Origin of the sequence: Colwellia sp. Bg11-12 (genome assembly GCF_014076955.1) — a bacterium.
GTDB lineage: Bacteria > Pseudomonadota > Gammaproteobacteria > Enterobacterales > Alteromonadaceae > Colwellia_A.
On sequence record NZ_JACGUZ010000059.1, the window covers coordinates 1 to 230,686 of the forward strand.

At 37.7% G+C, this 230,686-nt stretch carries 211 protein-coding genes, 1 pseudogene and 2 riboswitches (1 of these 214 cut by a window edge); of the genes and pseudogenes, 107 read left to right on the plus strand and 105 right to left on the minus strand.

All coding sequences use genetic code 11. From position 1 onward, the window contains the following. The first annotated feature begins 335 nt into the window (after window positions 1-335). A complete protein-coding gene (locus H4J39_RS05915; RefSeq protein WP_182179673.1) occupies window positions 336-875 on the plus strand; it encodes a gamma carbonic anhydrase family protein in 540 nt (179 codons plus the stop codon). Window positions 876-890: 15 nt separating this feature from the next. Here the strand turns inward: H4J39_RS05915 and H4J39_RS05920 are convergent, their stop codons facing one another. The 3 genes from H4J39_RS05920 to H4J39_RS05930 form a co-directional block, all read right to left on the minus strand. After that, window positions 891-1,118, minus strand: a complete 228-nt coding sequence (locus H4J39_RS05920) for a hypothetical protein (RefSeq protein ID WP_182226483.1) — start codon at window positions 1,116-1,118, stop codon at window positions 891-893. A gap of 2 nt (window positions 1,119-1,120) precedes the next feature. Further along, window positions 1,121-1,927, minus strand: coding sequence for a shikimate dehydrogenase (aroE, locus tag H4J39_RS05925; RefSeq protein ID WP_182226485.1), 807 nt, complete (start codon window positions 1,925-1,927; stop codon window positions 1,121-1,123). A gap of 132 nt (window positions 1,928-2,059) precedes the next feature. Then, window positions 2,060-2,758 carry an OmpW family protein gene (locus tag H4J39_RS05930; protein ID WP_182226487.1) on the minus strand — a complete coding sequence of 233 codons (699 nt, stop codon included), beginning with the start codon at window positions 2,756-2,758 and terminating at the stop codon, window positions 2,060-2,062. A gap of 178 nt (window positions 2,759-2,936) precedes the next feature. Here H4J39_RS05930 and H4J39_RS05935 point away from each other — a divergent pair, with 178 nt between their 5' ends. Beyond that, window positions 2,937-4,784 (plus strand): DUF3413 domain-containing protein, encoded by a 1,848-nt coding sequence (locus H4J39_RS05935; protein ID WP_182226489.1) that lies wholly within the window; start codon window positions 2,937-2,939, stop codon window positions 4,782-4,784. Between the two features lie 121 nt (window positions 4,785-4,905). Here H4J39_RS05935 and H4J39_RS05940 read toward each other — a convergent pair whose 3' ends face one another. The 9 genes from H4J39_RS05940 to H4J39_RS05980 all read right to left on the minus strand — a co-directional run bounded on the left by H4J39_RS05940 (window position 4,906) and on the right by H4J39_RS05980 (window position 12,710). Further along, window positions 4,906-5,277, minus strand: a complete 372-nt coding sequence (locus tag H4J39_RS05940) for a diacylglycerol kinase (protein WP_182179683.1) — start codon at window positions 5,275-5,277, stop codon at window positions 4,906-4,908. Window positions 5,278-5,279: 2 nt separating this feature from the next. Further along, the gene (gene hemF, locus H4J39_RS05945) at window positions 5,280-6,194 is read right to left on the minus strand and encodes an oxygen-dependent coproporphyrinogen oxidase (protein ID WP_182179685.1); all 915 of its coding nucleotides are present in this window, start codon (window positions 6,192-6,194) and stop codon (window positions 5,280-5,282) included. Further along, window positions 6,191-6,739: a Sua5/YciO/YrdC/YwlC family protein gene (locus H4J39_RS05950; RefSeq protein ID WP_182226491.1), complete on the minus strand. Its 549-nt coding sequence runs from the start codon at window positions 6,737-6,739 to the stop codon at window positions 6,191-6,193. Before H4J39_RS05950 ends, hemF begins: the two co-directional genes overlap by 4 nt. A gap of 118 nt (window positions 6,740-6,857) precedes the next feature. Further along, window positions 6,858-8,483 (minus strand): acyl-CoA synthetase, encoded by a 1,626-nt coding sequence (locus tag H4J39_RS05955; protein ID WP_182226493.1) that lies wholly within the window; start codon window positions 8,481-8,483, stop codon window positions 6,858-6,860. A gap of 237 nt (window positions 8,484-8,720) precedes the next feature. Further along, window positions 8,721-9,224: a 5-(carboxyamino)imidazole ribonucleotide mutase gene (gene purE, locus H4J39_RS05960; protein ID WP_182179691.1), complete on the minus strand. Its 504-nt coding sequence runs from the start codon at window positions 9,222-9,224 to the stop codon at window positions 8,721-8,723. Between the two features lie 38 nt (window positions 9,225-9,262). Next, window positions 9,263-9,838, minus strand: coding sequence for a topoisomerase DNA-binding C4 zinc finger domain-containing protein (locus tag H4J39_RS05965; RefSeq protein ID WP_182226495.1), 576 nt, complete (start codon window positions 9,836-9,838; stop codon window positions 9,263-9,265). A gap of 75 nt (window positions 9,839-9,913) precedes the next feature. Beyond that, window positions 9,914-10,387 (minus strand): DUF494 family protein, encoded by a 474-nt coding sequence (locus tag H4J39_RS05970; protein WP_182179695.1) that lies wholly within the window; start codon window positions 10,385-10,387, stop codon window positions 9,914-9,916. Window positions 10,388-10,396: 9 nt separating this feature from the next. Continuing rightward, on the minus strand, window positions 10,397-11,554 hold the full coding sequence (dprA, locus tag H4J39_RS05975; protein ID WP_310649720.1) for a DNA-processing protein DprA: 1,158 nt from the start codon (window positions 11,552-11,554) through the stop codon (window positions 10,397-10,399). Window positions 11,555-11,612: 58 nt separating this feature from the next. Then, a complete protein-coding gene (locus H4J39_RS05980; RefSeq protein ID WP_182226497.1) occupies window positions 11,613-12,710 on the minus strand; it encodes a LysM peptidoglycan-binding domain-containing protein in 1,098 nt (365 codons plus the stop codon). A gap of 124 nt (window positions 12,711-12,834) precedes the next feature. On the opposite strand from H4J39_RS05980, the gene def reads away from it, so the two are divergent. Genes def through trkA form a run of 4 tightly spaced genes read left to right on the plus strand, consistent with a single transcriptional unit; the run spans window position 12,835 to window position 17,107 of the window. After that, on the plus strand, window positions 12,835-13,344 hold the full coding sequence (gene def / locus H4J39_RS05985; RefSeq protein WP_182179699.1) for a peptide deformylase: 510 nt from the start codon (window positions 12,835-12,837) through the stop codon (window positions 13,342-13,344). A 36-nt stretch (window positions 13,345-13,380) separates the two neighbouring features. Then, window positions 13,381-14,373, plus strand: coding sequence for a methionyl-tRNA formyltransferase (gene fmt / locus H4J39_RS05990; protein ID WP_182226499.1), 993 nt, complete (start codon window positions 13,381-13,383; stop codon window positions 14,371-14,373). Continuing rightward, window positions 14,373-15,704 carry a 16S rRNA (cytosine(967)-C(5))-methyltransferase RsmB gene (gene rsmB / locus H4J39_RS05995; RefSeq protein ID WP_182226501.1) on the plus strand — a complete coding sequence of 444 codons (1,332 nt, stop codon included), beginning with the start codon at window positions 14,373-14,375 and terminating at the stop codon, window positions 15,702-15,704. The genes fmt and rsmB overlap by 1 nt, the downstream gene beginning before the upstream one ends. Window positions 15,705-15,727: 23 nt before the next feature. Further along, window positions 15,728-17,107, plus strand: a complete 1,380-nt coding sequence (trkA, locus tag H4J39_RS06000) for a Trk system potassium transporter TrkA (protein ID WP_182226503.1) — start codon at window positions 15,728-15,730, stop codon at window positions 17,105-17,107. Between the two features lie 77 nt (window positions 17,108-17,184). Here trkA and H4J39_RS06005 read toward each other — a convergent pair whose 3' ends face one another. The 5 genes from H4J39_RS06005 to H4J39_RS06025 form a co-directional block, all read right to left on the minus strand. After that, on the minus strand, window positions 17,185-18,636 hold the full coding sequence (locus H4J39_RS06005) for a TrkH family potassium uptake protein (RefSeq protein ID WP_182226505.1): 1,452 nt from the start codon (window positions 18,634-18,636) through the stop codon (window positions 17,185-17,187). 106 nt (window positions 18,637-18,742) lie between these two features. Beyond that, window positions 18,743-19,099 (minus strand): 5-carboxymethyl-2-hydroxymuconate Delta-isomerase, encoded by a 357-nt coding sequence (locus tag H4J39_RS06010; RefSeq protein WP_182226507.1) that lies wholly within the window; start codon window positions 19,097-19,099, stop codon window positions 18,743-18,745. 29 nt (window positions 19,100-19,128) lie between these two features. Further along, window positions 19,129-19,749, minus strand: coding sequence for a YigZ family protein (locus H4J39_RS06015; RefSeq protein ID WP_220462135.1), 621 nt, complete (start codon window positions 19,747-19,749; stop codon window positions 19,129-19,131). 12 nt (window positions 19,750-19,761) lie between these two features. Beyond that, on the minus strand, window positions 19,762-21,081 hold the full coding sequence (pepQ, locus tag H4J39_RS06020; protein WP_182226509.1) for a Xaa-Pro dipeptidase: 1,320 nt from the start codon (window positions 21,079-21,081) through the stop codon (window positions 19,762-19,764). 56 nt (window positions 21,082-21,137) lie between these two features. Next, entirely contained in the window at window positions 21,138-23,057 is a 1,920-nt protein-coding gene (locus H4J39_RS06025; protein WP_182226511.1) for a transglycosylase SLT domain-containing protein, read from the minus strand. Window positions 23,058-23,269: 212 nt separating this feature from the next. On the opposite strand from H4J39_RS06025, the gene H4J39_RS06030 reads away from it, so the two are divergent. Next, window positions 23,270-24,109 carry an SPOR domain-containing protein gene (locus H4J39_RS06030; protein WP_182226513.1) on the plus strand — a complete coding sequence of 280 codons (840 nt, stop codon included), beginning with the start codon at window positions 23,270-23,272 and terminating at the stop codon, window positions 24,107-24,109. Between the two features lie 67 nt (window positions 24,110-24,176). Beyond that, window positions 24,177-24,437: a sulfurtransferase TusA gene (tusA, locus tag H4J39_RS06035; protein WP_182188787.1), complete on the plus strand. Its 261-nt coding sequence runs from the start codon at window positions 24,177-24,179 to the stop codon at window positions 24,435-24,437. A 56-nt stretch (window positions 24,438-24,493) separates the two neighbouring features. On the opposite strand, the gene glyS is transcribed toward tusA, so the two are convergent. The 6 genes from glyS to dnaA all read right to left on the minus strand — a co-directional run bounded on the left by glyS (window position 24,494) and on the right by dnaA (window position 33,738). Beyond that, window positions 24,494-26,560, minus strand: coding sequence for a glycine--tRNA ligase subunit beta (gene glyS, locus H4J39_RS06040; protein ID WP_182226514.1), 2,067 nt, complete (start codon window positions 26,558-26,560; stop codon window positions 24,494-24,496). Continuing rightward, complete coding sequence (gene glyQ / locus H4J39_RS06045) at window positions 26,560-27,483, minus strand: glycine--tRNA ligase subunit alpha (RefSeq protein WP_182226516.1); 924 nt, start codon at window positions 27,481-27,483, stop codon at window positions 26,560-26,562. Before glyQ ends, glyS begins: the two co-directional genes overlap by 1 nt. Before the next feature lie 209 nt (window positions 27,484-27,692). Further along, window positions 27,693-30,137 (minus strand): DNA topoisomerase (ATP-hydrolyzing) subunit B, encoded by a 2,445-nt coding sequence (gyrB, locus tag H4J39_RS06050; protein WP_182226518.1) that lies wholly within the window; start codon window positions 30,135-30,137, stop codon window positions 27,693-27,695. Between the two features lie 10 nt (window positions 30,138-30,147). Beyond that, window positions 30,148-31,236, minus strand: a complete 1,089-nt coding sequence (gene recF, locus H4J39_RS06055; RefSeq protein ID WP_182226520.1) for a DNA replication/repair protein RecF — start codon at window positions 31,234-31,236, stop codon at window positions 30,148-30,150. Then, window positions 31,236-32,339 carry a DNA polymerase III subunit beta gene (gene dnaN / locus H4J39_RS06060; RefSeq protein WP_182226522.1) on the minus strand — a complete coding sequence of 368 codons (1,104 nt, stop codon included), beginning with the start codon at window positions 32,337-32,339 and terminating at the stop codon, window positions 31,236-31,238. Before dnaN ends, recF begins: the two co-directional genes overlap by 1 nt. Window positions 32,340-32,382: 43 nt before the next feature. Continuing rightward, on the minus strand, window positions 32,383-33,738 hold the full coding sequence (gene dnaA, locus H4J39_RS06065; protein WP_182226524.1) for a chromosomal replication initiator protein DnaA: 1,356 nt from the start codon (window positions 33,736-33,738) through the stop codon (window positions 32,383-32,385). 478 nt (window positions 33,739-34,216) lie between these two features. On the opposite strand from dnaA, the gene rpmH reads away from it, so the two are divergent. The 19 genes from rpmH (at window position 34,217) to H4J39_RS06160 (ending at window position 50,653) form a co-directional block, all read left to right on the plus strand. Further along, entirely contained in the window at window positions 34,217-34,351 is a 135-nt protein-coding gene (rpmH, locus tag H4J39_RS06070) for a 50S ribosomal protein L34 (RefSeq protein ID WP_070375296.1), read from the plus strand. Between the two features lie 40 nt (window positions 34,352-34,391). Beyond that, window positions 34,392-34,748: a ribonuclease P protein component gene (rnpA, locus tag H4J39_RS06075; protein ID WP_182178726.1), complete on the plus strand. Its 357-nt coding sequence runs from the start codon at window positions 34,392-34,394 to the stop codon at window positions 34,746-34,748. Next, a complete protein-coding gene (gene yidD / locus H4J39_RS06080) occupies window positions 34,715-34,963 on the plus strand; it encodes a membrane protein insertion efficiency factor YidD (RefSeq protein ID WP_182178724.1) in 249 nt (82 codons plus the stop codon). The genes rnpA and yidD overlap by 34 nt, the downstream gene beginning before the upstream one ends. 6 nt (window positions 34,964-34,969) lie before the next feature. After that, window positions 34,970-36,616 carry a membrane protein insertase YidC gene (gene yidC, locus H4J39_RS06085; protein WP_182226525.1) on the plus strand — a complete coding sequence of 549 codons (1,647 nt, stop codon included), beginning with the start codon at window positions 34,970-34,972 and terminating at the stop codon, window positions 36,614-36,616. 104 nt (window positions 36,617-36,720) lie between these two features. Beyond that, the gene (mnmE, locus tag H4J39_RS06090) at window positions 36,721-38,097 is read left to right on the plus strand and encodes a tRNA uridine-5-carboxymethylaminomethyl(34) synthesis GTPase MnmE (RefSeq protein ID WP_182226527.1); all 1,377 of its coding nucleotides are present in this window, start codon (window positions 36,721-36,723) and stop codon (window positions 38,095-38,097) included. A 29-nt stretch (window positions 38,098-38,126) separates the two neighbouring features. Then, entirely contained in the window at window positions 38,127-38,570 is a 444-nt protein-coding gene (locus H4J39_RS06095; RefSeq protein ID WP_182226529.1) for a flavodoxin domain-containing protein, read from the plus strand. Between the two features lie 436 nt (window positions 38,571-39,006). Continuing rightward, a complete protein-coding gene (mnmG, locus tag H4J39_RS06100) occupies window positions 39,007-40,896 on the plus strand; it encodes a tRNA uridine-5-carboxymethylaminomethyl(34) synthesis enzyme MnmG (protein WP_182226531.1) in 1,890 nt (629 codons plus the stop codon). 26 nt (window positions 40,897-40,922) lie between these two features. Next, window positions 40,923-41,555, plus strand: a complete 633-nt coding sequence (gene rsmG / locus H4J39_RS06105) for a 16S rRNA (guanine(527)-N(7))-methyltransferase RsmG (protein ID WP_182226533.1) — start codon at window positions 40,923-40,925, stop codon at window positions 41,553-41,555. Between the two features lie 21 nt (window positions 41,556-41,576). After that, complete coding sequence (locus tag H4J39_RS06110) at window positions 41,577-42,374, plus strand: ParA family protein (RefSeq protein ID WP_182226535.1); 798 nt, start codon at window positions 41,577-41,579, stop codon at window positions 42,372-42,374. Between the two features lie 27 nt (window positions 42,375-42,401). Further along, a complete protein-coding gene (locus H4J39_RS06115) occupies window positions 42,402-43,286 on the plus strand; it encodes a ParB/RepB/Spo0J family partition protein (RefSeq protein ID WP_182226537.1) in 885 nt (294 codons plus the stop codon). A 299-nt stretch (window positions 43,287-43,585) separates the two neighbouring features. Continuing rightward, a complete protein-coding gene (locus H4J39_RS06120) occupies window positions 43,586-43,993 on the plus strand; it encodes an ATP synthase subunit I (protein WP_259368769.1) in 408 nt (135 codons plus the stop codon). 47 nt (window positions 43,994-44,040) lie between these two features. After that, complete coding sequence (gene atpB / locus H4J39_RS06125; RefSeq protein ID WP_182226541.1) at window positions 44,041-44,895, plus strand: F0F1 ATP synthase subunit A; 855 nt, start codon at window positions 44,041-44,043, stop codon at window positions 44,893-44,895. A gap of 84 nt (window positions 44,896-44,979) precedes the next feature. After that, on the plus strand, window positions 44,980-45,207 hold the full coding sequence (gene atpE, locus H4J39_RS06130; RefSeq protein WP_086745850.1) for a F0F1 ATP synthase subunit C: 228 nt from the start codon (window positions 44,980-44,982) through the stop codon (window positions 45,205-45,207). Window positions 45,208-45,247: 40 nt separating this feature from the next. Continuing rightward, window positions 45,248-45,718 (plus strand): F0F1 ATP synthase subunit B, encoded by a 471-nt coding sequence (atpF, locus tag H4J39_RS06135; RefSeq protein WP_070375308.1) that lies wholly within the window; start codon window positions 45,248-45,250, stop codon window positions 45,716-45,718. Between the two features lie 14 nt (window positions 45,719-45,732). Further along, complete coding sequence (gene atpH / locus H4J39_RS06140; protein WP_070375309.1) at window positions 45,733-46,266, plus strand: F0F1 ATP synthase subunit delta; 534 nt, start codon at window positions 45,733-45,735, stop codon at window positions 46,264-46,266. 16 nt (window positions 46,267-46,282) lie between these two features. Next, window positions 46,283-47,824 (plus strand): F0F1 ATP synthase subunit alpha, encoded by a 1,542-nt coding sequence (atpA, locus tag H4J39_RS06145; RefSeq protein WP_070375310.1) that lies wholly within the window; start codon window positions 46,283-46,285, stop codon window positions 47,822-47,824. Between the two features lie 27 nt (window positions 47,825-47,851). Next, entirely contained in the window at window positions 47,852-48,712 is an 861-nt protein-coding gene (gene atpG / locus H4J39_RS06150; protein WP_070375311.1) for a F0F1 ATP synthase subunit gamma, read from the plus strand. A 58-nt stretch (window positions 48,713-48,770) separates the two neighbouring features. After that, the gene (gene atpD / locus H4J39_RS06155) at window positions 48,771-50,156 is read left to right on the plus strand and encodes a F0F1 ATP synthase subunit beta (protein ID WP_182217848.1); all 1,386 of its coding nucleotides are present in this window, start codon (window positions 48,771-48,773) and stop codon (window positions 50,154-50,156) included. A 74-nt stretch (window positions 50,157-50,230) separates the two neighbouring features. Then, a complete protein-coding gene (locus H4J39_RS06160) occupies window positions 50,231-50,653 on the plus strand; it encodes a F0F1 ATP synthase subunit epsilon (RefSeq protein ID WP_182226543.1) in 423 nt (140 codons plus the stop codon). Between the two features lie 77 nt (window positions 50,654-50,730). Here the strand turns inward: H4J39_RS06160 and H4J39_RS06165 are convergent, their stop codons facing one another. Continuing rightward, window positions 50,731-50,958 (minus strand): hypothetical protein, encoded by a 228-nt coding sequence (locus H4J39_RS06165; protein ID WP_182226545.1) that lies wholly within the window; start codon window positions 50,956-50,958, stop codon window positions 50,731-50,733. Window positions 50,959-51,325: 367 nt separating this feature from the next. Here H4J39_RS06165 and glmU point away from each other — a divergent pair, with 367 nt between their 5' ends. The 3 genes from glmU to glmS all read left to right on the plus strand — a co-directional run bounded on the left by glmU (window position 51,326) and on the right by glmS (window position 55,605). Beyond that, window positions 51,326-52,699, plus strand: coding sequence for a bifunctional UDP-N-acetylglucosamine diphosphorylase/glucosamine-1-phosphate N-acetyltransferase GlmU (gene glmU / locus H4J39_RS06170; RefSeq protein ID WP_182226547.1), 1,374 nt, complete (start codon window positions 51,326-51,328; stop codon window positions 52,697-52,699). Window positions 52,700-52,999: 300 nt separating this feature from the next. Further along, window positions 53,000-53,761, plus strand: a complete 762-nt coding sequence (locus H4J39_RS06175) for a DeoR/GlpR family DNA-binding transcription regulator (protein WP_182226549.1) — start codon at window positions 53,000-53,002, stop codon at window positions 53,759-53,761. Between the two features lie 11 nt (window positions 53,762-53,772). Further along, window positions 53,773-55,605 (plus strand): glutamine--fructose-6-phosphate transaminase (isomerizing), encoded by a 1,833-nt coding sequence (gene glmS / locus H4J39_RS06180; RefSeq protein ID WP_182226551.1) that lies wholly within the window; start codon window positions 53,773-53,775, stop codon window positions 55,603-55,605. Window positions 55,606-55,710: 105 nt separating this feature from the next. On the opposite strand, the gene H4J39_RS06185 is transcribed toward glmS, so the two are convergent. After that, on the minus strand, window positions 55,711-56,031 hold the full coding sequence (locus H4J39_RS06185) for a hypothetical protein (RefSeq protein WP_182226553.1): 321 nt from the start codon (window positions 56,029-56,031) through the stop codon (window positions 55,711-55,713). A gap of 238 nt (window positions 56,032-56,269) precedes the next feature. Here H4J39_RS06185 and H4J39_RS06190 point away from each other — a divergent pair, with 238 nt between their 5' ends. From H4J39_RS06190 to H4J39_RS06200, 3 genes are all read left to right on the plus strand, one after another. After that, entirely contained in the window at window positions 56,270-57,034 is a 765-nt protein-coding gene (locus H4J39_RS06190; RefSeq protein ID WP_182226555.1) for a SapC family protein, read from the plus strand. 115 nt (window positions 57,035-57,149) lie between these two features. Continuing rightward, the gene (locus H4J39_RS06195; protein WP_182226557.1) at window positions 57,150-57,749 is read left to right on the plus strand and encodes a YjaG family protein; all 600 of its coding nucleotides are present in this window, start codon (window positions 57,150-57,152) and stop codon (window positions 57,747-57,749) included. Window positions 57,750-57,886: 137 nt separating this feature from the next. Then, window positions 57,887-59,455, plus strand: coding sequence for a serine hydrolase (locus H4J39_RS06200; RefSeq protein ID WP_259368770.1), 1,569 nt, complete (start codon window positions 57,887-57,889; stop codon window positions 59,453-59,455). 61 nt (window positions 59,456-59,516) lie between these two features. Here the strand turns inward: H4J39_RS06200 and rsmD are convergent, their stop codons facing one another. Beyond that, complete coding sequence (gene rsmD, locus H4J39_RS06205; RefSeq protein ID WP_182226559.1) at window positions 59,517-60,101, minus strand: 16S rRNA (guanine(966)-N(2))-methyltransferase RsmD; 585 nt, start codon at window positions 60,099-60,101, stop codon at window positions 59,517-59,519. A 304-nt stretch (window positions 60,102-60,405) separates the two neighbouring features. On the opposite strand from rsmD, the pseudogene ftsY reads away from it, so the two are divergent. The 3 genes and pseudogenes from ftsY to ftsX all read left to right on the plus strand — a co-directional run. Beyond that, window positions 60,406-61,356 (plus strand): annotated as a pseudogene (gene ftsY / locus H4J39_RS06210) (signal recognition particle-docking protein FtsY); the annotation flags it as partial. 73 nt (window positions 61,357-61,429) lie between these two features. After that, window positions 61,430-62,128: a cell division ATP-binding protein FtsE gene (gene ftsE / locus H4J39_RS06215; protein WP_182226563.1), complete on the plus strand. Its 699-nt coding sequence runs from the start codon at window positions 61,430-61,432 to the stop codon at window positions 62,126-62,128. Then, a complete protein-coding gene (ftsX, locus tag H4J39_RS06220) occupies window positions 62,121-63,098 on the plus strand; it encodes a permease-like cell division protein FtsX (RefSeq protein WP_182226565.1) in 978 nt (325 codons plus the stop codon). The genes ftsE and ftsX overlap by 8 nt, the downstream gene beginning before the upstream one ends. Window positions 63,099-63,117: 19 nt before the next feature. Here the strand turns inward: ftsX and H4J39_RS06225 are convergent, their stop codons facing one another. Next, the gene (locus H4J39_RS06225) at window positions 63,118-64,335 is read right to left on the minus strand and encodes an EAL and HDOD domain-containing protein (protein WP_259368771.1); all 1,218 of its coding nucleotides are present in this window, start codon (window positions 64,333-64,335) and stop codon (window positions 63,118-63,120) included. A 300-nt stretch (window positions 64,336-64,635) separates the two neighbouring features. Here H4J39_RS06225 and rpoH point away from each other — a divergent pair, with 300 nt between their 5' ends. Beyond that, window positions 64,636-65,499, plus strand: coding sequence for an RNA polymerase sigma factor RpoH (gene rpoH / locus H4J39_RS06230; RefSeq protein WP_182178684.1), 864 nt, complete (start codon window positions 64,636-64,638; stop codon window positions 65,497-65,499). 292 nt (window positions 65,500-65,791) lie between these two features. Next, window positions 65,792-68,422, plus strand: coding sequence for an EAL domain-containing protein (locus tag H4J39_RS06235; RefSeq protein WP_182226567.1), 2,631 nt, complete (start codon window positions 65,792-65,794; stop codon window positions 68,420-68,422). A 17-nt stretch (window positions 68,423-68,439) separates the two neighbouring features. Here H4J39_RS06235 and H4J39_RS06240 read toward each other — a convergent pair whose 3' ends face one another. Continuing rightward, window positions 68,440-69,456 carry a hypothetical protein gene (locus H4J39_RS06240; protein ID WP_182226569.1) on the minus strand — a complete coding sequence of 339 codons (1,017 nt, stop codon included), beginning with the start codon at window positions 69,454-69,456 and terminating at the stop codon, window positions 68,440-68,442. A gap of 92 nt (window positions 69,457-69,548) precedes the next feature. Between H4J39_RS06240 and tatA the strand changes: the two genes are divergently transcribed. The 7 genes from tatA (at window position 69,549) to H4J39_RS06275 (ending at window position 74,637) form a co-directional block, all read left to right on the plus strand. Continuing rightward, a complete protein-coding gene (tatA, locus tag H4J39_RS06245; protein ID WP_182226571.1) occupies window positions 69,549-69,803 on the plus strand; it encodes a Sec-independent protein translocase subunit TatA in 255 nt (84 codons plus the stop codon). Between the two features lie 3 nt (window positions 69,804-69,806). Next, window positions 69,807-70,238 (plus strand): Sec-independent protein translocase protein TatB, encoded by a 432-nt coding sequence (tatB, locus tag H4J39_RS06250; RefSeq protein ID WP_182226573.1) that lies wholly within the window; start codon window positions 69,807-69,809, stop codon window positions 70,236-70,238. 5 nt (window positions 70,239-70,243) lie between these two features. Then, window positions 70,244-70,984, plus strand: coding sequence for a twin-arginine translocase subunit TatC (gene tatC / locus H4J39_RS06255; protein ID WP_182226575.1), 741 nt, complete (start codon window positions 70,244-70,246; stop codon window positions 70,982-70,984). Window positions 70,985-71,005: 21 nt separating this feature from the next. Further along, window positions 71,006-71,797 (plus strand): TatD family hydrolase, encoded by a 792-nt coding sequence (locus H4J39_RS06260; protein ID WP_182226577.1) that lies wholly within the window; start codon window positions 71,006-71,008, stop codon window positions 71,795-71,797. Next, window positions 71,794-72,621, plus strand: a complete 828-nt coding sequence (locus H4J39_RS06265; protein WP_259368772.1) for a GGDEF domain-containing protein — start codon at window positions 71,794-71,796, stop codon at window positions 72,619-72,621. Before H4J39_RS06260 ends, H4J39_RS06265 begins: the two co-directional genes overlap by 4 nt. A gap of 46 nt (window positions 72,622-72,667) precedes the next feature. Then, window positions 72,668-73,687: a porphobilinogen synthase gene (hemB, locus tag H4J39_RS06270; protein WP_182226579.1), complete on the plus strand. Its 1,020-nt coding sequence runs from the start codon at window positions 72,668-72,670 to the stop codon at window positions 73,685-73,687. A gap of 98 nt (window positions 73,688-73,785) precedes the next feature. Continuing rightward, complete coding sequence (locus H4J39_RS06275; RefSeq protein WP_182226580.1) at window positions 73,786-74,637, plus strand: DMT family transporter; 852 nt, start codon at window positions 73,786-73,788, stop codon at window positions 74,635-74,637. Here H4J39_RS06275 and H4J39_RS06280 read toward each other — a convergent pair. Beyond that, window positions 74,634-76,169: a guanosine-5'-triphosphate,3'-diphosphate pyrophosphatase gene (locus H4J39_RS06280; RefSeq protein WP_182226582.1), complete on the minus strand. Its 1,536-nt coding sequence runs from the start codon at window positions 76,167-76,169 to the stop codon at window positions 74,634-74,636. The two genes, H4J39_RS06275 and H4J39_RS06280, sit on opposite strands and share 4 nt — an antisense overlap. Before the next feature lie 6 nt (window positions 76,170-76,175). Then, window positions 76,176-77,438, minus strand: a complete 1,263-nt coding sequence (gene rhlB / locus H4J39_RS06285) for an ATP-dependent RNA helicase RhlB (RefSeq protein ID WP_182178663.1) — start codon at window positions 77,436-77,438, stop codon at window positions 76,176-76,178. 177 nt (window positions 77,439-77,615) lie between these two features. Between rhlB and trxA the strand changes: the two genes are divergently transcribed. The 5 genes from trxA (at window position 77,616) to arfA (ending at window position 82,085) form a co-directional block, all read left to right on the plus strand. Beyond that, a complete protein-coding gene (trxA, locus tag H4J39_RS06290; protein ID WP_182226584.1) occupies window positions 77,616-77,942 on the plus strand; it encodes a thioredoxin TrxA in 327 nt (108 codons plus the stop codon). A gap of 212 nt (window positions 77,943-78,154) precedes the next feature. Further along, window positions 78,155-79,414 (plus strand): transcription termination factor Rho, encoded by a 1,260-nt coding sequence (gene rho / locus H4J39_RS06295; protein ID WP_182178659.1) that lies wholly within the window; start codon window positions 78,155-78,157, stop codon window positions 79,412-79,414. 140 nt (window positions 79,415-79,554) lie between these two features. Next, entirely contained in the window at window positions 79,555-81,057 is a 1,503-nt protein-coding gene (gene ubiD, locus H4J39_RS06300) for a 4-hydroxy-3-polyprenylbenzoate decarboxylase (protein ID WP_182226586.1), read from the plus strand. A 53-nt stretch (window positions 81,058-81,110) separates the two neighbouring features. Beyond that, window positions 81,111-81,806, plus strand: coding sequence for an NAD(P)H-flavin reductase (gene fre, locus H4J39_RS06305; RefSeq protein ID WP_182226588.1), 696 nt, complete (start codon window positions 81,111-81,113; stop codon window positions 81,804-81,806). A gap of 78 nt (window positions 81,807-81,884) precedes the next feature. Further along, window positions 81,885-82,085 carry an alternative ribosome rescue factor ArfA gene (gene arfA / locus H4J39_RS06310; protein WP_182226590.1) on the plus strand — a complete coding sequence of 67 codons (201 nt, stop codon included), beginning with the start codon at window positions 81,885-81,887 and terminating at the stop codon, window positions 82,083-82,085. Between the two features lie 92 nt (window positions 82,086-82,177). Here arfA and H4J39_RS06315 read toward each other — a convergent pair whose 3' ends face one another. The 7 genes from H4J39_RS06315 to cyaY are packed head-to-tail and all read right to left on the minus strand — an operon-like array spanning window position 82,178 to window position 87,948. After that, window positions 82,178-82,606: a hypothetical protein gene (locus H4J39_RS06315; protein WP_182227103.1), complete on the minus strand. Its 429-nt coding sequence runs from the start codon at window positions 82,604-82,606 to the stop codon at window positions 82,178-82,180. Window positions 82,607-82,654: 48 nt separating this feature from the next. Beyond that, a complete protein-coding gene (locus tag H4J39_RS06320; RefSeq protein ID WP_182226592.1) occupies window positions 82,655-83,293 on the minus strand; it encodes a hypothetical protein in 639 nt (212 codons plus the stop codon). After that, on the minus strand, window positions 83,290-84,534 hold the full coding sequence (locus H4J39_RS06325; protein WP_182226594.1) for a heme biosynthesis HemY N-terminal domain-containing protein: 1,245 nt from the start codon (window positions 84,532-84,534) through the stop codon (window positions 83,290-83,292). Before H4J39_RS06325 ends, H4J39_RS06320 begins: the two co-directional genes overlap by 4 nt. Next, window positions 84,534-85,946, minus strand: coding sequence for a uroporphyrinogen-III C-methyltransferase (locus H4J39_RS06330; protein ID WP_182226596.1), 1,413 nt, complete (start codon window positions 85,944-85,946; stop codon window positions 84,534-84,536). Before H4J39_RS06330 ends, H4J39_RS06325 begins: the two co-directional genes overlap by 1 nt. After that, on the minus strand, window positions 85,939-86,700 hold the full coding sequence (locus H4J39_RS06335) for a uroporphyrinogen-III synthase (protein WP_182226598.1): 762 nt from the start codon (window positions 86,698-86,700) through the stop codon (window positions 85,939-85,941). The genes H4J39_RS06330 and H4J39_RS06335 overlap by 8 nt, the downstream gene beginning before the upstream one ends. After that, entirely contained in the window at window positions 86,684-87,622 is a 939-nt protein-coding gene (hemC, locus tag H4J39_RS06340; protein ID WP_182226600.1) for a hydroxymethylbilane synthase, read from the minus strand. The genes H4J39_RS06335 and hemC overlap by 17 nt, the downstream gene beginning before the upstream one ends. Before the next feature lie 5 nt (window positions 87,623-87,627). Then, window positions 87,628-87,948 (minus strand): iron donor protein CyaY, encoded by a 321-nt coding sequence (gene cyaY, locus H4J39_RS06345; RefSeq protein ID WP_182226602.1) that lies wholly within the window; start codon window positions 87,946-87,948, stop codon window positions 87,628-87,630. 81 nt (window positions 87,949-88,029) lie between these two features. On the opposite strand from cyaY, the gene H4J39_RS06350 reads away from it, so the two are divergent. The 8 genes from H4J39_RS06350 (at window position 88,030) to H4J39_RS06385 (ending at window position 97,722) form a co-directional block, all read left to right on the plus strand. Next, on the plus strand, window positions 88,030-88,224 hold the full coding sequence (locus H4J39_RS06350) for an LPS translocon maturation chaperone LptM (RefSeq protein WP_182226604.1): 195 nt from the start codon (window positions 88,030-88,032) through the stop codon (window positions 88,222-88,224). A gap of 2 nt (window positions 88,225-88,226) precedes the next feature. Continuing rightward, window positions 88,227-89,477: a diaminopimelate decarboxylase gene (gene lysA, locus H4J39_RS06355; RefSeq protein WP_182226606.1), complete on the plus strand. Its 1,251-nt coding sequence runs from the start codon at window positions 88,227-88,229 to the stop codon at window positions 89,475-89,477. A gap of 26 nt (window positions 89,478-89,503) precedes the next feature. Then, entirely contained in the window at window positions 89,504-90,334 is an 831-nt protein-coding gene (gene dapF, locus H4J39_RS06360) for a diaminopimelate epimerase (protein ID WP_182226608.1), read from the plus strand. Window positions 90,335-90,386: 52 nt separating this feature from the next. Further along, complete coding sequence (locus tag H4J39_RS06365; protein ID WP_182226610.1) at window positions 90,387-91,070, plus strand: DUF484 family protein; 684 nt, start codon at window positions 90,387-90,389, stop codon at window positions 91,068-91,070. Between the two features lie 8 nt (window positions 91,071-91,078). Then, a complete protein-coding gene (locus H4J39_RS06370) occupies window positions 91,079-91,840 on the plus strand; it encodes an HAD-IA family hydrolase (protein WP_182226612.1) in 762 nt (253 codons plus the stop codon). A 372-nt stretch (window positions 91,841-92,212) separates the two neighbouring features. Next, the gene (gene uvrD, locus H4J39_RS06375; protein ID WP_182226614.1) at window positions 92,213-94,387 is read left to right on the plus strand and encodes a DNA helicase II; all 2,175 of its coding nucleotides are present in this window, start codon (window positions 92,213-92,215) and stop codon (window positions 94,385-94,387) included. A gap of 60 nt (window positions 94,388-94,447) precedes the next feature. Further along, the gene (locus tag H4J39_RS06380; RefSeq protein WP_182226616.1) at window positions 94,448-95,701 is read left to right on the plus strand and encodes a diguanylate cyclase; all 1,254 of its coding nucleotides are present in this window, start codon (window positions 94,448-94,450) and stop codon (window positions 95,699-95,701) included. Between the two features lie 116 nt (window positions 95,702-95,817). Then, window positions 95,818-97,722, plus strand: a complete 1,905-nt coding sequence (locus H4J39_RS06385) for a YfiR/HmsC family protein (RefSeq protein WP_182226617.1) — start codon at window positions 95,818-95,820, stop codon at window positions 97,720-97,722. Window positions 97,723-97,814: 92 nt separating this feature from the next. Here H4J39_RS06385 and rarD read toward each other — a convergent pair whose 3' ends face one another. Both rarD and H4J39_RS06395 read right to left on the minus strand, forming a co-directional pair. After that, window positions 97,815-98,738 carry an EamA family transporter RarD gene (rarD, locus tag H4J39_RS06390; protein ID WP_182226619.1) on the minus strand — a complete coding sequence of 308 codons (924 nt, stop codon included), beginning with the start codon at window positions 98,736-98,738 and terminating at the stop codon, window positions 97,815-97,817. A gap of 157 nt (window positions 98,739-98,895) precedes the next feature. After that, window positions 98,896-99,363, minus strand: coding sequence for a thioesterase family protein (locus tag H4J39_RS06395; protein WP_182226621.1), 468 nt, complete (start codon window positions 99,361-99,363; stop codon window positions 98,896-98,898). A gap of 164 nt (window positions 99,364-99,527) precedes the next feature. On the opposite strand from H4J39_RS06395, the gene recQ reads away from it, so the two are divergent. Then, window positions 99,528-101,339, plus strand: coding sequence for a DNA helicase RecQ (recQ, locus tag H4J39_RS06400; RefSeq protein ID WP_220462137.1), 1,812 nt, complete (start codon window positions 99,528-99,530; stop codon window positions 101,337-101,339). A gap of 69 nt (window positions 101,340-101,408) precedes the next feature. On the opposite strand, the gene H4J39_RS06405 is transcribed toward recQ, so the two are convergent. Both H4J39_RS06405 and H4J39_RS06410 read right to left on the minus strand, forming a co-directional pair. Next, window positions 101,409-101,708 carry a cytochrome c gene (locus H4J39_RS06405; protein ID WP_182226623.1) on the minus strand — a complete coding sequence of 100 codons (300 nt, stop codon included), beginning with the start codon at window positions 101,706-101,708 and terminating at the stop codon, window positions 101,409-101,411. 173 nt (window positions 101,709-101,881) lie between these two features. Beyond that, window positions 101,882-102,883: a GGDEF domain-containing protein gene (locus H4J39_RS06410; protein ID WP_182226625.1), complete on the minus strand. Its 1,002-nt coding sequence runs from the start codon at window positions 102,881-102,883 to the stop codon at window positions 101,882-101,884. A 221-nt stretch (window positions 102,884-103,104) separates the two neighbouring features. Then, window positions 103,105-103,187, minus strand: a riboswitch (cyclic di-GMP riboswitch). Window positions 103,188-103,333: 146 nt separating this feature from the next. Between H4J39_RS06410 and H4J39_RS06415 the strand changes: the two genes are divergently transcribed. Then, window positions 103,334-105,166: a hypothetical protein gene (locus H4J39_RS06415; protein ID WP_182226627.1), complete on the plus strand. Its 1,833-nt coding sequence runs from the start codon at window positions 103,334-103,336 to the stop codon at window positions 105,164-105,166. Window positions 105,167-105,198: 32 nt separating this feature from the next. Next, window positions 105,199-105,684: a hypothetical protein gene (locus tag H4J39_RS06420; protein ID WP_182226629.1), complete on the plus strand. Its 486-nt coding sequence runs from the start codon at window positions 105,199-105,201 to the stop codon at window positions 105,682-105,684. Between the two features lie 60 nt (window positions 105,685-105,744). Here H4J39_RS06420 and H4J39_RS06425 read toward each other — a convergent pair whose 3' ends face one another. Continuing rightward, window positions 105,745-105,999, minus strand: coding sequence for a hypothetical protein (locus tag H4J39_RS06425; protein WP_182226631.1), 255 nt, complete (start codon window positions 105,997-105,999; stop codon window positions 105,745-105,747). 152 nt (window positions 106,000-106,151) lie between these two features. On the opposite strand from H4J39_RS06425, the gene tesB reads away from it, so the two are divergent. Continuing rightward, window positions 106,152-107,009, plus strand: coding sequence for an acyl-CoA thioesterase II (gene tesB / locus H4J39_RS06430; RefSeq protein ID WP_182226633.1), 858 nt, complete (start codon window positions 106,152-106,154; stop codon window positions 107,007-107,009). A gap of 12 nt (window positions 107,010-107,021) precedes the next feature. On the opposite strand, the gene H4J39_RS06435 is transcribed toward tesB, so the two are convergent. Next, a complete protein-coding gene (locus tag H4J39_RS06435) occupies window positions 107,022-108,257 on the minus strand; it encodes a mechanosensitive ion channel family protein (protein ID WP_182226635.1) in 1,236 nt (411 codons plus the stop codon). Window positions 108,258-108,283: 26 nt separating this feature from the next. Then, window positions 108,284-109,186 carry an acyltransferase gene (locus tag H4J39_RS06440; RefSeq protein ID WP_182226637.1) on the minus strand — a complete coding sequence of 301 codons (903 nt, stop codon included), beginning with the start codon at window positions 109,184-109,186 and terminating at the stop codon, window positions 108,284-108,286. A 420-nt stretch (window positions 109,187-109,606) separates the two neighbouring features. On the opposite strand from H4J39_RS06440, the gene proB reads away from it, so the two are divergent. Further along, entirely contained in the window at window positions 109,607-110,704 is a 1,098-nt protein-coding gene (gene proB, locus H4J39_RS06445) for a glutamate 5-kinase (protein WP_182226639.1), read from the plus strand. 105 nt (window positions 110,705-110,809) lie between these two features. Here the strand turns inward: proB and H4J39_RS06450 are convergent, their stop codons facing one another. After that, window positions 110,810-111,205 (minus strand): Fis family transcriptional regulator, encoded by a 396-nt coding sequence (locus H4J39_RS06450; protein ID WP_182226641.1) that lies wholly within the window; start codon window positions 111,203-111,205, stop codon window positions 110,810-110,812. A gap of 205 nt (window positions 111,206-111,410) precedes the next feature. Here H4J39_RS06450 and H4J39_RS06455 point away from each other — a divergent pair, with 205 nt between their 5' ends. Further along, a complete protein-coding gene (locus H4J39_RS06455; RefSeq protein WP_182226643.1) occupies window positions 111,411-111,869 on the plus strand; it encodes a hypothetical protein in 459 nt (152 codons plus the stop codon). Between the two features lie 115 nt (window positions 111,870-111,984). Here the strand turns inward: H4J39_RS06455 and H4J39_RS06460 are convergent, their stop codons facing one another. Both H4J39_RS06460 and ilvC read right to left on the minus strand, forming a co-directional pair. Further along, window positions 111,985-112,302 (minus strand): pyrimidine/purine nucleoside phosphorylase, encoded by a 318-nt coding sequence (locus tag H4J39_RS06460; protein WP_182226645.1) that lies wholly within the window; start codon window positions 112,300-112,302, stop codon window positions 111,985-111,987. Window positions 112,303-112,430: 128 nt separating this feature from the next. Continuing rightward, window positions 112,431-113,915 (minus strand): ketol-acid reductoisomerase, encoded by a 1,485-nt coding sequence (gene ilvC, locus H4J39_RS06465; RefSeq protein WP_182226646.1) that lies wholly within the window; start codon window positions 113,913-113,915, stop codon window positions 112,431-112,433. A gap of 203 nt (window positions 113,916-114,118) precedes the next feature. Between ilvC and ilvY the strand changes: the two genes are divergently transcribed. Then, window positions 114,119-114,997, plus strand: a complete 879-nt coding sequence (gene ilvY, locus H4J39_RS06470) for an HTH-type transcriptional activator IlvY (RefSeq protein WP_182226648.1) — start codon at window positions 114,119-114,121, stop codon at window positions 114,995-114,997. Window positions 114,998-115,091: 94 nt separating this feature from the next. Here the strand turns inward: ilvY and H4J39_RS06475 are convergent, their stop codons facing one another. Continuing rightward, on the minus strand, window positions 115,092-116,615 hold the full coding sequence (locus tag H4J39_RS06475; protein WP_182226650.1) for a YifB family Mg chelatase-like AAA ATPase: 1,524 nt from the start codon (window positions 116,613-116,615) through the stop codon (window positions 115,092-115,094). A gap of 502 nt (window positions 116,616-117,117) precedes the next feature. Here H4J39_RS06475 and ilvG point away from each other — a divergent pair. The 8 genes from ilvG to H4J39_RS06515 all read left to right on the plus strand — a co-directional run bounded on the left by ilvG (window position 117,118) and on the right by H4J39_RS06515 (window position 127,258). Beyond that, the gene (gene ilvG, locus H4J39_RS06480) at window positions 117,118-118,782 is read left to right on the plus strand and encodes an acetolactate synthase 2 catalytic subunit (protein ID WP_182226652.1); all 1,665 of its coding nucleotides are present in this window, start codon (window positions 117,118-117,120) and stop codon (window positions 118,780-118,782) included. A 1-nt stretch (window position 118,783) separates the two neighbouring features. Then, complete coding sequence (ilvM, locus tag H4J39_RS06485; RefSeq protein ID WP_182182345.1) at window positions 118,784-119,029, plus strand: acetolactate synthase 2 small subunit; 246 nt, start codon at window positions 118,784-118,786, stop codon at window positions 119,027-119,029. Between the two features lie 115 nt (window positions 119,030-119,144). Further along, complete coding sequence (locus H4J39_RS06490; protein ID WP_182182344.1) at window positions 119,145-120,071, plus strand: branched-chain amino acid transaminase; 927 nt, start codon at window positions 119,145-119,147, stop codon at window positions 120,069-120,071. Between the two features lie 237 nt (window positions 120,072-120,308). Further along, entirely contained in the window at window positions 120,309-122,171 is a 1,863-nt protein-coding gene (gene ilvD, locus H4J39_RS06495; RefSeq protein ID WP_182226654.1) for a dihydroxy-acid dehydratase, read from the plus strand. 35 nt (window positions 122,172-122,206) lie between these two features. Beyond that, the gene (ilvA, locus tag H4J39_RS06500) at window positions 122,207-123,778 is read left to right on the plus strand and encodes a threonine ammonia-lyase, biosynthetic (protein ID WP_182226656.1); all 1,572 of its coding nucleotides are present in this window, start codon (window positions 122,207-122,209) and stop codon (window positions 123,776-123,778) included. Window positions 123,779-123,915: 137 nt separating this feature from the next. Continuing rightward, window positions 123,916-125,349, plus strand: coding sequence for a DUF418 domain-containing protein (locus H4J39_RS19100; RefSeq protein WP_259368773.1), 1,434 nt, complete (start codon window positions 123,916-123,918; stop codon window positions 125,347-125,349). Window positions 125,350-125,556: 207 nt separating this feature from the next. Next, the gene (locus H4J39_RS06510) at window positions 125,557-126,324 is read left to right on the plus strand and encodes a response regulator (protein WP_182226658.1); all 768 of its coding nucleotides are present in this window, start codon (window positions 125,557-125,559) and stop codon (window positions 126,322-126,324) included. Between the two features lie 208 nt (window positions 126,325-126,532). Beyond that, entirely contained in the window at window positions 126,533-127,258 is a 726-nt protein-coding gene (locus H4J39_RS06515) for a helix-turn-helix domain-containing protein (protein ID WP_182226660.1), read from the plus strand. Between the two features lie 53 nt (window positions 127,259-127,311). Here H4J39_RS06515 and H4J39_RS06520 read toward each other — a convergent pair whose 3' ends face one another. Further along, window positions 127,312-127,560 (minus strand): ubiquinone biosynthesis accessory factor UbiK, encoded by a 249-nt coding sequence (locus H4J39_RS06520; protein ID WP_182182340.1) that lies wholly within the window; start codon window positions 127,558-127,560, stop codon window positions 127,312-127,314. Window positions 127,561-127,697: 137 nt separating this feature from the next. Here H4J39_RS06520 and rep point away from each other — a divergent pair, with 137 nt between their 5' ends. Beyond that, entirely contained in the window at window positions 127,698-129,716 is a 2,019-nt protein-coding gene (rep, locus tag H4J39_RS06525; RefSeq protein WP_182226662.1) for a DNA helicase Rep, read from the plus strand. Between the two features lie 71 nt (window positions 129,717-129,787). On the opposite strand, the gene ubiB is transcribed toward rep, so the two are convergent. Genes ubiB through ubiE form a run of 3 tightly spaced genes read right to left on the minus strand, consistent with a single transcriptional unit; the run spans window position 129,788 to window position 132,801 of the window. After that, complete coding sequence (gene ubiB / locus H4J39_RS06530) at window positions 129,788-131,353, minus strand: ubiquinone biosynthesis regulatory protein kinase UbiB (RefSeq protein WP_182226664.1); 1,566 nt, start codon at window positions 131,351-131,353, stop codon at window positions 129,788-129,790. Between the two features lie 15 nt (window positions 131,354-131,368). Next, window positions 131,369-132,007 carry an SCP2 domain-containing protein gene (locus H4J39_RS06535; RefSeq protein ID WP_182226666.1) on the minus strand — a complete coding sequence of 213 codons (639 nt, stop codon included), beginning with the start codon at window positions 132,005-132,007 and terminating at the stop codon, window positions 131,369-131,371. A 2-nt stretch (window positions 132,008-132,009) separates the two neighbouring features. Beyond that, window positions 132,010-132,801 carry a bifunctional demethylmenaquinone methyltransferase/2-methoxy-6-polyprenyl-1,4-benzoquinol methylase UbiE gene (gene ubiE / locus H4J39_RS06540; protein ID WP_182226669.1) on the minus strand — a complete coding sequence of 264 codons (792 nt, stop codon included), beginning with the start codon at window positions 132,799-132,801 and terminating at the stop codon, window positions 132,010-132,012. A gap of 140 nt (window positions 132,802-132,941) precedes the next feature. On the opposite strand from ubiE, the gene H4J39_RS06545 reads away from it, so the two are divergent. Together H4J39_RS06545 and H4J39_RS06550 are read left to right on the plus strand one after the other, a co-directional pair. Then, window positions 132,942-133,250 (plus strand): hypothetical protein, encoded by a 309-nt coding sequence (locus H4J39_RS06545; RefSeq protein ID WP_182226671.1) that lies wholly within the window; start codon window positions 132,942-132,944, stop codon window positions 133,248-133,250. A 21-nt stretch (window positions 133,251-133,271) separates the two neighbouring features. Further along, on the plus strand, window positions 133,272-135,896 hold the full coding sequence (locus tag H4J39_RS06550) for an immune inhibitor A domain-containing protein (protein ID WP_182226672.1): 2,625 nt from the start codon (window positions 133,272-133,274) through the stop codon (window positions 135,894-135,896). A 61-nt stretch (window positions 135,897-135,957) separates the two neighbouring features. Here H4J39_RS06550 and recG read toward each other — a convergent pair whose 3' ends face one another. From recG to H4J39_RS06590, 8 genes are all read right to left on the minus strand, one after another. Further along, window positions 135,958-138,048, minus strand: a complete 2,091-nt coding sequence (recG, locus tag H4J39_RS06555; RefSeq protein WP_182226674.1) for an ATP-dependent DNA helicase RecG — start codon at window positions 138,046-138,048, stop codon at window positions 135,958-135,960. Window positions 138,049-138,113: 65 nt separating this feature from the next. After that, window positions 138,114-138,821, minus strand: a complete 708-nt coding sequence (gene trmH, locus H4J39_RS06560; protein ID WP_182226676.1) for a tRNA (guanosine(18)-2'-O)-methyltransferase TrmH — start codon at window positions 138,819-138,821, stop codon at window positions 138,114-138,116. 184 nt (window positions 138,822-139,005) lie between these two features. Beyond that, window positions 139,006-139,398, minus strand: coding sequence for a RidA family protein (locus H4J39_RS06565; RefSeq protein WP_182227052.1), 393 nt, complete (start codon window positions 139,396-139,398; stop codon window positions 139,006-139,008). A 34-nt stretch (window positions 139,399-139,432) separates the two neighbouring features. Beyond that, window positions 139,433-141,550 (minus strand): bifunctional GTP diphosphokinase/guanosine-3',5'-bis pyrophosphate 3'-pyrophosphohydrolase, encoded by a 2,118-nt coding sequence (gene spoT / locus H4J39_RS06570; RefSeq protein WP_182226678.1) that lies wholly within the window; start codon window positions 141,548-141,550, stop codon window positions 139,433-139,435. A 170-nt stretch (window positions 141,551-141,720) separates the two neighbouring features. Further along, window positions 141,721-142,005: a DNA-directed RNA polymerase subunit omega gene (gene rpoZ, locus H4J39_RS06575; RefSeq protein ID WP_182182330.1), complete on the minus strand. Its 285-nt coding sequence runs from the start codon at window positions 142,003-142,005 to the stop codon at window positions 141,721-141,723. 107 nt (window positions 142,006-142,112) lie between these two features. Beyond that, window positions 142,113-142,739, minus strand: coding sequence for a guanylate kinase (gene gmk / locus H4J39_RS06580; RefSeq protein ID WP_182226680.1), 627 nt, complete (start codon window positions 142,737-142,739; stop codon window positions 142,113-142,115). A 172-nt stretch (window positions 142,740-142,911) separates the two neighbouring features. Beyond that, a complete protein-coding gene (gene tdh / locus H4J39_RS06585) occupies window positions 142,912-143,940 on the minus strand; it encodes an L-threonine 3-dehydrogenase (RefSeq protein ID WP_182226682.1) in 1,029 nt (342 codons plus the stop codon). A gap of 22 nt (window positions 143,941-143,962) precedes the next feature. Next, window positions 143,963-145,174 (minus strand): glycine C-acetyltransferase, encoded by a 1,212-nt coding sequence (locus H4J39_RS06590; protein WP_182226684.1) that lies wholly within the window; start codon window positions 145,172-145,174, stop codon window positions 143,963-143,965. A 178-nt stretch (window positions 145,175-145,352) separates the two neighbouring features. Here H4J39_RS06590 and H4J39_RS06595 point away from each other — a divergent pair, with 178 nt between their 5' ends. Next, on the plus strand, window positions 145,353-145,781 hold the full coding sequence (locus tag H4J39_RS06595; protein WP_182226686.1) for an Lrp/AsnC family transcriptional regulator: 429 nt from the start codon (window positions 145,353-145,355) through the stop codon (window positions 145,779-145,781). Between the two features lie 14 nt (window positions 145,782-145,795). On the opposite strand, the gene H4J39_RS06600 is transcribed toward H4J39_RS06595, so the two are convergent. Next, entirely contained in the window at window positions 145,796-146,635 is an 840-nt protein-coding gene (locus H4J39_RS06600) for a hypothetical protein (RefSeq protein WP_182226688.1), read from the minus strand. Between the two features lie 117 nt (window positions 146,636-146,752). On the opposite strand from H4J39_RS06600, the gene waaA reads away from it, so the two are divergent. Beyond that, complete coding sequence (waaA, locus tag H4J39_RS06605; RefSeq protein ID WP_182226690.1) at window positions 146,753-148,054, plus strand: lipid IV(A) 3-deoxy-D-manno-octulosonic acid transferase; 1,302 nt, start codon at window positions 146,753-146,755, stop codon at window positions 148,052-148,054. A gap of 67 nt (window positions 148,055-148,121) precedes the next feature. Here the strand turns inward: waaA and H4J39_RS06610 are convergent, their stop codons facing one another. The 5 genes from H4J39_RS06610 to H4J39_RS06630 all read right to left on the minus strand — a co-directional run bounded on the left by H4J39_RS06610 (window position 148,122) and on the right by H4J39_RS06630 (window position 153,652). Continuing rightward, window positions 148,122-148,928: a DUF4198 domain-containing protein gene (locus H4J39_RS06610; protein ID WP_182226692.1), complete on the minus strand. Its 807-nt coding sequence runs from the start codon at window positions 148,926-148,928 to the stop codon at window positions 148,122-148,124. Between the two features lie 60 nt (window positions 148,929-148,988). After that, window positions 148,989-149,507 carry a DUF2271 domain-containing protein gene (locus H4J39_RS06615; protein ID WP_182226694.1) on the minus strand — a complete coding sequence of 173 codons (519 nt, stop codon included), beginning with the start codon at window positions 149,505-149,507 and terminating at the stop codon, window positions 148,989-148,991. 56 nt (window positions 149,508-149,563) lie between these two features. Continuing rightward, a complete protein-coding gene (locus tag H4J39_RS06620) occupies window positions 149,564-150,154 on the minus strand; it encodes a PepSY-associated TM helix domain-containing protein (RefSeq protein WP_182226696.1) in 591 nt (196 codons plus the stop codon). A 70-nt stretch (window positions 150,155-150,224) separates the two neighbouring features. Next, on the minus strand, window positions 150,225-152,318 hold the full coding sequence (locus H4J39_RS06625; RefSeq protein ID WP_182226698.1) for a TonB-dependent siderophore receptor: 2,094 nt from the start codon (window positions 152,316-152,318) through the stop codon (window positions 150,225-150,227). Window positions 152,319-152,578: 260 nt separating this feature from the next. Then, the gene (locus tag H4J39_RS06630) at window positions 152,579-153,652 is read right to left on the minus strand and encodes a glycosyltransferase family 9 protein (RefSeq protein ID WP_182226700.1); all 1,074 of its coding nucleotides are present in this window, start codon (window positions 153,650-153,652) and stop codon (window positions 152,579-152,581) included. A 52-nt stretch (window positions 153,653-153,704) separates the two neighbouring features. Between H4J39_RS06630 and H4J39_RS06635 the strand changes: the two genes are divergently transcribed. After that, window positions 153,705-154,475: a 3-deoxy-D-manno-octulosonic acid kinase gene (locus H4J39_RS06635; protein WP_220462140.1), complete on the plus strand. Its 771-nt coding sequence runs from the start codon at window positions 153,705-153,707 to the stop codon at window positions 154,473-154,475. A 27-nt stretch (window positions 154,476-154,502) separates the two neighbouring features. Here H4J39_RS06635 and H4J39_RS06640 read toward each other — a convergent pair whose 3' ends face one another. Together H4J39_RS06640 and H4J39_RS06645 are read right to left on the minus strand one after the other, a co-directional pair. Next, window positions 154,503-158,681: a two-component regulator propeller domain-containing protein gene (locus tag H4J39_RS06640; RefSeq protein WP_182226702.1), complete on the minus strand. Its 4,179-nt coding sequence runs from the start codon at window positions 158,679-158,681 to the stop codon at window positions 154,503-154,505. Between the two features lie 26 nt (window positions 158,682-158,707). Beyond that, complete coding sequence (locus H4J39_RS06645; RefSeq protein ID WP_182182317.1) at window positions 158,708-158,950, minus strand: hypothetical protein; 243 nt, start codon at window positions 158,948-158,950, stop codon at window positions 158,708-158,710. A 768-nt stretch (window positions 158,951-159,718) separates the two neighbouring features. Here H4J39_RS06645 and H4J39_RS06650 point away from each other — a divergent pair. Next, window positions 159,719-160,381 (plus strand): AMP-binding protein, encoded by a 663-nt coding sequence (locus H4J39_RS06650; RefSeq protein WP_182226704.1) that lies wholly within the window; start codon window positions 159,719-159,721, stop codon window positions 160,379-160,381. 69 nt (window positions 160,382-160,450) lie between these two features. On the opposite strand, the gene H4J39_RS06655 is transcribed toward H4J39_RS06650, so the two are convergent. Further along, a complete protein-coding gene (locus H4J39_RS06655) occupies window positions 160,451-161,107 on the minus strand; it encodes a TetR/AcrR family transcriptional regulator (RefSeq protein ID WP_182226706.1) in 657 nt (218 codons plus the stop codon). Between the two features lie 170 nt (window positions 161,108-161,277). Here H4J39_RS06655 and coaD point away from each other — a divergent pair, with 170 nt between their 5' ends. Beyond that, entirely contained in the window at window positions 161,278-161,751 is a 474-nt protein-coding gene (gene coaD / locus H4J39_RS06660) for a pantetheine-phosphate adenylyltransferase (RefSeq protein WP_182226708.1), read from the plus strand. A gap of 19 nt (window positions 161,752-161,770) precedes the next feature. Here the strand turns inward: coaD and mutM are convergent, their stop codons facing one another. The 9 genes from mutM to radC form a co-directional block, all read right to left on the minus strand. Beyond that, entirely contained in the window at window positions 161,771-162,586 is an 816-nt protein-coding gene (gene mutM / locus H4J39_RS06665; protein WP_182226710.1) for a bifunctional DNA-formamidopyrimidine glycosylase/DNA-(apurinic or apyrimidinic site) lyase, read from the minus strand. A 28-nt stretch (window positions 162,587-162,614) separates the two neighbouring features. Beyond that, window positions 162,615-163,520 (minus strand): RimK family alpha-L-glutamate ligase, encoded by a 906-nt coding sequence (locus H4J39_RS06670; RefSeq protein ID WP_259368774.1) that lies wholly within the window; start codon window positions 163,518-163,520, stop codon window positions 162,615-162,617. Window positions 163,521-163,555: 35 nt separating this feature from the next. Beyond that, complete coding sequence (locus H4J39_RS06675; RefSeq protein WP_182226712.1) at window positions 163,556-164,038, minus strand: hypothetical protein; 483 nt, start codon at window positions 164,036-164,038, stop codon at window positions 163,556-163,558. A gap of 97 nt (window positions 164,039-164,135) precedes the next feature. Beyond that, complete coding sequence (rpmG, locus tag H4J39_RS06680; protein WP_070375415.1) at window positions 164,136-164,291, minus strand: 50S ribosomal protein L33; 156 nt, start codon at window positions 164,289-164,291, stop codon at window positions 164,136-164,138. 24 nt (window positions 164,292-164,315) lie between these two features. Further along, window positions 164,316-164,552 carry a 50S ribosomal protein L28 gene (rpmB, locus tag H4J39_RS06685; protein WP_070375416.1) on the minus strand — a complete coding sequence of 79 codons (237 nt, stop codon included), beginning with the start codon at window positions 164,550-164,552 and terminating at the stop codon, window positions 164,316-164,318. A gap of 233 nt (window positions 164,553-164,785) precedes the next feature. Then, window positions 164,786-165,166 (minus strand): hypothetical protein, encoded by a 381-nt coding sequence (locus H4J39_RS06690; protein ID WP_182226714.1) that lies wholly within the window; start codon window positions 165,164-165,166, stop codon window positions 164,786-164,788. Next, window positions 165,153-165,821 (minus strand): AAA family ATPase, encoded by a 669-nt coding sequence (locus tag H4J39_RS06695; protein ID WP_182226715.1) that lies wholly within the window; start codon window positions 165,819-165,821, stop codon window positions 165,153-165,155. Before H4J39_RS06695 ends, H4J39_RS06690 begins: the two co-directional genes overlap by 14 nt. 65 nt (window positions 165,822-165,886) lie before the next feature. Continuing rightward, window positions 165,887-166,219 carry a PilZ domain-containing protein gene (locus H4J39_RS06700; protein ID WP_182226717.1) on the minus strand — a complete coding sequence of 111 codons (333 nt, stop codon included), beginning with the start codon at window positions 166,217-166,219 and terminating at the stop codon, window positions 165,887-165,889. A gap of 26 nt (window positions 166,220-166,245) precedes the next feature. After that, entirely contained in the window at window positions 166,246-166,917 is a 672-nt protein-coding gene (radC, locus tag H4J39_RS06705; RefSeq protein WP_182226719.1) for a DNA repair protein RadC, read from the minus strand. Between the two features lie 84 nt (window positions 166,918-167,001). On the opposite strand from radC, the gene coaBC reads away from it, so the two are divergent. From coaBC to H4J39_RS06725, 4 genes are all read left to right on the plus strand, one after another. After that, on the plus strand, window positions 167,002-168,222 hold the full coding sequence (coaBC, locus tag H4J39_RS06710; protein WP_182226721.1) for a bifunctional phosphopantothenoylcysteine decarboxylase/phosphopantothenate--cysteine ligase CoaBC: 1,221 nt from the start codon (window positions 167,002-167,004) through the stop codon (window positions 168,220-168,222). Window positions 168,223-168,233: 11 nt separating this feature from the next. After that, window positions 168,234-168,818: a nucleoid occlusion factor SlmA gene (gene slmA / locus H4J39_RS06715; RefSeq protein WP_182226723.1), complete on the plus strand. Its 585-nt coding sequence runs from the start codon at window positions 168,234-168,236 to the stop codon at window positions 168,816-168,818. A gap of 94 nt (window positions 168,819-168,912) precedes the next feature. Continuing rightward, window positions 168,913-170,385 (plus strand): aminoacyl-histidine dipeptidase, encoded by a 1,473-nt coding sequence (locus H4J39_RS06720; protein ID WP_182226725.1) that lies wholly within the window; start codon window positions 168,913-168,915, stop codon window positions 170,383-170,385. A 195-nt stretch (window positions 170,386-170,580) separates the two neighbouring features. After that, window positions 170,581-171,240, plus strand: a complete 660-nt coding sequence (locus H4J39_RS06725; protein ID WP_404842686.1) for a response regulator — start codon at window positions 170,581-170,583, stop codon at window positions 171,238-171,240. 23 nt (window positions 171,241-171,263) lie between these two features. Here H4J39_RS06725 and H4J39_RS06730 read toward each other — a convergent pair whose 3' ends face one another. Next, entirely contained in the window at window positions 171,264-174,701 is a 3,438-nt protein-coding gene (locus tag H4J39_RS06730) for a PAS-domain containing protein (RefSeq protein ID WP_182226729.1), read from the minus strand. 187 nt (window positions 174,702-174,888) lie between these two features. Here H4J39_RS06730 and H4J39_RS06735 point away from each other — a divergent pair, with 187 nt between their 5' ends. From H4J39_RS06735 to H4J39_RS06745, 3 genes are read left to right on the plus strand one after another with little or no spacing between them, the layout of a single operon-like run. Next, complete coding sequence (locus H4J39_RS06735) at window positions 174,889-175,611, plus strand: TetR/AcrR family transcriptional regulator (protein ID WP_182224472.1); 723 nt, start codon at window positions 174,889-174,891, stop codon at window positions 175,609-175,611. A 28-nt stretch (window positions 175,612-175,639) separates the two neighbouring features. Continuing rightward, window positions 175,640-176,746 carry an efflux RND transporter periplasmic adaptor subunit gene (locus tag H4J39_RS06740; protein WP_182226731.1) on the plus strand — a complete coding sequence of 369 codons (1,107 nt, stop codon included), beginning with the start codon at window positions 175,640-175,642 and terminating at the stop codon, window positions 176,744-176,746. After that, window positions 176,746-179,844, plus strand: coding sequence for an efflux RND transporter permease subunit (locus H4J39_RS06745; RefSeq protein WP_404842683.1), 3,099 nt, complete (start codon window positions 176,746-176,748; stop codon window positions 179,842-179,844). The genes H4J39_RS06740 and H4J39_RS06745 overlap by 1 nt, the downstream gene beginning before the upstream one ends. A 96-nt stretch (window positions 179,845-179,940) precedes the next feature. On the opposite strand, the gene H4J39_RS06750 is transcribed toward H4J39_RS06745, so the two are convergent. Then, window positions 179,941-180,363 (minus strand): VOC family protein, encoded by a 423-nt coding sequence (locus H4J39_RS06750; RefSeq protein WP_182226733.1) that lies wholly within the window; start codon window positions 180,361-180,363, stop codon window positions 179,941-179,943. A 265-nt stretch (window positions 180,364-180,628) separates the two neighbouring features. Here H4J39_RS06750 and H4J39_RS06755 point away from each other — a divergent pair, with 265 nt between their 5' ends. Then, entirely contained in the window at window positions 180,629-181,501 is an 873-nt protein-coding gene (locus H4J39_RS06755; protein ID WP_182226735.1) for a carboxylate/amino acid/amine transporter, read from the plus strand. A gap of 319 nt (window positions 181,502-181,820) precedes the next feature. On the opposite strand, the gene H4J39_RS06760 is transcribed toward H4J39_RS06755, so the two are convergent. The 4 genes from H4J39_RS06760 to H4J39_RS06775 all read right to left on the minus strand — a co-directional run bounded on the left by H4J39_RS06760 (window position 181,821) and on the right by H4J39_RS06775 (window position 185,703). Continuing rightward, entirely contained in the window at window positions 181,821-182,531 is a 711-nt protein-coding gene (locus H4J39_RS06760; RefSeq protein ID WP_083277950.1) for an ABC transporter substrate-binding protein, read from the minus strand. A 504-nt stretch (window positions 182,532-183,035) separates the two neighbouring features. After that, window positions 183,036-183,476: a hypothetical protein gene (locus tag H4J39_RS06765; RefSeq protein WP_182182297.1), complete on the minus strand. Its 441-nt coding sequence runs from the start codon at window positions 183,474-183,476 to the stop codon at window positions 183,036-183,038. Between the two features lie 236 nt (window positions 183,477-183,712). Continuing rightward, window positions 183,713-185,452: a sodium:solute symporter family protein gene (locus H4J39_RS06770; protein WP_182226737.1), complete on the minus strand. Its 1,740-nt coding sequence runs from the start codon at window positions 185,450-185,452 to the stop codon at window positions 183,713-183,715. Further along, the gene (locus H4J39_RS06775) at window positions 185,452-185,703 is read right to left on the minus strand and encodes a DUF4212 domain-containing protein (protein WP_182182295.1); all 252 of its coding nucleotides are present in this window, start codon (window positions 185,701-185,703) and stop codon (window positions 185,452-185,454) included. Before H4J39_RS06775 ends, H4J39_RS06770 begins: the two co-directional genes overlap by 1 nt. A gap of 315 nt (window positions 185,704-186,018) precedes the next feature. On the opposite strand from H4J39_RS06775, the gene H4J39_RS06780 reads away from it, so the two are divergent. Then, window positions 186,019-187,896, plus strand: a complete 1,878-nt coding sequence (locus tag H4J39_RS06780) for a putative nucleotidyltransferase substrate binding domain-containing protein (protein ID WP_182226739.1) — start codon at window positions 186,019-186,021, stop codon at window positions 187,894-187,896. Between the two features lie 16 nt (window positions 187,897-187,912). Further along, the gene (locus H4J39_RS06785) at window positions 187,913-188,617 is read left to right on the plus strand and encodes an exonuclease domain-containing protein (protein ID WP_182226740.1); all 705 of its coding nucleotides are present in this window, start codon (window positions 187,913-187,915) and stop codon (window positions 188,615-188,617) included. Between the two features lie 143 nt (window positions 188,618-188,760). Here the strand turns inward: H4J39_RS06785 and H4J39_RS06790 are convergent, their stop codons facing one another. From H4J39_RS06790 to H4J39_RS06805, 4 genes are all read right to left on the minus strand, one after another. Beyond that, window positions 188,761-189,054: a hypothetical protein gene (locus H4J39_RS06790; RefSeq protein ID WP_182182292.1), complete on the minus strand. Its 294-nt coding sequence runs from the start codon at window positions 189,052-189,054 to the stop codon at window positions 188,761-188,763. A gap of 116 nt (window positions 189,055-189,170) precedes the next feature. Beyond that, entirely contained in the window at window positions 189,171-189,422 is a 252-nt protein-coding gene (locus H4J39_RS06795) for a YdcH family protein (RefSeq protein ID WP_182226742.1), read from the minus strand. 9 nt (window positions 189,423-189,431) lie between these two features. Next, complete coding sequence (locus H4J39_RS06800; protein WP_182226744.1) at window positions 189,432-189,746, minus strand: TraR/DksA C4-type zinc finger protein; 315 nt, start codon at window positions 189,744-189,746, stop codon at window positions 189,432-189,434. A 170-nt stretch (window positions 189,747-189,916) separates the two neighbouring features. Beyond that, complete coding sequence (locus H4J39_RS06805) at window positions 189,917-192,208, minus strand: DPP IV N-terminal domain-containing protein (protein WP_182226746.1); 2,292 nt, start codon at window positions 192,206-192,208, stop codon at window positions 189,917-189,919. Window positions 192,209-192,507: 299 nt separating this feature from the next. Here H4J39_RS06805 and H4J39_RS06810 point away from each other — a divergent pair, with 299 nt between their 5' ends. Further along, window positions 192,508-193,554, plus strand: coding sequence for a DcaP family trimeric outer membrane transporter (locus tag H4J39_RS06810; RefSeq protein WP_182226748.1), 1,047 nt, complete (start codon window positions 192,508-192,510; stop codon window positions 193,552-193,554). A 354-nt stretch (window positions 193,555-193,908) separates the two neighbouring features. Here H4J39_RS06810 and H4J39_RS06815 read toward each other — a convergent pair whose 3' ends face one another. Both H4J39_RS06815 and yihA read right to left on the minus strand, forming a co-directional pair. Beyond that, the gene (locus H4J39_RS06815) at window positions 193,909-196,257 is read right to left on the minus strand and encodes a Tex family protein (RefSeq protein ID WP_182226750.1); all 2,349 of its coding nucleotides are present in this window, start codon (window positions 196,255-196,257) and stop codon (window positions 193,909-193,911) included. Between the two features lie 191 nt (window positions 196,258-196,448). Then, window positions 196,449-197,090: a ribosome biogenesis GTP-binding protein YihA/YsxC gene (gene yihA / locus H4J39_RS06820; RefSeq protein WP_182226752.1), complete on the minus strand. Its 642-nt coding sequence runs from the start codon at window positions 197,088-197,090 to the stop codon at window positions 196,449-196,451. A gap of 202 nt (window positions 197,091-197,292) precedes the next feature. Here yihA and H4J39_RS06825 point away from each other — a divergent pair, with 202 nt between their 5' ends. The 6 genes from H4J39_RS06825 (at window position 197,293) to H4J39_RS06850 (ending at window position 205,568) form a co-directional block, all read left to right on the plus strand. Further along, on the plus strand, window positions 197,293-198,528 hold the full coding sequence (locus tag H4J39_RS06825; protein ID WP_182226754.1) for a cytochrome c: 1,236 nt from the start codon (window positions 197,293-197,295) through the stop codon (window positions 198,526-198,528). Window positions 198,529-198,711: 183 nt separating this feature from the next. Further along, window positions 198,712-199,335, plus strand: coding sequence for a cytochrome c (locus H4J39_RS06830; protein WP_182226756.1), 624 nt, complete (start codon window positions 198,712-198,714; stop codon window positions 199,333-199,335). Between the two features lie 206 nt (window positions 199,336-199,541). Beyond that, the gene (locus H4J39_RS06835) at window positions 199,542-200,168 is read left to right on the plus strand and encodes a paraquat-inducible protein A (RefSeq protein ID WP_182226758.1); all 627 of its coding nucleotides are present in this window, start codon (window positions 199,542-199,544) and stop codon (window positions 200,166-200,168) included. Continuing rightward, a complete protein-coding gene (locus tag H4J39_RS06840) occupies window positions 200,158-200,832 on the plus strand; it encodes a paraquat-inducible protein A (protein WP_182226760.1) in 675 nt (224 codons plus the stop codon). The genes H4J39_RS06835 and H4J39_RS06840 overlap by 11 nt, the downstream gene beginning before the upstream one ends. Beyond that, window positions 200,822-203,842, plus strand: a complete 3,021-nt coding sequence (locus tag H4J39_RS06845; protein WP_182226762.1) for a PqiB family protein — start codon at window positions 200,822-200,824, stop codon at window positions 203,840-203,842. The genes H4J39_RS06840 and H4J39_RS06845 overlap by 11 nt, the downstream gene beginning before the upstream one ends. 190 nt (window positions 203,843-204,032) lie before the next feature. After that, complete coding sequence (locus tag H4J39_RS06850) at window positions 204,033-205,568, plus strand: DUF418 domain-containing protein (protein WP_182226764.1); 1,536 nt, start codon at window positions 204,033-204,035, stop codon at window positions 205,566-205,568. 11 nt (window positions 205,569-205,579) lie between these two features. Here the strand turns inward: H4J39_RS06850 and thiE are convergent, their stop codons facing one another. From thiE to thiC, 5 genes are read right to left on the minus strand one after another with little or no spacing between them, the layout of a single operon-like run. Next, window positions 205,580-207,109: a thiamine phosphate synthase gene (gene thiE / locus H4J39_RS06855; protein ID WP_259368775.1), complete on the minus strand. Its 1,530-nt coding sequence runs from the start codon at window positions 207,107-207,109 to the stop codon at window positions 205,580-205,582. A gap of 4 nt (window positions 207,110-207,113) precedes the next feature. Then, window positions 207,114-207,923, minus strand: a complete 810-nt coding sequence (locus H4J39_RS06860) for a thiazole synthase (protein WP_182227062.1) — start codon at window positions 207,921-207,923, stop codon at window positions 207,114-207,116. A gap of 2 nt (window positions 207,924-207,925) precedes the next feature. Continuing rightward, window positions 207,926-208,138 carry a sulfur carrier protein ThiS gene (gene thiS, locus H4J39_RS06865; RefSeq protein ID WP_182226766.1) on the minus strand — a complete coding sequence of 71 codons (213 nt, stop codon included), beginning with the start codon at window positions 208,136-208,138 and terminating at the stop codon, window positions 207,926-207,928. Window positions 208,139-208,159: 21 nt separating this feature from the next. Beyond that, window positions 208,160-209,350, minus strand: a complete 1,191-nt coding sequence (gene thiO, locus H4J39_RS06870; protein WP_182226768.1) for a glycine oxidase ThiO — start codon at window positions 209,348-209,350, stop codon at window positions 208,160-208,162. Between the two features lie 6 nt (window positions 209,351-209,356). Further along, window positions 209,357-211,321, minus strand: coding sequence for a phosphomethylpyrimidine synthase ThiC (gene thiC, locus H4J39_RS06875; RefSeq protein ID WP_220462141.1), 1,965 nt, complete (start codon window positions 211,319-211,321; stop codon window positions 209,357-209,359). 105 nt (window positions 211,322-211,426) lie between these two features. Next, window positions 211,427-211,549: riboswitch (TPP riboswitch) on the minus strand. 174 nt (window positions 211,550-211,723) lie between these two features. Between thiC and H4J39_RS06880 the strand changes: the two genes are divergently transcribed. Next, a complete protein-coding gene (locus H4J39_RS06880) occupies window positions 211,724-213,400 on the plus strand; it encodes a M1 family metallopeptidase (protein WP_220462142.1) in 1,677 nt (558 codons plus the stop codon). Between the two features lie 83 nt (window positions 213,401-213,483). Here H4J39_RS06880 and H4J39_RS06885 read toward each other — a convergent pair whose 3' ends face one another. Further along, window positions 213,484-214,044: an outer membrane beta-barrel protein gene (locus H4J39_RS06885; RefSeq protein ID WP_182226770.1), complete on the minus strand. Its 561-nt coding sequence runs from the start codon at window positions 214,042-214,044 to the stop codon at window positions 213,484-213,486. A gap of 155 nt (window positions 214,045-214,199) precedes the next feature. Here H4J39_RS06885 and H4J39_RS06890 point away from each other — a divergent pair, with 155 nt between their 5' ends. From H4J39_RS06890 to H4J39_RS06910, 5 genes are all read left to right on the plus strand, one after another. Beyond that, complete coding sequence (locus H4J39_RS06890; protein ID WP_182226772.1) at window positions 214,200-215,141, plus strand: tetratricopeptide repeat protein; 942 nt, start codon at window positions 214,200-214,202, stop codon at window positions 215,139-215,141. A gap of 342 nt (window positions 215,142-215,483) precedes the next feature. Continuing rightward, window positions 215,484-216,632, plus strand: coding sequence for an S-(hydroxymethyl)glutathione dehydrogenase/class III alcohol dehydrogenase (locus H4J39_RS06895; protein ID WP_220462143.1), 1,149 nt, complete (start codon window positions 215,484-215,486; stop codon window positions 216,630-216,632). Between the two features lie 21 nt (window positions 216,633-216,653). After that, window positions 216,654-217,502: an S-formylglutathione hydrolase gene (gene fghA / locus H4J39_RS06900; protein WP_182226774.1), complete on the plus strand. Its 849-nt coding sequence runs from the start codon at window positions 216,654-216,656 to the stop codon at window positions 217,500-217,502. Further along, window positions 217,499-218,071 carry a HutD family protein gene (locus tag H4J39_RS06905; RefSeq protein ID WP_182226776.1) on the plus strand — a complete coding sequence of 191 codons (573 nt, stop codon included), beginning with the start codon at window positions 217,499-217,501 and terminating at the stop codon, window positions 218,069-218,071. The genes fghA and H4J39_RS06905 overlap by 4 nt, the downstream gene beginning before the upstream one ends. Window positions 218,072-218,234: 163 nt before the next feature. Beyond that, window positions 218,235-219,740 (plus strand): S10 family peptidase, encoded by a 1,506-nt coding sequence (locus H4J39_RS06910; protein WP_404842687.1) that lies wholly within the window; start codon window positions 218,235-218,237, stop codon window positions 219,738-219,740. A 71-nt stretch (window positions 219,741-219,811) separates the two neighbouring features. Here the strand turns inward: H4J39_RS06910 and H4J39_RS06915 are convergent, their stop codons facing one another. The 5 genes from H4J39_RS06915 to H4J39_RS06935 form a co-directional block, all read right to left on the minus strand. Next, complete coding sequence (locus H4J39_RS06915; protein ID WP_182226780.1) at window positions 219,812-220,402, minus strand: DUF4252 domain-containing protein; 591 nt, start codon at window positions 220,400-220,402, stop codon at window positions 219,812-219,814. Between the two features lie 10 nt (window positions 220,403-220,412). After that, on the minus strand, window positions 220,413-220,955 hold the full coding sequence (locus H4J39_RS06920) for a DUF4252 domain-containing protein (protein WP_182226782.1): 543 nt from the start codon (window positions 220,953-220,955) through the stop codon (window positions 220,413-220,415). Beyond that, window positions 220,952-221,503: a hypothetical protein gene (locus H4J39_RS06925; protein ID WP_182226784.1), complete on the minus strand. Its 552-nt coding sequence runs from the start codon at window positions 221,501-221,503 to the stop codon at window positions 220,952-220,954. The genes H4J39_RS06920 and H4J39_RS06925 overlap by 4 nt, the downstream gene beginning before the upstream one ends. Continuing rightward, window positions 221,496-221,993, minus strand: a complete 498-nt coding sequence (locus H4J39_RS06930) for an RNA polymerase sigma factor (protein ID WP_182182271.1) — start codon at window positions 221,991-221,993, stop codon at window positions 221,496-221,498. The genes H4J39_RS06925 and H4J39_RS06930 overlap by 8 nt, the downstream gene beginning before the upstream one ends. A 62-nt stretch (window positions 221,994-222,055) precedes the next feature. Continuing rightward, window positions 222,056-223,321 (minus strand): acyltransferase family protein, encoded by a 1,266-nt coding sequence (locus tag H4J39_RS06935; RefSeq protein WP_182226786.1) that lies wholly within the window; start codon window positions 223,319-223,321, stop codon window positions 222,056-222,058. A 156-nt stretch (window positions 223,322-223,477) separates the two neighbouring features. Between H4J39_RS06935 and H4J39_RS06940 the strand changes: the two genes are divergently transcribed. Next, window positions 223,478-224,323 carry a LytTR family DNA-binding domain-containing protein gene (locus H4J39_RS06940; protein WP_182226788.1) on the plus strand — a complete coding sequence of 282 codons (846 nt, stop codon included), beginning with the start codon at window positions 223,478-223,480 and terminating at the stop codon, window positions 224,321-224,323. Window positions 224,324-224,844: 521 nt separating this feature from the next. Here the strand turns inward: H4J39_RS06940 and H4J39_RS06945 are convergent. The 4 genes from H4J39_RS06945 to H4J39_RS06960 form a co-directional block, all read right to left on the minus strand. Beyond that, window positions 224,845-225,879, minus strand: a complete 1,035-nt coding sequence (locus H4J39_RS06945) for a hypothetical protein (RefSeq protein ID WP_182226790.1) — start codon at window positions 225,877-225,879, stop codon at window positions 224,845-224,847. A 512-nt stretch (window positions 225,880-226,391) separates the two neighbouring features. Next, on the minus strand, window positions 226,392-226,664 hold the full coding sequence (locus tag H4J39_RS06950; RefSeq protein ID WP_182226792.1) for a hypothetical protein: 273 nt from the start codon (window positions 226,662-226,664) through the stop codon (window positions 226,392-226,394). Between the two features lie 114 nt (window positions 226,665-226,778). Beyond that, window positions 226,779-226,997: a hypothetical protein gene (locus H4J39_RS06955; RefSeq protein WP_182226794.1), complete on the minus strand. Its 219-nt coding sequence runs from the start codon at window positions 226,995-226,997 to the stop codon at window positions 226,779-226,781. A 437-nt stretch (window positions 226,998-227,434) separates the two neighbouring features. Then, the gene (locus tag H4J39_RS06960) at window positions 227,435-228,214 is read right to left on the minus strand and encodes an ABC transporter substrate-binding protein (protein ID WP_182226796.1); all 780 of its coding nucleotides are present in this window, start codon (window positions 228,212-228,214) and stop codon (window positions 227,435-227,437) included. 478 nt (window positions 228,215-228,692) lie between these two features. Here H4J39_RS06960 and H4J39_RS06965 point away from each other — a divergent pair, with 478 nt between their 5' ends. Next, a complete protein-coding gene (locus H4J39_RS06965; protein ID WP_182226798.1) occupies window positions 228,693-229,499 on the plus strand; it encodes a class I SAM-dependent methyltransferase in 807 nt (268 codons plus the stop codon). A 282-nt stretch (window positions 229,500-229,781) separates the two neighbouring features. Further along, a protein-coding gene (locus tag H4J39_RS06970; protein ID WP_182226800.1) for a multidrug effflux MFS transporter crosses the window boundary here: on the plus strand, window positions 229,782-230,686 show its 5' portion. The gene runs 277 nt beyond the window's last position; only the first 905 of its 1,182 coding nucleotides appear in the window; its start codon is at window positions 229,782-229,784; the stop codon falls past the right edge of the window.

Below are 230,686 nucleotides of genomic sequence, written 5' to 3' on the forward strand. Positions count from 1 at the left end.
AACCATTTAGCTCTTATAAAGAGAAGTTAACTTATCAAAACAGCCCTTTGGGTTACCCCTTGGAACTGGAGCGCATTCTAGACATTTCTCGCTGGGCGTCAACCCTTTTTTGTCATAACTTTGAATTAAGTTCTCATTCGTTCGATTAACATACAAGCCCCATTTTTATTGAGGTTTATTCGAACAAATATACTATTTATTAACCATGTAATCCAAGACGCATAATTATACTTACTACTGCTTATTTAAATTAATACCTTTAATAAGTTATATTTTCTCACCCTTTTGTACTTATTTGCTAAGATAAATGAATAGTTCACTACCTAATGGTTATTATGAATAAAACTAAATTTCGTATGTATAATAAAATATCGCCTAAATTGGGGCAAAATGTCTATGTTGATGAGTCTTCGATACTTGTTGGTGATATAACGATAGGCAACGATGTAAGCATTTGGCCTTTAGTTGCAGCGAGAGGTGATGTTAATACAATTAGTATTGGAGATAGAACGAACATCCAAGACGGAACAGTATTACATGTAACCCGTAAAAGTGCTGCGAACCCTAACGGTAATCCTTTAATCATCGGCGAAGATGTTACTGTTGGTCATAAGTGTATGCTACATGGTTGCATATTAGGTAATCGAATACTTGTGGGTATGGGGGCCATTGTTATGGATGGTGCTGTTATTGAGGATGATGTTTTTATTGGCGCCGGCTCGTTAGTTCCTCCTCATAAAACATTAGAGAGTGGTTACTTGTATGTCGGTAATCCTGTGAAAAAAATGAGATTGTTAAAAGAGAGTGAACAAGCATTTCTCAGTCAATCGGCTCGCAATTATGTTGAGCTTAAAAATGAGTATCTTGCTCAGTAGTCGTTAATAGACTTTCTACAAGTAGACTAATTCTATTCTACTACCAGACAATGGCTCATTATCTTCGAGCCATTCTTCAATAATTTCTTCTAAGTTAAATTTCAACTCATCAGTAAGTTCATCATGCTTTTTACATTTAATGAGGATACTAATACGTTCTCCTGACAGCAATCCCGTAAATACCCAGCCTTTTTCACTATCATCAAAGGATATATCATCGTTGAAAATTATTTGCTGATTCATCTTTAACCTTCTTTTCTCAGTTTATTTAATACTGGCGCTGCTTCAGGTAATACGTTTCGCCAAATCCTGAAGCTTTCTGCCGCTTGCCCTACCAACATGCCTAAACCGTCAATAACTTTAGTTGCGCCATTTACTTTCGCCCAAGCTAAAAATGGGGTCAGTTCTTTTCCATACACCATATCGTAGCAATGAGTATTGGTGACAAGTTCTGTTGGTATAGGTGGAATTGTCCCGGTTAGGCTTGCTGAGGTTGCATTGATAATAAGATCAAACTTTGCTTTACCTAGCGTATCAAACCCTGCAGCAAAAAGTTTATCGTTTTTAAACTTTTTAATGAGTGCTTCTGCTTTACTCACGGTTCTGTTCGCTATAACAATGACCTGTGGTGCTTGTGCTAATAACGGTAGAACTACGCCTTTAGCGGCCCCACCAGCGCCCAGTAATAATATGCGACTATTCTTTAATGAAACATTATGGTTAAGCAAGTCTTGTACAAGCCCTTCCCCATCAGTGTTATCTCCAAATATCTTTCCATTTGCAAAAGATAACGTATTCACCGCGCCGGCAAGTTCAGCACGTTCGGTTAGATGATCACATAATGCCATAGCTTGCTCTTTAAACGGTGAGGTAATGTTTGCACCTTTAGCACCACTTTTCATAAAAGCATTTATCGTTTTTTCAAATTGATCTAATGCGACATATTCACTTTGATAGTTAAGTTGCTGTTGAGTTTGTTGAGCAAAAGATTGATGAATAATCGGTGAACGTGATTGTTTAATAGGGTTACCAAAAACGCGATATTGATCCATATGAGGCACTGAGTAAGAAATCATACTTAAGATTATCGTAATAAAGGCATGATGAATATAAAAAAGGCAGTAACTTTTATATAAAAAGTGACTGCCTTATAAGGTTATTAAGTATTATCGCTATGGGTAATGTTAAAACTTGTAACCTAACATGATTGAATAAACCATCGGATCAACGTCTACTGATGCCAAGCCTTTAATGTCACCAATCTTGAAGGTAGCGTCGGTATTAATATCAATATAACGAGCAGAAGCATTTATATGCCATTTATCATTGATTAGGTAATCTGCGCCGACTTGTAATGAAAAGCCAAATGAACCATCGAGTTCTAAATCGTTAAATCCTAGATTTTCAGGCGTACTTTTGAAGTCTTCATCAAAAAATATTGTGTAGTTAACACCAACACCAACGTAAGGCTTAATACTTGAAGCATTATCAAAGTAATATAGTGCACTAATTGTTGGCGGTAACTGAGTTACTTCAGCTAAAGTTGCACCGTCAACATTTGCGCCAAATAGTCCACCAGAAATACTTTGAGGATCATGAATGGTGATATCATGAGTAAATGGTGTTGCTGCTAAAACTTCTATAGCCCAATTGTTATCGTAAAAATAAACAAAATTTAAACCCAGTTGAGTATTGTCATCAACCGACACAGATAACGGTGTATTACCACCGAGTGCTTCAACATAAACACCTGATTTGTCGCTGTCTGGGTTGACCATGGTAGCACCACCACGTACAACAAAATCTCCGGCTTTATAATCTGCAGCCATTGCAGTTATAGAAAGAGAGGATAAAACAGCTAATGTGAGTAAACTTTTTTTCATGAGAGTAGTCCCTATTTATCTTGTGATATTTAATGACGCCGATTTTATAGATACCTAAAAATAAAAACTTGACCTAGCGCAATTAAATCGCTTTGTTTTAACTTTTCCCATCACTAGACTGATTTTAAAAAGCTATGTTATGCTGTGTCCTTAGATAAAATAAGGATCTTTTAGCATATTGTTCTCTCAAAAAACTGCATATAGAACTTACCTCTATAATTGGCTCACGCTATATACCCTTTGTAATATTGTTGTCGCTTTACTCATAGGATCACGTTTTTATCAAAGCCAAACGATACCCGACAGCTTTATTGGTATTTTATTTGGTCTAACCCAAGGTATTGGCCAATTAGGTCTATTGTCTTTTATAGCTAGCCTACCTCTATACCTGTTGGCAAAGATTACGAATAAAAAACAACTTGTCATTTATAGTGCGCTAATTTTAAGTTGCATCGGATTAACAGCATTACTCGCTGATACCTTTATTTATCAATTATATCGATTTCATATCAATGCGATGGTCATAGAGTTATTTATTGCTGGGGGTAGTGAGATAATTTCATTTCCAATGTCAATGTGGCTCATTATACTTGGTTTAATCACTGTCGTTTTAATAGGACAGTACTGTATTGTAAAAGCCGTAACTTGGTATATAGACAAGGATAAAAAAACCCACAAAGCATTTCTTTATTTAATTCCCTTATGTATTTTATCTAGCCATATCATTCACATTTGGGGGGATGGAACCTATAACAGAGACATTACCAAGCAAAGTAAATTACTTCCTTTAGCTTACCCTACAACGGCTAAATCTTTGATGGCGAAGTATGGTTTACTTGATGTTAAAGCACATAAAACGCAGTCACTGCTCAAGCATAATAAAGTCAAAAGTAATCTGGATTATCCTCTCGCTGAAATTGCAGTAACAGAAACAGAATCAAAGTTTAATATTATTATGATTGTTATTGATTCATGGCGGGCAAATATGGTTTCACAGACATTGACTCCTAACATATTTGCTTTTAAGGAAAAATCTTTGCAGTACTTAAACCACTACAGTGGTAGTAACAATACTCGCCATGGCATGTTCTCGTTAATGTATGGCATACCGGGTAGTTATTGGGATAGTGTTTTAAAAGAACAACAAAGCCCAGTACTGATGAAAACTTTAATTAATCAAGGTTATCAAGCTCAAATTTTTGCCAGTGCTAAATTAACGTTACCTGAATTTGATCAAACCCTTTTTTCTGATATTCCTTCTTTAAGGCTCACATCAGAAGGTAACAAACCTTGGCAACGCGATGAAAAACTAACGAAAGACTACTTAGATTGGTCAAGTAATAATTCACAAAAAAAACCCAGTTTTAGCTTATTATTTTTCGATTCAGCTCATGGCTTTTCTTTGCCTGATGATTATAAAAAGCTTTTTAAACCGAGCCTAGATGAAGTAAATTTTCTTGCCTTAAATGATAATTACGACGCGGAACCTTTTATTAATCTGTATAAAAATTCATTGCATTATATTGATGGTAAAGTTGGTGAAGTACTTGACTCATTAACAGGGAAACTAGACAACACTATTGTTATTATTACTAGTGACCACGGTGAAGAGTTTAATGATAGCAAGTTAGGTTATTGGGGTCACAATAGTAATTATTCAAAATACCAGACTGCAGTACCCCTTATTATTCATTGGCCAAACAAAACGCCAGCTGTAATTAATTATCAAACAAGCCATTTAAGTATTGTGCCAACACTGATGTCAGAAGCATTAGGGGTAACTAATCAGGCAAGTGATTACAGTAGTGGAGTATCTTTGTTCAAGCAAGAAGCCGCTTTACCTTGGCTATTTTTAGGTCGAGGTGGATATTACGCAATTAAATCGGAAAAGCACCTTTACGAACTTGATAGATTAGGAAATTTCACTATTTTTGATGATAAATACCAAGAAGATAAGCAGGCTATAATTAACATTAACTATGTTCAAGAAGCATTATTAGAAATGTCACGGTTTTATCAAAAGTAGTTGCATATACGCTCTTTGCCATCCATAGCACCTCGTTATACCGTTCATCCTGAACATAAAAAAGCGAGAGGTATTTGCTCTCGCTTTATATTTGTGTGGTTTATGTTTCGTATACTCTCTATCAGAGTAGAGTATATATTTTATAAAGCCAAACCAAAGCAAAATAACACAATGCGACAAACACAGCCGCAGAGCCAAGATCTTTTGCTCTGCCACTCAGTTCATGGCGCTCAACGCCAATACGGTCGACAACAGTTTCTATCGCTGAGTTGAGTAACTCGGCGATAAAAATAATAACAATACCCGACATCAGTAAAACGAACTCGATAAAACCATTAGCCAGCCAAATGGCCAACGGTGTGGTCGTAATAAATAAGAGCACCTCTTGACGAAATGCCATTTCATATTTGTACGCCGCTTTAAAACCAGCCCAACTATTTTTTGTTGCAGGAGCTAATCGGGAGAAAAATCCAAGAGGCTTATTTTTTTTCATATCTATGACTCTACTAACCAGTTTTGTGGCACTAGATAAGATGCTAGCTCAGCTTCTTTGCTTGTCGGGTCAGGTTGATAGTTATATTCCCAACGCGCAAGTGGTGGCATCGACATTAATATTGATTCTGTGCGACCACCTGATTGCAAACCAAATAGAGTGCCGCGGTCAAAGACCAAATTAAATTCAACATAACGACCACGACGATATAACTGAAATTGGCGTTGTTGCTCTGAAAACTCATTAAGCTTTCTTTTTTCAATAATAGGAACATAAGCATCAATAAACCCCTGGCCAACCGCTTTAATGTAGTTTAAACAGGTGTCAAAATCCCATTGATTCAAATCATCAAAAAATAAGCCACCAACACCACGTGTTTCATCTCTATGTTTTAAATAGAAATATTCATCACACCACTTTTTATGCTCATTATAAACATCTTCACCAAAAGGCTGACAAAGTGATTTTGCGGTTTGGTGCCAATGAACAACATCTTCTTTGACTGGATAAAAAGGCGTTAAATCAAAACCGCCACCAAACCACCAAACGGGCTCTTCACCTTCTTTTTCAGCAATAAAAAAACGTACGTTGGCGTGTGATGTTGGGATATGAGGATTTTTAGGGTGAATAACTAATGAAACACCACAAGCTCGCCAAGTTCTCCCGGCCAATTCAGGACGATGAGCACTCGCTGAGGGGGGTAATTTATCACCTGAAACTTCAGAGAAATTAACACCACCTTGTTCGATAATGCTTCCATCCGTTAATACTCTCGTGCGACCACCACCACCTTCAGCGCGCACCCAGTTGTCTTCAATAAATTGCCCGCTGCCATCAGCAGTTTCTAATGCTGAACAAATGTTGTCTTGCAATGATTTTAAAAATTCAATGACTGTTTCTATACTTACTTGGCTCATACGCGAATGATCTCTCCGGTCAGTGCATCAATTATTTTTGAAGGTTGAGTATAACCTAACGTATTCCCTTTTATGATGAAATCAATTTCATCTGATAGTTTTTGTTCAACCTCTTGCCAAGTTCTTGCTGGTTGCTCTCCTGATAAGTTAGCACTTGTGGAGACAATAGGTTTATTTAGCCGATTACATAACGCGACAACATCAGGTTGGCTCGTTAATCGCACCGCTATGGTAGAAAAACATCCAGTCAGTAACTTATTCGTTTGAATGTTTTTGGGGACTAACTGCGTAATACCGTCAGGCCAACGAGAGAGTATGCTATAGCGTTTATCTTGCGGTATTTTACTGTCGTCAATATAAGGCAATAATTGAGAGTAGTTAGCCGCAAGCAGAATTAAGCCCTTTTCTGGTGAACGCTTTTTAATACTAAGAAGTTTTTCAATCGCTTGTAAATTGTCAGGATCGCAACCTAAACCAAATACGGCTTCGGTTGGGTAAGCAATAATGCCACCTTGGCAATAAGCTTCTTCGGCAGAAGTCATCATAAATAAAAATGAAATAAAGAAATTATATAACGATTATACGGCGTTTATCTAAGAGATAAAATAAGTGTTTAATTCCCAGTAAATAAAATTATATCTGTGGAATTAAACACCTGAGCGTTTATGAAAGGTTTTTCACTTTTTCGCGTAAAACAAACTTCTGCACTTTACCTGTAGAGGTTTTTGGTAAATCGCTAAATACAATGCTTTTAGGTGCTTTAAATGTAGCCATATGCTCTCGGCAGAAGTTGATGATATCTTCCTCTGAAGCGTTACGTCCGCGCTTTAAAGTTACGAAGGCACAAGGGGTTTCTCCCCATTTATCATCTTTCTTAGCAACCACCGCTGCCTCTAAAATATCAGGGTGTTGATATAACACACTCTCTATTTCAACAGAGGATATATTTTCTCCACCTGAAATAATGATATCTTTCGAACGATCTCGTATCTCAATATAACCGTCGGGATGCTTAACGGCTAAATCACCTGAATGAAACCAACCATGTTTGAATGCCTCATTGGTGGCTTTATCATTTTTTAAATAGCCTTTCATCATCGTATTACCACGAAACATTATTTCACCAATGGTTTCTGCATTACAGGGCACAGGCTGCATAGTGTTGGGGTCTAAAACATCGACTTCTTCTTGCGTTGGGTAACGCATACCTTGACGTGCTTTTAACGCGGCTCGTTCATCGTCACTCTTATCATTCCACTCATCTTTCCACTCACTCACGACACAAGGGCCATACACTTCTGTTAAACCATAGCCTTGAGTAATATCAAAACCCATCGTTTCCATACCTTTGATGACTGACGGTGGTGGTGGTGCACCTGCTGTCATTATATTAATACCACGAGGTATTTTTGCTAATAGTGCTTTGTCTGCATTTAAAATCATATTCAAGACAATCGGTGCACCACAAAAATGACTAACCTTATGCTCGATTAAACTTTCAATAATGGCCCCAACTTCCACTTGCCTTAAGCATACTTGGGTGCCGCCCATAGCAACAACGGTCCACGGGAAACACCAACCATTGCAATGAAACATAGGTAATGTCCAAAGGTAAACGGCGTTATTACCTAATGGCCATATCATGTTATTACCAACAGCGTTTAAATAAGCACCTCGATGGGAATACACCACACCTTTTGGGTTACCCGTCGTTCCTGATGTGTAATTTAGCGCCAGCGCCTGCCATTCATCATGGATTAAATTACCGATAAAATTTTCATTACCTTCAGCGAGTAAGTCTTGATATTCAATACAACCCAAGCGTTCACCCCCCTCACTCATTACATCGTCAATATCAATAATCAAAGGCTTTCTTGAACATAGTGTTAAAGCTTTTTTTACGACACTTGAAAATGCGGTATCAGTTAAAAGCACATCACATTCGCCATGATCAAAAAGGAAGGCAATACATTCAGCATCTAAACGGATATTTATCGAATGTAATACAGCACCTGTTAGCGGTACACCATAATGAGCATCTAAAAAGGCGGGAATATTAGCCGCCATAATGGCAACAGTATTACCCGGCTTAACACCGCGCTGCATTAAAGCAGATGCTAAACGTCGAACATTTTGACGATATTCACGATAAGTAATTTTTTGCTTACCGTGAATAATGGCAACACGCTCAGGGTGAACATCGGCCGTTCTGTTTAAAAAGTTAATAGGAGTTAAAGGTTGGCTATTAGCAGCAACTTTGTCTAAGCCTTGGCTATATATATTGTTCATCGATGTTCCTCATTATAATAACAGTGCAGGTAGCTATATATGCCACTTAATTTTTTACACACAATGAAGAATAGTTTACGCCTATTATTGGGTTTAAAAATCATCCTTTGGTCTAATGGGGTTGTATCAACATTGCTCTGCATTTACTCATAGCGACCTGTAGACACAAATACGATGGTAAATTTTAGGTATAAAAAAACCAGCATGTCGCTGGCTTTTACAAGTAAAAGTTAAAATTTAGCCTAACTTTGCCTGCATCGCTTCATCTTTAGCAAGTAAAGCAATCACATTAGCGGCACGCTCTTCTTTTACTTTTTCTGCAATTGATTGGTCAGCAACACCTAAAATTTGTGCGGCTAAGTAACCCGCATTTTTAGCGCCAGCTTTACCAATAGCAACAGTAGCAACCGGAATGCCGCCCGGCATCATGACCGTTGACAGTAATGCGTCGTGCCCCTGTAATGGTCCGTTGTCAATTGGCACACCAATAACTGGACGAGTTGTCATTCCAGCAACAGCACCAGCTAAATGAGCCGCTAAGCCAGCAGCACAGATAAAAACTTTACAACCACGTTCTTCCGCATCTTTTACATAAGCCTTGGCAGCATCAGGTGTTCTATGTGCTGAACGAACACGGACTTCGTGTTCAATACCAAATGTTTTTAAAACGCTGATAGTAGCTTGCATAACAGGTAAGTCAGAATCTGAGCCCATTAATATTGCAACAAAAGTTGATGACATTTTCTCTCTCCAGAAGTTTAGTTAAATAATTGCGCGCATTATATCTCTTTACGCTTATAGGTACATTTCTTTTCTGGGCAGACTAAAACGTTACCACTTGCCATTTTTCGCCTGACTAAAATAGACCACTGACACTCCGGACATTTTTCTGCAACCGGAGGATAGTTCACAACATACTTGCATTTGGGGTATTGTTCACAGGAATAAAATGTTTTGCCGTAGCGATTGGTACGCTCGATTAATTCAGCTTGCTTGCCCTTTTTCTGACACTGTGGGCAGGCTACACCAACATCTTCTTGACCGCTAGTATCTTCAATATGATGACACTGGGGATAATTAGAACAACCGATAAACATACCATATCGGCCTTGTTTCACCGCAAGTTCATGTAGACACTCTGGGCATTGAGTACCTGCCAAAATTTTATCTTCAACACGTTCATGTTCAACAATAGGACGGGTAAAATCACAAGTAGGATAGGAAGCGCAACCAAAAAATTTTCCAGACTTACTATTCTTTATAACAATTTCACTGCCACACTCAGGACATACCTCATACGCTTTTTCTAACGCGTGTTCGTGTTGTGAAAATAAAGGTTTATCGGAATTAGGCATAATGCATTCACTAGAATATTGTTAATATCATTATGCCATGATTAGTAAGGTGTAAGCGAACATTACGATTGATACTTAGTGTAATGGACCTTCTTGCTCATCAAAAATGAGGTCTTCCATTTGTGAATAAGCATTTTCTTTACCGGGCACATTAAACAAGACCATAAGTACAACCCACTTTAAGTCGTCAATCGAAAAGAACTTCGTGTCTAATTCCATTACTCGGTCAATAACCATTTCCCGCGTCGTAAAATCAAGGACATTGACTTGTTCTAGGAATAACAGAAAACCTCGGCATTCTACGTCAAGTAGTTGCATTTCATCATCGGTATAAACACGAACTGAACGACGCCCTACTCGTGTTAAGTATGGGTAAGCATCAGTGTCTTGCAATGCAGCTAGTTTTTCTAGCCAACTTAACGCCTTATATATTTCGTCTTGATGAAAACCTGCTCGGGTAAGTTCATCAGTTAGTGACTCTTGATCCACCATTATTTCGGCTTCACTATGTATATAATTTTCAAAAAGATACATCAGGATATCAAACATAATCAGCCCTTATTTTACTCTTAGGTAACCACCTGGAACCGTAGCAACCAGACCTTTAAGCTCTAACATTGTTAACCGAGTTAATACTACATTTATAGGTAATTTACTTCGGGAAACCACAATATCTACGGGCGTGATTTCATAACCCACACTAGCTAACAATTCATCGTTAAACAAGTGTTGTTTTTCACTTTTTTCGAACGATTGTTCTTTCTCTATAGTTATCGTTAAGTTTAGACCACTTTCTGGCAACAGGTCTATTTCATCTACTATATCGGCAATATCGTCGACAAGTTTAGCACCTTGTTTAATGAGCCAATGGCACCCCTTAGCTTGTGGGTTATTTATAGTACTGGGCACAGCAAAAACTTCACGGTTTTGTTCAATGGCACAACGAGCAGTGACTAAGGAACCACTTCTAATCGTAGCTTCAACCACCAATACTCCTATACTCATACCACTAATAATTCGATTACGTTTAGGGAAATAGCCTGGTTTTGGTGGGGTACCCGGTAAAAACTCACTGATAATAGCGCCATCATTCTCTAGAATATTTTGGGCTAATAACCGATGTCTCGCTGGGTAGACCTGATCTAACCCTGTAGCAACAACCGCAATAGTTTTACCCTTTACTGCTAAAGTACCTTTATGAGCTGCACCATCAATACCTAGCGCTAAACCACTGGTAATAACTAAGCCTACTTTAGCTAACTGCTGAGCAAATTCGAAAGCATTTTCTCGACCATTAATACTGGCATTTCGACTTCCCACCATTGCGATTTGTTGTCGATTTAATAAGGTAATATTCCCTTGTACAAACAATAGCAAAGGCGGGTCATAAATTTGCTTTAGCTGTGAAGGGTAACGAATGTCAGTAAAAGGAATAATTATGCTACCACATTGTTTAGACGCATTAATTATGTCAGAAATCCTTGACCAGTCAGGCGATCTAATCGCTGCAACTTGCTTTTGAGTCAGGCTTAATGACGATAGTTCTTGTGAAGGATAAAAAAGCTTTTCTACCCCAAAGCGTTCAACGAGGGTTAACTTTTTATGGCTAGCGAGACGTGGGATGAGTTTAAGCGCCAGCCAGTAATGACTAGCGTTTCTATTGTGATGTTCATCGCTTGGTTGAGCGGTAACATCTGTACTTTTTGTTATCGGCACTGCCTTCTCCTTAAGTGCAGTTGCTTTTCTATCCGTTATATTGGTCTGTCTTTAACCGCTAATTAACCATTGGCGAAGTAACCGTATCTTGTAACCTAAGCGGTTTACTTGAACGTAATACCAACGCTAAACTAACTTGCCGATACACTTTAAAAACCATCATTTCGCCCACCACTTCTTCTGGCATCTTATAATCAGAATCATCAACGTTTGCTAAACGATTCCAACGGGATGTATCTTGGCTATACGCTGGGCCATTACTTGTTTCAACAACACCAGGGCTGGTTCGTTTTACCGAGACAACATCTCCCTGTTCAAGAGCATGCTCAGCACCGCGGTTAATCATGACTACGGCTAGTTTTCCAAATTCACGTACTCCACTTGCACTATTTAAAATGAGCCCTCGCAATGACTTTTTAGCAGGTTTTAAAGTAAAAAAAGAAGGATATTGCTGATTTTCATTAACGGGCATAATGAAATCGCCAGAGCGTATTTCTTGTTTAGCTCCGTCAACGTACAAGGTAGCTGGAACCTTATTATCGATATCTCCTGAACGTAATACTTTTCCCGTTCCAACGACACGAATATTGTAGCCTAATAGCGCTTCAGTTTCGGGATCGTATATCGCTTCCTCTTTTTGATATATAGCATAGCCTTTTCCTAGCGCTAACTCGCCATTAATATAGAGGTTAAAACCATCAACACTCGAGTTATATCCTTCATCGCTGCCCAAAATATAAGGGAGTTTTTCAATTTCAGCTTCAGATAAAATACTGTTGTACTTAATATAAGGCGCAATAACCTCTAAAGGTAAACTAGAAATAGCAGACTGATCTTTTAGTTGTACGCGGGCACGAGGTGACCACTTAAGTTCAGGCTTACCACGAACTAACATCGGTTGACCTTGTTCATCAAAAATCAAACGTAACTCTTCACCGGGATATATTAAATGCGGATTATTAATGTCGGGGTTTAATCGCCACAACTTTGGCCATAGCCAAGGCTGTTTGAGGAATATTCCCGATATATCCCACAAAGTGTCTCCTTTTTTCACGATGTAAGATTTTGGAGCATTGGTATTTAATGTTAACTCATCAGCACTGACAAATACTGAAAAAGACAAACTGAGTGTTAACAATAAACTGCGTATTAGCATGATAGTTCACCTATTAAACAGATATATGAAGCTTTTAGCTTAAACCACTATTATTAATTATATTTAATGGCTAAAATTGAAACATAACACTCAATGCGAACTTTCGCGAATTTTTTGAAGATTTATGACTATTTTAAACGTACTTAGATTCCCAGACGAGCGCTTGCGCACCAAAGCTGTACCTGTTGAAACAATTAACAGTGATGTGAAACAAATTGTCAGCGACATGTTCGATACCATGTATGACGAAAACGGGGTTGGCTTAGCAGCCACACAGGTTAATGTGCACCAACGTATTGTTGTTATTAACGTGACTGAAGATAAAGATCAGGCTTATGTCTTGATTAATCCAGAAATCATTAGTCATAGCGACAGCACAGAGATCAATGAAGAAGGCTGTTTGTCTGTACCTGGCTGTTACGCGAAAGTTGACCGCTATACCGAAGTGACTGTTAAAGCACTCGATCTTGACGGTACCGCGTTCACCTTAAACGCAACTGAATTACTGGCTGTTTGTATTCAACATGAATTAGATCATCTAGACGGTAAACTATTTGTTGATTATTTATCTCCATTGAAACGCCAGCGGATAAAAGCAAAATTAGAAAAAGAAGCACGTTTAGCCAATAGTTAATCATTATTTTTTATTAATAGAATTCGGAATAAAACCTTGTCAAAAGCTCTTAAAATTATTTTTGCTGGTACGCCAGATTTTGCTGCACAACATCTGGCGGCACTTATTAACTCTCATCATGAAGTAGTTGCTGTTTACTGTCCTCCTGACAAACGTGCAGGACGTGGTAAAAAATTAACAGCTTGTGCTACTAAGGAACTCGCATTAGCGCATGATATTGTTGTTGAGCAACCCATTAATTTTAAAGAGGCTGGCGATCAAGAAAAGCTAACTCGCTATGATGCTGACATTATGGTTGTAGTGGCTTACGGCTTGTTATTGCCGATGGTTATCTTAGAAGCTCCACGTTTAGGCTGTGTTAATGTCCATGGTTCGATATTACCGAAATGGCGTGGCGCTGCACCTATTCAACGCTCATTGGAAGCGGGTGATAAAGAAACGGGTGTGACTATTATGCAAATGGACAAAGGTTTAGATACCGGTGACATGATAGCGAAAGCAACCTGTGAAATTACTCAACAAGATACTAGTGCTTCTCTGTATGATAAATTAGCCAATATTGGCCCTGTTGCTTTACTAAGTACACTTGATTTAATGGCTGAAAATAAGCATAACGCTGTTCCTCAAGATAATAGCTTATCTACTTATGCCGCAAAACTTGATAAAGGTGAAGCAGAACTAAATTGGCAATTATCAGCAGAAGAACTACATCGTAAGATCCGTGCTTATATTCCATGGCCTGTTGCACAATTTACCTTTACTGATGAAAAACAAGCTGAGCACCGTATTAGGGTTTGGCAAGCAAGTTATTCTAATGAAACTCATGACTATATACCCGGCACAATAATTTCAGCGAATAAGAATGGTGTTACTGTTGCTACCACTTCAGGTTCTCTTTGCTTAGAGTCATTACAATTACCCGGTAAAAAGCCATTGCCAACACGAGATATTTTAAATGGCAAGGCACTATGGTTTGCTGAAAATAGTAATATCAATAACTTAACATCAAACAAATTGAGTGAAAAATAATGGCGACTAATATTAGAGCCCTAGCGGCAAGGTGTTGTTTTGCTGTTGTAGATAAAGGCAGAAGTCTTAGCGATGAGCTACCCAAAGCTCAAGCAAAAGTAGAAGGTAAAGATAAAGGCTTGTTACAGGAACTTTGTTACGGTGTTTTACGCTACTTACCCGCACTTGAGTATGACTTGCGCCAACTCATGGATAAGCCATTAAAAGGTAAACAACGTGTTGGTCACTTTTTAATTTTAGTCGGTATTTATCAGGTAAAACATACCCGTATTCCTGATCACGCTGCGGTTAGTGAAACGGTAGCAGCAACTAAACCGTTAAAGTGTGATTTTTTAAGAGGTTTAATTAATGGTGTCTTGCGTAATATTCAACGTAACTTAGCTAAAGAAGATGCGGCTGAAATAGCAGCAAACTTACCTGACCCAATAAAGTATTCACACCCTAGTTGGTTCATCAAAAAACTGCAAAGTGCTTATCCTGAACAATGGCAAGAAATTCTTAGCGCGAATTTAGAGCGCCCTCCTATGTGGCTAAGAGTTAATCAACAACATCATGACGTTACTGAGTATTTGGCCTTATTAAACCAAGAAGATATTCCAGTAGAGCTTGTTGATGAGAAATCATCGGCAATTAAACTTGTTAACGCAATTGATGTTAACAAACTACCTGGTTTTATTGAGGGCTGGGTTTCTGTTCAAGATGGCGCGGCCCAACAAGCCGCCATATTACTTGATACCCAAGCAGGTGATATTGTGCTTGATTGCTGTGCGGCCCCAGGCGGTAAAACTTGCCACATTCTAGAATTAACCCCTGACTTAGCAAAAATGACGGCTATTGATATTGAAGAAAGTCGTTTGCTCAGAGTAGAAGAAAATTTATCACGTCTTAACTTGTCAGCTCAGGTTATTACCGCTGATGCTGCTTCAAAAGAATGGTGGGATGGACAGCTGTTCGACCGTATTCTTCTTGACGCACCATGTTCAGGTACGGGGGTCATTCGCCGCCACCCTGATATTAAATGGTTAAGAAAAGCAGATGACATTGAAAAGCTTACCGTATTACAGCAAAAGATATTAGAAAACATTTGGTCTTTACTTAAACCTGGTGGCATTTTGCTTTACGCAACGTGTAGTGTTTTGCCTGAAGAAAACACTCAGCAAATCGAAAAGTTTTTATCTGAGAATAACAATGCTAGATTAGTACAGATAACAACTGAAAAAACTGACATTGGCTGGCAAATACTGCCAAATGAACAATCAATGGACGGTTTTTACTACGCTAAATTAGAAAAAGTAATAGGGTCTGTTGATCTTTCCACATTGCCTCTGTAAAGACTGAAACTTAAAGTTAACTTATGAAAATAATTATTATTGGTGCGGGACAAGTAGGCGGAACATTAGCGGAAAACCTGGTTGGTGAACGTAACGACATTACTCTTATTGATACTAATGCAGAAACCTTGCATGAATTACAAGATAAAATGGACTTGCAAGTTGTTATTGGCAATGGCTGTCATCCTGATATATTAAAACAAGCAGGCGCTGAAGATGCTGAGTTAGTCATAGCGGTAAGTAGCGATGACGCAACCAATATGCTCGCCTGCCAGATTTGTTATTCATTATTTAATACCGCAAATAAAATAGCGCGTATTCGTTCATCACAAATATTGCGCTACCAAAAAGAACTTTTTCAATCAAAAAATATTCCTGTCGATCATGTTATAGCCCCAGAACAATTAGTTACCCGTGATATTGCGCGTTTGATTGATTATCCTGGCGCATTACAAGTCTTAGAGTTTGCGCAAGGAAAAGTGAGCTTAGTTGCTGTAAAAGCTTATTATGGAGGATTACTGGTAGGCCATGCCCTTTCAACTTTACGTGAACATATTCCTAATGTTGATACACGCGTTGCTGCTATTTATCGAAACGGTAAACCTATTCGGCCGCTTGGTACTACGGTGATTGAAGCCGATGATGAAGTGTTTTTTATTGCTGCAACCATTCATATACGAGCAGTAATGAATGAACTGCAAAAACTCGAAGCATCTTATAAAAGAATCATGATCGCTGGCGGTGGTAATATTGGCGCTGGGCTAGCTAAAATTTTAGAAAAAAATCATCAAGTTAAACTTATCGAACGTTCGCCAAAGCGCGCTGAATACTTAGCTTCAGAACTCAATGATACTTTAGTTTTTATTGGTGACTCTTCTGACCAAGAATTGTTACTTGAAGAACACATAGACCAATTCGACGTATTTATTGCAGTCACCAATGATGATGAAGCGAATATTATGTCATCGTTATTAGCAAAGCGCTTAGGCGTACGTAAAGCGATGGTACTGATTCAACGCACTGCTTACATAGATTTAGTGCATGGCAGTGAGATTGATATTGCCGTATCTCCGCAACATGCCACTATCTCTGCACTATTAACACATGTGCGCCGTGGTAGTATTGATAACGTATACAGCTTGCGCGGTGGTGCTGCTGAAGCTATTGAAATTATTGCTAAAGGTGACGAAAAATCTTCAAAGGTAGTGGGGAAAACAATTCAAGCGATTAAATTGCCTCCAGGGACAACCATTGGCGCTATTGTTAGACAAGATGAAGTATTGATTGCCCACTCAGATACAAAAATAATGTCAGAAGACCATGTTATTTTATTCTTAGTCAATAAACGCTACATCTATGATGTTGAAAAACTTTTCCATGTCGATGCGTTGACGTTCTATTAAAGTGAGCAATATTCAATGTAAAAAAAACCAGAAGTATCTGGTTTTTTTGGCTATTAAAGATGAAAAGTCATAGACGACTAAGAGCGCCAAAAGCCTGGGGTAAAGAGTACCAGTAAAGTAAATATCTCTAAACGACCAAAAAGCATCGCGACAATTAATACCCATTTACTAAAATCAGTGATCTCAGCAAAATTTGCAGCTACGGCGCCTAAACCAGGGCCTAAGTTATTCAAACAAGCAGCTACCGCAGTAAAAGCGGTGATGTCGTCCATACCCGTAGCAAGCAGTAACAACATACAAATAATAAAGACCGCGGCATAAGCTGAGAAAAAACCCCATATCGCCTCAACAACACGATCAGGTAAAGCTTTACGGCCTAATTTTATGGTGAAGACCGCTTTAGGATGAACTAAACGGTTTAATTCTCGCAAACCTTGCAGATATAAAAGTACCACTCGCACCACTTTCATCCCCCCCCCCGTACTACCTGCACAGCCACCAATAAAACTGGCAAAGATTAATAAGATAGGTAGCAATGTTGGCCAATCGGCAAAACTTGTTGTAGCAAAACCCGCGGTAGTACTAATAGAAACAGACTGGAATAAGGCTTGGTCAAATGCTTCAAAACCATCTTCGTAAGTACCTGTTGCTAACAGAACGGTTAAGCAGATCAAGGTTAAAACAAACTGAATAGCAATGAAGACTTTAAACTCAGGATCAAAGAAATAATTCTTTAATGAACGACTGTGTAATACCGCAAAATGTAGTGCAAAATTCACGCCTGCAATAAGCAAGAAAAAGACACAAACAAAATTAATAGCAGGGCTATTAAAGTACCCCATACTATCGGTATGTGTTGAATAGCCACCAATGGCAATCGTCGAGAAAGCATGACAGATAGCATCAAAAGCAGACATACCTGCTCCCCAATAACTAATCGCACAAGCAATCGTTAAAAATAAATAGATATACCATAAATGTTTTGCGGTATCGGCAATGCGCGGTGTCATCTTTGAATCTTTTACCGGCCCAGGTGTTTCAGCACGATAAAGCTGCATACCACCAATACCTAACATAGGTAAAACCGCGACAGCTAAAACAATTATCCCCATACCGCCAAGCCATTGTAATTGCTGGCGATACCAAAGCACTGCATGTGGTAGTCCATCAATTTCTTTTAGAATGGTAGCACCGGTAGTGGTCAGTCCAGAAAATGATTCAAAAAAAGCATCTGCAACGGATAAATTTGGGTTATCTAAGAGTAAGAGCGGAACAGCAGAGAAACTAGCAAGTACCACCCAGAATAAAACAACAATAAGAAAGCCTTCACGTGCCCGTAAATCACTTTTTTCATTTTTAAAAGGATACCAAGCAAGTAAACCTGCAATTAAACAAAACAGGAATGCGGTAAGAAAAGATACACCACCACCATCACGGTATAGCAGTGCAATTAAAGCGGGTGGTAGCATGGTTACACTCAATAGAGCGACCAGCAAGCCAAGAATTCGAATGATATTTTTTATTTGCACGAGTTAATTTTTATGATTCAGTAAAGTCATCGACTACATGTTTTTCGATGATAAAGCATAAAGATCAACACTGCGACTTTAAATCGCGTATTTCGCCTTAATTTATTCAGCTAACGCGTTTGTTATATGATTCACGTTCCATATCAACTATTTCAACGCTGATTGACACTGATTTAATTGCAAAGGTATTTAGGTGACTTAACACCAGTTCAGAAAGTTTTTGTCTTTGTTCTAAATGACGACCAGATAGAATTTTACAGCACACATGAATAAATAGTTGTTTGTTGTTAGTTTCGTTCTCTGTTTCAGCATAGAAATCATTATAGGGAATGGCTCTTACTTTAATATCACCCGTAGAGAACAATGCCGATTGAGTCGCGGCTAGAAAAACACACGACATCAGTGCTTTAATATCTACAGTTTGAGTAACTTCTTCTGAATATTCGATAATACAATGTGGCATCGTGGGTCCTTGTTAGCTGAGCTTTCTGATTAACGAGTAGACTTAAGGGTTAAAAGTCCTGAAGAAAGCGTTTGTAGTTGCTGTTTAACGTTAACTAATTGTGCCTCAGGTAAGGCAATGACTAACGCTATTTGTGCAGTGAAATCTTGCTTAATAATTTCACCTTTTGCTTGCTCAACAAGATACAACACATCGTTTATTTGGTGGTAATCGCAGATTAAGTACTGTTCTACCATAGGAACTTTTGTGCTTGTGCGCAGTAATAATAGCGCTTGACGAACACTTCCCCCATAAGCGCGTTGTAACCCACCTGTGCCTAGTTTTGTCCCCCCAAAATAACGTACAACAATTGCACACAATTCACCAACATCACTCCCTTGTAATACCGATAACATGGGTCGGCCTGCAGTACCAGAAGGTTCGCCGTCATCAGAAAAACCATAGCCTTGACTGTCTTCTGGTCGGCCAGTAAGAAAAGCATAGCAATGATGACTTGCTTGAGGATGATCTTTTTGGCATTTTTTTAACTGGTTTTTTGCTTCTTCATGACTGGTACAGGGAGAAATATAGCAAATAAAACGACTGCGGCTAACAATTGTTTCATCAACAATATCATTAGCCGCAATTTTATAAGGTTTAGCAATAGCCATCAGTATTAAGGTTTACTTCAACTCTAATTCACGGGTCATATTTTCGTTATGTAACTGATGAACAATAATATTGTCTTCAATACGAATACCGCCATATGGACGCATAGCTTCTATTTTTTCCCAATTAATCATATTGCCATTTTTTGAAGCTTTAAGATCAGCCAACAATGATTCAATAAAATATAAGCCAGGTTCTATAGTGAACACTTGATTAGTTTCAATAATACGGGATGTACGTAAGAATGGATGTTGCTCTGGTGTATTAGCATGTGTACCACGTTCATCGGCCATAAAACCGCCAACATCATGAGTTTGTAGCCCTAAATGATGACCCAAACCATGCGGAAAGAACGTTGAAATAATACCTGTTTCAACGGCAGTGTCGACATCAACATTAATAAAGCCAAATTCATGTAGTACGTTACCAATATCACGATAGGTTTCAATATGTAGATCTACATAGCTTTTTCCAGGTTTTAAGCCATCAACAGCATTGAGCATTAATTTGTTCATGCGGGCAATTAATTCAGCAAACTTGTCACGTTTAAATGAATAAGTACGCGTTATATCAGAGGCGTAACCATTAAAGCTTGCCCCTGCATCAATTAAAAAAGAACGATGCGCTTGCGGTACACCACGGTCTAAAGCAGTGTAATGTAAAATTGAGGTGTTCGTGTTAAGTGCAACAATATTGCCATAAGGTGTTTCATCACCGGTATGATTTGTTGCTTTTAAATAAGCTTGCTGAATATCAAATTCTGACGAGCCTTGTAAGAAAGCATTTCTTGCCGCTTTATGGCCTGTAACAGCAATAGCGTTCGACTTACGTAAACACTCTTGTTCATATTGTGTTTTATAAGCGCGGTGATAATGCATATAATTGAGTAATGGCTCAGGGTTTATGTTTTTAAATCCCAGCGCTGTTGCTACTTCAATGTGTTCGCCAATATAGGCAAAATCTGTTTTATCATAAGGTAGTAATTTCTCGACATCAGTCGCTTTAGTAAGCACTTTAATATCAAAAAAATCATTCCAGTAATTATCAGCTAAAGGTGTAACTTTATGCCAAAAATCAACAGGTTGATAATAAATAAGCGTAGGTTTATCTTCACCGTTAACGATTAACCAGCAATTTGGGATATCCACTAATGGTAACCAAGCTTTAAAATGAGGATTTACTTTAAAGGGGTAACCATAATCATCAAGAAATACTTTAATTTCTTGGCCTGAATGAATCACTAAACCTTGAAGGTTCTCACGTTTTAATGCCGCTTTAGAACGTTGTTGAAGCTCGGTAATATGGGCTGGGTAAAGCGTTGCTAGTTTGATCATTGATCGCACCTCTGAAAATTTTCCAATATCATATCACACTATCATAAAATATTAATTTACTGCGCAATACTCATCTTGAATATTTGATCAAAAAGTGATGTTTCCTGCCCCACTTTTATTTGATAAATTTCTTGATAAGCCATAACACTCTTCACATATTCACGTGTTTCTTTATAAGGAATAGTTTCAATCCAAATATCGGCTGGCATAGGCTTCAAGTCTTTTAACCAACTTCTTACACGGTATGGACCCGCATTATAAGCTGCAGTTGCTAATACTTGATTACCATCATGGCGGTCGAGTAATCGTTTTAAATATTTTGTACCGAGTTTAATATTAGCTTTCGCGTTCATTAACCGCTTGTTTGTCACTTTGCGCTTTTGTAAATGTTTAGCTGTTGCTGGCATAACCTGCATTAAGCCCTTTGCACCAGCAGGTGAGTTAGCATCTGACATAAATGAACTCTCTCTTCTAGCAATAGCAAATGTCCAAGCTGGGTTTATTTGATACCTCCCTGCTGAATCAATAATTTCATCTTCAAAAGCCAACGGAAAACGTAAATCAACATCATCTAAGTAGCCAACATTAGCTAAAGTAAAAATAGCTCTATCAAACCACTTTTCTTCATAAGCAATTTTTGATGCTGCAAGCTTTTCCCGATCGCTCAACTGTGTTAGCCAATAATTCCATTCGCGACGGGCATCATAAAACCGCCCAATATGAAAAAATTCAAAGGCTCTTTTTGCTGCGGGGTTTTTTAGTAAGGCTAACTTTTCAGGTGCCGTTATTTCTATAGGACTGTTTTGTAGGTTTACACTTTGCTGTATGGCACTTGCGGCAAGGAATCCGTAATAATGACGTTTCTTCGCTAATCCGCCTAATACTTCATGGCCTAAAACAGTGTCACCTGTTTCAAGTAAGCTTCGCCCGTACCAATATAGCCATTGATTACTTTTATGGAGCGTTTTGGGTAATGCTTTTAAGTCATTTTTAATTTCTGGCCAATCTTGTTCTCTAAGCAATTCAGCCATTCGCCATTGTACAATATTAGTAGACTGAAGATTTTCATCGACTTTTTCTAACCATTCTGCTGAATCTTTGTGGTTTTTACTGGCTAAAGCAATAGCGAATTTTAACACTATTTGCTGTTGTTGAGACTCTGAAAATGGCAAAACTTCTATCGCTTTACTATAAGTGTTCAATGCTTTTTCAGGGTCACGCCAAATCAAACGTTTTAATCCGTAAGCGGCAATAGAAGCTTCTTTAACCGACTTATGGGGGAAACGATTCATATTGCTAATATAGGCAGGATCACGGCGAACTTTATGCCACAATGTACCTAAATACTTTTCCTTTTCGGGCATTAGTTTCGTTAGGTAAGGAATTAAAGTATGTTTACCACCATCTGCAGCCAGAGATATTCGCTGCCAAATGGCCTCTTCTGTTCTATAACCTGCATTTTGCCAACGAGTAAATAATGGGTCACATACTTTAGGCTGCGACTTCCCTACTATCCATAATGATGTGATCTTAGGTAATATTTGAGACTCTGGTACACCCGATTTTAATTGATAATGGTAATACTGACAGGTTAATTCAACATTCGATGTAGGCACATAAAAGCTTTGAAATAATAATGAATTATTACGCTCCGCCAAATACTCCAACCATTTTTTACGGAGTGGCCAATCAAGAGGTGAACCTCGATATTTTTCAAGAAATAGACTAATTGCTTTTGTATCACCCATTGTCATACCATACATGAGTTGTTGTTGATCTAAATATGGCTGCAGTGGGTAATAATGCAATTGCTGATACAAGGTTTGATAACGAGAAGAGTTAGGTTGCCAAACATGCTTCTCGGCTTGTTGAAATATTTTACGCACGGTTGATTGATCCGCATATGTTGATGTACTAATAATATTGCAGAGAAAAACCGAGAAAAACATCAATACGGGTGAAGTCAAACGAGACATAGGTTACCTTACTTAATATGAAAACTTACTACTTACTTGTGGTGTTTACTCTATTTACCAATCCCTCTTAATTTTTCACGCATTGCTTAACAAAGCAAGTGAAATTAGTATTCTCTTGTTGTTGATTTTAATAACCATCAGATATTTAATTTTGGTTACATTTCACTGTTGTTATTGATAATATTTAAGCGTTTTTTATCATTGTAATTATTATGCGCCTAGTTTCTCTTTTATTCTGTTGTTTGTTTTTAAATACTGCTCAAACTTTTGCAGCTGAACATTCGCTTGCATCACAAATGAGTTACCATGCTGATCAAGACGCTCATTTAGGTTATGGTGTATTTTATCAGTATAAATTTTTAGAAAATTTTGAATTTGAAGCGAAGTATAGTGAAAGCGGAGACTTAAAAGTCTTCGATGATAAGAACACCCTCTCAGGTGATTTCGGAAGCTTATCTTTAGGCATTAATTTTATTAAGCAACGTAACCAGGACTTATCTTTAAAATTTGGCTTTGGCTTGAATCTAGTTACCGCTTCGTCTAATAATATACTTATTGAAACTAATGCTTTAGCACCTTACTTTCAAATATCAGCTAATTATAAGCTGACCAATCAATTATCAGTGACTTTAGGTCAAACAAGTCAATTTCATCAAGATAATCTTGGTACTAATCATTCCCTATTTATGTCAGTTAATTGGCTATTTGGGCAACAGCCTGCTGATATTCCTTTCAAAAAAGTCGCGACCAAACGATCGGTTAGAGATGTTAAACATTTACCTCCACTTGCTCTTAATGACTTAAAGATAAATACCACGATTAAACCTCGTACTCTGTGGTATGTGCAAATTGGTGCTTATCAACAACAGAAGAACGCTGATCAAAAATCCTCGGTTTTGCAAGCAGCCCATGCGTTAGCCCTAACCACCAAATTATATAAAGGTCTTTTTCGTATAGTAAGTCAGCCTTTTTCAGATAGAAAAAGCGCAGAGGAATATTTAATTTATTTAAAGCATCATTTTGATATCAACGGTTTTATAAATAAATTTTAGCGCTGATATCCAGTTTTAATTTTTTTTGCTAAAATTACTCACTTTATAACCCTCACATTTACTCACTATGAATTCTAGCTCTGAAGATATTTTCAAAAATGCCGACCATGTTCTTAATGCTATAGGGTTACGTTGCCCAGAACCTGTCATGATGGTTCGAAAATCTATACGAAAAATGGCTGACCAAGAAACCTTATTAATAGAAGCGGATGACCCTTCAACAGCCCGAGATATCCCGAGTTTTTGTCGCTTTATGGACCACGAACTTATTGCCCAACAAACAAACCAAAAACCTTTCCTTTATTTGATCAAAAAAGGGAAAGCATAACGCTTTCCCTTTTTATTTTTTATGAGCAATCACTCGCTATTTATGCTAAATCTTATCTATTGTAAAAGTGCAACATCAGCGATAGCAAAGAAACTATTTCTTATTTCATTCAATAGCGTTAAACGATTTGTTTTAACAGCTTCATCATCAGCCATAACCATTACGTTATCGAAAAAGTTATCAATTGGCGCTTTTAAACAGGCAAGCTCTGTTAATGCTGCTTGATAATCTTTAGCTAACATCATTGGCGCTATAGTCACCTTAACTTCATCGAAAGCTTTAGCTAAAGCTTTTTCTTCAGCTTCGCTCGCTAAGTCAGCTTTAAACTCAGGATAAAGTTCACCTTTGAATTTAGCTAAAATATTACCAACACGCTTATTAGCTGCAGCCAGTGTCGCCGCTTGCTCTAAAGATTTAAAGTGACTTACCGCTTTAATACGTTTTTCAAAATCTAATGGCGCAGTAGGTGCATTGGCCAAAACAGCCTGAATAACATCAACTGAGATGCCTTGCTCCTGGTAATAGGCTCTAAAACGACCTAAAACAAAATCAGTCACTTGTATATTAACGTTTTCATTGGCAAGCTTGTCGCCGTATAAAACAACACTTTCGTTAATTAACTCACTGATATCTAATGATAATTGTTTTTCTATAATAATTCGAATTAAACCGATTGCCGCTCGACGTAAAGCAAATGGGTCTTTATCACCTTTCGGTGGCTGATTTATACCAAATATGCCAACCAAACTATCTACTTTATCTGCTATAGCTACGGCACAACCAATATTGCCTTCAGGTAAGGTATCACCCGAGTATCGGGGACGGTATTGGTCTTCTAATGCTTGAGCAACTTCAGGTGCTTCACCATCATTTTGAGCATAATACTTCCCCATAGTACCTTGTACTTGAGGAAACTCTAACACCATTTCAGACATTAGATCGGTTTTACTTAATAAGCCAGCACGTGTCGCCTGTGCTGAGTTTTCACCTATTTGACCAGCAATATGACCGCTTAATGAAGCAATGCGTTCTGACTTCTCTTTTAACGTACCTAATTGTTTTTGAAACAATACCGATGATAAGCTTTCTAAGCGTGATTCTAACGTTTTACTCTTATCTGTTTTAAAGAAAAACTCAGCATCAGCCAAACGTGGACGAATAACTTTTTCATTACCTTTAATTACTTGGCTTGGATCTTTACTTTCTATATTTGATACAAAAATAAACTTATTTAATAACTGTCCATTTTTGTCATTCACTGGAAAGTATTTTTGATGATCTTTCATAGAGTAGATAAGCGGTTCAGCTGGAACATTTAAAAAGGCTTCATCGAAACTACCAATGAGTATAACCGGCCACTCGACTAATCCAGTAACTTCTTCTAATAAGTCAGCGTCAATTAGCGCTACACCATTTAATTGGTCTGCCGCTTTATTAATTTCTGCCAAAATTAATTTTTGTCTCTGTTCATAATCAACTTGTACAAACGCTGCTGTTAATTTATCTTCGTATTCATCAGCATGCGCTAAAGACACGAGTCCTTCGTGATGAAAACGGTGCCCTGTCACTAAATTACTCGAGTTTACCTCTAACGTTTCACCATTAATAACTTTATCACCAAACATTATTGTTAACGTATGAACAGGCCGAATAAATTGTGTTCGGGTGCTTCCCCAGCGCATAGGCTTAGGAATAGGTAGTTTACTTACAGCAACATTTATCATTGCTGGAATTAAAGCTTCTACTGTTTTACCTGGTTGAATAGCACGGTGGAGTAGCCATTCACCTTTATCCGTTTTCAAACGTTGTGCTTCTTCAACACTGATACCATTTGAACGTGCCCAACCTTGTGCTGCTTTACTTGCATTACCTTCAGCATCGAAAGCAACATCAACAGCTGGTCCACGTTTTTCAATTTCTTTATCTACTTGTTTTTCAACGAGCTTACTTACTTTAACGGCTAAACGACGAGGTGTAGCAAACCATTTTATCTCTTCATAGGCTAGATCTGCGCTGTCTAATTGATCTTTTATTTGCTGATAAAAGGTTACCGCAAGATTTTTTAATGACTTTGGAGGTAACTCTTCAGTACCTAGTTCTATCAATAATGTTTCAGTATTCATTATGACTTCTCCTCAGAGGTATTATTATTCTTACAAAGAGGAAAACCTAATTCTTCACGCTTATCATAATAGGCCTGTGCACAAGCTTTTGATAATGTTCTAACTCTAAGTATATAACGTTGACGTTCAGTCACAGAAATGGCGTGACGAGCGTCTAATAAGTTAAATGCGTGAGATGCTTTCATAACTTGTTCATAAGCAGGTAGTGCTAAACCAGCTTCAATTAACTTTTGGCTATCTTTTTCACATTGATCAAAAGTGTTAAACAATGCATCTACGTCTGCATATTCAAAGTTGTAAGTTGATTGTTCAACTTCATTTTGATGAAATACATCACCATACAGTACTTTACCCATAGGACCATCGGCCCACACAAGATCATAGATGCTGTCAACATTTTGAATATACATCGCTAAACGTTCAAGGCCGTAGGTTATTTCACCAGTTACTGGTGTGCACTCTAAGCCTCCTACTTGTTGAAAGTAAGTAAATTGCGATACTTCCATGCCATTTAACCAAATTTCCCAACCTAGCCCCCAAGCGCCCAACGTTGGTGACTCCCAGTTATCTTCGACAAAGCGAATATCATGTACGAGAGGATCAATGCCTAACTCTTTTAAAGAATTAAGGTACAACTCTTGGATATTTTTTGGCGAAGGTTTTAACATCACTTGGAATTGGTAATAGTGTTGTAAACGATTTGGGTTTTCACCGTAACGACCATCTGTAGGACGACGACAAGGCTGAACAAAAGCACTACTCATTGGCTCAGGGCCAATAGAGCGTAAAAATGTCATGGGGTGAAAGGTACCAGCACCTACTTCGAGATCAAGGGGTTGAACGATGACACAACCTTGACGCGACCAGTAGTCTTGTAACTGAAAGATTAATCCTTGAAATGTTTTTATATTGAACGTACTCATAATTTTCCGATTCATTATTCGTGTGAATTTACCGATAACGGCTAATGATATTAAGTATACCGATTGCTTTATTATTAGCCTAGTAACAAGTTAACAAACTTTGAGTTTTTACTCAGTAATTAATTACTTTATCTATTACCGTGTTGCAGAATGTTAAAATGCCCGGATTTGATGTCCGGGCATTTATTATTTTAAAATAGCAAGCTTAACTATATATCTAAGTTCGCTACATTTAATGCGTTTGCTTCAATGAAGTTTCTACGTGGCTCAACATGATCACCCATGAGTGTGGTAAACAATAAATCTGCAGCAATAGCATCTTCAATGGTTACTTGTAACATACGACGCGTTTCAGGATCCATTGTAGTTTCCCACAACTGGCTTGGATTCATTTCACCCAATCCTTTATAACGCTGTATGTATTGTCCACGTTTAGATTCAGCCATCAACCAAGTAAGAGCTTCTTCAAATGTAGTGACAGTTTTAATTTTTTCACCACGTTTAACATAACCACCTTCTTCGATTAAGCCGTTAATTGCCGTATTTAAACCAAAGATAGTTTCGAATTCTTTTGAATGAATGAATTCGTAACCACAATCATATATATGGTCAATACCGTGCTGTCGAACATTAAAGCTAGGGTAATAGATATTTCTTTCTTGATCATGCTTTATATCAGCAGAATAGATAGAACCATTACCATCTTGGTTGTCCAATTGTGAAACTAAATCAGCGACCCATGCTTCAACTAATGCTTTATCGTTAAAATCTGTCTTAAGAATTTCTTTGCTGTAGATCATTTTCTCTAATATATCAGCAGGAATTTGACGAGATACACGTTTAATGATGTCATGTGTTTTACGATACTGTCTCACTAGTTGTTCTAGCGAAATACCTGAAATAGCAGGTGCAGATTCATTTACATAAATTTCTGCATTATCTAATGCTAACGTTGTTAGATATTCTGTTAAACCATCATCATCTTTAATATAGCGCTCTTGCTTACCTTTCTTCACTTTATAAAGTGGTGGTTGAGCAATAAAAATATGACCGCGTTCCATTATTTCTGGCATTTGACGATAAAAGAATGTCAATAACAAAGTACGTATATGTGAACCATCGACATCAGCATCGGTCATGATGATGATACTGTGGTAACGTAATTTTTCAGGGTTGTATTCATCACGTCCGATACCACAACCTAAAGCGGTGATTAACGTGCCTACTTCTTGTGATGATATCATTTTATCAAAACGTGCTTTTTCAACGTTAAGAATTTTACCTTTTAGGGGTAATATTGCTTGGTTACGACGATTTCTTCCCTGCTTGGCTGAACCACCAGCAGAGTCTCCTTCCACAATATATAGTTCAGATAACGCAGGATCTTTTTCCTGACAATCTGCTAATTTACCAGGCAAACCAGCGATATCTAACGCACCTTTACGGCGCGTCATCTCACGAGCTTTACGAGCAGCTTCACGCGCTCTTGCCGCATCGACAATCTTCATAATAATAGTACGAGCAACAGCTGGTTTTTCTAATAGATATTCACCTAGCTTTTCGCCCATTGCTTGTTCAACAGCCGTTTTGACTTCTGACGAAACGAGCTTATCTTTAGTTTGTGATGAGAATTTAGGGTCAGGTACTTTAACTGATATTACCGCCGTTAAACCTTCACGAGCATCATCACCAGAGGCACTTGTTTCTGTACTACCTCCTTTCTTAGTTTTATTAAGACCTTCTTTTACCATATAACTATTAAGCGTACGTGTTAAAGCAGTACGGAAACCACTTAAGTGAGTACCACCATCACGCTGAGGAATATTGTTAGTAAAACAGTGAATACTTTCTTGGAAACCATCATTCCACTGCATCGCAACTTCTACAATAATGCCATCTTCACGCGCTAAATCGAAATAGAATATATCTTCATTTACCGGTGTTTTATTGGTATTTAAGTAATCAACGAATGCTTGGATACCACCATCAAATTTGAAATGATCTTCTTTGCCTTTCTCACGCTCATCTATTAAGCGAATTGAAATACCAGAATTTAAGAAAGATAACTCACGGATACGTTTAACTAATAAGTCATAGTGAAATAAGACATCTGTAAAGGTATTTTCACTTGGCCAGAAACGTACTTCAGTACCTGTTTTATCACTCACACCGACTTCAGCTAGAGGAGCTTCAGCGACGCCTTCGTGATATGTTTGCTCAAATAATTTACCTGCTCGTCGGATATTCAGTTTTAGCTTACTACTTAAAGCGTTTACCACTGAAATACCAACGCCATGAAGACCACCGGAAACTTTATAGCCTGAGTCGTCACCACCAAATTTACCACCAGCATGAAGTACTGTCATGATAACTTCGGCAGCAGAAATACCTTCTTCAGGGTGTATGTCAGTTGGAATACCACGACCATCATCTCTAACCGATACAGAGCCGTCTATGTGTATTTTAACAACAATTTCAGTACAATGACCCGCTAACGCTTCATCGATAGAGTTATCTAATACTTCAAACACCATATGATGCAAACCACTGCCATCATCCGTGTCACCAATGTACATTCCTGGTCTTTTACGTACAGCGTCAAGTCCTTTTAGAACTTTAATACTGTCTGAGCCGTATTCATTTTCTACTGTCATAGCGTATAGCCTATTTACCTATTGCTGAGATTTGTCCATGTTTCACGTGAAACATTTTATAATTATTATCAGTAGGAACCAAGGGTTCTACTGCGATTTTATCAATTGCCGTGATAATAACTTGGCAGTCTAGTTTATTAATTGCATTGTTTAGTAAAGTTCTAGAATTGAAATCTAGCTCTGCACCTACATCGTCAATTAACAAAATTGGTTTTACTCGTTTAACTTTCTCTATTAGCTTTGCTTGCGCAAAAGTTAACGCCAGTAAAAACAACTTTTGTTGACCACGTGATAATTGGTTATCTATAACCACACTACCCGTTAAAAATTTAACATCAAACTTTTGAGCTCCGTATAAACTGAAGCCACATTTTCTTTCTCTTTCACTATTTTGTGATAACACATCATTTAACGACTTTTTACTGTTCCACCCTTGAGTGTACGATATCGATATGCCATCGGCCAATGTGGGTAGCATTAATTCCAACCAAGGTTGAAGCTCCTCAGACAGCTCTTTAATGTACTCATCACGTAATTTTGCAACTCTAACTGACGCCTCACAAAACACATGAGTCCAATAATTTAGCGTATCATTATCAGCTTTACTACGTAAGCAAGCATTCCTGTGTTTCAATATTCGAGAGAACTCTTTCCAGCAATCTGAAAATGACTGTTTCACGTGAAACAATCCTAAATCTATAAAACGTCTTCTTTGTTTAGGTCCGCCAAAAAACAATTTAAAACTTTCGGGTGTAATAACTTGTACTGCAACATTTATTGCCAATTGAGAGAGCTGACGATATTTCTCACCTGCAATTTTAATTTCGGTAAGACCGGTATCAAAATCTTTTGCAACACCTAGTTGTAACCCTTTATTGTCTTTAGCACTAACAATAAACTTTTTTTTGCTATGGGTAACTAAATTTTCAACTTGCGATGTCCTAAAGGACTTACCATGCCCTAGATAAAAAATAGCTTCTAATAAACTACTTTTACCGCTGCCATTGTCACCAATAATAAAATTAATATTGTCATTTAATTCAATGGGATCTGACGCTAAATTTCTAAAATCAAAAACGGTAAGTTTTTCTATACTCATTACAAACGCATTGGCATAACAACATAAATAGCTTCATTACTTTCAGCACCTTCAATAACTACACTACTATTTGCATCAGCCAAAGTAAATTTAACTTCTGGCTCTTTAATGGCGTTCAAAACGTCGAGAACATAATTAACATTAAAACCAATTTCAACTTCGTCATAAGGAAAATCAATTTCTAATACTTCTTCAGCTTGTTCTTGCTCAGGATTATTAGCGGTAATTTTTAACTCATGCTTGGAAAAATTCAAACGTACACCTCTGAATTTATCGTTTGATAAAATGGAGGCACGCGATAGAAGTTGACGTAAGTTGTCTTTACTCGTATTTAATACTTTATCACCGTTACGCGGAAGTACTCGACGATAATCAGGAAAGCGACCGTCAACTAATTTACTGGTAAAAGAGAATTCACTATCAATAATACGAATATGATTAGAGCCAAGAAATACTTGCACGTTTTCCTCAACAGGATCAAGTAAGCGAATAATCTCTAAAATACCTTTACGGGGAACAATAACTTGTCTTGATGGTAGCGTTAATTCATTAGACGATATTTTACATATCGCAAGACGATGCCCATCAGTGGCAACAGAACGGATTTCATTACCTTCAGTTTCAATAGACATCCCATTAAGATAGTACCTAACATCTTGATTAGCCATAGAAAAATGAGTACTTTCAATTAAACGAAGTAAGTCAGATTTAAAAAGCTGAAATTCGACATCGCCTTTCCATTCTTCAATATTGGGAAAATCTACAGCGGGTAATGTTGATAATGAATATTTACTTCTTCCGGTGCTAATAGTAATAGCTTCATTAGTAGATTCAAAAGATAAGATTGAATCGTCAGGTAAACTCTTACAAATATCAAGAAGCTTTCTGGCGGGAATAGTAATTTTACCATCTTCACCTTGGTTATCTATTTGGGTACTAGATACCATTTCAAGCTCTAAATCAGTGGCTGTTAACGTAAGTGACTGTCCACTTACATCCAAAAGAATATTACCAAGAATAGGTAATGTACTTTTACGCTCAACGGCACCAGAAACCAATAAAAGTGGTTTCAGTAATAATTCCCTATTTAATGAAAACTTCATTTATCTACCTATCTTTTTTATGTACTTATTATTATAACGAAAGCTATGATGAAAGTGTTCTAGTTAAATTAGAATAATCTTCCTTGATGTCATGCGACTCTTCGCGTAACGCCTTAACCTTACGACATGCATGAAGGACGGTTGTATGATCACGTCCACCATATGCATCACCTATTTCTGGCAAACTATGGTTAGTTAGCTCCTTAGATAATGCCATTGCAATTTGTCTAGGTCTAGCCACAGATCTATTTCTACGTTTTGAAAGTAAATCGGCAACTTTAATTTTATAATATTCTGCAACGGTTCGTTGAATATTATCGATAGTAACTAATTTGTCTTGTAAGGCAAGTAAATCTCGTAATGCTTCACGAACAAAATCTATCGTAATAGGTCTACCGGTAAAGTTAGCATTAGCGATAACTCTATTCAATGCCCCTTCTAACTCACGAACATTAGACCGTAGACGTTTAGCAATGAAAAATGCAACTTCGTCCGCCAAGTTAATATGACTTTCTTGCGCTTTGCGTTTAAGAATTGCAACACGTGTTTCTAGTTCGGGAGGCTCTATTGCAATAGTTAATCCCCAACCAAAGCGGGATTTAAGTCTATCTTCAACATCAACTTCTTTTGGATAACGATCACTAGTTAAAATTATTTGCTGATTACCTTCAAGCAAAGCGTTGAAAGTATGGAAAAATTCTTCTTGCGTTCTATCTTTACCTGCAAAAAATTGAATATCATCTATGAGTAAAGCATCAACACTACGATAGTAATGCTTGAATTTTTCCATCGCATTATTTTGCAATGCGCGAACCATATCTTGAACAAAACGCTCAGAATGCATATAAGCAATTTTAGCATTAGGCTTATTTAATAAAATACCGTTACCCACTGCATGTAATAAATGGGTCTTACCTAAACCCGTTCCGCCATAAATAAATAGAGGGTTATACGCAGAACCAGGATTATCGGCAACTTGTGAGGCAGCAGCTCGTGCTAATTGATTCGATTTACCTTCAACAAAATTATCAAAAGTGTATTTAACCCTAACGTTGGTCGTTTTAGGTAAATTACTTTGCGGCTCTTCTCTTTTTTTATTTGCACTTACAAGTTGTGGAATAGTATTGACAATATTTTGTGAGCTACTTTGATTTGGAATACTACCAACGTCAAATCTAAGAAGAGGTGGATTAGTACTTTCTTGCAAAGTAACCAATTCATTTATACGACTAACATATTTGTCACGAACCCAATCAAGTACAAAACGATTAGGTGCATATAAAGTCATGATATTGTCAGCGACAACACATTGTAACGGACGTATCCACATACTGAATTGCTGCGCTGGCAACTCTTCTTGTAGAACTGAAAGGCATCGCTGCCAAAGTGAATGATCCAACCAAATGCTCCTGATATTACACGACGTCCTGTTACATTATCTTCTCGTAAAAACGACAAATAAAGCAAGCGTAGGTAAATGTGGTATTTTTGTAATTGGTCTATTATCACCATAGTTATCCACAACATCAATATTGACTTTTAAATAGTTGCCCTTTTAGTGAAAATAAAATAAAAAAAACTCCGCAAAAGCAATAAAAACGGTATTTTTAGACTAATTTACTGCTAAAATTTTATTTACATATTATTTAGCTATTAGCAGTAATTACTTAACTTATTTTAAATGTAATTCAAAATAATGTTACAAAACTGTGGATATAAATAATAGATCACAAAGATCTATTAGGATCTTTTTAAAATAGATTACTATAAGCATTGACAACAGTTGCTACAAACTATAAAATTCGGCCTCTTTTTTTAGAACCAGTGTGCTCAATACGGCTGTTTGCCAGGGCAACAACAACAGACGGATTAGCGTAATGAAAAGAACATTTCAACCTAGTGTATTAAAGCGTAAACGCAACCACGGTTTCCGTGCTCGTATGGCTACAAAAAACGGTCGTGCAGTAATTTCACGTCGCCGTGCCAAAGGCCGTAAAAGCCTTAGCGCATAATCTCTTTTTTAATCTTTAATAAAGAGATATTTTAACCATCATGGTTAATTATGAATTTAATCGGGAGTCACGCTTGTTGACTCCCGGTCACTTTCAATCTGTATTTTCTAAACCTCTTCGTTTCGGCTCTAGCCACATAACTATTCTTGTTAGTCCAAATTTAGATGAACGTAATCGTTTAGGCTTAGCTATTGCTAAAAAACGCGTTAAATTAGCTGTTCAGCGAAATCGTATTAAACGTCAAATTAGAGAAAGTTTTCGACTCAATCAACATGAATTACCCAATATCGATATCGTCGTTATGGTGAAATCAGGCACAGATAAGTTAGAAAACGCAGAAATTAAAAAACAATTAGAAAAAATATGGCGAAAAGTAATTCAACGCCACAACAGCTAGCAATAGCTTTAGTTAAAGCTTACCAGCGCTGGCTTAGCCCACTACTTGGCAGTAACTGCCGATTTCATCCAACTTGCTCTTTTTATGCTATTGAAGCAATTAATCGCTTCGGTGTGATAAAAGGTTGTTGGTTAGCGGGCAAACGTATACTAAAATGCCATCCATTAAACGCGGGTGGATTAGATCCCGTGCCACCATCAAAAAAAGAGAAATAATAAATTATGGAATCTCAACGCAGTTTTCTTTTTATTGCGCTTATGGTTGTTACTTATTTGCTGTTCACAGAATATCAAAAAGATAATGCACCTGTAGTCGCTCAACCCGCAATGACACAAACAACAAATCAAGTGAACACTAGTGATGCTGATTCTATTCCTCAGTCATCAAGTTCAGCAATGCCAATATCAACAATGGTTAAAGCAAGCGAACAAGTTATTAGTATAGATACTGATGTACTTATTGTTAAAATTGCTACACGTGGTGGCGATATTGTTGAAGCAAGATTAAAAGACTTCGATACAGAACAAGGCAACGGCATACCGTTTACCGTAATGCAAAATGGTAACCGTAAATATGTTGCGCAAAGTGGACTGATTGGCGCACAAGGTTTAGATCAAGTAATACCTGGCCGTCCGGTTTATCAAACAAGCAGTAAATCATACACACAAACAGGTGATACACCGTTAGTCGTTGATTTACAATATACTGCTGAAAATGGCTTGAACGTAACAAAACGTTTTACATTTACAAAATCAGACTATAGCGTAGATGTTGAATATATTATAAACAACACAGCAACTACCGCTGCTACCGTTCAAATGTACGGACAACTAAAACAGTCTACTGTAGTAGAGAGTGGTAGTTCATTAATGCCTACGTATCGTGGTGCAGCCTATTCGACAACTGAAGATCGCTATGAAAAATACGATTTTGGTGACATAGAAGAAAAAAGATTAAATGTAACGACTGCTGGTGGTTGGGTTGCAATGCTTGAACATTATTTTGTTTCCGCATGGGTACCGAGTCTAACAGCCGATAACAATATTTATTCAAGTTATTCTGCTAACAATGAAGCTGTTATTGGGTTTAAGTCACCATCGGTGACTATTCAACCAAATAGCCAGGCGACAACGTCAGCTATTTTTTATGTTGGTCCTAAGGATCAATATAAGCTGGATGAGATAGCGCCAAACTTAGGGTTGACCATAGATTACGGCTTTTTATTTATGATCAGTAAGCCACTATTTTGGTTATTACTTCAAATTCAGTCTTTGGTTACTAACTGGGGTATTGCGATTATTGTAATTACCTTAGTCGTTAAGGGTGCTATGTATCCATTAACAAAAGCACAATACACCTCAATGGCTAAGATGCGTGAACTTGCTCCTAAAATGGCACAGTTAAAAGAACGCTTTGGTGATGACCGTCAGAAAATGTCACAAGCTACCATGGAAATGTACAAGAAAGAAAAAGTGAACCCAGCTGGTGGTTGTTTACCAATGATCATTCAAATGCCAATATTCTTAGCATTGTATTGGGTATTTTTAGAAAGTGTTGAATTACGTCACGCACCATTCTTTTTCTGGATAGAAGATCTTTCTACTATGGACCCTTATTTTATATTACCGGTGTTTATGGGTGTAAGTATGTTCGTTATGCAAAAAATGCAACCGATGACTATACAAGATCCGATGCAACAGAAAATTATGCAATATATGCCCGTAGCATTTTCTGTATTCATGGCTTGGTTCCCATCAGGTCTAGTACTTTATTGGTTTGTCAGTAACATGATTTCAATTGTGCAAATGAAAATTATTTTCAGTGGCATAGAAAAAGCTAAATTGGCCAAAGTAAAAGCTAAAGATTAATTATTAAAGCGTAAAATTGTTAAAGGCGACCTAATATAGGTCGCCTTTTTTATTTCTGCTCAATAAATGTTTATAATAGCCTCGCTCTCTCCTAGGAAATAATTATGACTGAAGTTTTATATCAAAAAGAAACCATTGCAGCACAAGCCACAGCACCAGGTCGTGGCGGAGTTGGCATTATCAGAATATCAGGTCCAGAAGTTAAAAATGTTGCTCAGGCTATATTAGGAAGAATACCTGAAATTAGAAAAGCAGAATATTTACCTTTTAATGATGCTAACCAAAACGCCTTAGATCAAGGAATTGCCTTATATTTTAAAGCCCCACATTCTTTTACAGGAGAAGATGTACTTGAACTACAAGGACATGGCGGCCCCGTAATATTAGATATGCTGTTAAAAGAAATTTTAGCACTACCTAAAGTACGTATGGCAAAACCCGGTGAATTTAGTGAGCAGGCATTTATTAATGACAAATTAGATCTCACGCAAGCAGAGGCTATTGCAGATTTAATCAACTCTAGCTCTGAACAAGCAGCTCGATGTGCGTTGCATTCATTACAGGGTGATTTCTCAAAATTAGTCAATGAACTCGTTGAAAGTACAATTCATCTAAGAATGTATGTCGAGGCTGCTATAGATTTTCCAGAAGAAGAAATAGATTTTCTCGCTGATGCAAAAGTGGTGGGAGATCTTAAAAAAATAATCACGCAAGTAGAAAAAGTGCAGAGCCAAGCCCATCAAGGCAGTATTATTCGTGAAGGTATGCGCGTAGTTATTGCAGGACGTCCTAATGCGGGTAAATCAAGCTTGTTAAATGCTTTAAGTGGAAGAGAGGCGGCAATTGTTACGGATATTGCTGGAACGACTCGTGATGTGCTTACAGAGCAAATACACATCGATGGTATGCCATTACATATTATAGATACTGCAGGTTTACGTGAAAGTAACGATCAAGTTGAACAAATAGGCATTGAACGCGCTTGGAAAGAAATAAATCAAGCCGACAGAGTACTATTGATGGTTGATGCGACTGATCATAATAGCGAAGATCCTCAAAAATTATGGCCAGAGTTCTTTGCTCAATTACCTAAAAATATTGGTTTAAGTATTATTAAAAACAAAGCGGATATTAACGAAATGAGTACGGGATATTCGGAAGTGAATGCACTGCCTACCATTACATTATCAGCGAAAAATGGCGAAGGCATAACAGAGCTTAAAGAACACTTAAAAAGCATTATGGGTTACCAAGGAAGTACTGAAGGCGGATTTATGGCAAGAAGACGACACTTAGCCGCGCTAGAGCAAGCACATCACCATTTAATTATCGGTTTAGACCAACTTGAATCTTATGTTGCGGGGGAAATTCTTGCTGAAGAATTACGTTTATGTCAAATAGAACTCAATAAAATAACCGGTGAGTTCACCAATGACGATCTATTAACTGAGATATTTTCGTCTTTTTGTATCGGAAAATAACGCTTAATATATAAAAATAAAGGAACAAAATGAGCTCATTTCAAATCATTGTTGGTAGTATGTTAGGAGGAACTGAGTATGTTGCAGAGGCATGTGAAGAGACTTTATTAGCACTAAATCACCAAACGACTCTTCATTTACAGCCTGAGTTAGCTCAAATAATAAGCAACAATCAAACTTGGCTAATTTGTACGTCAACACATGGCGCAGGAGACTTCCCTGACAACATTCAGAAATTTGTCGAAGATCTTAGAAATAGTGCTATAGATCTATCCCCAAGTAAATTTATGATCATAGCAATAGGCGATTCAAATTATGATACTTTTTGCAAAGCGGGCTTTGATTTAAATAAACTATTAATATCAAAAGGTTCCATTGAAATTCTACCTATTAAAACCTTAGATATGAAAGAAGAAATAGATCCAGAGGATCTTGCTCAACAGTGGATAGAAAAAAATAAAGATCTTTTATAAAGATCTTACTCATAAGTTATCAACAAAACTATGCATATAAATACTGGGTTGTGGATAAGTCTGGGTAAAACCTATTAATTTCTTATTATTATTCAGTGTATAGAATTCTTATTTATTTTACTTGTGGATAACTAGCCCTTTTGATCATAGGTTTAAAGCCCTTTGATCAAAGTTTGATCACAGTGTTATGATCATACTAATAAACTGTTATATATAAAGAAAAAGTACTTATCAACAGAAAATCGCTTTACTAATAAGTAATAGTAATAAGATCTCTTTAAAGATCTTATATATTATAAGAAGGATCGCACTCAGATCTTTTTAGTGATTTGATCATTCCCCTCACCGAAAAAAAGCGCTAAAATACGTTCCCTAATTTTTGAATAGCAAATATTCATTAAAAAATATTTTAACGTTTAATCAAGGCCTGAAATTTATGTGGTATCAAGAATCTTATGACGTAATCGTAGTCGGTGGTGGTCATGCCGGAACCGAAGCATGTCTTGCAGCAGCACGCATGGGTTGTAAAACATTATTGTTAACGCATAACATCGACACCTTAGGTCAAATGTCATGTAATCCAGCTATTGGCGGTATTGGCAAGGGTCATTTAGTTAAAGAAATTGATGCCTTAGGTGGATTAATGGCAACCGCTACAGACCATGCAGCGATTCAATTTAGAACGTTGAATGCAAGTAAAGGCCCTGCAGTACGTGCAACGAGAGCACAGGCTGACCGAATATTGTATAGATCTTATGTGAGAAACTATTTAGAAAATCAAAAAAATCTCACTATTTTCCAACAACCATGTGATGATCTTATTCTAGAAAACAACAAAATTGTTGGTGTTTCAACACAAATGGGCCTTAAATTTAAAGCTAAGTCAGTAGTTTTAACCGTTGGAACATTTTTAGCTGGTCAGATACATATTGGCTTAAATAATTATCAAGGCGGTAGAGCCGGTGATCCTTCAAGTGAAAACTTAGCCAAAAACTTACGTGATATGCCATTTCGTATGGATCGTTTAAAAACCGGTACACCACCTCGCCTAGATGCAAGAAGCTTAAATTTTTCTAAAATGGAGCAACAACCAGGAGATGATCCTCGCCCGGTATTTTCATTTATGGGATCGCGAGACGATCATCCAGCACAAGTACCTTGTTACATCACACATACCAACACCAAAACTCATGACATTATCAGAGATGGCCTAGATAGATCTCCTATGTACACTGGCGTAATCGAAGGAGTTGGCCCGAGATATTGCCCTTCGATAGAAGATAAAATCACCCGTTTTGCTGATAAAGATTCACATCAAATATTTGTTGAACCTGAAGGTTTAACCACACATGAAATTTATCCTAATGGCATTTCAACCAGTTTACCTTTTGATGTACAAATGGCCTTAGTTCGATCAATTAAAGGCTTTGAAGATGCACATATCACCCGTCCAGGTTATGCCATTGAATATGACTATTTCGATCCTCGTGATTTAAAGCAAACACTTGAAAGCAAATTTGTAGAAAACTTATATTTCGCAGGCCAGATAAATGGCACTACAGGCTATGAAGAAGCAGGCGCACAAGGTCTATTAGCCGCCACTAATGCTGCTGCTCGTGTGCAGGGTAAAGAAGAACTAATTTTAGGTCGAGACGAAGCTTACATGGGCGTATTGGTCGATGACTTAGCGACATTAGGCACTAAAGAACCTTACCGTATGTTTACTTCGCGGGCAGAATATCGTTTATTATTACGTGAAGATAATGCTGATATCAGATTAACTGAGAAAGGTTATAACCTTGGGCTCGTTGATGAAAATCGTTGGAGAGCATTTAATGAAAAAATTGAAATGGTTGAACTTGAACGTCAACGATTGAAGTCGACGTGGATCCAAAAAGATCATCAAGCAGTAGATCAAATAAATTTACTACTTAAAGCTGATATAAGTCGAGAAAATAGTTTAGAAGATCTTATTCGTCGACCTGAAGTTCGTTACGACGATTTAATGAAAATTGAAGGTATGGGTCCAGCTGTTACCAACAAGCAAGCGGCAGAACAAGTTGAAATTCAAATTAAATATGCAGGTTATATTGATCGACAACTTGACGAAATATCGAAAAAGAAACGTCACGAAAACACGTTGATCCCACTTGATTTTGATTTTACTCAAATATCAGGTTTATCGAATGAAGTTGTTGCAAAATTAAGTGATTCACGCCCAGAGACTATTGGCAAGGCATCACGTATTTCTGGTATTACTCCAGCGGCAATATCTTTATTATTGGTATATCTTAAAAAACACGGCTTGTTACGTAAAATAGCTTAATTAATAATTCAAACGCGAAAAAATAAATGACACTTAAAACTGAACTGACCTCGTTAATTGATAAAAGCGAGTTAACACTCGATGAAACACAAATAGACTTATTAATTCAGTATGTTGAGTTATTAAATAAATGGAACAAGGCTTATAACTTAACGTCGGTTCGTGATACCAGTGATATGCTGGTAAAACATATTATGGACAGTTTAATGGTTGGCAAAGAATTAAAAGGTCAATCATTTATTGATGTGGGTACCGGGCCAGGATTACCTGGCATCCCATTAGCTATTTTATACCCCGAAAGAAACTTTGTGCTATTAGACAGTTTAGGGAAAAGAATTACCTTCTTACGCCAAGTTGTTTTTCAACTAAAACTTAAAAATGTAACACCGGTTTTATCAAGAGTTGAAAAATATCAACCTGAAGCACTATTTGACGGGGTCTTGAGTCGAGCATTTGCATCACTTGAAGATATGGTCAATTGGTGTCAACATCTCATTGCGGATGAAACTGGACGATTTTATGCACTAAAAGGTCAATTTCCCCGCGAAGAAATAGAACAATTGCCAGAACATATAAAGTTTGTAGACAGTAGCGAAATAATCGTGCCTAATTTGCAGGGTGAACGCCATGTTATTGAACTAAAAAAAATAATAATATAATAAATTACTTTCGAGGTTATTGTGGGAAAAATCATTGCGGTTGCTAACCAAAAAGGTGGTGTTGGTAAAACAACAACCTCTGTTAATTTAGCTGCCTCATTAGCAGCAACAAAACGAAAAATATTGCTAATCGATTTAGATCCCCAAGGCAATGCTACGATGGGCAGTGGTATTGATAAGTATGAAGTGCATGCGACTTGCTATGAATTACTTGTTGACCAAAAGCCATTCGATGAAGTGGTTTGCCGAGAAACATCAGGTTTATATGATTTAATTGCTGCTAATACCGATGTTACTGCTGCTGAAATTAAATTAATGCAAGTATATTCTCGTGAGCAACGTTTAAAAAATGCTTTAGCGCCAATACGAGACAAGTACGACTTTATTATAATCGACTGCCCTCCTTCTTTAAATATGCTAACAGTAAATGCAATGACAGCCGCTAATTCTGTTTTAGTTCCTATGCAATGTGAATATTATGCGTTAGAAGGTTTAACTGCTCTTATGGATACCGTTTCCCAGCTAACGTCTGTTGTTAATGCTGATTTGCATATAGAAGGCATTTTACGGACGATGTATGACCCTCGTAACCGATTAGCCAATGATGTGTCAGAACAATTAAAACGTCATTTTGGTGACAAAGTATACCGTACCGTTATCCCACGTAATGTTCGTTTAGCCGAAGCACCAAGTTTTGGGTCCCCTGTGATGTATTATGATAAGTCATCAACGGGCGCTAAAGCTTATTTGGCACTGGCCGGTGAAATATTACGTAAAGCAGAACAAAAAAAACAAACACTCGAAAAAACAATTGATTAACTACTTAGTTAACTCCGAAGGAAAATTATGAGTCCAGCAAAACGTAGAGGCCTAGGTCGTGGCCTTGATGCATTATTAACATCAAATAAAGAAACAGATGATGCGGCTGAAAGTAATTTATCTTCTACCCAGCAGAGTGAATTACAATATTTACCGATAGAACAATTGCAGCAAGGTAAATATCAACCTCGTAAAGATATGTCAGCAGAAGCCTTAGAAGACTTATCTAACTCTATTCTTTCTCAAGGAATAATACAGCCAATAGTTGTTCGAAATATTGGTGAAAATAATTATGAAATAATTGCCGGTGAACGCCGATGGCGTGCTGCGCAGTTAGCTAAATTAGACAGAGTACCTTGTTTAATTAAAAATGTACCTGACGAAGCAGCGATTGCTATCGCCTTGATTGAAAACATTCAACGTGAAGATCTTAATGCCATGGAAGAAGCTATTGCATTAGAACGGTTATTAACCGAGTTCGAACTAACACATCAAGAAGTGGCGAATGCGGTAGGTAAATCCAGAACAACAGTTTCTAATTTATTGCGCTTAAATAATTTAAATGATGATGTTAAAACTTTGCTTGAACATGGCGATATTGAAATGGGCCATGCCCGAGCTTTATTAGCATTAGGCGAAGACATACAAAGTAATACAGCAAGAATAGTGGTTGCTAAAGATCTTACTGTACGTGAAACAGAAGCACTGATTAAAAAAATACAAGCACCAGAAAAAGTGGTTGAAGACAAAGTCAAAGACCCAGATACTAAAAGTTTAGAACAAAAATTATCAGAAAAACTTGGCTCTCAAGTCACTATTGCTCACAATAAAAAAGGCAAGGGTAAGTTAGTTATCTCCTACAGCGACCTGTCTGAACTTGATGGTATTGTTTCTCGTTTCAACTCTTATTAGTTTATGCACATGTTATATTTAAGGCAGTTAAGCGGTGATAAAGCAAAATAGTGTTTATGCCCTATTAATCCACTATGAAAATAAGATTTATTTAGCTATTTCATCTTTAGTTTTGTCATTCAATGGTAAAGTTTTCATTTTCGATTAAACCTTTCTAAATTTAGTGTTACATTTTGTACGTATTGTAGGCAATGAGCGCCCTATTTTGTTGCATTAGTGCTGTAATTAAGTATACTTGCGACGGCTTTTTTAAAGTTAAAGTATTAACTTTAAAAAACACTAGACTACGGAGTATAGCGTTGGAGACAGCAGTGGCGAAAGGTTATCAAAATTTATTAACTACGCCTGGTCGAAAATTAGCGTCGAGACAAATCAGTATAATAACTATATTGGTTGTCATATGCGCTGTAATTACATATTTCAATTGGGGACTATTATACGCTTACTCTTTATTTTTAGGTGGTGTAGTGGTGATAGTTCCTAATATTATTTTCGCTTATAAAGCATTTAGATATGCAGGTGCAAGCGCTTCAAGAAAGGTTATGGAATCTTTTTATAGTGGCGTAAAATTAAAAATGCTATATACCGCGTTATTATTCGCGCTAGTATTTAAGTTTTTAGTGATTTCACCCTTAATATTTTTAAGCACATATTGTGTGGTAGTGTTTTTAACATTACTACTGCCAGTTTTTTTAACAGAACGTTAATTCACTGGCGATAAAGATTTATAAACTTTAACTTTTGGGATAATAAAATGGCAGAAGAAGTCACCTTATCAAGCCATATCCAACACCATTTAACTAATGCAAAAATGTGTACAACCGATACTGGTTTAGCATTTAATAAAGCATGTAGTGACAGTGGGTTTTGGACATGGCATATAGATACACTAGCATGGTCAATTGGCCTAGGTATGTTGTTTTTGTGGACTTTTCGCAGAGCTGCTAAAGGAGCTACCGTAGGTGTTCCTGATAAATTTCAATGTTTTATTGAAATGGTTGTCGAGTTTGTCGGTGACAACGTTAATAAAACCTTTCAAGGAAAAAGTACATTAATTGCACCATTAGCCTTAACGATATTTGTTTGGGTCTTTTTAATGAACTTAATGGACTTAATTCCTGTTGATTTCTTACCTGCATTTGCTGGTTTTGTTGGTGAAACTGCTTTTGGTATGGATAGTCACGATGTCTATATGAAAGTTGTACCAACAACAGATATTAATTTAACAGCTGCACTAGCACTTGGTGTGTTTTTATTGATGATTTTTTATTCAATAAAAATAAAAGGTCTTGGCGGCTTTGTTAAAGAATTAACCTTGCACCCGTTCAACACCAAAAACAAGTTAGCGATGGTATTTTTGATCCCTTGTAATTTATTACTTGAAACCATTGCTCTTGTTGCTAAGCCATTTTCGTTAGCACTACGTTTGTTTGGTAACTTATATGCAGGTGAATTAATATTCATCTTAATTGGCGCTGTTGGTTTGATGCAGCTTCCATTGCACTTTGTCTGGGCTGTATTCCATATATTAGTTATCGTATTGCAAGCATTCGTCTTTATGATGCTAACAATCGTTTACTTAAGTATGGCGAGTTCTGATAATCATTAATTTTTAACCTTTAACCTTAACTTTAACTTTAACTTTAACTTTACAATTAAAACTTTGGAGAAAAAAATGGAACAAATATTAACAATGCCTGAAGCGATTAAGTTTATCGCAGTTGCTTTACTAATCGGTTTTGGTGCTATTGGTACTGCAATTGGCTTTGGTAACATGGGTGGTAAATTCTTGGAAGCGTGTGCACGTCAACCAGAACTAGCTCCTTCACTACAAGTGAAAATGTTTATTTTAGCTGGTTTAATCGATGCCGTTGCTATGATCGGTGTTGGTATCGCGATGGTATTATTGTTTGTACTTTAATTTCATTATTTGAACAGCTTACTATTAAGGAGGAGCGGTTGTGAATTTAAACGCCACTCTAATTGGTGAATTAATAGCATTCGTTGTTTTTGTTTGGTTCTGCATGAAATATGTATGGCCACCATTGAACGATGCTATTGAAGCTCGCCAGAAAAAGATCGCTGATGGACTTGCTGCTTCAGACCGTGCTGCAAATGATCTTGAGCTTGCTCAAGAAAAAGCTACTGCTCAACTTAGAGAAGCTAAGTCACAAGCTGCCGAAATTATCGAAGCAGCGAAAAAACGTGAAACGCAAATAGTTGAAGAAGCTGCAGTAAAAGCTCAAGCTGAGAAAGAAAAAATCTTAGCTACAGGTCACACAGAAATCGAAACTGAACGTAACCGTGTTAAAGAAGAATTGCGCAAACAATTTGCTATTCTTGCTGTCGCCGGTGCCGAGAAGATTCTTGAACGTTCTATTGATGCCGCCACACATAGTGACATCTTAGATAAATTCGTCGCTGAACTTTAAGAGGGAATAGAGCTATGTCTGAATTGACAACTGTCGCTCGTCCTTACGCTAAAGCAGCGTTCGATTTTGCTGTTGAAGCAAAGGCTATTGATAGCTGGTTATCACAGCTGACCTTTGCTGCTGAAGTTGCCAAAGATGAAACCATTAAAGGGGTTCTTTCTGGTGGTGCTTCAGTCGAGCAGGCACAAGCACTTTTTTTAAGTGTTTGTGGCGAGCAAATAGACAGTCAAGGCCAAAATTTCTTGAAAATAATGGCAGAAAACGAACGCTTGTTGGTGCTACCACATGTTTTGACGCAATTTTTAGCACTTAAAGCTGAATTTGAGCAAGAAGTTACTGTGGATGTAACCTCAGCTGTAGAAATTACAGCAGAGCAAAAAACAACACTTAGCGCCGCGCTTGTAAAGCGTCTGGCTCGAAAAGTAAAGCTTAATTGTATTGTCGATGCGACTATTATTTCAGGTTTAATTATTAAAGCTGATGACATGGTAATTGATGGCTCTATACAAGGTAAATTGAGCCGTTTAGCAACAATTTTACAATCCTAGAATAAGGGAAAAGAGCATGCAACTGAATTCCACTGAAATCGCCGAACTGATCAAAAATCGTATTGAACAGTTTGACGTTGTCAGCGAAGCTCGCAACGAAGGTACTATCGTTTCTGTAACTGATGGTATTATTCGTATACATGGCCTTGCTGATGTAATGCAAGGTGAAATGATCGAACTTCCTGGTAGCCGTTTTGCTATCGCGTTAAACCTTGACCGTGATTCGGTCGGTGCGGTAGTTATGGGTCCATACGCTGACTTAGCTGAAGGCGTAAAAGTTAAAAGTACTGGTCGTATTTTAGAAGTACCAGTAGGTCGTGGTTTATTAGGTCGAGTGGTTAACACTTTGGGTGAGCCTATTGACGGTAAAGGACCTATTGAAAATGATGGTTTTTCTCCTGTTGAAGTTTTAGCACCAGGTGTTATCGAACGTAAATCTGTTGATCAACCTGTACAAACAGGTATTAAATCAATTGATTCAATGATTCCAATTGGCCGTGGCCAACGTGAACTTATCATTGGTGACCGTCAAATTGGTAAGTCTGCCATCGCTTTAGATGCCATTATTAACCAAAAAGATACTGGTATTAAGTGTGTATACGTAGCAATAGGCCAAAAGGCTTCTACAGTTGCTAACTTAGTACGTTCTTTAGAAGAACACGGCGCGTTAGACAACACTATCGTTGTTGTTGCTGGTGCTTCTGAAGCTGCCGCACTACAGTACTTGTCAGCATATTCTGGCTGTACTATGGGTGAATACTTCCGAGATCGTGGTGAAGATGCATTAATCGTATATGATGATTTGTCGAAGCAAGCTGTTGCTTACCGTCAAATTTCATTACTTTTACGTCGTCCACCAGGTCGTGAAGCTTACCCAGGTGATGTTTTCTATCTTCACAGTCGTTTACTTGAACGTGCTGCTCGTGTAAACGAAGCATACGTAGAAAAGTTCACCAACGGTGCAGTTAAAGGTAAAACGGGTTCATTAACGGCTTTACCTATCATTGAAACGCAAGCCGGTGATGTATCTGCATTCGTACCAACTAACGTAATATCAATTACCGATGGTCAGATTTTCTTAGAGTCTAACCTATTTAACTCAGGTATTCGTCCTGCTGTTAACGCTGGTATTTCTGTTTCTCGTGTTGGTGGTGCTGCGCAAACTAAGATCATCAAGAAGTTAGGTGGTGGTATACGTTTAGCCTTAGCACAATATGCTGAATTGGCTGCATTTGCTCAGTTTGCTTCAGATTTAGATGACGCGACTCGTGCTCAATTAGAGCATGGACAACGTGTTACTGAACTGATGAAGCAAAAGCAATACAGTCCATTGTCAATTGCTGAAACAGCCGTATCGTTATTTGCTGCAGAAAAAGGTTACTTGAACGATGTTGAAATCGCTAAAGTGGTTGATTTTGAAGATGCATTACGCACTTACGTAAACAATGATCACGCTGAGTTGATGGCTACTATCAATGAAAAAGGCGACTATAACAAAGATATCGAGTCTGGTTTAGCGAAAGCGATTGAAGCTTTTAAAGCTACTCAAACTTGGTAATTTAGTTCACCTTTTTGGAGAATAGTCATGGCTGGTGGTAAAGAGATTAAATCAAAGATCGGAAGTGTAAAAAATACACAGAAGATCACCAGCGCAATGGAAATGGTTGCAGCTAGTAAAATGCGCAAAGCGCAAGATAACATGGCTGCATCTCGTCCATACGCTGAGAATATGCGAGATGTGATCGGTCGCGTCGCACTTGGTAATTTAGAATTTCGTCATCCATATATGGTTGAACGTGAAGTCAAGCGTGTAGGTTATATCGTTGTCTCAACAGACCGTGGTTTGTGTGGTGGTTTAAATATTAATTTATTTAAAAAGGTACTTGTTGATGCGGGTACACACCAAACAGCGGGCGCCGATGTTGAATTTGCCATAGTGGGTTCTAAAGCTACGTCATTTTTTAACAATATCGGTGCTAAAATAGTGTCGCAAAAGTCTGGATTAGGTGACAATCCTTCACTAACTGATTTAATTGGTAGTGTTAAGGTGATGTTGAATGCCTATGATAGTGGTGAAATAGATAGATTGTTCATTGTATATAACAAATTTGTTAATACCATGACGCAAAAACCAACAATCGATCAACTTTTACCTTTGCCTAAGTCAGATGATGACGCATTTAAGCATAGCTGGGATTATCTATACGAACCTGATGCTCAAGTTTTACTTGAAAAACTGCTCGTTCGTTATACGGAATCGCAAGTATATCAAGGTGTGGTTGAAAATCTCGCCTGTGAACAAGCTGCTCGTATGGTTGCAATGAAAGCTGCAACAGATAATGCGGGTGACTTAATTGATGATTTACAATTGGTATATAACAAAGCGCGTCAAGCAAGTATTACTCAAGAATTGGGTGAAATCTGTGCTGGTGCAGCAGCGGTATAAACAAAAGTTCTTTGTTTATTTTATTAGTAAATAAGAGCACAAGATTAGAGGATTAAACATGAGTACAGGTAAAGTCGTCCAAATCATTGGCGCAGTTGTGGATGTTGAATTTCCACAAAATGCTGTACCTCAGGTATATGACGCGTTAAAAATAACTGAAGGTAACCTTAGTGGCTTAGTACTTGAAGTACAACAGCAACTTGGTGGTGGCGTAGTTCGTACTATCGCCATGGGTTCATCTGACGGTTTACGTCGTGGTCTGAATGTAGAAAACACAGGTGATAACATCCAAGTTCCAGTAGGTACTGCAACTTTGGGTCGCATCATGAACGTATTGGGTGAGCCTATCGATGAAGCTGGCCCAATCGGCGAAGAAGAAAAGTGGTCTATTCACCGCCAAGCGCCAGCATATGCTGACCAAGCAATGTCAAATGAGCTACTTGAAACTGGTATCAAAGTAATCGATTTAGTTTGTCCATTCGCTAAGGGTGGTAAAGTTGGTTTGTTCGGTGGTGCTGGTGTTGGTAAAACCGTTAACATGATGGAACTTATTCGTAACATCGCGATTGAGCATAGCGGCTACTCAGTATTTGCTGGTGTAGGTGAGCGTACTCGTGAAGGTAACGATTTCTATCATGAAATGAACGATTCAAATGTACTTGATAAAGTATCACTTGTTTACGGTCAAATGAACGAGCCTCCAGGAAACCGTTTACGTGTTGCCTTTACAGGTTTAACAATGGCAGAGAAATTCCGTGACGAAGGTCGTGACGTATTATTCTTTGTTGATAACATTTACCGTTATACATTAGCCGGTACTGAAGTATCTGCACTTCTTGGTCGTATGCCATCAGCGGTTGGTTATCAACCAACACTTGCTGAAGAAATGGGTGTACTTCAAGAGCGTATTACTTCAACTAAGAAAGGTTCAATCACTTCAATCCAAGCGGTATACGTACCAGCAGATGATTTGACTGATCCTTCTCCAGCTACTACTTTTGCTCACTTAGATGCAACGGTTGTATTGAGTCGTGATATCGCTTCGCAAGGTATTTACCCTGCAATTGACCCACTAGATTCTACTTCTCGTCAACTTGATCCATTAGTTGTTGGCGCTGAGCATTATGAAACTGCCCGTGGTGTTCAATCAACATTACAACGTTACAAAGAACTTAAAGATATTATCGCCATCTTAGGTATGGATGAATTATCTGAAGAAGACAAATTAGCTGTGAATCGTGCACGTAAGATTCAACGCTTTTTATCTCAACCGTTCTTTGTTGCTGAAGTATTCACCGGTTCTCCTGGTAAGTATGTGTCACTTAAAAACACTATCAGTGGTTTTAAAGGCTTACTTGCAGGTGAATACGATGATTTACCTGAGCAAGCTTTTTATATGGTTGGTTCTATCGAAGAAGCAGTTGAAAAAGCTAAAAACATGTAATTTGCTTGGGCGTGTTAGTTTAACGTAAGTCATCGACTTATTAACGAACTAACCGCCTACTTTAGGAGGTCAAAATGTCAGCAATGACGGTAAATCTAAATGTAGTAAGTGCAGAAGAGAATTTATTCTCTGGACGTATTGAATCATTACAGATCACAGGTTCAGAAGGTGAACTAGGTATTATGCCTGGTCACGCACCTTTATTGACCTCGCTAAAACCTGGTATGGCTCGTATTGTTAAATATGGTGGTTCAGTAGAAGTTATATATCTTTCTGGCGGCATGTTAGAAGTTCAACCAAATAACGTAACAGTATTAGCTGATATAGCGATACGTGCAGACGATTTGGATGAAAAAGAAGTATTAGAAGCTAAGCAACGTGCAGAAAAACACATGAACGCCCATGGCGGAGATGTTGGTTTTGCTGAAGTTGCGGCTGAATTAGCGCGAGTAACTGCGCAGTTACGCGTAATACAAGCGTCTAATAAGAAAGTCTAACTTTACAGACAAAGCACTAAGTTTTAGTGATTAAAAAAGCGACCATTGGTCGCTTTTTTTATGACTAAAAATTACGATTAAAATTTATTATCACAAGCAATTCTTAATTCAGAAAAATAAGGAGTAGTGGAACCAGTACTGTAATAACTACCACTACAAAATCGGGTTGACTCGCCTACTATTGAATTACTATTCGCTGATTGAAAATAAACACGTTCAACATAATGACTAGGCGAATAAGCTGCAAAGGTTGTTGCTGTAAAAATTGTAGCCGCGGCTGCTATAATCAATTTAGATACTTTCATTTTAATTCCTTTCTTATAAGTTGATTTAAAAAGACAAATATAAATAATTTATTTGCCTGAGTTAACGCTTACTTAACTTATATATATTTATTCCATATGTAAATATATATATTGCTTTATGTAAATAAATTGTAAATTATATTTATCGGGTAAGATGGCGACAAATACAATATGTTAATTTACAAGTCACGATTATTCGTTTTCATCTCATTGTCGCTATAGGCGCTAACTTTAAAAAGAATAATTTATCAGTGTGTTAGGCGTTTTAAACAAAAAGGTATTTCGGTCAATACCTATAGTTAATGTGATAAAACAAGGTTACAATATTTACACTTAACTAAAAAAAACCATATATAACGGATAATTTATGTCTCTTTCAGTTGTCATTCTTGCCGCGGGTAAAGGTACTCGCATGCGTTCATCACTCCCTAAAGTTCTCCATAAAGTTGCTGATAAGCCAATGGTCAGCCATGTCATCGATGCAGCACGCCAGCTTAATGCTGAAAATATTTATATTGTTTATGGTTTCGGCGGTGAAGTATTAAAAGCAACAATAACTGATAATAGTAAAAGTGATGATTTAACTTTTATTGAGCAAAAAGAGCAGTTAGGTACCGGGCATGCTGTAGATATGGCCTCTCCTTTTATTAAGGATGATGAAAATGTATTGGTACTATATGGTGATGTGCCACTAACCAAAGTGAGCACGTTACAAAACTTATTAGCGGCTAAGCCAGAGAGTGGTATGGGCCTGTTAACGGTGAACTTAGCTAATCCAAATGGATATGGCCGAATTGTTCGTAAAGAAAACTCTGTCGTGGGTATTATTGAACAAAAGGATGCGTCGCCAGAACAGTTATTAATTACAGAGGCTAATACGGGGATTCTATTAGCAAATGGCGGTGATTTAAAACGCTGGCTAGCAAACCTGTCAAGTGATAATGCACAAGGTGAGTATTACCTAACTGATATTATTGCCGCTTGTCATAAAGAAGGAAAACCTATCGCGACCGCTCACCCTGAAACAGAAGTTGAAGTAGAAGGCGCTAATAATCGTGTACAGTTAGCCTCTTTAGAAAGAGCCTTTCAGTTACGTGAAGCTGAAGCGTTAATGATAGCGGGTGCAAGTTTACGAGATCCAAACCGAATTGATATTCGCGGAAAAATTGTTATTGGTCAAGAAGTGCACATAGATATTAATTGTATTTTTGAAGGTGAAGTTATTTTAGCTAATGGTGTTCAAGTAGGTGCAAACTGTATTTTAAAAGACTGCACAATTGGTGAAAATACCATTGTTAAACCTAATAGTATTATAGAACAAGCTGTTGTTGGCGATGATTGCTCGGTAGGACCGTTTGCTAGACTTCGTCCTGGGACGACAATGAATCGAAATTCTCACGTGGGTAATTTTGTTGAAATGAAAAAAACAACATTAGGAGAAGGCAGTAAAGCGGGTCACTTAACTTACTTAGGTGATACCACAATAGGCCAAAATGTTAATATTGGCGCTGGAACCATTACGTGTAATTACGATGGTGTTAATAAGTTTCAAACCCAAATTGATGATGGTGCCTTTATCGGCTCAAATAGCTCCTTAGTCGCCCCTGTATTTATTGGGGTTAACGCGACAGTTGGCGCAGGTTCGGTTATAGCCAAAGATGTAGAAGCTGACGAATTAGCGGTAGCTAGAGGTAAACAACGTAATATATCAACGTGGAAAAGACCAACAAAACAAACATAGATTATTCCGTTACCAAAAGAAAGAGGCGCTTATCGTGCCTCTTTTTGCTTTTTATCTATTATAAACTGAATATGAATCTTCGTAGTAATCTAATAAATAAGTAAATTAAAGCTGTGATGGAATATAGCAGAAACGATCAATAGTTATATTTACCGAATAAAAAGATAACAAAAACTTCATTTTTACCACAGAAATAAATAATTATTGCCATAAATGTATACTTTTGTTCTAATAGCTTAAGTTACTAAACGAAACTTATTATGTAAGATAAGTGTCGAAACAAAAGATAACCCTAATTGTATGTCAAAAAGAAATACCCAACAGCGTCGCCACAGTATTATCTCTGAGCTTAATGAGCATGGAGAAGTAAGTGTTGATAGCCTTGCAAAAAAATTTGCAACTTCAGAAGTTACTATTAGAAAGGATCTAGCAGCCTTAGAAAATAGCGGTTTATTGCTTAGGCGATACGGTGGAGCTGTGCCTTTACCTCGAGATATTATTGAGCATAAATCAGATAAAGTTTCGAAACGAAAGGTTTCAATTGCGAGCAAAGCGGCAACATTGATTCGAGATCATAACCGCATAATTATCGACAGCGGCAGTACGACTTCAGCCTTAGTTAAAGAACTTAATAGCAAACAAGGGTTGATTGTTATGACCAACTCTTTAGCAATAGCTTCTGATCTGCATGCACTTGAAAACGAACCGACATTATTGATGACCGGTGGTACTTGGGATACACACTCAGAATCTTTTCAAGGACAGGTAGCTGAAAGTGTTCTTAGATCATACGACTTTGATCAACTCTTTATCGGCGCTGATGGCATTGATATAGAACGTGGTACTACCACCTTTAATGAGCTACTAGGACTAAGCCGAGTCATGGCCGATGTTTCTCGTGAAGTTATCGTACTTGTAGAATCAGAAAAAATTAATCGAAAAATACCTAACGTCGAAATTCCATGGAAAAATATAGACATACTGATCACTGATGCAGATTTGTCTGATGAATTAAAAGCCAAACTATTAGAACAAGACGTTAATTTACTTATTGCAAAATAAAGGAAGAACTTATGTGTGGGATCGTAGGTGCTGTAGCACAACGTGATGTAGCAGATATATTAGTAGAAGGGTTAAAACGCTTAGAATATCGCGGTTATGACTCTGCAGGTGTTGCTATTATTGATGATAATAATCAATTAAATAGAGTACGTCGCTTAGGAAAGGTACAAGAGCTAGCTGACGCTTTATCGTTATCTCCTTTATCTGGTGGAACAGGCATCGCTCATACTCGCTGGGCTACTCATGGAGCACCAAGCGAAGTAAACGCTCACCCACATATTTCTAGTGATAATATTGCAGTGGTACATAATGGTATCATTGAAAATCATCAAGAACTTAGAACTCGACTGCAAGGAATGGGCTACGAATTTGTTTCAGAAACAGATACCGAAGTTATTGCACATTTAGTGCATCTCGAACTTAAAACATCTGCAACCTTGCTTGAAGCCGTACAAAAAACGGTGAAACAACTTGATGGCGCTTATGGAACCGTTGTGCTTGATACAGCAGATAAAAGCCGAGTAATTGTTGCTCGCTCTGGTAGTCCTCTGGTGATTGGCTATGGCGTTGGTGAAAATTTTATTGCTTCAGATATGATGGCTCTTTTACCAGTTACCCGTAAATTCTCGTTTCTTGAAGAAGGCGATGTTGCTGAAGTAACACGTTTTGAAGTCAATGTATTCGATCTCAATGGTGCTCCAGTAGAGCGAGAAGCAAAAGAACAAGACATCAGTCAAGAAAGTGGTGATAAAGGTGAATACCGTCACTACATGTTAAAAGAAACGTATGAACAACCCACCGCTATTCGTAATACCTTAGAAGGTCGCTTATCAGGCAATGTGCTTGATATGAACACTTTCGGTGAAGGTGCTGATGAGATATTTAAAAGTATCGAACATGTACAAATTATTGCTTGTGGCACCAGTTATCATTCAGGCATGGTGGCACGATATTGGTTAGAGTCATTAGCGGGTGTTTCTTGTAATATCGAAATTGCCAGTGAATTTCGATACCGTAAATCACATGTACCAAAAAATGCCCTGATTGTAACTATTTCTCAATCAGGTGAAACTGCAGATACATTAGCGGCTTTACGTTTAGCTAAAGAGTTAGGTTATAAAGCAAGCTTAGTGATTTGTAATGTGGCGGGTTCATCTCTGGTGCGTGAATCTGACTTAGCCTTCATGACCAAAGCAGGTGTTGAAATCGGTGTTGCTTCAACCAAAGCCTTTACCACACAATTAGTTGGCTTATTGATGATGACCTTAGCCATAGGTAAGCATCATGGTATGAGCGAGCAACTTCAAAACGAAATAGCACAATCGCTAATGTCTCTACCGAGCAAATTAGAAGAAGTATTAGCGCTTGCAAGCTCAATTGAAGAGTTAGCAGAAGATTTTGCTGATAAACACAATGCCCTATTTTTAGGCCGAGGTGATCAATACCCTATCGCAATGGAAGGTGCACTGAAGTTAAAAGAAATCTCGTACATTCATGCTGAAGCCTATGCCGCAGGTGAACTAAAGCATGGACCATTAGCGCTAATCGATGCTGATATGCCGGTGATAGTGGTTGCACCAAAAAATGATTTAATCGAAAAACTTAAATCAAATGTAGAAGAAGTTCGTGCGCGCGGTGGCTTAATGTATGTATTTGCCGATAGTGAAGCAAATTTTGCCAGTGATGAAACAATGAAAGTTATTAATGTGCCAGTATGTGATGATTTAATTGCCCCTATTGTGTATACCTTACCACTACAATTACTTTCATATTATGTTGCCATTATAAAAGGTACTGATGTTGATCAGCCGCGTAATCTAGCAAAATCAGTTACGGTTGAATAATTAGGTTTAATGTAAACAATTTTTACTCAGTCTGTTATTTATAAACGCCACTAATCTTAGTGGCGTTTTTTATATTTGGCATAAATAAACAGTTAACAATCAAAATTAAAAAGTTTTATATTTTAAATATTCAGGGTGCAAAGTTAAGTAATCACACCAAGTACTGAAATTATGATATTCAAAACGTTTATCATTGGTGGTGTACCATTTTGATTCCCGAAGAGCGAGTAAGCGAAATTTTATTTTAAAGCCATCAATAGCAACATAACATGCAAGGCTTTCAGTGGTGTTGTTTTTTATTTTTACCTGAGCAAAGCCTTCTAAACTACGACCATAAAAAGTTTTTGTTTTTGGTTTTGCTTGGACAATATTTGTGATTAACAATATAAATACACTTAGAAATAGGGTGATGAGTAAATTTTTCATTATTTTCATTATTTTCATTAAAATATGAGGAAAGCATTAGCTAATTGATATTCTTTGTAAAAGTATAGCTGATATATCATGTAGATTAATAAGCTATTAAGAAATTTGATAAAATTAGCATTATTTTTTTAGTTACCATTGAAAGCTCGCTTCAACGTCACCATAACTATTTATAACATTATAAAAGCGCTAATATTTTTAAATGAAAAGCGCATGCATTAAAGAGAATTATATTATTATGGCTAACGTCGTTCCTGTAAGAAAAGATCTACACAAAAATTTAAAAGTTGCTACTAAACGTGGCTTAGAACATATAGCAAATCAACATATTGCGCCTATTACCGCTAGAGAATATTCAAAAGCAGCTAATAGTTTTCCTATTTTTTTAGTTAAGCAACCAGAAGCGACTCGTTACCGCAGCATCGTAATGCTAGGTCTAGAAGCGGGTGAAAACTTATATTATAAAGATGAACGCTGGAATGGAACTTATTTACCTCAAGGTGTTTCAATGATGCCATTTGGTTTAGGTGTTGACCCAGATAAAGAAAAAACATTAACAACGTATATCGATGTAGAAAATGAATATGTAGGCGAAGATAAAGAAAATGCTTTATTTGATGCTGAAGGCAATGACACTGAGTTTTATAAAAGTGTTCAGAATTCGTTAGGTCGTTTATATGAGAACGAAACAATGACTGAAAAATTCATGGAAGAGTTAGCTGAAAATGACTTACTACAAGAATTAGAACTTCATGTTAATTTCAGCACGGGTGAAAACAAAAAACTAGTTGGTTTATTTGGTATTGATGAGAAAAAACTTCAAGATCTTAGCGATGATAAAGTTTTAGATTTTCATAAACGCGGAATATTTATTCCTATTCATGCAATGCTAGGTTCTATTGGTCAAATTAATAAATTAGCCCAATTACGTAACTTGTCTGATAATGAGCAAAAAGTAGCAGGTATTCAAGTACATTTTGCTAAAGAAACTGCTGAAGCATAATTGCTTTATCGTTTTAGAAAAAAAGAGCCGGAAGGCTCTTTTTTTATATCTAAATAAACTGAATGTTATATTCTCGTATATAATATCTTTTTAAATTTCACTTTTGAGAGTACATGTGGCTATTCAACTTCCTTTTTCTCATTTAAGTCAATGGCAACAAATTGCCTTTTCTGCTGCCTTATTAGAACGAATGATCCCTAATTACCAAATGTTTGCTGAACATGCAGAGTTCGGTGAATTCTCTGTATTACGTAATCAATTAGCGCTTATCTGGCAATGGCTTGATAAAAATAATCGTTGTAAAATTAATTATGATGCCCAAATAAGTAAGCTTGAACCGCAAATACCCGATCCTGAGGAATTTGATTTTTTTGGTGTGTTTCCTGCTATAGATGCGACTATGGCGATTATGTCACTTTTACAGGCTATGCAAGATAAAGATGTTCAAGGAGCAGAAATTGTTTCACGATTATCCGAAAATAGTGTGAATTATTATGTTGAGCTCATTATTGCTGACCAACGAGATCAAAAGGATGACAGTGAGATTACGGACAAAGAAATTGAACAACACCCTTTAATGGAATGGGAGTTCGATACTCAAAACGAACTTTATTACGCCTTAAAAGATTCCCCAGAAAATAAAGAAACGTGTATTAAAATTAAAGCGATGGTACTTGAAGAAGGTTTGTCAAATTTAGGGCTGGAAATTAGTTAGCCTGTGTCGGGGGAGGAGTATTTTCTTTATTAGTTAGCCATTGTGCTAAAAGTAGATTTTAGTAAATATGAGCCCTAATATCTATATTCAGCTAATTTACTGGATATCATTAATATAATAAAAATCAGGATGAAAATATGAAAGCACTCCACGTTTGTTTAATGACAGCAGCCTATTTATTTGCCTCGATAGCTTTTGCTACTTCATCGAGCATGCTTGAACAAAAAAATCAAAACATTGAAAAATCAATTTACAAAGCGATGGAGACTTTTCAAGTACCTGGTATAGCGGTTGCTATTGTCAAAGACAATAAAGTCGTTATGAGTAAAGGGTTTGGTTTAACCGAATACGGTACGAATAACAAGGTGAATGGTGATACCTTGTTTGGTATTGCATCAAATACAAAAGCGATGACAGCAGCCTTACTCGCAAAATTGGTTGATCAAGGTAAATTGACATGGCAATCAAAAGTTATTGATATTATTCCTGAATTTCAAATGCCAGACGCTTACGTTACACGTCAATTCACTATTTTGGATTTGTTATCACACAATAGTGGTTTAGGTTTAGGTGCGGGCGATCTTATGATTTGGCCGGGTACCACGTTAACGAATAAAGATATTATTAAAGGCTTAAAACATTTACCTGAGGTTTCAAGTTTCCGAAGTGAATTTGCCTACGATAATTTAATGTATGTTATAGCGGGTGAAATTATTGCCAAAATCACCAATAAAAGCTGGCAAGAAAATATCAAAGATACTATTTTTCAACCACTTGGTATGAAAAACACCAAAGCAAAATTTTCATTAATTTCAAAAGAAAATAATAACGTAGCACGTGCGCACGTACCGTTAGATGATAAATTAAACGTCGTTGGTGGCGATTTCTTAGAGCAATTCTCTTCAGCGGGTTCTGTTGCTTCTAGCGTTAACGATATGTCTTTGTGGCTGAAAGCTCAGTTAAATGAAGGGGCTTATGGCGAGGGTGAAAATATTTTTAGTGAACGTCAAAGTTACAATATGTGGCAAATGCGTACAATATTACCAGTATCTAAATCCGCCACTGAAAACGATAAAACACATTTTTCTGGTTATGGTTTAGGCTGGTTTTTAAATGACTACCACGGCGTGAAACTTGTTCATCATAGTGGTGGCATCTTAGGTATGGTGTCTAAAGTTGTTCTAGTACCAGAAGAAAATCTAGCAATGGTTATTCTAACTAACCAACAATCAGGATACGCTTTTAACGCTATTTACCATCAAATTCTAAATGAATATTTAGAGTTGCCAGCAAAAGACTGGGTAACATTCTATGATGATATTAATCAGAAACGTAAAACAGCAGAGGTAAATCGTTTAGCTGAAGCCGCAAACAATATTGATAAAAATTCACAACACTCCCTACCTTTAAAAACTTATGCGCAAACCTATACGGATAACTGGTATGGCGACATAGTCATTAGCTATGCTAATAACGCTTTAACAATGCAGTTTGGTAATACACCCGCATTACAGGGAACGTTAGAGCATTATCAACATAATACTTTTATTGTGCGTTGGGGGGATAGAACATTAGAAGCGGATGCTTTTGTTAATTTTAATTTGAATCCAGACGGTTCAATTAATTATGTAACGATGAAAGCGGTATCTCGTGCCACTGATTTTAGCTTTGATTTTCATGATTTAACACTTAGACCTAAAAAGTAACATAGGACATTCACAGGTGAGAGTTATTATTACCCATAAACTCTCACTTGGGGATGTGTTCTTACGTTTTTTGATATAAGCGATAAATAACTTGGCCCGCTATTTTTTCTTTCAATAATTTCCAATTTAATGGCAGTTTTTGATTATTCTGTTCACTCTCCATCTCTATGTAAATCAATGCATTATCAGCCAAGCTTTTTTCGTTTAGTAAAATAGCGGTTTGCTCAATAAAATTTTGTCGAAAAGGAGGATCTAAAAAAACCACATCAAATTTTTGCGTATTGTTCTGAATAAAACTTAAAGCATCACTTTGTATGACTGAAATATTATTTGCTTTTAGTAGCTGCTGATTTTCTTTTAATTGTTGAACGGCAAATTTGTTCAACTCGACAAAGTTAACATGGCTCGCTCCCCTAGATAATGCCTCAAAACCTAGACCACCAGATCCTGCGAAGCAATCTAAACAGATGCTGTCTTGAATAAAGGGCATTAACCAATTAAATACAGTTTCTTTTACTCTATCAGTCGTTGGTCTTAAACCTTCAGCCACTAAAACAGGAAGCTTTCTACCTCGATGTAAACCGGCAATAATGCGAATACTGCCCTTATTGTTTGGTTTTGCTGATTGTTTACGTTGTTTGTTCATATCTTACTCAGCTTTTGTTTTTTGTATTGTTTTTAGGTGCTACTATAGCGATGATTTTATCCTTGTTTAGTGAACTATTGCCATCAAAATGATGGTCAGAGAAGAATTTATTGTTATGTCGAAGAAAAAAGGTATGTTTTCCTGGTTAGGTTTGGGGCGTCAGCAGCAAGAAGAAGTTGTTGAAGAAGTTACTGATGCAGTTGAAAATTCAGAAGAAACACGCGATGTTTCTGAAAAAATAATTGACAAAAATCAAGGTGAAAGTCTTGCTATTGTTGAAGTTGGTCCTGAAAATATACTTGCAGAGCCAGAGCCAGAGCCAGAGCCAGTTAAAACTGGTTTTTTCACTCGTTTAAAACAAGGCCTCACTAAAACCCGACAAAATATCGGTGGTGGAATATTTAGCTTATTCAGTGGTAAAAAAATTGATGACGAGTTATTTGAAGAGCTCGAAACTCACTTGTTATTGGCAGATGTTGGTATTGAAACCACCACTAAAATTATTAAATCGTTAACAGAAAGTGCATCACGTAAACAGCTTAAAAACGCTGAAGCGTTATACGACTTACTAAAAGAAGAATTGAAGACAATTATCGAGCCCGTTAGTGTGCCGTTAGTGCTTGATAATGATGCTGGTCCTTATGTCATTTTAATGGTTGGTGTCAATGGTGTCGGTAAAACGACGACTATTGGCAAGCTAGCGAAAAAGTTTCAAGCTGAAGGTAAATCAGTAATGCTAGCGGCAGGCGACACTTTTAGAGCGGCAGCTGTTGAGCAATTGCAAGTATGGGGAGAGCGTAATGACATTCCGGTCATTGCTCAACATACGGGCGCAGACAGTGCTTCTGTGATCTTTGACGCTATTAGTGCAGCTAAGGCGCGTGGTGTCGATGTACTGATTGCTGATACTGCAGGTAGATTACAGAACAAGAGTCACTTAATGGACGAATTAAAGAAAGTGGTGCGTGTCATGAAAAAAATTGACGATAAAGCTCCCCATGAAGTGATGTTGACTCTCGATGCAGGCACGGGGCAAAACGCACTGAGTCAAACGAAATTATTTAATGAAGCGGTTGGTTTAACGGGCTTAACAATAACCAAGCTTGATGGAACGGCTAAAGGTGGTGTTGTTTTTGCTGTTGCGGATAAACATGCCATACCTATTCGTTATTTAGGTGTTGGTGAAGGTATTGATGATTTACGTCCGTTTAATGGTAATGATTTTATTGACGCTTTGTTCACTCAAGAACCATAACATTTACGGTATAGTTTTTGATGTCCGATCAAACTATTAAGAATAATAACAAAAGTAAGAGTGTAACTATTTTATGATCCGCTTTAACAATGTCAGTAAAACCTACCCAGGCGGATTTTTAGCTCTTAAAAATGTCAGCTTTGAATTGTCTTCGGGTGAGATGGCATTTTTAACAGGACACTCAGGTGCAGGAAAAAGCACGCTTTTAAAGCTAATGAGCTTAATGGAAAAACCAACGAGCGGTAAAATCCAAATTAACGGTAGTGAAATATCGAATATCAAGTATAAAGATATCCCTTATGCTCGACGCAAAATAGGAATGATTTTTCAAAACCATAATCTGTTAATGGATAGAACTATTTTTGATAATGTGGCTTTACCTTTAGTTATTGAAGGCTACAGTCATAAAGAAACGCGAAAAAGAGTTGAAGCCGCTTTAGACAAAGTACATTTGAGTGATAAATTACGTTGTTTTCCTAATATGCTTTCAGGTGGAGAGCAGCAAAGGGTGGGAATTGCACGAGCTTTAGTGAATAAACCCTTAATTCTTCTTGCCGATGAACCTACTGGGAATTTAGATCCTAAACTTTCATTAGATATTATTCGTTTATTTGAAGAGTTTAATGATTTTGGGGTTACTGTACTTATTGCCACGCATGATCTTGGGCTTATTGCTCGAATGAAGTACCGAACGCTAACACTTAAACAAGGTTCGATGATCACCGATGGTATTATCGAAGGTTTACAAGTTAGGAATGAAAATAATGAATGAACCTTCTCGCTTTGGACAGCCTTCACAGAAACTGCCTTTATCAGCAAAGATAACAGCGCGATTCATTCGGCACATACAACAAGCGGTAGGTAGTTTAGGTGATTTATGGCGTACCCCCTTCACTTCCGTAATGACTGTTTTAGTTTTAGGCATAAGTTTGACTTTGCCTGCCACATTACATTTATTTGTTAAAAATGCTAAAGCGATTAGTGAACAGTGGGATACCGCTTCAGAAATTAGCTTATTTTTAAAGTTATCAGTGACAGATAAATCAGCACAAAACTTAATACATCGAATTGAACTTTACCCTGAAGTTTCCAAGGTAACCTATATTTCTGCCGAACAAGCGTTAAAAGAGTTTAAAGCACTCTCTGGCTTTGGGCAGGCGTTAGAATATTTAGATAAAAACCCTCTCCCTGCAACACTCCTCGTCACACCAACAAATCGAGCAAGTCAAACACAAGCTGCAGGTGAGTTGTTATTAAAATTAGAAAAAGAGCGAGAAGTTCAGCAAGGTAAATTAGATCTTGAATGGCTCACTCGACTAGAGGCCATCGCAAAATTAATTGAAGATATTGTTGTCGGTATTGGTGCATTACTGTGTTTATCAGTAGTACTGATTATTGGTAATACCATACGTTTAGCTATTTTAAGTCAAAAAGATGCTATTGCAGTCATGAAGCTTGTCGGCGCAACAGATAGCTTTATCCAGCGGCCTTTTTTATATGCCGGTGCTTGGTATGGAATTTTAGGCGGCGTTGTTACATGGTTTTGTGTTGCTGTATTAGCGCGATATTTATCAGGTGCACTCTCTGAATTAACTGATTTATATCACAGTAACTTTATTATTAGTGGTTTAAATTTTTCAGAAGCAATGACACTGATATTTTTTGCCGTTATCCTTGGCTTATCAGGAAGCTATATTTCAGTACGCAAACACATTCGAGCAATAGAACCGACAGCTGATTAATAAAAGCTAACCACTCTTTTTAAGTGGCACAAGCTAACATTTCGTCTGCCCAAGAAAGTGATTTAATATAGGCTTCAAAACAAATGTTAGAGTCAACTTCTAGTTTATGGGCAATCTTTTCACTTTCTTGCCACAAACCTTGCTCAATATGTTTAACGAGCGACAGATAATTACCGAGATCACCTTGCTCGTTTCTTAATGCCGCCTTTATACCTTCATGGATAGGTAAAACACCTAGTACATACTCTAATTCATGATCTAAAATACCATCAATTAATGATAATATACCGGTTAAAAAAGCTTTAGGTGGGTTTTCACTTTCAAAGCGACAAAGTGCGATTTGTTCACAGAATTTAGCTCTTGCTAAAGATAGACGCATAATTTCTGTGTTTTTATCTGAACTCAAGTCAGATAAAGCCAACAAGGCAATAAATTTCTTCAACTCCGCTTGACCAATATAAGCGAGAGCATGTTTTAATGATGTTATTTCTTGGCTACTACCGTAGGTAGGACTATTGATAAAACGTAATAGTTTATAGGTTAAGCCAGGGTCAACAGCAAAAATTTCACTGATTTTGTTAATATTTAAATCAATTTGGCTTGCTTGGCTAATTAGCTCAAGAATATTTTGTTTTGCAGTGGTTATTTTTCGTTGTTTTAGCATTTCTGGCTTAGCAAAAAAGTAACCTTGAAAAAGCGTAAAGCCAAGCATTTTTAACTTTTCGAATTGCTGTGACGTTTCTACTTTTTCAGCCAATAACGTTACGTCTAGTTCACTGATTTTTCTAACAAGTTTGCTAATCTCTAAAATAGAAAACTGTAGTACATCAATTTTAATTATATCAATAAAGGGGTAAAATGCTTCCCATTTTTCATCAAAATCAAAATCGTCTAAGGCTAATTTATAGCCTTTTTCATAAAGTGATTTACAGGCTGATAAAAGTTCAGGGGTCACAGGTACGTCTTCTAAAATCTCTAATACAACATTTTTGGGATCAAGAAAGCTTGGAAAATGAAAAATTAATGTATCTGCATGAAAGTTAATATAAGCAGGTAAGTTACCGGTTACTTGCTCTAAACCTAACGCTAAATGGTTGTTGGTTAGTATATTAGAGGTTGCTTGATTTGGATCTATATCCGGAAAGCTGTTACTTTTGCCGTCACGAAACAGCAACTCATACGCAACTATATTCTGTGCAATATCCAAGATTGGCTGACGAGCGACATATGAGTACAAATTATAACCTTCTTAAGTTTGTTTTGAAGCTAATTAAATACTTAACGTAATGTTCATATTCTTGTTAATTGTAAGTTAAGTTACTGTTTTGTAACTATTAATGTTTTCACTATGTTTTATGTTAACAAATATACACAAAAAAAACAGATAAATTTGTTTGACTGAGTTGTTTCGTCTTGTGTTGTAAGGTAATGTGTGATGCGTTGCTCGCCTACACGGTCGATGTATGCTATTATAGCGAGCTAGAAAGTTAAGAATTTTTTAAGAGTAATTAAAGAGCGATAAAGAGAGGTTTTTAAAATGAGTAAACCGATACAATCAATGGCGCTAACGGTTCCACGTAGCGGTAGTATTGAATCTTACATGCAGTCTGCTTACAGTATACCAATGCTTACTGCGCAGCGTGAGAATGAACTCGCCACTCGTTTATATTCAGAAAATGATTTGCAAGCGGCACAAGAACTTATTATGTCGCACTTGCGTTTTGTTATTCATGTCGCCAAAGGTTACGCAGGTTATGGTTTACCTCAAGCTGATTTGATACAAGAAGGTAATGTTGGCTTGATGAAAGCGGTTAAACGTTTTAACCCAGAAGTTGGTGTTCGCTTAGTATCGTTTGCTGTTCACTGGATAAAAGCCGAAATTCATGAATTTGTTCTACGCAATTGGCGCATTGTCAAAGTAGCAACGACTAAAGCACAACGTAAATTGTTTTTTAATCTTCGTAAAAATAAGAAACGTTTAGGTTGGTTTAGTAATGACGAAATTAATAATGTTGCAGAAACACTCGGCGTTACACCTAAAGATGTTTTAGAGATGGAATCTAGAATGAGTAATCAAGATCAAGCTTTTGAGTTGTCATCTGATGATGTTGATAACTCAGCGGGTGGTGGCTATTCGCCAGCATTATATCTTGAAGATCATCAGTCAGATCTCGCTGTTCAGGTTGAAGATGAAAATCATTCGGCCCATGCTAACAAACGTTTATCTAATGCTTTAGTCATTTTGGATGAGCGTAGCCAAGATATTATAAGAACTCGTTGGTTAACTGAAGATAAAACCACTTTGCAAGATTTGGCAAATAAATACCATATTTCAGCAGAGCGTGTCAGACAGTTAGAAAAAAATGCCCTTAACAAGCTTAAAGGTTCTATGGCTGCTTAGTATTTGTTATACAACACGCCATAAAAGACCGACGAAAGTCGGTTTTTTTATGGCTGAACTTTCAATAACTATATTTATTAAGACGTTATATAGGGCTTGTGCTAGTCAATATGACTGTTCTAACTATATGTTATTGATAATAATAGTATTATTTCCGACTTAATGTGTATGAAAAACATACACATACCGAATTGATATTAATAATTCCAATAAAGTTACTAGCCAAGTGATATTAATTTGGTAGACTAACAGCCTAAAAATAATACTAATAACTAGATATGGAATCGCCTAGATGGAATCGAAGGCAAAGGAAGATATTCTGGCATTACGTCAGCTTCCTAAATTAAGGTCCTTACTTAAAAAGTATCGTCAGGTTAAAGTTATGCAGTCGGGTTTGTTGCAATTGTCTGAATTGGCAAGCACAGTTACCGATATGGCAGCCTTTTACGCTGAGCTTAAATCGGTCATTAAAACTTTATTAACGACTGATAGTTTTCATATTACCCTCCTTAATACAGATCAGAATCTAGAACTTGCGCATTGCCACAATCCTGAAGAAATCCGCTTACTTGATCATTTAAAAGTGGCTGATTGGCGAAAGTGCTTAACAGGTATCGTTTTTAAGAATGAAAAATCGATGCATTGTTCTGCCAAAGAACGTATAGCACTGGCGAAGTCAGGAGATATTTTTTTATATGGATCATCGTGTGTCGACTGGTTAGGTGTGCCACTAAGACGAGGTAATCAGGTTATTGGTGTTCTTGCCTTGCAAAGTTACGATGATAAACTTTATTTTGATGCACACGATTGTCAGTTACTTGAATTTATTGCGCTTCACTTGGTTACTGCTATTGACCGTGTCCGTAGTCGTGAATTATTAGAAGAAAGTATTCTTCAAAGAACACAAAAATTCACAGAAGCCAACAAACAGTTACAACTTGAAATTACAGAACGTAAAAAAGTAGTAAAAATGCACAAAGCATTGTTATCAATTTCAGAAATAACGGCTAACTCACAAGATATAGACTGCTTTTATCGCGCAATACATCAAGAAATCAACACATTACTTCCCGCAAAAAATTTATATATTGCTCTTTTAGATGATAACGATGATAAAGAGCATTCAATCGTTACTTTTCCATACTATGATGATGAAAGAGTGTCTTCTCCTCTTCCTAGAATGTTAGGTTTTGGCTTGACAGAATTAGCGATAAAGGCCGTTTCGCCAACGTTAATTTCAGAAGGTGAAGTCTTCTATTTATCTGAACAAGGTAAAATAAGGAGCGAGCCCCTGACACTAGATTACCCTAAAAATAAAATGCCACAAGCATGGCTTGCTGCACCTTTGATGGTTGATGGAAAAATCTTTGGCATTTTAGCTATTCAGCATTACCAGGACTCGCAAGCTTATCAACAGAGTGATTTAAAATTAATACGCTTTATTAGCCAACATGTAGATACAGCTATTTTACGTAAACGTTCTCAAGCTGAAATTAAAATGAATAATGAAGCATTAGAAAAAACAGTTAATCAACGCACACAAGAATTACAGGCAAGTAATCTAAATTTGCGCATGCAAATCGATGAAAGAAGAAAAGCAGAAGCACAACTTTATTACGAAGCTCATCATGATGGGCTTACTAAACTACCAAATAGAGCTATGTTTTCAGACAGGTTGAGCTATTCACTGCGACATTTAAAACGTCACCCTGATCAACGTTTTGCCGTATTGTTTATCGATTTAGATCGTTTTAAAATGATCAATGATACACTTGGACATCACGCAGGCGATAAATTTCTCATCGAAATTGCGCTTAGGTTGCAAGACTGTGTAAGAGATAATGATATTTTAGCGCGCTTAGGCGGTGATGAGTTTGTTATCTTGCTTGATTCTTTGCAGTTACAAGAAGATATTGAAGAAGTTGCTTCGCGTATTATCACCGCAATAGCTAAACCTTTTAGTTTAGGTGGCCATACACTTTACTCTAACGCGAGTATCGGTATTGCACAATGTAGTAGTCATTATAAAGATTCTCATGAGATTTTACGTGATGCTGATGCTGCCATGTATCAAGCTAAAAATTTAGGACGTGGTCGTTATGTCTTTTTTGATGAAAGCATGCGAGAACAACTCATTGCTAGCATGACTTTAGAACAAGAATTACGTGTTGCTATTACCAAAGGTCAGTTTGAACTTCACTATCAACAAATTTCAAATTTATCACTCACTAATACGATTGGTTTTGAAGCGTTATTACGTTGGCAGCACCCGACTAAAGGGATATTAACGCCAAGTGAGTTTTTATACATGGCTGAAGAAACAGGCATGATATTAGATATTGATGCTTGGGTAATTAAAGAAGTCAGTGAGCAATTGAAAAGTTGGCAACAAAGTAAAGACTATTATAATGCTTTTATCGGCATTAACTTGTCTGGACGTCATTTAACACAGGCTAATCAGCTTAATAAACTGATCAATCAAATTAAAGACACTAACATTGAGCCTCATCGTTTAATTCTCGAATTTAATGAATCAGCTTTTGCTCAGCAGAGTGAATTAGCGCTGAAAAACTTACGTCGATTAAAAGACTTTGGTGTGAAACTTGCGTTAGATGATTACGGTGCGGGGTCCTCGTCATTAAACTTCTTACATAACTATCCTTTTGAGTTTATCAAATTAGACCGAAGCTTTGTTCGTACACTTAATACAAACGATAAAAACTTGTCTCTGGTAAAGGCGCTGCATGACTTAGGTAGCAACTTTGGTTACCACTTAGTAGCAGAAGGGATAGAGTCAGAAGAAATGTTGAAAAAACTGCAGAACGTTGGTTGTGAATTTGGCCAAGGCTATCATATTAGTCGCCCAATAAAAATGCCACGAATAATCAATGAAAGTGAAGTTATTGTTAAAGCCAGTGCTTAGTTTTTGTCAATGACGAGCTATTTCTTACTAAAAAAACCTTCTATGCGAAGTGCTATACCAGGTGTTGTGGTGTAACTGTCATCTTTTGACCACTCTAAAAATGGTTCGACTTCGAAATATAACCATTTTTGTAAAGCATTAAATCGATAGCGATAACTTAACGTATATTTATCAGTGAAAAATCCATATTCACCATTGCGCTCCCCTTCAACTTGCAAGCCAGTGACTGAAGCTGTGTTTTTATCTAATTGATTTAAATAATAAAAGCCATGCTTCCAACGAATGCCGCTAAACGATTGAGAACCACGAATACTGTAATTTATTCTATACTGAGACTTTTCATCATGCTGGTAATTATATTCAAGAAATAATTTTGCGCCTAGACCATCATCTAAGAAATAATAGGTTGAAGGTTCGACTTTAACACCATGCTTTTCATTGAATGTATATAAGTGGCGTTGGCGTACTTTTGCAAAAATATCTCCACCAGAAATACCGATCCGAGTGTCTATTAAGCTGTCACTCTCTTTTTCAACAACATAACGCAGTGCTGCAGCGAAGCTTTCATCATTGATTTCAGGACGAGTACCTATTCCATCTAGTGGCAGTTGACTATCTTCAACATCATCTTCATCTGAAAGGATCAAACTCATCTTGTCTTTAAAATGTGGTAATTTTACTTTTAATCTAAAGCGAGAATCGAATTCAGCTAAATTACGTGCTTTGGGTATCCAACCAAAACGTATTTTCGCTGTTGCTTTAGGTTCAATTTGTTGGCTATCAATATCGGTAAAAAAACTATCGAACCAAGTCGCTGATTGATAAACAGAGTTAGCGATAGTGTCGTGTACTTCTTGACTCCAATGTTCTTGCTCAAGTGTGTTTATAACAGGCCTTTTTGGCTGTTTGGAAGGTTTTTCTATTTGTCTTTCACTGTCCATGTTTTGATCTTGTGCAGCATTACTCTGAAAAGTAATGAATGTAACGCTGATCAACAAGAAGCAACTCAGGTAAACAAGGTGCTTTTTCTGCAAAGTTTGTCCTATCGCATTATTTTATCTATCAAAGGATGATTTTTCATATTAAAACTTTATAATGAATCCATTATAAATAATAGGGGTTTATCATGGGAAATATGGGTATTTGGCAATTATTAATTGTTGCGGTTATTATTGTTTTGTTATTCGGCACAAAAAAATTACGTAATTTGGGTGGTGACTTAGGTTCAGCCGTGAAAGGTTTTAAAAATGCGATGACTGATAGCGCCGCTAAAAAAGAAGAAGAAACCTCAGAAAACATTGTTGATAAGTCTACCATGGCTGACGAGAACGTTAAAAAAACTGATGAGAAAGTGACGACAAAAGAAAAAGATCAGGCGTAATTTATGTTTGATATTGGCTTTTGGGAACTTTCATTGATTGTGATAATTGGTTTAATCGTTTTAGGGCCGGAACGTTTACCCGTTGCTATTAGAACCGTACGAGGTTGGATAAGTGGTGTACGTAAGTTCAGTGACAGCGTAAAAACTGAGCTTACTGAAGAATTACGTATTCAAGAGCTGCATGCTAATTTAAAAAAAGCAGAACAAGCAGATATGAAAAACTTATCGCCTGAAATTGCAGAGTCTTTAAAAACGTTACAAGAAGCCGCTGAAATGGTTAATCGTCCTTATCAATTGGATAAAAATAAAGAACCTGAAAATAGTTCTCCAGAAAATACTGTGCCAGAAAACATCGAAAAGAATGATCAGGTAATAAAAGAGACAGAAGTCACTGCTAACCTTTCATCTTTATCTTCATTAGCAAATAAAAAGTAATACGCATGAACTCTTCAGCAAGTAGCTACACTTTATTTGATCATTTACTCGAATTACGCAGCCGACTATTAAACGTTGTGGTGGGAGTATTGGTTGTCTTTTTAGGTTTATTCTATTTCGCTAATGAAATTTATGAATATGTTTCTAAACCCTTAATGGAAACTTTACCAGAAGGTGGACAAATGATCGCAACAGATGTTGCTTCATCGTTCTTTGCTCCTTTTAAATTGACCATGGTACTGTCTATTTTTATTGCTATGCCTTTTATTCTTTATCAAATTTGGGCTTTTATTGCCCCTGGACTATATAAGAATGAAAAACGCTTAGTTATCCCGCTGATGTTTGGCAGTACTTTGTTATTCTATGGTGGGATTGCTTTTGTGTATTATGTCGTTTTTCCGATAATATTTGCTTTTTTTACCTCTGTAGCCCCAGAAGGGGTAAATATTGCTACCGACATTACCAGTTACCTAGATTTTGTTCTAAAATTATTTTTTGCCTTCGGTATCGTTTTTGAAATACCCATTGTTATTATTCTACTGTGTTGGACGGGTTTTACGGATCCCGACAGCCTAAAGGCAAAAAGGCCCTATGTGGTTGTTGGTGCTTTTGTGGTCGGTATGTTATTAACACCACCTGATATTATTTCGCAAACTTTGCTGGCCGTACCTATGTTGTTATTGTTTGAATTAGGTGTATTTATAGCTGCGATATATCAGAAAAAAAACGACTCAGAAGAAACTTAGTTTGATGAAATTGGATAGCTAATGATAGATATTGGCGTTAATTTAACAAATGCGCGTTTTGACAAAGACCGTGATGCCTTAATTGTGCGCGCTAAGTCTGCGGGAATTAAGGCTATGTTGGTAACAGGAACAAATATTTCTGAAAGCCATAAAGCGGCGTTATTATCTGAACAGTATCCTGATTATCTCTATTCTACAGCCGGCGTTCACCCACACGATGCTGACAATGTTAGTGACACCTACCTAGAAGAAATTAGGGCCTTAGCCGAAAATAAAGCCGTAAAAGCGATTGGTGAATGTGGCTTAGACTTTAACCGTAATTTTTCTGCTCCCAAGCAACAAGAAAAAGTATTTGCTGAGCAAATTTCTTTAGCAGCAGAGCTTCAGCTTCCCCTTTTTCTTCATCAGCGCGATGCTTTTTCTGCATGGTTTCAATTACTCTCGCCTTATCTAAACTCTGTTCCCGCGATGGTATCTCATTGTTTTACTGGCAATGGCGATGAATTAGATCAATGCTTATCGGCAGGCATGTATATAGGCATTACCGGTTGGGTATGTGACGAACGTCGTGGAAAGTCATTACAAGCGCTTATTCCATCGATCCCTCTCAGTCGTTTAATGATTGAAACAGATGCGCCATATTTGACGCCTAGAACCATTAGACCTAAACCAAAAAGTAGCCGAAATGAACCAAGTTACCTACCTCATGTTATAGAAAAAGTTGCTGAATTGTACCAATGCAGTATTGACGAGATTATTAAGGTCAGTAGTGAAAATGCTCGAAAAGTTTTCAACTTAGGCGAGCAAAAATGATCACACGACTTAATCGCTTAATGGCACCTCTTTTTATCATCCCCCTTCTATCTGTAGTGTTAGCTTTGATAAACGTCGCGTTGCAGTTCTCATGGATAGCTTTATCGATATTTATACTGACATTTATCACGTTGTTGCTAAGCCTCCAACAGAAAAAGCAAGTCACAAATCATGTTCTCGATAGTGCTGAAAATCAGCCTATGGAAGAACACGACGAATTAGAAGGTAAAGTACAAGAACGTACTTTAGAACTCAATATAGCATTGCAAGAACTTGAAGAAATGAATAAAGAGCTTCAAGAAAAAAATACCCTTGATGACCTAACTGGTTTATATAATCGCCGTTTTTATGATCAAAAAATTCTTGCTGAATATCGACGAAGTCGCCGTAATTTAACCCCGTTAAGTTTAGTGGTTATTGATATAGATCATTTCAAAAAAGTAAATGATAAATATGGTCATTTAGCGGGTGACGAATGTTTAGTGGCTGTTTCTACTTGTATCAAAGAGTGTTTACGACGCAGTGCAGATATTAGCTGTCGTTATGGTGGCGAAGAGTTTTGCTTAATATTACCCGAAACCGACAGCAAAGGTGCGCTAGCGCTTGCTGAGGAATTAAGAGAAAGTATTGCTAATTGTCAAATTAACTACAATAACAGCACCATAAAGTTAACCATTAGTTGTGGTATTAGCACCTATTTACAACAAAAAAATGTACAGCTAGAACACTTATTTGCAGCGGCGGATAAGGCTTTGTATCAAGCTAAACATAATGGTCGCAATCAAGTAAAGCAACAAGGTTTTGCAGAAATACATTCAACGTAAATTTTTGTTAATCAACACACTTATTTAACTATTTAGGAATATGGCTATGAGTAATGCCTTTGGACAATTTCCCGCCCGTCGAATGCGCCGAATGCGCCGCGATGACTTTTCGCGTCGTTTGATGTCAGAAAACCAATTAACGGTTAATGATCTCATTTATCCAGTTTTTGTACTTGAGGGTGAAAATCAGCGCGAAACCATTGACTCTATGCCTGGCGTTGAACGTAAAAGCATTGATTTATTATTGGAAGAGGCACAAGAGTTAGTTGATTTAGGTATACCAGCCATTGCTATTTTCCCTGTCACCCCTGCTAATAAAAAGTCATTGATGGCTGAAGAAGCTTATAACCCTGAGGGATTAGCTCAACGAACTGTTCGTGCTTTAAAAGCTAAGTTTCCGGAATTAGGGGTAATAACCGATGTTGCTCTTGACCCATTCACGACGCATGGCCAAGACGGTATTCTTGGTGAAAAGGGTAAAGATGAAGGTTATGTATTAAATGATATTACTAAAGAAATTTTAGTAAAGCAGGCGTTATCACACGCACAAGCCGGGGCCGATGTTGTTGCTCCTTCAGATATGATGGACGGCCGTGTAGGTGCTATTCGTGAAGAGTTAGAAAATAAAGGTTTTGTAAATACGCGTATTTTGGCTTATTCAGCGAAGTATGCCTCTAACTATTATGGTCCTTTTCGTGATGCCGTTGGTTCTGCCAGTAATATTCAAGGGGGCAATAAGTATTCATATCAAATGGACCCTGCAAACAGCGACGAAGCTTTACATGAAGTGGCTCAAGATATTGCCGAAGGTGCTGATATGGTGATGGTAAAACCGGGTATGCCTTATTTAGATATTGTCCGTCGTGTAAAAGATACCTTTCAAGTACCAACATATGCTTATCAAGTGAGTGGTGAATATGCCATGCATATGGCCGCTATTCAAAACGGTTGGTTAGCTGAAAAACCTTGTGTCATGGAAGGATTATTAGCCTTTAAACGCGCAGGAGCAGATGGTATTTTAACTTATTTTGCCAAGAAAGTTGCTTACTGGTTGAAAGAACAATAATTCTTTGAGTAAAAATATATAGGCAAACGACTTGTTCTAATGGCTAAGTCCTTTAGCTGATAGAATAAGTCGTCTTATTTTTATCAAATCGAGCATTAATGCCCAGCTACAAACAGTCATTATTTTCACTTCATAGCGCGGTCTTTCTTTTTGCTATATCGGGTCTTTTTGCCAAATGGCTTAATATGCCCGCTAGTCATATTGTTTTTGGTCGTGCGGTCTTTGCTGCAGTGGCTATTGCCCTCTTTGTTTTATTCATTAAAAAGCAGTCATTAAAAGTAGAAAACTCATTACTGCTTCCGCTCGCCTTTACCGGATTAGTGCTCGCTTTTCATTGGGGGAGTTTTTTTTATGCTATTCAAGTATCGAGTGTTGCAATAGGTCTGATCACTTTTGCAAGCTTCCCTGTTTTTGTTAGTTTTTTAGAACCTTTGTTTTTCAAGGAAAAATTCCATTATCAGGCGCTAATACAAGCCTTATTGACTATTGTCGGTATCTTATTTATTTTACCATTGGGTCACTTAAGTGTTGGCGATATTAATGGCGTTATATGGGGAATGGCATCAGCACTTAGCTTTGCTCTGCTAACATTATTGAACCGAAAATTTGTTGCTAAAATATCGGCTAAAAAAGTTGCGTTTTATCAGAATGGCTCGGCAACAATCTGCTTATTACCTTTAATGTTTTTGTATCCGATCACCATATCCTTACAGCAGTTATCTGTTTTAATTATTTTAGGCGTCGTTTTTACCGCTGTTGCTCACACATTATTTAATCATTCATTAAAAGTTGTTAAAGCGCAAACAGCAAGTATTGCGGTAAGTTTAGAGCCTATATATGGTTCAATAGCAGCGTATTATCTTTTAGAAGAAAAAATAACGTTAATGATGGTCATTGGCGGAGGAATAGTAATTCTTACTAATGTTTGGGCAACTAGAACTAATCGTTAAGACTTATCGAGTGTTTCACAAAATATATTCAGCGATACGTTCACCTGTTTTAAATGAACGCTTTCTTGTAGAAGTTCGTCAGCAATAAGTGGATGTTGTGCAAGCCATGTTGTTGGCAAACATAAATTAATAATTTCACCCTCTTTATTTTTAATAATAGTTGTCTGATACTCGGGTAATGCATCATCTTTACGGCGTCGACAAAGAATAATGGCTAAGCGTAATATCACCAAAAGATATATCGCTTGTTGAAAGCTAACCCCTGTTTGACTCCTCAGCAGTTCAAGATCAATCTCACCTTTATGCAACAAGACTAAGGCGACTAATAACTGCCGTTCAACTTGATCAAAACCGGGTAAATCAGCATTCTTTAATATATAAGCACCATGTTGTTGATGCTGTTTAAAAGCTAATAACAACCCAATCTCATGTAAGTCACTTGCCGCATTTAACATAGCTAAGCTGTTATTCTCGTCTAATTCCCAAAAAACTTTATAGGTGTGAAACAAGCTTGTCGCTTGTTTTTTTATGCGTTTGGCGTGTTGGCTATCAATATGAAATTTCTCAGTAAGAGAATTAATGGTGTTTTGCCTGATATCGACGTCAGTATTTTCAGGGAGCATGCTATAAAGAAGACCTTCACGAAGCGCGCCACTTGATAGTTGAATTTTTTCAATGGAAAAACTTTCAACAAGTGCTATTAATATAGCGACACCACTGGCTATTACAGGGGAACGATCCCGGGTAAGCCCATCAATTTTAATCTTACTCATCGTTTTACATTCAATTAATTGTTGTTGAATCGTTTGTAAAAAAAGTAAGTCAATTCCGGTTGTTTTATGGCTGTGCTGTTGAATTTCAGTAAGCGCTTGCATCGTACCAGAGCCACTTAATACTAACTTCCAGCCCGTGTTTTTAAAAGGTGTAATGAAAGGCGCAATCGTTTTTTTTGCAGCAGAAATAGCGTGTGAAAAATTTTTAGTAGATAACCTATCATCAGAGAAGTAGCGGTTATTAAAGGTGACACAACCGATATTTAAGCTTTCAACTTGTTTGGTAATAAAACCGTCACCTAAAATAAGTTCAGTGCTTGCTCCACCAATATCAATAACAAAGCGTTGTTTAGCACCAAAGCTGGTATGTGCGACACCTAAATAAATATTCTCAGCTTCTTGTTTGCCACTGAGTAAGTTTATTTTATGGCCTAAGATTTTATTCGCTTGTGATAAAAAATTATCGCGATTTGCAGCAAGACGTAATGTTGCTGTAGCAACGATACGAATATTTTCTTGGGGAATATCTTGTAGGCGTTCAGCAAAGAAGCTTAAGCATTCAAGTCCGCGAGCAATAGCGGTTTCGCTAAGTTGATTATGTGAATTTAAACCGGAGGCTAAACGTACTTTCCGCTTAACTTTGTCGACTACCTGAATACTGTTGGCCAGTTGTCGGGTGATCAGCATATGAAAGCTGTTTGAACCTAAGTCGATCACCGCATAAAGAGGCGTTGAAATCTCAGTATGGGTGACCGTCATTTTATGCTAGTACCGACGCTGGTTGTTACCACCGGATCTACCACGATTTTGCCCACCATTTTGAGGCTTATGGCGACGAGGACGAGGCTTAGGGGTAGGAAAGTCAGTTAATAAAGCATCTGGATTATATTTACTTACCGGTAAGGCATGTTCAATATAAGTTTCGATAGGAGGCAAGTTAAAAACATAACCTTCACACGCAAAACTAATAGCGTGTCCAGTTGCGCCTGCGCGGCCAGTTCTGCCTATACGATGAACATAATCTTCACAATCATCAGGTAAATCATAATTAAAGACATGACTAACACTAGGAATATGTAAACCACGGGCAGCAACATCAGTCGCAACAAGAATGTCTAATTCTCCAGCACTGAATTGCTCAAGAATTTTTAAACGTTTCTTTTGTGGTACATCGCCAGTTAATAAACCAACGCGGATTTTGTCTATTTCTAAATGAGAATACACCTTTTCACAAACATGTTTGGTATTGGCAAAGATGATTGCTTTTTCAGGCCATTCTTCTTCAATTAATGTTTGTAATAATGCCATTTTATCTTCGTTGGAAGGATAAAATAATTCTTCAGAAATACGAGTGTTTGTTTTTTGTTCTGGCGCAATTTCAACACTTTCTGGCTCATTCATGTGTTCAAATGCAAGTTCTTTAACACGAAAAGATAAAGTTGCTGAGAACAACATACTTAAACGTGCTGTTGCAGCAGGCATGCGATTAAACATATATCGTATGTCTTTAATGAAACCTAAATCAAACATGCGATCGGCTTCATCAAGCACAACAACTTCAATGTTATTAAGGTTATAAATGCCTTGCTTCATGTAATCGAGTAAACGACCACAGGTACCAATTAGAATGTCAACGCCAGCTTCAAGCTCTAAACGTTGGCTTTCATAGCCTTCACCACCATACACTACGCCTAAACGTAATCCGGTGCTTTTTGCCATCTCTTTCGCATCACGATGAATTTGTACGGCTAATTCACGTGTTGGTGCCATGATCAAAGCACGGGGTTGATTATGCTTAGGATCTGGTTTTTGTAATAAGTGATGAAAGGTTGCAGCTAAAAAGGCGATTGTTTTACCTTCGCCTGTTTGTGCTTGGCCTGCAATATCAGTACCTTTCAATAAAATGGGCAAAGATTGCTCTTGTATTGAAGTGCAATACTCAAAGCCCATGGCGTCAAGACCGGCGACAACTTTTGTGTCGAGGTTAAGTTCTGAGAACTTAGTTTCAGTTAAGTGTGTTTTATTCATGCGCACAGCTTAACAGGTTATATAGTTAATAAAAAACGGTATTGAGCAAATGTATTCATAAATAATAAATTAATGTTACAAATAGCGAACAGTTATAAGATCAAAGTTGGTAATTCATTATGATGGCGTTATAATCGTCAGCAATTGGCAAAATGCCACACTTTAACGGAGATAGACATGAGCGATAAAATTGTTCAGTTAACAGATGACAGTTTCGATACTGACGTAATTACCGCCTCAGGCCTTATATTAGTAGACTTTTGGGCTGAGTGGTGTGGTCCTTGTAAAATGATTGCACCTTTATTAAATGACATAGCAGAAGAATATGCTGGTCAAGTAACTGTTGGTAAATTAAATATTGACCAAAACTCTACTACACCACCTAAATACGGTATTCGTGGTATTCCTACGTTATTATTATTTAAAGATGGTGTTGTCGCTGATACTAAAGTTGGCGCATTATCTAAAACTCAATTAAAAGAGTTTATTGATAACAATTTATAAGTTAGATAAAAAGGTTCGTATTTACGAACCTTTTTTGTATATTTACGTTAATAATTAAGAAGAAAGCCAATAGATCAAATTTTGATCCTTTACCTGATTAAAATTTAGTGCTAAATTTAGCTTTCTAATGAACTACATTTCAAACCAAACTCCAATTTCAATGATGCCAACAGGCAAACTCACTTCAACATAAATAGTTAAAGAACCCCACTATGAACCTGATCGAACTTAAAGAAAAACCAATAAGCGAACTTGTTGAGCTTGCCACATCCATGAAGCTTGATAATTTAGGCCGAAACCGTAAACAAGACATTATTTTTGCAATATTAAATGCCCACGCAGAAGGTGATAATGACATTTTCGGTGGCGGTGTTTTAGAAATTTTACAAGACGGCTTTGGTTTTTTACGTTCTTCAGATTCTTCATATTTGGCAGGACCTGATGATATTTATGTTTCACCGAGTCAAATTCGCCGTTTTAGTATGCGCACCGGTGATACTATTCATGGAAAAATCCGTCCACCTAAAAAAGGTGAGCGTTACTTTGCCCTATTAAAAGTCGCTGAAGTTAATTTTGACAAGCCTGAAAATGTTCGCAATAAAATATTATTTGAAAACTTAACCCCTATTCATCCTGATGAGCGTTTGATCATGGAGCGTGGTAATGGTTCAACTGAAGATATTACCGCACGTGTTTTAGATTTAGCTTCTCCAATTGGTAAAGGGCAACGTGGTTTAATTGTTGCTCCGCCAAAAGCCGGTAAAACATTATTACTACAAAACATTGCGCAAAGTATTGCTCATAACCACCCTGATGCAGAGTTGATGGTTTTACTTATCGATGAACGTCCGGAAGAAGTAACAGAGATGCAGCGCTTGGTAAAAGGTGAAGTTATTGCATCAACCTTTGACGAACCCGCTAATCGTCATGTACAAGTAGCTGAAATGGTTATTGAGAAAGCGAAACGTTTAGTAGAACATAAAAAGGATGTTGTTATTTTACTTGATTCAATTACACGTTTAGCTCGAGCTTATAATACTGTTATTCCATCATCAGGTAAGATCCTAACGGGTGGTGTTGATGCTAATGCTTTACATCGTCCAAAACGTTTTTTTGGTGCAGCACGTAATATTGAACACGGTGGCAGCTTAACGATTATCGCAACCGCGCTAGTAGAAACAGGTTCTAAAATGGACGAAGTTATTTACGAAGAATTTAAAGGTACCGGTAACATGGAATTACACCTTTCTCGTAAAGTGTCTGAAAAACGTGTTTTCCCTGCTATCAACATTAACCGCAGTGGTACGCGTCGCGAAGAATTGATCACTAAACCTGCAGAATTACAAAAAATGTGGATTTTACGTAAAATTGTTCATGAAATGGATGAAGTTGGGGCTATTGAATTTCTTATTGATAAATTAGCGATGACTAAAACGAATAACGAATTTTTTGATTCTATGAAACGTAAATAGTTTATTGGTCGCTCATTCACATTCGTGTGATTGCGACATACCGTACATCCTGTACATAAACGCCAGCGTTAGCAATAACTTCTGGCGTTTTTGCTTAGAAAATCAAGCCAAATTATTAAGCGGGTAAGTGATTAAAGTTTATGAAATATAGTGACTTAAGAGACTTTATAAAACAGTTAGAAAAAGTAGGCCAGCTCAAACGTATTTCTCAACCTATTTCTACTGATTTAACCATGACCGAAATCAGCGACCGTACTCTACGTGCTGAAGGTCCAGCATTATTATTTGAAAATCCTGTCGATAAAAACGGTGTACCACATGGTATGCCCGTTTTAACCAATTTATTTGGTACACCTGATCGTGTCGCACTTGCCATGGGGCAGCCTGATGTGCATGCACTGCGTGACGTTGGTAAACTACTGGCAATGTTGAAAGAGCCTGAGCCCCCTAAAGGTTTTCGTGACGCAATTAGTAAAATTCCGGTCTATAAGCAAGTACTTAACATGCCGGTAAAAATGATTAAAAAACCGTTGTGCCAACAAGAGATCATTTCGGGCGATGACGTTGATTTAACAAAATTACCTATTCAAAAATGTTGGCCAGGAGATGTGGCACCATTAATTACTTGGGGTTTAACAGTTACACGTGGTCCTCATAAAGAACGTCAAAATTTAGGTATTTATCGTCAGCAATTAATCAGTAAAAATAAAATTATTATGCGTTGGTTATCACATCGTGGTGGTGCATTAGATTTTCAAGAATTTAAACAAACAAATCCAGGTGAAAAATATCCTATATCTGTTGCTTTAGGTGCTGACCCCGCGACTATATTAGGTGCGGTAACGCCTGTGCCTGATACTTTGTCAGAGTATGCTTTTGCGGGTTTATTACGCGGCGCAAAAACCGAAGTAGCTAAATGTATTAGCAATGATTTAGAAGTGCCTGCCACTGCTGAGATTATTTTAGAGGGCTATTTAGACCCCACAGAAGTAGCTCCAGAAGGACCATACGGCGATCACACCGGTTATTATAACGAAGTTGACAACTTCCCAGTAATGACAGTAACGCATATTACACATCGCAAAGATCCTATTTATCACAGTACTTATACGGGACGTCCGCCTGATGAGCCTGCAATTCTAGGCGTGGCATTGAACGAAGTTTTTGTCCCTATTTTGCAAAAACAATTTCCTGAAATTCAAGATTTTTATCTACCACCAGAGGGTTGTTCGTATCGCTTAGCCATTGTCACAATTAAAAAGCAATATGCGGGGCATGCAAAACGGGTAATGATGGGGGTTTGGTCATTTTTACGCCAATTTATGTATACTAAGTTCGTGATTGTTTGTGATGATGATATTAATGCGCGTGATTGGAAAGATGTAATTTGGGCAATGACCACACGAATGGATCCAAGTCGTGATACGGTATTAATTGAAAATACGCCAATCGACTATTTAGATTTTGCATCACCGGTTTCTGGCTTAGGCTCAAAAATGGGACTGGATGCAACAAACAAATGGCCAGGTGAAACAAATCGTGAATGGGGTGAGCCTATTGTGATGACCGAAAAAATTAAAACTGATGTTGATAATATTTGGGATGAACTCAATATTTTTCCAACCTCTGATGAAAAAAATTAATAACGGCTACCTTGAACAAGCTTCAAGGGCTAAATAATGAAAGGTTTAAATAAATGAATAAAATTACGTGTCAGGTAGAGTCATTAACATCACTGACAGAGTTTGTTTATAAGGTGTTATTAAAGCCAAGTGAACAAATCGATTTTCAAGCGGGTCAATATTTGAATTTTGTGATGAGTGACGATGATAAACGCCCGTTTTCTATCGCTAGTGCACCTGATGCCGCATTAATTGAATTACAAATAGGTGCTTCTGGTGCTGACAGTTATCCAATGCAAGTTATTGAGCATATTAAAGCAAATAATACTGTAACCATTGAAATGCCACTCGGTAATGCGCAACTTCGCAGCAAAAGTGAACGTCCGCTATTGTTGTTGGCAGGTGGTACAGGGTTTTCTTATATAAAATCAATGTATGAACTTTTAGCTTCGCAAAAGTCATCACGAAAAGTTGTCGTATATTGGGGCTTACGTGATCAAAGTGCTTGTTATGAGCTGGAAAAAACAGCTAAAATCATCTCAAGTTTAGAAAACGGTACTTTTCATCCGGTTGTAGAGAATCCAGATGACAATTGGCAAGGGCAAGTTGGTATGGTTCACCACGTTGTGATGCAGGATATTCAAAATCTAGCCGATTATGATATTTACCTAGCAGGTCGTTTTGACATGGTGGGAGCGGTTCGCACCGACTTTTTAGCGCAAGGCGCTTTAGTTGAACATATGTTTGCTGATGCCTTCGCCTATATTTAATGTAAAATAGCATGTTGACATAAATAAACCCAAAAAAGCTATCACTGTGATGGCTTTTATTATTTAAGAGTAAAATTGATGAGTAAAAATACCAAAGATCAAGTATTGAACAATATGGCGACAGATATAGGGCGAGGTAAGATTAAAGATAACTTTTTTGCTGCTATTGTTACCTCTAAAGTTTATAAATTGCAGGTGGTGCAGGCTAAAAAAGGTAAAGGGTCATTCAAACGTAGCAGCAAACATCAAGGTAGAGAACCTTATTTAATAAATGCTTAGTACGCTAGGATTTATTAAATAAGGCTTTTAAACGTTACTAGCGGTTCAACTAAAGAGTAAACCTGAGACGTACAATAGCGAAGAAATAACGATTATTTCTTCTCTATTTGCTTAACATATAAAGGGTCAACAAAAAAACCGTGACTCGCCAACCAACTGACTGCGTCTTCATTATGAGTAAACACCTGCCGTTCATAAAATGCGTCGGTGTGAGGTATTAACCTTTCAAGTTGCATTTCTTTGGCGGCACTTGGGCTATAAATATGACAATCTTTGATACAACCATTAGCCTTAAACCATTCACAATGTGTTTCAATATGTTTTTCTATTTCAGGAACACCTAGTTCCCAGTCTTCAAATAAAGAAATAATAGCCCAGTTAGTTCCTTTTAAAGGGGTCGTCTTAGCTTGGAATTCTTTAACATATGCAATAGCCGCTTCTTCATTCCAGCAACCAGAAAACCACTGAATAACAATGTTATCATGGACTTCAATTTTCCATTCACCGTGTATATGAAACATAACGTACCTCTCTTATGCTTTAATATAAAATGGATAATATTAAAAATCTTAATTAGGAGTGTTTAATATACTCTTTGAGCTAGCGACAAATATTTTATAGGGGAGCGACTCTGCTAGTAAGCTTTCGTCGACATCAAATTCAATAAAACCGCTATGCGTAAAAAAGTTGACTAGTTCATCGGATGATACTTTTATATTCTGTAAATCAACAGCTTGATAATAAGTTTTAATGCTCTCATCTTCACATTCATCTGCATCAAGGAATTGGTGCATTGGCATGCTTAATACCGTAATAGATTGCGCTTTTTCATGGTGCTTAACAATCTCTTTAAGTAAGTATTGGCCTACTGCTTGTTTTCGGTATTGGGGAAGAACACTGATCGCTTCAAGTAATATATGAGTTTTAGCTTTTTTAGTGTCATGAGTAATGCTGAGTTGTTCACATAAATCTTGTGTAAGGTTTTGGCCTTTAAAATAAAGGTTTAATGGAATTTCCCAATCAGTATCTTCATTCGCTAATAACGTATAAGAGGCTAAAGCATCACGGTGCTTATTTATTGTTATCAACTCAATTTCAGCTTTAGCAATAATATCGCCATTGTCATTTTTTACATTAATTTCTTGGCAAAGCTGCCAATCAAAAGCACCTGCAATCTCAGGTTTTTTAAAGTCGATTGTTAAATTCATTTTTCTTGATTTCCATTATTTATAGCAAGGGCATTATTGTTGGAGTTGTCCGCTTGAACGACTATCTTATTCAATACTTGGTTGGCTTTTTTATATTCACCTTGTTGTTCTAATACGTGAGAAAAAGTCAGTAAATCAATACTGTCGTATTGCTTAGCTTCCAGATTGACTAAACTATTAAAGGCTTTTTCTGCCATGGGAAGTTGCTGAGCTTTAGCCGCTAAATTGGCTAAGCAGCTTAACCATTTTCCACTATGGGGATCATGATGTAAGTGTTTTTGTACGGCACTCATTAACTCATCAGTAGCAGAAATAGGTAACTGACGAATTTTTTTTAAAAACGCATCATCTACGCCCTTTTTAATAACAGGTAATAATATTTTGTTGAGTGGCTCAATTATTTTATGCTCAGCTAATACTTGGCAATAAGCCAATAGTATTGACTCACGTTGTTTTAGTTTACGTGCTATCTTTTGCCACATTTGTGCAAGCGAGTCGTTGCTTTCTTGGCGTATTGTGTCACTGAAAGCACCATAAAAGGCAATAGCTTCCCATTGTGCTATTTTTTCATCAGTAATTGTTTTTTGTTTTCGAGCTGAAACCAACTGTTCAATGACATAATTAAAGCGTTTTTCATGCAAACTCAATTCAATTTCTAAACTTAATAAACGTGCGTCATGTCCAATGTGTTTATGGTGCTCATCAATAATGGTGCGTGCTTGTGTAAAATCTTCTTGTAGCATCAACAATTTAATCGTCACTAATATTGATTCTAACCCTGAGGTTTTAACCGTGTGATCTTCTTGTGCTAATAAGCTTAAATAATGATTAGTGTTCGAGCGTAATGATTGTTTTGATGACGCCGCGGCCGCCATTAAATAAGCAGTACGAGCAAACATCGACGGTTCAGCAGCTTTAGCTAACAAATGTTCAGCTTGCTGGTGATCCTCAAGAATAAAAGCAGCAATACCGCGATTGAAATCTTTTAAGGCTCGGCGACGATTAGCAAAAGCAATTTTGTTCCAACCACTAAAACCTAGGCGCAGGCTGCCACGAACGAGCTTGAGTGAAAAAGCTAAAGCAACAAATAATAGTGTAAGCATAATGCCGACAGTTACTACGGTCGATTCTATGGTTAAATCCCCCATCGCAATTAAAATATAACCTTTTTCGTTTATAAGCAGTGGGCTAATAGCAACAGCAGCAAAAAATATTAATATCCACAGTATTAATTTTTTCATTATATTGTCTCGCTTGTGCTTTTAGGCTGAACTTTTGACTCTTGTGGGGCTATTGCTTCAGGCGATTTTTTGGATGTGGCGTCAATAGGCTCGATTTGGTTGTCAGGTAACGTGTTCGGCATTACTTGAGGCGCTAGTGGATCAAGCAAGGGTTTTAAGGGTTTGCTAGCCAGCACTTTGCTGATCGCTTTTAGTGATAATAGTGTACTTGGATAGTCGTAACTTATTATTTCACTTTTTAGTTGTTGAATACCTTGATAAAAACTCTGGTTTTCTACGTTTTCCATATCAAAATATTCGGTTAACCATTGTTGAACTTCAGTTAACGTTTGATTATAAATTTTTTGTTTTTTTTCTGTCACGGCCCATTGTGCTAATTGCAGTTTTAAGCTGAGATTTTCACTGAGGTTTTGTTGGTACTGCGGCGACATTAATGGTTTAACGTCACCACTACTTCTGCGAATGGTAATAAAATCAGCAAGAATTTTTTGCCATGTTTTTGCTAAGTTTTCTCGCCAATCATTGATGTTTTCAGATAAAGTAAAATCAGTTGTTTTATTGTTATCGTTTGGAATTTTAACCATGGCTAATGGTAAACGTGTTAATTGTTTACTCATCGCCATTAACGTCATGATGGTATCTTCGCTATTTATAATGGGTATTAAAGTTAATTGTGCAATGTCTTCACGAATCAATTGACGAATAGGTAAAAAAGAAGGGTCGTCGAGTTCTTTTAAACGCATATCCGCATCTTGCAACAAACCAATCGCTGCGCTTGTATCATGCTGAAGCCAGATAGTGCGCGTGGCAATACGAATAAGGTATTCTGCTTCGTGTAACAACCAATCACTCGGCTGATTTTGTGATAACCGTTCAACAGTCTTTTCAAGTTGAGTCATTTTAACTTGGCTGTCGGCACTTATTTTTGCGATATCCTTGGTGAAGCTATTGGAAAATTCTGCTTGTTGCTGATCGAGTAATTGCTTAAATTTTTGTTCAATACTGGCTAAGTTTTGCTGTGTTTTTTGCTCGCTATTGGCCAAGATTTGCTGGGTTTGTTTTAACACATTTTCTTTGATACCCGCTTGTTTTTGCATACCCCAATAATATAAACCACCGACACCAGCACTTGCCGCTAATGCTATAATTAAGGAAAGCACAGCGGTCTTAGATAATTTTTGTTTATTTGTAGTAGAATTTTTCTTTGGTAAAGGAGTAGACACTTTTTCAGGCGATTTCATTGTTGATTTTTTCTCGTTGGCTGGCGCTTTATTTTTATTCGTTACAGATTGTTGCTTCTCATCACTCGGAGATTTTTCAGGTGTAGGCGTGAGTGAAATAGAGGTTGAAAAACCTTGCTCAGACTTTTTTTCTTCTGACGTTTTTGACTCATCTTGTTTTTTATCAGTCATTATTTTTTCCATGTAAATTGATGGCGCTAAGAATAGCTTGGTCATTAGCACCATTTGCATTAACAATATTGAGTAAGCCTAATTGTTTTGCTCGTTCTGCAATACGCACACTCGCTACAATCCATAAACAACTGTTCTTCCAATCACTGTCTGAATTGTTTATTAAGTGTATTATGCTTTCTAGCAAAGCGTTACTGGTAATAACAATACAATTAATCTGCTGGTTTTTCCATTGTTCAACGGGGTCTTGTGTTAACGCAAGCCAAATTTTTTTGTAACTTTCTAAATAATGAACGTTTGCTCCGCGCATACTCAGTTCCTGGGCGAGATGTTCTCGTCCACCGTCACCACGAATAATAATAACATTTTGACCATTGACGTTTTTTTTATTGAGTTCATCAAGCGTTAACAACCCCTCACTGGTATGAGATTCAGGAGATATAGCGTTAATACCAAAACGGTTTAAGGCTGCCCTTGTTGCATCACCTACCGCAATAATAGTTTTTTGTTGCCAATAAGATAAGCTAAAAGTGCGATGCGCAAACTCTACTGCAGCTACGCTCACGAAAATAAGCGTGGCATGTGGATATTGTTCAATGAGTTTTTGAATAGTCGTTTTGCTAGCAAGCGTTTGATAATCAAAAAATGGTTGGCACCAACTTTTTATGCCGATACTTTTTAGCTGTTGTGCTAAAGCACGCCCTGATTTTTCAGGACGTGTGATTAAAACCTGTATATTACTTCTGTTCAGCATATACCTGACGCAATATTTTATCAGCGCCTTTTTCAAGTAATTGATCAGCTAGTATATTGCCTATTTGCTCTGCATTATCAATTGAGCCACTAATTTCACTGGTTAATATTTCACTACCGTCGGTTGCGCCAACTAAGCCACGTAAATATATTTCGCCATTTTCCTTAATAATCGCGTAACTACCAATTGGCACCTGACAACCACCTTCTAAAGCACGGTTCATTGCGCGTTCTGCTAACACCCGAATACGGGTGGTTTCACAACCTAATGGTGCGAGCAAAGCTTTAAGTGTTGAATCGTTCGTTCTACACTCAATGCCAACAGCGCCTTGTCCATTGGCAGGAAGCATGACTTCGGGTGCAATGAACTCTTGAATTCGCTCAGGCATCTCTAAACGTATTAAGCCAGCAGCCGCAAGAATAATTGCGTCATACTCACCGTTATCAAGTTTTTTCAAACGGGTATTTACGTTACCGCGCAAATCGCGAATGTCTAAATCTGGGCGCAGGGCTTTAATTTGACATTGACGACGTAAACTTGAGGTACCCACAACAGCACCTTGTGGCAGTTCAGCTAAGCTTTTTATAGTGTTCGATACAAATGCATCACGGGGATCTTCACGTGGGCAAATAACTTCTAACCCTAAGCCTTCTGGGAATTCTACGGGTACATCTTTCATCGAGTGCACCGCGATGTCGGCGCGACCTTCTAATATGGCAACTTCAAGTTCCTTAACAAACAGTCCTTTGCCACCTACTTTAGCTAAAGGGGTATCTAAAATAATATCACCTTTGGTGGTCATAGGAACAAGTTCAACAGTAATACCGGGATGAAAATGCTCTAATTGTGTTTTTACATATTCTGCTTGCCATAAAGCGAGTGCGCTCTTACGTGTGGCAATGCGTACAGTTGTAGTGCTCATTCAAATTATCCTGCGCTAATGGTTATTTCGGTATCAGCCTGAATGCTAATGGCTTTTGATAAAAATTGCCAAAGCTCGCCGCCACCACGTTTATCTGTCCATTGGCTATTCTGAAACTGAAAATGATGGCCATTAAATTTAGTTGCCACCCATATTTCATGCAAGGGTGCTTGTTTGTTAATGATGACTTTACTGTTATTTTTAAAGGTAAGCGTTAGCATACCGCCAACCCCTTCATAATCAATGTCGGTACCACAATCTTCAACGGCCTCCTCTATTAGAAGAATAATTTCATCGGCAAGTAAATTGTATTGGCTGTCGTTCATTAATGCTTCCTTTTCTAGCGCAATGAAATTTATTCATCTTTGCTAGCTATTTGTTGGTCATGAGATTATAAAACGTCTATCATGAGAAAAAAATCGAATAAATCAAGTATGCGTAAACAAAATTCAATTATTTTAGCGTTTTTTATTATATCAGTGCTTTTAAGTGGATGTGGAATTAAAGGTCCATTAACGCAAAAATCTGTGCAAGAAAAAACTGACAACGCTAAAACTGAGCAGAAACAAAATTCATCAGCAGGATCATTGCAGGAAAACTAACCGTGGATTTTTTCAATTACAAAAATACTTCACTTTATGCTGAAGGTTGTGCCGTAACTAAACTTGCTAAACAACATGGTACGCCGTTATATATATATTCGCGCGCGACGATTGAACGTCATTGGCATGCCTTTGACCAAGCCGCTGGTGATAAACCTCACTTAGTTTGTTATGCGGTGAAAGCCAATAGCAATATTGCTGTGTTGAATGTGATGGCACGTTTAGGTAGTGGTTTTGATATTGTATCCAAAGGTGAACTTGCTCGTGTGCTACAAGCGGGTGGCGATGCTGGTAAAGTTGTATTTTCAGGCGTTGGCAAAAAATCAGAGGAAATTGCTTTTGCTTTAGAAAAAGGCATTTACTGCTTCAATGTTGAATCAGCCGCAGAGCTCTCACGTATTCAGCAGGTAGCAGAGCGCATGAAGCTCATTGCTCCCGTTTCTTTAAGAGTTAACCCTGATGTTGATGCAGGTACCCATCCCTATATATCTACAGGTCTAAAAGAAAATAAATTTGGTATTAGTATTGATGACGCTTTTGAGTTGTATCAACACGCTAGCGGATTATCAAATATTGCTGTAAAGGGAATTGATTGTCACATTGGTTCGCAGTTAACTGAAGTACAACCTTTTTTAGATGCGCTTGACCGTGTTTTAGCGCTTGTTGATCGCCTTGCAGAAAAAAATATTATTTTATCGCATATTGACGTCGGTGGAGGTTTAGGGGTTTGTTATAACGACGAAACGCCACCACACCCTAACGAATATGCGAAAGCGATTGCAGAGAAATTAGCCGACCGTGATATTACGCTGATTTATGAACCCGGTCGTGCCATTATGGCTAATGCAGGAATATTGGTCACTGAAGTTGAATTGCTAAAAACTAATCAGGACCGACATTTTGCTATTGTTGATGCCGCGATGAATGATTTAATTCGCCCATCACTTTATCAAGCCTGGCAAGCCATTATTAAAGTTGAGCAAAACAACATTGTTGAAAAACAAACATACGATATTGTTGGCCCTATTTGTGAAACCGGTGACTTTCTTGGTAAAGCTCGTGAATTAAGCATTGTAGCAGGCGATTTATTAGCGATTCGTTCATCAGGTGCTTATGGTTTTTCGATGAGCTCAAACTATAATAGTCGACCAAAAGCGGCAGAAATTATGGTCGATGGTGAAGAAAATCATTTGATCCGTGCTCGTGAAACAATAGAGCAACTGTGGCAAGGCGAGTCTTTGTTACCGCAATAAGTATAAAAATTTAATATGGGTAGTAAATGTTAGTTAATTTTTCAAAAATGCACGGTTTAGGTAACGACTTTTTAGTACTAGACAATGTTACACAAAATGTTTATTTGTCGAATGAACAAATAAAGCATTTAGCCGACCGAAATTTTGGCGTTGGCTTTGACCAAGTCTTAGTGGTTGAGCCGCCATACGACCCCGATTTAGATTTTCATTATCGTATTTTTAATGCCGATGGTAGTGAAGTCGGTCAGTGTGGTAATGGTGCACGTTGTTTTGCTAAATTTGTGCGTTTAAAAGGATTAACGAATAAAAATAAAATTAAGGTATCAACACAATCAGGTAAAATGACCTTGTTTGTTGAGCGCGACGGTAATGTTTCAGTGAACATGCCAACCCCTAAATTTGAACCTAGCCAAATTCCTTTTACTGCTCAAAAAGTAGAAGGAACTTATATTTTGCGTAGCGACGAAGAAACAGTTTTATGTGGCGTTGTTTCTTTAGGTAACCCGCATTGTGTATTGACGGTTGATTCTGTTGTTGAGGCACCTGTTGCCACGTTGGGTAAAGCGTTATCAAACCATGAACGATTCCCTCAACAAGTTAATGTTGGCTTTATGGAAATTGTTTCCCCTGATTATATTAAACTACGCGTTTATGAGCGTGGCACGGCTGAAACGTTAGCGTGTGGCAGTGGTGCTTGTGCAGCGGTAGTTATTGGCCAAACACAAAATAAATTAGGTCGAGATGTTACGGTAGAATTACCGGGTGGCAAGTTAAAAGTCTATTGGAAAGGCCCTGGGAACTCGGTAAAGATGACCGGTCCGGCGGTACATGTTTTTGATGGACAATTAAATTTGTAATTAGCATAAGAATTAGCTTACATAACAACAACTCAAGAAATAGAGAATTAATTTGAACGACTCAAACCCAATACAGTTAGATGAAGTAAGCTTAACAGATGATCTCATTGTTGATTACTTACACGACAACCCTGAATTCTTTAATCGTAATCCTGAGCTGATCAACAGCCTACGCTTATCTGACATTAACCGCGGTACGGTTTCATTAGTCCAAAGGCAGCAAAGCCAGCAGCGTCAAAAAATTCATGGTCTAGAGGAAGAAATCACCCAATTAATGGCGATTGCTAATCAAAATGAACAGCTTTTTGCCTTATACAGTGACTTGTATTTACGTTTATTAGATTGCAGTTCGGCAAACGAATTACTTGATTGCATGTATCAAGCAACAACAGAATTATTGTCGTTATCAGGTTTAAAAGTATGGTTAAAAGAAAATACGGTGATTGACCATACCAGTATTGTTAAAAATGACTGTGCAGGGGTGATGAATAACCGTTTATCCAAAGATGACTATTATTTTGGCCGCTTACAAAAAAGTGAACAAGAACTGATTTTTTCACAACACCAAGAAGGTTCTGTTGTCTTAATTAAGTTAAATCACTTAAATGATAGTCTTGGATTTATAGCGATAAGCAGTGCTGATGCGGACCATTTTGATCCGCGTATGGACACACTATTACTCAGCCAATTTAGAAAACTTGTTGCAAAGCTCCTTTTTCAACAACTGTATAAATAACTGAATAGATGAGATTTTATCGTCGCTTAGCGCCCTTTCAAGCTATTAGTTTTGACCTTGATGATACCTTGTATAGCAATTATCCAGTAATGATGGCAACAGATGCGAAAATGGTTGCATATTTTTCGACATTTTTTTCATCGACGAAAGCAGATATAGATTGTGCGCAAAACACCGTGTTTGATTATCTTTTTTGGTCTCCTTTTCGTCAACAAGCACTCAAAGAAAATCCTCAATTAGTTCATCATGTCGGTGATATGCGTTTTGTTACTTATACACTGGGTATGAAAGCGCTAGGGTTAACTGAAGATGCTGCTAAACAGGCAGCACAAAAAGCATTAGATTATTTTGTGCTACAACGCAGTGATTTTGTTGTTCCTAATGGCGTTCATCAATTATTAACAGGTTTACAGAAAAAGTATCCCTTAGTGGCAATCAGTAATGGCAACGTTGATACGGATAAGATAGGTATTTCTGATTACTTTCAATATCGTTTTCATGCGGGTGATTTATCAACGACGTCTTTAAATAAAAATAAACGACTTCGACAAAAACCTTACGCCGATATGTTTGATGAGGCTTGTGAAAAACTATTAATAAAACCAGCACAATTATTACATGTTGGTGATTGTGGTCGCTCTGATATTCAAGGCGCGATCAATGCGGGTTGTCAAACAGCATGGATTTCTTGCTATGACGTTGGACAACCACTGACTGTTTTACCCAATATTGAGCTAGCTGATATTAGCGAACTACGCCACTTGTTATAGTATACCCGTGCCACTTCAATATGTAGGTTTCAGCAAGTCGAGAAAGGGTCAACTGTACAGGTTATACGTTCCAAACATAACTTAAGTACCTACATCCGTGTAGGCAAAGCATTGATTGAAGAGAATAGTAATTCTATTGTCGAAATCAATAACGAAGGAGATGATCCTTTATCGGCTTGCCCGTAGGGAGCTAAGTTAGAAAACTAGTTCAGCGTTGCACTATTTGATAAGGGAATAACCATTATCTGCGTATCGCGCCTTGATCTAATTTCCTAGCTTAACTCTGAAACTTCATATTGAAGTGGTATGGGTATATACCTATACTTTACTTTCAATATAAATTTTCCACTTTTCTAAGGTTATTTTCCCGTTATGGACGTTTCTGAACTACTTGAGTCACTCAATGAAAAACAACGAGATGTTGTTGCCGCGCCACTACAAAATATGTTGGTATTAGCCGGCGCAGGTAGTGGTAAAACTCGAGTTTTAGTCCAGCGTATTGCTTGGTTAATGCAAGTTGAAAATGCTTCTTCTCATAGTATTTTAGCGGTTACCTTTACGAATAAAGCGGCTGCAGAAATGCGGGTACGGGTTGAAAAAACCGTTGAAGGCAATGTTCATGGTATGTGGGTAGGTACGTTCCATGGCTTAGCACACCGTTTACTTCGTATGCATTTTCAAGAAGCTAAATTACCACAAAATTTTCAAGTACTCGATTCTGATGATCAATTGCGTTTAGTCAAACGTATCGTGCGTTCGTTAGGGATTGACGAAAAACGTTGGCCGCCTAAGCAAATGCAGTGGTATATCAATGGAAAAAAAGATGAAGGTATTCGCCCACATCACATTGAAGTTTATGACGACCCGACCGAACAAACGTTTGTAAAAGTTTATCAAGGATATCAAGAAGCGTGTGACCGTGCGGGTTTAGTTGATTTTGCTGAATTATTACTCCGTGCGCATGAACTTTGGCTAAATAATCCCGTGCTGCTTGCCCATTATCAGCAACGCTTTAAACATATCTTAGTTGACGAGTTTCAAGATACCAATGCGATTCAATATGCGTGGTTAAATATTTTAGGCAATGCGTCAAGCAAGGTGATGATTGTTGGCGATGACGACCAATCAATCTACGGCTGGCGTGGTGCTAAAATTGAAAACATTCAGCGCTTTCTCAATGAATTTGATAATACACAAACGATACGTTTAGAGCAGAATTACCGTTCCACAGCCAATATTCTAAATGCAGCCAATAAACTTATTGCTAATAATAATAACCGTTTAGGCAAAAAATTGTGGACAGAAGATGAGGCTGGCGAAAAAATATCGATTTACACCGCATTCAATGAAATTGATGAAGCTCGTTTTATTGCCGGCCGTATTACTGACTGGCGTAAAGAAGGCAGCTTAGATGATGTTGCGATTTTATACCGTAGTAATGCACAATCACGTTTACTCGAGGAAGCGCTATTACAAAGTCGTTTACCGTATCGTATTTATGGCGGACAACGCTTCTTTGAACGCCTAGAAATTAAAGATGCGCTTGCTTATTTACGTTTACTGAATAACCGTGATGACGATGCGGCTTTTGAGCGTATTATTAATACTCCAACCCGTGGTATAGGCAACACCAGCCTTTCGTTAATACGTGATGCAGCGCGCAGCTTAGAAATGACCTTATGGGAAGCCTGTCAATTCATGCTGAAAAATGATGAGTTAAAAGGTCGCAGCGCTAAAGTGATTCAGAATTTTATCAGCGTTATTGACCAGCTTGAAGATGACTCTAGTCATTTAGATCTCGACCAGCAAGCCAACTACGTTATTCAACACAGTGGTTTGAAAGCGATGTACCAAGCTGAAAAAGGTGAACGTGCTGAGGCAAGAATAGAAAACTTAAATGAGCTCGTTACCGCTTGCCAAACGTTTGAAGCGGACCCTGAATTAATAGAAGAACAAACCAAGTTAACATCATTTTTAACACATGCAGCACTTGAAGCTGGCGAGTCGCAAGCTGATGACTATGAACCTGCTGTGCAATTGATGACCATGCATTCAGCGAAAGGCCTAGAATTTCCATTAGTGTTTATTGCTGGTTTGGAGGAAGGTATGTTTCCTTCACAAAAATCAGTAGAAGAAATAGGACGCTTAGAAGAAGAGCGCCGTTTATGCTACGTAGGCATGACACGTGCGATGAATAAGCTATACTTGTGTCATGCTGAAAGTCGTCGACTCTATGGACAAGAAAAGTTTCATAAAGCGAGTCGTTTTTTACGCGAATTACCCCCTGAATGCACAGAGGAAATAAGGTTACAAAATCAAGTAACTCGCCCGTCAACAAAAGGGAAGTTTTCATCTACTTTTACGCTGGAAACATTTGAAAATACAGGCTTTAGTTTAGGACAATCTGTTGTTCATGCTAAATTTGGTGAGGGTGTGGTCTTGAACTATGAAGGTTCAGGAGCCCAAAGCCGTATTCAAGTTAATTTTACTGATGTAGGTAGTAAATGGCTCGTTGTCGCCTATGCTAATTTACAAGCTATCGTTTAATATCAGATGAAAGTGATTATTTTCAGTTGATGTCATTATAAAAATAAGGTTAGAAAATATATGTCAATGCAATTACTCGTAGTAGAAGATAGTAAGCCTATTGCTCGTGTTATTAGGCAAATTGGCGAGGCATTAAATTACCAAGTCACTGTTGCTACCACGCTTGCCGAAGTGGAAAGTATTTTACAAGGTAACACTGATTTTTTTGCTGCAACAATTGATTACGCTTTACCTGATGCTCCTAATGGCGAGGCAATAGCCTATGTACTCTCACATAGTATTCCCAGTGTGGTGATGACAGGTAAAATGGATGAAACTACTCGACAGCAAATACTTGCTCAGCCCGTTGTTGACTATATCCCTAAAGAGAATAGCCAAGCTTTCCTTTATTTAAAACGTATTTTACATTGGCAAATAACCAACAGCAGCACAGGTATTCTTGTTGTTGATGATTCTTTAGCGGCACGAAATTATGTTTCGCAGCTCTTAAAACGCCGCAACTTTAATGTTTATTTAGCCAATGATGGTGTGCAAGCGCTAGAACGCTTAAAGCAGCACAAAGACATTAAATTGGTGATCACCGATCTGGAAATGCCTATAATGGACGGTATCGAATTAACCAATGAAATCCGTAAAATTTATAGTCGTGATCAACTCGCTATTATTGGTATATCTGGCGCAGACAACGGTATGCATTCGGCACGCTTTATTAAAAATGGTGCTGATGACTTTTTACGTAAACCTTTTTGCCCAGAAGAGTTTTATTGTCGAATTACCCAAAATATTGAGAATTTAAACAATATTGAACAAATCCAAAAAGCAGCAAACGTAGACTATTTAACCGACTTACCTAACAGACGGGCTTTTTTCTCTAAAGCAGAACAACTGGTGCCTCAATATATTAAAAGAGACATGCCTTATTGTGTGGCTATGATCGACATTGATTTTTTCAAAAAAATCAATGATAACTACGGAAATGATGCTGGCGATCATGTTTTAAAAGTACTGGCATTATATATGCGTAAACATCTAGGATCAGGTTTGCTGGCCCGCTTAGGTGGTGAAGAGTTTGCTGTCTTAATGTATGGTGTTGATGAGGATCAACTTTACACTAAATTAGACGATCTTCGTCGAGATATTTCTGTTTCCCAGCTAACTTTTGAAGAGCACCATATTACCTTTAACATCAGTATAGGCTTAGTTTGTAATAGTACAGAGACGTTTGCTAAACAACTTAATCAAGCGGAAAGTGCGCTTTATAATGCTAAAGAAAATGGCCGTAATCAACTTAGCATTTTTGGTGTTGATGACTAGTTAATTTTATGAGGTTATGGTTTATTAAATAACCTCAAAGCCCTAATAAATTTTAGGTGCTTTTTTTTATAAAAAAAAGTAAGGTAACTCATTAAATTAACAATAAGGTGCATTAAATGAAGAAGAAAATAATACTCATGAGCAAATCTTTGCTGGTGTTATTTTGTTTTTTTATTTGTACCTCGACTCCAATTTTTGCTCAACAACTTGATAGCGAACAAGTAAAAGCTGTTTACATTTATAACTTTGTTAAAAATGTAACTTGGCTAAATGAAAACGAAAAAGATCAATTTATAATCGGCATCTATGGTGATGATGGCTTTGCTGAACAGCTCAATAAAACCCTTTCTAAACGGGTAATAAAAAATAAAACCATCGAAGTCATCACCATTAAAAACATTCAAGAAGGGAAAAAAACAGATTTGTTTTTTTCTGCTGCCAATCAAAATACAGAAATTGCCAATATCGCTTCAATTCTTAGAGGCAGTAATACACTGTTGATTACTGATAATAGTGCTGATAAACATAGTGTCATGATTAACTTGGTGAATAATCCTGAAGATTCGGCTATCAGCTTTGAAGTCAATAAATCGAATATTGTTTTTGAAGGTTTGATCATGTCAGCAGAATTACTACTGCTAGGTGGAACTGAGCTTGATGTTGCAACATTGTATCGTGAAACAGAATTGGCATTACAAACAATTAGAGGACGAGAAATTAAGCTGAACGAGAAGCTTACTGAACAACGAAATCAAATATCTTCAGCAAAAATCAAATTAAAAACTTTAAATGAGAACTTAACGCAGCAAGAAAAAGTTGCCGGTCAGCGTCAACAAGAGCTTAACGTCTTAAAAAAAGATATTGAACAACAGCAACGCTCTATAAAAAGTAAAGAGTTGCAGCTTAAACAAGTCGCAACACAGTTAAAAGTAGCGAAAACCAATTTAGAAAATCAACAAAGCTCTGTACATAGCAAGGAACAAGAGAATGTTCTTATGGCTGAAAAAATAGTCACCAATAGAAATATATTACAGCAGCAGCAGCAACAAATAAGTGATCAAGGCGTACAGTTAAATCAGAAAAATGAAGAGTTAGTAGAACGCGAAGAACGCATAGACAAACAACGGTTTTATCTTATCTTGATGGCGTTCTTTATAACATTATTGGTGTTAATTTCAGGGCTAGTCGTTTTACTTTTTGTTAAAAACAGACAGACGACACGCACATTAAGTCGTACGCTCGAAAACTTACAAAATATGCAGCAGCAATTAGTCCAATCTGAAAAAATGGCGTCGTTAGGCACGTTAACGGCTGGCGTAGCTCATGAAATAAATACCCCGCTTGGTATCGCGGTAACATCGACAAGTTCTGCTTTAGAAAGCACTCAAAAAATTCGCGAAAATTTTGAAACAGGTAATTTAACCCGTACCGCAATGGAAAGTTATTTCAATGGTATGGAAAAATCCTCCAACTTAAATACTAATGCTTTAGAACGTGTTATTGAATTACTGAATAACTTTAAGCAAGTGGCTGCCGATCAAATGGTTGGCGAAGAACGAGAGATAGATTTAGTGAGTTACATTGAAGAAGTTATGTCGACGTTATCTGCAGAGATGAAACGCTTTAGGGTGAGTTATCAATACAGTGGTGAAAGTGAATTGGTCATCACCACTATTCCTGGTGCTTTAGCACAAGTACTCACCAATTTAGTGACCAATGCTTTAAAGCATGCTTTTGAAAGCAAGGAATTGGGTAATATAGCTATTAACCTATCGAAAACAGAAGATAACAAGGTCGTGATTCTATTTAAAGATAATGGTCATGGCATGAGCCAACATGTTTTAGATAATATTTTCGAACCTTTTTTCACCACTAAAAGAAATTCGGGTGGTACGGGTTTAGGTATGAACATTGTTTATAATATTGTTTGTCAAAAACTTCAAGGCAATATAAAAATAGACAGTAAACTTGAACAGGGTTCAAATTTTCATATTACCCTACCAATGAAACTGAAGGCTTAGCACTGAGCTAACCCTAGACGAAAACTTTGAAGGTAGCACTAGCACCTTTGAATATTATCTACAGTACAGTTGTTATCACCCTACAGATAACATTAGTTTTTTAGCTGGTTATTTAACGCTAATTTACGCTTCTCATTTCTTGATCTTAATGAGTCAAAACTATAAATAACGAGCGCTAACCAAATGGCTGCAAAGGTAAATAATTTAGCGGGTTGTAATGCTTCTTGATAATAAAAAGTCGCTAAAAAAAACATAATACTGGGGCCGATGTATTGAAAAAATCCCAGTGTTGATAATGTTAATCTTTTTGCTGCCGCGGTAAAACACAGTAAAGGGGCGGTGGTAACAATACCTGCAGCGATTAATAACATGTTTAAATTCAAGCTATTTTCAAGCATATTAGCCGTACTACTATCAACAAACAACCACCAATAAATAAGTGCTAGAGGTAACATCAGACTTGATTCAATTAATAAACCAACAAAAGAATCGAGGTGCATTTTTTTACGCAACAAACCGTAAATACCAAATGTTCCCGCCAGTGCTAATGAAATAACGGGTAATGAACCTAAAGCAACCAATTGAATTAAGACCCCACATAACGCAAGCATAACGGCAAACTTCTGCATTTTTCGTAAACGCTCCCCTAAAAAGATCACACCGAGAGCAACACTAAATAAAGGGTTAATAAAATAACCTAAACTGGCATCAAGTAGATGATCATTATTTATTGCCCAAATAAATAAAAACCAATTTACTAATAAAAAGGAAGCCGATAAAGCAAGTTTCGCCAATAACTTTGGTTGTTTGAGTGTGTCGAGTAGTACGCGAGATCTCTTACTGATGATAACAATTAAAAATAACAGTAGGCTTGACCAAATAATACGATGAACCATGATTTCATCAGAGCTAATCATAGAAATTAATTTGAAATAGATGGGTGCTAAACCCCAAAGCAGATAAGCACTAATCGCGTTAATTACACCATTACGGTCTTTGTTATCAGTTACAGTCATTGTTTAAGTAAATTTTAGCATCAAAAATAAGGAGTCGAATTATAGCACAATGATTTTAAATTCAGCTGTTTACTTGCACTATACTCAAGCCACTTTTATTAACACAATGGTTAATAAACACGACTTATAGTACCTTGAACTTTATTTTTAGAGGGATTTACCCCACTAAGTAAGTTCCTGTACCAAAAGCAATGTGGTCACCTTTTTCATTATGTAATTCCATACGAGCAACGGCGACTTTATTCCCACTTCGAATGATATGGGCTGTTGCAATAAACTCCTCACCGCGACCCGGTCGCAAATAGTCGGTTCGAAGATCTATTGTGCCTAAGCAACTTAAACTTTGCTGGATAGCCGCGGGTGTTTTGTGCTCAAGCTGCTCGATCATGTTTGCGGCAACGACAACACCACCTGCAAAATCTAGGGCTGATGCAGTTACACCGCCATGTAACGTTTTTTGTAATGGGTTACCCATTAATTTATCTTGCCATAAAAAACGAATTTCCGAAGTTTTACAATCAAACTTACTGACCTGAAGCCCCAATAGCGTATTGAAGGGAAGATTGTTTGACCAAAAATGAGTAAGTTGTTCAATCAATTGTTTTTGTTGTAAATTATCCGTCATAATGATCCTAATTTAATCGGTTTTGTTGTATAACTGGTCTGATGTCTTTATTTGAGCTTAGCATTGATCTTTCTAAGCATTCAAGAAATACTAAAATAGTGCTCTCGACTTTTTTGTGGCTGGGGTAAAATAACAATAATTATGTTTTAATAAAGTTTATTCCGTTGCAAAAAGCTCTCTCTACAGTCTCACAATCTCAGCTTGAAGATGCTTTAAAGCATAATTTCGGATATCAAACGTTTCGAAGCGGGCAATTAGAAATTATTCAGCAACTATTTCAGGGGCGAGATAGTTTAGTACTTATGCCAACAGGCGGCGGAAAATCAATGTGCTATCAACTGCCTGCTGTTTTATTACCTGGAATAACGATTGTTGTTTCACCCCTAATTGCCTTAATGAAAGACCAAGTTGATGGTTTAACTCGACAAGGTATTTCAGCGGCTTTTGTGAACTCGAGTTTAGATCAAGAAACAATCAATGATATTTTTCAGCGTCTATCTCTTGGTGAAATTAAGCTGTTATACATTGCACCGGAACGCTTAAAAAATTATTATTTTATGCAAGGCTTAGCTAATATGCAGATAAGCTTGTTTGCGATTGATGAAGCGCATTGTATTTCGCAATGGGGACATGACTTTCGCCCAGCCTACACACAACTCCATACAATAAAACAACGCTTCCCATCGGTACCTGTTATGGCATTAACAGCGACTGCTGATGTTACTACCCGCAGAGATATTCTACTCCAGCTTGCGTTAAATGACCCTTACATTCACCTTGATAGCTTTGATAGACCTAACATTCGTTTTACGCTTGCTGATAAATATAAAGGAGATCATCAGGTCTTACGTTACATTCAAAAGCGCGGTGATGATTGCGGTATTGTGTATTGTAGTAGTCGCTGGCAAGTAGAAAAGTTATCTAAAATGTTAGCAAGTGCAGGTATAAATTGCTCTGCTTATCATGCTGGTATGGAAACAGAAATGCGTAATATTGTCCAAGATGGTTTTGCTAAAGACAATATTCAAGTGGTTATCGCCACCGTAGCTTTTGGATTGGGTATCAATAAGTCAAACATTCGCTTTGTGATCCATTTTGAACCGCCAAGAACTTTAGAGTCATATTATCAAGAGATTGGCCGTGCTGGACGAGACGGCTTAGCGGCAGAAGCGTTATTTTTGTATGATGAAAAAGATGTAGAACGTATTACCAAATATATAGCCGATGGTGATAATGAAGAAAGGGTCAATGTCGAGCAACAGCGTTTTCAAGCGTTGAAAGGCTTTATTGAAGCGCAAACTTGTCGTCGACAAGTCGTGCTCAATTATTTTGCAGAATTTACCACAAAGAAGTGTGGAAATTGTGATATTTGCTTAGATCCACCGACTCAATTTGACGCCACGGAAGCGGCGCAAAAAGTACTATCATGTGTTTTTCGTATTCAGCAGCAGGGTAACATTGAACATGTTGTACAAGTACTCAGAGGGGAATTAACCGAAAAGGTTAGACAGCTAGAACATGAAAAAGTATCAACTTTTGCGATTGGTAAAAGTAAAACACCTGGATATTGGTTTGCCATTATTAGGCAATTGATTCATTTAGGGTTTTTACAACAAGATATATCCCAACAATCTGCATTATGCTTAACACAAGCATCGCGTTCAGTGTTGAAAGGTGAGGAACCCTTAATGTTAGCTTCGCCCAGGTTACAAAAAGCGAGTTACTGGCAACAAGATAAAACCGATAAACGTTATGACCGTGTGTTATTTGTTAAATTAAGAAGTTTGCGTAAAACGATTGCAGATGCGGAAGATATTGCGCCATTCATTGTTTTCAATGATGCAACGTTATCAGAGCTTGCGCGCGTAAAGCCAAAAACATCACAGCAAATGCTAAATATTAATGGTATTGGTGATACTAAACTTGCCCGTTATGGTCATGATTTTTTACAAGTTATTCAACAGCATAATGCATAAAAAAAAACGCTCAATTGAGCGTTTTTTATATAATTATTGATGAACGAGGTTAAACAATAATTATTAAGTTTACTTTAAACTAGCGTAATAAGCCGCAATATTTGCGATATCTTCATCACTTAAACCCATAGCCATAGGTCCCATTATCGCATTTTTACGTGTTCCAGCTTTAAAAGCCTTTAATTGGCTCACCGTATAAGCTTCTTTTTGTCCAGCAAGATTTGGGTACATTGGAACTGCAGAGATACCTGCAACGCCATGACAAGCGGCACACATACCAGTTTTTGCTTTACCAGCAGCAACATCACCAGCAAAAACAGGAGATGCCATCATTAAAGTAGCTGCAACAGCTAAAGTAATTTTTTTCATAACTTATTTCTCTCTTAGTCGTTAGGATTTTTATACTTGCTTCAGTATATGAGAAAAGAGGATGGCTGTCGTTGACTTTCTTAAGCTAAGTAATAGCAATGCATAATTCTTTGATTTACAAACCAGAATAAACTTTTATTAGCTAAAGTCTGAATCGACTTATTCGTAAATTATTAAAAAATTAATGCGTTATTGTCAAGGGGGTAATCAGGGAGCAAGCGTCGAGCTTTCTTTAAAATATTGTTGGCATTTTCAGCGATATTAAATATTTCCACGCCAATTGATAAAGTCATTCGAGGTAATCTAATTCCCGATTTACTACTCACAAAACGAAGTTTCTCAACGCCCTGTGATATTTTATCAGCGATTTCTCTTGCGCTTGCTTTATCAACATCAGGTAAGAGTATTAAAAACTCATCTTCGCCAGAACGAATCGGCAATCCGCTGTCATCAACATAGCTATTAACTTTACTGGCTATTTTTGACAATAGAACATCGCTAATTAAATGACCAAATTGTGTATTAATTTCTGACAGTTGATTTACATTGACTAAAATCGCTGCAATCTGTCGGTTTGGATCTTCTGTTAACCATAAGTCTAAATGTTTAGACATAGCTTTACGATTATAAAGCCCTGTCAGGGGATCCATATAAATCTCTTTACGTGCTTCTTTCAATTCAACTTGTAATGCACGTGTCTTTTCACAAGTCAATGAAATATGCTCAGCAAACTTTTGTTGGTGTAGTTTAAATGCCTGAGATGCATGGCGTATACTATTTGCTGCAGAAATTGCTGTTTGTTTATCAGAAGATTGTAAGTGATCTATATTATTATCTAGGTTGGTAATAAGTTTATTAATACTTAAAGATGACTTTTGGCTATTTTTCTCAACATGAGTAACAACCTCTTCTAGTTCATCAATAATTTCGTCTCTGAAGTTACTCTGACCTAAAATGTATTGACGGTAGTTTTCTTCAATAAAGAAATTATCGAGTTTCTTACCTGAGGTAAGTTGATTTTCAATGGTTGTATTAAGTGGAATATTTTTCTTATTAATATATTCGTAGCTTACTGCATAATTAATAGGGCTGACAGGCAAATACCACCGCTGTAATTGTTTTACAGCCATATTCATTTTTTGTTCAGCTTGTTTTATGGAATCATGATATTTCATCGTTCCATCTCAATATAAGCACCCAAGTAAAATTTTGTTAGCCTATCTTCTAGTAAAAACAAGTAAAGTGCCAGATATATTTTTTATTGAAAAAAATAGAGCTTTTATTAACACTTGTTATTTAGTATCTAGATATTGAGTGGTAGAAAAAGGGAGGAAGGCGCGCAAAGTATACCGAAAGCAAACTGTTCAAGAATAGACAAGCCCCCACTATATCTAAATTTGGCAGTTCCGCTATCTTAGGTTTCCCCTTAGACCGGTAACTTTGCGTCTCTAGCTTTCACTAGATTTGCCCTTTTCGAGTTTTAGAAACTCGAATTTCATTATAAGCGTTGAACTATGCTTGTAAACCTTTATTATGAATATTCGTTGAACTTTAACTTAAACCTATAAATAAAAGATAAATTTATAGTTGATAACTACTCATTAAATCAAGGATTTTAGCTAATAATGTTTTATAAATTGCTGGTGATTCTTTGCTTTTTTATGGTTACTTCATTTTGTTTTGCTAGTGATACTCTAAAGATTGAACAAAATATTAAAGATGTCGAACGGTATTTTTTACAAGAATCTGAAAACCTTCCGTATGAAGAAATAATTACCCTATCAATAAATATTCTTGGATCCCGAGAAAATTATACGACGCAAACCCGTGGTAAAATCTTTATTTTACTTGCCGATGTTGCTAATAATAAAGGCGAAGATGCTGATGCTTTGCAATTTGCACAGGACGGGCTCTCTTTGCAAGGACTTAGTCATTCGATAAAATTCAATTTACTCCTTAAAGTTGCCCATGGTTATTATTTACAGGAAAAATATGCGCAAACACAAGATTTTGCCACAAGGGTAATTTTAATGGCAGAGTCCTCTGATGTTTTGAAATATCGATTGGTTGCACTCAGTTATCGAGCGGTTAGCTATGCTTTGCAAAGTGAAAATGATTTAGCGATGAATGATCTTAATCAAGTTGAGGTGTTAATATCAGTGAATCCTCAATATAGGGATCACCTTTGCTTGTTAGAGATATTGGCAACAGCGCACTATTATTTAGGAGATTATCAAACTGCACTTACCATGCAAAATAAATTATTAACGCTAAAATTTGATTTAGATAAACTGGCAAATATTGATCAAACTTACCTACATTTAGGGCGTGCTTATTTTCAGTTAAATTTACTTGATGATGCCTATAATGCTTATTGGGAAGCGCAAAAAAGTAGTGAAAATAAAAACGCTCCAATTCGTGTTGCCTATGCTAAGTTAGGCTTGGCAGAGGTATTACTTAAACAAAGAGAGTTTCAAGATTCACACAACTGGCTGTTATCGGCAAGCGCTACATTTAATGAAAAAAGCTTAAATAAACCTTATTTAACTTCATTAATCTTATTGGCTGAGACTGCAAATCATTTAGACAATAACGCTTTATATCAACATTATCTTCAATTAGCTGAATTAATGGCTAAAAATGTAAAGTTATCAATAAAACAGAGTAAATTGTTACTTTTACTTAGTGATATGTACCAGCAAAATGGCGATTATAAAAATGCCTTAGAACTGCACAAAAATTATCTTGAGCTCCTCCAACATTTTCAAAAAAAGTCCCAGCCATCATTAGCTATTAATACTCCTCAAATGTTGAGTGCAAATAACAAAAGTCTAAAATTAATGCTCAATTTGACTGAAAAAAGTAAATTACACAGTCAGTTTAGTGCAAAGTATATCGCTCAAAAAGAGATAATATATCTTTTAAGTTTTATAGTTTTTATCTTGCTGATTACGTTGGCTTATTTTTGGTTAAGACAAAGAACATTGCGGTCGAAACAGGTCTATGATGAAGTTGAACAACCAATATTTTATTTAGTCACTCCCTCTCAAACCAAAAGAAACTATCAGCTAAACTATAAGATGGCGAGAAAATATGATTATCCACTCGCGGTTGGTTATTTGTCAGTGATCAATTGGCAAGAGTTATCCTTTCACTTTAATGACAAAATTATGCTTGAGGTTTCGAAAACATTAGCGACTTTACTTAATGAATCAAAAGGTGAATTTGATGAAGCAGGCACTATTAACGATGGTGAATATCTACTCTTAGGGCCTCATCAAACAGAAAGTGAAATAGCCGCTAAATTACATGGTCTAGCTGAGGCAATTAAGGTAAGATTCTTCGCCAATTTGGGAGATTATTCGGTGAAAATTGGTTATGCTTACGGCTTGCCAACTGCTCAAGATATTGATCCTTATATCTTTTTGTCACGTTTAAGTGAAACCACTAAAGCGTAATAGAATATTGTTTTTATATTAATAGGTTTTATATGATTTTTGTATTATCCATAGCAGTGCTTTTCATTGCTTTGAGTGTTTATTTTTATTTTCGGGCGGAAGGATTACAACGAGCATTATCTAATGCGAAAAAAGAATTCTATAGCACACAAAAAGAAAATAAGCTTTACATGGACTCAATGGCACTTATCGCTAAGCGACATGAGGGCTTTGTGAAAAATCGATTACAAATAATTAAAGAAAATGAAATACTCGAGCTCGAAACGATTGAGATCATTACACCGCTTATTAATAACTATGCCGCTATTTTTATTGAGTGTTTAAAAGGAAAGGGTAAGCTGCAACCTATCGCTAAAAAGTGTTATGAAAGTTACGGCGATGAAAGCTTTAACAAATTAGTCGCTTATGTGTCTAAACAAGATGCGAGCATAAAGCGTATGTGGTCAAGTAATAATTTAAGTGGCTACATTTCTTTAATTGAAGCGCTATTACTTAGTAATATAAAGGAAGATGCTTAGTTAAGGCATTTATCCGGAACAGCTTTTTTTGAAAATAACAAATAATAAGAGAGCTTATTTTTAAGGTCGAATAGTAATACTTGGTGTTGAATTTACTTCACCTTCACCATTAATCGTGGCTGTTTTACCATTGCATTGTAATATAGCTAAACTGCCATTATTACTATTTCTGATAAAAGATAAGTCGTAACCAAACTGTGTCATGCTACTTGCAGCAAACTTCTGTGCGAGTGATAGTTTATCCCATAAAGATGCTTCTTCAGGAGTATATTGCCTTCTCTCTAATAACACTTCTCTTTCTAGTAACGCTTCCATTATAATCTCTTCGTATTTTTAGTCTGTTATATTCGATATAAGTAGATACTACCTTGCAGCGTATGAATTTTCAACAATTTTAAAATGCTGCTAAAGATATAAATTATAAATATGTTATAGTCGAAATTTTCTACCAGTGAGTGCTAAATATTATGAGTCAAGTGTTGGATGATTTATCTTCGTTATTACAATTAGAAGTGATCGAAGAAGGAATTTACCGTGGTCAAAGTCAAGATTTAGGTTTTCGAGTGCTATTCGGCGGACAAGTCATGGGGCAAGCCGTCTCAGCCGCACAAGAAACAGTAGATTCGGCGCGTAATGTCCATTCACTTCATTCTTATTTTTTACGTCCTGGTGATGCGAGTAAACCAGTCGTTTATGAAGTAGAGAATATCCGTGATGGTAAAAGCTTTAGCACCCGCCGTGTTAAGGCTATTCAAAATGGTAAAGATATTTTTTACATGACCGCCTCTTTTCAACAGCATGAAGAAGGTGTTGAGCATCAAGATCTTATGCCAGATGTACCCCCACCTGAAGAGTTAGCTTCTTACACTGATTTTATTTTTGATAACCAAGATAAAATACCTGAAGAAATCAGAGGAAAATTTTTAGCTGAAAAACCGATAGAAATGCGTCCAGTTAAGTCGTATAACTGGCTGAAGCCAGAAAAAACCGAAGCGCAATCTCAAATGTGGATAAAAGCAAACGGTAAATTGTCTGATGACTTACGCATCCACACTTATATGTTGGCTTATACTTCTGATTTCCTTTTTTTACCGACAGCCTTATTCCCACATGGCTTAAGTCATTGGCAGCCAAATTTACAAATTGCCACTATTGATCATGCCATGTGGTTTCATCGTCCATTTCGTTTTGATGATTGGTTGCTTTATGTCATGGACAGTCCGTCAGCAAGTGGAGGCCGTGGTTTGGTGAAAGGACAAATATTTAACCGTCAAGGACAGCTTGTTGCCTCGACGATGCAAGAAGGGGTGGTTCGCCAACGTTAGGCTTAACAGACCTTATTTTTTTTGCCAGTCATAACCGGTAGGATGTTGAAATACGCGTAAGCTGAATATCGGTGCCATGGCAAATAAATGATCAAAAATGTCGGCTTGAATAGCTTCATAATTTTTCCAGTTTTGATCATTACTGAAACAATAAATTTCCAACGGTAAGCCCGACTCTGTTGCCGCTAACTGTCTGACCATACATGTCATTTCATGATGTATTTTGTCATGTGTAGACAAGTAAGCGGTAATATACGCGCGAAAAGTGCCGACATTGGTTAATTGTCGGCTATTAACATTATCACCAGATAAATTAGCTGTCTTTAAACTTATCGCTATATCATCAGACTTTTGCTGCAAATAATCTTTTAATAAACTTATTTCTTTAAGTTTTTCAATCTGTTCATTTTGATAGAACAAAACACTATTGATATCTATAATAATGCTACGCTTAATTCGTCTACCCCCTGAATTGAGCATGCCTCGCCAATTCTTAAACGAGCCGTTTATTAAGGCGTAAGTGGGAACGGTTGTAACCGTATTATCAAAGTTTTTCACTTTAACCGTATTTAAACCAATATCAATGACATCGCCATCAGCCCCATAATTAGGAATTTCAATCCAATCACCAGGAGCAACCATTTTGTTAGCTGAAATTTGAATACTAGCGACTAAACCTTTAATGGTGTCTTGAAACACTAATAGTAGAACAGCCGTTAATGCCCCTAAGCCACTCAGTAGATAAATAGGTGACTTATCTAATACAAATGAAACGGCTAAAATAGTCGCAACCAAATAAATCAGCAATTTTATTACTTGAATAGTTGAGCTTAATGGCAAGTAACGTTCACGGGCGGTATTTTGATATAGGCTTCTAATGACGTTTAACACAGCACTAATAGAACGGGCAATTTGAAAGCTTAGGGCTATTTTTACAAAAACCACTAAAACGGTGCCGAATAATGCATGTTCAGGAAGAAAGATAGGCGTTAAGAATAGTAGTAATAACAAGGGAATTAAAAAAGCGAAGCGAGAAAATACATTATGTTCTAATAAAAGATCATCCCATGTATTTTTTGTTCTACTGACAATTTTGTTCACAAGTACAAGTACTTGATACTTTGCGAGATAATATCCTAATGCTGATATTACAAAGATGAGCAAGCATCCGACAATCATTGTGCCCATCGCTAAATAGGCTTGTTCAATACCTTGGTTATTTAACCATATATTAATGTGTTCACTCATTTAAACTTCCTTTTTACCGGTTAATGCTATTTTGAATGGTTGCTTCGATTAAACTCGATAAGTTTTTGGTCCTTATCAAGCCAGAGCTGATTAACCCATTTTTGAAATTTAATTTTAAAAGCACGATCGCGAACATAGTCGCCAATAAGTTCATCACCAATTTCAGAAACATCAACATTCACATTGACCTGTTTAATTCTCCCCGCTAAAAAGTCACTAAATGTTGGGATGCCCTCAGGGTAATGAATCGTAATATTAACTATTTTATGGAGGTTGCCACCCATGGCTTCCAATACAAAGCCGATGCCACCCGCTTTAGGTTTTAGCAAGTTTTGAAAAGGAGAACTCTGCTTATCGTGCTTTTCATTAGTGAAACGTGTCCCTTCAATAAAGTTCATGATACTTACTGGCTTATGCTTGAACTTAGCACAAGCTTTACGAGTCGTTTCAACGTCTTTACCTTTTAAATGCGGATTTTTTTTAATAAATGATTGGCTATAGCGTTTCATAAATGGAAAATCGAGGGCCCACCAAGCCAAACCTAAAAAAGGTACAAAGATAAGTTCCTTTTTTAAGAAAAATTTTAAAAAAGGTATTTTTTTATGCATTATTCGCTGCAAAATAACAATATCAACCCAGCTTTGATGATTGCAAATCACTAAATACCATTCTTTCATGGTGAGTTGTTCTAAACCAGTCACCTTGATTTCTGTTTTATTAAACAGCTTTTGAATTAACGTATTTACGGCGACCCAATTACTCGCCATTTGATCTAATAAATAACTGAATACTTTTTGAGAAAACTTTAGAGGAATAACAGCCTTACAAAATGAAAATACAATAATGGGAATTAACCAAAAAATCGTATTTATGGTGTAAATAGTGAGTGAAAGAATGTGAATAAGCAGTCGAGGTAAAAAATTCAACATAGAATATTTGCCCAATAAAACAAAATTTAATATATAACCGATCATAAGCTGAATTGAAGTTATTTTCAGCAAAAACAGTGAAATAAATTAATAGTGACTAATGACTGTTTGAAAACGATTAATCATCAAGTTGTTGAAACGAGTGAAACTTAAGAGAAATTCATTTACTCAATCTCTAGATAATGGCATTGCAGTTGTCTATTGTTGATATTTAAAAATGAGGTAAAAAGCACCATTTTGTTATTTCAAGATAGGTAATTCGTCATATTGTAAGCTTTAAAGGAGATAAACAGCGAATTAATTCAATATCACAAGGCAATAGCCTGAAATGAACAAACTCTTCTATATTATGGCAAAAAGTTGATTGCAAATTAGACGTATATCAAGGCATGCTAGTGTTTGGATTATAGGGGTAAAACAATGAATTTTAATCGTGCGGTAATTAAAGTAGGTAGTGCTTTAGTTTCACCAGATAATAAAGGTTGTAGTGGTAAGTATTTGCTCGCTATTGCACGCTTTATAACAGAGTGCCAACAGGCAGGTAAAGAAATTATTATTGTCTCATCAGGCAGTGTTGCAGCAGGAAGACAACTGATTAAGCACGGATCTCCTATCCCCTCTATTCCCACAAAACAAGCAATGGCATCTGTAGGTCAAATGAAAATGATGGCCAATTGGCAACGTTTTTTTGATGTACCTTGTAGCCAGTTACTTATTACGCATGGTGATTTAAAAGACCGCCAACGCTACATCAATATTAAAAATACTCTGCGTATCTTATTAGAGAATGGTGTTATACCTATTGTTAATGAAAATGACACCGTCGCGACAGATGAATTAAAAGTAGGGGATAACGATAATTTAGCTGCTTTAGTGGCGTTGGTGAGTGAGGCCGATTGCTTATTTATCTTAAGTGATATCGATGGTGTTTATGATCAAGACCCTCGTGATAACCCTAAGGCAAAATTGATCCCTGAAATTAACGAAATTACTGCTGAGATTTATGCAATGGCTGGGACAACCCAAAATGTTATTGCGACAGGTGGTATGAAAACAAAAATACAAGCAGCTGAAAAAGCGGTTGAAAATGGTATCGATACTTATATTTTAAACGGTAGTCGTAGTGACGTCTTTGAAAAAGTACTCAAAGGTGAAAATCCTGGCACGTACTTTAAGGCTAAACAAGCGGCAAACAAAGCACGTAAACACTGGTTAAAGTACATCTTAAAAAGCAGTGGGCAAGTAAAGCTTGATGTGGGTGCGGTAAATGCGGTTATCAATAAGGGAGCCTCTGTATTACCGTCAGGCGTTAATCAGGTGGTTGGAAATTTTGTTGCAGGCGAATCCGTTGATATTATCGATGCCAACACACAACGAGTTATTGCTAAAGGTATATGCCAATACAGTAAACAAGATTTACTCCGTATTATGGGCAGTAATAGTGACGAGATAATCGCGCTACTGGGGTGTTGCCCCAGTAAAGTGATAATTCATCGTGATGATTTAGTTATTTTATAAGCCGCTCACCACTCTTACTGCTCTTAGCCGATACGCTTACAATGTTAGGTTCGGGCAAACATAAGCAGGGTGAACATCTGATAAGGTATCAACGAATAAAATCATTTATCGACGAAAATTATTACTTTTTGTCGGTTTTTGCTTATCTACTCTCAGTTTTAGCCGTTCAGGCCATTGGCCGCTATGTTCGCGTAAGCAAGACTCTTCACTATCTAAATGTACATTGTGACGAACGTTCTTTAAGACAATACCGACTTTGAGTAGCTGCTGCTGAATAACATCTCGCAAGCGGTCATCAACTTTTTGCGCTTTGGCTGTGATCACTTCTGCATCGATATCAAAAACACAGGTCACGATTAAACTCGCTGGAAAATTAGTGTAATTAGCGCGGTGTGTTAACCAACAAAAACCGTCAACCTCAGTAGTGAATTCTTCGCAGGCTATGGTGAGTGCTTTACAAACATTATTGTCAATCTTTTGCGTGGTTTTATTAAGTTTCATTTTTTATATTTCAGCCATGACTATTATCTGTAATTTTTTCATTAAACGGTGAATATTGATAGTAAATCAGAACTTTATTAATGGTAAGAAATACTTCTCACCTGCTGTTAGCAAGTGAACGACCAATATTATACTTTTGACAAAGGTCAGATGTTAATCTATTGTTCTTATTAGGTTTCATTAAGTTAACAGTATAGAGGGATTTATGAAAAAATATATTATATTAGCTTGCCTTGCGATGAGTCAGGGAGCTTTTGCAGGAGATGTAGTTAATCAGTTAGCATTATCAAAAAAACTCAGTCCAATTGAGTCATCGACTCAGTATTATCAACCTACACAGAGGTGGACCTCGGCTGATAAAATGGAAAATGTTTATAAAAATAAAAAGTTTTCAGATATAGAGAAATCATATCGTTTTCATTATTTAACCAATAATAATGAAAGTAATGCCGTTAAAGGTGTTGTGAGAAAGTATGTAAGTGGACAAAAACAGTCAAAGCATGACATGCTAGAATTTGTTGTTTTACCCGGAAACACCGTTTATTTAGGACGATTCTTACCTAATGTTGATTTTAAAATTGGTGAAGCAACGATTGTTAAAAAAGAAGATTTACCAGCACTAGAGGCATCACAAAAATTACAGAAAGCCCGCATTTCTGATTAATGAGCCTTAACCAACTGCACATATAATATAAAAGACATACCCTGTGCATGTCTTTTATATTCAGGACGAATGGTATGTCACGGTGCTATGGATAGCAAAGAGTGCTGAAATGTATTTATTGTGCGATATAAGAACAGCAGTAATCAGCTAAACTTTTTACTTTAATGTCAAATTTAGCATCAGCGTCAACATAAAAATGCCCACCTGCAGAAATACTTTGCCACTGGGTTTCATTAGGCAATAATATTTCAACCTCGCCAGCGATAATTTCCATTAATTCTTTTTCTGCGGTAGCAAAGGTATACTCACCGGGCATCATAATGCCTAAGGTTACCACTGAGCCATCTTCGAGCGTTACTTTTCTGCTGGTTACATTGCCGTCAAAATAAACATTAGCAGCCTTGGTGAGTGTCACATTCTTTAATTCTGTCATGATAATTTTCCTCTTTAGTATAAAATAAAGCGTTGCAGCTTAGCACTTATCGGCCAGAAAATAATATCAACAGATTATCTGGCCTAAGTGTTTACCTTCAGTGTACTACAAAGCTATTATTATCTTACTTATTGATTTGATTCTACAATGCGCTTCATATCTGTCATATAACCACGTAATTTTTTACCTACGCTTTCAACACCATGGCTGCGAATCGCTTCGTTAACTTCAATCAAGCGAACGTTATCAACGCCATTTGAGCTTTCTTTTAAGCCTTCACCCAATTCTTCAAGTGACAATTTGCTGGCGAAATCGCTAAGTAAAGGTTGTGCAGCATGGGTAAATAAGTAATTACCGTATTCAGCGGTATCTGAAATAACTACGTTCATTTCGTACAATTTGTTACGGGCAATACAGTTAGCAATTAACGGTGTTTCGTGTAATGACTCGTAATACGCTGACTCTTCAATGATGCCAGCAGCAACCATCGCTTCAAAGGCTAGTTCAACACCGGCTTTTACCATAGCAACCACAAATATGCCTTTGTCGTAGTATTCTTGTTCGGTAATTTCAATGTCGCAATCAGCTGCTTTTTCAAAAGATGACTCTGCGGTTTCTTCACGCCATTTTAATAAATTTTCATCATCGTTCGCCCAATCTTCCATCATAGTGGTAGAGAAGCGACCTTCAATAATGTCGTCCATATGTTTTTCAAATAACGGACGCAAGATGACTTTTAACTCTTCGGACATATCAAACGCTTTTATTTTTGCTGGGTTTGATAAGCGGTCCATCATATTGGTGATGCCGCCATGCTTTAAACCTTCAGTCGTTGTTTCAATGCCGTATTGTAATAACTTACGTGCATATGCAGCATCCATACCTTGGGCAACTAACTGCTTATGACCAAGTACCGCTGCCGTTTGTAACATGCCACATAAAATTGTTTGTTCACCCATTAAATCAGACTTAACTTCAGCAATAAATGACGACTCAAGTACACCGGCACGATCGCCACCAGTAGCTGATGCATAAGCCTTAGCAATCGCTAGACCGTTACCTTGGGGGTCGTTTTCAGGATGAACCGCAATCAAAGTAGGCACACCAAAACCACGTTTGTATTCTTCACGTACTTCAGTACCCGGACATTTAGGTGCAACCATGACTACAGTAATGTCTGAACGAATTTGCATACCTTCTTCAACAATGTTGAAACCATGAGAGTAAGCTAAAGTTGAACCTTGCTTCATGTGTGGCATAACAGCTGTAACAGCAGAAGTATGTTGTTTATCAGGTGTTAAATTCAAGACTAAATCAGCTTGTGGAATCAATTCAGCGTAAGTACCCACGTTAAAGCCGTTTTCGGTCGCCCACTGCCAAGATTGACGTTTTGACGAAATAGCGGCTTCACGTAATGCGTAAGAGATATTTAACCCTGAATCACGCATATTTAACCCTTGGTTTAACCCTTGAGCACCACAACCGACAATGACAATATTCCAGTCTTTAATAAAATTACAGCCATCGCTGAATTCTTCACGCTGCATAAAACGACATTTGCCTAATTGGCCTAATTTTTCGCGTAAACTTAAAGTGTTAAAATAATTGCTCATAGGGTTGTCCTCTCTGTCTCAAATCGACTCAGCGTTATGCTGGCGATGTGATAAATTAAATAGGGTTATCGATTTTTTCGACAATGAAGTCATCATAGCGCAAGATTAATGTTGCTTAAAATGATATATTCGCAAGGTTGTGTTGCGTAAATTGCAATAATTGGTTGGGAAAATAAGTCGCTATTGAATAATAAGAGTAAATAATGGATCTTAAATCGTTAAAAATGTTTGTGCATTTAACCCATAGCCTCCACTTTGGGAAAACAGCTGAAGCGCACCATGTCAGTACTTCTACGTTAAGTCGAATTATTCAGAGGTTCGAAGATCAGTTGGGTTGTTTGCTGTTACATCGTGATAATCGCTCTGTAGCACTAACAGAGGCGGGTGTATTGTTTCATAAATATGCTGAACAGCAACTTGAACAATGGCAACTATTGCAATTATCGCTTGATCAAAAGCAGGCTGAATTACAGGGCAAACTCCATATCTATTGTTCTGTTACCGCGGCTTATAGCCATTTACCGCCTTTACTGGAGCGTTTTCGTCAGCAGCATCCGTTAGTTGAAATAGTATTAACGACGGGTGATGCGGCTGATGCATTTGACCAAGTACAGCAACAAGCAGTTGATTTTGCTTTTGGGGTCAAACCAGAGGTTTTATCAAGAATGTTTTATTTTCAGCATATTGCTAATGTACCACTCGCTGTTATTGCACCAACAATGGCTTGTCGGGTTCAACAACAATTACAAGATGAGACTATCACTTGGTCAGAAGTACCGATTATTTTAGCTGAACATGGAGCAGCACGTAAACGCTTTGAGCTTTGGTATCGCAAGAAGCAACAAGGTAAGCCAAATATTTATGCAACCGTTTCAGGGCATGAAGCTTTAGTGAGTATGGTTGCTTTAGGTTGTGGCGTCGGTATGGCGCCAAAAGTTGTGGTTGAGAATAGCCCGGTAAAAGACCGCGTGCAATATTTACAAAATGTGGGTGAGATTGAACCGTTCGACCTAGGCATTTGTTGTTTAAATCAAAGTCGAGAAAAAACCTTAGTGAAAGCCTTTTTTGAAGCGATTAAATAACGGTAGCATCAGTATCGAAAGTTGTATCAGTAATCGGTCCATTGCTGAGTAATTATCAGAACAATGCTTGAATATTATTGAGTGTAATGTTTGATTAAATAGCAACAGCATCGGTTAAGTGTCTCAGTAGTCTGTCCATCGCTCGATAAGATAACGCTTCGATGATATGTTCATGCTGTATATCTTCAAGACTATTCATATCTGCCAAGGTGCGCGCTATCTTCAATATTTTGTGGTGGGCGCGGGTAGACAAACCAAGTTTTTCAACGGCGAGCTCTAAGAACTCATGTTCATCAACACTAAGTTTGCAAAATATACGTGTTTCAGCACTGCCTAAATGAGCATTCGCTTTCCCCTGCCGCTGTAATTGTAACTCTCTGCAGAGCGCAACCCTTTCTTGAATTTGCGCAGAACTTTCATTGTGATGGTCATTCTTCGCCCACATACCTTTTGGTAAACGGGTGACTTCAATTTGAATATCAATGCGGTCAAGAAAAGGGCCAGATAAGCGATTTAAATAACGTAAAACTTGCTCGGGCGTGCTGCGATTATCATTGTAAAATCCGGTTGGGCTAGGATTCATCGCGGCCACTAACTGAAACTTGGCCGGAAAAGTTTGCTTGTACATCGCACGTGAAATAGTGACTTCGCCTGACTCCATCGGTTCACGTAAAACATCGAGCACTTTACGTTCAAACTCTGGTAACTCATCAAGAAATAAAACACCGTTATGCGCTAAAGAAATTTCCCCTGCTTGGGGTTGACTGCCTCCGCCAACAAGTGCAGCTGACGATGCGGTATGGTGTGGGGCACGAAAAGGTCGAGTTAACCAAGATTTGTGGTTGATTTTTTGATGGCTAATGGACGCAATAGCAGCAGCTTCTAATGCTTCACTTTCGCTCATGGGGGGTAAGATTCCGGGTAAACGACTCGCTAACATGGTTTTTCCTGTGCCGGGAGGACCAATAAACAAGAGATTGTGTGCACCACAAGCCGCAATTTCTAAGGCTCTTTTTGCTAGAGGCTGTCCAATAACATCAGCAATGTCTTTACTGGTTGGCAGATGATAATGCTCGACTTCTTTTGTAGTAACCAAAGGTAGAGAGCTTTGCTTTAAAAAGTGTGGATATAACTGGTTTAAATGCTCTATAGATAAAATATTGGCTTGTTTAACCCAGCTGGCTTGTTCAGCATTTTGCTTAGGAATAACTAAGGTTCTTTTACTTTCAGCGCAAGCCATTGCCATAGGGATTTCACCCACAATTTCACGTAACTCTCCAGAAAGTGCAAGTTCACCAGCAAATTCATATTGGTTCAAATTTGCCTTAGGTAATTGATCGCTAGCGACTAAAATACCTAGGGCAATGGGTAAGTCGAAGCGACCTCCTTCTTTTGGTAAGTCAGCTGGCGCAAGGTTTATGGTAATACGTTTCGCTGGAAACTCATAACCACAATTGATGATTGCACTGCGGACGCGGTCTTTTGATTCACGTACTGAAGTTTCTGGTAAACCAACAATATTAAAAGCAGGCAGTCCATTCGCTAAATGTACTTCAACGGTAACAAGGGGAGATTCAAGGCCAACTCGGGCTCTACTGTAAATACAAGCGAGACTCATAAAGATCCATTTTATTAACAATCCTGTAACGTTAGTTTAGACAGACTTTATTCAAAGCGCTAACGCAGCATATAACTAAATTTTTTATTTAAATTTAAAAAGGCTAATAAAAAAACTTGCACTTAATATTAGAGCTATGGTACTAATTTAAATAGGCAGTGAAACAGCCAACACATTTAAAAGTTTTTAATTTTGTTTTTATAAAAAACCAAGGTAATTGAATAAACATGCAAATATTTAGCTCAGTGATTATTAACATTCTCGTCGTGGTGATTATTAAATCATCGCGGGGTTGTTTGTTGAGCTAAGAAAAATTTAAGCAAAAAACAAACCCTCGCTCCGAAAGGAACGGGGGTTTTTTTATAGATAAATATTTGAATAATAGCGTGCAGCGTTTAAATCAATATTTTATATCAATAAATCATAAAAATTTAGCATAAGGGAGAAAGCTCAAACTAACAGTTATGCAAAATATATTCAGTTGGGTGGGGTTAAAAAAAAGATGACAAGTGAAAAGAAACAAACAGGCGGTTCATTACTTTTTGACGTACTTCAACAGCATGGTGTTGAGCATGTTTTTGGTTATCCTGGTGGCGCTATAATGCCAATTTATGATGCACTTACCGACAGTGACATCCAACATTTTTTGTGTCGTCATGAACAAGGTGCCGCATTCTCAGCGGTAGGTTATGCAAGAGCCGCCGGTAAAGTAGGGGTTTGTTTTGCGACTTCTGGACCTGGTGCAACTAACCTCATTACCGGCCTTGCTGATGCGCTTGCTGATTCTATTCCAATTGTTGCCATAACCGGACAAGTTGCTACCTCGGTGATGGGCTCTGATGCTTTTCAAGAAATTGATATTTTTGGTTTGTCATTAGCCTGTACCAAGCATTCCTTTCAGGTGACAGATATTAATGATCTCGAAAAAGTATTGCACCAAGCCTTTGCTATAGCACTTGAAGGTAGACAAGGACCTGTTCTTGTTGATATTCCTAAAGATATTCAAATGGCACATGTAGTTAGCCAAGGCAGTGTAGTGTCAACGTTGAAAAATAAAGTTAACTTACCGCCTGCTAATGTTGGCTCTGCAATCGCTATGCTTTGTCATGCTAAACAGCCTGTTTTATATGTGGGTGGTGGTGTTGGTATGGCAAATGCTGTTGATGAATTGCGCGATTTTATTGATATTACTCATATACCGAGCGTTTCAACATTAAAAGGCTTAGGTGCCATTTCACCAGACAACGAAAACTACCTAGGCATGCTTGGTATGCACGGCACAAAAGCGGCAAATTTAGCGGTACAAGAAAGTGATTTATTAGTGGTTGTGGGTGCACGTTTTGATGACCGGGTTACGGGCAAGTTAAGTGAATTTGCGCCCAATGCGAAAGTTATTCATTTTGATATTGATACCGCTGAAATTAATAAACGCCGAGCGGCTGACTCTGCTATTTTAGGTGATTTGAAAACGAATTTACCCGCCTTAGCGATCCCTTTAGAAATCAAAAGTTGGCAACAAAAATGTCAACAAATGAAAGCTGATTTTGGTTGGGATTATAATCATCCCGGTCATACTATTTTTGCGCCAGCCGTTCTAAAAGAAGTCAGTGAAAAAATGCCCAAAAATACCTGTGTTACCACTGATGTTGGTCAACATCAAATGTGGGCAGCACAGCATATGTCATTCGAACACCCTAGTAATTTTCTTACAAGTGGTGGTATGGGCACCATGGGTTTTGGTTTACCAGCAGCCATAGGAGCACAAGTGAGTCGTCCAAAAGATTGTGTTATTGCTGTTTCTGGTGATGGCTCTATCATGATGAATATTCAGGAATTAGCGACAATTAAGCGTTTTCAGCTACCGGTAAAAATTGTGCTAATTGATAATGCCAAACTAGGTATGGTCCGCCAATGGCAAGATTTATTTTTTCAAGGGCGCTTAAGTGAAACTGATCTTTCTGACAACCCAGATTTTGTCATGCTTGCTAATGCTTTTGATATAAAAGCTAAACAGGTGAGCTCTAAGGAAGAGGTTTCTGCAGCAATAGAAGAGATGCTTGAACATAATGGTCCTTACCTTTTACAAGTTAAAATAGATGCAGCAGACAATGTTTGGCCGCTAGTCCCCCCTAATACAGCCAATGATAAAATGATGGAGAGTACTTAAGATGAATCATTATCAATTACGGATAAAGGCTGATGATAAGCAAGTGGTTTTAGAACGTATTTTACAAGTGGCTCGTTACCGTGGTTTTCTAATCGAAGGTATTAAAGCGAAGGTTAATACAGGGACTAATATTGGCACGATAGAATTAATGGTGCGAAGTGAGCGACCTATTTCACTTTTGGTTGATCAAATTAATAAATTGATTGATATCAAAGACGTCAAGGTAGACAAAAATACCACGCAGTAATGTCGCTCATAACCAGTTATAATCATTGCGCGACAAGCACCCATAAAAATTTAGAGTTAGTTGGGTGATTAAACTACAACTAACTCGTTAAAAATATTATAAATTAGGAAACAAAATGGCTAAAGTAAATGCAGAACTCATTTGGTTTAATGGCGAACTCATGCCGTGGCAAAACGCTACCGTACATGTAATGAGTCACGCGTTACATTATGGTTCTTCAGTATTTGAAGGTATTCGCGCATACGATACTCACAAAGGCACGTGTATTTTTCGTCTAGAAGAACATATTAAACGTTTATTCGATTCAGCAAAAATTTATCGCATGAATATCCCTTTTACCCAAGAAGAAATTGTTCAAGCTTGTAAAGATGCCGTTGCTAAAAATGGCTTAGCTTCAGCTTATTTACGTCCATTGGCCTTTCTAGGCGATATTGGTATGGGCTTACGTCCACCTATTGATGCAAAAGCGGATGTCATGATTGCCGCCTTTAGCTGGGAAGCCTATTTAGGCGCTGACGCTATTGAAAACGGCGTAGAAGTTGGGGTGTCAAGTTGGAATCGACTAGCACCGAATACTATGCCAACAGCTGCAAAAGCTGGCGGTAATTACCTTTCATCACAATTGATTTCAGCGGAAGCTGCTCGTCATGGTTATGCTGAAGGTGTCGCACTTGATATCAATAATATGGTCAGTGAAGGAGCCGGTCAAAATTTATTTTTGATCCGCAAAGGTATTCTTTATACACCTCCTGGAACGGCTTCTATTTTACAAGGTTTAACGCGTGATACCGTATTCTTCCTTGCCGAGCAGCTTGGCTATGAAGTTCGTGAAGAGCCCATTTCTCGTGAGTCTTTATACTTAGTTGATGAGTTCTTTATGTGTGGCACAGCAACGGAAGTGGTACCGGTAAAATCAGTTGACGGCATGCTAGTAGGTAATGGTTCTCGTGGGCCTATTACTAAAGCTATTCAAGAAGCATTTTTTGGTATTTTTAACGGAACTACAGAAGTACCTGACAACTGGTTAGATCCAGTTAAATAGTTGTAATAACTCAACTCACTGTTATGTAGACTTTATCGGCATCCGGAATGCTCATTTATACTTATAAGCTCCGTGTTCCTTCTTTGTTAAAGAGCTAAATGACGTAGAGTTGAGTCATCACAGAAAACGATAAATAAAACCCTTAAGGTTTTATTTTAAAAGCTTACCGATTAAGTCGCTTTCAAAATAAAACTTTCACAAATATTCATCAATATTATTAATTGGAATGTAACTATCATGCCTAAATTAAGATCTGCAACTTCTACTCAAGGCCGTAATATGGCTGGTGCTCGTGCTTTATGGCGCGCAACAGGAATGACGGATAATGATTTTGGTAAACCGATTATTGCCGTTGTTAATTCATTTACCCAATTTGTACCAGGTCATGTGCATTTAAAAGATATGGGGCAACTTGTCGCTGGGGCTATCGAAGAAGCGGGAGGTGTTGCTAAAGAATTTAATACCATTGCGGTTGATGACGGTATTGCTATGGGACACAGCGGCATGCTTTACAGTTTGCCATCACGCGACTTAATAGCCGACTCAGTTGAATACATGGTCAATGCACATTGCGCTGATGCCATGGTTTGTATCTCCAACTGTGACAAAATTACACCGGGCATGTTAATGGCCGCTATGCGCTTAAATATTCCAGTGATTTTTGTTTCCGGTGGCCCAATGGAAGCTGGAAAAACTAAATTATCAAACCAAATTATCAAACTTGATCTCGTCGATGCGATGATCCAAGGGGCTGACCCAAAAGTTTCTGATGCACAAAGCGATCAAGTTGAACGTTCCGCTTGTCCTACTTGTGGTTCATGTTCAGGCATGTTCACCGCTAATTCAATGAACTGTTTAGCTGAAGCGTTAGGTTTGGCACAACCCGGTAATGGTTCTATGCTAGCCACGCATGCTGACCGCGAGCAGCTATTTTTAAACGCGGGTAAAGAAATTGTAAAATTAACCAAACGCTATTATCAAGAAAACGATGAATCAGCCTTACCACGTAATATCGCTAACAAAGCGGCGTTCGAAAATGCCACCTGTTTAGATATTGCGATGGGTGGTTCAACGAATACTGTGCTGCATTTAATCGCCGCCGCACAAGAGGCAGATATCGATTTTACTATGAAAGACATGGATCGCTTATCTAGAATTGTGCCGCAGTTATGTAAAGTTGCGCCTTCTACCCCTAAATACCATATGGAAGATGTGCATCGCGCCGGTGGCGTTATTGCTATTTTAGGAGAATTAGCACGCGCCAACTTATTAACCATGAACATCAAAAACGTGCTCGGCTTAACACTTGATGAAATGTTAGAAAAATATGACATCACCTTAACGAAAGACCAAAGTGTCATCGACTTCTTCCGTGCGGGCCCAGCTGGTATCCGCACGGTTAAAGCATTTAGCCAAGATTGTCGTTGGGATACCGTTGATGACGATCGTGAAAACGGTTGTATACGTTCACTTGAGCACGCGTATTCATTGGAAGGCGGTTTAGCGGTATTAGCCGGTAATATTGCCCCTGATGGTTGTGTTGTTAAAACGGCTGGTGTATCCGATGATAATTTAGTCTTTACCGGCCCAGCTCATGTTTTTGAAAGCCAAGATGATGCGGTTTCTGGTATCTTGGCGGGCAAGGTTGTTGCTGGTGAAGTGGTTGTTATTCGTTACGAGGGCCCTAAAGGGGGTCCAGGCATGCAAGAAATGCTTTACCCAACTACTTACTTAAAATCGATGGGTTTAGGTAAAGAATGTGCGTTGTTAACCGATGGTCGTTTCTCTGGTGGTACTTCTGGGTTATCTATTGGTCATGTTTCTCCTGAAGCTGGTAGTGGCGGCACTATCGCCTTAGTAGAGCAAGGTGACATTATTCATATTGATATCCCTAATCGTGAGATTACATTAAATGTCAGCGAAGAAATATTAGCTGAACGTCGCGCTAACATGGAAGCAAAAGGCAAGGATGCTTGGAAACCACTTAACCGTGTACGCCCAATTAGCTATGCGTTGAAAAATTACGCGATGTTAGCAACAAGTGCTGACAAAGGTGCTGTACGTAACCGTGATTTACTTGACGGTTTAGTTGGGGCGTAAGGTGAATTTCTTGATGACCTTTTGGAATAAATATAATGACTGAAGCTGAACAGCAAGCTTTAGTGCTTGCGAAAGAAACTCAAGAACAAGGGCTCGATTATTTGCGAAGAATTCTCTTGGCGCCTGTCTATGATGTTGCTATTGAAAGTGATTTAACACCGCTCACTAAGTTGTCATCACGTTTAGGTAATCAAATTTTTCTTAAACGTGAAGACCAGCAACCTGTTCATTCTTTTAAGATCCGTGGTGCTTATAATAAGCTTGTTAATTTAACCGAAGAACAGTGTATTCATGGGGTGATTGCTGCTTCTGCTGGTAATCATGCTCAGGGCTTGGCACTTGCGGCAAATAAACTCGGTATTAAAACCACGATTGTTATGCCGATAACAACTCCTGATATAAAAGTTGATAATGTGCGCCGCTTTGGCGCCGAAGTACGTTTAGTGGGTAAAAGCTTCAATGAAGCGCAAGTGGCTTCATTAGATTTTGCTCGTGATGAAAATAAAACGATAGTTCCTCCTTTTGATGATGTTGATATTATCGCTGGACAAGGCACGGTTGCCAAAGAACTTTTACAGCAGCACCCAAAAGTTGAAGTCGTTTTTATTCCAGTCGGTGGTGGTGGTTTACTGGCAGGTATGTCGGTTTATTTAAAGCAGCTACGACCCAATATAAAAGTCATTGGTGTTGAAGCAGAAGATTCTGCTTGCTTAAAAGCCGCTATGGCAGCGGGTAAACCTGTCGACTTAGAACAAGTGGGACTGTTTGCTGACGGGGTTGCAGTAAAGAGGATTGGAGAACACACCTTTAATGTCATTAAACATTATTGCGATGACGTGATCACTGTTACAACCGACGAAATTTGTAGCTCTATCAAAGATATATTTGAACAAACGCGCGTGATTTCTGAACCTGCCGGCGCATTGTCATTGGCGGGCTTACAGAAGTATTGTAAAACCAGCGCTGGAGATGAAGCATTAGTTGCTATTCTGTCTGGCGCTAATATGAATTTTCACACGTTACGATATATTTCAGAGCGATGTGAATTAGGTGAGCAAAAAGAAGCGGTGCTCGCAGTAAAAATTCCAGAAAAGAAAGGTAGTTTTAGAACCTTCTGTCATGCCTTAGATGGACGAGTGATCACTGAATTTAATTACCGTTATGCAACAAAAGCCGATGGCAGCCATAAAAATGCTAATATTTTTGTAGGTGTTAGAACCAGTGGTGAAGATGATCGAAATCACTTACTTTCACAGTTAACTGAAAAAGATTATCGAGCAACAGACCTTACTGATAACGAATTAGCTAAACTTCATGTCCGTTATATGATTGGCGGCCAAAATTCTTCATCAACCCCAGAGCGTATTTTTCGTTTTCAGTTTCCTGAATACCCAGGCGCATTGGAAAAGTTCTTAGATACCTTAGGTGAGCATTGGAATATTACTTTATTTCATTACCGTAATCATGGTGCTGCTTTTGGTCAAGTATTAGCCGGTTTTGAAGTCAAAAATGATGACCAGCTCGCCTTTTTTAATCATCTCAAAGATTTAGGTTATGAATGGCAAGAAGAAACGGAAAATAAAGCCTATCAAGCGTTTTTAAGTTAAATCGAGAAATTATTTAAATAACCTTTACTGATCAAGTACTAAAGCCACTTTAATTGAAGTGGCTTTTTACATTTTATACTTTTCAATTGCATAAAAATTAGTTTATTCTATATCCATAAAAATTATATGGACAATTCATGATGCAAGTAAGCCAAGAAGATGAATCAGTAATACCCACTCCTCAGTTACAACCCTTAGATAAACATAAACGTGTTGATGCCTTAGATATTTTACGCGGGCTAGCCCTCGTTGGTATTTTATTGATGAATATTGAATGGTTTAACCGTGCAATTATTTCTTTAGGTGCCCACGACACCACATTAACAGGTATTGACCATGCGGTTGGTTGGTTAATTCGTTGTTTTGTTGAAGGTAAGTTTTATAAATTATTCGCCCTTATCTTTGGAATGGGCTTTGCGGTTATGCTCTTACGTGCCAAAGAAGTCGGTCGGCCCTTTGGCGCTTGGTTTATTCGTCGCATGGTTGTGCTGTTAATTATCGGACTAGCCCATATGATTTTCTTATGGGGTGGCGATATTTTACATCAGTACGCTATCGCTGGTTTAATCCTATTAGCTTGGGTTACCTATAAAAAAACAGAAGACCCAAAAGCTTATTTAAAACTAGCTTTGATGTGGCTAATGATCCCTATTTTTCTGGTTAGTTTTTTGGGTTCTATATTGGGTATGGTTTTTAACGAGTCTAAGTATCAAGAAATATGGCAAAACGAACTTGATATATATACAGCAGTTGAACAGCAATTACTGACAAATACTGATGTTATATTAGAAAAGAATGATGCTATTGATAGTGAAGAGTCTAGCGCGGAAGAAACTATACTTACCGATGAAGAAGTGAGAGAAATTACTATTGCTGAAACCATTGATCAGCGTAAAGCATTACAGGCGGATATTGCTGAAGAAGATACTGCCTTTATGCAAAATAGTTATTGGCAAGCTACAGAATACCGGCTTGGCTTTCTTGGATTTATGTTGATGTTCACGCCTATTATGTCGTTGGTCGTTTTAGTGCCAATATTTATTTTAGGTTTTTGGCTGGTGGTGACTGAAAAAATAACCAAACACCAAGAGCATCACAAATTTTTTAGTCTCTTGGCTAAAGTTGGTTTATGCGTTGGTATTCCATTAAATGTTGCTAGCATCTTAATTATTCAACATCCTGCCGCAGGTATTTCAGTTGTACTGCAAGGTGTTGGGCAAACACTTTTTTATATCGGCCAATATTTACTATCTGCAGGATATTTAGGTCTTGTTATTTGTGCGTTAAACAAGCAAAAATGGCAAAAATTATTTTCTGCATTTTCACCTATGGGGCAAATGGCACTGACTAATTATTTGATGCACTCTGTTATTTTAACCAGTATCTTTTATGGTTATGCAGGCGGTCAATACGGAGAAATATCAAGAGCACCACAAATGCTGATTGTTTTAGCGATTATTGTTGCGCAAATATTCTTGTCTAAATGGTGGTTAAACCGCTACCGTTTTGGCCCCATGGAATGGTTATGGCGTAGTTTAACTTATAAAAAAATGCAGACAATGAAGTTATAAGTGCTGTAAGTTTATCTGAGTTTATGTGTAAAAATAACAAGCAGCCATTGGCTGCTTTTTTAATGAATAGGGATTGTCGATAATAAAAAAGGTTATAACTACAAGGTGTTAAATGTGCTTAGTTCAGTTCATTATTGAAAATACGTTTACTTAGTAAAACTCTCAGCTATAGTTATTTATTATCATAACAATGCGAGTTAGTCTTATATGTCAAAAAGGTTACTGGTTGTTGAAGACAGTAAGTCCATTGCGCTAGTGATTGAAAAAATGGCTGTTTCTTTAGGTTATTCCGTCACAATCGCTCACACTTTTGCCGAAGTAAAAGTACTACTTGCACAGCAGCATAGTTTTTTCTTGGCTACGGTCGATTACGGTTTACCCGACGCACCCAATGGAGAAGTCGTTCCCTTTATTCTTCAACACGATATTCCCAGCATAATTATGACGGGGAGAATCGATGACACTACGCATAAGAAGTTACTTAACCTACCTATTATTGATTACATTACCAAAGAAAACGCACAGGCCTATCATTACCTGCTTAGAATTCTTCATGGTCAACTTAACAATCAAAAAGTAGGTGTTCTAGTTGTCGACGACTCTTTAGCATCGAGGAATCATGTTTGCCAATTACTAAAACGGAGAAGTTTTACCGTATATGATGTTGACGATGGCACTAAAGCGTTGAAAAAGCTTGATGAACAACCAGACATAAAAATAGTGATCACAGAACAAGATTTAACTGGAATGAGTGGCTTAGAATTAGTACAAAAAATTAGAGCGAAACACCCTATTAATGAATTAATCATTATTGCTGTGGCGAGTTCTGAAAAGAGCTTTCAATCAGCCAGATTTATTAAAAATGGCGCCGATGATTTCTTACGAAAACCCTTTTGTCCTGAGGAATTCTATTGCCGAGTTATGCAAAATATTGAAAAATTACAATATATTGAGAAGTTAAAAAATGTAGAGTAACGTTAGGTGCTTCTAAATTTGAAAGCAGCCGTTGGCTGCTTTTTTATTTTTAAAGGTAAAAATTGTTATAATTATTAAGTAAACTTAAAAAACACCACTATATTCAACGGTATTCTTAAATATTCACCTTTATATTATTGCAGGAATAACCAAGAATAGTTCTGCTGTCGACGGCATTTCAATATAATTATTTAAAAAGGAAAAGCAAATGACGCTTGGTGAACAATTAAAAAAATTAAGAAATGCAAAAGCAATGAGTCAACCTGATTTAGCAAATTTAGCAGGCATAGAGCAATCTTATTTATCGAAATTAGAAAATGATAAATCGATGCCTTCAAACGAAATATTCCGAAAGTTATTAACTGCTTTTGAGTTGTCGTTACCTGAATTTATAGCAGCATTCGACAGTAGTTATGCTGAAAATCAGCTCAAGCAAATTCCCGATATTGAATATTGGTTAAAGCAGCAACAACAATCAAAAATATTAAATCAACGACGGTATCTTTATATATGTAGTGCGCTGATTGTATTTGCTATTACTTTATTCTTTGCAGGGGAGAATAATCGATTGTTTTCTAATACACAATTCCAATATTATTCACAAGGCGTTGTTTTAACAGGAGAACCGAAAGATATATTTAATGATTGGGAAACTCTAATCCCGCAACCTGATGTCGACAATAAACTATTTTATAAAAAGAAGATGGAGATGGCTCAGCGTAAAGATAAAAAACATGTCGTATCAGTAAAGTATCTTGGACAAAGTTATGTGGTTAATTTAACTAAAGGTCTTCGTGTTTATAGCCTAATAGGTAATAAACATATTTATAATCCAGCAAATGCTTGGCTCCAAATAGGTGGCGTATTTTTCTTTGTAATGGGCATTATGGGCTTCATTTTAGAAAGACGTTTATATAAAACAGCTTCTTTGTAATATTGAATTAAGCGATAAGTTATTGTGACAATAACTTATCGTAATCAACCGAGTTATTCAGCTAATTTAGCTTCAATTTCAGCAAGCTTATTTTCTAATTCAGCCAGTTTCTGACGCGTTTTTAATAATACTTGTGTTTGCACATCAAACTCTTCACGCGACACTACGTCAAGCTGTGATAATTTACGTTGTAAAACTACTTTGGTTTTCTCTTCTATATCGTTAGCAATGTCTTTGAATTTAGGTGGAATAGCATCAGCAACTTGTTGGGCGATTTCTTCAATCTTTTTAGCGTTAAACATTATTTTTATCCATAGTTCATCAATGCGCTTATTGTAATACATTTAATGATTTTACCAAGGGCTATTTCACTATACGCTTTAGAGCAAACAGGGTAAAATCAGCGCCCAGAAAACAGACAAACTAAAGTAGAAATACGATGAAACTTAACCCCGGACAAAATGAAGCGGTAAAATATGTTACTGGCCCGTGCTTAGTACTTGCGGGTGCGGGTAGCGGTAAAACAGGGGTTATTTGTCAGAAAATTGCTTATCTTATTCAAAAATGTGATTACAAAGCACGTAACATTGCTGCGGTAACGTTTACCAACAAAGCCGCCCGAGAAATGAAAGAGCGTGTGGTAAAGATGATGGATAAAAGCTTAACGCGTGGTCTCACGGTTTCTACTTTTCATTCCATGGGCCTTGATATCATTCGTAAAGAAATTAAGACTTTAGGTTATAAACCAGGTTTTACTTTATTTGATGATCAAGACTCATTGTCTTTATTGAAAGAACTCACTAACGAACAGCTTGATGGCGACAAAGATTTACTCAGCAAATTACAAAGTATGATTTCCAATTGGAAAAATGATTTGTTATTACCTGACGCAGCACTAAAAATGGCTGGTGATGCAGACACCATCATGTTCGCTGAATTTTATCAGCTCTATCAAAAGCACATGAAAGCTTATAATGCGCTTGATTTTGACGACTTGATTTTAGCGCCAACCCTCTTATTAAAAAACTTTCCAGAAGTGCGTGCCCGCTGGCAGAAAAAAATTAAATATCTGTTGGTCGATGAATATCAAGATACCAACGCTAGCCAATATGAATTAGTTAAATTAATTGCCGGAGAACAAGGCCTCTTAACAGTGGTTGGTGACGATGACCAATCTATATATTCTTGGCGTGGCGCTAAGCCGCAAAACTTAGTGTTACTCGGAGAAGACTTTCCACAACTTAAACTCATTAAATTAGAGCAAAATTATCGCTCTAGTGGCCGCATTTTAAAATGTGCTAATACCTTAATAGCCAACAATCCTCATGTTTATGACAAGGCATTATTTAGTCAGCTCGCTTACGGTGTAGAGCTACGTGTTATTCAGGCTAAAAATGAAGAGCATGAAATTGAGCGTGTTGTTGGAGAGCTTATTGGCCATAAGTTCTTAAATAAAAGTAAATTCAAAAACTATGCGATTTTATATCGGGGTAATCATCAGTCACGCTTATTAGAAAAGTCACTGATGCTCAATCGTATTCCATATAAGATTAGTGGCGGAACGTCGTTTTTTTCTCGCAGTGAAATTAAAGACATGATGGCGTTCTTACGCGTACTTGTGAACCCAGATGACGACAATGCTTTTTTAAGAATAGTAAACGTACCACGCAGAGAAATTGGACCAACTACGTTAGAAAAACTGGGTAATTACGCCAATATGCGGCAAATAAGCATGTTTGCCGCTAGTTTTGAATTAGGGCTTGAGCAGCATTTAACGGGCCGAGGTTTAGTGCACGTACAACGCTTTACTCGCTGGTTAGTTGAAACGGGTGATCACGCTGAACGAGGCGACACCCCTGCGGTTTTGCGCGCGATGATCCGTGAAATAAATTATGAAGATTGGTTGTACGATACATCCCCTAGCCCCAAAGCCGCAGAAATGCGCATGAAAAACGTCACAACACTTTTTAGCTGGGTGACTCAAATGTTAGAAGGTGATGATGAAAATGACCCGATGTTGTTGCCTGAGATTGTTATTCGTTTAACGTTACGCGAAATGATGGAGCGTGGCGAAGATGAAGATGATGCCGACCAAGTACAACTGATGACACTGCATGCTTCGAAAGGGCTAGAATTTCCCTACGTATTTTTGATTGGTATGGAAGAAGGTTTATTACCTCATCAAACCAGTATGGATGAAGGAAACGTTGAAGAAGAGCGCCGCTTAGCTTATGTGGGTATTACGCGAGCACAACGAGAATTAATATTCACTTATGCCCGTGAACGTAGACAATACGGAGAAGTTTCTCGCACTGAAGCTAGCCGATTCTTGCATGAACTCCCGCAAGACGATTTAAGCTGGGAGCTAACAGAAACTAAAAAGAGCCAAGAACACAAAGACAAAACCACCAAAATGGGTGTAGCGAATTTGCGGGATATGCTGAAGAAAAATAAGTAAATGTTTTTTTTACGCTAGCTAAATATACTAATGAATTTAGCTAGCGTAAGACTAAAAGCCATCTTTTAGTCTTAATGAAATATAATGGCCGCACAAATACACAAGGTACTAAAGAGTAACGTACCAATAACGACTTTATGGTTTTTGTGTTGTTGAGTTTTTAATTCAGTAAATAAGTGCATTTGCTTTTGACGTGTTACTTGCGTTGTTTTCAAATAATCATAAAGCAGGTCGGGCATCTCAGGCAGCTTTTCATTCCAAAAAGGCAAGTTGTCTTTTATTTTTTTGAACACTGCTTTCACACCCATTTGCTCTTTTACCCAATTTTCTAAGAAAGGTTTGGCGGTTTGCCATAAATCGAGCTGAGGGTATAGTTGTCGGCCTAAGCCTTCAATATAGAGTAAGGTTTTCTGTAATAAAACCAATTGAGGTTGCACTTCCATATTGAATCGTCGTGCGGTGTTAAATAAACTCACTAATACTTGTCCGAAAGATATTTCAGCTAATGGCTTATTAAATATTGGTTCACAAACGGTGCGAATAGCAAATTCGAATTCATCAACACTGGTATTGCTGGGTACCCAGCCAGAATCGACATGTAGTTCTGCTACTTTACGGTAATCTCTATTAAAAAAGGCGACAAAATTTTCAGCTAAATAGCGTTTGTCTTCACGATTTAATGTTCCACAAATTCCAAAGTCTATGGCTATCCATGTCGGATCTCCCGGGTTCGTCGCATCAACGAAGACATTTCCAGGATGCATATCTGCATGAAAAAAACTGTCACGAAATACTTGCGTAAAAAACACTTCAACACCACGTTCAGCAAGTAATTTCATATCTACGCCAAGCTGTTGTAATGTTTCTATCTCTCCTACGCCAACACCATAAATACGTTCCATCACCATTACGTTAATATGACTGAACTCACTATAAACCTTGGGCACATATAATACGCTATCGCTAGCATGACCTTGAGAGAAGTTATGGTTGAGTAAAGTGGCATTAGCCGCTTCACGGTTCAGGTCAAGCTCGTCAATAATCGTTTTACGGTATTCATTAACGACTTCTTTTGGACGCAGGCGTTTACCATCGGGTAAAAATTTGGCAACAATACCTGCAAAGAGAGACATCACTTTTACGTCAGCTATAATTGTCTCGGTAATATTTGGGCGCAAAACCTTAAGCACGACTTCAATAGGCTGTCCGTCTTGTATTAATGTTGCCGTATGTACTTGTGCAATTGACGCTGAAGCGAGTGGTTGGGTATCAAAATGGCTAAAATGTTGATTAAAGGTCTCTTCACCAATCGCGTCTAGAACAATCGCTTTGGCTAACTCGCCATCAAAGGCGGGTACTTGGTCCTGTAGTAAGGCAAGTTCCTTCGCAAAGTCATCGGGGAGCAAATCCCGACGGGTTGAAAGCATCTGACCAAACTTTACAAATACCGGGCCTAAAGATTCAATCGCTAAGCGAAGACGTAAGGCCGAAGGCTTATTTTTGTGTTTATTACGTAACCAAAACAAGCTAAAACGCATAAGTTTCGCATACCAAGGTAGCATATGGCTGGGGATAAGTTCATCAAGACCAAATTGAAGAAATGTTTTAATGATGCGATAAAGTCGTAAACTGCTCACAATGTTCCTTGAAAATTAGGTTGGCGTACTGGCTTTTTTAGCAAGTCGCTGAATACGTTCAGATAAAGTATCTGTTTGTTTAGATACATCGGCAACTTTTTGGCTAAAAGACTGTATTTGACTTGAAGTAACCACTAAGCGCTTTTCATGCACTAACCATTCGCTAGCGTCAGCTTGAATTTGTTGAGTGGCAAAATTAAATTTTTTCGTTAAATTTTTACTTATCTGAGAGAGCTTATATGTTGGAATATCACCGATATGTTTGGCTATTTCTGTTTGCCAATCAATTTCGAGTGATTGTGCGATACTCGCAAACACCTGAGCAACTTTGATGTCTCCATGAACATCGAGTTTCTCTTGTTTGATCAGTTCGGTAATCTGTTGTTCTTTTTTGAGTTCAAGTAAGGTTTTTATACTGGTTTTTATTGTACAGTTGCTGCGCTCGATTAAGCGGGTTACTAGAACCTTATTGTCATTAATAGAAAAACTTAAAGGGAAACCTAATTCTTTTAATGAAAGGGTTAATGTTTTTTGTTCTAAAGGTTGTAAGACACTCGCCCCCTTAACACTGAGTAACAGTGTTTGGTTAATTGCAAACTCTAGTGCTGAACAGAGTGTTTGCTGAGGCATTAACTGAGGGCTAATTTTTATCACAATTAAAATTTATAACCTTTGTGCAGAGCAACAACGCCACCCGTTAGGTTTTTGAAACTGGTTTGTTCAAAACCCGCCGAATCCATCATATCTTTTAATGTATCTTGGTCAGGGTGCATACGAATCGATTCTGCTAAATATTGATAGCTGTCACCATCTTTAGCGACTAACTCACCCATTTTAGGAAGAATGTTAAAAGAATAAAAGTCGTAAGCTTTACTGATTAATTCGTGCTCTGGCTTGGAAAACTCTAGCACTAATAAGCGCCCCCCTGGTTTTAATACACGGTAAATAGAGCGCAGTGCCATGTCTTTATCAGTAACGTTACGTAAACCAAAGGCGATAGTGACAATATCAAAGGTATTATCTTCAAAGGGTAAGTATTGTGCGTTAGCTTGTACATATTCAATATTTTGTACTAAACCTTTATCGCGTAACTTATCTCGACCAACATTTAGCATTGAGCTATTAATATCAGCAAGAATTACCTTACCTTCGCGACCAACAAGTTGTGAAAATTTTGCGGTCAAATCGCCAGTACCGCCAGCTAAATCAAGCACCTTGTTACCTGGGCGTACACCACTTGCATCAATAGTGAAGCGCTTCCATAAACGATGAATGCCAAAAGACATTAAATCATTCATCACATCATATTGTGCGGCAACAGAATGAAATACACTGGCAACTTTTGACTCTTTCTCGTTTTTATCTACCGTTTGAAAGCCAAAATGCGTGGTGTTTTCACTTGCAGAATCTGAACTATTTTCCTGATGATTATCTTGTTGAGCGGTCATCTAACATTCACTTATCACTAAAATTACCGATAGTTTACCGCATTTTTTAGCAATTATTAACACTTCAAATCAAGTGGTGGTGTTTTTTATTAAATGGACTGTGCTGGTTAAACTTTATCCGTTAATTAATATGCGGTATTATGGTTAACATTATTGTTACAGGTAGCGACGTTATGAAGTTTTATTTATTTTTAGTTGTATTATTACTACAGGGGTGCCAGCAAAAACCAGCACCATTAGTCGCTAAAAACAGTAGTGAAAAAGTCGTTAACCATAAAATTATTTGTCAGCAATCAACGACTCCACCACTTAAGAATATCCAAAAGCTAAAAGAGATGTTAGTGACCAATGGCACCATTGACGCTTCATTATCTGAAGAAGAGATACAGCGCCAAGTCAATGCGTATATTCGTAAGAAAAATGCGGCCTTTAAAAGCTGTCAGAAATAAGAACTCATAGTAGGAAAACTCATGAAAATAGCACACTTATTAGGTTTGTTTTTGCTAATCAATAGCTTACCTTTACAAGCGAAAAATGTTGATAAGGTTAACGCTTTTTCTAAAAGTGCCCCAGCAGATGCAGGCGTTATAAATAAAGAGCGCATTCTCTATTGGTTAGAAAAAAGAGGTGAGTTGTCGATTAATGCAACGGATGAGCAGAAAAAACAAGCATTGACTGACTATCTGACTAAAAAGTCATTCAAGCCTAACGTATTGCCGTTAGCATTATCGAAGAAAGTCTCTGCAGCGGAAAGTTTTAATAGTCGTGAATTTCGTGAAAGTATGAGTTTTAATAACGAGTTGAAAAAAACTCAATTAGCACATCATTTATTACAAAGAACGGCCGATGCTGACGTTGAAACGACCGTTAATATTTTAGCGATACTTATCGATTTCAATGATCTCAAACATGATGAAAATGGCTTGACGTCTAATGATACTGATATGTTTTACCCAAATTATTCTGTTGCACATTACAATGAGCTTTTGTTCTCTGCAACAGGTTTTGACGGTCCTTCAGGGCAAAACATTGAATCAGCTTTCCAATATTACCAACATGAATCAGGTCAACAATTCTTCTTTACAGGTGGAGTTAACGGCTGGGTAACCGCGGCAAATGATGCCAGCTACTATGGTGGCAATGATGAAGAAACCGACAATGATAAAAATGTTAAGGAACTTGTTGTTGAAGCGGTAACGCAGCTTGTTGCTAATGGGCTTGATTTGTCGGATTACGATAAAACGGATTTGTTTGATTTTGATGGCGACGGCAATGTTAATGAGCCTGATGGTATTATCGATCATATTATGCTTTTTCATGCCAGCATTGGTGAAGAGGCAGGTGGGGGGAATTTAGCTGAAAATGCTATTTGGTCACATCGTAGTTTTGTGTTCAATGAAGCAGGAACACAACCTGCAGATATTCTTGGTTCAGATATTAAAGCTTTTGGTTATACGATTAACCCTATTGATGCTGCTCCCGGTGTTGTTATTCATGAATTTGGTCATGATTTAGGCTTACTTGATGAATACGATATTGACAGTAGTGATATTGGCGCACCTGTTTCAGAGTGGTCAGTCATGGCTTCAGGTACTTGGTTAGGTGCTCCTGCTGGAACTCGTCCCTCTGCTTTTAGCCCTTTAGCGCGAGATTATTTACAAGAGCGCTATCAAGGTAATTGGATTAACCAACGTGAAGTTAATTTCGCTACGTTAAATAATGAAAGTATCTCTTTGGTGAGCACGGTTGATCATACCGCAATTAACCAAATCAAGGTGAATTTACCTCCTTTAGCATTAGACTTTCCGGTGGCTTATGCCGGTGCATACCAATTTTATTCTGATAAAGGCAATATGTTAGAAAACAGTATGTCATTTTCTGTCGATTTACCTGCAGGTACTTCGACATTATCGATGAAAGCTCGTTGGGAAATTGAACAAGATTATGACTACGTGCAGGTGCTCGTCAACAATACAGCGATAAAAGGAAATAATACTAAAGACAGCAATCCTTACTACCCCTTGCTAGGAGAGTATCTCAGTGGAGAATCTGCCAGTATTGTTGGTGCAGAGGGCGACTTAAAATGGGTCGGCTTAACTTTTGACCTCTCTAGCTTTGCAGGTCAACGTGTCACGATTAAAGTAAATTATGTGACTGACCAAGCAGAAGGTGGTTATGGTTTTGTGACCGATGAAATAAAAGTAACCAATGGGGGAAGTGAGCTTATTATCATTGATGGCGAAACTGAAAACCAAGCAACATTGAATGGCTTTAGGCGATTATCTGATAAAGTTGCTGGTTTACCTCATCATTATTATATTCAATTACGCAGCCATACGAGCGTTGATAGTCGTTTAAAAAACATCGGTTATGATGCGGGTGTTTTACTTTGGTATCGTAATGATAATATTGCTGATAACAAAGTTGATGAACATGCGGGCAAGTTATTTATAGGCGTTGTTGATGCCGACCAAAATCTTGTTAAAGCTGTAAATGGTAGTTTCCGAAATTCAGCGTATCAGCTCCATGATGCTGCTTTTAGCTTGTATGATCAACAGCCATTTAGCGGTGACAGCCACAGTGTAGCGACAAGTTTATTTAAAGACTCCGATGATTATTCTTCACCGGAACAACCTGAGTCAGGTTTGATTTTACCCAAACTTGATTTTAGTATGCAGGTCGATTTGCAAAGCTCTGATAGTACCTCTACAACGGTAACACTTTCAAGTTCCACCGAGCCTTCTGATTTAAGCGTATCATTCACTCATTCAGCGAATGATTTAGCGGTGAACTTTACCTCAACCCCAGCAGGCGGCGATTCACAATATACCTATGCTTGGGATTTTGGTGATAGCAGTAGTAGTAATATACAAAACCCAAGTCACCTTTATACTCAGGCTGGAAATTATAATGTTGAATTAACGCTAACAGATAGTACGGGGCTTAGTATTAAAGCAGCACGTAGTGTTACTGTGAGTGCTGCGCCAGTGGTTGTGGTAGTGCCTCCGTCAAAAGTGAAAAGTTCAGGTGGCGGTGGCTCAATGGGGTTTGGTTTATTATTGGCTTTATGTTTTTTAAGAATCGTTAGAAAGTAATACACTGAGCTCAATATTAGCCTTTGCTTAAGCTTCAAATCTGAATGTTATATAAGGAAGCTTAAGCATTGGTAAAGTGTTCGCGTTCTCCCATCCATCGCTGAATAATAGCTTGGGCATTTTGTGGGTATTTCTTCCAAATAAGGTAAGCATGTTGCTGTACTTCTGGAATTAAATGCGCGTCTCTGAGCAAATCTGCTATTTTAAGATCGGCGAGACCCGTTTGCTTGGTCCCTAAAAATTCACCAGGCCCCCTTATTTCTAAGTCTTTTTGCGCAATAACAAAGCCATCATTACTTTCACGCAATACCGCTAAGCGTTTGGTTGCTGTTTTGGAAAGCGGGCTTTTATACATTAGTACACAATGTGAAGCGACCTTGCCTCGACCAACTCTGCCTCTTAGCTGATGGAGTTGGGCTAAACCTAAGCGCTCAGGATTTTCAATAACCATTAAGCTTGAATTGGGTACATCAACTCCTACTTCGATAACGGTTGTTGCAACAAGTAAGTTTAACTCGCCTTTTTTAAAAGCTTGCATTACCGACTGTTTTTCATCAGCTTTCATTCGTCCATGCACCAGACCAATTTTTAATTCTGTTAATTGTTCTTGTAAATAGACCGCGGTATCTTCTGCTGCTTGGCATTGCAATACCTCAGACTCTTCAATTAAGGTACACACCCAGTAAGCTTGTCGGTTGTCTTCTACACAGCCTTTTCGAATACGCTCAACGACATCATCTCGACGAGTATCGGGCAAGGCAATAGTGTTGATAGGGGTTCTTCCTGGGGGAAGTTCATCAATAACAGAGGTGTCTAGGTCAGCATAGGCAGTCATCGCTAAAGTACGAGGAATGGGCGTTGCTGTCATGATCAGTTGGTGTGGATAATTGCCGTCAAACGCGCCTTTCTCTCGTAACGACAAACGTTGATGTACACCAAAACGGTGTTGTTCATCAATAATGATCAGCGCCAATTTATTAAAGATGACTTTATCTTGAAACAAAGCGTGCGTACCAACAATCATCTGCATATTACCATTTTCGATATGCTCTAACGCGTGCCGTCTTGCTTTTGCTTTGGTTTTACCTGCTAGCCAACCAACACTAATCTCAAGCGGTTCAAACCAGTGTTGAAAATTAATGGCATGTTGTTCTGCCAATATTTCTGTTGGCGCCATTAAAGCAACTTGAAACCCTTCATTGATAGCGGTGAGTGCTGCGAGTGCTGCAACTAATGTTTTTCCTGAACCTACATCACCTTGCACCAAACGCATCATGGGCTTATCTTGGCTTAAGTCTTGACGAATTTCTTTAACAACTCTCGCTTGGGCATTCGTTGGTGAAAAAGGCAATGAAGCTAAGAACTTATCACTGACTTTTTCATTGTTAGTTAATGATACACAGCGGTGAACATCACTTGATTGGCGCAACTTCAGCATACTTAAATTATGCGCAAGTAGTTCTTCTTTGATTAAACGTAGTTGTGCAGGATGTTTACCTTCTTCTAATTGAATTACTGATGTTTCAGGTGGCGGGCGATGAATAAGCGCTAAGGCTTGTGCCAGTGAATAGTTTTGTAAATTAAATTCATCAGGTAATAACTCATCAACTTGACCACGCTGTAATCTAACTAATGCTTGTTCGGTTAAGTTGCGTAAGGTTATTTGTCGTAATCCATCCGTCGTTGGATAAACAGGTGTTAGCGTTTCTTCTACGGCCGTTAAAGGTTGGTCTTGATCAAGTAGTTTATACTCAGGGTGGATTATTTCAAAACCACGAGCACCACGTTTGATTTCACCGTAACAGCGAATACTTAATCCTAGTGCTAAATTGTTTTTTTGTGCCGCGGTAAAACGAAAGAAACGTAAGTTTACAGTGCCAGAGTCATCTTGAACCGTAACCAGTAGCATACGCGCTTTGCCATTGATTATTTGGCTACCAGTAATTTCGCCAATAATATTAGTGAAAACGCCAGGAAAGCAGTCACGTATAGCCGTGACACGCGTTCGGTCTTCATAACGATTAGGTAAATGAAAAAGTAAATCTTGAAGCGAGTGCAAGCCGACTTTTTCGAGCTTTTCAGCCATGCTTGGGCCAACACCTTTTAAACTGGTGATGGCTATTTGTGCAAGTTTTGCTAGCCCTGTTGACACGGATTTTAGTCCTTTTCTATCATTGACCTAAAAAATTTAGGTTTAAAAGTTCAGCAACACTAGGGTTAGTTATCGAGTGCTTTCCATGCCGCTTGGGTCATTTGCATCTGTTCCCACCATTGTTCAGAGGCGATGATTTGTCCTTCTTCATCAATTACTGGGTAAGGTAATCCCTTGCGTTTACAGGCTTCAGCGAAAATAGGATGGCCACCTTCGAATAAGAAGCGTTGACGACGGTTTTCATCAATACGAGGAGTGTTATACATTCCGGCTAATTGACGCTGGCGTTGTGCTTCATATAATACAACAGAACAGGCGACAGAAACATTTAACGACTGCACCATGCCCACCATAGGTATGACAATATGTTGGTCTGCCATTTCAAGCGCAATATCTGAAGCACCAAATTTTTCTTGGCCTAAAATGATAGCCGTTGGCTTGGTGTAATCGATTTCACGAAAATCAACAGCGTTATCAGAAAGGTTGGTGACTAAAACTTGCATGCCTTGCTTTTTTAATGCGTCAATTGCGTCGCTAGTTTTACTGTAGTTGTGAACATCTATCCAGTTTTGACTACCCGCAGCACTGCCACCACGGACTTCCATTTCATCACTTTTCCATATCGCATGCACATCACTAACCCCAATGGCATCGGCGGTGCGAACAACTGCCGCAAGGTTATGTGATTTATGTACTCCTTCCATGCAAACCGTTAAATCGGGTTGGCGTTTATCGAGCATCTTATTTATTCTTTCTAATCTTTCAGGTGTCATTACACTTCACATTTAAACTTTATGGTTCATTGTCTAAATAAATTTAAACAAGTCACTTATAAAACATAAGCTCATTGTTTAAATTTATTTGACGGCTTCCCCTAAAATTTAACTGTTATGTGTAACACTTATATTTAAGGGGTAATATACTTTAACGCTTAACGCTTAACGCTTAACGCTTGAATTAACCTACGTTAGGTAATTCCATCACGCCATCAATTTCAATTAATACGTCTTTTGGCAAACGAGAAACTTGCACAGCAGCCCGGGCAGGGTAAGGTTTTTGAAAGTACTGACTCATTACTTCGTTAACTGTTGCAAAGTTAGCTAAGTCCATCATGAAAATATTCACTTTAACCATATCGTTAATATTACCACCAGCGGCGTCACATACGGCCACTAGGTTTTTGAATACTTGGTGAGTTTGCTCGGTAAAATCATCAGAAACAACCATCATTGTTGCAGGAACGAGTGGGATTTGACCGGAAAGATAAACGGTATTATTAACTTTTACTGCTTGGCTGTATGTGCCGATTGCACTGGGTGCGTTATCTGTACTGATTATTGTTTTCATAATACTTCCTACTAGGTAATTTGTTATCTATGATTGACTATTTGTTGCGAACTACACGCTGAACATCAATCATTACTTTTATTTTGCGAATAATATCGGCTAAATGCACTCGGTTACGACAGGTTATTTCCATGTCAATTGCATAGAGGCCTGAGTCTTTTTCACCTGAATTTAGTGCATGAACGTTTGACTCACACTTAGCGACAACATTGGTTAAGGCCGCTAATGCACCTTGATGATTCATTATTTCAATACGTAACTTTGCAATGAAGTCTCGATTGATGTCGCTGTCCCACTTCACTGGAAATAAGCTACCTTGTTCATGGCCTTTAATGTTTCTACAGCCTTGCTGATGCACCATTAAACCTTTACCTGGGCTTAAGTAAGCAAGAATGGTATCCCCAGGAATAGGACGGCAACATTTACCATAGCTTACCAACATGCCTTCAGTGCCTTTTATTGGCATTTTTGTTTTACTGTTCGGATCGGCAAAGCCACTTTCAGCACTGTCTATAGTGAATTCATCGGTTAATCGTCTTGCTATACCTATGCTTAACGCATTGCCTAAGCCTATATTGACGAGTAGACCATCAAGATTGGTATTGCCTGTTTCCTTCACAACTTGATCAATTTTTGCTTGATCAATATCTTCAATCTTAACCTTACCTAAAGCATGACTCAATAAACGTCGCCCTAAACCATAAGATTCTGTTTGTTCTTGTGAACGCAGATAAGTACGAATTTGTAAGCGTGCTTTAGCCGTTACAACAAAGTTTAACCAAGTGGCATTCGGTCGAGCGGCAGAAGAAGTAATAACCTCAATGGTTTGCCCTGAATCAATAGCTCTACTTAATGGATAAGGTTTACGATCAACCTTAACGCCGACACATGAATTACCAACATCAGTATGAACAGCATAAGCAAAATCCACAGCAGTTGCGCCCATAGGTAATTCAATGATACGTCCGTCTGGCGTAAAGACATAAATTTCTTCAGGAAATAAGTCTGACTTTACATTTTCAATAAATTCAAATGAACTACCGGCACTTTGTTGTAATTCTAATAAACTTTGCATCCAACGACGCGCTTTCATTTGAGCTGTGGTGCCACTCTTATCGCCGTCTTGTTTATACAACCAGTGAGCTGCAACCCCTTTGTCTGCCATTTGATCCATATCTTGCGTACGAATTTGGATTTCAACAGGGATACCATGTGGACCAATCAGCGATGTGTGCAGCGATTGATAACCATTAGTTTTTGGAATAGCAATATAATCTTTAAAGCGGCTTTCAATCGGTTTGAATAAGTTGTGCACGGCGCCAAGCGTTCGATAACAATTATCGATTTTATTTTCTACGATGACACGAAAAGCGTATATATCCATGACTTCGTTGAACATTAATTCTTTATTGAGCATTTTTCGGTAGATGGAATAAAGGTGCTTTTCTCGACCAATAACTTGCGCTTCAATACCACTTTCTTTAAGGCGTGCAGTGATTTCTTGTTGAATGTTATTAATAATTTCTTTGCGATTACCACGGGCTTTTTTTACTGCCGACTTTAATGCACGTGCGCGCATCGGATAAAGGGCTTCAAAACCTAAAACTTCTAATTCACTTTTAATATCGTGAATACCCAAGCGGTTGGCAATAGGCGCATAAATTTCTAATGTTTCACGGGCAATACGTCGACGTTTATCTGGGCGTAAAGATTCAAGTGTACGCATGTTATGTGTGCGATCGGCAAGCTTGATAAGAATTACGCGAATGTCTTGCACCATGGCAAGTATCATTTTACGGAAATTTTCTGCTTGCATTTCTTCTTTATTATCAAACTTTAATTTATCAAGCTTACTCACGCCTTCAACTAATTCGGCAACGGTATAGCCAAATAATTCGGCTAACTCGTCTTTAGTTACTGGCGTATCCTCAATAACATCATGGAGTAATGCTGCCATTAAGGTTTCGTGGTCCAGGTGCATTTTTGCTAAATTTAAAGCAACTGCCACCGGATGAGTGATATAAGGTTCACCGCTTGAACGCATTTGCCCTTCATGCGCTTCACGCGCAACGAGGTAAGCTTGTTTTAATAAGTCAATTTGTACTTTAGAAAGATAGCTTGAAACAAGTTCTTTTAATGGTTCAAAAAGGTACACGCATTAAATCCTTGATGATTAAGCTGAACGGAACTATTACCGCCAGTCAAAGCTTTGAGTCAGAATTACACAATACGTTATTCGTTAAATACTGACAATAAAAAACGCGTATCATTAGTAATGATTACGCGTTTAGTTTTTATCTCGTCGCTATAAGGCGACAAAAGATTTTATAGCTGTGGTTGAGCGCCACCAACAATGGCTGCTACAGCAGCAAGCTCTGCAGAATCTTGCTGAACTTGTTCATGACGATCGCTACTGTTCATTACTTCAGTTGTGATTAAACCGGCTTCAATTTCACGTAAAGCGATAACGGTTGGCTTGTCATTTTCTGGATCAACTAAAGGCTCTTTACCGCCTGTGGCAATTTGACGAGCACGACGAGATGCGATTAACACCAAATCAAAACGATTGCCTACTTTTTCTACAGCACCTTCAACAGTTACGCGAGCCATTTGGTCACTCCAACTTAAAATTTATAAAATAGTGCCGTAGTTTACTGGGCTACAGCCGATTAAGCAAGATATAGTTCTATTTTAGGGACAATAATGACACAGTAATGTTAGTCCTTTAATAATTCTTCAAACATCGATTGATGCGTTATTGCTTGTTGCTGACATCTTAGACGTTGGTTGTTAACGATGGTGGTTAATTCGCTCAGTGCTTGAGTGAAGTCGTTATTAACAATAATGTAGTCGAACTCAGTGTAGTGTGAGCATTCTGCTTTTGCTTGTGCCATTCGAGACTTAATGGTGGCATCGCTGTCTTGACCTCGGTTCTTAAGGCGATTTTCAAGCTCAGCTTTTGAGGGCGGGCTAATAAAAATCGTGGTGACACTGGGTTGTTTTATCCGTACTTGCTTGGCGCCTTGCCAGTCGATATCAAGAAAAACATCAATACCTTGAGCAAGTTGCTTATCTATCGCAGATGCTGATGTACCGTAATAGTTACCAAAAACTTCAGCATACTCATAAAATTCATTTTGTTTAATCTGCTTTTGAAATTGATCAACACTAATAAAATGGTAATGTTCGCCATTATTTTCACCCGGACGAGGCGCTCGTGTGGTGTGAGAAACCGATACTTGCATTGGTCTGGCCGATTCTTGAGATAATAAGGCTTTAATTAAACTAGATTTTCCTGCGCCACTAGGTGCAGAAAGAATAAATAAATTACCGGGAGTTGTCACAATATTGCCTTTTAAAAGAGGTAAACACATAAATAATGTGCATTATAACGAATTGATAAGGTATTTCACCCCTAAAGTTGCAGCGTTCTGGGGGGATATGAGAATTAAAAAAGCCAGCTTTATTAAGCTGGCTTAACGCCTGGGTTTACCTATTGATTTTCTATCAAAAAATTTAGCTTTCCCAGTTTAAGATAACTTTACCTGAAAGACCTGAACGCATGGTATCAAAGCCTTTTTGAAAATCATCAATATCAAAATGGTGAGTGATAATAGGTGATAAGTCTAAACCTGATTGAATTAAGCTCGCCATTTTGTACCACGTTTCAAACATTTCACGGCCATAAATGCCCTTTATCGTCAAACCTTTAAAAATGACCTGACTCCAATCAATAGCCATATCTTGACCTGGAATACCGAGCATGGCTATTTTGCCACCGTTATTCATGTTTTCTAACATTGCAGTAAAGGCCATAGGGACCCCTGACATTTCCATACCGACATCAAAACCTTCAGTCATACCCAATTCGGTCATCACATCTGTTAAGTTTTCTGTACTTACATTTACAGCACGCGTAGCGCCCATTTTACGGGCTAAGTCTAAGCGATATTCATTAATGTCGGTAATAACAACATGGCGCGCACCAACATGCTTAGCGACTGCGGCAGCCATAATACCAATAGGGCCTGCGCCAGTAATAAGAACGTCCTCACCCACTAAGTCAAAAGATAAAGCGGTGTGAACAGCATTACCAAAGGGGTCAAATATTGCGGCTAAATCATCAGAAATTTCATCAGGTAATTTAAATGCGTTGTAAGCGGGTATCACTAAATACTCAGCAAACGAACCTGTCCGGTTAACACCTACGCCAACAGTATTGCGGCATAAATGCGTACGACCACCACGACAGTTTCTACAGTGGCCACAGGTAATATGCCCTTCGCCAGACACCCGGTCACCTAAAGTAAATCCTTTGACTTCTTGACCAATACCCACGACTTCACCCGCATATTCATGGCCAACAACCATGGGAACTGGAATGGTTTTTTGTGCCCACTCGTCCCAGTTGTAAATATGAATATCGGTGCCACAAATAGCGGTTTTTTTAATTTTAATTAATAAATCATTGTGACCCAGTTGTGGTTTTTCACTGTCGGTCATCCAAATGCCGGGTTCCGCTTTTAACTTTGCTAATGCTTTCATCGTGTTTCCTTAAAGAGTAACCTTAGCCAATAATGTTCATTGCTTTGCCGATACGAATAAAGGCTGAAATGGCTTTATCAAGTTGTTCTTTGGTATGAGCTGCTGAGATTTGGGTACGAATACGTGCCTGGCCTTTGGGTACTACCGGGAATGAAAAGCCAATGACATAAATACCTTCTGCTAATAAGCGACTCGCCATTTCGCTGGCTACTTTTGCATCGCCTAACATTACAGGGATGATTGCGTGATCTGCACCGGCACAGGTAAAGCCTGCTGCTTCCATATTCGTGCGGAAATAAAGGGCGTTATCTTTTAATGTTTTGCGTAACTTGCCACCTTTAGCTAATAAATCAATCACGGTAATTGAAGCATTAACAATAGCAGGGGCTAACGAATTAGAGAATAAGTAAGGGCGTGAACGTTGACGTAACCATTCAATCGTCTCTTTTTTACCTGAAGTGTAGCCGCCTGATGCGCCGCCCATCGCTTTGCCTAATGTGCCGGTAATGATATCAACACGGCCCATGACTTCACAGTATTCGTGGCTACCGCGACCTTCTTCACCGACAAAACCTACCGCGTGTGAATCATCAACCATCACTAAAGCGTTGTACTTATCAGCTAAATCACAAACCGCTTTTAGGTTAGCGATAACGCCGTCCATAGAAAACACGCCATCGGTGGCAATTAATTTAAAACGTGCGCCAGCAGCATCAGCGGCAATGAGTTGTTGCTCTAAATCGCTCGCATCATTATTGGCATAACGATAACGTTTGGCTTTACATAAACGCACACCATCAATAATTGAGGCATGGTTTAATGAATCACTGATAATGGCATCTTCAGCACTTAATAAGGTTTCAAATAAACCGGCATTAGCGTCAAAACACGAAGAATAAAGAATGGTATCTTCCATACCTAAAAAGGTACTTAATTTTGCTTCTAGTGTTTTGTGAATATCTTGGGTACCACAAATAAAGCGTACTGATGCCATACCAAAACCATGCTCGTCTAAGCCTGCTTTTGCGGCAGCAATGAGCTCAGGATGATTGGCTAAACCTAGGTAATTATTAGCACAGAAGTTTACAACAGCTTCACCCGTTGTCACGGCAATGTTGGGTTGTTGTGCTGTGGTAATAACACGTTCGGCTTTATATAGGCCGTCTTCTTTAACTTGTTCAATTTGATCATTTAAATGCGCGTAAAAACTTGCGTTGCTTGAAGAGTCGCTCACAAAAATTCCTTATTAATAGGTTCGTATAATAATAGTATTATTATCCTAGACCAACTTTTAAGAAAGTGACACTAGTTAAGTTAATGCTTATTTCATTAGATAAAATGACATGTAATACTGTTAAATTGACTATTATTGGTGTCTAATTGGTTTTTAACGATGTTATTGGGTATTTAACATGATCACAGAAAAAGATGAAGAACTGCTTTCTATATTAAGGTGTAATGCCCGAGCAAGTGTTTCTGACATTGCGAGAGCGACAGGTGTTTCACGTACAGCAATACAAAACCGCTTAACTAAACTAGAAAATAGTGGTGTTATTAAAGCGTATAGTATTGTCTTGGGGAGTGAGTATAGTAATAAATTAATTTCGGCTAATGTCTCGCTAAAAGTAAATCCTAATTTAAGACGTAATATTTGTATCGCATTAAGAAAAATTCACAACATCAGCCACATATATTCTATTAGCGGTGAGTATGATTTATTAGCGACTATTCAGGCACAAACATTAGAGAAATTAAATGAAATTCTTAATATAGTTTGTTCTTTAGAAGGGATTGAACGGACAAATTCTTCGATTATTCTCGATACTGTTTTTGAAAAATAAAACCTATGAATAACCTATTTCATCATTTCGTTAAGCCATGCTGCAAGATTTTGTGCTAAAAATTTATTACGGCGTAATAAATCGTGCCCTTGGTTAACACCTTTAAAAACTTGCGTTGTAGAGCGGCTGTCCCCATTCCACGAAAATAATTCCTGAGCGGTTAAAAAACTATCGGCATGATGTGCAGAACTAACGAAGTAAGCAGGAATATCAATTAAATTTTTATAATGCTCTTTCTCCATATGGCTCATTATCGGTGCAAGAATAACAAAGCTGTGGATACGCATTTTTTCAGCTAACCGAACGGCTTCTCTTGCTGAACAACCACTTGCTACAATTGAGATAGGTTGGTCGTTGCCTATTTTACTGCGCAAATAGTTATAGGCAAAAAGCACATCTTTTTCCCAATATGAGGAGAGTGTTGCAACTTCAGCTTGATAACTAACAATATTTTTCACTTGGTGTTTTATCGTCTGATGAGAAAACGCCGTTGATTCACTATCACCATAGCCTCTAAAGTCAATAGCAAGGGCGTTTACTCCTTGTTTTGCTAATAACTCACCGAGTGTTGTATAGCTTTTACTGCTGTGGGAACAGTCATGGAGTAGCAATACACCAGGGCCAAGCATATCACCAAGATAATAATCCCCCGATAATAGAAAATCGTCATCAGCGGTAAATTTTATTTGTTGTGCCGCTGTTTCTTTTGTTGCGGGCGTTGAAGTAGGAAGACTATTTGTGGGTTGAGCAGATTCTTGCGCAGATAAAAAGGGCACAACAAATAAAAGGCTAGCAATAGCAATTAAACGATTGCATAAAAATTTGTTGTAGAACATACCATCCATTTTAGACACGACTATTTTATTCCCCTTGTATAGTACAGACGATAACAAACTCCATCGGTTTTGGGTATTTTTATTGTTTGCTTTAATCGCTATACTGCATTCATAAACTACTAAAGAGCTTTTTCTGTGCGTTATCAATTTTCCTTAATGTTATACCGACTTGTTTTTCTTTGTTTATTACCCGTTTTTTGGGTGTTGTTATTATTGCGTTCAATCAAACAGAAAGCTTACCGACAGCGGGTAAGCGAACGTTTTGGTTTTTTACCTCGGGAATTAAAGGCTGGAGGAATTATTGTTCATGCGGCGAGTGTCGGTGAAGTTATTGCGCTGAAGAGCTTCATTACTCAGTTACTTGAAAAAAAACCTAAAAGTGTCATAACCGTCACTACTTTTACTCCGACCGGCTCTGAGCAAGTGATAAAGCTTTTTGGTGATCGTGTTCAACATTGTTATTTACCCCTTGATAGTACTTTCTGCGTAGCGGCATTTTTGAATAAATTGAAACCACAAGCTATGGTTTTTATGGAAACTGAACTGTGGCCCAATTTAATTGCGCAAAGTCGCGAACAAGGGATCAAGCTCTTACTGATTAATGGTCGTTTATCGCAAAAGTCGATGAACAGTTATTGTAAGCTTGCTTGGTTAATCACACCGACGATTAATAGTTTTGATAAAGTTCTGTGTCAAAGCCAAGTAAACTATGACAATTTTATCGCATTAGGAGCTGATGTCTCCCGCTGTAAAGTATCAGGCAATGTAAAATTCGATATTAGTGTTAACCAAACGGTAAAAGATAAACATCAAGAGCTTGCAGGCTTTGTTGAAGACGACCGATTGATTTGGGTGGTTGCTAGCACACATAAGGGTGATGAAACTATTGCGTTAAATGCTTTCGCATTGCTATTAAAAAACTTTCCAAAACTTCTCTTAATTCTTGTTCCTCGTCACCCAGAGCGCTTTAATGACGTGGCAACATTATGCCAAGAGCAAGGTTATGCTTTAGTGCGAAGAAGCAACAAAGATAAGGTCACAAGCGATAAACAAATTTGGCTACTTGATACGCTAGGAGAGTTGTTACCGACGTGTGCATTAGCGAGTGTTGTTACTATGGGGGGGAGCTTTTCAGACGTTGGCGGACATAATCCACTTGAGCCGGCGTTATTTAAAAAGCCGATTGTGGTTGGCGCTAATATGAGTAATTTTGTTGAGGTTATGCAGCAACTCGCTGTGGAGCAAGGTATTATTCAACTGGCTAGGCAAGATGATGCAACAACTGTAACGGTCGCGCATGATTTGTCTACAGAGGTAGCCGCTATTTTGTCGTCAGAAAAAACGCAGCAAACACTAGGGGATAATGCCTACCGCGTGGTAACACAGAACCAAGGTGCAAGTGCTCGCACCTTGAAACAATTATTGACGTTACTTTAGTGAATTACCGATTCTACTTATAGGTACTAAATCCGATGTTTTGAGGATGAATCGGTATAAATCATCTTTAATTAAGTTGAGCTTCAAACGTTAAAAATACACTGCCCATTTGTTGGTCTGCTAAAGGCGATTTTGGTGTGTTTTCTTGGTGCTCAGCAATTAATAAATATCGCCCAGCTGCTTTTGGCATGAAGTTAATTTCACCTTTTTCATCAGACACCAATGTTAATGTTTGCGGGTTATTGCGATAACGGGCACCGTCGGCAGTAATTTCTACAGAAACATCTTTCTGCGCTTTACCATTAAACAAAAACTTAAAGGTTACCTTTTCATTTTCAGCAATGTCTGACGGATGAGTTACGGGGATCAATTCTAATAATTGACCATCCGTTTTAAAGTTATCACTTGGGGTGTTCATCGTGACATAGCTTTCAATTCTCGAGTAACGGTAAGTGGTTTTTATCTCTTTCGCTTCGTTAGGCAATTGCCCGCTTAACTCTGCTTTATTAGCGGATAACCTTTTACGGTCGCCATTCATCGTGTAAGAAGTCATGTAAGACGGATGGCTATTATTGGTGATTTTATATGTACCAGACTCTGCTAGAAAGTAATCAGCAACACTTTTACGGTGGCCTTTATATGTTGATGAAGGTCTTGATGATTTTCCATCAGGTGTGATGATTGTTACTAAATCTGCGCCCATAGCTTTATCAACATTAAAGGTTTCATTTGATGCAGTAATGTCTACCATGATCCATTCGCCTTGCTCGGCAGACAAATTAAAATGTGTCGGTAAAACCCAACGAGAATGAGCGAACGTTTGCGTACTAATTGCACAAGTAATTGTTAGCGCAATAATTTTTCTTAAATTCATTTTTTAATATTCCTAAATCTGTGTGTGGTAAGTGGGCTGACTAATATAAAGCCAATTAAATTATGGAGGCGACACTGAAAATGACATTTCATCCGTTTCATGGGTGGCCGCTAACGTAAAGGTTTCTTTTTCTCCATTTAAGGTAAAGGGCTGGCGGATAATAGAGCGGCCACCGTTTTCTCTAACCACCTCAATGAATAAAGTGTACTGTCCTTTTTTGAGTGTTGTATTTCTATCATCTTGTGCAAGAAAATTGAGAGGGTACTTTCCTGCGGCGCGAGTAGCAGAGGTTATGCCGTCAACAAACTCAGCATCTTTCTTACCGACTTTTCGCCACCACCGACGAATATCTTTTAACCATTTAGCTTTTTCTCGCCAAAGCAATAATGTACGTACCGGTTTTCCTTGTGAATTTTCAATCCAGCTAGCGACATAGGGAGGGTGATATTCACCAAGCTGCTGCTTTAAATTAAGCTCAATGTTTAATTCTGCTGGCGTTGAGTTACTAGGGTTTGCAAAAACGGTAAAATTTATAAAGGTTAAGAAAACAAGTAATAATCTAACAGTTTTTATATTCATGTAAGTTCCTTTGTGTAGTCACCAAAGAAGGGTGACGTAGATCGTTTATAAGGGGGTTAAGCCCACAATACTGAAGTAAAAATCATCGCTACGGTAACAGCTAAACTCACTGATAATGTTCGATTAAACCGTTTTTGAGGCATGGCTAAAATAAAACCGCTCAATGCAAAAAAAATGCACAGCACACTGGTTATATCAATGATCCATCCCCAAAAAACAGTGGTGTTTCTTCCTTTATGTAAATCATTCATCAGCGCCCACCAACCATAGTTGGTATATTCAAAAAATAATTCGCCGCTGACTAAGTCGAGAGAAATCGCTGTATTTTTTCCTGCTTTTTTAATGCTGTAAAATAGTTCGTTTTTGCTACTTTCGATAACAGAATGACTTAACGATATTGATAACTTTTGCTCTATTACTTCAGAAATATTGACAATTTGCTGAAGGGATAAAGGAGGATTTTCAATAAGGGCTAAATCAATCATGATTTCCTTTTCTTCAATACTTGCTTTCTTTTCACTAAACCACTCGGGGTGATTTAAGGTAATACCCGTCACTGAAAAAAAGAGCAGTAAAGTCAGTAATGCCATCGAAACATAAATATGTATAAGGCGAGAAAAACGTAAAGTATTTTTATTGATTTTCATAAATAACAATAGCTTATTTTGTCTTTGCAGAAGCAACAAATTAATTTTTGTTACTTCTGCCTTCGTTAATTTAGAATGAAATTTGTGTCGCTAAACGAAAACTTGTACCGTCTCCAGCGGTTACGTTCGAAACACCACCACCACCAAGATAGTCAGTATCAAGTAAGTTCTGGATATTTAAGCGGAAGTTAACGGCTTTATTACTAATAACCGTTTTATAGGTTGCGCCGACATCAATGCGTGTATAAGCGTCTTTTGTTATCGTGTTATTGCTATCGGCAAAGCGTTCACCTTCGTAAAATGCGCCAATATTTACAGCAAGCTGGTCATTAAATTCATAACGAGACCAGATTGAAGCTGACCACTGGGGAGCATCAACAGGGGTTTTTCCTTGATAATTTTCATCTTTATCGTATTGTGCGTCTAACTTCATCACCGATGCCATCACAAAAAGTTTATCGTTTATTGCACCCTGTGCAGCCACTTCAAAACCTTTGTGGCGTTGTTCGCCCGCTTGTTCTGTTCGAGTATCAAAATTTGGATTGTCGTTGATTGCTTCAGTGATTAATTTTCCTGTTTTGGTTATGTCAAAAATGGCAGCGGTTAACAGTAATCGTTCATCAAAAAGTTGCCATTTTGCGCCTATTTCCACTTGCTTCGAGGTCATCGCATCGAGCTTCATACCATTGTTGATATCACGATCATTTTCTAATTTTTCGCTTCTTTGCGGCTCAAAACCTTCTGAGTAGCTGGTGTAAAATGTTGTCTGTTCATCAGGATGAAATAAAAGCCCTGCTTTAGGTAATAATGATTCATTGTTTGCATTCTCTTTACTTTGCTTGTCGTAACGCCCTCCTACTGATACTTGCCACTGGTCATTTAAAGTGATTAAGTCTTGTATATAAACACCGTAATAATCATATGCACTAGAGTATAACGAGTCGTCAGTTTTGTAGCTGATATCAGGTCGAGCAGGTTCTACTTGGTTGGCCGAGTAGTTAATCGATTCGCCATTTACTTTTAGTTGTCCGTAGTAATAGTCTAAAGAATTAGCGCCAATTAATAATTGATGTTTAACATCTGAAAGAGTGAATTCACCGGTAAAATCAATAAAAGCAGTTTTAAATTGCCAATCGTCAAATCGGTCATAGGGTTTTGAAGTATACGTATCACCTTCTGTAAAAATTGATGGCTTCTTCGGAGATGATTCAAAACGTTGGCGTTCAAAATTTTGTTCGTTGTAACCTAAGTTAACCTGCCATTGGTCAGACAATGCATAGTTGAAATCAACACCAATATTTTCGACAGTAATATCAGTAAATGCCCAAGACATATCGCGAATGGTTTTTTCATTACCAATGATATTACCCTTTTCGTCTAACCAAGAACCAGTATCTAATCCAGCTTCATCATCTGTTCGGTCATAATGGACGCGTACCATAGCATTGTCTGAAATATCATAATCGATCACTAAAGCGCCTAAAAAACGATCGCGCTGGCGCTGTTCATTATTTTGATAGTTACGTTGATATTTAGCATCTTGCTTAACGAGCACGCCTCTGTAGCGTAACGATTCATCTTCAGTTAATGAACCACCAGCATCTAGTGAAAATCGAGTAGAACCCTCTTGGTCAACATCCATACCCAGATTAAATAACGTTTTTGCTGTAGGTTTTTTGGTCACCATATTAACTAAGCCTCCGGGACCAGACTGACCATACAATATACTCGAAGGGCCTTTTATTACTTCAATGTTTTCTAATATTTCAATGGGTTGTTGGTAATGTGACCAATGTTGGTGGCCATCTCTAAGGTAACCATTTGATGAACTTAGTTCAAAACCACGTAAATTAAAAACTTCACGATTACGCTGCTTAGAGCCTGCGGTTAAGCTTGCGTCGTTAGTTAATACTTCGCCTAAAGTTGTTGCGAGTTGCTCTGTTATCACTGAGTTTGGAATAACAGTGACTGATTGAGATGTTTCTAATAAGGAGGTATTGGTACGCATTGCGCCATGTGCTTCATCAACTTTATAGTTATTAAAATAACTACCTTTTACTTCAATAACCTCAACGGCGGTATTATTGCCAGAGACTCCATTGGCATTGGATGAGTAAGGCATTAAGCCAACGATTATTGCTAAGCACACAGGTGAATACTTCATTGTTATTCCTAAGAGAAAAAGAGAGAGATAAATTACTTGGTGCGAATACTAATGACAATAGTTATCATTTGCAACAAGTAAATTTATTTTATTGTTTTTTTTTATGATGGTCATGCCAGCGAGTTAACTTAGTCTGATGAGCGTTATTCGATGGGTGTTTGCTATGAGTGAGAAATGGAAGCAAGCGAAGATAGGCCTCGTTTAGATAACGTAGGCCTTAGATAGGATTTTATTTATTTGGAGTAGGTTTGGAGTGGAATTTATTTGATGATAAATTCTGGGTAATAATCTTTAATGAGAAGTAATAATTTTTCTTTCACCTGAGTAAAAGTAATGCCGTTCATTAAGTCACTGCCTTTTGCTCTAATGCCCCAAGGTAGATGTTCAAGCTTCTGTTTGTATTGCTCTTGTACTGTATGTTGATAGCAGCTGACGACATAGTTTTGATATAAATAGGGGCCAGTACGATTAGGGTTACTGTGTGCATATAAACCAACTACAGGCGTGCCAACAGTCACCGCCATATGTGCTGGGCCAGTATCAGGTGCAATAACTAGATGAGATATTTTTAGCACAGCGAGAAGTTGTTTTAAATTGGTTTTTCCAACAAGATTAACAATATGAGATTTACTGAAGCTTATTATTTCAGTGGCTAATAATTTTTCTAAAGTGGTTGGCCCACCGCAAATAACCACTTGAAAACCTAGTTGTGTTAAATAATCAGCTGTCTGTGCATAGCCTTCTGCATGCCAATTTCGTTCTGCTTTACTGGCAGCAGGTGAAATTATGGCAATGGGTTTATTAGACTCTACAGACAATAGCTCACTTGCCCAAAGCTCATTTTCGTCACCGATAGGCATTTCCCAACGAGGACTCTCGGTAGGCACACCAATAGCTTTTGCAAACCCCATAAAACCATCAAGTACATGCGGTTGGTGTTGAGGTGCTATCTGGTGATTCGTGAAAAGCCATTGACCTTCTTTCGCACGTTTACTGTCGAAACCTATTTTTACTTTTGCTTTGATACACCAGCTCGCTAAGCTAGCACGCAAAGCAACTTGCATATGCAATAACACATCAAATTTTTGATGCGAAAGTTCGGCTCGTAAATTTTGATATCCCTTAAAACCCGCTTTTTTATCAAAAATGACAAATTCTACGCTGGGTAACCCTTGCAATAAATTAGCTTCAACTTTTCCTATTACCCAAGTAATTTTAGTTTTTGGGTAGTAACGTTGAATTTGTTGCACCATAGCTACGGCATGACAAACGTCGCCGATGGCAGATAAACGTAATAAACATAAATTTTTTGGCGCTGTTAATTGACCCAGCATAAAGGAATCACCACAATAGAGCATATAAAGTATTTGAATTGAGCCTATTATCTTGAACAAGTCAGCAATTGTAAAACCCTACCAAGAAAAAATTTATCAAGAAGGTAATGTTTATTGTCGTTATAACACGAATGCGATAGATGATTTTTCTCCTGAAATGCTAAATAGTAAATATTGGCAAGATAAAAAGGCTATAACGGGAAGTGCTCAAGGCCGTGGTACGACTTGGTTTATTGAATATAATTCGTTAGGCTCAAAGTCATCCGAAAAACAACAGTGGGTTCTACGTCATTATTATCGAGGTGGATTAATAGGTAAAATTATTAATGATAAGTATTTCTTTACTGGACAGGAAAACACACGCGCTGCCAAGGAATACCAACTTTTAGATATTTTACAGTCATTGGCATTGCCAGCGCCAAAACCTATTGCGTTTCGAGTGACTAAACAGGGTCCTTTTTATCAAGCGGATTTATTATCTTCCCGTATTGAACATGCCCAGGATTTAGTCGCAATATTATCAAAAGAAGCATTAGCGGAAGAGGTTTGGCGAGAAGTCGGTAAGGTTATTCGTCGTTTTCATAATGCAGGTATTTATCACCATGATTTAAATAGCCATAATATTTTATTGGATAATAAAAAAAAGGTATGGTTGATTGATTTCGATCGTGGTGATCAACGTGCTGTTTCATCAGCTTGGCAACAAGCAAATATCGCAAGATTATTACGTTCTTTTGAAAAAGAAAAAAATAAACTGCCTACTTTTCATTGGACAAAAGAACATTGGAATATGTTACTCGAAGGGTATTTACTCGTCAGTTAATGGTGGTGTGAACTTAGGGTCTAAGCGTTACAAGCCTTCTTCGTTTTTCACGAATAATTGTTTTTGAAAATCGCTTGGTGTGCATCCATATTCACTTTTAAAACACTTACTAAAATAACTTTGAGAAGAAAAGCCGGTATCAAAAGTAGTATTTATTGCGCTTTGTCCTTGCGCTAATAATAAGCATGCTTTATCTAAACGAAAACGTCTTAAATAATCAGTAGGTGTCGCACCTAAAATACTTTTAAGCTTCCTAAATAATTGTCTCTCGCTCATCGCCATTGCTTTAGCTACAGTGTTAACCGTTGTTGATGTGTCAGTGTATTTTTTTTCTAATACTTCATTTAATTTTTCTATAAAAATATCTTGTTTACTAATCTGTTCAATCGAAGCAGCATCGATAAGTTTATCTAACAGGCTTTGTTCTATATGAGGCGACTTTGCTGCCTTTTGATTTTTTTTGTTTTTAAGTATATTCCTAATGGCCAGTAAACTTTCAATACGTAGTCTTAATTCTTCGACATTGAAAGGTTTAGTCAGATATTCATCCACTTGATGATGCCACCCTTTAAGTTTACTCTCTAAATCATGTCGAGACGTAAGTAAAATAATGGGAATGTGATCAGTTATGGGGTTTGCTCTAATTTTCTGGGTCGCTTGATAACCATCAAGTATTGGCATCATAATATCGCTAATAATTAAGTCAGGGACTTCTTGAATGGCGAGATTTACACCTTCTAAACCGTCATAGGCACTGAGTACAATATAATCATCAGCCAGACAATCAACCATATATTGATTCATATCATGGTTATCTTCGATGATTAATATTTTTATTTTTTCCTCTTGCGCAGTAGAAGAAAAGTTAGCACTGTTTTTTATAGGTGAAAGTGCGGTCTGTTGGGTTAAACTCATTAATTCCATGGCAACAATATTATCTATTTGTACATTTTTCAGTATGGCATTGCTCTGCTGCTTTTCTTTACCTTCGTTAATTATTGGCAGTAATACTGTTATTGTAGTGCCACTTCCTAATTCGCTGGTTAAGGTAATGCTTCCGCTGTGACTAATGATAAGTTCTTTGATTAAAGCCAACCCAATACCAGCTCCTGTTATTTGCTCACTTTCTTTACTGAGTACTCGGTTATATTTTTCGAAAACACTGTCGAGCTGATCGCTGGGTATACCGATACCCGTATCAACAATTTGAATATAGAGTTCATTATTTAGAGTGCGTTTGGTTTCTAAAGTAATACTGCCACCGTTATGGGTGTATTTTATTGCATTTGAAAGTAAATTTACGACGATTTTCTCAAGTGCATCATCCACCAATTCAAAGTCAATATCCTCGATATTAATTATTTGTAATTTAATGCCTTTTTCTAAAGCAAGATCTGTAAAAGCATCAACAAGTTGCTTGATGATATTACCGGTATTTTGTAGCGATTTTTGTGAGATAGCTTTCACACGAAAAGTTTCTATATTCAGAAGCTGATCAACCATTCGAAGGAGTCGATATCCATTTCTTTTAATAACTTCAATTCGATTGAGCTGATTATCAGCCATGCTGGAAGTGAGTAACTGTGAACTTGTTCCTAAAATAAGGGTTAGTGGTGTTCTAAACTCATGAGACAGGTTGGCAAACTCTTCATTTTTTTGTTCAAGCAGTCGCTCTACTTTATCTTTTTCTTGAGCAAGCTCTATGGTACGGCGTTGAACGGAGCGCTCTAATTCATTGGCCTTATTTCTAAGCACACGGGTGCGAAAATGAATAACTAAATAGATGGAGATAATGATCAGTAGTGAGTAAATGATTAATGCCAATGTCGTTAACCACCAAGGGGGTAAAATAAGAATAGAAATACTCGTCTCGGCACCATTCCATTGTCCATTGTTATTCGTTACACGCACTTGAAATTGGTATTCACCGGCAGGAATATTGGTATAATTTGCGGTGAGATTTTCACGGGCAACCTCACTCCAATGGTCATATCCTGCTAGCTGATATTGATAACTGAGCTTGTCAGTATTTTGGTAATTAATATTTGCAAAACTAAAGGCAAAATTGTTTTCTTTATGGGTTAACGTTAATTGCTGTGCGCTTATAATATTTTCTTTTAATGGGCTTGTTTTTTTATCGTCACTTACGGAAACTTTCTCTCCATTAATCTTTAAACTTGTTAAGTATAAAGACGAACTATCGTCCTTTTTACGTAATGTATTCGTATTAATACGGTTAATACCGTTCATTCCTCCTAGCCATAGATCACCGGTTTTTGCATCAAAGAAACTCCCTAGCGAAGAGTCATTCGATTGCATACCGTCTTTTTCATAATAATTAGTAAAGGATGATGTGTTTTGATTAAACATAGATAAGCCGTTATAGGTACCTATCCAAAGATTATTGTTATTATCAACTTGGATATCAAATATATTATTATTAGCTAAGCTATCTTTGGCTTGATAATTAATATACTCACCTGTTGTTGGTGTAAATTTGATTATTCCATTATCTCTAGTACCTAGCCAAATATTTTGTTGGTTATCGAGAGCGGTGGTAACGATGCGTAAATTTTTATTGTCTAATAAATATGATTTTATCCGACCTGTTGCTTCATTATAAGAAATCAATCCAGCAAAGGCGGTTCCTAGCCAAAGAGTATCATTTATTTGCTTGATACTTTTTACGGTTAATTTATTACGTTGGAGCTTTTTAGCTATGCTTTCCCCAAGTAATTCCAAAGTGTTAAGTGATTGATTGTACTTTACTAAGCCATGATCAATCATTCCGAGTAACAAGTTATTGTCTCTATCAATAAAAATATCTAGAATTTCCCCGTGTTGGATTATTTGTGTTTTTTTTGTATCAGAAAAGCTTAATTGGCTGAATTTTTCTGTTTGTGGGTTATATTTTATTAATCCTTCGTTGAAGCTAGCAATCCAAATATTTCCTTCTAGATCTTCTTTTATATCCATAATCAGTTGGAAAGTTATATTGGGTAAATTGATATTATCTTTATTAAAAAATTTGCAAGTATTATTGGTTTGATTAATTAAATTTAAGCCTTTTCCTTTTGCGCCTAACCACATATTATTCTGTGAATCTAAAAATACGGCATGATTTTCATTACTCGTAATACACTGTGAGCTATTATCTTTAACGCGATATAAATCAATGGAGCTATCACTATAAGTTAATTTATTAATACCGACTTTTGTGCCTAGCCAAATATTCCCTGTACTGTCAGAAAAAGTGGTATAAACTCTATTTGAATTCAATTCAGAGTTTTTATTTTGGCTATTATTGAGCTTTATTATTTCTTTTGTTTTTGGATTAATTATCATTAATCCATTAATCTTACTGCCGACTATTAAATGATTGTCTTGAGAGTATTTCACGGTAAAAACAAGTGATGCGAGTAACTTATCAGTTGAATATAAAGAACCAGTAGAAGTGTTTCTATTGAACTCAATCAAACCAATATTACTGCCAAGCAATAAATTCTCTTTTAGCTTCAGTATGCTATATACAGTTAGTTTTTTTTGAAGATTCGACGGCATATTAATCTTATGGTCAGTTATTCGCTTGTTTGCAAATGAATAACTACTTAGGCCATTTTTTGTACCAAACCATAATTCATTATCGTTAGCTTGATACAAACTTCGAATTTGATTGCTCGATATTTTCAAGGAATTTTTTGCTGTTTTATGAAAATGAGAAACAGTATTATTAGTTGGACTTTGTTCTATTTTGAATAAGCCATTGTCTCTTGTACCCACCCAAATGTTATTATTATTGTCTTCAAGTAATACAAGTATGGAAAATGAATAACCGTCGCTATTTAACTCGACTTTATGGAATGTTTCACTCTTTTCATTGTATTTCAATAAACGTTTATTCGTGCCTACCCAAAGCTTGTTATTACTATCGATCAATAAGGATTTTACTTCGAGTGGATCCTTATCATTAATAGTTTGAAGTGAGTGTTTTTTAACATTTAAGCCATCGAAGCGAAAGAGACCTGAATTAGAGGCAAACCAAATAAAGCCATTTGAATCTTGTGTGATGGCTTTAACGTCTTGTTGGTCTCGAATTTTAGATGTAGTAAAATTAATTACGTTGTAAGTCTTTTGTAATGTACTGGCTAATATAGTAGCGCAGTGAAACTGCAAAATAATAAACAAGATCAGACAACGTTTTAACATGATATTAGATCTATCCAAATAGTCTGTTATTCATCGATATCGATTTCTGTAGGGTCAGTATTCAGAGATTCCGTTTCATATTTTACATCATAATTTACTTCCTGTTCTTCAATAACAGGAAGTATGCTGGTACACGTTTTATCACTACTACAAAAGCTAATAACGTCAATGATACTGGGTAATGTCACTTGCTCTTGTGTAGATGTATTTGCAAAGCTTGCAGAGCTAATAAAAAAAGTTGAGATTAATAAACATTTAGTTATTTTCATGGTAATTATCCTAATGTGATTGGCGTGTCTTTGTATAAGGTGCCGGGTTAAGTTACTTATAATTTTTGATCAGGCTGGTCCCAAAATATTAAATATAAGCGTCTTATGTTAAAGGTAATAGTTAACATTCTACATTCTTATTATTAACATTCCATAATTTAATCATCGGTTAGCAAAGATATCAGCATCGCGTAAAGATTGACACAATAAATCAATATCAACACTCGTGTAACGACTAAATCTTTAGATAGGTGAGTAAGGTACCTGTAAACGTTACTGTCTTATGATGTTAATATTTCTCATTACTATCAAATACTCAGTGTTGTAGAGGCATTCGATAAGTAAGCTAATTACTAGAAGTCGATGACAAATAAAAATTGGTAGAAATATTAAGTCATGCGTTATTTTATAACGTTGATTAAGGGATCGCGTTATAAAATAGAAACTTAATATTTCTACCAAAACCTCTGGAGAGGGCCACAATAATTTATCTATTTATTAACAATAAAGTATGTAAACAATAAAACTATAATGAGATTTACAATAATGATCTATCAATATTAAGCCTATTATTTGTGTTTATTCGCCAATTTTCTCTAAAGTGTTAGTTTTAATAGGGAGGTCAGTGGATAATAAATTTTGGCAGTATCCAACAAAATATTGGCAGGGTCATAGTAGCAATCTACAGGCAATATAATTATATTTTAAGTAATAAATGAGCGATGTCTTTTTACGTAAATACGTAAACCTATAAAGAGTGATTACACTATGCCAAATACAATTATTGAATATTTGCACCACCACGTTGCCGCTAAACCTGATGAAGTTGCTTTTAGCTTTTTACCTTCTAAAACAGAGCCACTGACTGAATTAACCTTCAGAGAGTTTTGGTCTGAAGCATTGTCGGTTGCTAACTTTCTAAAAAGTAAAACACAAGCAGGTGATAAGGTTTTATTGCTTTACCCTCCAAATATTGACTATGTTGTTGCATTTTATGGTTGTCTTTTAGCGGGTGTTATTGCCGTACCGGCACCCTTGCCGCAAAACAATTCGAAACAAACACTTGAGATTGTCAATAAATGCCAACCTGTTTTGGTGCTTACAACGTTAAAAGAAGTGTCTCAGATTAGAAGTTTCTGTCAAGAACAGACAGGGGTATTAAAATCAATCAGTATTTTTACCTCAGAAAATTCAGTGTCTCTTATGGGGGCTCTTGAGGCCTTTGTTGAAATAGCACCAAGAACACCTGCTTTTTTAAATTACTTTTCTGATTCAAATAATATGAATGATGAAGTCACTATGACCCACCGTGATATTATCGAAAATTTGAAGCGGCTACCGATAAAGTCGCCGGAAAGTTCAGATGATGTTTTTGTCGGGTGGCTACCTTTCTTTAGTGATATGGACCTAATAGCACTTGGGTCACAGTAGTCGAATATGATATGGCTTTGAAATCAAGATATGGCCTAAGGGTCATATCTTCTAAAACGTTATAGCCTATTAAGCGACGTCAGCAACTTCCAAGCAACGTTTACGGTACATGGTACGAGCTTCTAAAAACTCAGGCATCGCAGACTCTGTAATATAGGGTTGAATAATAACAAGTATCTTCAGTACACCTTCGTAAAAAACGGCATCAGTAATTTCAATGTTCTTATTTTGAGTTTGATAAAAACTCAACCAAAAGGTGTTTACTAAACGCAATATACTGACAATGTCAGGTAAGTCTTCGTCAGCGAACTTCATCATATTAGTCGTGCGTAATGACAATAGCATTTCACTGACACGCGAAGCGATTGATGATTGAACCTCAACATATTTCTCATGCAATAAAGGATTTTTGGCCAACAACACCGGAAGATTACTGTAGAAGAAACGAAACTTCATCAGTGCTTGAAAGACAGCGTCCATGTATAAAATAATGGTATCGAGTGGTTTTACTTCGGGAGAAACAAAAGGGACGGTTTCTAATAACAAGTTACGTGCATACTCTTCGTAGATAGAGAGAATAATGTCTTCTTTATTGCGAAAATGATAATACAAGTTTCCCGGACTAATACTTAAATGCGCTGCAATATGATTCGTTGTTACGTTGCGCTCGCCTTGTTCATTGAAAAGCTCAATGCTGGCCTGAATAATTTTATCACGGGTTTTCATGTCAGTTACTTCTGTTTTTTTGCCATTGTATTATTTTCCATCATACTATCAAAATTGAACTGACGGAAAGGCTTTTCGAGTAAATACTTTAACAAATTCGTCTTTGTTAGTTTCCATTCACTAAAAATAGCCTTTACAATGTTTTTAAGTTCATAAAGAAGATACAACTCATGACAATAAAAGCGATTTATCCAGGAACCTTTGATCCCGTGACTAACGGTCATACTGATTTAATTGAGCGTGCGAGCGCGCTATTTTCTGAAGTTATTGTGGGGGTTGCTGCAAGCCCAAGCAAAAAGCCTCGTTTTGACCTAGCCCAACGTGTTGCGATGATTGAAGAGGTCAGCCGTCATCTACCCAATATCACTGTCGTTGGCTTTAGTGGTTTATTAGTGGATTTTGCTCAGAAGAATCAAGCCAAAGTACTGATCCGTGGCTTGAGGGCAGTCTCTGACTTTGATTATGAATTTCAATTAGCGAATATGAATAGACGTTTAGCTCCTGAATTGGAAAGTGTTTTTTTAACCCCGTCAGAAGGAAATTCTTTTATTTCCTCAACGTTAGTCAAAGAGGTGTCCTTACATAATGGTGATGTCAGCCAATTTGTTCATCCTATTGTAAAAGCGGCTTTAGACAATAGCTAACGGCCACTTTAATAAATGACTAATCAGTTTGGCAGTTTGGACAAAAAACTGAACTGCGATTTGACTGTCTAACCTCTTCTAATAGTGTTTGGCAAGTTTTACATTGCTTGCCGGCTCGACCATAAACTAATAGTTCTTGCGCAAAATACCCTGGACGGCCATCGGCTTGAGTAAAGTCTTTTAAGGTTGTGCCCCCCTGAGCAATCGCGGCGGTTAACACTGTTTTGATGATATCAGTGAGTTGATCAAAACGTGATTCGCAAATGGTACCTGCCAGTGCTGTTGGCAAAATCCCAGCCTTAAACAAGGCTTCGTTTGCATAAATATTGCCAACACCGACGACAACGGGGTTTGACATTAAGAAGGTTTTTATTGGCACTTTTCTATTTTGGGCTTTATTAAATAAATAACCATAACAAAAATCGTCAGTGAGTGGTTCGGGGCCTAATTTACTTAATAATCCACGTTCGTCTATATTGTCTTTAAACCAGAGCACGGCGCCAAAGCGACGAGGGTCATTCAGCCGTAACGCTTTGCCGTGTGCGAAAACTAAATCAAAGTGATCATGCTTTGCGACAGGCGTATTGTCATCAATGACTCTGATGGTTCCCGACATACCTAAATGTAAAACTAAAGTGCCATGCGAAAATTTTATTAATAAATATTTAGAACGTCTTTCTACCGCATGCACACGATATCCAATCATGGTTTGTACCGTTTCAGGGATAGGCCAACGTAAGTTAGCATTACGTACCACGACCTTAGTGACGGTTTGTTTTAAAATATGGGGACTAATGCCTTGCCGGCAAACTTCTACTTCAGGTAATTCAGGCATAATAACTCTGGTTCGGGTTTAATTTAAATTACAGTGTTAAAGACTGCATACGATTAACAAAAGCTTGAGCAAAGCGGTTTGCTGAATGCTTATCCATATTAAAATATAATGAAGGCTCAATCAGCTCAGCTTCCATAAGCGCAAAGCCTTGCTCGCTTCGAACAAAATCAACACGAGCATAGAGTGGCATGCCTATTTGTGCTTTTATGGCATTCAGTGCTTGCTCAGCATGATCTATCAAACTTGTTTCGGGTGTTATTGAAGCTAAACGTCCTCCATGTTCTTCTTGAACACGAAAATCATGATCTTTTGGTGTTTTCAAAATTGCGTGACTGTACTGACCATTAAAATAAAACAGTGAAAATTCACCTTCATCAATAACACTTTCCATAAAGGGTTGTACTAAAAACTCGCTTGCTGAGAACGCTTTCTCAAGTTGTGGATAAAATTCGGTGTGATTTTCTTTCGTTAACCAAAAAGTATTATCCGCATTGGCACTAATACGTGGCTTTATCACTAATTGATCAACATTGAGTCCAGTAAAATATTCGGCGACTTGTTGTTGAGTTAAGTTTTTTCGCCATAATGTTTTTACAATATTGACACCGTTACTGGCTAATTCACGTAAATATATTTTATCAATATTCCATTCAACGGTGGCTAAGTTATTCTCAAGGTGAGCACTCGATTGTTCAATACTATTTAATACATTTAAAAAAGCAGGGGCGTCATCTTGGTAATCCCATGGCGAACGAATGATAACGGCCGCATAATCATTCCAATTAACACTTTTATCACGCCAAGATACCATGTGCATTTGCCAGCCAAAGCTAAGGAGTGGTTGCTCTAGTAAGTTGTCGTATGCCTCAAAATCGTCAAGGTTATTCATAGTCAGTATCGCGCAGTGCTGTATTTCATGATGAGTCATTGGCATGGTCTTCTTAATAGTTAGAGTGAAGGACGTAACGTTTAACTTGCTAAGATTTCATTGGGAATGAGTTGTGAAAATATTGCCAGAGGAAAAGATAGCCACTTTTTTTGTTGCTGATTAAAAATGAGTAATTCGTTATTAGTAATAAAGAGGTTAAGTAATTGAGACTGTGTCTCACCGGCTAATTCAACTGAAACAACTAACGCCATTTGGTGGTCAAGTGCGGGCGGTTCAGTCACAATAATACCTTGTGTTTCATGCCAGGATAGCATCATTTGATCTAATGCTTGTCCTGAAATCTTTGCGGGAGTTGCCCGCCAAGTTCGTCCGATACGTTCAATGGTTACTTGCTGATTAATCGCTAACGATAAGATGACAGCATGCTTAGAAAATAATGTTCGTTCATTGCTTTGCTTGTTATCTGATGAATATAATTTTTTATTGGTTACGTTAATCACAAGAATAAAAATCATCACTGAAAAAATGATAACGTTATTCCAACCAGTTCTTGAAAGCTTCATGAAAATATACATCAGTAAGTAAAAGAGTAACGATGATACTAAATTTTAGGCAATAAAAAACCCAGCAATTGCTGGGTTTTTCAAAACTAAATTAAAATTACTTAATTTTAGCTTCTTTATACATAACGTGCTGACGGATACGTGGATCAAATTTCTTGATCTCCATCTTTTCAGGCATAGTCTTTTTATTTTTATCTGTAGTATAAAAATGACCAGTACCGGCACTAGAAACTAAACGAATTTTATCGCGCATAATAATTTCCTCTAAAAGTAGTTGTTAAACTTTTCCGCCACGGGCACGGATGTCAGTTAATACTACATCAATACCTTTCTTATCGATAATACGCATTCCTTTCGGAGTTAAACGTAATTTAACGAAACGATTTTCACTCTCAACCCAAAAACGGTGAGATTGAAGGTTTGGTAAAAAACGACGACGAGTCGCGTTTCTTGCATGTGAACGGTTGTTTCCAACCATTGGCACTTTGCCTGTTACTTGGCAAACTTTAGACATTCTGAGTACTCCAAAAATTAATTCCAGGTCGAACTATTATTCCCCAAGACCGTCGCCTCGGGATCCTGAAAAAGGTGGCATATTATAGTGAAACTGAAAAATGAAAGCCAGCTTTTATAAAAAAAAACTATGTTAACCTGTTATTATGTTGCTTTACAAGAGTTTATGAGGTTATTCCAGTAAGATGATGTGAAGATTGATGAGTAATTGAACAGATAAATAAAAAATTGTTGTTAATTTACCCCAGAGTCGAGCAATTTTTTGAGTTTATTGTGTTGTTCTTCATCACACAATTCGTTAATTAAAATGCGAATAATATGAGATTTAGCTAATTTGGTTTCTTTCGCTAGATTTTGTAGTTGATGAATAGCCTGTTCGCTCAGGGTGAAAGTCGCATGACGAAATGGTTTTTCATTTTTAGTGTTTTTACTGGCCAATTGCTGTTTTGCTGCAATAATGGCTTGTTCAATAGAAACATTTTGGGTGTTGTCGCTGTTCATGATTTCGGGATGACCTAACGCATAATTTTCTGCGTCAGCAATAAACTCATCAACAGTAAACTCCCTTTTCTTTTCCTTTGCTTTTGTGGTTTTTTTTAGGTCAGTTAAACTCATGTGAGTTGTCCGGTTTCATTGCTAATAATTCTTCAGCTATTGCAGTCATTTCTATTGCTGCTTTACCCTGAGGCTCTATTTCTAGTACTGACGATCCTTGTTCTTCGCTATCATCATAGACATTACGGCTAAAGGTTACCGCGTTTAATACGTTAATACCATATGAACGACAGACCTCTTTGGCTTCTAAAATTCGCTTGCCTTGATTAGGTAGCGATGGACATTGAGTGATGACAAAAGAGGCGAGCATTTTTGGATTAACCATTTTACAAGTACTGAGCATATCTTCCATGTGCGGCACTGTTTTTAAATCTCGGCGTTTAGGGCGCAGTGGAATAATGACATGGTCAGCAACCGACATTGCTGCACGTAGTGCTAAGTTGTCTTGGCCACCACAATCAACAATCACGTAATCATAATGCTGTACCAAACTGAGCAAATCGTTGCGGATCTTTCCGTAGAGCTGAATACAATTTATCGCCGGCAATGAAGGGTCAGAATTTCTTGCTTGTATCCAGTCAGAGGTTGTTCTTTGTGGATCACAGTCAACCATCAGTACAATCGATTTTTTATCACGGGCAAAATAAACGGCTAAATTCTGTGCTAAACAGCTTTTGCCACTCCCCCCTTTTTCGCCACCTACTAGAATCATCATAATATAAAATGTCCTTACCTCTTGTTGTAACATCTGCATTAAAAATTAATTATAGTGCAACTATTTTATTTTGCTGTTTGATTTTCTAAACGTAACGCTAACTCGAAATAACCATTGGGTTGTTCGATACACCTGATCACTGTGCCATATAAATTCTGACTATTGGGGTTGGCCACTTTAAAAACCACCGTAACTTTAGTATGAAGTGGAATGATATGGTCGCAATCAAGCTTTAAACCACCACGAGAAAAGTCTAAACAAGTGATTTTTCGTTGCACAGATTTTTGTTGGTCATTTATCCAGAGAATATCAACTAACTCTTTTTCCATATCTAAACGAAAAGCTTGTCGTCGTTCACTATCGTCTACAGAACTTGGATCTAATTCAGACTCATTCATTTCACTCTCCTAACCTAACGTGTTTATTATAATTCACCATGTTCAGCAAATGAGTAACATTGGTTACCAGCAACAATGATGTGGTCGAGCACTCGTATGTCAATTAAGCTTAACGCTTGCTCTAACCTTTTGGTAATTTGTTTATCAGCAATACTTGCTTCTGCAACACCAGAAGGATGATTATGCGCTAATATAACGGCGGCGGCCTGTTGCTTTAAAGCGTGTTCAACCACTATTCTCGGGTAAACAGCTGCCGCATCAATCGTACCAAAAAACAAGCGTTCAAAGGTTAATACCTGATGTTGGTTGTCGAGAAACATCACCGCAAAAACTTCTCTGCTTTCTCCACGTAATTCACTGGTTAAATAATCTCGCGTTGCTTGTGACGAGGTTAATGCTGTCCCTTGCTGCAATTGCTCACTAAGGTATCGTTTCGACATTTCTAAACAAGCTTGTAACTGCACGTATTTAGCCACACCTAAACCATGGTGCTGACAAAATTCTTTTTCTGTTGCGCGATAAATGGCTGCAATACTGCCAAAGCTTTTTAAAAGCTGCTGAGCAAGGTCAACAACATGGCAACCTTTTACACCCGTACGTAAAAATATTGCCAATAATTCAGCGTCACTTAAACTGCTAGGGCCTCTGTAGAGCAACTTCTCCCTCGGTTTCTCATTTTCTAACCAATCTTTTAACATTACCGCATCCTTGCAAAGCCAATTTGTAAATGAACAAATTAATGGTATCTTATCGCCACTTATCGTTATTAAGACTAGCAGTTTATGCAAATTTTACAGGGTAAAAAAATAGTTCTGGGTATTACTGGCGGTATTGCTGCTTATAAAACGCCAGAATTAGTGCGCCGTTTAAAAGAACGTGGCGCGGATGTTCGTGTCGTAATGACCACAGCGGCGAAAGCCTTCATAACGCCATTAACACTCCAAGCTGTTTCCGCAAATGCTGTTTCAGACAGCCTACTCGATACCCAAGCTGAATTAGCCATGGGACATATTGAACTAGCAAAATGGGCAGATTTCGTTTTAATCGCACCTGCCACTGCCGACGCTATCGCGCGCATTACTTGTGGTATGGCAAATGATTTGTTAACGACAATATGTCTAGCAACGAGTGCCCCAATAGCGATTGCCCCCGCGATGAATCAACAAATGTGGCACGCTGAAATTACCCAAGAAAACATGAGTAAACTTATTGCTCGAAAAGTGATTGTCTTCGGCCCAGGTGCTGGAGAACAAGCTTGTGGTGATGTTGGTTTAGGACGGATGTTAGACGTTGATAAGTTAGTAACACATACGTGTGAATTTTTTCAGCAGCCTTTGATTGCTTCTCAGGTAGATCTATCTGGTCAAACATGGGTTGTTACCGCAGGGCCAACGCGTGAAGCTATTGATCCTGTGCGTTATATCTCTAATCACAGTTCAGGGAAAATGGGTTATGCGATCGCACAAGCGGCTCAGTTGGCTGGCGCAAAAGTACATATTATTTCAGGCCCAGTAAATATTTCCGTACCAAGCGGTTGTGAGAAAATAGCTGTAGAAAGTGCGTTGCAAATGCACGAGCAAGCGATTGAATTTGCAAAGAAAGCAGATGTTTTTGTCGCTTGTGCGGCTGTTGCTGACTACCGTGTTAGTGAGGTAGCTATACAGAAAATTAAAAAATCAGCCGATGTAATGCAACTTAATTTAGTGAAAAATCCAGATATTATTGCGGATGTCGCTGCTTTGTCATCAAAACCTTTTACCGTGGGTTTTGCGGCAGAAACACAAGATGTTGAACACTATGCGTTAGATAAATTAAAAAGAAAAAATCTTGATATGATTGCCGCCAATAATGTTGCACTTTCAGGCCAAGGTTTTAACAGTGATGATAATGCGTTAACGATTTTTTCCAGTAAAAATAAAACTGAGCTACCGTTAGCATCAAAAAAAATACTTGCCGAGCAATTAGTAAAACTAATTTCGCAACTTTATGCTGAAAAAAAATAAGAGAACGATTTATGACCGTAGCGCAAAAACCTAATCGCAAACAACAAATTTTAGAGTGTTTAGCCAAAATGCTAGAGACTTGTCCTGGTCAGAGAATTACGACCGCGAAACTTGCCGCAGAAGTCGGCGTATCAGAAGCTGCGCTTTATCGCCATTTCCCTTCTAAGGCGCGTATGTTCGAAGGTTTAATTGATTTTATTGAAGAATCAACTTTTTCACGGGTAAATTTAATTCTCAGTGATCACAAAGAAGCGTTGGTGCGTTGTCATCATATTTTGCATGTTTTGTTGGTTTTTTCAGAACGTAACCCGGGTATGTGCCGTATTTTAGCAGGGGATGCGTTAATGGGTGAAAACGAAAGATTACGTGCACGGGTTAATCAATATTTTGAAAAGTTAGAAACGCAATTTAAACAAGTTTTACGTGAACGAAAATTACGTGAAGGTAAAGGCTTTAGTATTTCAGAGCAAGCATTAGCCAATATATTAGGCGCCTTTGTTGAAGGAAAAATTAGTCAGTATGTACGTTCAGGTTTTACCAAAAAGCCCAGTGAAGACTTCAATGACCAATGGCAATTTTTAATGGCGGGTAAATAAAATTCGCGCAAAAGGCTATAAGGCGATTCTTAGCAATACCAATTTCAGCAAGTAGATAAACTAATAAGTATTAAAATAAAATTAAGGAAACAATGTGAGTAATTTATCACAACTTCAACCAACGAATTTATGGCAGTTATTTGAAAAAGTATGCAGCATTCCGCACCCTTCAAAGCATGAGCAAAAGATATCTGCTTGGATCCAATCTTGGGCAAAAGAGCAAGGTTTAGCGGTAAAAGAAGATGCCGTAGGTAATATTTTCATTAAGAAGCCAGCAACATTAGGCATGGAAAATTGCCAAGGTGTTATTCTTCAAGCACATATGGATATGGTACCGCAAAAGAATGCGGATACCGTTCATGACTTTTTAACGGATGCTATAAAGCCTTATATCGTTGAAGAAACTGACGGACAATGGGTAACGGCAGAAGGCACCACATTAGGTGCTGATAATGGCATTGGCTTATGCTCAGCTTTAGCGGTTTTAGCAAGTAACGATATTGTTCATGGTCCTTTAGAAGTTTTAGTGACCATAGATGAAGAAGCTGGCATGAGCGGTGCTTTTGGCTTAGAGGCGGGCTGGTTAGACGGTGATATTTTAATTAATACCGACTCTGAACAAGAAGGCGAAATATATATGGGTTGCGCGGGTGGCATTGACGCTGAAGCTACCTTTAAACTGATTTTTGAAGATGTTGCACAAGATTTTACTTCATTTACTTTGTCTCTTTCTGGTTTAAAAGGCGGGCATTCAGGGGTCGACATCGATACAGGTCGCGCCAATGCAAATAAACTTTTAGTGCGCTTTTTACTTGAAGCGAGCCAACAGTTCGACCTGCGCTTAGTTGATTTAAACGGTGGTAGCTTACGTAATGCAATTCCTCGTGAAGCTGATGCCAGTTTAGTTATTGCAACAAAAGATGTTGAAGCATTTAAGGTAAGCGTAGCCACTTATTTAGCCACATTGCGTACGACATTAGGTAGCATTGAAACTGATATCGATATGTTACTTATTTCACCAGAAGTTTTCGACCAGTGTTGGAGTAGTAAAACACAATCGTTAATTTTAAATGCGCTTAACGCTTGCCCAAATGGCGTTGTTCGCATGAGTGATGATATTGAAGGTATTGTAGAAACGTCGCTTAATTTAGGCGTTGTTCGCTGTAAAGGACGTAAGTTTGTGGCAATGTCTCTCATTCGTAGTTTACATGACGATGGCCGTTTAATGGCAGAATCTATGGTGAATTCAGTCTTTACATTGGCAGGAGCAAAGGTTGAATTTTCTGGCGCTTATCCCGGGTGGAAGCCTGATACGAGTTCCCGTATTATGAAAACTGTCCGTGACACCTACGAAACACTGTTTAATAAAGTACCTGAAATTATGGTAATTCATGCCGGTTTAGAGTGTGGTTTATTTAAAACCGCTTATCCAAACTGGGACATGGTCTCGTTTGGACCGACCATTAAATTTCCTCATTCACCCGATGAAAAAGTGAATGTCGCTGCGGTTGCGCTTTATTGGCAGTTATTGGTTGCAGTATTGAAGAATATTCCCAAAAAAGCGTAGTTTATCGTTTGAGCAGTTAGGTATGTTGTTGAGTTTATTAAAGGGCACCATGTTAAGTGTGCCTAAATAAACTGAACAACGTCTTTTTAAATAAACCTCAGGACTAGGGCGCAAGATCTAACTTCTTAGCCTAAGGTCTAGTAACATTTTTTTTGAGTTCCGCTACACTAAAAATAATAACTTTTAAGGTATGACATTATGTTTCAGCCAGAAAAAATAATAGTTGCCGACGACCACCCTTTATTTAGACAGGCGTTATTAGCGGCTCTCGATGTTAAGTTTAATAAAACGCAGTGGCTAGAAGCACAAACAATAGAACAACTTGAACAGCAATTATCAGCCAATACTGACAGTGATTTAGTGCTGTTAGATTTGAATATTCCAGGTGCGCATGGTTTTAATACTTTGATTCACGTACGTAATCACTTTCCACAAATACCTGTAGTAATGATTTCTGCGCATGAAGATAATGACACCATTCGTAAAGCTATGGAGTATGGAGCAGCAGGTTTTGTACCAAAATCTACGCCCGTAGACACTATTATTTATGCTATTCAACAGATTTTAGCGGGTGAAGTATGGGTGCCAGAAAGTTTTGAACAGGCCAGTAAAGGTGATGGTGAAAGTAATATTGCTGAACGTGTTGCAAGTTTGACCCAACAACAATATCGAATTTTAATGATGTTTGCACAAGGCCTATTAAATAAGCAAATTGCTTACGACCTGAATGTATCTGAAGCAACAATAAAAGCTCACGCAACTGCTATTTTTCGTAAACTCAATGTCCGTAATAGAACGCAAGCCGTTATCGCTATTGCACCACTTAATGTCTCTGAACCGAATATAAATAATTAAAATTAGCTTGTTTTTAATTCACACTACTCAGCATAATTATCTCGTAACTTCTTCGCCAACATCGCGCTCATCATAGCGCGAAGTGCTGCTGGCTTAACAAGCTTCCTCATAAAACCAACGTCAGCTTTCTGAGTCTTTTCTTCAATATCACTATCGGTGGTCGCTGTAATTAATATCGCAGGAATATAATGATTACTGCTGGCGCGTAACGCTTTAATAAGGGTTAAGCCATCTTGGTTATTATTGAGTTGGTAGTCGACTAATAAAATTTCAACTTCATTTTCGTGCAGCGAAAATATTTCTTTTGCTTGCTCAAAAGAGTTAGCTGACAGCACATTACACTGCCAAGCACTTAATAGCTCAGTCATACCGTTAAGTACATCAGGATCATTATCAATACACATGACGGTAACGTCTTTTAACCCTATTTTGGCGATGGGCTGCTCAATGTTAATCTTAAATTGTCGCTGAGCTTTGGGAATAGCGAGTGAGAATTTACAGCCTTGCTGCTCTTTAGATTTTAACGACAGTGGGTGTTCTAATAGCTGGGCTAAACTTTGGGTAATGTTAAGACCAAGGCCCAAGCCTCTGCTCGTATGACTGGTACTATTCTCTAGTTGGGTAAATTGCTCGAAAACAATTTTTTGTTTTTCAAGAGGAATACCCGGACCATTATCTACTACTTGAATGTTAACTTGCTTGCCCACAATGCGAGCCCCCAATAAAATTTTACCTGGGCTGGCGTAACGAAAAGCATTGCCAATTAAGTTTTGTAAAATACGACGTAATAAATTTCGGTCAGACGTAATCCATGCTTTACAAGAAGCAACTCTAAATTCAACGTGATATTCAGCGGCGGAAGCTGAGAATTCTTGTGCTAAATCTTTGAATAAATCATTTACAGAAAAGATTGTATAATGGGCGGTAATATTACCACTTTCAATACGTGCTATTTCACCTAAATCAGACAGTAAATCGTTGGCAACCTTTAAAGAATGATCGATGTTTTTTACTTGTCTTAATTGACTTTCACTTAAACTCCCTTGACTACTCAGGGCTGAAGTAAACAACCTAGCGGCCTCCAATGGTTGCATTAAATCATGACTACAGGCTTTCAAATATAAACTTTTCTTAATATGTGCCTGTTCAGCTTTTGTTCTAGCAATATCTAAGTCTTCATTGGTTTTTTCTAATTTTTTAGTGCGCTCAGCAATAATGGCTTCTAAATCAATATTAGTATCTTTCAATACTCGTTCAGCATCTTTATAAGCGGTAACATCAGAAAATAACATGACGAAGCCACCACCAGGTAAAGGGTTACCTTGAATTCTAATGACTTGCCCATTTGGATTTTGGCGTTCAGAGCTATGAGGGCTTCCGTTTCTTAAATACTCTAAGCGTTTTTCAACTTGTCGACTAATTTCGCCTTCACCACACAAGCCGCGTGAGGCATTGTATCTAATAAGATGCTTTATTGGACATCCTTTATAAATTAACTCTTTAGGGTAAGAAAACATGTCAATATATTTATTGTTCCACGCGACGAGTTTAAGTTCATTATCGACAATGGAAATGCCTTCACTCGCATTTTCAATTGCACTTTGTAATAAGTTTTGACTAAATGTTCGTTGCTGACTCGAGGCATCTTCAACTAATACCGCAATTTCATCGAGGGCAATATCACGACCGTCTAAGGCTGAAGACAAGACTAAGCAAGCTGAAGACGCGCCCATAACACTGGCGAGTGTATTTTCAGTATGTAGTAATAACTGTTGGTTATAATCGCTTTGTGTAACCTCTTTTTTGACAATGCTTTGTTGAAATTGCTTAAAGCTTATTTTTGCTTTTCCTTCACCAACAAAACGTGAAACTAATACTTCTAAATCGCGTTCATCAATATGACGTTTTTTCTGGGAATTGAGCAATTTAGGTACTTGCCACTCTAAAAATAGCGACGCTTGTACACGCTCTTGTACGCTTTGCCGACTTATTTGTGATAATGCCCACATGACAACAATATTTACGGCCAAACTGAGCAAGCTTGCGGTGGTATTGGCTGACAATAATCCACCAGTAAAGGGTTGTTCATATAAACCAAACTGTGGAATAAAATTCAGTACTAGCCAAAGCGAAAAACCAATTAATATACCGGCATATACGCCGGTTAAACTGGCTCTTCGCCAGTAAAATGCAGCAACCAGTGCCGGCGTTAATTGAGCAAAAGCACCAAAAGCAATCTCACCTAACGAACTAAGGGTGTCTGGTGATGTCATTAAGAAAACACCATAACCGAGTAAAATAACAAGTAAAACAAGTGCTTTACGAATGTTGAGCAAGCGAATTCGAAACTCATCAAAGTCGGTGTTTTTAGTTTTACTTGCACGAAAAATATAGGGGAAAACGATTTCATTACTGAGCATGGTACTCAGTGCTATAGAAGAAATAATAACCATAGAGCTCGCGGCAGAAATCGCGCCAAGAAAAGCAAACAGGGTTAGCCAGGTTTGTTGATGATGCCAAGGTAAGAACAAAACATAGGCATCAGAGGGCACAGTGTCACCCAAGATCATTTGGCCTGCGATGCCAAGAGGCGCAGCAAAAATAGCAAAAACTAATAAATAGAGCGGGAATACTTTTCGACTAAGCTTAGTATCTTTAGGGTTTTTAAGTTCAACGACCATCACTTGAAACTGTCGAGGTAAAGACAAGAATGCTGCCATTACAATCACTAACATAGCCAACATTGACATCATGTTTGGGAAGTTAAGTTGTTGCTCAAGTTGTAAATTTGCTCCTGATTTGTACCAAATATCCATGGGCGAATCGAAAACGAAAAAAGTGACAAATATACCTACAGCCAGAAAGGCAAAAAGCTTTACTAAAGATTCAAAAGCAATGGCAAGCATAACGCCAGGGTGGCGTTCTGTAACATCGATATGACGAATTCCAAATATAACGGTGAAGCCGGCAAGTACTAAGCTTGAAATAAGCCCAAAGCGCCAAGTGACTAACGTTTGTTCTGCTTGAAGTTGTTGAAAAGAATAGACAATCGCTTTTAACTGTAGTGCGATATAGGGCATGGTGCCGACTAAAGCGACAATCGTGACCATAATTGCTAGGTTATGTGATTTTCCGTAACGAGAAGCGAGTAAGTCGGCAAGAGAGGTTAAGTTTAATTTTAAACTGACACGAACAATACGTTGAATAAAAGGCCAAGCAAAAGCAAATAATAATATAGGGCCTAAATAAATAGGAATATGGGAAAGAAAGTTTGTCGACGCTTGTCCGGTGGTCCCTAAGAAACTCCAAGACGTACAGTACACACCTAACGTTAATGCATAAATAATTCCCTGACTTTTGCGAACGATTTTATGTCGGTATTTATTTCCTAAATAGGCAATAAGAAAAAGCAGGCCAATATAACCAATACTCAATACAGACAATTGCCAGTTGGGAAACATAATACATCTCAATTTTTATTTTTATACGTTCTACAATACCAAGCCTCTTCGCTTATTTATACTAAAGTTAGTGGCTAATTAATAAAACATTTTTAACGGATTAATTTTCGAGTATTGCACTTCAATAACAATACTATATAATTGCATTCGAACTTCATTCGAATTGATAGGGTTATAAGAGGTTGTCATGGCACCAGCACCAAAGTTTAGTATTGAAGAGCAAGAAAAGTTAATTTTGTTTGCCGCAGTCACCGCGATAGAAAAAAGTACATTGTTAGACTTTTCTATGTCATCCATTGCTAAATCTGCGGGTCTATCCATGGGCTCAGTGTATAAGTTTGTGCAATGTAAAGAAGATTTACTGATTGCTTTAGCAACAAAAATGTATCAAGAAAAGCATCGGGTTTTTAGTCAAGTGCTTGCACTCTCACTAACGACACCTGAACGAATTATTGCTTTGAGCTTACTCGATTTTTCAAAAGTACAAATGTTTAGCTTTGATGATCAACTAGAAAGTATCGTAAACACTCGTGCCATTATGAAACGATGTTCGCAACGCTGGCTTGATTATATGATCAACTGTAGCAAAGTCTGTGAGGATTCTTTTCAGGTACTTTTACAAACGGCAGTAGATACTAAAGAATTGCAATCTGGCATCAATGCCATGGAACAAATAAACATTGGAGCATGGTCTTTAAATGTAGGGTATTTTCAAACAGTAAGAATTCATCATGGTAGAAGCACCAACCAAGAAAACGAAATACAAGAGAGTATCGCCTCTTTATCAACCGATAATGTACATATTCTTAACTTACAGCGTTTTATTAATACCTTTGATTGGCAACAAAAAGTCAGTGAACAAGATATTGAAAAAGTAGCTCAGCAACTCGTTATATCAGAGCTTAGATAACAAAATGATAAAAAACAAAGGAAAGTATATGAAAATCCGTCAATGGATCATGACTATTATAATTTTAGCCGCGGTGATTAGTGGCTTGTATTTTTATAAAACATTCTTACAAGAAGCATCCTCTTCAGGGGCGCAAATGCCAGAGCCTTCAGCAACGGTAAATGCGACTAAAGCCGTGCTTGTTGACTATCAAAAAATGCTGAAAGTTAGTGGCGAAGTACAAGCGTTTAAAGCATTGTCATTGAATAATGAATTTGCTGGGCAAATTATCGAAATCAATGCTGGGTCAGGTCATTTAGTTAAAAAAGGTCAAGTACTTGTTGAAATTGACCACCGTGATGAAGATGCTCGGTTAATAGCCGCACAAGCGCAGCTAACGTTCACTAAAAAAACTTATCGTCGCTATATTGAGTTGAAGAAAAATAACGAAATTAGTGCTGAGCTTGTCGATCAAGCTGAAGCTGCGTTTGAAGTGGCTAAGTCAGATGTAGCGATATTAGAAACAACTATCTATAAGAAAAAACTGAGTGCACCTTTTGATGCAAAAGTGGCTATTCATAATCTGGAAATAGGACAATATTTAGATAAAAATAGTCAAGTACTCACTTTGATTGGTGTGAATGAATTTACTTGGGTTGATTTCTACTTGCCACAAGTCTACAAAGAGCTTGTGGTTGGCTCGGTTGTTAAAATCAACCCAATGAACCAGCTGAAATCTTTTGATGCCACAATTATTGCTATCGACCCACAACTTAAACGTGCATCACGTAGCTTGAAATATCGAGCACAAGTGAAATCGTCATTATTAGCCTTAAAACCTAATACCCTAGTCAGTGTTTACTCGCCCATTGCCGCGAAGGCCCTGGTTATTTCAGTTCCGGATGTAGCTATTACGCGTGATCCTCTAGGCAGTTATGTCTTTATTCTAGAAGCTGAAGGCGAAGGAGCCTACCGCGCTAAAAAAGTGAGCGTTATATTAGGAGACCGAAATGATGACCGTGTATTAGTGCTATCGGGTATTAAAGAAGGACAACTCATTGCCACAAAAGGCGCCTTCAAATTATTTCCACAAATGAAAGTGTATGTTGCTGAGTCTTTGTCGGCTAATACGGCTGATAAAACTAGGGCGCTATAATGAAAAAAACTTCAAGCCCAATGTCGAGTAGCAAAGCTTCAGTCATGGACATCTTTGTCCGCCGTCCTGTGGTCGCTTTAGTTTTGTCTATTATCATTTGTTTAGCTGGTCTTTGGTCTATTAGTAAAATACCTGTTTTACAGTTTCCAAAAATAGAAAGTGCTTCGTTAGTAATCGATACCTATTACATTGGCGCCTCTGCCGAAGTGGTACAAGGGTTTGTCACTGAACCTATAGAGCGTGCTGCCGCAACAGTTCCAGGGGTTGAGTATGTTGAGTCTAAAACGACTTCCGGTAGCAGTAAAGTCACAGCATGGCTTAACTTAAATGAAAACAGTACATTGGCTTTGGCCGAATTAACCGCGCGACTGAGTCAAATTCGTTATGAATTACCCACAGGTTCGCAAGACCCTATCGTGTCGGTGAGCCGAGCCGATCGTCCTTTTGCCGTGTTCTATTTAAATGTTAATGCTAATGGCAATGAATTATCTAAAGTTACCGATTACTTAACTCGACAAGTGAATCCGGTGCTCAACGCGATAGAAGGTGTACAACGTGTTGGTATTGAAGGTGCTAGAACACCAGCGATGCGCATTTGGTTGAATACACAAGCGCTTACGGCCTTTAACTTAAGTTCAAAAGATGTGTATCAAGCTTTAGCTACCAATAACAGTATCGCAACGATGGGCTATGCTGAAAATAGCCAACAGCGTATTGATATTGTTGCGAATAGCCAATTAACATCAGTAAGTGAATTTGAAGAATTAGTGGTAGCAAATCGTGACGGAGCAACGATTCATTTAACAGATATTGCTCGTATAGAGATAGCCGCTGAAGATGCCAGTATCACGGCAAGACTCAATGATAAAGACACCGTTTATATTTCAATTTGGCCATTACCGGGTGCCAATGAAATTGATATCGGTGACAACCTATATAAAAAAATTGCTGAGTTAAATCAGACACTACCCTTAGGTATGACAATTGATTTTGCCTTTGACGGCACACTTTATATGCGTGATGCATTAAGTGAAATTTTTATCACCTTAATGGAAACTGTCGTCTTAGTTGGTTTGGTCGTTCTCTTGTTAATGGGGTCATTTAGAAGTGCAATGGTACCTTTGATCACCATACCTATTTCTATTCTTGGCGCGGTGGCTGCAATGTCATTTATGGGTTTTTCACTGAACTTATTAACGGTATTAGCCATTGTACTATCGGTTGGCTTAGTTGTTGATGACGCGATTGTGGTCGTTGAAAACGTTGCCCGATTAATGCGCAAGGGCTATTCAAAATTTGACGCGGCTTTAGAAAGTTCACGACAGCTGCTCGTTCCTATTATTTCAATGACCTTAACTTTGGCTGCGGTATATGCACCGATTGGTTTTTTATCAGGCTTAACCGGTGTTTTATTTAAAGAGTTTGCTTTTACACTGGCAATTGCGGTAATTATTTCAGGAATTGTTGCTATTACTTTATCATCGGTAATGAGCGCACATATACTGCCTAAAGGCGGAGAAGAAGGTTGGTTAACGCGAAAAGTGAACCAACTCTTTGAGAATATTCAGCAAGCCTATGGAAAATTATTACAGCGTATTTTCAAATGGCAGGGGCAAGTTTTTTTGATTGCAGCGGTAGTGTCTTTACTCTCAGTACCTTTTTATTTGCAATCAAAGAAAGAGTTAGCGCCTGTTGAAGATCAAGCAATGGTCATGTTTGTTGTTATGTCACCTCCTGATTCTTCATTGACCTATAACGTTGCTCAAATGGATCCAGTGGTGGAAACACTGCAAGACATTGAAGGCGGTTTAAAAGTTTGGCAACTACTGTTTACTTCAGGTGGGTTTGGTGGTTTAGAACTAGTGGGTGCTGACGACCGTGATTATTCATCACAGGAACTTGTTCCTCAAATGTATGGCAAATTGGCACAAATTCCGGGTTTAAATATGTTACCCATATTACCAGGTTCACTGCCAACGGCAGGACAGTTTGAGATTGAAATGGTGGTTAAATCTTCGGCTTCATATGCCGAAATGAAAAGCTATGCGGATCAATTAGTAGGTGCTGCCTTTGCGAGTGGCAATTTTCTTTTTGCAGACACGGATTTAAAAATAGATTTACCACAAGTTGAATTACAACTTGATCGTCAAAAAATTGCTGACCTTGGGATGAGTGTTGCCGATATTAGTGAGCAAATGAGTATTTTGCTATCAAGTAACTTCGTGAACCGTTTTGATGCTAACGGCAAAGCATATCGCGTTATTCCTATGGTCGATAATAACGTGCGCGGAAAAACAGAAGAAATTCTAGCACTGAACATTAAAATACCTTCAGGGGAATTAATACCTGTTTCAGCTGTTGCTGATTTAAAATGGAAAACAGTACCACGAGAATTATCAACGTTCGCTCAACAAGCTTCATTTAAAGTTTATGGTGGCGTTGCGCCAGGTGTTAACAAAGAACAAGCACTAGCAACATTAGAAAATGCCGCAAGAAACATGTTACCTACAGGTTACAGTATCGACTATGCAGGTGAATCACGTCAGCTTCGCAAAGAAGGTAGTACTTTAGTGATGGTGCTAGGTGTGTCATTACTGATCGTGTTTTTGGTCTTAGCGGTACAATTCAACAGCTTCAGGGATCCCCTTGTGGTGTTGTTAGGTTGTGTGCCATTAGCCTTGTCAGGAGCATTGGTAATACCTTATATGGAGCTAACAACCATTAATATTTACTCACAAATTGGCTTGATCACCTTAATTGGTTTGATTGCTAAAAATGGTATTTTGATTGTTGAATTTGCTAATCATGCACAGGAAGCGGGTGCTAATAAATTAGCAGCTGTTACCGAGGCGGCAACGACACGTTTGCGTCCAATACTCATGACTACTGCGGCGACTATTTTAGGTCACTTTCCGCTAGTGTTGGTTACTGGAGCCGGAGCAGAAGCTCGAAATAGTATTGGTATTATTCTTGTGGCTGGTATGTTTATAGGTACAATATTTACACTGTTTGTGCTACCCAGTTTTTACCTGTTATTTGCAGAGCGCAGAGAGGTTTTAGCGGAACATAAACAAGACATCACAACCGCAGTAATCTGAATTTAACGATTAAGACTTGTGTTTTAAACGTTTACTTCAAAAGAAAAGGGCATCACTTATGGCTAAGTGATGCCCTTTCGCTTTTAGCGTATTAAGTTACTCATCGCTACTATTACGCTGTTCGGGTAAATCGCTAGAATATTCGACAAATTCTACTTCAAAGCCATTAGGGTCTAGAAAATACAAGTTAGCCCGATATGGATTTTCAGCCCCTTGTTTATGTACTGCAAAGCCTGCTTCAGCCAATCTACTTTTCATTGCAGACAAGTTATGAGTTACAAAGGCAAAATGCGCTAAACCTACTTGGTGACCCGTTAAATCACGATTTTCTTCTACACCATCATCATTGAACGTTAGGTATTGATAATCGTCACCAAAGTGTAGCCAATTGCGTGCTACGCCGTGCCACTCAGCGGTGCCTTTAGCCCTCACTTTCCAATGAGGAAAGGCGGCTTGGTAAAAAGTAAGAGTTTCTGGAATATCATGTACGACTAAGTTTATATGTTCGATGTGTAGCATAAAGATCCTTGGTTATTAAAAGTGACGGCACTATAAAACCTTAAGTTAGCTTGAGGGAAGCTGTTTGTAATACATTTATATTATTACCCTTACTGTCGATAATCTCAAGGAAAGTGAAATATGGTAACGCTGCTAGCCGCTAATTTAACGATAGGTAAGTTAGCTAGCGTTATGGCATAAAGTCATTATTATAAAAACCCAATGGAGAGATTTTATTTTTTATAAGAGATAGACTGTCGCCATTAATTAATTAACGATGATATTTATGGGCTATTTATTTGCAGTGACCCTGCTTTGGGCATTTTCATTTAGTTTAATTGGGGTTTATTTAGCAGGTCAAGTTGATGCGTGGTTTAGCGTTTTGATGCGCATTGCGCTGGCTACTTTAGTTTTTTTACCGTTTTTAAGTTTTAAAAAAACACCAAAGCCCTTAGCTATAAAGCTCATGTTTATTGGCGCGATACAACTTGGCGCCATGTATAGTTTTTACTATCACTCCTTTTTATATTTATCTGTGCCTGAAGTATTATTATTTACGGTAATGACCCCCATTTATATTACGCTACTAAACGATGCGATTGAAAAGCATTTTAACCCTCGTTTTTTTGTTATAGCCCTTATTGCCGTATGTGGTGCGTTAGCTATTCGCTATGAAAGTATTAATAGTAACTTTTTGATGGGCTTATTATTAGTACAAGCCGCCAATATGTGTTTTGCCACAGGGCAAGTGACTTACAAACGTTTAATGAGCAACAGTAAGCTGGATCATAAAACTGTATTTGGGTGGTTTTTTATTGGCGCATTATTAGTCGCTACTGTGTGTTATGTTTTATTTGGCAATACAGATAAGTTACCCAGTACACCAATTCAGTGGGGAGTGCTCATTTACTTAGGCATCGTTGCTTCGGGTTTAGGCTACTTTGGGTGGAATAAAGGCGCGACGTTAGTCAATGTAGGTGCGTTAGCCGCAATGAATAATGTCCTTATTCCAGCAGGTATTGTTGTTAATGTACTGATATGGAACCGGGAGGCGGACATACTGAGGTTAAGTATTGGTGGTGGGATTATTTTGGCCGCTTTATTACTTAATCAGATAAGCACTATACCTTCGAAGGGCAAAGTCTTGCCTGTTGACTAGCCTACAATATTAAAAGATGACAAAAACCAAGTTTCTGTTGGCAACGTTAACCAGACCGCCAAGATAAGAAAATCAAAGGGTCAGAGCAATTGATTGTAGCGAGTGATATTCAATTGCCGATAAATATTTTAGTACTTTTAAGTTATGCCAATACAATTAAATGAATGAACGAAATGGTGGCACAGGATCCTGTTGGGTCCACCTCAGAACGCTAACTTTTGCCACATTACTGACCTTTCATATAAACTAAAATTCGAATTTTAAGGACGTCTTTTTTGCCAACAGCGGACTTTAAGGATTTATACTAATAATTATTTAATCAAAAGTACTCTGGACCTAGTAATAAAGCTTTTATTTCAGCGTCTTTAACTAGCTTTTCTAATTCACCCGATATCTGTAGTTCCCTAATTTTACTTGATACACGATTGCTTACTTCTTGTTTATTATCATTTATATAGTTATAAAGGCCATACCTTGCAAACACTCCACAATTTTTCACAAAAGGAAAATATTTATCTAGTTGTAAAATTCGTCTTCCATTTATTTCAGTGTCTATTACTACTTCGGCTCTTCCACGTTTCAAGAATTCAAATAACTGCATAGCTGAACTTACTTTATTAACATATTTTAAGTTTGCTGTGGCTTCATTTGAATGAGCAACACCACGAATGGTCGCAACTTTTAAACCATTAAGGTCTTTAGCGCTTGTTATCTTTAAAGTTGAATCCTTCAAGCAATAAGCCGCCGACTCTAGATAGTAATAACTAGGCTCAATTCTAATTAAACTTGGCTTATTATTGCCATAAGGTTTTATTCTCGCTATTTCGCCATCAATGCTTTTATTTAAGTTTAAGTTCTTAGCCCTCGCAGGAGGGAGAGGTATTACACTCATCTTTAATCCTAAAGAACTATATATGTTCTCAATCACATATTGGGCGGCATATTGCTCAACCAACTTCTCATTTGCCCCAAAAACAATTATTTCTGACTCAGAAGATGATGATTTAAAAGAGTATAAAAATAAAAACATGGTAATTAAAATTTTAAAAATGGAGATAAATGATCCTTGTTTCTAGTGATTTTGTGAGGGCTTTAATCAGTATGGCATCCTCTAATGGATTCAACTACCTTAGGTTGTAAATAATAACCTTTCCTGAATCGTTGACGTAAGCAGAGATTTTTTTATGGAAAGAGTTCGCTAAATAAACTCCTCCTATAATGACCGCTCTTAAGACAATAGCGGGAGTCGAAGTAAATTATTATCTATTTCCGTAATGCGCACAAAATGATCCTAAATATTGCTGATTGAATCTCAAGTATTATGACTGAAACATCGTCTTTTCAGAAAAGCGATCTTTGCTGTATCCCTTTAAAAATAATTAGCCGTAAATGAGACTAGTATCAATCATTATACGTAGTCACAGACATTCATCTGCGGCTCAAATCACTAATAGGTGATTGAGTACTTATGATCACTAATACCACTTTGTTAGCGTTAACTGATAAATGAACGAAGGCTGTCTATGTTTGAGGTTTAATTAATCGTTTGGGTATAAAACTCAGAAAAATATTTACCCCCTTTAATCTCAATGATTAAGCGTAATTTGTAGCTTTCGCCTTTATTGGCAATCAAACTGCCGAGAGGTGTTTCGCGCTTCCAGTAATAAGGAGAGTCTTTCATTCCCAACTGAAAAGGGGTCGCTTGGTTGGCTTTATCGACCAGAAATAAAGTCGCGGTGTCGATAGGAAACGTAGAGTTTACCGTTGTTATTCCTTTCTCATCCATGACATTAACTTCAAATTCTCCAGTTTTTAATATACATTTTTGATTACTCACATCGCAATGCCCAAACGGTACTAATTCAAAGGCTCGCGCTTGGCTCGCGCTATTTTCTTCCCATAAATCAGCTAATGCAAAACCTAAAATAGTCAGAATAGGGGCAACAATAATAGCTGTTTTAGTGTGTTTGTTCATAAAATTTCCTATGAGTGTATGTTACTTCGTCATGCTGAATTTATTTTAGTATCTTAAATCGAGATCCTGAAATAAATTTAGGATGACGGCTACTTAGCCAGTTCGGAGGTAAGAATTACGTCTGCTTTGACAGATTAGATTGATTGAGTATATCGTAATTAGAAAATAAAAAGCCCTATTTATAAACGTTAAATAGGGCTTTAGTTTAATCAATCAATAAGTCGTTGTTAGACTAATTAGTGATCATGTGCTTCTGAAACACCACCATGTGGCGTACGGAAGTTTTCAACCATTTGTTGAATATGAGCTGGCGCTGGACCTGTTACTTTTAACATAGCGAAAGCTACTGCAAAGTTAACAACTGCCCCTACTGAACCAAAAGCATTTGGTGAAATTCCGAAGAACCAGTTTGGACCCATATCACCAAGGAATGAAGTGCCAGGAATAAACATAATGCCTTTATGTTGGAATACGTACAACATAGTGACACCGATACCTGAAATCATACCAGCAACCGCTGCTTTACCGCTCATTTTTTTAGCGAATATACCCATCATTAACGCTGGGAATATTGACGATGCGGCTAAACCAAAGGCTAGCGCCACCGTTCCTGCGGCAAAGCCAGGCGGATTTAAACCCAGCCAGCCAGCAACGAGAACCGATATTGTCATGACAATACGACCGGCCAGTAGCTCATTTTTCTCTGATAAGTCAGGTGTTAATATACCTTTCATTAAATCATGAGAAATAGAGGACGATATCGCTAGTAATAAGCCAGCTGCGGTAGATAACGCGGCAGCTAAACCACCTGCGGCAACTAAAGCAATGACCCAGTTTGGTAAGTTAGCGATTGCAGGATTAGCCAATACCATAATGTCGCGGTCAACTTTAACCATTTCATTGGTCGCTTTATCTGCAGTGTACTGAATTTTACCATCGCCATTTTTTTCTTCATACTTTAATAGGCCAGTTTTTTCCCAATCTTTAAACCACTGAGGACGCTCAGCATAATCTAAATTTTGACCCGCTACTGGTTCTATAGTATTCATTAGGTTTAAACGCGCCATTGCGCCAACTGCAGGAGCAACTGTGTACAACAATGCGATGAAAACTAACGCATAGCCTGCTGACTGACGTGCCGCTTTTACTGATGGTACCGTGAAAAAGCGCATAATAACGTGAGGCAAACCTGCAGTACCTATCATCAGTGACAAGGTATAAGCGAACATATTTACTGTGCCACCCATGTTGTCAGTGGTGTACTCTTTAAAGCCGAGTTCAGTCACTACAAGATCTAACTTATCGAGTAAGTAAACACCACTACCGTCGGCTAATGTAGAGCCTAAACCTAACTGTGGAATAGGGTTACCTGTTAACTGAAGTGATATGAAGACTGCTGGAATTGTATAAGCAAAAATTAATACTATGTACTGAGCGATTTGCGTGTAAGTAATACCTTTCATACCACCGAGTACGGCATAAACCCAAACAACGAACATACCGATGTAAAGACCATTATCATACTCAACTTCTAAAAAGCGAGAGAAAGCAACACCAACACCTTTCATTTGACCGATGATGTAAGTTAAAGACGCGATGATTAAACAAACAACGGCAACAACACGTGCGGTTTTTGAGTAGTAACGGTCAAAAATGAATTCAGGTACTGTAAATTTACCGTGTTTTCGCATGTAAGGTGCAAGTAACATGGCCAGAAGTACATAACCACCAGTCCAGCCCATTAAGAAAACTGAGCCACCGTAACCTAGGAAAGAAATCATGCCCGCCATTGAAATAAATGACGCAGCACTCATCCAATCGGCACCAATCGCCATACCATTTTGCAAGGGTGTAACGCCACCACCGGCAACATAAAAGTCACTGGTTGAACCTGCACGTGCCCACCAGGCAATAGCAAAGTAAACGGCGAAAGAACCGAATACCGCAATGTATGTATAGAGTTTTAACTCATCCATTATGATTCCTCGACGTTATATTTTTTATCAAGATCGTTCATTTTTTTGGTATACCAAAAAACTAATCCGACAAATGTGTAAATTGAACCTTGTTGTGCAAACCAGAAACCAAGTTTGTACCCACCGAGACGAATTTCATTTAAGGGTTCAACTAATAGCAAACCGAAACCAAATGAAACCACGAACCAGATAACAAGACATATAAATATTAGGCGCAGATTTTCTGACCAATATGACTGTTTCTCTTCCATTATCCTCTCCTAGCAACTTAACTTATCTGGGTTTAACCCAGTTATTATGTAAAGCGTTTATTATTTTTTTACGCTTGATTTATCACCTGTTTTACCAATTAAGGTAGTCGTTAGATTTACTATTAATTCGGACCAATGATAAAACCCAGATCAAAATTCATAGTGAAATTTAACTAGTATTGACACTAACAAGGTTTTTAGAGTTGAGGTATTACACTTTAGTCTAGATCTTGTGTTTTATGGTTGACGCGAGAGGGTTAAATGCACTAAAAATAGCTATCTACTAAGTTTTTCTTCGTTAAAGGCAGCAACAATATGGACAGTGAACTCGCCGAAATTAGTGCTTTTATTCAAGCTATTCCACCCTTCGACACCTTACCAGAAACGGTGACCTTACAGCTGGTCAAAGAAATTAATATTTGTTACGTAAGAGCTAAACAGCCCTTGCCACCCAAAGGTATTGAAGAGGCGCGTCTTTATATATTACGCAAAGGCGCATTGGTTTATACCGATCATAATGGCCAGTTAGTCGGGAAATATACTGAAGGGGAAATTTGTAGTGTATTTTGTCGCCCCGCGCAACGTAATGAAGTGAATGTAAACACAGAAGAAGACACTTTACTGTACAGTCTTGACTATCAAAAATTGTTATCTTTAGTGACTGATTATCCGCAAATAGACGCCTTCTTTATGCAAACAGCCGCAGAGCGTTTAAAAGGCAAAATGAGCAAGGTAAATGAAGATGCGATTATCAATTCTTCGTTGATTAATAACCCGATTAGCCAATTTTATCATAAGCCAGTATTAACCATTAATAGCGAACAAAGTATTCAACAAGCGGCGATAGAAATGACAGCAAAAGATGTTTCTTGTTTAGTGGTGGTTAATCCTGAAAAAGATACAGCAAGTGTACCTGTTGGCATAGTTACTGACAAAGATATTCGTCGACGGTGCGTAGCGGAAGGTTTACCTTTTACTCGCCCCGTAAGTGAAATCATGACAATAGATATGGCAACGTTACCCGAGCAAAGTAGCGCCTATGACGCGCTCATGTTGATGACCAGTAAGCGCATTCACCATTTACCCATTACTGGTTTTAGCCAATCTGGAGAATACGGTGAATTAGTGGCAATGGTTACTATCACTGACTTAATGAATAATGAAGGTCATAATGCTGTGAATATCACCAGCATTATCCGTAAAGCGGGTACTATTAATGATTTGATTCGTATTAGTAAGTTGTTGCCAAAATTACAGATCCGTATGGCTAAACTCGGTACAAGTGCTGATCATGTTGGTAAAAGCATTAGCGCGATAACTATGGCATTTACCATTCGAATTATTGAAATGTCAGAAAAAATCAATGGTAAAGCGCCCGTGCCTTATGCGTGGTTAGCCTGTGGTTCTCAAGGGAGACAAGAGCAACTTGCTCATTCTGATCAAGATAATGCATTGATTATTTCTGACGATTTAAGGCCTGAACATGAGGCATGGTTTGAAAATTTAGCTTCTTTTGTTTGTGATGGTCTTGCCGCGTGTGGTTTTGTGTTATGTCCTGGCGATATTATGGCAACTAACCCTAAATGGCGACAGCCTCAAAAAAAATGGCACAAATACTTTGAACAATGGGTAAATACGCCAAGTCCACAAGCGTTGCTAAACGGGTGTGTTTTTTTTGATTTAACAACAGTACACGGTGATGAATCTTTGCTTAATGACGTACGCGTTAAGCTATTGAAAAAAACGAGTGGCAATAGTTTGTTTCTCGCACACATGTCAAGAAATGCTTTGATGTTAAGGCCTCCACTTGGCTTTTTTCGTGATTTTGTTCTTATTTCGGATGGCGACCATAAATCAAGCTTAGACATTAAACATAACGGTATTGCGCCGATTGTTGATCTAGCAAGAATTTACGCGTTGGCCGAAGGCATTGCATCAGTAAATACCATTGAACGCTTACAAAAAGCAGCGGGAACTCCTTCTATTTCTAGAGAGTCAGCCGCTAATTTAATTGATGCTTATGAATTTTTGGGGATTTTACGTTTAGAGCACCAAGCTAATTTATTGCAAGCAAACAAAGAGGCTAATAATTATTTGTCTCCTAAGAAATTATCTAAACTCGAACGTGAGCATTTAAAAGATGCTTTTAAAGTTATTAAAGCATTGCAAGACAGTCGTCAGTCAACGTCTTAAAGAGAATGGTATAAGTATGATCAGCAATCACCCCTTTTTTTATAGGTTATTCGGCTATGAAGCGCAGCGTAAACGTGCTTGGGCACGTGCCCCCAAGGGAGCATTAAAAGACTTTCTTTCAATAGAATTTCCTGACCCCAATACACCTTTAAGTGATATTGATATTTTGTCAGTTGATTTTGAAACCACAGGCCTTCACGCCATTAATGATAAATTACTGAGTGTGGGCTTTATCGGGATAAAACAGCAGCAGATATCGTTAAAAGACAGTTATCACCAAATAATAAAGACCAAAGATGAGCTTTCAGCAGATAACGTGATTATTCATCAGATAACCGATCAGCAAAAAGAACAAGGTGCGCCATTAAAAGAAGTAGTTGAAGTGTTGCTCAAAGCATTAGCTGGAAAAGTGATGTTAGTGCATTTTGCACGAATTGAAAGGCAGTTTTTGCAACAAGCATGCCTTGAACTTTATGGCGTAGCGCCGGTTTTTCCTATGATAGACACCTTAATGATAGCGAAACGGCAATTAGATAAAAAAGATGTCGCTTACGACCCTTCAGACTTAAGATTGTCAGCTTTGCGTTATCAGCATGGCTTGCCTAATCATTTTGCTCATAATGCTTTAAATGACGCAATAGCAACGGCTGAGTTATTAATGGTACAAGTGAGCAATATGCCTAATAATAATACACTTAAACTTAACGATTTATTGCTGTAATTGTTGTTGAGTTTGCTGGTTAAAATTATGCGTAAGTCATTCGTGCAAAGTGGCAGTGGTATTTTCATGTGGAAAGTTAAATCTGAAAAAATACCACTGTGCAAATGCACTTATTTTTATTTGAAATGAGATCTCGTGGCTGATTATGCTTTATCGATTGAGGGTGATTTAGCATTCGCTTTAATTATTTCAATATCAACTTTATCGATGAGCAATAATACGTCAGCTAATTTTTTTCTTAAATCGGCAGAAAGCTTATTAGGGAAGCTACTTTTCTTAGCGACAGAAAGTGATTCACGGCGAATAACGATATCGAGTAAATTTTTAATAGAGTCGGTATTTGACAGTGCTAATGCGGGGAGTTGCTTTTCTACTGCTTGGTTAAAACAATCGTATGACTCTTGTAATGCTACTTTTGCCTGTTTTAGTCTAGCCATGAAACCACCTATTTTATTGTTGTTAGAGGCCTCCTAGTGTTTATTTTTGAAAAATAAAAGCACCCAGAGGCATTAACTACAATAAATAGATTTTAAACTTTGTCTAGTGTTATTCGTTAGGTGGTGGCTTTTTCTTTTTTGATGATTGCAAATAATTCATCTTTTAAATGTAAGCGCTGCATTTTTTGTTGGTCTAGATATTCGTCAGAAGTATTTTCAGCACCTTGTTCTATATGGCGTACCTCTTGATCTAGCTCATGGTAGGCTTTGAATAAGCGAGCAAAATGTGCGTCATTCATTTTAAGATTATGTATTTCATCAGAAAATTCTGGAAATTCGTGGTGTAAATCATGTTTTTCTATTATCATTTTTCTTCCTTATTGTGCGCAGTTGATGCAAGTGGTTGTGTAAGGTAAAACGTGTAATCTTTCAGTGTTAATCGCAGTATCGCAGCTTGCACAAAAACCATATTTATCATTTTCTAAACGATTTAATGCGGCAATAACATGCTTTAATTCAGCCTTTGCTTCGTGATGAATTTCATCGAGTACTTGATCATTTTCTGTTTCGGTAGCTTGTTCAGCAAAGTCTGGCGAGCGGCCTTTGTGAAAGTCGGCTTCGATAGCACTAATACGATGTTCCAACTGAGATTTTTTCTCCGTTAAAGAGGCGAGTATTTCTTGATTTTTCATATCATTTTCCTTTGAATGTTAACGGCCATAACTTCATTTTATGCAAATGTTAGCTAATTTCCTTGATCTAGCTCATGCAAAGGTGAACAAGCAAATGATTATAAATATATTTCGAAGCAATAAAAAAAGACGCTTGAAGCGTCTTTTTTAAGAATTATTTATGAAGTGTTTTATTTTTTAGAGAAAACAAATTCTTTTGGTGGTGTTGCACCCATTAAGTGTTCTACGAAATAATCCCAACGCTTACGCATCATGTAAGGTTCGCGCGCAAAACCATGTCCACGGTTTGGCAGCATTAACATATCGAAATCTTTGTTAGCCTTGATCAAAGCTTCAACCACAATCAAGGTATTGTAAGGCGGAACATTAGTATCGGTTGTGCCGTGAGCAATCAATAACTTGCCCTTTAAGCTTTCAACCGATAACTGGTTTGCTTGGCTATCGTAGTTGCTGGTGCCATCTTCATTTTTTACTTCAAGACCATGGTATTTCTCGCCCCATTCGTCAGCATAGTTACGGTTATCATGATTACCGGCTTGCGATACCGCCACTTTGTAGAAATCTGGGAAAGTTAATAAAGCACGAGTTGATGCAAAACCACCACCCGAATGCCCCCAAATGCCCACGCGCGTTGCATCAATCCAGCTATGTTTTTTAGCTAACTGCTGAATAGCGGACACTTGATCAGGAATACCACTGTCACCCATGTTGCCGTAATAAAAGTCATGAAACGCTTTCGAGCGACTCGGCGTGCCTAACGCGTCAATTTCAATCACAATAAAGCCTAATTCAGCAATTGATTGATTGTCACCACGAGAACTGCGGAAATGACGACCTCGGATACTTCCTACCTGTGGACCCGGGTATAAATAGTTAACGACAGGGTAAGACTTGCTGGCGTCAAAATTTGTTGGTTTGTACAGTAAACCGTAAATGTCATTTTCACCGTTTCTGTCTTTTACAATAAATTCAACTGGAGCTTTCCAACCAGAAGCTTTTAACTTACTGATATCCATAGTTTCAATGGTGAATTCTTTTTTATTATCAATTGCGCGAACCCTACTCGTTTCAGCAATTGTTGGTGTCGCTGCGCGATCTAAGAAGTGTGTTCCTGCTTTGTTTAACGTAATACGGTGATGTTTTTTCTCTGGTGTTAATAAGGTTAAATCAGAACCATCTTTGTTTACGCTATAGAGGTAATGGTAATAGGGATCGCCACCTTCTTTACCTGCGCCAGTGAAAATTAGCTTACCTGTGTTTTGGTCAACATGTAGTAATTCAATAACGGTCCAATCGCCTTTGGTAATAGGTTGTTTGATTTTACCTGTCGCTAAATCAACAAGGTATAAATGTCCCCAATTACTTCGCTGTGAAAACCAAATGGCTTCATTGCTTTTCTCTAGGTATTTCCAACTAATACCGTCAACACCTGACTCAAAAAAGCTATTTTGCGTTTCAGACATAACAACTTTTATTTTACCCGTATTAGCATCAGCAATTTTTAACGTGGCAGTTTTGTGATCGCGCGTTGAAGAAACAAAAGCAAACGTGTTGCTGTCATCAGCCCAATCTATATCTAATAACTCACCATTACGTCCTGCGACATGGTCAGTAATTGTTGAGCGATGAGCATCGGGTTCCATATCAAGTGGTGTTACTTTTTGAGTTTCAATGTCGATAATGACTCGATGAATAGCAAAAATATGTTCGTCACCTGGGAGGGGGTATTTCCATACGTCAATGTCAGGATGACCAACAGCGGTTGAAACAATGCCCATGTCGCCAACTTTACGACCATCATGCTTAAAAGTGGTTAATTTTTTTGAATTCGGTGCCCAAGTCACTACGGGTGAGTCACGACGCACCCAACCTGCGTTATTGGTCGCATAACCAAAATCTTTAACGCCGTCTGTGGTTAGCTGGCTTTCTTTGTCTGTTGTTAAGTCACGCAACCATAAATTATGTGCACGAATAAATACCGCTTGTTTACCGTCAGGTGATACATTCTCATCACTTTTTTGTGCTAATTCATCAAGATTACATAAGTAAGTCTCTAAATCACACTGGTAACTTTTCGCTTTTACTGAGAGTTTGATGTTGCTTGCTGAGGTGAATTCTACTTGATAAAAAGGGAGTTTATCGTGATTTATTTCGGTTTCTGTAATGCGGGCCAGTGAGTCAGCTAGCTTTTTATGATCGAAAGCAAGCGATTTTTTTTGGCTGTTAGTATTAACTTTGAAAAACTGGTCGCCGTCTTTTGTATGGCTGCGGTAGACCAACGTACCGTTGTCTGACCATAAAGGATAATCAACAGTACCAGTTACTAATTTACTGGTATGGCTTGCTAGTTGCTGCTCTGCCTTTTTGTAGTCGTCAACACTGAGCTGCTTTGCTGACAAAACGGTTGGCGTTAGAGCAGAAATAAGTGCAACGCCACTGGCAAGAATAAGAGATTTTCTCATCTAAATTTACCTTTTTTCATTATGAGTTATTCACCTGATAATAATACAAGTAATGCTATTTTTAGCCTAACATTTCCTTATGGTTTCGAGTGTTATTATCGTTAAATATACGATTTTATAAGGTGAATTAATCAAAATTAGCAATAAAAAACATCCGCTTTAGACTTATGTCTAATTTCTAAATGCTCATTAACGTTTTAAGTTATGAAAATAAAATAATAATAAAACGATAAAAAGCAGCCAAAGGATCGTATCTGCAGTTTTTCCAAGGCTAATACACAACAAACGGGGATAGCAAAATGTTCAATAAGAAAAAGCTTCTATTAGCAACAGGATTATTAGCGTTGGCGGGCACTGCAAATGCGGCTTACGAAATTAAATTAGACAATAACGATACCATTACTTTTGGTGGTTATATAAAAGCTGATGCACGTTACACCGATGGCACCGTCGCAGCAACAGATTATTGGTATGGTAGTGGTACAGCTTTAACCGAAAGTATTTCGAACTTTGGTATTGCGGTTAATGAATCGCGTATTAATACCAAATATCAACATGGTGATTTAACCGGTTTTATTGAAATGGATTTCTATGGCGAGGCGGTTAGAGGGGGAGGCAACGAAATTATTTCTAATTCATCAAACCCACGTATTCGTCACGCTTTTATTAAATACAAAAATCTATTAATTGGTGAAACATGGTCAACTTTTGTCAATACCAGTGCGCTTGCTGAAGCGGCTGATTTTGGTGGACCATTAGTAGCAGCAGCATTTATTCGTCAGGGACAAGTACGTTACACCATGGGTAATTTTCAAGTCTCTGTTGAAAATCCAGAATCATACGGTGGTGTAAGTGGTAACGACTCAATGCCGGATATTATTGGTCGTTATAATTTCAAAGGTGATTGGGGTAACGTGGCTATTGCTGCGGTAGCCAAGCAATTACAAACCGTTGGTGGTAACGAAGAGTCAGCATTGGGCTATGGTATTTCTGGCCGTATAAATACATTTGGCAAAGATGATTTTCGCTTTCAATTCCATGGTGGTGAAGTTGGTCGTTATATCGGCGTTACGGCTTCAAAAGATTTAATTGGTGAAGAAGTTGAAGAAACAACGTCAATTAGTGTTGCTTATCGTCACTTTTGGTCTGAAGGGTTACGAAGCACAGCATTTTATGGCAATACAACCACGGATGTCGCTGATTATGACCGTACCCATTGGGGCGTAAATTTATTCAAAAATGTGACCAAGCAATTATCATTTGGTGTTGAAGTGGGTAACTTTGAAATGGAAGATAAAAATGTTGACTCCGATTACCTACAATTTTCAGCAAAATATGTTTTATAGGTCATAAATCGACATACAGACAAAAGAAATTCACACGTTCTTGCGTTAGTTGACCTCCTATTCTGAGGTTGTTTGGGGAAGCTTTTGCTTCCCCTTTTTTATGTTCAGGATGAACGGTATGTCGTGGTGCCATGGATGGCAAAGAACGCATATGTACAGGACGTCACCCTAATACAAAAACAAGTTCAGCATGACGAAGTCTTTAGAATAAATAACCGTCATCCTGAATTTATTTCAGGATCTAGTTTGTGCATATGACAAGAAGCACAGATACTGAAACAAGTTCAGTATGACGAAGTTTTACAGGGTTTTGTCGTTGATACGGATAACTTCAGTACCAATATCACCCTTCTACTACTTTTTTAACTTAGCAAAAGCATCGGCAAAGGCATTACCCATTGCCGCATTGTCATTCGTCTTCGGTTGTGGTTTTGCACTTCGTTGCTGATTGGGTTTGGTATTTTTTGCAACGGTATTCTGTGATCGTTCATGAGGCTTATTGGCAGAAGTTTTTTGCTCTGACTTCGAGGTAACTGTTTCATCTAAACGCATTGATAAGCTAATACGTTTTCTTGCAGCATCAACCTCCATCACTTTTACCTTAACAATATCGCCTGCTTTAACCACTTCACGTGGGTCGCTAACAAACTTATCAGTGAGTGATGAGATATGGACTAAGCCATCTTGATGAACACCTAAATCGACAAAAGCACCAAAGTTGGCAACGTTTGAAATAACGCCTTCAAGTATCATACCGACAGTTAAGTCGTTAATCGTATTCACCCCTTCCTTAAATTGTGCTGCTTTAAACTCAGGGCGAGGGTCACGGCCGGGTTTTTCTAGTTCACTAACAATATCTTTAAACGTTAACTCACCAATATTGATATCATTGAGATCTGCGATATTAATTTGATTTAATTGCTCACTGTTGCCTATTAAATCAGTAATATTACTCTTAAGTTGAGCGATGATTTTTTCAATCACGGGATAGCTTTCAGGGTGAACCCCTGAATTGTCGAGTGGGTTTTTACCCCCCGCAATACGTAAAAAACCTGCCGCTTGTTCAAAGGCTTTCGGCCCCAAACGCGCTACTTTTTTGAGTTCTTTTCGATCATTAAAGCGACCATGCTCGTCTCGGTAGGCTACTACGTTATCAGCCATGGTTTTATTTAAACCTGAAACCCGAGTTAACAATGCGGCTGAAGCGCTGTTTAAATCAACACCAACATTATTTACACAATCTTCTATAACATTGTCGAGGGTTTTACTGAGTTGGCTTTGACTAACGTCATGTTGATATTGACCAACACCAATCGCTTTAGGGTCAATTTTTACTAATTCAGCTAAGGGGTCTTGTAATCGTCGTGCGATAGAAACAGCCCCACGAATAGAAACATCTAAATCTGGAAACTCTTTCGCTGCAAATTCTGAGGCAGAATAAACAGAAGCACCCGCTTCACTGACCATCACTTTTTGTGGTTTATTTTTTTCTAAAGCTTGAATAACCTCTGCCGCAAGTTTGTCACTTTCACGCGAACCGGTGCCATTACCAATGGCCAGTAATTCCACTTTGTGTTGCTGACATAAGCTCACCAACGTTCGTAATGACTTCTCCCAATGATTTTGTGGTGCATGGGGGAAAATAGTAGCGGTTTGTAATAACTTACCTGTCGCATCAACAATCGCAATTTTACAACCGGTGCGCATACCAGGGTCTAAACCTAAGGTTGTTTTTGCGCCAGCTGGAGCGGCCATTAACAAATCACTTAGATTAGTGGCAAAAACTTTTATTGCGCCAGTTTCTGCTTGTTCACGCAAGTTACCTAGCAACTCTGTCTCTAAACTCAGGCTTAATTTGATTTTCCATGCCCAACGCACGACCTTAGTCATAAATTCAGCGGCAGCTTGTCCGGTTAAGCGTAAATTATAGTGTTCACAAATAATTTGTTCTGCACTTGAGTAATGACTATCTTCTTGAGTTGGGTCTACATTAATGCTGAGTTGTAGAATTTTTTCATTACGACCACGAAGCATCGCCAAAGCGCGATGTGAAGGAACATTTTTTAATAATTCTGAGTGCTCGAAATAGTCGCGATACTTTGCCCCTTCTTGCTGTTTTCCTTTGGCAACAACGCTTGATAAATGCGCTTGTTTTAATAAATGTTTACGCAATTTCTGTAATAAATTGGCATCTTGAGCAAAACGTTCAATGAGGATGTAAATTGCGCCCTCAAGTACTGATTTTTCATCGCTAAACCCAGCATTATCATTGATAAAAGCCTTTGCTTCAACTTCTGGTGTTAGTGTCCAGTTGTTATAAAGATTATTGGCAAGGGGTTCTAAACCGCCCTCTATCGCTATTTGACCTTTAGTGCGGCGTTTGGGTTTGAAGGGTAAATATAAATCTTCTAAACGGGTTTTGTTGTCAGCTTGTTGTAATTCTTTTTCTAATGATGGCGTTAATTTATCTTGTTGCGTAATACTGGTGATAATAACTTTTCGACGGTCTTCAAGTTCACGTAAATAGCTTAAACGCTGATCAATATGGCGCAGATGATTATCGTCTAACCCTTGGGTAACCTCTTTTCGGTAACGGGCAATAAAAGGTACAGTTGCACCATCATCAAGCAAACTAATTGCTGAAGTTATTTGAGCGGTTTTAACGTTAAGTTCTGTTGCGATGAGTTCAGCAATGGTAGCCATTAATTGACGAGCCTTTTTGAAAGAGTAAATTTAAAGCATTATATTGCCATGGTTCGATACTGGCATCAATTTGCATGTTTAGTTGATGAAGACGAGTGTTTGAAAAACGAATGTTGTCTTGTTGTTTTTATTTTAATGAAGAAGTTAAGCCAAGTTAACTTCAATGAGCTCACTTGGCTTTAAATGGGATATTATACTACTTCATTTTCGGGTAGGTCGGTGGGTAAATCAGCTGATAACCACTGACAAATCAGGTCGTTTGCTGCTTCTAAACCGGTATATTTTAAAGATGAAAAAGCTTGTACAGTAATATCAGCATTTAACGGCGCTAACGCTTTCTTTACCTGCAAAACTTCTGAACTTCTTTTACCCTGGGAAAGCTTATCGCATTTTGTTAATAACGCTAATATTGGCAAATCGCTGTCAGCAGCCCATTGAATGAGATCCATATCCAAATCTTTTAATGGGTGACGTATGTCCATTAAAATAACAAGACCTTTTAAGCAATCACGTTTTTCTAGATATTCCCCTAACGCTTTTTGCCATTTCTTTTTCATTTCAATCGGCACTTTGGCGAAGCCATAGCCAGGTAAATCAACTAAACGTCTGTTAGGAGCGACTTCAAAAATGTTTATTAACTGCGTACGACCCGGTGTTTTACTGACACGGGCTAAACCTCGTTGATTTGTTAAGGTGTTTAATGCGCTTGATTTACCCGCGTTTGAACGTCCGGCAAAGGCTACTTCGATACCGCTGTCTTCAGGCAAGCGACGAATATCCGGCGCACTTAATGTGAAAGTGGCTTTACTTAAATGAATAACAGGTGATGACAAAATAGCGTCCAATAGATAATAAAAAAAGCATTATATCTTTTTTTTCTCGTGAAACAGTAAAAAGTGTCATTTTTTAAGCTTAATTTTTACTGTGCTTATTACACGGGGGCAATATTAGTGTAAAATGTTGGTAGTTTTTATATCCACCCTTTTGTTTTTTTAGTGAATACTTAATAAAAGTAGCAGAGCAGAGAGCCATTCAATGAATAAAATTATTTTTTCGTTAATTCTTGCCGTAACGAGTATTAATGTCGCATTCGCAGCAGCTGGAAACGCTGATGCAGGTAAAAGTAAAGCCGCTATGTGTGCAGCTTGTCATGGTGCTGACGGGATTAGTGTAGTTGAAACGTACCCTAATTTAGCCGGTCAGCAGGCTGATTATATTGCCACTCAACTACAAGCTTTTAAAAGTGGGACACGTGTTAACGCTACAATGGCGTCGATGTCTGCCGGTTTATCTGAACAAGACATGGCCGACTTAGCGGCTTATTTCTCAAGTTTAGATAGAAGTGGTGCAACCGCTTCTATAGATGGCGCTGAAACAGATGCAGTTGCTGGTGTTGCCGAAGTGGCTCCAGTTGCTTATGTTGCTAATGCGATCGCAGGTAAAAGCCTTTACGAACTAGGTGACCCGTCGCGTAACATTGCTAGCTGTATTGGTTGTCATGGTAAAGAGGGTAATAGTAAAGTATTAATCAACCCAAATTTAGCAAACCAACATGCACAGTACATTGAAACGCAGTTACATGCTTTTAAAGACAAAACCCGTATTAACTATGCAATGAATCAATTTGCGGGTGCAATGACTGATGAAGATATCGCTGATATGGGTGCATATTTTTCTGATACAAAAGCCGTTGCTCATGTTGTAGCAAAACGTGTTGCTACGGTTGCTGTTATTACTGAAGAAGCGATTGCGGGTAAGGCAAAATCAGCGGTTTGTTCTGCTTGTCACGGTGTAGGTGGTAACAGTGTAGTACCAATGTATCCTAAGTTAGCGGGGCAACATGCTGAGTACACGGCGAAACAACTTAAAGAATTTAAATCAGGTGCTCGAGAAAATGCGGTTATGGCCGGTATGGCAGCAGCGCTGTCTGAACAAGATATGGCTGAACTAGGTGCTTATTTTGCGAGTCAAAAACCTACGCCAGGTAATGGCAAGGAATCTGCTTTTGGGCGAAAATTATACTTTGGTGGTGATGTAGCACGCGGTATTACCGCCTGTATCGCTTGCCATGGTGTATCTGGTAAGGGTATCGCAAAAGCTGGTTTCCCAGCAGTTGCTAACCAAAGTGTTGAATATTTAACGGCTCAGTTAACCAGTTTTAAAGCCGGTGAACGTTACAATGACCGTAATAGCATGATGCGTAACATAGCTAAACGCTTGAAGCAAAAAGATATTGATGCACTAGCGCAATTTATGTCTTCTTTGAAATAAAGTCGTGCCAAGGTAATATTGAAAAAAAAGCAGCTTAATAAGCTGCTTTTTTATGCCTGTAACATTTAACAATGAGAAAATTCGTGTAAACTGCCTTATATTAAAAACTACAATGCTTAAGGTTAACACCTTGCCCATACATTTGTAGTTGCAGTTAATTAGCCACATACAGAGAGCTCATCGATGAAAAGAATACTATTAAGCTTGGTTTTATTAGGAACAAGTGTACTGAATATCTCCCATGCTGCTCAAGGCAATATTGAAGCCGGCAAGGCAAAATCTGCAATGTGTGCAGCATGCCACGGTGTTGATGGTAATAGCTTGGTACCAATGTACCCGAGTCTCGCCGGGCAAAGCGCCAGTTATTTAGCCAAACAATTAGCTGAATTTAAAGAAGGTATGACCTCTGGTGGTAAAAATGGTCGTGTTAACGCTATTATGGGTGGTATGAGTATGGCGTTGAGTAACGAAGATATGCTTGATTTAGGTGCTTATTATAGTGCTCAAGCGTTAAAGTCTGCTGGTGGTGAAACAAGTGAAGTGGGTAAGGCATTATATTTTGGCGGTGATGCTGAACGCGGTATTACTGCTTGTATCGCTTGTCATGGCGCCGATGGAAAAGGCATGTCACAAGCTGGTTTTCCTGCGCTTGCCGGACAACATGCTATGTACTTGAAATCTCAGCTTGAGAATTTTCGTTCTGGCGCTCGTTATAATGACAGGAATGCTATGATGCGTAATGTAGCTGTTAAATTAGAAGATAGTGATATTGACGCTTTAGTGCAGTACATGTCGACGATAAAGTAACTTATCAAAATAATACTCTGAACATCGTTACTCTTTCACATCCATGTGATCATGACATACCGTTCATCCTGAACATAAAGCAGCTAACTTGAGCTGCTTTTTTATTGGCTAAAACCCACTGATGTCGTACACTAAAATGCACCCTGTTATTCGTAATCTATTGATTCTAAAGTAAGGACAAATATTTTGATGGAACAAGTTCTCTTGTGAAAAATCATTCAGTAGTGAACAACATGATTGCCTGTCATCAATGCGATTCATTATTGCCGATGCCGTTATTATTGGAAGGACAAAATGCGTTATGCGGTTGCTGTGGTGCGATGTTGTTCTCAAAAAAGAGAGATGCGATTAATCGTACAGCTGCGGTAGCTGTTGCGGGGTTGTTACTTTTTTTTCCTGCGACTTTATTACCTATTATTGGTATTGGTGCTGCTGGCCTTTATAACGATGCCTCTTTGCTCGACTGTATTACCTTTTTAATAAATAGTCGAAATTATGTGCTCGCTTTTGCTGTTTTTATGTTTACTGTTGCTATTCCTGCCGTGCGACTAATGACCGCGTTATATATTTCATTTTGTATAAAATTCAATTATATCAAACCTTCTCTGTTAGTCTTTTTTCGCTCTTATCATCTTTTAGATACTTGGACGATGATCCATGTGTTTCTTCTCGGGGTAATTGTTTCTATGTATAAACTTTCTTCACTGGCTGATATGACCATTGATGGTGGGTTATTAAGTTTAATACTCTTACTGTTATGCTCAACATTAGTGTCAGTGACGATGGACCAGCACAGCGTTTGGGATGAATTGGAGAAATCACTTGAGCAATAAAGCACTTGCGGCAGGTTTGGGGAGTTGTCCAAGGTGTCACAAACTAAATGTTATGTTAGCCGATAAACAAACTTGCTCAAGATGCTTAACGGTATTTTCTGCACGCAAACCTAAGAGCCTTGAATATACTTTAGCTTGGACCATTGCCGCGCTAGTGATGTTTATTCCTGCTAATATTTACCCAATGATGGTGTTTTATACCTTTGGCAAACCTGATGCGTCAACGATTTTAGAAGGTATCGCCATTTTCATTCAAATGGGTATGCTGCCCGTTGCTTTCATTATTTTTATTGCGAGCTTTGTTGTACCATTATGTAAAATTATTGGGCTATTTACTTTGATGTATAACGCCAAAAGAAACACAAGATTAACCTTAAAACAACAAGGTAAGTTATACCATATTGTTGAGTTTTTAGGGCCATGGTCAATGCTTGATGTGTTTGTTGTTGCTGTTATGGCTGCAGTAGTTAACTTAGGTTTTATAACCAGTATTGAGCCTGCTATGGGTATCACCTATTTTGCCCTGATGGTTGTTTTTACTATTTTTGCCGCAGAAAGCTTTGACCCTCGACTATTATGGGACAACCACCAGAAACATAATCACAATCAGTCATTCCCTCAAAAAAAATATCAAAATACGGATACTCAACTTCATGACAAATAAAACTATTCTTGCCGAGTCAAAAGCTATTATTAATAATCGCAAAGGGATATCTGCGGTATGGCTAGTCCCTATTATTGCTTTATTATTTGGTGCTTGGTTAATTGTCAAAGCCGTTTCTGATAGAGGGACTTTTATTACGGTTCAGTTTGAAAGTGCCAGTGGTATTATTGTGGGTAAAACTCAAGTGCGCTATAAAGGGCTAACGGCTGGTATCGTTAGCGACGTTGACGTTTCTGAAGATCTACAAAGTGTTATTGTGGAAATTGAAATGATTTCCAGCTCAAAAAAAATGCTTACTGATAAAACTCGCTTTTGGTATGTTACTGCTGATGTTTCTTTTCAAGGGGTTACTGGACTAGATACACTCCTATCAGGGAGTTACATTAACGTCATGCCAGACGTTGAAGAAGAAGGCAAAGCGCAAAGTCATTTTATTGCTTTGAGTGAAGAGCCAGTATTAGATCAATCAACACCGGGTCTACATATTAGCTTAAAAACGAAAACACTTGGTTCAATTGGTAAAAAATCTCCCGTTTTATTTAAACAAATTACCGTGGGTCATGTGGCGGGTTTTAACTATGAAATGAATTCTGACCTTATTAATATTAATCTTTTTATTGAGCCAGAATACGTTAATTTAGTGAAAGAAAATTCTCGATTTTGGAATGCAAGTGGCGTTACGGTTTCTGGCTCATTAACGAATGGTATAAAAGTACGTACTGATTCATTAGCGTCTTTAGTTGCAGGTGGTATCGCGTTTGGTAGTTCAGATTATGAAGCAATTATGGAACCTGCTCAAAATGGTCAAAATTTTACTTTATATTCTGATTTTGAAACAGCGGAAATGGGTCACCAAATCGAGTTAACGTTAAATTGGGATTCCGGCATAGATCGCGGAGCGGCGATAATGTACGAAGGCTTAACGTTAGGAAAGATCATCGACTTTACACGTATTGACCCCCAAGAACGAATCATTGTTGCTAGTGCAAAAATCAACCCTCGAATTATTCCTTACCTGACAAGTGAATCTCAATTTTTTGTTGTAGCGCCTAAACTCGACTTAGGCGGTGTTACTAATTTACATACTTTAATGTTGGGCGCTCATATTGCGCTTCGACCTTCAGTTGAGGGCGAGTCAGTAAATAAATTTAATGTTTATAATCAAGAACCAGCATACCCATATAGTGAACCAGGATTGCACTTGGTTTTAAAGGCTGAAGATGTTGGCTCGTTAACCACCAGTTCGAATGTTTATTATAAACAGCAAACTGTTGGAGATGTTCAAGCGATTGAAAATATTGGTCCTAATGAATTTTTAGTCCATATCTTCATTCAATCTCAATATAAAAACTTTGTTTCAATTGATAGCAACTTTTGGAATGCTAGTGGTTTACATATTTCAGGTGGCTTGCAAAATTTTGATTTAAAAGCGCAATCAATTCAGTCGATGTTGGCTGGTGGTATTGCTTTTGACCTTGGTGAAGAATCTGAAAAGTCATTACCTAAAAATGGCGATAATTTTCAATTGTTTTCTGATGTTAAGGTTGCGAAACAACGTTCAGTCTTTACTCTTCATACGGCAAATGCCCAAGGGTTTAGTACGAAAACGCGTATTATGTTTCGTGGTGAAGAAATTGGTTCTGTTCATCGTGTTATTCAGCAAAAAGAAAAAGCGACGTTAAAGGTCGGCATCTTACCCAATTACGAATATATTCTTCGCGAAAATAGTCAGTTCTGGCGAGTCAATGCAGATTTATCGCTATCAGGAATTACAGATACTGAAGCCTTATTCGGCGGTGCATACATTAGCGTTAATGTTGGTGAAGGTGAAAAAGCCAGTGATTTTATTGTTACTGATTTACCACCAGCAAAACACTTATCCTCAAAAGGACTGCAACTGACATTACAATCAGAGCAAGGAAATGTTGTTAACCCTGGCAGTCCTATTAGTTTTAGGGGCATTGCTGTCGGGCAAGTTGACAATGTTTCTCTTGATGCAACAGGGAAAAATGTAGCAATAAATATTACTGTTGATGAACAATACCAGCATTTAATCACTAATTTCACCCGATTTTATAACGCTAGTGGTGTAACAATAAGTGGCGGATTAGGTAATTTTATACTTAAAACAGAATCTGCTGATGCCTTATTAAAAGGGGGAATTAGTTTTTTAAACCCAGAAATTGACACTCAGCAAGACACGGTCGACGAAGGAGAAAAGTTCACCTTATTTGATAACATTGAGCATGCTGAATTAGCAGGTGTGGCTATAGAAATCCATTTTAGTGAAATTTCAGACCTTAAAAACAATTTAAAGATAAAATATCAAGACCATCAGGTTGGCCTAGTCTCTCGGGTTAAATTTGACGAGCAAGGGGGTGGCGCAACTGTGTATGCTTTTTTAAATGACAACGGTCGAAAATTTGCGGTAGAAGGGACTAAGTTTTGGTTTGCTAAACCTGAGCTTGCCTTGGTGGGGTCGGTCAATGTTGGTGCTATTCTTGAAGGTGGTTTTATTGGTTTAATGCCCGGTAAAGGCAAGCCAGCACATCGCTTTAATGCGAAATCTATTATGCCGGTAATGACCTCGCTCCCATCAGGTTTGAACCTTGCGTTAAGCGCAAAAAGCCTCGGATCAGTTAGAACGGGAAACCCTGTTTTGTATCGGCAAGTAAAAGTCGGGAAGGTGATTGGTGTTGACCTCTCGCCTACGGCTGATACCGTTAATATTTATATTAATATTTTTGACCGTTATATGCCGCTGGTTAGTAAACAAAGCCAATTTTGGAATACCAGTGGTGTTCGTATTGATGCAGGTGTTTTTTCGGGGCTCAATATAGATGCAGAATCTATAGAAACACTTCTCGCGGGCGGAATTGCTTTTGCGACACCAGAGGTCGGCGTAAACAAAACCTTTCAGTCAGCAGAGCAAGGACAATTATTCAAATTAGCTCCAAATGTTGATGAAAATTGGCAGACATGGCAGCCTAAAATTAAATTATCTCAATAAATGGAGGAAGCAGCTCTCTATTTTTGAGAATCCGCTAAATGTGGTCTAAAAGCATACTTTTTATAGAATTATTAATCACTATTTGCATAAGCTACACACAATTCGTTACAGATCAATAGGTAACGAATTGGCATAACTCATGCTATTAATTGAATATGTTAACTGATAATAATAATTAAGTGAAAACACAATGGAAAATGACCTCGCCCCTGTAAATAAGCAGCTATCCCCTTTAATAAACTCTGATCGCATTCAAGTGATGGACCTACTTCGTGGTTTTGCCTTAATTGGTATTATTATGATGAATATTGAATGGTTTAATCGCCCCGTTAGCGCCTTAATGAGTTTCGATTACAGTTTAACGAGATTTGATTGGGCGGCAAGTTGGTTAGTTAAAGTGTTCGTTGAAGGTAAATTCTACAAGCTTTTTTCTATACTTTTTGGGATGGGTTTTGCCATTATGCTTATCAGAGCACAAGCAGCAGAACGTAAGTTTGGCGCATGGTTTACTCGAAGAATGCTGGCATTGTTCGTCTTTGGATTAGCGCATCTCATCTTCCTATGGGGGGGTGATATTATTCACGACTACGCAGTAGGAGGTTTGTTTTTATTAGGTTTTGTTTTACTTTTACGCACCAAAAAATTAGCGCGATTTAATAAACCAGAAACATTTGCAAAAGTGGGTTTCTCCCTATTGCTTCTGCCGCTAGTGGTTTCAATGTTTGGTGCTCTTTACTTTGGTGTGACGCGAGACAACACGGTAATTACTGAAGAGTGGCAACAAAAAATATCGATTAATCAACAGGTCGATTTATTGATGCAACAAGAAAAAGATAAACCTAATGATATAACGGTAGATGATAAAAATTTTGTTGAAGAGGACGCTATCTCGTCGGAAGAAATTGTCAATGAAGAAAGTATTAAAGAAGATGTTATCGAAGAAAAAGAAGTAGATGAAGACAGTATGAGTGATGAAGAGCTTATCGCTTATAAAGCTCAACAACGCGTCGAAAGTAAGCTTAAACGTGAAAAACGCTTAGCCAAAGAAACCATTGCCTTTACTGAAGGTAGTTACATTGAAGCTACTAAATATCGAGCACAAAGCGCCCTCAAAGCTTTAGGTAATACGCCTATGTTTGCCTTTTTTGTCTGCTTACCCCTTTTTATGGTCGGCTATTGGTTAGTGGCCAGTGGTAGAATGAAAAATCCTGAGCAACATGAAAGTTTCTTTAGTGTTATGTGCTGGGGTGGCTTAAGTATTGGGCTTTTATTAAGTATTGCGGGAACTTTTATTAGCTTACACCCTGTAACAAAAACAGCGATTGAAATTCAAGCGGGAGGACAAACGATTTTTTACTACGGGCAATTTGTTTTATGTGCAGGCTATATTGGCATGTTTGTAAAACTCGCTAGTAAAGCTTGGTTTATAAAGTGCTTTTCTTGGTTAGCGCCACTAGGAAAAATGGCATTAACCAATTACATCACGCATTCAATTATTTTAACCAGCATCTTTTATGGCTATGCCGGCGGTATGTTTGGCCAAATAGCGCGCGGACAGCAAATGTTGATTGTTGTTGCAGTTATTTTCGCTCAAGTTATCTTTTGTAGCTTCTGGTTGAAGTTCTTTAGATTTGGCCCACTAGAATGGCTATGGCGCTCTATTACTTATATGAAGCGTCAACCGTTATTATTAGAAAAACCGCTACCTACATCGGTATCTGTTTAGCTTTAAACGGATTAACGAAACGGCATAAAATGCTGAAATTGTTTAACTGCAATTTCAGCATTTTCACTTTCAGTAATTGCGGTAACGACAGCAATACCGTCAACGCCTGTTTGCCAAACTTGTTCTGCGTGTTGATGATTAATACCACCAATCGCCACCACGGGAATATCAGTGGCTAATTGTAGTATACACTTTAAGTTTTCGACCCCTTGTATTTGTCCTGTCATATTCTTGGTTTTTGTTGAAAATATAGCACCAATCGCTAAATAGGACGGTTTTAGTTGTTGCGCTAATAAAAACTCGTAACAACCATGTGTACTAATACCTAAACGCAAGCCTGCTTTTTGAATGGCTTTTAAATCAGCGTTTTGCAAGTCTTCTTGCCCAATATGTACACCGTAAGCACCATGCTTGATGGCTAGTTGCCAGTAATCATTGATAAACAAACGTGTTTTATATTGTTTACTCAGTGCTAGCGCTTCAATAATAATCTGTTCAAGTTCTTGCCCCGTTTTATCTTTTAAGCGCAGCTGTATAATTTCTAAACCCAAAGGTAATAATCGTTTTAACCAATAAATAGAATTAACAACCGGATAAAGTCCAAGGTTTTTTTCTTGTAGTTTTAATGAAAGAAAAGCTGGTAACGCTTGATGTACTTGCGCTAAATCAGAAGTAACCGTTGGGAAGTTAATTGCGTTATCTGGCCAATGCGTTTGCTCAAATGCGCCATAATAATTTGGCTTATTGATTTCATTGATCACTGATTGAGCAAAACCTTGATTGATAAAAGCTTTGGTTAACGTAAAAGCATCACGTAACAAATAGCCTTGTGCTAGAAAAACCGCTAAGGCGCTGGCAAAAGAGCAGCCACCGCCATGGCTGTAATGGGTATTTATTTTGGCTGACGTGAGTTGATAACTTATTGGAACCTCTTCAATATGATGTAAGCAATAATCGCGACTAATGTCTGGGTTAATTCCTGTTAAAGACTCAGTATGTCCGCCCTTTATTATTACGCTATTTACACCTAATTCAGCTATTTTTTTCGTCAATATATCAGGGGTAAAAGATGTCTGATTTGTCAATTGTTGAGCTTCGTTTATATTAGGGGTGATCACATCAACAAGCATGAGTAAATCGGTTAAGTCTTCACGCTGTAATGTAGATAAAGCACCGCCAACAGTGGCTTGTCCAACGGGGTCAAATACCACTTGTAAGGTTGGCACTTTAGTTTTAATCAAAGCTAGGGTAGTTGTAAGCCACTTAACTTGTGCACTATTGGCTATTAAACCTATTTTAATAACGCTGGGCGGTTTGTCATCAATGAGTATATTAACCTGTTGTTGAAGAATATTTATTTCAGTGGGGTTTACTGATAATAATTGTTCAGAATTTTGTACGGTATTAGCGGTGATCAAATGACAAACTTCAACCCCTAAAGCATGACCTGTTTTTATATCGGCGGCAATACCTGCGCCACCTGAGCAATCGCTGCCTGAAATTGTCCAGATGGTTGGTTTTTTGCTCATACTTGTCGACATAAAATTACCCTTGTTGATGCCAAAAAGGCGTTTCTAATGTTGGCGTACTTGGATGAGCAGTTTGTCGTTGCTGCATAATGCCCGCAATATAACCTTGCTCACCAGCAGTAACGGCTTGTGCGAAGGCTTTTGCCATGAGTACAGGGTTATCAGCTAACGCGACTGCTGAGTTTAACAATACACCGTCGTAGCCCATTTCCATGGCTAAACAAGCATCAGAAGGTTTACCAATACCGGCATCTAAAATGAGCGTAGCGTTCGGTAAACGCAAGCGGATTGTTTCCAAATTATACGGGTTCATCAAGCCTTTACCGGTACCTATTGGCGATGCCCAAGGCATGATCACCTGACAACCTAAATCATATAATCGCTGGCAAATAACTAAATCATCGGTGCAATAAGGTAGCACTTTAAATCCGTCATTTAAGAGCTGTTCAGTTGCGGTTAGTAGCTCTATGGGATCTGGCTGTAAATTATAGTCGTCACCGATGACCTCTAATTTAATCCAATCGGTTTGAAAAATTTCTCGACTCATTTTCGCGAGTGTTACCGCTTCTTTTGCGGTTTTACAGCCCGCGGTATTCGGTAATAAAAAACCTTGGGTTTCTTTTACGATGTCTTGAATATATTGCCAAATTTTTGCGCCCGATTGTTCCGCGGGGTTCTGCCGTTTTAATGAAAGGGTAACAATCTTTGACCCGCTGGCTAAAATGGCTTGTTTCATGATCTCAGGTGAAGGGTAAAGTGCACTACCAATCAATAACCTGCTCTGAACAGGTTGTCCGTAAATAATGAGTTCTTGTGAAAGTTTCATCATTAACCTCCCTGAATAGGAAAGAGTAAATCAATACTATCTCCCTGATTAACATGAGTATACTGATAATCTGTTTTGCCAATAAAGTTACCATTAAGCGCAACCGCGAAGCTTTGTTGGTGTTGCTCAGGCGTTAAATAGTGCTGTAATGCGATTATTATATTAGCGCTTTCGGTTGCTATCGTAATCGCTTGTCCGTTTATAAAAAATTTCATTTTAGCCGCTTTACTCTTTATTTATTGTTCTTTAGTTATGGGTAACAATTTATTATAAGGAGATTGTTGTATGTTGTTTTTTTCTAGAAAATGATCAACCGCAAATATTAACTGTTTTAACACGACGGGCGCGATAAGGAAGCCGTGACGAAATAAGCCATTAACTTGAATAAGGCGTTGATGCACAGATATTTTAGGTTGGTTATCACTAAATGCAGGCCTTAGCTGGCTTAGTTGTTGACGAATACTCGCTTCGGCAAAACCGGGATGAACGCTATAAGCAGCGCTGAGCAGTTCCATTGAAGAGCGCACGGTCATAGGTCCACAGTTTTCACTTTCAATTTCGGTTGCCCCCACCACATAAAAACCTTTGGTTTTAGGGGCAATATATAATTGATATCGAGGGTGCATTAACCGAATAGGTCTTGTTAAGTGAACGTCTGGCGCAAATAGCTGAAATAATTCACCACGTACACCCCGTAAATCTCTTAAGGGTGCCGCCTCTGCATTGCTTTCGTTGCTACGAGCACCAATACCACGGCAGTCAATCGCCAAATCACAAGCCAATACCTTTTTTGTTCCACTCTCTTGACCGCTATCAAGGTAGGTTACTAAGCAGTGAGAAGCTTGCTGTTCAACTTTAACCACAGGAGCATTTTCTAACCAAGTAAGCTGACTTTTATCTAACTGTTGTTGGAGGGCAATCAGCAATTTACGATTACCAATTTGTCCTTCTTCAGGTAAAAATACGCCTTGATTAAAACTACGTCCTAGTTCGGGCTCAAGCTCAATTATCTGCTGGCGATTAAGCTGTAGTAGTGGATGTTGTGGATAATTATTTTTGATATAACGCACAAAACGAAGGTAGTCACCTTGGTCTTGCTCATGGCTAACCATTAACGCCCCCGCTTGTTGAAAATAGGTATAAGCGTCTAATTCAGCCAAAATTTCAGGCCAAAGCTTTAACGACTCAAAGCCCATTTTAACAATATTAGGCTCGCTATGCATGGCTTCACCCAAGGGGGTTAATAAGCCTGCTGCCGCATAAGCGGCACTTTGGCGACCATCTTTGTTATCTTTATCAATCAAGGTCACATCATGCCCCTGATTAACCAAAGATAATGCGATTAAGCGACCCACTAACCCCGCGCCAATAACGACAATATTGGTGGAGGTTTGAAGAGGCGGCACTTTTTTATCAAAAAGAGTCATCGTTCACTACTTCGCCTGATGATAAATTTCACTACCCGTGGCTTTAAACTCAGCAGACTTTTCTGCCATACCTTGTTCTATATTCTCTGGCGTCGCATCTAAGACAATGACTTCGTCAAGCAGCTGTATTTCTATTTTATTGCTGGCTTCAAGACCCGCGGCATAATCGCGTACTTCTTGAGAAATTTTCATTGAACAGAATTTTGGGCCACACATTGAGCAAAAATGAGCCACTTTGCCAGACTCTTGTGGCAAAGTTTCATCATGGTAAGCTTTAGCTCTTTCTGGGTCTAAACCAATGTTGAATTGATCATACCAGCGAAACTCAAAGCGTGCTTTGCTCATCGCGTTATCACGTATTTGTGCACCCGGATGCCCTTTTGCTAAATCACCGGCATGGGCAGCAATTTTATAGGTCATTAAACCTTCTTTTACGTCTTCTTTATTGGGTAAGCCTAAATGTTCTTTGGGCGTTACATAACAAAGCATAGCGCAGCCATACCAACCAATATTAGCAGCGCCAATACCTGAGGTAATGTGGTCATAACCGGGAGCAATATCGGTGGTTAATGGTCCTAATGTATAGAAAGGAGCTTCACCACAATGTTTAAGTTGTTCTTCCATGTTCGCTTTAATCATATGAAGGGGTACATGACCAGGGCCTTCAATAATGGTTTGAACATCGTGCTGCCAAGCAATTTTGGTTAATTCGCCTAAGGTATGTAATTCTGCAAATTGTGCTTCATCGTTAGCATCAGCTACTGAACCCGGGCGTAAACCATCACCTAATGAAAACGAAACATCGTACTGCTTTAAAATTTCACAGATATCTTCAAAATGGGTATAGAGAAAATTTTCTTTGTGGTGTGCTAAACACCATTTCGCCATAATTGAACCACCACGCGAGACGATACCTGTCACGCGTTTAGCCGTCATGGGTACATAACGTAATAATACGCCAGCATGAATAGTAAAGTAATCAACACCTTGCTCAGCCTGTTCGATAAGGGTATCGCGGAAGATTTCCCAAGTTAAGTCTTCAGCGACACCATTTACTTTTTCTAGTGCCTGATAGATAGGTACAGTGCCAATCGGTACGGGCGAGTTACGCATGATCCATTCACGGGTTTCATGAATATTTCTACCCGTTGATAAATCCATTACGGTGTCTGCGCCCCATTTGGTTGACCAAACCAGTTTTTCTACTTCTTCTTCAATAGAAGAGGTGACCGCAGAATTACCGATATTCGCGTTAACTTTAATTAAAAAATTACGGCCAATAATCATCGGCTCACATTCTGGATGGTTGATGTTTACCGGGATAATTGCACGACCACGCGCTACTTCTTCACGGACAAATTCAGGGGTGATTTGTTCAGGAATACTGGCACCAAAAGACTGACCTTTATGCTGCAACAACAACAATGTCTTGTCTTTAACTTCTTCTCGTTTCAAGTTTTCACGTATTGCAATATATTCCATTTCTGGCGTGATAATTCCTTGGCGAGCATAGTGCATTTGGGTAACATTTTTACCTTTTTTCGCTACACGCATTTTAGGTAAATGTTCAAAACGAATAGCGTCAACACCATCATCAGTTAAACGTTGCTGTGCATAGGTAGAACTGTTTGCTGTTAAGAATTCAACATCACCACGATTATCAATCCAGCTTTCACGCAGGCGAGGAATACCTTTGTGAACATCTACCTCAACGTTTTCATCGGTATAAAATCCAGAGGTGTCATATACACAAAGTGGTTCATTCTTTTCATAAGTCGGCTGGTCTTTATTACCGGCCAATAAAGTATCAGACAAGGTGATTTCGCGCATACCCACCTTGATATCGTGAATTTTACCTTTTACATAGACTTTTTTAGAATTAGGGAATGACTGATCTGAAACGTTTTTTAAAAAAGCTTCAGCTTGCTCGCGACGTTCTCTGCGAGTGATTTTGTTAGCTGGTTTGGTCATTATGCTGCCTTTTAATAAGTTACATTTTGTTATAAATGCAGTAAAAAAAAGACGAAGTGTAGAGTGAGGAAAAAATAAAACGGTTTAGGTATTAATGCTTTAACCGCTATATTTTACCTTGTTCCCTTACGCAGATATTAATCTGATCAGGTTCTACGGATCCCGCTTTCGCGATCTCAGCTTTGAATATTTCTTTTAGAAATAATCTCAGCACTCCGACAAGTAATTGTGGTGATTCTATCGTATTAGTTTCAAAATACGCAATCTTAATGTTGTATTTGGTTATAATTAATTTTTAGATAACGATGTGAGCCGTTAATAGTTCTTACCCTTTTTAGGGTTCACAATTTATATTACACAATGCTAGTATATTGTATAAAAGAGAGTGTTAGGACAATCACAATGATAAAAAAACGGATAACGATTTCACTTGCCAGCTTAGTTTGCGCTATGGTTTTTGCTGGGCATGTTAGTGCGAGTAATTGGCAACAAGAAAGTGGCAAGATAACGCATCAAGAACAATTACGTGGTTCAATAACACCAGAAAGAATCTGGTGGGATCTAACGCATTATCATCTTAATGTAAAAGTTGACCCTGAAACTAAGCTTTTTTCAGGTAAAAACACCATGACTTATATGGTGTTAGCTCAAGGAGAACGTTTACAAATAGAGCTACAAGCGCCAATGAAGCTTGAGAAAGTGCACCAAAATGGTAAAGCGCTTAAAGTAGAGCAAGATGGCTATTCTTATTTTATCACCCCAGCCAGTAAGCAAGAAATAGGCTCAGAGCAGAAGATAACTATGTACTTCTCTGGACAGCCCGTTACTGCAAAACGTGCCCCATGGGATGGCGGAATTACTTGGGAAAAAGACAGTAATGGCCTTGATTTTATTGCAACTTCTAATCAAGGTATTGGGTCGAGTATTTGGTGGCCAAATAAAGATCATCCTAGTGACGAACCTGATAATGGTGTGTTAATCAGTGTTGAAGTGCCTGAACATTTAATGGATGTTTCTAACGGGCGGTTAATCAAAACAGAACATAATAAAGCAGCGAAAACAAAAACATATCATTGGCAGGTTGTTAACCCAATCAATAACTATGGCGTAAATATTAATATTGGCGATTATGTTCATTTTGGTGAAAAGCATCAAGGTGAAAAAGGTCAGCTTGATATGGATTATTATGTTTTACGTGAAAACTTAGCCAAAGCTAAAAAGCAATTTAAAGAAGCCAAGCGCACTATTGAAGCTTTTGAGCATTGGTTCGGCCCTTACCCATTTTATGAAGACAGTTATAAATTGGTAGAAGCCCCTTATTTAGGTATGGAACACCAAAGTTCAGTGACTTATGGCAACGGTTATCAAAATGGCTATCTAGGGCGTGATCGCTCCAGTGCAGGCCCTGGCTTGTTATTCGATTTTATTATTGTGCACGAATCAGGGCACGAGTGGTTTGCCAATAATATTACCAATAAAGATGTGGCGGATATGTGGATCCATGAGAGCTTTACGAGCTATTCAGAAAGCCTATTCTTAGAATATCATTTTACTCAAGCGCAAGCCTTTGAATATATTCGTGGTCAACGGCTGAACATTGGTAATCAATCACCAATTATTGGGGAATATAATGCCAATCGTGGTGGTTCTGGTGATATGTATGATAAAGGTGGCAATATGTTGCATACCATTCGCCAAGTGATCAACGATGATAAAAAATGGCGTGAAATATTACGAGGTTTAGGTAACGTTTTTTATCATCAAACAGTGACTACCCAAGATATTGAAAGCTACATCAGCACGCAATCTGGCATAGACTTTAGTCAGGTTTTTGACCAATATTTACGTGATATTCGTATTCCAACCTTTGAGTATTTTGTTAAAGATAAAGTGATGAAAATTCGTTGGGGCAATGTTATTAAAGATTTTGACATGCCAGTTCGAGTTACTATTGCAGGTAAAGAACGTTGGTTGTCGCCAACAACTCGTTGGACTGCTGTTGAGATAGATGAGGAAAATCCAAGCATCACCGTTGATGCTAACTTCTATATTTCGACATTCAATGTTCTAGGTAGTTAGTTTTATAGTTTTTAATCTAATATTTAACACTGAAAAAGGAGAACGGTGAGTTCTCCTTTTTAATTAGTAGAGAGTAAACTTAATTAAAATGCGTATTTGAAACCAACAGAAAGTAAGTCAGTCTCATCATAATTTTCATATGATGCTTCAACACTGATCTTTTTATTTAATTGGTAACCAACACCAGCGCCAACACCAAACTCCCATGAATCATCGGAATCTGATTCGCCACTGTAGCTTACTTTACCCTTTAAATTTGCATAAGAAGGCACAACATAAACGTATGCACCGTTACTGAAGTCGTATTGACCACGAAGAGATAACGCAATAAAACGTTCTATTTCGAATTTTATATCACTACTGATCACTCTAGAATTTCCTGTGTACCCATCTTGGTAACTCCAAGTTTCTGTTAGCGTGTCATCACCAATACCCGTCCCGATTCGAAATTCAGGCATAAAGAAGTAATCTTTTCCTGAATTTTCAATTTTATAAGCAACTGAACCATAGATAATATTTAATGAAAGGTCGTCACCGTCAGTGCTATCAGAAAAATTAGCAAAACCTGCCCCTGTTTGCCAATTAGCGGAAGCCGTTAAAGAAAGAGATAACAAGGTGAGAGCAAGAGCTGTGTGTTTAAACATTATAAATCCTTTATTTTTTATTTGGGTTAACCTTAAGTTAAGTTAGGGTTAAATTTTCGCGGGAGAGCTTAACACCAAGATATTTTTTGTTCAATAATCTTTAATAAACACTTAAGTTACTTGGAAATTAACAATATCCGTGGCAATATTTAACAATGAGAAAACAATTTTATATTTCCCATAAGCGCTATTCAATGCAACGTACGGCAATATTATTGTTGGTACTATGCTTATCCGTCACTAAAGTTTATGCGATTAAAAGTGAAAGCATAGACAAACTATGTCAGCGCTCTCCCGCAGAATGTCTCGAACAAGTAGATTTTGAATTAAAAAGCGTACAACAGAAAAGTCGTCTTTGGCTTCGCTTAATGCAGTTTAAACTCACATCGCTATTTATTTTACAACACAGTGACGAGCTATATAAAGAAACCAAACGCCTAATAAACGATGAAGATTTACCTACTCCTTTTCAGGTTACTCTTTATATGTATTATGCAAAATCTCTTCTTGGTCGCGGAGATCTAAAAGAAGGTAAGCGCTATATTTATAAAGCGAAAGCACAGTTAGCGATAATGAATGGGGCATATCCATCTCCTATTAAGTTAATAGAAATAGCTAATTTACAAATGTTTATTGGTGAATTACCTGAAGCTTACGCGTCACTTAACGCCTTGAAAGATAAATATCAACACAGTAATAATCCACATTTTATGATGGAACTATACGGTCATTTAGGACACGTTGCGAAAAAGCTTGGGTATGATGATGAAGCCTTAGAGCATTGGAATACCGCTGTTCCTTGGAGCTATAAATATGGCAATGAACAACAAATAGCGGTTGTACACTTTAATTTAGCGCAAGTGCAGCAAGAGGCACAGCAGTATTCATTAGCCGAAAAAAATTATGCCTCGGCTATCAAGTATGCAGAAATAGCTATTGATTTAGTAAAGGCTGCTCATGCTCAATTATATTTAGCTGAAGTAAAGTTAATTATGGGGAAGAAAGAACAAGCAGAAGAGTTATTATTAGCTATTGATGAAAAGCTTCTTGTTTCAAGTTATCTTTTAAAGTTCAATGAGCTTAAAAGCCAACGGTAAATACTTTAACCGCTTACACTAGTTTTTATACGTTAATGACTGAACAATAAAGATTGTTACTATTATCTGTAGAAAATCCCCTGATATCGTATGTCAACGCCAGCACTTTGATCCCCTTTCCTTTCTTGAATACGACGCGTACTTCCCTTTAAACGTTAACGCGAGGCCGCTTTTTTTGCCAAAAAGGTTAATACACTACTATTGTTAATGGCTAAATTTTTCATTGTTGTATGGCAAGCTATCAATAGGCTTAAAAAATGACTTTTATGCATTTCAATAGGCTATTATTCCAGATATTTATCCACTATCATTGTTGTAAAGAAAGCAATCAGGACAACTTACATGTCAGCACCTACGCAAAAACCTAACACGATCAAATCTAAAGCCGCCATAGCTTGGGGGCCAAATCAGCCATTAACCATTGAAGAAGTCGACGTAGAGCTACCTAAAAAAGGTGAAGTTCTCGTTAAAATTATCGCTTCAGGCGTTTGTCATACCGATGCTTTTACACTTTCAGGCGAAGACCCAGAAGGAATATTTCCCGTGATTTTAGGTCATGAAGGTGGCGGAATTGTTGAACAAATAGGCGAGGGAGTAACCAGCGTTGCGGTTGGTGATCATGTCATCCCTTTATACACGCCAGAATGTGGCGAATGTAAGTTTTGTAAATCAGGTAAAACGAATCTTTGTCAAAAAATTCGCGAGACCCAAGGTAAAGGTTTAATGCCTGACGGTACTTCTCGATTTTCATTAAACGGCACCGTTATTTTTCACTATATGGGTTGCTCAACGTTTTCTGAATATACCGTTTTACCGGAAATATCTTTAGCAAAAGTTAACCCCAAAGCGCCACTTGAAGAAGTGTGTTTATTAGGCTGTGGCGTTACAACAGGTATGGGCGCGGTAATGAATACTGCAAAAGTAGAAGTAGGCGATACGGTCGCTATTTTTGGTTTAGGCGGTATTGGGCTTTCAGCAGTTATTGGCGCTGCTATGGCGAAAGCGAGCCGTATTATTGCTATTGATATTAATGAAAGTAAATTTGAATTAGCCAAAAAATTAGGCGCAACTGATTGCATTAACCCAAAAGATTACGACAAACCCATTCAAGACGTTATTGTTGAATTAACCGATGGTGGCGTTGACTATTCTTTTGAATGTATCGGTAACGTTAATGTTATGCGCTCAGCCTTAGAGTGTTGTCATAAAGGTTGGGGCGAATCTATTATTATTGGTGTTGCTGGCGCAGGACAAGAAATTTCAACTCGACCATTTCAGTTGGTTACTGGTCGGGTATGGCGTGGTACTGCCTTTGGTGGTGTAAAAGGTCGCAGTGAGTTACCCGAGTATGTTGAACGTTATCTCGCGGGTGAATTTGCTTTAAACGATTTTATTACCCATACCATGTCATTAGAAAAAATTAATGAAGCCTTTGAATTAATGCACGAAGGTAAGAGTATTCGTAGTGTTATTCATTTTAATCATTCATAAGCACCTAAAAGGTTGAAAATCATGTTAGAAAAAATTAGCAGTAATAAAATGTTTGCTGGCGTACAAGCACACTTTCAACATGATGCAGAAAGCTTGAAGTGTAAAATGCGTTTTGCTATTTATTTACCAGAATGTGCAAGCAAGAGCTCACCGGTACCGGTTTTGTATTGGCTTTCAGGACTTACCTGTACAGATGAAAATTTTGTACAAAAAGCAGGTGGTCAGCGCATGGCATCAATACTTGGCATTGCCATTGTTTGTCCTGATACCAGCCCGCGCGGCGATGATGTTGCCGATGATGAAAATCAAGCTTACGATTTAGGGCTAGGTGCGGGGTTTTATATTAACGCAACAGAAAAACCGTGGTCTAGCCATTATCAAATGTATGATTATATTGTTGATGAATTGCCAAAATTAATTGAAGCTAACTTCCCTGTATCAAGTAAAAAATCTATCAGTGGTCATTCAATGGGGGGGCATGGGGCACTAACCATCGCTCTTAAAAACCCAGATTTATATTGTTCAGTATCAGCTTTTAGCCCTATTGCCAATCCAGTAAATTGCGCCTGGGGACAAAAAGCGTTTAGTGCTTATTTGGGCAGTGATCAAACGTTATGGCAGCAACACGATGCTAGTCTTTTAATGAAAGCAAGTACGCACCATATACCGGCCTTGGTTGACCAAGGTTTAGACGATGATTTTTTGAAAGAACAACTTCATCCCGAATCATTAATTTCAGCGGCGCTAAGTAATAACTATCCACTGATACTTAACCAGCATCAAGGTTATGACCATAGCTACTTTTTTATTGCGAGCTTTATTGAAAATCACTTATGTTTTCATGCACAACATCTGGAAAAATCGCAATGATCACGGTGCTTTCTCCGCAACAATTCAAGACTATTCCATGGAAAAACGGTCAAGGAGAAACGATTGAATTAGCCATTAACGCTGGCGGTAAATTAGATGATTTCATCTGGCGCTTAAGTATGGCAACGGTTGTTGAAGACGGTGTTTTTTCAGACTTTTCAGGTTATCAGCGTAACCTTATTCTTATTGAAGGTAATGGCATTAATTTACAGCACGATAACCGTAAAATTGATCAGCTGGATAATATCCTCGATGTCGCCAATTTTGATGGGGGTTGTCGAACCGTTGGAAATTTACCGGCTGGCGAAATTACCGACTTTAATATTATTACAGATAAAGAAAAGTGCTCGGCCGTTGTGGAAACCTTGCTAGCTCGACAAACAGTTGAACTTAAAGCTGCAGACTTATGCTTTGTTTACAGTTTGTCGGGTGCATTTCAGTTAACGTCATACCAAAACCACCAAATAATAAAGGCAGGGCATTTATTGAAATTGAATACCCTTAAAACAGGGGAAATGACGATTACAGGACAAAAGCTGATCGTGGTTTACTTAACACTAAATACCTAGGGTAAATTTAGTTACAACAGGTGTTTATCGCTGAAAAAGGCTATTTAAACTTTTATTTCAGCGGTAACATCTTTTCTGTTTTACAGTATGAGTATCTTAATAAAAATCTACTACACAGGACCTTAAAGTGAAAGCACTCTATTTAGTCAACGTATTGGCCTTATTGCTCATATTCTCACCGTTAGTCAATGCTGATAGTACGAGCGACAATACACGAAAATTATCTATCGACGAAAGCTCAACCACAAAACATAGTACCAAGGTTAATGGTAAAAAATTCGACTACACCGCCACTACTGGTACTCAGCCTGTTTGGGACAGTGAAGGTAACCCAACTGCTAGTTTATTTTATACCTATTACCAACGCAGCGATGTTAAGAATAAAAGCGCACGACCTTTACTCATTTCTTTTAACGGTGGCCCCGGTTCAGCATCGGTTTGGATGCATGTTGCCTACACCGGACCACGTGTTTTAAATGTTGATGACGAAGGATATCCATTGCAGCCTTACGGTGTTAAGAGCAATGACTATTCAATTTTAGATGTTGCCGACATTGTTTTTGTTAATCCGGTAAATACCGGCTATTCACGAGTTTTACCTGACAAAGAGGGTAAAATGCCTTCAAAAGACCAGCAAAAGTCGATGTTTTTTGGTGTTAATGCCGACATTAAATACTTAGCTGATTGGGTAAATACTTTTGTGACCCGAAACGACCGCTGGCGTTCACCAAAATATTTAATCGGAGAAAGTTATGGCACAACGCGGGTTTCAGGCTTAGCGTTAGAGCTACAATCACGACAGTGGATGTATTTAAATGGCGTTATTTTGGTGTCACCTACTGATATTGGTATTAAGCGTGACGGTCCAGTAAAAGCGGCAAATCGCCTACCTTATTTTGCGGCGGCGGCTTGGTATCACAAAGCGTTAAAGAGTGAATTACAACAAAAAGATTTACTGGATATTCTACCAGAAGTTGAAAAGTTCACTATCGATCAATACATACCCGCACTTGCTAAAGGTGGCTTTATTAGCCAACAAGAAAAACAGGCGATTGCAGAAAAAGTGGCATACTACTCAGGGCTTTCGGTCACTGAAGTATTACGCAGTAATTTAGATATTAGCGCTTCATATTTTTGGAAAGAATTATTACGTGACCGCGAGCAAACAATAGGACGTTTAGATTCTCGCTATTTAGGTATTGATGAAAAAGTAACGGGTTCACGACCTGATTATAATGCAGAGCTAACATCATGGTTACACAGTTTCACGCCAGCCATTAATTACTATTTACGTGAAGAATTAAACTATAAAACAGACATTAAATATAATATGTTTGGTGATGTACATCCTTGGGATCGCAGCAATAATAATACTGGTAAGAACTTGCGTTTAGCGATGGCACAGAACCCTTATTTAAATGTCATGATACAGTCAGGCTACTACGATGGTGCGACTAATTATTTTGATGCTAAGTATACGATGTGGCAGTTAGATCAAAGTGGAAAAATGAAAGATCGTTTGTCTTTTAAAGGCTACCGTAGTGGTCACATGATGTACCTTCGCTATGAAGACTTAAAAGCGTCTAATGATGATATTCGTCAATTCATTAAAGCGTCTTTACCTCAAACTAAACAAGCGGCTAAATATAATGCGGCTGCGCCAAAGTAAATCGTAAATAAGTGAAGTAGTAATATCTGCCGATTAAGTTTTAATCTATGACCTAATCGGCAGCGTTATTATTATATTTTTTCTACTGCGACTTCTTCAGAGGTCTTTGTGGAGTTGGTTTTTTTATAAACTTGCTCCATAATCGGTTCAAAAGAGTTCGGATGAATGTTACCAATAATATTGACAAAAAGAGCTTCATCTTCTGAAAGTAACAGTACAACTAAACCATCAATCACTTCCCCATTTGACTTAATAAACATAAGTGAATAATCACCTTGCTCATCGCCTTTAACGCGAGCAATAGGTTGCCAACCGTCTGCACGTAAATTGGCTTGTGTCTCATCAAAATTCTCTATAAAGAGCTGACTATTTTCTTCAACTTTATAAACACTAATACGAACACCGTCTACGTCATTGAGCAAAGCATCAATTTCAGGATCTTTATCGGCATCAATAACCCAACGAGCGGTACCGATAGCTAAGGGTCCTAAAGACAAATTTAATTCGCTGTCGGCTTGCCACCAATAAGGTGATTCAATATCTGCATAGCCCGCATGGCTATGTAGGCCTCCTGCCGTAATGCCACAGCCCGTTAATAATAAGCTAGTGGTAATGGCTAATATTAATGTGACCTTTCTTAATAAAATAGTAGATAGTTTCATGGGGTGCTCGCTATTTTAAGTCAATATCGATGTTAAGTGATTTGGTTACTTTATTAATTTGCGCCGGGTCTATTTCGCCAACAATATTAATAAATACCGCTTCTCTTGCTTCTCGTGAATCACTGTTATTTACAACCATCACCATTAAGCCGTCCATAACATCATCAGTAATTTTAGTGAATATTCGTACTTTTTCACCTTTTTCGTTCACTGAAACAATGGGGAGCCAATTTTTGTTTTGAATGTCTTTACTGACTTTAGCGATTAAGTCTAATGCGGGTTGGTCGTTGTCTGTCATATTGTAGATTTGTACACGCACGGCTTTCAATTTCTTGATTAACTCAGACGCTTCTGGGTCAGACATATTAATTTTGCTAATAAAGCCCAGCATGGTTTTATTTAAATTAACCATCACCTTAGGTTCGCCATAAGCAGAATCGAGGCTGGCGAAATCAACATAACCACGCTCTTGGGTAATATCATTAGCAAAAGCTAAGCTGCTAATAAACAATGACGAACTAAAGAAAATGACGGCGGATAATATTTTTTTCATGATGTTTCCTTAAAATGATTAAGTGGTTTAAATAACCCCTGATTCAATGGTTGTTGTATATTTTCGTCTAATGCCTGTTTTATTTGCTCTGTTGATACCTCTTTAGCAAACGAAATATATTCTAAAGCGATGGCTAACTCTTGCTGAGCATGCTGTATTTCTGCGAGTGAAGGTTGTTCATTTTTAGGCTCACTTAGCATATTGGTGTTAAGTAAAGCAACAGCGGTAACGGTTGCGGCTAGTGCACTGAGTTTTTCCCAGCTAGGTGTAAAGTAACCAAACACAACGTTACTGGTTGTTTTCGTTTTGCCAATGCCTTGTAACTTGTTTTTAAGATCTGTTGATAAAGGTTGTAAACCTATGTCATTTAAGTGTTGTTCAATATGTAAGGCTTTTTCTAACTCAGCAATTTGTTGATTACTGAGTTGTTCGCTATTTAATTCGCTGTGCTCGGACAATGCTCTTGCTAGCACGCGAGTGTCAGCTGAAATGTCATTGTTCGCTAAAAAGTTATCTAATGGTTTCTGCCATGATTCTTTATTATTCATGGGTATACCCCTTTAAGTTATTTCGCAATTCACGTCGTGCACGATGCAAATAGACTTTTACTTGGCTGGTGGTTAAGTTAAGTGACTGAGCCGCAATACTTTGGCTGTTTTGCTGCACATCACATAACATAATCAACGAGCTATAAGGTTCTTTTAAACAAGAAATTGCGTGGCTTAACCAACGACTTAATTGTTGGTGTTGTAAATTCCCTGCGGGTTCTTCATGAGTTTTAGTGACTTGATACTCTTCTTCAACTTGGCTGAATTCTTTACGCTTACGTAGCTTATCAATACAAGCGTTGCGAGTTACAGCTGAAAGCCAAGGCGACATTTTTTCAATATCTACTTGTTCGAAGCTATTCCATAAACGCGTAAAAACATCTTGTGTTATATCTTCCGCTTCGTGTTTGTCGCGTAAAATATAAAGAGCTAACGAATAAATTCGCTGCTGATGCTGTTCGAGTATTTTATTAAATTTATTTCCTTTCATAGTTATAATTACGCACGACTTTGCGAAAGGTTACAATTTAATTATTTTATTTTTAATTTATTTTAAAAAATGATCTCTAATCCAATTGGAATAATAAGCAAACATCCAAATATGTAACCCATATTTTTTATCGTTTTACTGTGGTTTTTCTTAATGCGAACGCCAAATAGTGGTTTTAAAATATCGGAACGCCGAATAATCTCAAAGCAAATAAAACATAATAAAACGGTAAGGATAATAACGCTTAAAGGCTCTATTATCGGCCCTAACTCCAAAGGCGCTAAATTATAAGCAAGCACAATAATAATGGTTTGATGCACAATATAAAAAGGATACACAGCCTCATTAAAATAGCTTAATGAGGGTGACTTTTTATTCAAATATCTATAAGCGAGTGCCAATACGGTTAATACTCCTGCAACACGCACGAAACTGTAAATAAGCATGCCCATTATAATTAACCACGATGGAGTCGAATCGTTTAACGTTAACCAAACGGTATTATAGAAACTGATAAAGACAATTACTAAAAACGCAAAAGTAAGCAGTAACGGTTTTAAATTAATTGTTAACTGTTGCCAAAAATGAGCATGCCAACCAATTAAATAGCCATAAAGTAAAAAAGTGAAACCCAATGGGTAACGATTAGTGTCTTGCTCCCACGTTATTTGAATTATAAATATCGGCACGCTTAATATTAATAACATAACGCCAAGATGTTGCTTAAACAGCCAGTTGCTAGTATTTGTGATAAGTGAAGAATTTAACAACGGCAGTAGCAATATTATCGCCAACGAGTATTCCCACAATGAGCGTAAATACCATAAGTGATTAACGTCCCAGTGCGGCCAAATACCTGGCTGATAATTTACGAAAAGCGTATTGTTATCAGTAAACATAGCTAAATAGAATTGCCAGTACGACATATCTAACGCGACATTTGCCGTCATTTCAACATAGAGTTGTGGTGGAACAATCACTAGAACGCCAAACAATAAGGGTAAAAGTAATCGTAAGCTTCTAACAAAGGTATAACGAAGCAAAGACACTTTTACTAAAATAAACCGAATGGCAATACCCGAAATTATCCATAAAGACGCCATGCGCCAAGGCTCAACTATAAGCATAAAATTTGCTAGTGTTTCTGACTGATAGACACTTTTGAAATGAAAGCCCCAATCCGCCACATACAACATTCCAATGTGATAAAAAATAAGTAAGCCAAAAACAAGAATGCGTAACCAGTCTAAATCGTAACGTCTTTCAGGCATTCCTTTTTGGACAGGAATAAAATATTTTATTAAGAAATCATTCGATTGAACCGTCATTTTCTGACCTTTATAAATGAAGAAGTTATTGGGATAATGACAGAGATTTTATTTATAAAAAGACAAAAAGGCTTAATAAACAATGCATAGGGATAAGCGGTGGCTGAGAGGGGTGAAATGTTTTTGCTTTAATGCTTGTTGTGCTACTTTATAAAGATGAATAAATTACACCACTTTCAAAAATACAAATTTTGCTATGAAGTATTAGGCATCTTTGGCTACCTTTTTATTAATAGTGTTATTTTGGCAACTTCAGTGATCATGGAAGCTAATCGTTCTGGTGTGCCAAGTTTTCAATTATGGGAACCTTTCGTTTGGGAATTCAGCAGTGCGATAGCGACTATTTTATTGTTGCCTGCGTGTGTGTGGCTCCTTAAAAAACATCCTTTCAATTGGTCGAAAATAACATTTTCACTGGGCATGTATTTTATTAGTTCCATTATATTTTCTATTGTTCATGTCAGTGTGATGGTTACGATACGAGAGATAATATATTGGACTCAATCGCTTAATTATGATTTTGGTAATATATTTATTGAGTTTATTTATGAACTCCGTAAAGACATATGGGACTTTATTTCCATTCTAATTGTTATCAAGGGTTATGGTTTTATTGTGAGTCGACTTCAAGGTGAAGCTAGCCCAATTGCCGTAGGTGAAGAAAATATTACTCAACGATTTGATCGTTTATTAGTTAAAAAACTTGGTAAAGAGTTTATCGTAAAAGTGGAAGATATTGAGTGGCTAGAATCATCAGGAAATTACGTTAATTTACACAGTAAAGGAAGAATATACCCAACAAGAACAACATTGACTCAATTAATATCTCAAATTGAAGAGCAAGGATTTTGCCGTATTCATCGTTCATATGCCGTTAACTTAAATAATATTGATTCAATTACACCGCTGAGTAGTGGAGATAGTGAAGTAAAACTAAATAATGGAAAAATATTGAATTTATCGAGGCGATACAAAGACGCATTTAAATCGAAATTATTGTAAAAAAGAACTCACTATATTTTACCTTAAATTATAGGCATAAAAAAACCGATGAAAACTAGTTCATCGGCCGGATAGCTTGGGGAAGCTAAAATATAAAATTATTACAACAGGTGTTCGCTAAAAGGGAACAAAAACATTATAGAGTAACGACTCTATAAATGTAAAGTAAATAATAAAGTAATTACTCAACTTTTGTATTTTCAGATTATTATTGGTCAATTGTGGTTATGTGGATCGTCACAAATAATGAGAAATGCGTCAGCAGATGAGAAAATCTAATATTTAAGTTACACCTGAGAAAAATTTTGTAACCCGTCAACGATCCAATAAGGTCAGCAAAGATGGCTTTTGTGGCTGCCGTCTTCAATCACAAATGATTTACTAAAAGTGTCAACTCAGGTGAGAGCTAATATAGCTAATTGTGTTAACACCAAGCGAGTTTGTTGTATAAGGAGAGTATCTATTAAATACCCTTCTTATATTCTTATGTTACTAACATTATTCACAAGGTAAGTTAGTAATTATTTTGTGGCGATAGTGAACGTAATAGCAATACTGGTTTCAGGCATTCCTACAAAAATGTTACCGTCTAATGGTAGCCAATTATTACCTTTATACTCACAGGTAATAGTCAGCTTATCTTTTGTCGCTATTTCTTTACTAGGTATGCAATATTTTATAAAAGGGTATTTGTCATTTTTTAAGTGGTCACGAAAAAGCTCATAAGATTCGATGTCTCGTTTCTTTACATTAAATTGTATTTCCATGTCACTATAGAAATTTCTATCGATAGCTTTCTTGTCTGCTAATGGCATTATTATAAATTCAAGTGGTTCAAAATCATCACCACTTTCATTTATTTGTTGCTCTGGGCCTTTGTGATACGTCAGAGTGTCTTTTGTAGTAACAGCCAGTTCTTTGTGTATTTTTAAATCGAATTGATAACCTAGACCTATTTTTGATAATTTCATATTATCAATTTCGATATCAGTAATATCACCTTTCATTGTGTGAAATTTAGTATGTTTTATAGTATCGACGTGGTCTGGGGTAAGGTATTCATGATCTAACAGATAATTTACACTACCGGTTATTTCTGCTGCTGGAAAATCCTTATCATTAAAGTCGTAAGTAGTATATGGACCGTCAGAAAAGGCATTGGGTTTGAAATCTTCATCATTCTCAGTATCTTCGGGAAGCACATCGAAAAAAGGATCAGATAAATCATTAGCTACTAATGCTTCTCTTTTGTAGTGTGCATTTAGTACATAAGAACTCGTCGTTTTTACATGTCCGCTTTCTACAGCCTTATTTACATTTCGTAACTGAGTGATAGCAATATCAATACTTATCAGTCCAGCTTTGTATAATTCTCTGCCATTATATTCGTCGTTATCGTTGTAGCCATTAGACTCTTCGTTAGATTCGCTATAATTTTCTACATTCATTGTTGTAGAATCATCAACGTCTTTATCGTCATGACTTTCTGAACATCCACTTAGAAAAAGGGGGATAATTAATAGTAAGGTTTTGAGATAATTATTATTTATTTGCATAGGATACTCCATTTATTATGCAGGGCGATGGCTTGTCTTACAGAAGGAAAAATAGCGATATTAAGTGGCTATTTTCACATGTAAATAATTTATTTACAAATAATTTACATGTGGGTTTAATAGCAAAAATATTTGAGTGGTTATCACTAAAGTGCCATAGTCAATCTCAAGTTAAATGACTACTACAAGTATTGTTTAAAATGCCATAACTTTATTTTCCTCCGATGAGTAATTAAATACTCATGTCTATCTTCACGCTACAGACTCGACTTAAATGATCAATTGAATTAATTCAGTTTTATTATCACTTTTAGTGAGCAGTTGACCTAAAGAGCAGCCCTCATCTAATGTCAGCTCTTGCCACACAGCGGACATTAGTACTTGCTGGCTAGAATTGAATTCAGATTAGTTTTTGTATCGATAACGCCTCATTAAGAGGCTAAAAATTGTTGGTTAAAATAAGCGACGCAGGAGCAAAAACCAACTATTTTTTGTCCTGCTTGAATGACTTGTTATATTTTTATTTGCCCAGTAACTCCCATATATACTGCAAAAAGTATTGCTGGAATCCAGATCATTAGTGCCATCCGTTGAAGAAAAACACCTTTGGGCTTAAACCACTTTGACTGATAAACAAAAGGTGGCTGAATCGCGTCCATATAATTAGGGAATTTATCTTTATATTCAACCTTAACAAACAAAGGCATTAGCATCGGAGCGAAAACGCCACAAAACCCAAGAAATAAGATTAAGCCGATCCCTAAAATAGTTTCAATTGCTTCCATACACACCTAAAAATATAACGCCACGTTAAGCGGCAAAAAATTGTTGGCTATAATGTGAACGGAGTGAAACAGCCAACTGTTTTTTGTCCGTTTGAACGTCTTGTTATATACCGTTTACTCGTTAAGTATGTTTTCTTTTACTTTATCCGGTAATTTATCCCATAAAACATCGTAATAATACTTTCGGATTAACGGGTAATTTTCCTGCCCGAATTTTTCGACTTTATCAGAATCAGAGTAGTTCATTGGTTGATGAAATAGCTCGTTAGCTTTTTCCATAAATCCATAAAGCTCAAGCAACTCAGCTCCTGTTAATTGGACACCTGAACTCATAAGTTACCTTAGGTATATAACAGTTTATTATGGAGACTTCTCAGTAATGTCCGTCCCATAAATATTATTTAATTGACATTAATATCCCATAATTTCATAGCTTTAGGAAATACAAATTTTGTATTTTTGTCAGAACTTGGATATTACTGAGACTTCGCAGTAATATCCAATATAAAATTCGAGGTTATTACACATAAAATCAATGGATTAGGATATCATCTGGGTGTTTTTAGATTATTACTAAGACTTCTCAGTAATATGACACAGTCAATTCATTAGAAAATATATCGCAAATATTTTGAAGCTAACTTCCGCTTAGCGCACAATGCGGAAGTTGGCATTTAGAGATTTATTCTGAATTTTTTTTGAATGTTTTGATCTAGAGCGGACATGGCTGAAGAACAACATTACACGAGTAGATTCCTAATAACTGACTTTTATTGTGGGTATTGCCATTTGTTTATTATTTTGTCTATTTTCCCATTTTTTTTCATGTCAGTAATTGATTGTCGTATTGTTTTAATTATTTCAGGCGATGTTTTTTTATTACATGCTAAATAATAATCTAATGGTTGTTCATTTATCTGGAAAACGTTTTCAAATGAATGAGGATCAAGTTTGTCATATTGTGAGCGAGGTTCAACGGTATTAGCATCCACTAAGATAAAATGTATACCTTTGCGCAGAGATAACAATTTAAACAAAGAAAAAGTATCATTAAGTACATATAAATTAACTCCTTCTTGAAACCCTTCACTCAATAAAAATTGGTGTGTTACATCATCACGAATCACTGCTGTATTATATTTTTTCGCATCATCTAGCGAAGTGATAGTCAAATTCTGACTTTTTAAAGCAATAAGGGAAGCATTTCGTTTAGCAATCGTATGTACCCAAATAAACTTATCTTCTCTCTCAGAGGTTCTAGCCATTGAATATATACACGTGTTTTCTTTTTTAAGTGCCATATTGTAAGAGCGAGACCATGGGAAGACTTTAATATCATACGAATACGGCGTATTTGAGAATGCTGTAACAATAATTTGTGTTGCGAAACCCTGTATTTCAGTCGGTGTGGATATTTGAAAAGGAGGTAAGTGCTCTGTCACAATATTTACATGAGGGGAGTTGTCATTATATTGCGCTTCAGATAATGAACATACAAAAGAGAGTAATAATATTAAAGGGCTAATGATTTTTTTTAGATTAACTATCAATGGTTGCTACATCCTGAAGTTACGCCTCATATGATATACACACTATAATAGGTTTAAATTTATTTATTAACAGATAAACCAAAAAATATTTTATCTCACTTTTATCTGCTACTTTAGAAAGATTAATCTTAATCTTTCTTGGCGGTTTGTTCAGTTTAAGTGCGAAGAGTTATCTACAATCATTATTAAGTAATAGCTCGAATAAACGCTCTTCTTTATCTTCTTAGCCCACTAAGTAATCATTAAAGCCATTTATCCTAATGGCTTTAATGTTAGAGCACTTGCCATTTAATAGTCGATTATTAACGGTGGAGAAGCGCTTTAAGTCATCATAATTTTAAACGTGCTTTTAAGACTTTGCTATATAAAATATAATATTACAGGTCTCTTATTTCATTGAAATAATCACGCCTTTACAATATACGAAAGAATTAGTAGACTAAAAATCAATCAATTTTAAATAAAGGGATTAATTATAATGAAGAATTGGATGCTGATATCTATTTATCTACTGTTTGTTAGCTTGAATACAAGTGCTCTTGAAAATAACAATGATCTAAACGTAGGAATTAAAACAGAAACAAAGGCGAATATTCTGTCTATGCAGACAATTGAAGCTGTACTTAATGATGATAAAAGAACTAAGCCTGATTATCTTAAAGACGAGCATAGGAAGCCTACAGAAATATTAACTTTTTTTAATGTTACCCCTGAAACTGTTGTTCTTGATGTATTGGCAGGTAGCGGTTATTACTCAGAAATACTCTCTGGGGTTGTGGGTTCTAAAGGTAAAGTTATTATCCATAATGATAAACATTTTTTAAAATATTATGGTAAAAGTTTATCTGAACGTTTAGGTGACGGGGAGCGTTTAGCGAATACTAAACGAATAGATATCTCTCTGAATAACTTAGAGTTAGAAGAAAATAGCATTGATACAATACTATTAATTTTGGGGTACCATGACTTTTATTATGTGATGGATGGAGCTGAAAAAATAGCCGTTGAAAAAGTATTATCTAACTTTAGAAGGTTTTTAAAGCCAAACGGTATTATAGGTATAATAGATCATGAAGCAGTAAAAGGTGCACCTAGCAATGTTGGCAATACTTTGCACCGCATTGATCCTCAAATTGTTAAAAGTGAAATGTCTGATGCTGGGTTTGTCTTCGATGGTGAATTAGATATTTTAAAAAATACCAGTGACGATAAATCTAAGAAAATTTGGGATATCCCTAATAGTAATACCAGTAGGTTTGTATTACGTTTTAAAAACCTAAAATAGGGTAAGGTTAAACGCCATCTAAGACGTTAACGATATAGCGTTGGCGTTTGCTCGTTCTTCAATATTCGGATAAAAAATTAGCTCGCTATTGACCCCATCGGTTTAACATCAATTCGAAGCAATGATGGTGTTTTACCCGATAATACGAGCTAACAACAACTTTTCAGGAATTAACTCTAAGCTTTTGACACACTAAGAAAATAATCTCACATAAATTGATACTTCGCTTCTGCTCCTAAGACCAATATCCTATAATACGCAGTCATCATTATTGAGGCTTAAATGACAAATAAACAACTTTTACCCCTACTGATTTTAATGGTTATTTTTAGCCCATTAGCGATAGATATATTTTTACCCGCTTTGCCCATTATGGCGAAAGAATTTTTTGTGCCTATGACACAAATGCAGTGGAGCATAACGATATTTATTTTAAGCATGGGATTTGGTCAGCTAATCAGTGGCCCACTGGCTGATCGGTATGGGCGTCGACCTATCGCGATTGGCGGAGTAATAATTTATGGCTTAGCTTCTATCATGTCTGCTTATTCTGATAGTTTAACGCTTTTTCTTATGAGTCGTTTAATACAAGGCTTTGGTGCCTGTGCAATCGTTGTGGCGGCTTTTGCCAGTGTGCGTGATAAATATAATGCGATTGAGAGTGGTGTTATGTACTCTTATTTAAATAGCGCTATATGTTGTATTCCAGCACTTGCACCATTATTAGGCAATGTATTAACAGAGCATTTTGGTTGGCGTAGTAATTTTGAATTTATGGCGGGATACGCTATTTTTGCAGGTTTAATTTTATTCTTTACCCTTAAAGAAACAAGACCTGAGCACACAGAAAAACATAAGAATCTTATTTCTATTGATCACTTTATGCCTGTATTGAAACACCCGGTATTTTTGTTTAATGCTTTGGTTGTTATGTTAGCTATGGCAATTATTATTGCATATGTTAGTAGCTCTCCTGCATGGTTAATGGTGACATTAGGTTTAGATCAGCAGAGCTTTGTGTATTGGTTTAGCGTAAACGCAGCGATTAACATTGTTGCTTGTTTTCAGGCTCCTCAGATTCTAGTAAAGTTTGGTGCAAGGGTGACAATAGGCTTTGGTATGGTTTTACTGATCTTTGCTGGCTTGTTAATGTTAGCCTTGTTAGCTTGGCAAACGCCTGTCGCTTT

Excerpts from the sequence above, each read along its gene's own strand:
- H4J39_RS05915 (WP_182179673.1), top strand. The coding sequence starts at position 336 with ATGAATAAAACTAAATTTCGTATGTATAATAAAATATCGCCTAAATTG.
- H4J39_RS05920 (WP_182226483.1), bottom strand. The coding sequence starts at position 1,118 with ATGAATCAGCAAATAATTTTCAACGATGATATATCCTTTGATGATAGT.
- aroE (WP_182226485.1), bottom strand. The coding sequence starts at position 1,927 with ATGGATCAATATCGCGTTTTTGGTAACCCTATTAAACAATCACGTTCA.
- H4J39_RS05930 (WP_182226487.1), bottom strand. The coding sequence starts at position 2,758 with ATGAAAAAAAGTTTACTCACATTAGCTGTTTTATCCTCTCTTTCTATA.
- H4J39_RS05940 (WP_182179683.1), bottom strand. The coding sequence starts at position 5,277 with ATGAAAAAAAATAAGCCTCTTGGATTTTTCTCCCGATTAGCTCCTGCA.
- hemF (WP_182179685.1), bottom strand. The coding sequence starts at position 6,194 with ATGAGCCAAGTAAGTATAGAAACAGTCATTGAATTTTTAAAATCATTG.
- H4J39_RS05950 (WP_182226491.1), bottom strand. The coding sequence starts at position 6,739 with ATGATGACTTCTGCCGAAGAAGCTTATTGCCAAGGTGGCATTATTGCT.
- H4J39_RS05955 (WP_182226493.1), bottom strand. The coding sequence starts at position 8,483 with ATGAACAATATATATAGCCAAGGCTTAGACAAAGTTGCTGCTAATAGC.
- purE (WP_182179691.1), bottom strand. The coding sequence starts at position 9,224 with ATGTCATCAACTTTTGTTGCAATATTAATGGGCTCAGATTCTGACTTA.
- H4J39_RS05965 (WP_182226495.1), bottom strand. The coding sequence starts at position 9,838 with ATGCCTAATTCCGATAAACCTTTATTTTCACAACACGAACACGCGTTA.
- H4J39_RS05970 (WP_182179695.1), bottom strand. The coding sequence starts at position 10,387 with ATGTTTGATATCCTGATGTATCTTTTTGAAAATTATATACATAGTGAA.
- H4J39_RS05980 (WP_182226497.1), bottom strand. The coding sequence starts at position 12,710 with ATGCTAATACGCAGTTTATTGTTAACACTCAGTTTGTCTTTTTCAGTA.
- def (WP_182179699.1), top strand. The coding sequence starts at position 12,835 with ATGACTATTTTAAACGTACTTAGATTCCCAGACGAGCGCTTGCGCACC.
- rsmB (WP_182226501.1), top strand. The coding sequence starts at position 14,373 with ATGGCGACTAATATTAGAGCCCTAGCGGCAAGGTGTTGTTTTGCTGTT.
- trkA (WP_182226503.1), top strand. The coding sequence starts at position 15,728 with ATGAAAATAATTATTATTGGTGCGGGACAAGTAGGCGGAACATTAGCG.
- H4J39_RS06010 (WP_182226507.1), bottom strand. The coding sequence starts at position 19,099 with ATGCCACATTGTATTATCGAATATTCAGAAGAAGTTACTCAAACTGTA.
- H4J39_RS06015 (WP_220462135.1), bottom strand. The coding sequence starts at position 19,749 with ATGGCTATTGCTAAACCTTATAAAATTGCGGCTAATGATATTGTTGAT.
- pepQ (WP_182226509.1), bottom strand. The coding sequence starts at position 21,081 with ATGATCAAACTAGCAACGCTTTACCCAGCCCATATTACCGAGCTTCAA.
- H4J39_RS06025 (WP_182226511.1), bottom strand. The coding sequence starts at position 23,057 with ATGTCTCGTTTGACTTCACCCGTATTGATGTTTTTCTCGGTTTTTCTC.
- H4J39_RS06030 (WP_182226513.1), top strand. The coding sequence starts at position 23,270 with ATGCGCCTAGTTTCTCTTTTATTCTGTTGTTTGTTTTTAAATACTGCT.
- tusA (WP_182188787.1), top strand. The coding sequence starts at position 24,177 with ATGAATTCTAGCTCTGAAGATATTTTCAAAAATGCCGACCATGTTCTT.
- glyS (WP_182226514.1), bottom strand. The coding sequence starts at position 26,560 with ATGAATACTGAAACATTATTGATAGAACTAGGTACTGAAGAGTTACCT.
- glyQ (WP_182226516.1), bottom strand. The coding sequence starts at position 27,483 with ATGAGTACGTTCAATATAAAAACATTTCAAGGATTAATCTTTCAGTTA.
- gyrB (WP_182226518.1), bottom strand. The coding sequence starts at position 30,137 with ATGACAGTAGAAAATGAATACGGCTCAGACAGTATTAAAGTTCTAAAA.
- recF (WP_182226520.1), bottom strand. The coding sequence starts at position 31,236 with ATGAGTATAGAAAAACTTACCGTTTTTGATTTTAGAAATTTAGCGTCA.
- dnaN (WP_182226522.1), bottom strand. The coding sequence starts at position 32,339 with ATGAAGTTTTCATTAAATAGGGAATTATTACTGAAACCACTTTTATTG.
- rpmH (WP_070375296.1), top strand. The coding sequence starts at position 34,217 with ATGAAAAGAACATTTCAACCTAGTGTATTAAAGCGTAAACGCAACCAC.
- rnpA (WP_182178726.1), top strand. The coding sequence starts at position 34,392 with ATGGTTAATTATGAATTTAATCGGGAGTCACGCTTGTTGACTCCCGGT.
- yidD (WP_182178724.1), top strand. The coding sequence starts at position 34,715 with ATGGCGAAAAGTAATTCAACGCCACAACAGCTAGCAATAGCTTTAGTT.
- yidC (WP_182226525.1), top strand. The coding sequence starts at position 34,970 with ATGGAATCTCAACGCAGTTTTCTTTTTATTGCGCTTATGGTTGTTACT.
- mnmE (WP_182226527.1), top strand. The coding sequence starts at position 36,721 with ATGACTGAAGTTTTATATCAAAAAGAAACCATTGCAGCACAAGCCACA.
- H4J39_RS06095 (WP_182226529.1), top strand. The coding sequence starts at position 38,127 with ATGAGCTCATTTCAAATCATTGTTGGTAGTATGTTAGGAGGAACTGAG.
- mnmG (WP_182226531.1), top strand. The coding sequence starts at position 39,007 with ATGTGGTATCAAGAATCTTATGACGTAATCGTAGTCGGTGGTGGTCAT.
- rsmG (WP_182226533.1), top strand. The coding sequence starts at position 40,923 with ATGACACTTAAAACTGAACTGACCTCGTTAATTGATAAAAGCGAGTTA.
- H4J39_RS06115 (WP_182226537.1), top strand. The coding sequence starts at position 42,402 with ATGAGTCCAGCAAAACGTAGAGGCCTAGGTCGTGGCCTTGATGCATTA.
- atpB (WP_182226541.1), top strand. The coding sequence starts at position 44,041 with ATGGCAGAAGAAGTCACCTTATCAAGCCATATCCAACACCATTTAACT.
- atpE (WP_086745850.1), top strand. The coding sequence starts at position 44,980 with ATGCCTGAAGCGATTAAGTTTATCGCAGTTGCTTTACTAATCGGTTTT.
- atpH (WP_070375309.1), top strand. The coding sequence starts at position 45,733 with ATGTCTGAATTGACAACTGTCGCTCGTCCTTACGCTAAAGCAGCGTTC.
- atpA (WP_070375310.1), top strand. The coding sequence starts at position 46,283 with ATGCAACTGAATTCCACTGAAATCGCCGAACTGATCAAAAATCGTATT.
- atpG (WP_070375311.1), top strand. The coding sequence starts at position 47,852 with ATGGCTGGTGGTAAAGAGATTAAATCAAAGATCGGAAGTGTAAAAAAT.
- atpD (WP_182217848.1), top strand. The coding sequence starts at position 48,771 with ATGAGTACAGGTAAAGTCGTCCAAATCATTGGCGCAGTTGTGGATGTT.
- H4J39_RS06160 (WP_182226543.1), top strand. The coding sequence starts at position 50,231 with ATGTCAGCAATGACGGTAAATCTAAATGTAGTAAGTGCAGAAGAGAAT.
- H4J39_RS06165 (WP_182226545.1), bottom strand. The coding sequence starts at position 50,958 with ATGAAAGTATCTAAATTGATTATAGCAGCCGCGGCTACAATTTTTACA.
- glmU (WP_182226547.1), top strand. The coding sequence starts at position 51,326 with ATGTCTCTTTCAGTTGTCATTCTTGCCGCGGGTAAAGGTACTCGCATG.
- H4J39_RS06175 (WP_182226549.1), top strand. The coding sequence starts at position 53,000 with ATGTCAAAAAGAAATACCCAACAGCGTCGCCACAGTATTATCTCTGAG.
- glmS (WP_182226551.1), top strand. The coding sequence starts at position 53,773 with ATGTGTGGGATCGTAGGTGCTGTAGCACAACGTGATGTAGCAGATATA.
- H4J39_RS06185 (WP_182226553.1), bottom strand. The coding sequence starts at position 56,031 with ATGAAAAATTTACTCATCACCCTATTTCTAAGTGTATTTATATTGTTA.
- H4J39_RS06190 (WP_182226555.1), top strand. The coding sequence starts at position 56,270 with ATGGCTAACGTCGTTCCTGTAAGAAAAGATCTACACAAAAATTTAAAA.
- H4J39_RS06200 (WP_259368770.1), top strand. The coding sequence starts at position 57,887 with ATGAAAGCACTCCACGTTTGTTTAATGACAGCAGCCTATTTATTTGCC.
- rsmD (WP_182226559.1), bottom strand. The coding sequence starts at position 60,101 with ATGAACAAACAACGTAAACAATCAGCAAAACCAAACAATAAGGGCAGT.
- ftsE (WP_182226563.1), top strand. The coding sequence starts at position 61,430 with ATGATCCGCTTTAACAATGTCAGTAAAACCTACCCAGGCGGATTTTTA.
- ftsX (WP_182226565.1), top strand. The coding sequence starts at position 62,121 with ATGAATGAACCTTCTCGCTTTGGACAGCCTTCACAGAAACTGCCTTTA.
- rpoH (WP_182178684.1), top strand. The coding sequence starts at position 64,636 with ATGAGTAAACCGATACAATCAATGGCGCTAACGGTTCCACGTAGCGGT.
- H4J39_RS06235 (WP_182226567.1), top strand. The coding sequence starts at position 65,792 with ATGGAATCGAAGGCAAAGGAAGATATTCTGGCATTACGTCAGCTTCCT.
- tatA (WP_182226571.1), top strand. The coding sequence starts at position 69,549 with ATGGGAAATATGGGTATTTGGCAATTATTAATTGTTGCGGTTATTATT.
- tatB (WP_182226573.1), top strand. The coding sequence starts at position 69,807 with ATGTTTGATATTGGCTTTTGGGAACTTTCATTGATTGTGATAATTGGT.
- tatC (WP_182226575.1), top strand. The coding sequence starts at position 70,244 with ATGAACTCTTCAGCAAGTAGCTACACTTTATTTGATCATTTACTCGAA.
- H4J39_RS06260 (WP_182226577.1), top strand. The coding sequence starts at position 71,006 with ATGATAGATATTGGCGTTAATTTAACAAATGCGCGTTTTGACAAAGAC.
- H4J39_RS06265 (WP_259368772.1), top strand. The coding sequence starts at position 71,794 with ATGATCACACGACTTAATCGCTTAATGGCACCTCTTTTTATCATCCCC.
- hemB (WP_182226579.1), top strand. The coding sequence starts at position 72,668 with ATGAGTAATGCCTTTGGACAATTTCCCGCCCGTCGAATGCGCCGAATG.
- H4J39_RS06275 (WP_182226580.1), top strand. The coding sequence starts at position 73,786 with ATGCCCAGCTACAAACAGTCATTATTTTCACTTCATAGCGCGGTCTTT.
- H4J39_RS06280 (WP_182226582.1), bottom strand. The coding sequence starts at position 76,169 with ATGACGGTCACCCATACTGAGATTTCAACGCCTCTTTATGCGGTGATC.
- rhlB (WP_182178663.1), bottom strand. The coding sequence starts at position 77,438 with ATGAATAAAACACACTTAACTGAAACTAAGTTCTCAGAACTTAACCTC.
- trxA (WP_182226584.1), top strand. The coding sequence starts at position 77,616 with ATGAGCGATAAAATTGTTCAGTTAACAGATGACAGTTTCGATACTGAC.
- rho (WP_182178659.1), top strand. The coding sequence starts at position 78,155 with ATGAACCTGATCGAACTTAAAGAAAAACCAATAAGCGAACTTGTTGAG.
- ubiD (WP_182226586.1), top strand. The coding sequence starts at position 79,555 with ATGAAATATAGTGACTTAAGAGACTTTATAAAACAGTTAGAAAAAGTA.
- fre (WP_182226588.1), top strand. The coding sequence starts at position 81,111 with ATGAATAAAATTACGTGTCAGGTAGAGTCATTAACATCACTGACAGAG.
- arfA (WP_182226590.1), top strand. The coding sequence starts at position 81,885 with ATGAGTAAAAATACCAAAGATCAAGTATTGAACAATATGGCGACAGAT.
- H4J39_RS06315 (WP_182227103.1), bottom strand. The coding sequence starts at position 82,606 with ATGTTTCATATACACGGTGAATGGAAAATTGAAGTCCATGATAACATT.
- H4J39_RS06320 (WP_182226592.1), bottom strand. The coding sequence starts at position 83,293 with ATGAATTTAACAATCGACTTTAAAAAACCTGAGATTGCAGGTGCTTTT.
- H4J39_RS06325 (WP_182226594.1), bottom strand. The coding sequence starts at position 84,534 with ATGAAAAAATTAATACTGTGGATATTAATATTTTTTGCTGCTGTTGCT.
- H4J39_RS06330 (WP_182226596.1), bottom strand. The coding sequence starts at position 85,946 with ATGACTGATAAAAAACAAGATGAGTCAAAAACGTCAGAAGAAAAAAAG.
- H4J39_RS06335 (WP_182226598.1), bottom strand. The coding sequence starts at position 86,700 with ATGCTGAACAGAAGTAATATACAGGTTTTAATCACACGTCCTGAAAAA.
- hemC (WP_182226600.1), bottom strand. The coding sequence starts at position 87,622 with ATGAGCACTACAACTGTACGCATTGCCACACGTAAGAGCGCACTCGCT.
- cyaY (WP_182226602.1), bottom strand. The coding sequence starts at position 87,948 with ATGAACGACAGCCAATACAATTTACTTGCCGATGAAATTATTCTTCTA.
- H4J39_RS06350 (WP_182226604.1), top strand. The coding sequence starts at position 88,030 with ATGAGAAAAAAATCGAATAAATCAAGTATGCGTAAACAAAATTCAATT.
- dapF (WP_182226608.1), top strand. The coding sequence starts at position 89,504 with ATGTTAGTTAATTTTTCAAAAATGCACGGTTTAGGTAACGACTTTTTA.
- H4J39_RS06370 (WP_182226612.1), top strand. The coding sequence starts at position 91,079 with ATGAGATTTTATCGTCGCTTAGCGCCCTTTCAAGCTATTAGTTTTGAC.
- uvrD (WP_182226614.1), top strand. The coding sequence starts at position 92,213 with ATGGACGTTTCTGAACTACTTGAGTCACTCAATGAAAAACAACGAGAT.
- H4J39_RS06380 (WP_182226616.1), top strand. The coding sequence starts at position 94,448 with ATGTCAATGCAATTACTCGTAGTAGAAGATAGTAAGCCTATTGCTCGT.
- H4J39_RS06385 (WP_182226617.1), top strand. The coding sequence starts at position 95,818 with ATGAAGAAGAAAATAATACTCATGAGCAAATCTTTGCTGGTGTTATTT.
- rarD (WP_182226619.1), bottom strand. The coding sequence starts at position 98,738 with ATGACTGTAACTGATAACAAAGACCGTAATGGTGTAATTAACGCGATT.
- H4J39_RS06395 (WP_182226621.1), bottom strand. The coding sequence starts at position 99,363 with ATGACGGATAATTTACAACAAAAACAATTGATTGAACAACTTACTCAT.
- H4J39_RS06405 (WP_182226623.1), bottom strand. The coding sequence starts at position 101,708 with ATGAAAAAAATTACTTTAGCTGTTGCAGCTACTTTAATGATGGCATCT.
- H4J39_RS06410 (WP_182226625.1), bottom strand. The coding sequence starts at position 102,883 with ATGAAATATCATGATTCCATAAAACAAGCTGAACAAAAAATGAATATG.
- H4J39_RS06415 (WP_182226627.1), top strand. The coding sequence starts at position 103,334 with ATGTTTTATAAATTGCTGGTGATTCTTTGCTTTTTTATGGTTACTTCA.
- H4J39_RS06420 (WP_182226629.1), top strand. The coding sequence starts at position 105,199 with ATGATTTTTGTATTATCCATAGCAGTGCTTTTCATTGCTTTGAGTGTT.
- H4J39_RS06425 (WP_182226631.1), bottom strand. The coding sequence starts at position 105,999 with ATGGAAGCGTTACTAGAAAGAGAAGTGTTATTAGAGAGAAGGCAATAT.
- tesB (WP_182226633.1), top strand. The coding sequence starts at position 106,152 with ATGAGTCAAGTGTTGGATGATTTATCTTCGTTATTACAATTAGAAGTG.
- H4J39_RS06435 (WP_182226635.1), bottom strand. The coding sequence starts at position 108,257 with ATGAGTGAACACATTAATATATGGTTAAATAACCAAGGTATTGAACAA.
- H4J39_RS06440 (WP_182226637.1), bottom strand. The coding sequence starts at position 109,186 with ATGTTGAATTTTTTACCTCGACTGCTTATTCACATTCTTTCACTCACT.
- proB (WP_182226639.1), top strand. The coding sequence starts at position 109,607 with ATGAATTTTAATCGTGCGGTAATTAAAGTAGGTAGTGCTTTAGTTTCA.
- H4J39_RS06450 (WP_182226641.1), bottom strand. The coding sequence starts at position 111,205 with ATGAAACTTAATAAAACCACGCAAAAGATTGACAATAATGTTTGTAAA.
- H4J39_RS06455 (WP_182226643.1), top strand. The coding sequence starts at position 111,411 with ATGAAAAAATATATTATATTAGCTTGCCTTGCGATGAGTCAGGGAGCT.
- H4J39_RS06460 (WP_182226645.1), bottom strand. The coding sequence starts at position 112,302 with ATGACAGAATTAAAGAATGTGACACTCACCAAGGCTGCTAATGTTTAT.
- ilvC (WP_182226646.1), bottom strand. The coding sequence starts at position 113,915 with ATGAGCAATTATTTTAACACTTTAAGTTTACGCGAAAAATTAGGCCAA.
- ilvY (WP_182226648.1), top strand. The coding sequence starts at position 114,119 with ATGGATCTTAAATCGTTAAAAATGTTTGTGCATTTAACCCATAGCCTC.
- H4J39_RS06475 (WP_182226650.1), bottom strand. The coding sequence starts at position 116,615 with ATGAGTCTCGCTTGTATTTACAGTAGAGCCCGAGTTGGCCTTGAATCT.
- ilvG (WP_182226652.1), top strand. The coding sequence starts at position 117,118 with ATGACAAGTGAAAAGAAACAAACAGGCGGTTCATTACTTTTTGACGTA.
- ilvM (WP_182182345.1), top strand. The coding sequence starts at position 118,784 with ATGAATCATTATCAATTACGGATAAAGGCTGATGATAAGCAAGTGGTT.
- H4J39_RS06490 (WP_182182344.1), top strand. The coding sequence starts at position 119,145 with ATGGCTAAAGTAAATGCAGAACTCATTTGGTTTAATGGCGAACTCATG.
- ilvD (WP_182226654.1), top strand. The coding sequence starts at position 120,309 with ATGCCTAAATTAAGATCTGCAACTTCTACTCAAGGCCGTAATATGGCT.
- ilvA (WP_182226656.1), top strand. The coding sequence starts at position 122,207 with ATGACTGAAGCTGAACAGCAAGCTTTAGTGCTTGCGAAAGAAACTCAA.
- H4J39_RS19100 (WP_259368773.1), top strand. The coding sequence starts at position 123,916 with ATGATGCAAGTAAGCCAAGAAGATGAATCAGTAATACCCACTCCTCAG.
- H4J39_RS06510 (WP_182226658.1), top strand. The coding sequence starts at position 125,557 with ATGTCAAAAAGGTTACTGGTTGTTGAAGACAGTAAGTCCATTGCGCTA.
- H4J39_RS06515 (WP_182226660.1), top strand. The coding sequence starts at position 126,533 with ATGACGCTTGGTGAACAATTAAAAAAATTAAGAAATGCAAAAGCAATG.
- H4J39_RS06520 (WP_182182340.1), bottom strand. The coding sequence starts at position 127,560 with ATGTTTAACGCTAAAAAGATTGAAGAAATCGCCCAACAAGTTGCTGAT.
- rep (WP_182226662.1), top strand. The coding sequence starts at position 127,698 with ATGAAACTTAACCCCGGACAAAATGAAGCGGTAAAATATGTTACTGGC.
- ubiE (WP_182226669.1), bottom strand. The coding sequence starts at position 132,801 with ATGACCGCTCAACAAGATAATCATCAGGAAAATAGTTCAGATTCTGCA.
- H4J39_RS06545 (WP_182226671.1), top strand. The coding sequence starts at position 132,942 with ATGGTTAACATTATTGTTACAGGTAGCGACGTTATGAAGTTTTATTTA.
- H4J39_RS06550 (WP_182226672.1), top strand. The coding sequence starts at position 133,272 with ATGAAAATAGCACACTTATTAGGTTTGTTTTTGCTAATCAATAGCTTA.
- trmH (WP_182226676.1), bottom strand. The coding sequence starts at position 138,821 with ATGACACCTGAAAGATTAGAAAGAATAAATAAGATGCTCGATAAACGC.
- rpoZ (WP_182182330.1), bottom strand. The coding sequence starts at position 142,005 with ATGGCTCGCGTAACTGTTGAAGGTGCTGTAGAAAAAGTAGGCAATCGT.
- tdh (WP_182226682.1), bottom strand. The coding sequence starts at position 143,940 with ATGAAAGCATTAGCAAAGTTAAAAGCGGAACCCGGCATTTGGATGACC.
- H4J39_RS06595 (WP_182226686.1), top strand. The coding sequence starts at position 145,353 with ATGATCACAGAAAAAGATGAAGAACTGCTTTCTATATTAAGGTGTAAT.
- H4J39_RS06610 (WP_182226692.1), bottom strand. The coding sequence starts at position 148,928 with ATGAATTTAAGAAAAATTATTGCGCTAACAATTACTTGTGCAATTAGT.
- H4J39_RS06615 (WP_182226694.1), bottom strand. The coding sequence starts at position 149,507 with ATGAATATAAAAACTGTTAGATTATTACTTGTTTTCTTAACCTTTATA.
- H4J39_RS06620 (WP_182226696.1), bottom strand. The coding sequence starts at position 150,154 with ATGAAAATCAATAAAAATACTTTACGTTTTTCTCGCCTTATACATATT.
- H4J39_RS06625 (WP_182226698.1), bottom strand. The coding sequence starts at position 152,318 with ATGAAGTATTCACCTGTGTGCTTAGCAATAATCGTTGGCTTAATGCCT.
- H4J39_RS06630 (WP_182226700.1), bottom strand. The coding sequence starts at position 153,652 with ATGCTGGGTCAATTAACAGCGCCAAAAAATTTATGTTTATTACGTTTA.
- H4J39_RS06640 (WP_182226702.1), bottom strand. The coding sequence starts at position 158,681 with ATGTTAAAACGTTGTCTGATCTTGTTTATTATTTTGCAGTTTCACTGC.
- H4J39_RS06645 (WP_182182317.1), bottom strand. The coding sequence starts at position 158,950 with ATGAAAATAACTAAATGTTTATTAATCTCAACTTTTTTTATTAGCTCT.
- H4J39_RS06650 (WP_182226704.1), top strand. The coding sequence starts at position 159,719 with ATGCCAAATACAATTATTGAATATTTGCACCACCACGTTGCCGCTAAA.
- H4J39_RS06655 (WP_182226706.1), bottom strand. The coding sequence starts at position 161,107 with ATGAAAACCCGTGATAAAATTATTCAGGCCAGCATTGAGCTTTTCAAT.
- coaD (WP_182226708.1), top strand. The coding sequence starts at position 161,278 with ATGACAATAAAAGCGATTTATCCAGGAACCTTTGATCCCGTGACTAAC.
- mutM (WP_182226710.1), bottom strand. The coding sequence starts at position 162,586 with ATGCCTGAATTACCTGAAGTAGAAGTTTGCCGGCAAGGCATTAGTCCC.
- H4J39_RS06670 (WP_259368774.1), bottom strand. The coding sequence starts at position 163,520 with ATGCCAATGACTCATCATGAAATACAGCACTGCGCGATACTGACTATG.
- H4J39_RS06675 (WP_182226712.1), bottom strand. The coding sequence starts at position 164,038 with ATGAAGCTTTCAAGAACTGGTTGGAATAACGTTATCATTTTTTCAGTG.
- rpmG (WP_070375415.1), bottom strand. The coding sequence starts at position 164,291 with ATGCGCGATAAAATTCGTTTAGTTTCTAGTGCCGGTACTGGTCATTTT.
- rpmB (WP_070375416.1), bottom strand. The coding sequence starts at position 164,552 with ATGTCTAAAGTTTGCCAAGTAACAGGCAAAGTGCCAATGGTTGGAAAC.
- H4J39_RS06690 (WP_182226714.1), bottom strand. The coding sequence starts at position 165,166 with ATGAGTTTAACTGACCTAAAAAAAACCACAAAAGCAAAGGAAAAGAAA.
- H4J39_RS06695 (WP_182226715.1), bottom strand. The coding sequence starts at position 165,821 with ATGATGATTCTAGTAGGTGGCGAAAAAGGGGGGAGTGGCAAAAGCTGT.
- H4J39_RS06700 (WP_182226717.1), bottom strand. The coding sequence starts at position 166,219 with ATGAATGAGTCTGAATTAGATCCAAGTTCTGTAGACGATAGTGAACGA.
- radC (WP_182226719.1), bottom strand. The coding sequence starts at position 166,917 with ATGTTAAAAGATTGGTTAGAAAATGAGAAACCGAGGGAGAAGTTGCTC.
- coaBC (WP_182226721.1), top strand. The coding sequence starts at position 167,002 with ATGCAAATTTTACAGGGTAAAAAAATAGTTCTGGGTATTACTGGCGGT.
- slmA (WP_182226723.1), top strand. The coding sequence starts at position 168,234 with ATGACCGTAGCGCAAAAACCTAATCGCAAACAACAAATTTTAGAGTGT.
- H4J39_RS06730 (WP_182226729.1), bottom strand. The coding sequence starts at position 174,701 with ATGTTTCCCAACTGGCAATTGTCTGTATTGAGTATTGGTTATATTGGC.
- H4J39_RS06735 (WP_182224472.1), top strand. The coding sequence starts at position 174,889 with ATGGCACCAGCACCAAAGTTTAGTATTGAAGAGCAAGAAAAGTTAATT.
- H4J39_RS06740 (WP_182226731.1), top strand. The coding sequence starts at position 175,640 with ATGAAAATCCGTCAATGGATCATGACTATTATAATTTTAGCCGCGGTG.
- H4J39_RS06745 (WP_404842683.1), top strand. The coding sequence starts at position 176,746 with ATGAAAAAAACTTCAAGCCCAATGTCGAGTAGCAAAGCTTCAGTCATG.
- H4J39_RS06750 (WP_182226733.1), bottom strand. The coding sequence starts at position 180,363 with ATGCTACACATCGAACATATAAACTTAGTCGTACATGATATTCCAGAA.
- H4J39_RS06755 (WP_182226735.1), top strand. The coding sequence starts at position 180,629 with ATGGGCTATTTATTTGCAGTGACCCTGCTTTGGGCATTTTCATTTAGT.
- H4J39_RS06760 (WP_083277950.1), bottom strand. The coding sequence starts at position 182,531 with ATGTTTTTATTTTTATACTCTTTTAAATCATCATCTTCTGAGTCAGAA.
- H4J39_RS06765 (WP_182182297.1), bottom strand. The coding sequence starts at position 183,476 with ATGAACAAACACACTAAAACAGCTATTATTGTTGCCCCTATTCTGACT.
- H4J39_RS06770 (WP_182226737.1), bottom strand. The coding sequence starts at position 185,452 with ATGGATGAGTTAAAACTCTATACATACATTGCGGTATTCGGTTCTTTC.
- H4J39_RS06775 (WP_182182295.1), bottom strand. The coding sequence starts at position 185,703 with ATGGAAGAGAAACAGTCATATTGGTCAGAAAATCTGCGCCTAATATTT.
- H4J39_RS06780 (WP_182226739.1), top strand. The coding sequence starts at position 186,019 with ATGGACAGTGAACTCGCCGAAATTAGTGCTTTTATTCAAGCTATTCCA.
- H4J39_RS06785 (WP_182226740.1), top strand. The coding sequence starts at position 187,913 with ATGATCAGCAATCACCCCTTTTTTTATAGGTTATTCGGCTATGAAGCG.
- H4J39_RS06790 (WP_182182292.1), bottom strand. The coding sequence starts at position 189,054 with ATGGCTAGACTAAAACAGGCAAAAGTAGCATTACAAGAGTCATACGAT.
- H4J39_RS06795 (WP_182226742.1), bottom strand. The coding sequence starts at position 189,422 with ATGATAATAGAAAAACATGATTTACACCACGAATTTCCAGAATTTTCT.
- H4J39_RS06800 (WP_182226744.1), bottom strand. The coding sequence starts at position 189,746 with ATGAAAAATCAAGAAATACTCGCCTCTTTAACGGAGAAAAAATCTCAG.
- H4J39_RS06805 (WP_182226746.1), bottom strand. The coding sequence starts at position 192,208 with ATGAGAAAATCTCTTATTCTTGCCAGTGGCGTTGCACTTATTTCTGCT.
- H4J39_RS06810 (WP_182226748.1), top strand. The coding sequence starts at position 192,508 with ATGTTCAATAAGAAAAAGCTTCTATTAGCAACAGGATTATTAGCGTTG.
- H4J39_RS06815 (WP_182226750.1), bottom strand. The coding sequence starts at position 196,257 with ATGGCTACCATTGCTGAACTCATCGCAACAGAACTTAACGTTAAAACC.
- H4J39_RS06825 (WP_182226754.1), top strand. The coding sequence starts at position 197,293 with ATGAATAAAATTATTTTTTCGTTAATTCTTGCCGTAACGAGTATTAAT.
- H4J39_RS06830 (WP_182226756.1), top strand. The coding sequence starts at position 198,712 with ATGAAAAGAATACTATTAAGCTTGGTTTTATTAGGAACAAGTGTACTG.
- H4J39_RS06845 (WP_182226762.1), top strand. The coding sequence starts at position 200,822 with ATGACAAATAAAACTATTCTTGCCGAGTCAAAAGCTATTATTAATAAT.
- H4J39_RS06850 (WP_182226764.1), top strand. The coding sequence starts at position 204,033 with ATGGAAAATGACCTCGCCCCTGTAAATAAGCAGCTATCCCCTTTAATA.
- thiE (WP_259368775.1), bottom strand. The coding sequence starts at position 207,109 with ATGTCGACAAGTATGAGCAAAAAACCAACCATCTGGACAATTTCAGGC.
- H4J39_RS06860 (WP_182227062.1), bottom strand. The coding sequence starts at position 207,923 with ATGAAACTTTCACAAGAACTCATTATTTACGGACAACCTGTTCAGAGC.
- thiS (WP_182226766.1), bottom strand. The coding sequence starts at position 208,138 with ATGAAATTTTTTATAAACGGACAAGCGATTACGATAGCAACCGAAAGC.
- thiO (WP_182226768.1), bottom strand. The coding sequence starts at position 209,350 with ATGACTCTTTTTGATAAAAAAGTGCCGCCTCTTCAAACCTCCACCAAT.
- thiC (WP_220462141.1), bottom strand. The coding sequence starts at position 211,321 with ATGACCAAACCAGCTAACAAAATCACTCGCAGAGAACGTCGCGAGCAA.
- H4J39_RS06880 (WP_220462142.1), top strand. The coding sequence starts at position 211,724 with ATGATAAAAAAACGGATAACGATTTCACTTGCCAGCTTAGTTTGCGCT.
- H4J39_RS06885 (WP_182226770.1), bottom strand. The coding sequence starts at position 214,044 with ATGTTTAAACACACAGCTCTTGCTCTCACCTTGTTATCTCTTTCTTTA.
- H4J39_RS06890 (WP_182226772.1), top strand. The coding sequence starts at position 214,200 with ATGAGAAAACAATTTTATATTTCCCATAAGCGCTATTCAATGCAACGT.
- H4J39_RS06895 (WP_220462143.1), top strand. The coding sequence starts at position 215,484 with ATGTCAGCACCTACGCAAAAACCTAACACGATCAAATCTAAAGCCGCC.
- fghA (WP_182226774.1), top strand. The coding sequence starts at position 216,654 with ATGTTAGAAAAAATTAGCAGTAATAAAATGTTTGCTGGCGTACAAGCA.
- H4J39_RS06905 (WP_182226776.1), top strand. The coding sequence starts at position 217,499 with ATGATCACGGTGCTTTCTCCGCAACAATTCAAGACTATTCCATGGAAA.
- H4J39_RS06915 (WP_182226780.1), bottom strand. The coding sequence starts at position 220,402 with ATGAAACTATCTACTATTTTATTAAGAAAGGTCACATTAATATTAGCC.
- H4J39_RS06920 (WP_182226782.1), bottom strand. The coding sequence starts at position 220,955 with ATGAAAAAAATATTATCCGCCGTCATTTTCTTTAGTTCGTCATTGTTT.
- H4J39_RS06925 (WP_182226784.1), bottom strand. The coding sequence starts at position 221,503 with ATGAATAATAAAGAATCATGGCAGAAACCATTAGATAACTTTTTAGCG.
- H4J39_RS06930 (WP_182182271.1), bottom strand. The coding sequence starts at position 221,993 with ATGAAAGGAAATAAATTTAATAAAATACTCGAACAGCATCAGCAGCGA.
- H4J39_RS06935 (WP_182226786.1), bottom strand. The coding sequence starts at position 223,321 with ATGACGGTTCAATCGAATGATTTCTTAATAAAATATTTTATTCCTGTC.
- H4J39_RS06940 (WP_182226788.1), top strand. The coding sequence starts at position 223,478 with ATGAATAAATTACACCACTTTCAAAAATACAAATTTTGCTATGAAGTA.
- H4J39_RS06945 (WP_182226790.1), bottom strand. The coding sequence starts at position 225,879 with ATGCAAATAAATAATAATTATCTCAAAACCTTACTATTAATTATCCCC.
- H4J39_RS06950 (WP_182226792.1), bottom strand. The coding sequence starts at position 226,664 with ATGGAAGCAATTGAAACTATTTTAGGGATCGGCTTAATCTTATTTCTT.
- H4J39_RS06955 (WP_182226794.1), bottom strand. The coding sequence starts at position 226,997 with ATGAGTTCAGGTGTCCAATTAACAGGAGCTGAGTTGCTTGAGCTTTAT.
- H4J39_RS06965 (WP_182226798.1), top strand. The coding sequence starts at position 228,693 with ATGAAGAATTGGATGCTGATATCTATTTATCTACTGTTTGTTAGCTTG.